This is a genomic window from Micromonospora sp. NPDC004551 (genome assembly GCF_040609975.1).
Lineage (GTDB): Bacteria > Actinomycetota > Actinomycetes > Mycobacteriales > Micromonosporaceae > Micromonospora.
The window spans coordinates 55298-285983 of record NZ_JBEXLM010000003.1; the positions used below are offsets into that span (position 1 = coordinate 55298).

At 73.9% G+C, this 230686-nt stretch carries 210 protein-coding genes, 3 tRNA genes and 2 pseudogenes (2 of these 215 cut by a window edge); 144 read left to right on the forward strand and 71 right to left on the reverse strand.

From position 1 onward, the window contains the following. Nucleotides 1–620, forward strand: partial view of a 2-hydroxyacid dehydrogenase gene (locus ABZW14_RS05675; protein WP_355340353.1) — the 3' portion only. 307 nt of this gene lie to the left of the window's left edge; only the last 620 of its 927 coding nucleotides appear in the window; the start codon falls outside the window, past its left edge; it ends in the stop codon at nt 618–620. A gap of 4 nt (nt 621–624) precedes the next feature. On the opposite strand, the gene ABZW14_RS05680 is transcribed toward ABZW14_RS05675, so the two are convergent. After that, nucleotides 625–1002, reverse strand: coding sequence for a PH domain-containing protein (locus tag ABZW14_RS05680; protein ID WP_355340356.1), 378 nt, complete (start codon nt 1000–1002; stop codon nt 625–627). A 239-nt stretch (nt 1003–1241) separates the two neighbouring features. Between ABZW14_RS05680 and ABZW14_RS05685 the strand changes: the two genes are divergently transcribed. Beyond that, nucleotides 1242–3575: a GGDEF domain-containing phosphodiesterase gene (locus ABZW14_RS05685; protein WP_355340359.1), complete on the forward strand. Its 2334-nt coding sequence runs from the start codon at nt 1242–1244 to the stop codon at nt 3573–3575. A 31-nt stretch (nt 3576–3606) separates the two neighbouring features. Here the strand turns inward: ABZW14_RS05685 and ABZW14_RS05690 are convergent, their stop codons facing one another. Then, on the reverse strand, nt 3607–4626 hold the full coding sequence (locus tag ABZW14_RS05690; RefSeq protein ID WP_355340362.1) for a LacI family DNA-binding transcriptional regulator: 1020 nt from the start codon (nt 4624–4626) through the stop codon (nt 3607–3609). A 355-nt stretch (nt 4627–4981) separates the two neighbouring features. Between ABZW14_RS05690 and ABZW14_RS05695 the strand changes: the two genes are divergently transcribed. From ABZW14_RS05695 to ABZW14_RS05720, 6 genes are all read left to right on the forward strand, one after another. Then, nucleotides 4982–6265, forward strand: coding sequence for an extracellular solute-binding protein (locus ABZW14_RS05695; RefSeq protein WP_355340365.1), 1284 nt, complete (start codon nt 4982–4984; stop codon nt 6263–6265). A gap of 82 nt (nt 6266–6347) precedes the next feature. Next, nucleotides 6348–7352, forward strand: coding sequence for a sugar ABC transporter permease (locus ABZW14_RS05700; protein WP_355340368.1), 1005 nt, complete (start codon nt 6348–6350; stop codon nt 7350–7352). Between the two features lie 55 nt (nt 7353–7407). Beyond that, entirely contained in the window at nt 7408–8292 is an 885-nt protein-coding gene (locus tag ABZW14_RS05705; protein ID WP_355340371.1) for a carbohydrate ABC transporter permease, read from the forward strand. An 8-nt stretch (nt 8293–8300) separates the two neighbouring features. Next, nucleotides 8301–10736 carry a glycoside hydrolase family 2 protein gene (locus ABZW14_RS05710; protein ID WP_355340916.1) on the forward strand — a complete coding sequence of 812 codons (2436 nt, stop codon included), beginning with the start codon at nt 8301–8303 and terminating at the stop codon, nt 10734–10736. Between the two features lie 63 nt (nt 10737–10799). Continuing rightward, a complete protein-coding gene (locus tag ABZW14_RS05715) occupies nt 10800–11138 on the forward strand; it encodes a metalloregulator ArsR/SmtB family transcription factor (protein ID WP_355340374.1) in 339 nt (112 codons plus the stop codon). A gap of 83 nt (nt 11139–11221) precedes the next feature. Continuing rightward, nucleotides 11222–12865 carry a SulP family inorganic anion transporter gene (locus tag ABZW14_RS05720; RefSeq protein WP_355340919.1) on the forward strand — a complete coding sequence of 548 codons (1644 nt, stop codon included), beginning with the start codon at nt 11222–11224 and terminating at the stop codon, nt 12863–12865. Nucleotides 12866–12878: 13 nt separating this feature from the next. On the opposite strand, the gene ilvD is transcribed toward ABZW14_RS05720, so the two are convergent. Then, a complete protein-coding gene (gene ilvD / locus ABZW14_RS05725; protein WP_355340377.1) occupies nt 12879–14726 on the reverse strand; it encodes a dihydroxy-acid dehydratase in 1848 nt (615 codons plus the stop codon). A 111-nt stretch (nt 14727–14837) separates the two neighbouring features. Here ilvD and ABZW14_RS05730 point away from each other — a divergent pair, with 111 nt between their 5' ends. The 5 genes from ABZW14_RS05730 to serA all read left to right on the forward strand — a co-directional run bounded on the left by ABZW14_RS05730 (nt 14838) and on the right by serA (nt 22947). Then, complete coding sequence (locus tag ABZW14_RS05730) at nt 14838–17288, forward strand: bifunctional diguanylate cyclase/phosphodiesterase (RefSeq protein ID WP_355340380.1); 2451 nt, start codon at nt 14838–14840, stop codon at nt 17286–17288. A 181-nt stretch (nt 17289–17469) separates the two neighbouring features. Next, nucleotides 17470–19398, forward strand: coding sequence for an acetolactate synthase large subunit (locus ABZW14_RS05735; RefSeq protein ID WP_355340383.1), 1929 nt, complete (start codon nt 17470–17472; stop codon nt 19396–19398). Next, the gene (ilvN, locus tag ABZW14_RS05740; RefSeq protein WP_046563652.1) at nt 19398–19913 is read left to right on the forward strand and encodes an acetolactate synthase small subunit; all 516 of its coding nucleotides are present in this window, start codon (nt 19398–19400) and stop codon (nt 19911–19913) included. Before ABZW14_RS05735 ends, ilvN begins: the two co-directional genes overlap by 1 nt. A gap of 57 nt (nt 19914–19970) precedes the next feature. After that, nucleotides 19971–20984 (forward strand): ketol-acid reductoisomerase, encoded by a 1014-nt coding sequence (gene ilvC / locus ABZW14_RS05745; protein ID WP_355340386.1) that lies wholly within the window; start codon nt 19971–19973, stop codon nt 20982–20984. Nucleotides 20985–21348: 364 nt separating this feature from the next. After that, a complete protein-coding gene (gene serA, locus ABZW14_RS05750) occupies nt 21349–22947 on the forward strand; it encodes a phosphoglycerate dehydrogenase (RefSeq protein WP_355340389.1) in 1599 nt (532 codons plus the stop codon). Nucleotides 22948–23007: 60 nt separating this feature from the next. On the opposite strand, the gene ABZW14_RS05755 is transcribed toward serA, so the two are convergent. Together ABZW14_RS05755 and ABZW14_RS05760 are read right to left on the reverse strand one after the other, a co-directional pair. After that, the gene (locus ABZW14_RS05755) at nt 23008–23364 is read right to left on the reverse strand and encodes a hypothetical protein (protein WP_355340392.1); all 357 of its coding nucleotides are present in this window, start codon (nt 23362–23364) and stop codon (nt 23008–23010) included. A gap of 334 nt (nt 23365–23698) precedes the next feature. Further along, nucleotides 23699–24571 carry an FAD:protein FMN transferase gene (locus tag ABZW14_RS05760; RefSeq protein ID WP_355340395.1) on the reverse strand — a complete coding sequence of 291 codons (873 nt, stop codon included), beginning with the start codon at nt 24569–24571 and terminating at the stop codon, nt 23699–23701. Nucleotides 24572–24793: 222 nt separating this feature from the next. Here ABZW14_RS05760 and ABZW14_RS05765 point away from each other — a divergent pair, with 222 nt between their 5' ends. Together ABZW14_RS05765 and ABZW14_RS05770 are read left to right on the forward strand one after the other, a co-directional pair. After that, entirely contained in the window at nt 24794–25825 is a 1032-nt protein-coding gene (locus ABZW14_RS05765) for a 3-isopropylmalate dehydrogenase (protein ID WP_355340398.1), read from the forward strand. 207 nt (nt 25826–26032) lie between these two features. Next, the gene (locus ABZW14_RS05770) at nt 26033–27130 is read left to right on the forward strand and encodes a branched-chain amino acid aminotransferase (RefSeq protein WP_355340401.1); all 1098 of its coding nucleotides are present in this window, start codon (nt 26033–26035) and stop codon (nt 27128–27130) included. Nucleotides 27131–27198: 68 nt separating this feature from the next. On the opposite strand, the gene ABZW14_RS05775 is transcribed toward ABZW14_RS05770, so the two are convergent. The 4 genes from ABZW14_RS05775 to ABZW14_RS05790 all read right to left on the reverse strand — a co-directional run bounded on the left by ABZW14_RS05775 (nt 27199) and on the right by ABZW14_RS05790 (nt 29589). Further along, nucleotides 27199–27927: a tyrosine-protein phosphatase gene (locus ABZW14_RS05775; protein WP_355340404.1), complete on the reverse strand. Its 729-nt coding sequence runs from the start codon at nt 27925–27927 to the stop codon at nt 27199–27201. 68 nt (nt 27928–27995) lie between these two features. Further along, the gene (locus ABZW14_RS05780; protein ID WP_355340407.1) at nt 27996–28406 is read right to left on the reverse strand and encodes a PRC-barrel domain-containing protein; all 411 of its coding nucleotides are present in this window, start codon (nt 28404–28406) and stop codon (nt 27996–27998) included. 89 nt (nt 28407–28495) lie between these two features. Beyond that, nucleotides 28496–29026, reverse strand: coding sequence for a carboxymuconolactone decarboxylase family protein (locus tag ABZW14_RS05785; protein WP_355340410.1), 531 nt, complete (start codon nt 29024–29026; stop codon nt 28496–28498). A gap of 2 nt (nt 29027–29028) precedes the next feature. Continuing rightward, on the reverse strand, nt 29029–29589 hold the full coding sequence (locus ABZW14_RS05790; protein WP_151463499.1) for a peroxiredoxin: 561 nt from the start codon (nt 29587–29589) through the stop codon (nt 29029–29031). A 308-nt stretch (nt 29590–29897) separates the two neighbouring features. Here ABZW14_RS05790 and cimA point away from each other — a divergent pair, with 308 nt between their 5' ends. Beyond that, nucleotides 29898–31478: a citramalate synthase gene (gene cimA / locus ABZW14_RS05795; RefSeq protein ID WP_355340413.1), complete on the forward strand. Its 1581-nt coding sequence runs from the start codon at nt 29898–29900 to the stop codon at nt 31476–31478. A gap of 3 nt (nt 31479–31481) precedes the next feature. On the opposite strand, the gene ABZW14_RS05800 is transcribed toward cimA, so the two are convergent. Then, nucleotides 31482–32444, reverse strand: a complete 963-nt coding sequence (locus ABZW14_RS05800; protein ID WP_355340416.1) for an endonuclease/exonuclease/phosphatase family protein — start codon at nt 32442–32444, stop codon at nt 31482–31484. Nucleotides 32445–32744: 300 nt separating this feature from the next. Here ABZW14_RS05800 and ABZW14_RS05805 point away from each other — a divergent pair, with 300 nt between their 5' ends. The 7 genes from ABZW14_RS05805 to arfB all read left to right on the forward strand — a co-directional run bounded on the left by ABZW14_RS05805 (nt 32745) and on the right by arfB (nt 38228). After that, the gene (locus ABZW14_RS05805) at nt 32745–33284 is read left to right on the forward strand and encodes a hypothetical protein (RefSeq protein WP_355340419.1); all 540 of its coding nucleotides are present in this window, start codon (nt 32745–32747) and stop codon (nt 33282–33284) included. A gap of 195 nt (nt 33285–33479) precedes the next feature. Beyond that, nucleotides 33480–34529, forward strand: coding sequence for a MoxR family ATPase (locus ABZW14_RS05810; RefSeq protein WP_355340422.1), 1050 nt, complete (start codon nt 33480–33482; stop codon nt 34527–34529). Continuing rightward, a complete protein-coding gene (locus ABZW14_RS05815) occupies nt 34526–35512 on the forward strand; it encodes a DUF58 domain-containing protein (protein WP_355340425.1) in 987 nt (328 codons plus the stop codon). Before ABZW14_RS05810 ends, ABZW14_RS05815 begins: the two co-directional genes overlap by 4 nt. Continuing rightward, nucleotides 35509–36468 (forward strand): VWA domain-containing protein, encoded by a 960-nt coding sequence (locus ABZW14_RS05820; RefSeq protein ID WP_355340428.1) that lies wholly within the window; start codon nt 35509–35511, stop codon nt 36466–36468. The genes ABZW14_RS05815 and ABZW14_RS05820 overlap by 4 nt, the downstream gene beginning before the upstream one ends. Nucleotides 36469–36511: 43 nt before the next feature. Next, entirely contained in the window at nt 36512–37372 is an 861-nt protein-coding gene (locus tag ABZW14_RS05825; RefSeq protein ID WP_355340431.1) for a trypsin-like peptidase domain-containing protein, read from the forward strand. 112 nt (nt 37373–37484) lie between these two features. Then, nucleotides 37485–37793: a hypothetical protein gene (locus ABZW14_RS05830; RefSeq protein WP_355340434.1), complete on the forward strand. Its 309-nt coding sequence runs from the start codon at nt 37485–37487 to the stop codon at nt 37791–37793. A 9-nt stretch (nt 37794–37802) separates the two neighbouring features. Further along, nucleotides 37803–38228, forward strand: a complete 426-nt coding sequence (gene arfB, locus ABZW14_RS05835; protein ID WP_355340437.1) for an alternative ribosome rescue aminoacyl-tRNA hydrolase ArfB — start codon at nt 37803–37805, stop codon at nt 38226–38228. Nucleotides 38229–38240: 12 nt separating this feature from the next. Here arfB and ABZW14_RS05840 read toward each other — a convergent pair whose 3' ends face one another. Continuing rightward, the gene (locus ABZW14_RS05840) at nt 38241–40670 is read right to left on the reverse strand and encodes a low temperature requirement protein A (protein WP_355340440.1); all 2430 of its coding nucleotides are present in this window, start codon (nt 40668–40670) and stop codon (nt 38241–38243) included. Nucleotides 40671–40789: 119 nt separating this feature from the next. On the opposite strand from ABZW14_RS05840, the gene ABZW14_RS05845 reads away from it, so the two are divergent. Then, a complete protein-coding gene (locus ABZW14_RS05845; RefSeq protein WP_355340443.1) occupies nt 40790–41365 on the forward strand; it encodes a GNAT family protein in 576 nt (191 codons plus the stop codon). A gap of 21 nt (nt 41366–41386) precedes the next feature. Here the strand turns inward: ABZW14_RS05845 and ABZW14_RS05850 are convergent, their stop codons facing one another. Continuing rightward, complete coding sequence (locus tag ABZW14_RS05850; RefSeq protein WP_355340446.1) at nt 41387–41767, reverse strand: hypothetical protein; 381 nt, start codon at nt 41765–41767, stop codon at nt 41387–41389. 108 nt (nt 41768–41875) lie between these two features. On the opposite strand from ABZW14_RS05850, the gene sigJ reads away from it, so the two are divergent. Next, complete coding sequence (gene sigJ, locus ABZW14_RS05855; RefSeq protein WP_355340449.1) at nt 41876–42784, forward strand: RNA polymerase sigma factor SigJ; 909 nt, start codon at nt 41876–41878, stop codon at nt 42782–42784. A gap of 9 nt (nt 42785–42793) precedes the next feature. Here the strand turns inward: sigJ and ABZW14_RS05860 are convergent, their stop codons facing one another. Together ABZW14_RS05860 and ABZW14_RS05865 are read right to left on the reverse strand one after the other, a co-directional pair. Then, nucleotides 42794–43684 carry a 3-methyladenine DNA glycosylase gene (locus ABZW14_RS05860; protein WP_355340452.1) on the reverse strand — a complete coding sequence of 297 codons (891 nt, stop codon included), beginning with the start codon at nt 43682–43684 and terminating at the stop codon, nt 42794–42796. Nucleotides 43685–43718: 34 nt separating this feature from the next. Then, a complete protein-coding gene (locus ABZW14_RS05865) occupies nt 43719–45086 on the reverse strand; it encodes a hypothetical protein (RefSeq protein WP_355340455.1) in 1368 nt (455 codons plus the stop codon). 174 nt (nt 45087–45260) lie between these two features. Here ABZW14_RS05865 and ABZW14_RS05870 point away from each other — a divergent pair, with 174 nt between their 5' ends. From ABZW14_RS05870 to ABZW14_RS05885, 4 genes are all read left to right on the forward strand, one after another. Continuing rightward, nucleotides 45261–46064: a fumarylacetoacetate hydrolase family protein gene (locus tag ABZW14_RS05870; RefSeq protein ID WP_355340458.1), complete on the forward strand. Its 804-nt coding sequence runs from the start codon at nt 45261–45263 to the stop codon at nt 46062–46064. 106 nt (nt 46065–46170) lie between these two features. Then, nucleotides 46171–46242, forward strand: a tRNA-Gln gene (locus ABZW14_RS05875). 140 nt (nt 46243–46382) lie between these two features. After that, a tRNA-Glu gene (locus tag ABZW14_RS05880) sits at nt 46383–46455 on the forward strand. A 153-nt stretch (nt 46456–46608) separates the two neighbouring features. Further along, a tRNA-Glu gene (locus tag ABZW14_RS05885) sits at nt 46609–46684 on the forward strand. A gap of 219 nt (nt 46685–46903) precedes the next feature. Here the strand turns inward: ABZW14_RS05885 and ABZW14_RS05890 are convergent. Further along, the gene (locus ABZW14_RS05890) at nt 46904–47590 is read right to left on the reverse strand and encodes an IclR family transcriptional regulator (protein ID WP_013284529.1); all 687 of its coding nucleotides are present in this window, start codon (nt 47588–47590) and stop codon (nt 46904–46906) included. Between the two features lie 49 nt (nt 47591–47639). Here ABZW14_RS05890 and leuC point away from each other — a divergent pair, with 49 nt between their 5' ends. The 4 genes from leuC to ABZW14_RS05910 all read left to right on the forward strand — a co-directional run bounded on the left by leuC (nt 47640) and on the right by ABZW14_RS05910 (nt 52557). Next, entirely contained in the window at nt 47640–49082 is a 1443-nt protein-coding gene (leuC, locus tag ABZW14_RS05895; protein WP_355340461.1) for a 3-isopropylmalate dehydratase large subunit, read from the forward strand. Nucleotides 49083–49097: 15 nt separating this feature from the next. Then, a complete protein-coding gene (leuD, locus tag ABZW14_RS05900) occupies nt 49098–49685 on the forward strand; it encodes a 3-isopropylmalate dehydratase small subunit (protein WP_355340464.1) in 588 nt (195 codons plus the stop codon). A 160-nt stretch (nt 49686–49845) separates the two neighbouring features. Continuing rightward, nucleotides 49846–50493 carry an HU family DNA-binding protein gene (locus ABZW14_RS05905; RefSeq protein WP_355340467.1) on the forward strand — a complete coding sequence of 216 codons (648 nt, stop codon included), beginning with the start codon at nt 49846–49848 and terminating at the stop codon, nt 50491–50493. A gap of 132 nt (nt 50494–50625) precedes the next feature. Next, the gene (locus tag ABZW14_RS05910; RefSeq protein WP_355340470.1) at nt 50626–52557 is read left to right on the forward strand and encodes an endonuclease/exonuclease/phosphatase family protein; all 1932 of its coding nucleotides are present in this window, start codon (nt 50626–50628) and stop codon (nt 52555–52557) included. 6 nt (nt 52558–52563) lie between these two features. Here the strand turns inward: ABZW14_RS05910 and ABZW14_RS05915 are convergent, their stop codons facing one another. The 4 genes and pseudogenes from ABZW14_RS05915 to cofC form a co-directional block, all read right to left on the reverse strand. Continuing rightward, a complete protein-coding gene (locus ABZW14_RS05915) occupies nt 52564–53445 on the reverse strand; it encodes an NUDIX hydrolase (protein ID WP_355340473.1) in 882 nt (293 codons plus the stop codon). Nucleotides 53446–53485: 40 nt separating this feature from the next. Further along, nucleotides 53486–55774, reverse strand: a complete 2289-nt coding sequence (locus tag ABZW14_RS05920) for an RNA degradosome polyphosphate kinase (protein WP_355340476.1) — start codon at nt 55772–55774, stop codon at nt 53486–53488. A 54-nt stretch (nt 55775–55828) separates the two neighbouring features. After that, on the reverse strand, nt 55829–56026 hold the full coding sequence (locus ABZW14_RS05925) for a hypothetical protein (protein ID WP_212838810.1): 198 nt from the start codon (nt 56024–56026) through the stop codon (nt 55829–55831). 39 nt (nt 56027–56065) lie between these two features. Beyond that, nucleotides 56066–56671: pseudogene (gene cofC / locus ABZW14_RS05930) on the reverse strand (2-phospho-L-lactate guanylyltransferase); the annotation flags it as partial. A gap of 104 nt (nt 56672–56775) precedes the next feature. Between cofC and ABZW14_RS05935 the strand changes: the two are divergent. The 5 genes from ABZW14_RS05935 to ABZW14_RS05955 all read left to right on the forward strand — a co-directional run bounded on the left by ABZW14_RS05935 (nt 56776) and on the right by ABZW14_RS05955 (nt 61790). Continuing rightward, the gene (locus ABZW14_RS05935; RefSeq protein ID WP_355340479.1) at nt 56776–57501 is read left to right on the forward strand and encodes a lysophospholipid acyltransferase family protein; all 726 of its coding nucleotides are present in this window, start codon (nt 56776–56778) and stop codon (nt 57499–57501) included. A 55-nt stretch (nt 57502–57556) separates the two neighbouring features. Then, nucleotides 57557–58564, forward strand: a complete 1008-nt coding sequence (locus tag ABZW14_RS05940; protein ID WP_355340482.1) for an NAD(P)H-dependent glycerol-3-phosphate dehydrogenase — start codon at nt 57557–57559, stop codon at nt 58562–58564. A 7-nt stretch (nt 58565–58571) separates the two neighbouring features. Beyond that, nucleotides 58572–59684, forward strand: a complete 1113-nt coding sequence (locus tag ABZW14_RS05945) for a cystathionine gamma-lyase (RefSeq protein WP_355340485.1) — start codon at nt 58572–58574, stop codon at nt 59682–59684. Between the two features lie 170 nt (nt 59685–59854). Next, complete coding sequence (locus ABZW14_RS05950; protein WP_355340488.1) at nt 59855–60646, forward strand: putative protein N(5)-glutamine methyltransferase; 792 nt, start codon at nt 59855–59857, stop codon at nt 60644–60646. A gap of 91 nt (nt 60647–60737) precedes the next feature. Beyond that, nucleotides 60738–61790 carry an ROK family protein gene (locus tag ABZW14_RS05955; RefSeq protein WP_355340491.1) on the forward strand — a complete coding sequence of 351 codons (1053 nt, stop codon included), beginning with the start codon at nt 60738–60740 and terminating at the stop codon, nt 61788–61790. Nucleotides 61791–61825: 35 nt separating this feature from the next. Here ABZW14_RS05955 and ABZW14_RS05960 read toward each other — a convergent pair whose 3' ends face one another. Then, nucleotides 61826–62026, reverse strand: coding sequence for a DUF397 domain-containing protein (locus ABZW14_RS05960; protein ID WP_355340494.1), 201 nt, complete (start codon nt 62024–62026; stop codon nt 61826–61828). Continuing rightward, a complete protein-coding gene (locus ABZW14_RS05965) occupies nt 62023–62877 on the reverse strand; it encodes a helix-turn-helix transcriptional regulator (protein WP_355340496.1) in 855 nt (284 codons plus the stop codon). The genes ABZW14_RS05960 and ABZW14_RS05965 overlap by 4 nt, the downstream gene beginning before the upstream one ends. A gap of 274 nt (nt 62878–63151) precedes the next feature. Here ABZW14_RS05965 and ABZW14_RS05970 point away from each other — a divergent pair, with 274 nt between their 5' ends. Next, nucleotides 63152–63370, forward strand: a complete 219-nt coding sequence (locus ABZW14_RS05970; RefSeq protein WP_355340499.1) for a hypothetical protein — start codon at nt 63152–63154, stop codon at nt 63368–63370. A gap of 262 nt (nt 63371–63632) precedes the next feature. After that, nucleotides 63633–64727 carry a D-alanine--D-alanine ligase family protein gene (locus ABZW14_RS05975; RefSeq protein WP_355340502.1) on the forward strand — a complete coding sequence of 365 codons (1095 nt, stop codon included), beginning with the start codon at nt 63633–63635 and terminating at the stop codon, nt 64725–64727. Between the two features lie 22 nt (nt 64728–64749). Here the strand turns inward: ABZW14_RS05975 and ABZW14_RS05980 are convergent, their stop codons facing one another. Further along, nucleotides 64750–65364 (reverse strand): DUF3515 family protein, encoded by a 615-nt coding sequence (locus tag ABZW14_RS05980; protein WP_355340505.1) that lies wholly within the window; start codon nt 65362–65364, stop codon nt 64750–64752. Next, the gene (locus tag ABZW14_RS05985) at nt 65365–65598 is read right to left on the reverse strand and encodes an Lrp/AsnC ligand binding domain-containing protein (RefSeq protein WP_018786298.1); all 234 of its coding nucleotides are present in this window, start codon (nt 65596–65598) and stop codon (nt 65365–65367) included. 164 nt (nt 65599–65762) lie between these two features. On the opposite strand from ABZW14_RS05985, the gene ABZW14_RS05990 reads away from it, so the two are divergent. Beyond that, complete coding sequence (locus tag ABZW14_RS05990) at nt 65763–66707, forward strand: thiamine-phosphate kinase (RefSeq protein WP_355340508.1); 945 nt, start codon at nt 65763–65765, stop codon at nt 66705–66707. 64 nt (nt 66708–66771) lie between these two features. After that, nucleotides 66772–67239: a GNAT family N-acetyltransferase gene (locus ABZW14_RS05995; RefSeq protein ID WP_355340511.1), complete on the forward strand. Its 468-nt coding sequence runs from the start codon at nt 66772–66774 to the stop codon at nt 67237–67239. Nucleotides 67240–67248: 9 nt separating this feature from the next. Here ABZW14_RS05995 and ABZW14_RS06000 read toward each other — a convergent pair whose 3' ends face one another. Together ABZW14_RS06000 and rpmB are read right to left on the reverse strand one after the other, a co-directional pair. After that, nucleotides 67249–68505 carry an ATP-grasp domain-containing protein gene (locus ABZW14_RS06000; protein ID WP_355340514.1) on the reverse strand — a complete coding sequence of 419 codons (1257 nt, stop codon included), beginning with the start codon at nt 68503–68505 and terminating at the stop codon, nt 67249–67251. Between the two features lie 186 nt (nt 68506–68691). Next, nucleotides 68692–68883, reverse strand: coding sequence for a 50S ribosomal protein L28 (gene rpmB, locus ABZW14_RS06005; protein WP_073832489.1), 192 nt, complete (start codon nt 68881–68883; stop codon nt 68692–68694). Between the two features lie 235 nt (nt 68884–69118). Between rpmB and ABZW14_RS06010 the strand changes: the two genes are divergently transcribed. From ABZW14_RS06010 to ABZW14_RS06020, 3 genes are read left to right on the forward strand one after another with little or no spacing between them, the layout of a single operon-like run. Continuing rightward, a complete protein-coding gene (locus tag ABZW14_RS06010) occupies nt 69119–70729 on the forward strand; it encodes a DAK2 domain-containing protein (RefSeq protein ID WP_355340517.1) in 1611 nt (536 codons plus the stop codon). Then, the gene (gene recG / locus ABZW14_RS06015) at nt 70726–72927 is read left to right on the forward strand and encodes an ATP-dependent DNA helicase RecG (RefSeq protein WP_355340520.1); all 2202 of its coding nucleotides are present in this window, start codon (nt 70726–70728) and stop codon (nt 72925–72927) included. Before ABZW14_RS06010 ends, recG begins: the two co-directional genes overlap by 4 nt. A gap of 36 nt (nt 72928–72963) precedes the next feature. Further along, the gene (locus ABZW14_RS06020) at nt 72964–73884 is read left to right on the forward strand and encodes a serine hydrolase domain-containing protein (RefSeq protein WP_355340523.1); all 921 of its coding nucleotides are present in this window, start codon (nt 72964–72966) and stop codon (nt 73882–73884) included. 52 nt (nt 73885–73936) lie between these two features. On the opposite strand, the gene ABZW14_RS06025 is transcribed toward ABZW14_RS06020, so the two are convergent. Next, nucleotides 73937–75439 carry an LPXTG cell wall anchor domain-containing protein gene (locus ABZW14_RS06025; RefSeq protein WP_355340529.1) on the reverse strand — a complete coding sequence of 501 codons (1503 nt, stop codon included), beginning with the start codon at nt 75437–75439 and terminating at the stop codon, nt 73937–73939. 283 nt (nt 75440–75722) lie between these two features. Between ABZW14_RS06025 and rsmD the strand changes: the two genes are divergently transcribed. The 10 genes from rsmD to ABZW14_RS06075 all read left to right on the forward strand — a co-directional run bounded on the left by rsmD (nt 75723) and on the right by ABZW14_RS06075 (nt 85251). Continuing rightward, entirely contained in the window at nt 75723–76286 is a 564-nt protein-coding gene (rsmD, locus tag ABZW14_RS06030) for a 16S rRNA (guanine(966)-N(2))-methyltransferase RsmD (RefSeq protein ID WP_355340532.1), read from the forward strand. After that, a complete protein-coding gene (coaD, locus tag ABZW14_RS06035; protein ID WP_355340535.1) occupies nt 76283–76759 on the forward strand; it encodes a pantetheine-phosphate adenylyltransferase in 477 nt (158 codons plus the stop codon). The genes rsmD and coaD overlap by 4 nt, the downstream gene beginning before the upstream one ends. Nucleotides 76760–76980: 221 nt before the next feature. Beyond that, on the forward strand, nt 76981–77478 hold the full coding sequence (locus ABZW14_RS06040) for a hypothetical protein (protein WP_355340538.1): 498 nt from the start codon (nt 76981–76983) through the stop codon (nt 77476–77478). 164 nt (nt 77479–77642) lie between these two features. Then, nucleotides 77643–78206, forward strand: coding sequence for a YceD family protein (locus tag ABZW14_RS06045; protein ID WP_355340541.1), 564 nt, complete (start codon nt 77643–77645; stop codon nt 78204–78206). Nucleotides 78207–78211: 5 nt separating this feature from the next. After that, a complete protein-coding gene (gene rpmF / locus ABZW14_RS06050; protein WP_302767768.1) occupies nt 78212–78385 on the forward strand; it encodes a 50S ribosomal protein L32 in 174 nt (57 codons plus the stop codon). Nucleotides 78386–78516: 131 nt separating this feature from the next. Further along, nucleotides 78517–79476 (forward strand): phosphate acyltransferase PlsX, encoded by a 960-nt coding sequence (locus tag ABZW14_RS06055; RefSeq protein WP_355340922.1) that lies wholly within the window; start codon nt 78517–78519, stop codon nt 79474–79476. After that, nucleotides 79473–80267, forward strand: a complete 795-nt coding sequence (rnc, locus tag ABZW14_RS06060) for a ribonuclease III (RefSeq protein ID WP_355340544.1) — start codon at nt 79473–79475, stop codon at nt 80265–80267. Before ABZW14_RS06055 ends, rnc begins: the two co-directional genes overlap by 4 nt. Continuing rightward, the gene (gene mutM / locus ABZW14_RS06065) at nt 80260–81117 is read left to right on the forward strand and encodes a bifunctional DNA-formamidopyrimidine glycosylase/DNA-(apurinic or apyrimidinic site) lyase (RefSeq protein WP_355340547.1); all 858 of its coding nucleotides are present in this window, start codon (nt 80260–80262) and stop codon (nt 81115–81117) included. The genes rnc and mutM overlap by 8 nt, the downstream gene beginning before the upstream one ends. Before the next feature lie 236 nt (nt 81118–81353). Next, the gene (locus tag ABZW14_RS06070; protein ID WP_355340550.1) at nt 81354–83573 is read left to right on the forward strand and encodes an MMPL family transporter; all 2220 of its coding nucleotides are present in this window, start codon (nt 81354–81356) and stop codon (nt 83571–83573) included. A gap of 172 nt (nt 83574–83745) precedes the next feature. Beyond that, nucleotides 83746–85251 carry an MFS transporter gene (locus ABZW14_RS06075; RefSeq protein WP_355340553.1) on the forward strand — a complete coding sequence of 502 codons (1506 nt, stop codon included), beginning with the start codon at nt 83746–83748 and terminating at the stop codon, nt 85249–85251. A 143-nt stretch (nt 85252–85394) separates the two neighbouring features. Here the strand turns inward: ABZW14_RS06075 and ABZW14_RS06080 are convergent, their stop codons facing one another. Next, the gene (locus tag ABZW14_RS06080) at nt 85395–86288 is read right to left on the reverse strand and encodes an endo alpha-1,4 polygalactosaminidase (protein ID WP_355340556.1); all 894 of its coding nucleotides are present in this window, start codon (nt 86286–86288) and stop codon (nt 85395–85397) included. Between the two features lie 121 nt (nt 86289–86409). After that, nucleotides 86410–87741 carry a CAP domain-containing protein gene (locus tag ABZW14_RS06085; RefSeq protein ID WP_355340559.1) on the reverse strand — a complete coding sequence of 444 codons (1332 nt, stop codon included), beginning with the start codon at nt 87739–87741 and terminating at the stop codon, nt 86410–86412. Nucleotides 87742–88115: 374 nt separating this feature from the next. On the opposite strand from ABZW14_RS06085, the gene ABZW14_RS06090 reads away from it, so the two are divergent. The 3 genes from ABZW14_RS06090 to ABZW14_RS06100 all read left to right on the forward strand — a co-directional run bounded on the left by ABZW14_RS06090 (nt 88116) and on the right by ABZW14_RS06100 (nt 92828). Next, nucleotides 88116–88310: a hypothetical protein gene (locus ABZW14_RS06090; protein WP_007456482.1), complete on the forward strand. Its 195-nt coding sequence runs from the start codon at nt 88116–88118 to the stop codon at nt 88308–88310. A 301-nt stretch (nt 88311–88611) separates the two neighbouring features. Then, nucleotides 88612–92211 (forward strand): chromosome segregation protein SMC, encoded by a 3600-nt coding sequence (smc, locus tag ABZW14_RS06095; protein WP_355340562.1) that lies wholly within the window; start codon nt 88612–88614, stop codon nt 92209–92211. Continuing rightward, nucleotides 92208–92828, forward strand: coding sequence for an HAD-IA family hydrolase (locus tag ABZW14_RS06100; RefSeq protein ID WP_355340565.1), 621 nt, complete (start codon nt 92208–92210; stop codon nt 92826–92828). The genes smc and ABZW14_RS06100 overlap by 4 nt, the downstream gene beginning before the upstream one ends. A 10-nt stretch (nt 92829–92838) precedes the next feature. Here the strand turns inward: ABZW14_RS06100 and ABZW14_RS06105 are convergent, their stop codons facing one another. The 5 genes from ABZW14_RS06105 to ABZW14_RS06125 all read right to left on the reverse strand — a co-directional run bounded on the left by ABZW14_RS06105 (nt 92839) and on the right by ABZW14_RS06125 (nt 97809). Continuing rightward, a complete protein-coding gene (locus ABZW14_RS06105) occupies nt 92839–93369 on the reverse strand; it encodes a DinB family protein (RefSeq protein ID WP_355340568.1) in 531 nt (176 codons plus the stop codon). Nucleotides 93370–93431: 62 nt separating this feature from the next. Continuing rightward, nucleotides 93432–93920, reverse strand: coding sequence for a universal stress protein (locus tag ABZW14_RS06110; RefSeq protein ID WP_355340571.1), 489 nt, complete (start codon nt 93918–93920; stop codon nt 93432–93434). Between the two features lie 4 nt (nt 93921–93924). Continuing rightward, nucleotides 93925–95544, reverse strand: a complete 1620-nt coding sequence (locus ABZW14_RS06115; protein WP_355340574.1) for an MDR family MFS transporter — start codon at nt 95542–95544, stop codon at nt 93925–93927. 113 nt (nt 95545–95657) lie between these two features. Beyond that, nucleotides 95658–96083 (reverse strand): MarR family transcriptional regulator, encoded by a 426-nt coding sequence (locus ABZW14_RS06120; RefSeq protein ID WP_355340577.1) that lies wholly within the window; start codon nt 96081–96083, stop codon nt 95658–95660. Nucleotides 96084–96096: 13 nt separating this feature from the next. Beyond that, the gene (locus ABZW14_RS06125; RefSeq protein ID WP_355340580.1) at nt 96097–97809 is read right to left on the reverse strand and encodes an alkaline phosphatase D family protein; all 1713 of its coding nucleotides are present in this window, start codon (nt 97807–97809) and stop codon (nt 96097–96099) included. Nucleotides 97810–97955: 146 nt separating this feature from the next. Between ABZW14_RS06125 and ftsY the strand changes: the two genes are divergently transcribed. The 11 genes from ftsY (at nt 97956) to ABZW14_RS06180 (ending at nt 110801) form a co-directional block, all read left to right on the forward strand. Then, complete coding sequence (ftsY, locus tag ABZW14_RS06130) at nt 97956–99149, forward strand: signal recognition particle-docking protein FtsY (protein ID WP_355340583.1); 1194 nt, start codon at nt 97956–97958, stop codon at nt 99147–99149. After that, nucleotides 99124–100020, forward strand: coding sequence for an aminoglycoside phosphotransferase family protein (locus tag ABZW14_RS06135; RefSeq protein ID WP_187399608.1), 897 nt, complete (start codon nt 99124–99126; stop codon nt 100018–100020). The genes ftsY and ABZW14_RS06135 overlap by 26 nt, the downstream gene beginning before the upstream one ends. 166 nt (nt 100021–100186) lie before the next feature. Then, nucleotides 100187–101599, forward strand: coding sequence for an ammonium transporter (locus tag ABZW14_RS06140; RefSeq protein WP_355340586.1), 1413 nt, complete (start codon nt 100187–100189; stop codon nt 101597–101599). A gap of 25 nt (nt 101600–101624) precedes the next feature. Continuing rightward, the gene (locus ABZW14_RS06145; protein ID WP_013284578.1) at nt 101625–101963 is read left to right on the forward strand and encodes a P-II family nitrogen regulator; all 339 of its coding nucleotides are present in this window, start codon (nt 101625–101627) and stop codon (nt 101961–101963) included. A gap of 17 nt (nt 101964–101980) precedes the next feature. Continuing rightward, nucleotides 101981–104290, forward strand: coding sequence for a [protein-PII] uridylyltransferase (locus tag ABZW14_RS06150; protein ID WP_355340589.1), 2310 nt, complete (start codon nt 101981–101983; stop codon nt 104288–104290). Nucleotides 104291–104366: 76 nt separating this feature from the next. Further along, entirely contained in the window at nt 104367–105269 is a 903-nt protein-coding gene (locus ABZW14_RS06155; protein ID WP_355340592.1) for an ABC transporter ATP-binding protein, read from the forward strand. Next, nucleotides 105259–106080 carry an ABC transporter permease gene (locus ABZW14_RS06160; protein ID WP_355340595.1) on the forward strand — a complete coding sequence of 274 codons (822 nt, stop codon included), beginning with the start codon at nt 105259–105261 and terminating at the stop codon, nt 106078–106080. The genes ABZW14_RS06155 and ABZW14_RS06160 overlap by 11 nt, the downstream gene beginning before the upstream one ends. Before the next feature lie 20 nt (nt 106081–106100). Then, on the forward strand, nt 106101–107225 hold the full coding sequence (locus ABZW14_RS06165) for a sensor histidine kinase (protein WP_355340598.1): 1125 nt from the start codon (nt 106101–106103) through the stop codon (nt 107223–107225). Then, a complete protein-coding gene (locus ABZW14_RS06170) occupies nt 107222–107878 on the forward strand; it encodes a response regulator transcription factor (protein ID WP_254331773.1) in 657 nt (218 codons plus the stop codon). Before ABZW14_RS06165 ends, ABZW14_RS06170 begins: the two co-directional genes overlap by 4 nt. A gap of 223 nt (nt 107879–108101) precedes the next feature. Further along, nucleotides 108102–109655, forward strand: a complete 1554-nt coding sequence (gene ffh / locus ABZW14_RS06175; protein ID WP_091268720.1) for a signal recognition particle protein — start codon at nt 108102–108104, stop codon at nt 109653–109655. Between the two features lie 57 nt (nt 109656–109712). Further along, nucleotides 109713–110801, forward strand: coding sequence for an amidohydrolase family protein (locus ABZW14_RS06180; RefSeq protein WP_355340602.1), 1089 nt, complete (start codon nt 109713–109715; stop codon nt 110799–110801). Here ABZW14_RS06180 and ABZW14_RS06185 read toward each other — a convergent pair whose 3' ends face one another. After that, nucleotides 110802–111470 carry a TetR family transcriptional regulator gene (locus ABZW14_RS06185; RefSeq protein WP_355340605.1) on the reverse strand — a complete coding sequence of 223 codons (669 nt, stop codon included), beginning with the start codon at nt 111468–111470 and terminating at the stop codon, nt 110802–110804. Nucleotides 111471–111562: 92 nt separating this feature from the next. Here ABZW14_RS06185 and proS point away from each other — a divergent pair, with 92 nt between their 5' ends. The 12 genes from proS to ABZW14_RS06245 all read left to right on the forward strand — a co-directional run bounded on the left by proS (nt 111563) and on the right by ABZW14_RS06245 (nt 119817). Further along, nucleotides 111563–112969: a proline--tRNA ligase gene (gene proS / locus ABZW14_RS06190; protein WP_355340608.1), complete on the forward strand. Its 1407-nt coding sequence runs from the start codon at nt 111563–111565 to the stop codon at nt 112967–112969. A gap of 1 nt (nt 112970) precedes the next feature. Continuing rightward, nucleotides 112971–113639, forward strand: a complete 669-nt coding sequence (locus tag ABZW14_RS06195) for a DUF402 domain-containing protein (protein ID WP_355340611.1) — start codon at nt 112971–112973, stop codon at nt 113637–113639. A gap of 241 nt (nt 113640–113880) precedes the next feature. Continuing rightward, nucleotides 113881–114339, forward strand: a complete 459-nt coding sequence (gene rpsP, locus ABZW14_RS06200) for a 30S ribosomal protein S16 (protein ID WP_091268710.1) — start codon at nt 113881–113883, stop codon at nt 114337–114339. Then, complete coding sequence (locus tag ABZW14_RS06205; protein ID WP_030500803.1) at nt 114314–114574, forward strand: RNA-binding protein; 261 nt, start codon at nt 114314–114316, stop codon at nt 114572–114574. Before rpsP ends, ABZW14_RS06205 begins: the two co-directional genes overlap by 26 nt. After that, nucleotides 114574–115116 (forward strand): ribosome maturation factor RimM, encoded by a 543-nt coding sequence (rimM, locus tag ABZW14_RS06210; protein WP_355340615.1) that lies wholly within the window; start codon nt 114574–114576, stop codon nt 115114–115116. The genes ABZW14_RS06205 and rimM overlap by 1 nt, the downstream gene beginning before the upstream one ends. A 16-nt stretch (nt 115117–115132) precedes the next feature. Continuing rightward, on the forward strand, nt 115133–115921 hold the full coding sequence (trmD, locus tag ABZW14_RS06215; RefSeq protein ID WP_355340619.1) for a tRNA (guanosine(37)-N1)-methyltransferase TrmD: 789 nt from the start codon (nt 115133–115135) through the stop codon (nt 115919–115921). A 143-nt stretch (nt 115922–116064) separates the two neighbouring features. Next, nucleotides 116065–116424 carry a 50S ribosomal protein L19 gene (rplS, locus tag ABZW14_RS06220; protein ID WP_107077631.1) on the forward strand — a complete coding sequence of 120 codons (360 nt, stop codon included), beginning with the start codon at nt 116065–116067 and terminating at the stop codon, nt 116422–116424. Nucleotides 116425–116617: 193 nt separating this feature from the next. Next, nucleotides 116618–117499 (forward strand): signal peptidase I, encoded by an 882-nt coding sequence (gene lepB / locus ABZW14_RS06225; protein WP_355340622.1) that lies wholly within the window; start codon nt 116618–116620, stop codon nt 117497–117499. Continuing rightward, the gene (lepB, locus tag ABZW14_RS06230) at nt 117496–118128 is read left to right on the forward strand and encodes a signal peptidase I (protein WP_355340625.1); all 633 of its coding nucleotides are present in this window, start codon (nt 117496–117498) and stop codon (nt 118126–118128) included. Before lepB (ABZW14_RS06225) ends, lepB (ABZW14_RS06230) begins: the two co-directional genes overlap by 4 nt. 47 nt (nt 118129–118175) lie before the next feature. Then, nucleotides 118176–118643 carry an NUDIX hydrolase gene (locus ABZW14_RS06235; RefSeq protein WP_355340628.1) on the forward strand — a complete coding sequence of 156 codons (468 nt, stop codon included), beginning with the start codon at nt 118176–118178 and terminating at the stop codon, nt 118641–118643. Further along, complete coding sequence (locus ABZW14_RS06240; protein ID WP_355340631.1) at nt 118637–119497, forward strand: ribonuclease HII; 861 nt, start codon at nt 118637–118639, stop codon at nt 119495–119497. The genes ABZW14_RS06235 and ABZW14_RS06240 overlap by 7 nt, the downstream gene beginning before the upstream one ends. Further along, nucleotides 119494–119817 (forward strand): DUF2469 domain-containing protein, encoded by a 324-nt coding sequence (locus ABZW14_RS06245; RefSeq protein ID WP_007075222.1) that lies wholly within the window; start codon nt 119494–119496, stop codon nt 119815–119817. The genes ABZW14_RS06240 and ABZW14_RS06245 overlap by 4 nt, the downstream gene beginning before the upstream one ends. A 51-nt stretch (nt 119818–119868) precedes the next feature. Here the strand turns inward: ABZW14_RS06245 and ABZW14_RS06250 are convergent, their stop codons facing one another. Beyond that, entirely contained in the window at nt 119869–120975 is a 1107-nt protein-coding gene (locus ABZW14_RS06250) for a sulfite oxidase (protein ID WP_355340634.1), read from the reverse strand. Between the two features lie 20 nt (nt 120976–120995). After that, on the reverse strand, nt 120996–121646 hold the full coding sequence (locus ABZW14_RS06255) for a class I SAM-dependent methyltransferase (RefSeq protein ID WP_355340637.1): 651 nt from the start codon (nt 121644–121646) through the stop codon (nt 120996–120998). Nucleotides 121647–121823: 177 nt separating this feature from the next. Between ABZW14_RS06255 and ABZW14_RS06260 the strand changes: the two genes are divergently transcribed. Next, nucleotides 121824–122528 (forward strand): M23 family metallopeptidase, encoded by a 705-nt coding sequence (locus ABZW14_RS06260; protein WP_355340925.1) that lies wholly within the window; start codon nt 121824–121826, stop codon nt 122526–122528. On the opposite strand, the gene ABZW14_RS06265 is transcribed toward ABZW14_RS06260, so the two are convergent. Both ABZW14_RS06265 and ABZW14_RS06270 read right to left on the reverse strand, forming a co-directional pair. Beyond that, nucleotides 122462–123643: an aminotransferase class V-fold PLP-dependent enzyme gene (locus ABZW14_RS06265; protein WP_355340640.1), complete on the reverse strand. Its 1182-nt coding sequence runs from the start codon at nt 123641–123643 to the stop codon at nt 122462–122464. The two genes, ABZW14_RS06260 and ABZW14_RS06265, sit on opposite strands and share 67 nt — an antisense overlap. A gap of 149 nt (nt 123644–123792) precedes the next feature. Continuing rightward, nucleotides 123793–124929: a tyrosine-type recombinase/integrase gene (locus ABZW14_RS06270; RefSeq protein ID WP_355340928.1), complete on the reverse strand. Its 1137-nt coding sequence runs from the start codon at nt 124927–124929 to the stop codon at nt 123793–123795. 508 nt (nt 124930–125437) lie between these two features. Between ABZW14_RS06270 and ABZW14_RS06275 the strand changes: the two genes are divergently transcribed. Beyond that, the gene (locus ABZW14_RS06275) at nt 125438–125779 is read left to right on the forward strand and encodes a hypothetical protein (protein ID WP_355340643.1); all 342 of its coding nucleotides are present in this window, start codon (nt 125438–125440) and stop codon (nt 125777–125779) included. 18 nt (nt 125780–125797) lie between these two features. On the opposite strand, the gene ABZW14_RS06280 is transcribed toward ABZW14_RS06275, so the two are convergent. The 3 genes and pseudogenes from ABZW14_RS06280 to ABZW14_RS06290 form a co-directional block, all read right to left on the reverse strand. Further along, complete coding sequence (locus ABZW14_RS06280) at nt 125798–127027, reverse strand: DNA-processing protein DprA (protein ID WP_355340646.1); 1230 nt, start codon at nt 127025–127027, stop codon at nt 125798–125800. Then, nucleotides 127024–128543 (reverse strand): annotated as a pseudogene (locus ABZW14_RS06285) (YifB family Mg chelatase-like AAA ATPase). Before ABZW14_RS06285 ends, ABZW14_RS06280 begins: the two are co-directional and overlap by 4 nt. A 2-nt stretch (nt 128544–128545) precedes the next feature. After that, the gene (locus tag ABZW14_RS06290; protein ID WP_355340649.1) at nt 128546–128905 is read right to left on the reverse strand and encodes a YraN family protein; all 360 of its coding nucleotides are present in this window, start codon (nt 128903–128905) and stop codon (nt 128546–128548) included. A 197-nt stretch (nt 128906–129102) separates the two neighbouring features. On the opposite strand from ABZW14_RS06290, the gene ABZW14_RS06295 reads away from it, so the two are divergent. The 8 genes from ABZW14_RS06295 (at nt 129103) to ABZW14_RS06330 (ending at nt 138214) form a co-directional block, all read left to right on the forward strand. After that, nucleotides 129103–130245: a hypothetical protein gene (locus ABZW14_RS06295; RefSeq protein ID WP_355340652.1), complete on the forward strand. Its 1143-nt coding sequence runs from the start codon at nt 129103–129105 to the stop codon at nt 130243–130245. Nucleotides 130246–130603: 358 nt separating this feature from the next. Beyond that, nucleotides 130604–131449, forward strand: coding sequence for a 30S ribosomal protein S2 (gene rpsB, locus ABZW14_RS06300; RefSeq protein ID WP_355340655.1), 846 nt, complete (start codon nt 130604–130606; stop codon nt 131447–131449). A gap of 134 nt (nt 131450–131583) precedes the next feature. Continuing rightward, the gene (gene tsf / locus ABZW14_RS06305) at nt 131584–132411 is read left to right on the forward strand and encodes a translation elongation factor Ts (protein ID WP_355340658.1); all 828 of its coding nucleotides are present in this window, start codon (nt 131584–131586) and stop codon (nt 132409–132411) included. 165 nt (nt 132412–132576) lie between these two features. Beyond that, complete coding sequence (pyrH, locus tag ABZW14_RS06310) at nt 132577–133344, forward strand: UMP kinase (protein ID WP_130332947.1); 768 nt, start codon at nt 132577–132579, stop codon at nt 133342–133344. Nucleotides 133345–133430: 86 nt separating this feature from the next. Next, the gene (gene frr / locus ABZW14_RS06315) at nt 133431–133988 is read left to right on the forward strand and encodes a ribosome recycling factor (protein WP_091268662.1); all 558 of its coding nucleotides are present in this window, start codon (nt 133431–133433) and stop codon (nt 133986–133988) included. Between the two features lie 256 nt (nt 133989–134244). Continuing rightward, a complete protein-coding gene (locus ABZW14_RS06320) occupies nt 134245–135813 on the forward strand; it encodes a phosphatidate cytidylyltransferase (RefSeq protein WP_355340661.1) in 1569 nt (522 codons plus the stop codon). 104 nt (nt 135814–135917) lie between these two features. Then, complete coding sequence (gene rlmN, locus ABZW14_RS06325) at nt 135918–137063, forward strand: 23S rRNA (adenine(2503)-C(2))-methyltransferase RlmN (RefSeq protein ID WP_313722551.1); 1146 nt, start codon at nt 135918–135920, stop codon at nt 137061–137063. Between the two features lie 29 nt (nt 137064–137092). Next, on the forward strand, nt 137093–138214 hold the full coding sequence (locus ABZW14_RS06330) for a DivIVA domain-containing protein (RefSeq protein WP_355340665.1): 1122 nt from the start codon (nt 137093–137095) through the stop codon (nt 138212–138214). Between the two features lie 76 nt (nt 138215–138290). Here the strand turns inward: ABZW14_RS06330 and ABZW14_RS06335 are convergent, their stop codons facing one another. Next, nucleotides 138291–138515, reverse strand: coding sequence for a DUF2631 domain-containing protein (locus tag ABZW14_RS06335; protein ID WP_091268655.1), 225 nt, complete (start codon nt 138513–138515; stop codon nt 138291–138293). A 234-nt stretch (nt 138516–138749) separates the two neighbouring features. Between ABZW14_RS06335 and ABZW14_RS06340 the strand changes: the two genes are divergently transcribed. Next, nucleotides 138750–140330: a Rieske 2Fe-2S domain-containing protein gene (locus ABZW14_RS06340; RefSeq protein WP_355340668.1), complete on the forward strand. Its 1581-nt coding sequence runs from the start codon at nt 138750–138752 to the stop codon at nt 140328–140330. A gap of 106 nt (nt 140331–140436) precedes the next feature. Next, nucleotides 140437–141090, forward strand: coding sequence for a TMEM175 family protein (locus ABZW14_RS06345; RefSeq protein WP_355340931.1), 654 nt, complete (start codon nt 140437–140439; stop codon nt 141088–141090). On the opposite strand, the gene ABZW14_RS06350 is transcribed toward ABZW14_RS06345, so the two are convergent. Beyond that, a complete protein-coding gene (locus tag ABZW14_RS06350; protein WP_355340671.1) occupies nt 141071–142672 on the reverse strand; it encodes an NAD(P)/FAD-dependent oxidoreductase in 1602 nt (533 codons plus the stop codon). The two genes, ABZW14_RS06345 and ABZW14_RS06350, sit on opposite strands and share 20 nt — an antisense overlap. A 117-nt stretch (nt 142673–142789) precedes the next feature. On the opposite strand from ABZW14_RS06350, the gene ABZW14_RS06355 reads away from it, so the two are divergent. Further along, nucleotides 142790–144997: an efflux RND transporter permease subunit gene (locus ABZW14_RS06355; protein ID WP_355340674.1), complete on the forward strand. Its 2208-nt coding sequence runs from the start codon at nt 142790–142792 to the stop codon at nt 144995–144997. Here ABZW14_RS06355 and ABZW14_RS06360 read toward each other — a convergent pair. Continuing rightward, on the reverse strand, nt 144937–145779 hold the full coding sequence (locus ABZW14_RS06360) for a YhjD/YihY/BrkB family envelope integrity protein (protein ID WP_355340677.1): 843 nt from the start codon (nt 145777–145779) through the stop codon (nt 144937–144939). The two genes, ABZW14_RS06355 and ABZW14_RS06360, sit on opposite strands and share 61 nt — an antisense overlap. 50 nt (nt 145780–145829) lie before the next feature. On the opposite strand from ABZW14_RS06360, the gene ABZW14_RS06365 reads away from it, so the two are divergent. The 5 genes from ABZW14_RS06365 (at nt 145830) to ispG (ending at nt 150699) form a co-directional block, all read left to right on the forward strand. Then, complete coding sequence (locus tag ABZW14_RS06365) at nt 145830–146372, forward strand: GNAT family N-acetyltransferase (protein WP_355340680.1); 543 nt, start codon at nt 145830–145832, stop codon at nt 146370–146372. A 25-nt stretch (nt 146373–146397) separates the two neighbouring features. Further along, on the forward strand, nt 146398–146910 hold the full coding sequence (locus ABZW14_RS06370; RefSeq protein WP_355340683.1) for a YcxB family protein: 513 nt from the start codon (nt 146398–146400) through the stop codon (nt 146908–146910). Nucleotides 146911–147055: 145 nt separating this feature from the next. Beyond that, on the forward strand, nt 147056–148267 hold the full coding sequence (gene dxr, locus ABZW14_RS06375; RefSeq protein WP_355340686.1) for a 1-deoxy-D-xylulose-5-phosphate reductoisomerase: 1212 nt from the start codon (nt 147056–147058) through the stop codon (nt 148265–148267). Continuing rightward, entirely contained in the window at nt 148267–149514 is a 1248-nt protein-coding gene (locus ABZW14_RS06380; RefSeq protein ID WP_355340689.1) for a site-2 protease family protein, read from the forward strand. The genes dxr and ABZW14_RS06380 overlap by 1 nt, the downstream gene beginning before the upstream one ends. Nucleotides 149515–149523: 9 nt before the next feature. Continuing rightward, the gene (ispG, locus tag ABZW14_RS06385) at nt 149524–150699 is read left to right on the forward strand and encodes a flavodoxin-dependent (E)-4-hydroxy-3-methylbut-2-enyl-diphosphate synthase (protein ID WP_154225192.1); all 1176 of its coding nucleotides are present in this window, start codon (nt 149524–149526) and stop codon (nt 150697–150699) included. A gap of 60 nt (nt 150700–150759) precedes the next feature. Here the strand turns inward: ispG and ABZW14_RS06390 are convergent, their stop codons facing one another. Then, the gene (locus ABZW14_RS06390; RefSeq protein ID WP_355340692.1) at nt 150760–151446 is read right to left on the reverse strand and encodes a helix-turn-helix domain-containing protein; all 687 of its coding nucleotides are present in this window, start codon (nt 151444–151446) and stop codon (nt 150760–150762) included. A gap of 127 nt (nt 151447–151573) precedes the next feature. Between ABZW14_RS06390 and ABZW14_RS06395 the strand changes: the two genes are divergently transcribed. Next, complete coding sequence (locus ABZW14_RS06395; protein WP_355340695.1) at nt 151574–152395, forward strand: class I SAM-dependent methyltransferase; 822 nt, start codon at nt 151574–151576, stop codon at nt 152393–152395. Nucleotides 152396–152483: 88 nt separating this feature from the next. Here the strand turns inward: ABZW14_RS06395 and ABZW14_RS06400 are convergent, their stop codons facing one another. Beyond that, on the reverse strand, nt 152484–153074 hold the full coding sequence (locus tag ABZW14_RS06400) for a PadR family transcriptional regulator (protein ID WP_151464696.1): 591 nt from the start codon (nt 153072–153074) through the stop codon (nt 152484–152486). Between the two features lie 121 nt (nt 153075–153195). Between ABZW14_RS06400 and ABZW14_RS06405 the strand changes: the two genes are divergently transcribed. The 6 genes from ABZW14_RS06405 (at nt 153196) to ABZW14_RS06430 (ending at nt 162521) form a co-directional block, all read left to right on the forward strand. Then, nucleotides 153196–154422: an MFS transporter gene (locus tag ABZW14_RS06405; protein WP_355340698.1), complete on the forward strand. Its 1227-nt coding sequence runs from the start codon at nt 153196–153198 to the stop codon at nt 154420–154422. 78 nt (nt 154423–154500) lie between these two features. Next, complete coding sequence (locus ABZW14_RS06410; RefSeq protein WP_355340701.1) at nt 154501–155340, forward strand: GNAT family N-acetyltransferase; 840 nt, start codon at nt 154501–154503, stop codon at nt 155338–155340. Nucleotides 155341–155490: 150 nt separating this feature from the next. After that, complete coding sequence (locus ABZW14_RS06415; protein WP_355340704.1) at nt 155491–156183, forward strand: ATP-binding cassette domain-containing protein; 693 nt, start codon at nt 155491–155493, stop codon at nt 156181–156183. Next, nucleotides 156180–158330, forward strand: coding sequence for a YhgE/Pip domain-containing protein (locus ABZW14_RS06420; RefSeq protein WP_355340707.1), 2151 nt, complete (start codon nt 156180–156182; stop codon nt 158328–158330). Before ABZW14_RS06415 ends, ABZW14_RS06420 begins: the two co-directional genes overlap by 4 nt. Nucleotides 158331–158340: 10 nt before the next feature. Further along, on the forward strand, nt 158341–158934 hold the full coding sequence (locus ABZW14_RS06425; protein WP_355340709.1) for a TetR/AcrR family transcriptional regulator: 594 nt from the start codon (nt 158341–158343) through the stop codon (nt 158932–158934). 89 nt (nt 158935–159023) lie between these two features. After that, nucleotides 159024–162521, forward strand: coding sequence for an ABC transporter ATP-binding protein (locus ABZW14_RS06430; RefSeq protein ID WP_355340712.1), 3498 nt, complete (start codon nt 159024–159026; stop codon nt 162519–162521). 162 nt (nt 162522–162683) lie between these two features. Here the strand turns inward: ABZW14_RS06430 and ABZW14_RS06435 are convergent, their stop codons facing one another. The 9 genes from ABZW14_RS06435 to ABZW14_RS06475 all read right to left on the reverse strand — a co-directional run bounded on the left by ABZW14_RS06435 (nt 162684) and on the right by ABZW14_RS06475 (nt 173903). Further along, nucleotides 162684–163751 carry an NADH:flavin oxidoreductase/NADH oxidase gene (locus ABZW14_RS06435; protein WP_355340715.1) on the reverse strand — a complete coding sequence of 356 codons (1068 nt, stop codon included), beginning with the start codon at nt 163749–163751 and terminating at the stop codon, nt 162684–162686. Nucleotides 163752–163815: 64 nt separating this feature from the next. After that, nucleotides 163816–165096 (reverse strand): dicarboxylate/amino acid:cation symporter, encoded by a 1281-nt coding sequence (locus ABZW14_RS06440; protein WP_355340934.1) that lies wholly within the window; start codon nt 165094–165096, stop codon nt 163816–163818. Between the two features lie 201 nt (nt 165097–165297). Next, on the reverse strand, nt 165298–166716 hold the full coding sequence (locus ABZW14_RS06445; RefSeq protein ID WP_355340718.1) for an FAD-binding oxidoreductase: 1419 nt from the start codon (nt 166714–166716) through the stop codon (nt 165298–165300). Between the two features lie 149 nt (nt 166717–166865). Beyond that, nucleotides 166866–167792, reverse strand: a complete 927-nt coding sequence (locus ABZW14_RS06450) for an AEC family transporter (protein WP_355340721.1) — start codon at nt 167790–167792, stop codon at nt 166866–166868. 81 nt (nt 167793–167873) lie between these two features. Then, nucleotides 167874–169388: an aldehyde dehydrogenase (NADP(+)) gene (locus tag ABZW14_RS06455; RefSeq protein ID WP_355340724.1), complete on the reverse strand. Its 1515-nt coding sequence runs from the start codon at nt 169386–169388 to the stop codon at nt 167874–167876. Nucleotides 169389–169411: 23 nt separating this feature from the next. Then, entirely contained in the window at nt 169412–170575 is a 1164-nt protein-coding gene (locus tag ABZW14_RS06460) for a mandelate racemase/muconate lactonizing enzyme family protein (protein ID WP_355340727.1), read from the reverse strand. Nucleotides 170576–170607: 32 nt separating this feature from the next. After that, nucleotides 170608–171936 (reverse strand): enolase C-terminal domain-like protein, encoded by a 1329-nt coding sequence (locus ABZW14_RS06465; protein WP_355340730.1) that lies wholly within the window; start codon nt 171934–171936, stop codon nt 170608–170610. Continuing rightward, nucleotides 171933–172949 carry a 5-dehydro-4-deoxyglucarate dehydratase gene (gene kdgD / locus ABZW14_RS06470; RefSeq protein WP_355340733.1) on the reverse strand — a complete coding sequence of 339 codons (1017 nt, stop codon included), beginning with the start codon at nt 172947–172949 and terminating at the stop codon, nt 171933–171935. The genes ABZW14_RS06465 and kdgD overlap by 4 nt, the downstream gene beginning before the upstream one ends. A 63-nt stretch (nt 172950–173012) precedes the next feature. Further along, complete coding sequence (locus ABZW14_RS06475; protein ID WP_355340736.1) at nt 173013–173903, reverse strand: LysR family transcriptional regulator; 891 nt, start codon at nt 173901–173903, stop codon at nt 173013–173015. 138 nt (nt 173904–174041) lie between these two features. Between ABZW14_RS06475 and ABZW14_RS06480 the strand changes: the two genes are divergently transcribed. From ABZW14_RS06480 to ABZW14_RS06495, 4 genes are read left to right on the forward strand one after another with little or no spacing between them, the layout of a single operon-like run. Further along, entirely contained in the window at nt 174042–175049 is a 1008-nt protein-coding gene (locus tag ABZW14_RS06480; protein ID WP_355340739.1) for a tripartite tricarboxylate transporter substrate binding protein, read from the forward strand. Continuing rightward, on the forward strand, nt 175046–175648 hold the full coding sequence (locus tag ABZW14_RS06485; RefSeq protein ID WP_355340742.1) for a tripartite tricarboxylate transporter TctB family protein: 603 nt from the start codon (nt 175046–175048) through the stop codon (nt 175646–175648). Before ABZW14_RS06480 ends, ABZW14_RS06485 begins: the two co-directional genes overlap by 4 nt. A gap of 8 nt (nt 175649–175656) precedes the next feature. Beyond that, nucleotides 175657–177189 (forward strand): tripartite tricarboxylate transporter permease, encoded by a 1533-nt coding sequence (locus tag ABZW14_RS06490; RefSeq protein ID WP_355340747.1) that lies wholly within the window; start codon nt 175657–175659, stop codon nt 177187–177189. Next, a complete protein-coding gene (locus tag ABZW14_RS06495; RefSeq protein WP_355340749.1) occupies nt 177186–177575 on the forward strand; it encodes a universal stress protein in 390 nt (129 codons plus the stop codon). Before ABZW14_RS06490 ends, ABZW14_RS06495 begins: the two co-directional genes overlap by 4 nt. Here ABZW14_RS06495 and ABZW14_RS06500 read toward each other — a convergent pair. Both ABZW14_RS06500 and ABZW14_RS06505 read right to left on the reverse strand, forming a co-directional pair. After that, nucleotides 177565–178215: a DUF998 domain-containing protein gene (locus ABZW14_RS06500; RefSeq protein WP_355340752.1), complete on the reverse strand. Its 651-nt coding sequence runs from the start codon at nt 178213–178215 to the stop codon at nt 177565–177567. The genes ABZW14_RS06495 and ABZW14_RS06500 overlap by 11 nt on opposite strands. Further along, complete coding sequence (locus ABZW14_RS06505; RefSeq protein ID WP_355340755.1) at nt 178208–179173, reverse strand: glutathione S-transferase C-terminal domain-containing protein; 966 nt, start codon at nt 179171–179173, stop codon at nt 178208–178210. Before ABZW14_RS06505 ends, ABZW14_RS06500 begins: the two co-directional genes overlap by 8 nt. 109 nt (nt 179174–179282) lie before the next feature. Here ABZW14_RS06505 and pcaF point away from each other — a divergent pair, with 109 nt between their 5' ends. From pcaF to ABZW14_RS06535, 6 genes are all read left to right on the forward strand, one after another. Beyond that, complete coding sequence (gene pcaF / locus ABZW14_RS06510) at nt 179283–180488, forward strand: 3-oxoadipyl-CoA thiolase (protein ID WP_355340758.1); 1206 nt, start codon at nt 179283–179285, stop codon at nt 180486–180488. A 139-nt stretch (nt 180489–180627) separates the two neighbouring features. Next, entirely contained in the window at nt 180628–181446 is an 819-nt protein-coding gene (locus ABZW14_RS06515) for an SAM-dependent methyltransferase (RefSeq protein ID WP_355340761.1), read from the forward strand. 6 nt (nt 181447–181452) lie between these two features. Continuing rightward, the gene (locus ABZW14_RS06520; RefSeq protein ID WP_355340764.1) at nt 181453–183687 is read left to right on the forward strand and encodes an EAL domain-containing protein; all 2235 of its coding nucleotides are present in this window, start codon (nt 181453–181455) and stop codon (nt 183685–183687) included. Further along, entirely contained in the window at nt 183684–184184 is a 501-nt protein-coding gene (locus ABZW14_RS06525; protein ID WP_355340767.1) for a DUF456 domain-containing protein, read from the forward strand. Before ABZW14_RS06520 ends, ABZW14_RS06525 begins: the two co-directional genes overlap by 4 nt. Nucleotides 184185–184231: 47 nt before the next feature. Then, complete coding sequence (locus ABZW14_RS06530; RefSeq protein WP_355340770.1) at nt 184232–184978, forward strand: MBL fold metallo-hydrolase; 747 nt, start codon at nt 184232–184234, stop codon at nt 184976–184978. Nucleotides 184979–185265: 287 nt separating this feature from the next. Continuing rightward, complete coding sequence (locus ABZW14_RS06535; RefSeq protein WP_355340773.1) at nt 185266–186855, forward strand: amino acid permease; 1590 nt, start codon at nt 185266–185268, stop codon at nt 186853–186855. Between the two features lie 91 nt (nt 186856–186946). On the opposite strand, the gene ABZW14_RS06540 is transcribed toward ABZW14_RS06535, so the two are convergent. Next, nucleotides 186947–187444 (reverse strand): DinB family protein, encoded by a 498-nt coding sequence (locus ABZW14_RS06540; protein ID WP_355340776.1) that lies wholly within the window; start codon nt 187442–187444, stop codon nt 186947–186949. Nucleotides 187445–187594: 150 nt separating this feature from the next. On the opposite strand from ABZW14_RS06540, the gene ABZW14_RS06545 reads away from it, so the two are divergent. Continuing rightward, nucleotides 187595–187969, forward strand: coding sequence for a YciI family protein (locus ABZW14_RS06545; protein WP_355340779.1), 375 nt, complete (start codon nt 187595–187597; stop codon nt 187967–187969). A gap of 33 nt (nt 187970–188002) precedes the next feature. Here the strand turns inward: ABZW14_RS06545 and ABZW14_RS06550 are convergent, their stop codons facing one another. Beyond that, nucleotides 188003–188746, reverse strand: coding sequence for a class I SAM-dependent methyltransferase (locus tag ABZW14_RS06550; RefSeq protein WP_355340782.1), 744 nt, complete (start codon nt 188744–188746; stop codon nt 188003–188005). 73 nt (nt 188747–188819) lie between these two features. Here ABZW14_RS06550 and ABZW14_RS06555 point away from each other — a divergent pair, with 73 nt between their 5' ends. Then, complete coding sequence (locus ABZW14_RS06555) at nt 188820–190295, forward strand: tetratricopeptide repeat protein (RefSeq protein ID WP_355340785.1); 1476 nt, start codon at nt 188820–188822, stop codon at nt 190293–190295. A 40-nt stretch (nt 190296–190335) separates the two neighbouring features. Here ABZW14_RS06555 and ABZW14_RS06560 read toward each other — a convergent pair whose 3' ends face one another. Then, entirely contained in the window at nt 190336–191196 is an 861-nt protein-coding gene (locus tag ABZW14_RS06560) for an SDR family oxidoreductase (protein WP_355340788.1), read from the reverse strand. A gap of 122 nt (nt 191197–191318) precedes the next feature. On the opposite strand from ABZW14_RS06560, the gene ABZW14_RS06565 reads away from it, so the two are divergent. Beyond that, nucleotides 191319–191939: a TetR/AcrR family transcriptional regulator gene (locus ABZW14_RS06565; RefSeq protein WP_355340791.1), complete on the forward strand. Its 621-nt coding sequence runs from the start codon at nt 191319–191321 to the stop codon at nt 191937–191939. Nucleotides 191940–192027: 88 nt separating this feature from the next. On the opposite strand, the gene ABZW14_RS06570 is transcribed toward ABZW14_RS06565, so the two are convergent. Continuing rightward, nucleotides 192028–193218 carry a serine hydrolase domain-containing protein gene (locus ABZW14_RS06570; protein ID WP_355340794.1) on the reverse strand — a complete coding sequence of 397 codons (1191 nt, stop codon included), beginning with the start codon at nt 193216–193218 and terminating at the stop codon, nt 192028–192030. 152 nt (nt 193219–193370) lie between these two features. On the opposite strand from ABZW14_RS06570, the gene ABZW14_RS06575 reads away from it, so the two are divergent. From ABZW14_RS06575 to ABZW14_RS06605, 7 genes are all read left to right on the forward strand, one after another. Continuing rightward, a complete protein-coding gene (locus ABZW14_RS06575; RefSeq protein ID WP_355340797.1) occupies nt 193371–194558 on the forward strand; it encodes a histidine kinase in 1188 nt (395 codons plus the stop codon). Continuing rightward, the gene (locus ABZW14_RS06580) at nt 194546–195205 is read left to right on the forward strand and encodes a response regulator transcription factor (RefSeq protein WP_355340800.1); all 660 of its coding nucleotides are present in this window, start codon (nt 194546–194548) and stop codon (nt 195203–195205) included. The genes ABZW14_RS06575 and ABZW14_RS06580 overlap by 13 nt, the downstream gene beginning before the upstream one ends. Before the next feature lie 146 nt (nt 195206–195351). Continuing rightward, nucleotides 195352–196716, forward strand: coding sequence for a glutamine synthetase family protein (locus tag ABZW14_RS06585; RefSeq protein ID WP_355340803.1), 1365 nt, complete (start codon nt 195352–195354; stop codon nt 196714–196716). A gap of 98 nt (nt 196717–196814) precedes the next feature. Continuing rightward, nucleotides 196815–198170, forward strand: a complete 1356-nt coding sequence (locus ABZW14_RS06590; RefSeq protein WP_355340806.1) for an aldehyde dehydrogenase family protein — start codon at nt 196815–196817, stop codon at nt 198168–198170. A gap of 1 nt (nt 198171) precedes the next feature. Further along, nucleotides 198172–198939, forward strand: a complete 768-nt coding sequence (locus tag ABZW14_RS06595) for a 3-oxoacyl-ACP reductase (RefSeq protein WP_091268577.1) — start codon at nt 198172–198174, stop codon at nt 198937–198939. Continuing rightward, nucleotides 198936–199697: a gamma-glutamyl-gamma-aminobutyrate hydrolase family protein gene (locus ABZW14_RS06600; protein WP_355340810.1), complete on the forward strand. Its 762-nt coding sequence runs from the start codon at nt 198936–198938 to the stop codon at nt 199695–199697. The genes ABZW14_RS06595 and ABZW14_RS06600 overlap by 4 nt, the downstream gene beginning before the upstream one ends. A 125-nt stretch (nt 199698–199822) precedes the next feature. Next, nucleotides 199823–203479: a SpoIIE family protein phosphatase gene (locus ABZW14_RS06605; protein ID WP_355340813.1), complete on the forward strand. Its 3657-nt coding sequence runs from the start codon at nt 199823–199825 to the stop codon at nt 203477–203479. Nucleotides 203480–203498: 19 nt separating this feature from the next. On the opposite strand, the gene ABZW14_RS06610 is transcribed toward ABZW14_RS06605, so the two are convergent. Continuing rightward, nucleotides 203499–203813 carry an STAS domain-containing protein gene (locus ABZW14_RS06610; protein WP_355340816.1) on the reverse strand — a complete coding sequence of 105 codons (315 nt, stop codon included), beginning with the start codon at nt 203811–203813 and terminating at the stop codon, nt 203499–203501. A 95-nt stretch (nt 203814–203908) separates the two neighbouring features. Between ABZW14_RS06610 and map the strand changes: the two genes are divergently transcribed. After that, the gene (map, locus tag ABZW14_RS06615) at nt 203909–204766 is read left to right on the forward strand and encodes a type I methionyl aminopeptidase (RefSeq protein ID WP_355340819.1); all 858 of its coding nucleotides are present in this window, start codon (nt 203909–203911) and stop codon (nt 204764–204766) included. Next, complete coding sequence (locus ABZW14_RS06620) at nt 204763–205479, forward strand: VIT1/CCC1 transporter family protein (RefSeq protein ID WP_355340822.1); 717 nt, start codon at nt 204763–204765, stop codon at nt 205477–205479. The genes map and ABZW14_RS06620 overlap by 4 nt, the downstream gene beginning before the upstream one ends. A gap of 15 nt (nt 205480–205494) precedes the next feature. Here the strand turns inward: ABZW14_RS06620 and ABZW14_RS06625 are convergent, their stop codons facing one another. The 7 genes from ABZW14_RS06625 to ABZW14_RS06655 form a co-directional block, all read right to left on the reverse strand. Beyond that, nucleotides 205495–206232 (reverse strand): nucleotidyltransferase domain-containing protein, encoded by a 738-nt coding sequence (locus ABZW14_RS06625; RefSeq protein WP_355340825.1) that lies wholly within the window; start codon nt 206230–206232, stop codon nt 205495–205497. 109 nt (nt 206233–206341) lie between these two features. Next, on the reverse strand, nt 206342–206821 hold the full coding sequence (locus ABZW14_RS06630; RefSeq protein WP_355340828.1) for a nitroreductase family deazaflavin-dependent oxidoreductase: 480 nt from the start codon (nt 206819–206821) through the stop codon (nt 206342–206344). 68 nt (nt 206822–206889) lie between these two features. Beyond that, nucleotides 206890–209577: an FtsX-like permease family protein gene (locus ABZW14_RS06635; RefSeq protein WP_355340831.1), complete on the reverse strand. Its 2688-nt coding sequence runs from the start codon at nt 209575–209577 to the stop codon at nt 206890–206892. Next, nucleotides 209574–210296 carry an ABC transporter ATP-binding protein gene (locus tag ABZW14_RS06640; protein WP_355340834.1) on the reverse strand — a complete coding sequence of 241 codons (723 nt, stop codon included), beginning with the start codon at nt 210294–210296 and terminating at the stop codon, nt 209574–209576. The genes ABZW14_RS06635 and ABZW14_RS06640 overlap by 4 nt, the downstream gene beginning before the upstream one ends. Before the next feature lie 28 nt (nt 210297–210324). Further along, nucleotides 210325–210906, reverse strand: a complete 582-nt coding sequence (locus ABZW14_RS06645; protein WP_355340837.1) for a PadR family transcriptional regulator — start codon at nt 210904–210906, stop codon at nt 210325–210327. Between the two features lie 70 nt (nt 210907–210976). Then, nucleotides 210977–211417 (reverse strand): ferritin-like domain-containing protein, encoded by a 441-nt coding sequence (locus ABZW14_RS06650; protein ID WP_355340840.1) that lies wholly within the window; start codon nt 211415–211417, stop codon nt 210977–210979. Next, the gene (locus tag ABZW14_RS06655) at nt 211414–211863 is read right to left on the reverse strand and encodes a hypothetical protein (protein ID WP_355340937.1); all 450 of its coding nucleotides are present in this window, start codon (nt 211861–211863) and stop codon (nt 211414–211416) included. The genes ABZW14_RS06650 and ABZW14_RS06655 overlap by 4 nt, the downstream gene beginning before the upstream one ends. A gap of 264 nt (nt 211864–212127) precedes the next feature. Between ABZW14_RS06655 and rimP the strand changes: the two genes are divergently transcribed. The 12 genes from rimP to ABZW14_RS06715 all read left to right on the forward strand — a co-directional run bounded on the left by rimP (nt 212128) and on the right by ABZW14_RS06715 (nt 223620). Then, nucleotides 212128–212787: a ribosome maturation factor RimP gene (gene rimP / locus ABZW14_RS06660; protein WP_355340842.1), complete on the forward strand. Its 660-nt coding sequence runs from the start codon at nt 212128–212130 to the stop codon at nt 212785–212787. Continuing rightward, a complete protein-coding gene (nusA, locus tag ABZW14_RS06665) occupies nt 212784–213827 on the forward strand; it encodes a transcription termination factor NusA (protein ID WP_355340845.1) in 1044 nt (347 codons plus the stop codon). Before rimP ends, nusA begins: the two co-directional genes overlap by 4 nt. A gap of 16 nt (nt 213828–213843) precedes the next feature. Further along, entirely contained in the window at nt 213844–214179 is a 336-nt protein-coding gene (locus ABZW14_RS06670) for a YlxR family protein (RefSeq protein ID WP_355340848.1), read from the forward strand. Between the two features lie 93 nt (nt 214180–214272). Then, nucleotides 214273–217275 (forward strand): translation initiation factor IF-2, encoded by a 3003-nt coding sequence (gene infB / locus ABZW14_RS06675; RefSeq protein WP_355340851.1) that lies wholly within the window; start codon nt 214273–214275, stop codon nt 217273–217275. 78 nt (nt 217276–217353) lie between these two features. Next, a complete protein-coding gene (locus ABZW14_RS06680; RefSeq protein ID WP_355340854.1) occupies nt 217354–218409 on the forward strand; it encodes an SAM-dependent methyltransferase in 1056 nt (351 codons plus the stop codon). A 34-nt stretch (nt 218410–218443) separates the two neighbouring features. Then, nucleotides 218444–218737, forward strand: coding sequence for a DUF503 domain-containing protein (locus tag ABZW14_RS06685; RefSeq protein ID WP_355340857.1), 294 nt, complete (start codon nt 218444–218446; stop codon nt 218735–218737). A gap of 187 nt (nt 218738–218924) precedes the next feature. Next, the gene (gene rbfA, locus ABZW14_RS06690) at nt 218925–219407 is read left to right on the forward strand and encodes a 30S ribosome-binding factor RbfA (RefSeq protein ID WP_355340859.1); all 483 of its coding nucleotides are present in this window, start codon (nt 218925–218927) and stop codon (nt 219405–219407) included. Beyond that, nucleotides 219404–220450, forward strand: a complete 1047-nt coding sequence (locus ABZW14_RS06695) for a bifunctional oligoribonuclease/PAP phosphatase NrnA (protein WP_355340862.1) — start codon at nt 219404–219406, stop codon at nt 220448–220450. Before rbfA ends, ABZW14_RS06695 begins: the two co-directional genes overlap by 4 nt. 79 nt (nt 220451–220529) lie before the next feature. Further along, nucleotides 220530–220940, forward strand: a complete 411-nt coding sequence (locus tag ABZW14_RS06700) for a hypothetical protein (protein WP_355340865.1) — start codon at nt 220530–220532, stop codon at nt 220938–220940. After that, the gene (locus ABZW14_RS06705) at nt 220940–221149 is read left to right on the forward strand and encodes a DUF6186 family protein (RefSeq protein ID WP_355340940.1); all 210 of its coding nucleotides are present in this window, start codon (nt 220940–220942) and stop codon (nt 221147–221149) included. Before ABZW14_RS06700 ends, ABZW14_RS06705 begins: the two co-directional genes overlap by 1 nt. 492 nt (nt 221150–221641) lie before the next feature. Next, a complete protein-coding gene (locus ABZW14_RS06710; RefSeq protein ID WP_355340868.1) occupies nt 221642–222163 on the forward strand; it encodes an adenylate kinase in 522 nt (173 codons plus the stop codon). A gap of 131 nt (nt 222164–222294) precedes the next feature. Beyond that, nucleotides 222295–223620: an MATE family efflux transporter gene (locus ABZW14_RS06715; protein WP_355340871.1), complete on the forward strand. Its 1326-nt coding sequence runs from the start codon at nt 222295–222297 to the stop codon at nt 223618–223620. 8 nt (nt 223621–223628) lie between these two features. Here ABZW14_RS06715 and ABZW14_RS06720 read toward each other — a convergent pair whose 3' ends face one another. Both ABZW14_RS06720 and ABZW14_RS06725 read right to left on the reverse strand, forming a co-directional pair. Next, a complete protein-coding gene (locus tag ABZW14_RS06720; RefSeq protein ID WP_355340874.1) occupies nt 223629–224687 on the reverse strand; it encodes a hypothetical protein in 1059 nt (352 codons plus the stop codon). A gap of 80 nt (nt 224688–224767) precedes the next feature. Then, on the reverse strand, nt 224768–225769 hold the full coding sequence (locus tag ABZW14_RS06725; RefSeq protein WP_355340877.1) for a hypothetical protein: 1002 nt from the start codon (nt 225767–225769) through the stop codon (nt 224768–224770). Nucleotides 225770–226095: 326 nt separating this feature from the next. Here ABZW14_RS06725 and truB point away from each other — a divergent pair, with 326 nt between their 5' ends. From truB to ABZW14_RS06745, 4 genes are all read left to right on the forward strand, one after another. Then, nucleotides 226096–226980 carry a tRNA pseudouridine(55) synthase TruB gene (gene truB / locus ABZW14_RS06730; RefSeq protein WP_355340880.1) on the forward strand — a complete coding sequence of 295 codons (885 nt, stop codon included), beginning with the start codon at nt 226096–226098 and terminating at the stop codon, nt 226978–226980. A gap of 28 nt (nt 226981–227008) precedes the next feature. Continuing rightward, nucleotides 227009–227935, forward strand: coding sequence for a bifunctional riboflavin kinase/FAD synthetase (locus ABZW14_RS06735; protein WP_355340883.1), 927 nt, complete (start codon nt 227009–227011; stop codon nt 227933–227935). Nucleotides 227936–228141: 206 nt separating this feature from the next. Further along, entirely contained in the window at nt 228142–228411 is a 270-nt protein-coding gene (rpsO, locus tag ABZW14_RS06740) for a 30S ribosomal protein S15 (RefSeq protein ID WP_043962418.1), read from the forward strand. Between the two features lie 220 nt (nt 228412–228631). Further along, nucleotides 228632–230686, forward strand: the 5' portion of a protein-coding gene (locus ABZW14_RS06745) for a polyribonucleotide nucleotidyltransferase (RefSeq protein ID WP_355340886.1). It continues 312 nt past the right edge of the window; the window shows 2055 of its 2367 coding nt (coding positions 1–2055); its start codon is at nt 228632–228634; the stop codon falls past the right edge of the window.

Sequence of the window (230686 nt, forward strand, 5' to 3'; positions counted from 1 at the left end):
CGATCCTGTCCGCGCTGCGCGGCTTCGGCCCGCTGGCCCGCGCCCAGGGCCGCCACGAGTGGGCGTTCGACGAGGTGGCCCCGACCGACGAGCTGGCCGGCAAGCGGGTGCTGATCGTCGGCGCCGGCTCGATCGGCGCGGCCGTCCGGGCCCGGCTGGCCCCGTTCGAGGTGACCTTCACACTGGTCGCCCGGACGGCGCGCCCGGCCGAGGAGGTGCACGGGGTGGACGAGCTGCCCGCCCTGCTGCCCGAGGCGGACGTGGTCGTGCTGCTGGTGCCGTTGACCGAGCAGACCCGGGGCCTGGTCGACGAGAAGTTCCTCGCCGCGATGCCGGACGGCGCGCTGCTGGTCAACGCCGCCCGGGGCCCGGTGGCCCGCACCTCGGCGCTGGTCGCCGAGCTGGCGTCGGGGCGGCTGCGGGCCGCGCTGGACGTGACCGACCCGGAGCCGCTGCCCGCCGACCATCCCCTGTGGGAGCTGCCCAACGTGCTGCTCACCCCGCACGTCGCCGGCTCGGTCCGCGGCCTGCTGCCGCGGGCGTACCGGCTGGTGGGGGAGCAGGTGCGCCGGTTCGCCGCCGGGGAGCCGCTGACGAACCGGGTGGTCGACGGCTACTGACGGGTCAGCCGGCGGACTCGGGCAGTTCCTGTCCGGTGGCGGAGATCAGCCGGGGCAGGTCGGCGGCGCGGACCGCGGGAAGCACCAGCGTCTCGCCGTCGTCGAGGCGGGCGACCGCCCGGCCGCGCGGGTCGGCGGTCAGTTCGGCGACCCGTCCCCAGGGCACCCGCCGCTGGCCGAGGAGGGCCCGCAGCCGCAGCTCGCGGGCGTCCGCGTCGGTGCCGGCCCGCCACGCCCAGACGCCGAGCGCGAGCGGGATCAGCAGCACCCAGAGCAGCCACCAGCGGGCGGTGGCCAGCGGGAGGGCGCCGATGAACGCGACGATCGCGGCGACGAGGATCGCCTGGTTGTAGCGGAAACGGACGGTGTCGGCGCGGCTCACCCCCTGATGATCCCACCCCGGACGGGCGGTGGTCCCGGCGGGCGGGGCGGCGCGGGCCTCGAGCTCAGGTGTGACGGGCGTCACGTCGGGTGTCGCGTAACCGCGCGTCTCCGGGATCGTTTATGGGCGTGGCCGCACCGGTCCCCGTCCGGCGGCGGTCGCATCCGCATCCGACCCGTTGACCCCGCACGTCGTACCGCAACCGCACCGCCCCGTGCCCCCTCACGAAGGCGACCGCCGTGCCCGTCACCCACCCCGATGCCGGTCCCCGCCGCCGGCCACCACTGCCCGACCTCGTCGTGTCGATCGCCGGCGCGCTGTTCGTCCTCGCCGGCGCCGCCGGGCTGGTCCCCGGCCCGGCCGCCGTGGCGCTCGCCGTGGCCGGTGGCTCCGCCCTGGCCTGCGTCCGGCTCGCCTGGCTGGCCGGCGTCCCGCCCATGCCGCCCGACCCGCCTGGTGTCACGCCCACCGGGCGGCCCGCTGGCATCCCGCGGGGCCCCGCAACCCCGCCCGAACCGGCCGCCGCCCGGCCGACCGGGCGGCGGGCCCGCCGCGTGGCGCTGTCCCGCCGGGTCGCGGGGATCCTCGACGCCGCCGTGCTGGCCGCCGGCCTCACCGTGGCGGTGCTGCCGCTGAGCGACCCCGCGCACCGGCTGCCGGTCGCGCTGGCCGGCCTGGCGATCACCGGCCCGCTGTACGCCGTCGCCCTGCTCCGGTTGCCCGGCCGCTCCCGCCTCTCCGGCGGGGAGCGGCTGCGCCGTGCCGTGGACGCGGTCGGCCTCGGCGTCAGCCTGGTCTTCGCCGGCTGGGTGCTGCTGCCGGACGGTCCGGTGCCGCCGCCGGCGCGGGCCGCCAGTGTCGGCGGCGCCCTGGCGCTGGCCGTCCTGCTGGTGGCCGCCGTCGCCGAGCGGCGCCGGCGACCGGGCGCCGCGGGCTGCCATGCCGGTGCGGCAGCCACGGTGGGCGGGCTGGCCCTGCTCGTGGTGCTGCTCGCCTGCGCCGCACCGGACCGGGCCCTGCCGGCCGTCGCGCCGCCGCTGCTGGCCGGCGCGCTGCTCACCGCGGCCGGTGCCCGGCGTACCGCGGCCGGGGAGCGGCCCCGCACGGGAGCGGCGCCGGCCGCCTGGCCCGGGCTCACCGCGCCGGCCGGCATCGCGGCGCTGGCCGCCGGTCACCACCTGTGGACGGTGGGCGAGTTCACCGCGCCGGCGATCGCCCTGGGGCTGTCCGTCATCCCGCCCATGGTGGTACGGGAGGTGCTCGCCGCCGCCGACCAGCGGCGCCGGGCCGAGCGGCTGGCCGCCGGCGAGGCGCGGCTGCGGCACCTCGCCGGGGAGGACCCCCCGCCCGCCGACGCTCCGCCGGCCGACCGGGCCGAGCTGGCACGCGTCCTCGCCCGGCGGGCCGGCGGCGCGCTGCTCGTGGTCGACCTGCACGGCGCCGACGAGACCGCGGTGCTGGACGGGCCCGTGCTGGCCGAGGTCGTCCACCGGCTCCGGTCCGGCTCGGGTCCGCACGACCTGGTGGCCCGGCTCACCGACGCCGAGTTCGCCGTGCTCACCGACCTCGGGCCGGTGCCCGCGTACGCACTGGGCATCCGGTTGCTGGCCGCGCTCGCCGAGCCGTGCCCGCGCCCCGGCGGGGCGAGCCGGATCCGGGCCAGCATCGGGCTGGCCGAGACCACGGGCGGCGAGCCGGAGGACGTGCTGCGCCAGGCCGACCTGGCCCGGCGGCGCGCCGTGCAGCTCGGCCGGGACCGCGTCGAGTGGTACGACGCCTACCTGGAGGAACAGCTGGTCCGGCGGCTGGACCTGGAACGGGAGCTGCCGGGGGCGGTCGCCCGGGGTGAGCTGGACCTGGTCTACCAGCCGGTGCTGGCGCTGGCCGACCGGCAGCCGGTGGGCACCGAGGCGCTGCTGCGCTGGCGCAGTCCCGCGCTCGGCACGGTGCTGCCGGAGGAGCTGCTGCCCGTGGCGGCCGACCTCGACCTGCTCGGCGAGGTCGGGCGGTGGGTGCTGGACCGGGCCTGCCGGCAGCTCGCCGACTGGTCGGGGAGCGGCCGGGAGCTGTGGATGGCGGTCAACGTCACGCCCCGGGAGCTGGCCGCGCCCGACTTCGTGGCCCGCACGGCGACCGCCCTGGCCGCGCACGACGTGCCGCCGGAGCGCCTGGTGGTGGAGGTGGCCGAGCCGGCGGTGGCCCCCGAGCTGTCCACCGTGGTGGCCCGGCTCGCCGGGCTCCGCTCGCTCGGTGTCCGCACCGCGCTGGACGACTTCCGCGCCGAGCACGCCTCGCTCGCCCAGCTCCGCCGGCTCCCCATCGACCTGCTGAAGGTGGGCCCGCACCTGGTCGGGCCGGGTGCCGACGGGCAGCGCCCGCTGATCGACGTGGTGGCCAACCTGGGCGACCGGCTCGGGCTGGAGGTGGTGGTCGAGGGGCTGGAGTCCGACGTCCAGGTGGCCGGCGCGCGTCGCGCCGGCTGCCGCTACGGGCAGGGCTTCGCGCTGGCCCGTCCGGCCCCGGCCGAGCGGGTGGAGGCGTGGTTCGAGGAGTTCCCCTCGACGCCCCGCTGACCTGGCCGTACGGCCGGATCGCTGAACCGGTTCACCGGCTACGCGGCGGCGCGGTGCTCCCACGCGGGGTGAGGTGGGCGGTCTCGTCCTGGAGGCCGGTCACCGGCTCGCCCGCGATCACGGCCAGGAGCTGGCGCGCGGCGTGCGCACCGTACGCCGGGATGTCCCGGCCCAGCGCGGTCAGCGGCGGGTGCACGAGCTGGCAGAGCGGGGAGTCGTCCCAGGCCACGATCGACAGGTCGCCGGGCACGGCCAGGCCCATCTCCTGGGCCACGGAGAGCCCGGCGATCGCCATCACGTCGTTGTCGTAGATGACCGCGGTGGGCCGGGCGGCGGAGCTGAGCAGGCGGCGGGTGGCCCGCGCCCCCTCCTCGCCCGTGTAGTCGGACCAGACCGTGGCGGCCTCGTCGAGCCCGAGCCGCCGGCACACCTCGGTGAACGCGTCGGTGCGGATCTCGGTGTGCAGCAGTGCGGGCAGCCCGCCGACCCGGGCGATCCGCCGGTGGCCGAGCGCGACCAGGTACTCCACGGTCTCGACCAGCGCCGCCGCGTCGTCGGACCAGACGCTGGCCAGGCTGCCGGTGTGGCCGGGCCCGCCGATCACCACGGCCGGCAGCTGCAACTCCTCCAGCGCCGGCACCCGCCGGTCGTCGGTGCGCAGGTCGCAGACGAAGACGCCGTCCACCCGGCGTTCGGCCCACCAGCGGCGGTAGACCGCGATCTCGGCCTCCTGGTCCGCCACCACCTGGAGGGTCAGCGCGTAGGAGCGGGCCGACAACTCGGCCTCCACGCCGCTGATCAGCTCCATGAAGAAGGGCTCGATGCCCAGTATCCGGGCGGGCCGGCACAGGGCCAGGCCGACCGCCTTGGCGGTGGCGCCGGAGAGCGCCCGGGCGGCGCTGCTCGGGCTGAACCCGATCTCGGCGGCGATGGCCAGGATCCGCTGGCGGGTCGCCTCGGACACGCCGGGCTGGCCGTTCAGCGCGTACGACACCGCGCCCTTGGAGACCCCGGCCCGCCGGGCGACATCGGCGATCGTCGGCCGCTTCACCGGCGCGCTCCCTCCACTGGTCCGGCCCGTGCCGGGCCCGTCTCCACCGCCGGTGTGACCGGCGGCTGTCACGCTACTGCACCGGGCCGCGGCACCGTCGGCGCGGCGGGGCGCGCCGCCACTTGCGCGGTTAAGCGTAACGGCCCGACCGCCGCCCGCTCCGGCCCGCGGCACCTGTTCGTGGGCGGTAGAGCGCTTCGACACGCAGGAATGACGGCGATGAGGTTACCGGCAGGTCCCGTTCGTAACCGGCCGTTGACAGCCCATAGGGTCCCCCGTACGGTGTGCTCACTTATCCGGTTCAGTCAACGTCTCTCGATCTCGGGAGCGTTCCCATATCGGCGCGGAGGATGACATGAAACGGTCCTGGACGCACTGGGCCCGGGCGGCCGCCGTGGGTGCCGTCAGCCTGGCCATGGTCACGGCCTGCAGCGGCAAGAGCACCACCGGCGGCTCGGACGCCGCCGACGGCCAGGTGACCCTGAAGATCAACTTCTGGGGCGACTTCGGCCTCCAGGACCTCAAGACCCGCTACGAGGCCGAGCACCCGAACATCAAGATCCAGCTGAACTCCGGGGAGTACAACGCGCAGCACGAGGACCTGCAGAAGAAACTCGTCGCCGGCAACGGCGCGCCGGACATCGCGGCGATCGACGAGGGCTTCATGGTCCAGTTCCGCAGCCAGTCCGACAAGTTCGTCAACCTGCTGGACAAGGGCGCGGGCTCGTACGAGAGCAAGTACCTGCCCTGGAAGTGGAAGCAGTCGCTGTCCGCCGACGGCAGGACCCAGATCGGCCTCGGCACCGACGTGGGCGGCCTGGCCATGTGCTACCGCACCGACCTGTTCAAGGCCGCCGGCCTGCCCACCGAGCGGGACCAGGTCTCCGCGCTCTGGCCGGACTGGGACAAGTTCATCGAGGTCGGCCGGCAGTACACCGCGAAGACCAACAAGAAGTTCATCGACGCCGGCACCAACCTGTTCAACCCGATCCTCGGGCAGCAGCCGGTCGGTTTCTACTCCGACCAGGAGCAGCTGCAGATGGACGGCGGCCCGAAGGTCGCCTTCGACTACACCGTCAAGGCCGTCCAGGCCGGGCTCTCCGCCAACCTGGTCAGCTTCCAGGCCGACTGGGACAAGGGCTTCACCAGCGGCGCCTTCGCCGTGCTCGCCTGCCCGGCGTGGATGCTGGGCCACATCAAGGACACCGCCCCCGGCACCCAGGGCAAGTGGGACATCGCCGCGGTGCCCGGTGGCGGCGGCAACTGGGGCGGCTCGTTCCTGACCATCCCCAAGCAGGGCAAGCACGTCGACGAGGCGTACAAGCTGCTGGAGTGGCTGGTCGCGCCCGAGCAGCAGATCGAGATCTTCAAGAAGGTCGGCAACCTGCCGTCGCAGCCGGCACTCTACGCCGACCCGGCCATCGCCGACTTCAAGAACCCGTTCTTCAACAACGCCCCCGTCGGGCAGATCTTCCCCAAGATGGCCCAGGGCCTCACCCCGCAGTACCTGGGCAGGAAGAACGGCCCGACCCGGGTCGCCGTGGAGAACGTCATCCGGCGGGTCGAGAACAAGAGCCTCAAGCCGGACGCCGCCTGGGGCGAGGCGGTCAAGGAGGCCGACAAGGCCGCCAAGTCCTGACCGGACACCGGTGACGGGGCGGGCCGCGGCCCGCCCCGTCACCGCCGCACCGCCCGACCCACCTCGGCCCTGGAGTGATCCGATGTCCACCACCCGTGCCGCGCCATCGAGCCGCCGAGCCGCGCCGGAGCGCGGCCGCCCCGGGGGCGACGACCGGCTGAGCTGGCGCAACCGGCTGTACCGCTTCGACACGCGCTACATGCCGTACCTCATGATCGCGCCGTTCTTCCTGCTCTTCCTCGTGTTCGGGCTGTTCCCGCTGCTGTTCAACGCGGTGGTCGCGCTGCGCAACTACCGGCTCGACGACCCGACGCTGCCCTACTGGGCGGGCGGGGAGAACTTCAGCCGGCTCCTCGGCGACGAGGACTTCTGGAACGCCCTCTTCAACACCTTCGGCATCTTCCTGCTCTCCTCGGTGCCCCAACTGCTGCTCGCGCTCGTGGTCGCCTCGCTGCTCAACCGCAAGCTGCGGGCGCAGACCTGGTGGCGGGTGGGGGTGCTGCTGCCGTACGTGACCCCGATCGTCGCCTCGACCATGGTGTTCAGCGTCTTCTTCTCCCGCGACTTCGGCATGGCCAACTGGGTGCTCGGCCTGTTCGGCCTCGGCGGCCCGGACGACCCGATCGACTGGCGGGCCGACAAGCTGCACTCCTGGATCGCCATCGCCACGATGGTCAACTGGAAGTGGATCGGCTACAACGCGCTGCTCTACCTGGCCGCCATGCAGTCCATCCCGCGCGACGTCTACGAGGCGGCGGCCATCGACGGCGCCGGGCCGTGGAAGCAGCTCTGGCGGATCACGGTGCCGATGATCCAGCCGGTGGTGCTGTTCACGGTCATCCTCTCCACCATCGGCGGCCTCCAGCTCTTCACCGAGCCGATGCTCTTCGACCCGAACGCCCAGGCCGCCACCGGCGGCCCGAACGGCGAGTGGCAGACCATCGCCCAGCTGATCTACAAGGTCGGCTGGAAGGACCTCAACCTCGGCTACGCCGCTGCCATGTCCTGGGCCCTCTTCCTGATCATCCTGATCGTCGCCGGCGTCAACTACGTGGTGACGAACCGGCTGTCCGGAGGGCGGCGGTGAACGCGAGGAACGCAGCGAAGCGGAGTACCGCAGTCGCGAACGAAAGGAGAGCACAGTGACGACCGTCGCCCGGCCCGCGCGCCGGAAGCCGCGGCTGGTGGCCCGCGCCCCGCAGGAGACCCCCGCCGGGCTCTGGACCTACCTGTTCCTCGCGCTGACCATGCTCTTCGCGGCGTTCCCGCTCTACTGGATGTTCGTCATCGCGACCAGCGACGACCAGGCCCTCGCGAAGCTGCCGCCGGCGATCGTCCCCGGCGACCGGTTCCTGACCAACGTCGACGAGGTCTTCTCCCTCCAGGACGTCTACTTCGCCGCCTCGCTGGTCAACAGCGTCATTGTCGCCACCGTGGTGACCGCCTCGGTGCTGTTCTTCTGCTCGCTGGCCGGGTTCGCCTTCGCCAAGCTGCGCTTCAAGGGCAGCAACGCCCTCATGGTCTTCGTGGTGCTCACGCTGACCGTGCCCAACCAGCTCGGCATCGTGGCGCTCTACATCGTGATGGGCAAGCTCGGCTGGAACGGCACCCTCCTCGCGGTCATCGCCCCCGGGCTGGTCACCGCGTTCGGGGTGTTCTACATGCGGCAGTTCATCGTCAACACCGTCCCCGACGAGCTGGTCGAGTCGGCAAGGATGGACGGGGCCACGACCATGCGGGTGTACGCCAGCATCGTGCTGCCGGCGATCCGCCCGGCCCTGGCCGTGCTCGGGCTGCTCACGTTCGTGGCCACCTGGAACGACTTCCAGTGGCCGCTCATCACGCTGAGCGGCACCGACTATCCGACCTCGATGGTCGCGGTCTCGGACCTGGCCAGCGGCAACTACGTGATCTACCGGAGGGTGCTGGCCGGGGCGTTCATCGCCACCGTGCCCCTGCTCGTCATGCTGTTCATCGGTGGACGTCAGATCGTCCGCGGAATCATGGAAGGCGCGGTGAAGTCGTGAGCCGTCAGATGCTGCACGAGGGTTGGGTGCTGCGGGCCGTGCCCGGCCCGCAGGTGCCGCCGGAGCTCGCCGGGCAGGCGGTGCCGGCGACCGTCCCCGGCTGCGTGCACACCGACCTGCTGGCGGCCGGCCTCATCCCCGACCCGTACCTCGACGACAACGAGAACCGCCTGGGCTGGATCGGCCGCACCGACTGGGTCTACGAGACCACCGTCGACCGGCCGTCCGGCGACGACGAGCGCGTCGACCTGGTCTGCGCCGGCCTGGACACGGTGGCCACGATCAGCCTCAACGGCACCGAGGTCGGGCGCACCGAGAACCAGCACCGCGGTCACCGGTTCCCGGTCGGCCCGCTGCTCCGGGCCGGTGCCAACACGCTCACCGTGCGCTTCGCCTCGCCGTACCGCTACGCCGAGGCGCACCGGGACCGGCTCGGCGACCGGCCGAACGCGTACCCGGAGCCGTTCCACTTCATCCGCAAGACCGCCTGCAACTTCGGCTGGGACTGGGGACCGACGCTGGTCACCGCCGGCATCTGGCAGGAGATCGGGCTGCACGCCTGGTCCACCGCCCGGCTGGCCACCGTCCGGCCGCTGGTCACGGTCGAGGGCGACACCGGCCGGGTGGAGCTGCACGTCGAGGTCGAGCGGACGCAGGACGGCCCACTCACCGTGCACGCCACCGTGGCGGGCGCCGCCGCCGAGGTCACCGTCCCGGCGGGCGAGCACCGGGCCGTGGCGACTCTCACCGTCCGCGACCCGGCGCTCTGGTGGCCCGTCGGGTACGGCGACCAGCCCCTGCACGACCTCGACGTGACCCTCCGCGCCGGAGACGGCCGGCCGCTGGACCGCTGGTCCCGCCGGATCGGCTTCCGTTCGGTACGCCTGGACACCGCCCCCGACGCGCACGGCTCCGCGTTCACCCTGCACGTCAACGGGGTGCCGATCTTCGTCAAGGGGGTCAACTGGATCCCCGACGACGCCTTCGCGAACCGGGTCACCCGGACCCGCCTCGCCGAGCGCTTCGCTCAGGCGGCCGGCGCGAACGTCAACCTGCTGCGGGTCTGGGGCGGCGGCCGGTACGAGTCGGAGGACTTCTACGAGCTGGCCGACGAGCTCGGGCTGCTGGTGCAGCAGGACTTCCTGTTCGCCTGCGCCGCCTACCCGGAGGAGGAGCCGTTCCGCTCCGAGGTCGAGGCCGAGGCACGGGAGCAGGTCACCCGGCTCGCGAGCCACCCCTCACTCGTGCTCTGGACCGGCAACAACGAGAACATCTGGGGCTGGCACGACTGGGACTGGCAGGAGCCGCTCGCCGGCCGCAGCTGGGGGCGCGGCTACTACCTGGAACTGCTGCCCGCGGTCGTCGCCGAGCTGGACCCGGCCCGGCCGTACTGGCCGGGCAGCCCCTGGTCGGGCAGCGAGGACGTGCACCCCAACGACCCGGCGCACGGCACCACCCACATCTGGGACGTCTGGAACACCGACGACTACACGAAGTACCGGGAGTACGTGCCCCGCTTCGTCGCCGAGTTCGGCTACCAGGCGCCCCCCGCGTACGCGACACTGCGGCGGGCCCTCTCCGACGAGCCGCTCGCCCACGACTCGCCCGGCATGGCGCACCACCAGAAGGCCGCCGACGGGGACCGGAAACTCCAGCGCGGGCTGGACGCCCACCTGCCGCCGCCCGCCGACTTCGACGACTGGCACTACCTCACCCAGCTCAACCAGGCCCGGGCCATTCAGCTCGGCGTCGAGCACTTCCGCTCGCACCGGCCGGTCTGCATGGGCACGATCGTCTGGCAGCTCAACGACTGCTGGCCGGTCACCTCCTGGTCGGCGGTCGACGGCGACGGCCGGCGCAAACCCCTCTGGTACGCGCTCCGCCGCGCCTACGCCGACCGCCTGCTCACCGTGCAGCCGCGCGACGGCGGGCTGGCGCTGGTGGCGGTGAACGAGACCGGCGAGGCCTGGTACGCGCCGGCCACGGTCACCCGGCTCACCCTCACCGGGGAGCCGAGGGCGAAGACCTCGGTGGACCTCGACGTCCCGGCGTACTCCTCGGTGGTGCTGGCACTGCCCGCGGAGCTGGCGCGGCCGGACGAGGCCCGCCGGGAGCTGCTGGTCGCGGAGGCCGGAGAGACCGCGGAGCGGGCGCTGTGGTTCTTCGCCACCGACCGGGAGGTCGAGTGGCCGGCGGCGGAGTTCTCCGCGACGGTCGAGCCGGTCGACGGTGGTCAGCGGGTCCGCGTGACCGCGCGGACGGTGCTGCGCGACCTGACGCTCTTCCCGGACCGGCTGCACCCGTCGGCGGAGGTCGACCGGGCGCTGCTCACCCTGCTGCCGGGGGAGTCGGCCACCTTCGCCGTGCACTCCGGCGCCGCGCTCGACCCGGCGGCCCTCACCCGCCGTCCGGTGCTGCGCTGCGTCAACGACCTGACCCCGTAGCGACCCTGACTTGAAGACTTTTGCAAGTGCTAAAGTTTTCAGGGTTCTCGGGGAGGAGTCGTCGTGTCGGTGCCGCTGTACCAGGCCAAGGCGGAGCTGTTCCGCACCCTCGGGCACCCGGTCCGGATCCGGGTGCTCGAACTGCTCCAGGACGGGCCGAAGCCGGTCCGCGACCTGCTCACCGCCATCGAGGTCGAGCCGTCCAACCTCTCCCAGCAGCTCGCCGTCCTGCGGCGGGCCGGCATGGTCACCTCGCACCGGGACGGGCCGCTGGTCGTGTACGCGCTCAGCACCCCCGACGTGGCCGACCTGCTCGCCGCCGGCCGGCGGATCCTCGGCGCGGTCCTCACCGACCGGGACGCCCTCCTCGACGAGCTGCGCGCCGGGGAAGGGGAGCGGTGAGCGCGGCGGCTCCCGCCACCTCCGCGATCGACGGCCCGTCCCGTCCCGGCGTCCCCGACGGCGGACCGCGGCGGGCCGGCCGGCTGCTCCGGACCCGGCTGTCCGGGCTGCTGCCGGGCCGGTCCGACTGGGCGGCGGTACGCCGTTCGCCCCGCCGCGACCTGCTCGCCGGGCTCACCGTGGCCGTGGTGGCGCTGCCCCTCGCGCTCGCCTTCGGCGTCACCTCCGGGCTCGGCGCGCAGGCGGGGCTGGTCACCGCCGTCGTCGCGGGGGCCGTCGCCGCGATCTTCGGTGGCTCCAACCTCCAGGTCTCCGGCCCCACCGGCGCGATGACCGTGGTGCTCGTGCCGGTGGTGCAGCGCTTCGGCGCCCGGGGCGTGCTGATGGTCGGCGCGCTGGCCGGCCTGATCCTGCTCGCCCTCGCGCTGGCCCGCCTCGGCCGCTACGTCCGTTACCTGCCGACCCCGGTGATCGAGGGCTTCACCGCCGGTATCGCCGTGGTCATCGCCCTGCAACAGGTCCCGGCGGCGCTCGGCGTCACCGACGCCCACGGCGAGAAGGTCTGGGCTGTGGCCGCCGACGCGGTCGTGCGGTTCGCCGCCCACCCGCACCCGGTGGCCGTCACCGTGGCGCTCGCGGTGGCCGCGCTCTTGCTGCTCGGCGCCCGATGGCGGCCCGGCCTGCCGTTCTCCCTGCTCGGGGTGGCCGCCGCCACGCTGTTGGCCGAACTGGCCCCGGTCGACCTGGTCCGCATCGGCGCCCTGCCGCAGGGACTGCCGGCCCCGTCACTGGACTTCCTCGACCCCGGCGCGCTCGGCGTGCTGCTGCCCAGCGCGCTCGCGGTGGCGGCGCTCGCCGCCCTGGAGAGCCTGCTCTCGGCGACGGTGGCGGACGGGATGACCGTCGGCGAACGGCACGACCCCGACCGGGAACTCTTCGGGCAGGGCCTGGCCAACCTGGCCGCCCCGGTCTTCGGCGGCATCCCGGCCACCGCCGCCATCGCCCGCACCGCCGTCAACGTGCGCGCCGGCGCCTCCTCGAAGCTCGCCGCGCTCACCCACGCCGTCGCCCTCGCCGCCATCGTGCTGGCCGCCGCCCCGCTCGTCGGCCGCATCCCGCTCGCCGCCCTGGCCGGGGTGCTGCTCGCCACCACCGTGCGGATGGTGGAGGCCGGATCGCTACGGGCGCTGTTCCGGGCCACCCGGGCCGACGCCGTGGTGCTGGTGCTCACCTTCGCGGTCACCGTCATCTGGGACCTGGTCGCCGCGGTGGCGGTCGGGCTGGCCGTGGCCGTCGTGCTCGCACTGCGCGCGGTGGCCCGCAGCGCCCGGCTGGAACAGGTGCCCCTCGACCCCGGCGAGCACAGCGCCGAGGAGCACGCGCTGCTGGCCGAGCACATCGTCGCGTACCGGCTGGACGGGCCGCTCTTCTTCGCCGCCGCGCACACCTTCCTGCTGGAGCTGGCCGAGGTGGCCGACGTCCGGGTGGTCATCCTGCGGATGTCCCGGGTGTCCACCGTCGACGCCACCGGCGCGCAGGTGCTCGGCGACGCCGTCGACCGGCTGCGTGGGCGGGGGATCGCCGTGCTGCTCTCCGGCATCACGCCGGGCCACGACCAGGTGCTCAGCACGCTGGGCGTGGCGGAGGAGCTGCGGCGGGAGGGGTTGATCTTCCCCGACACCCCGGCCGCCATCCGCCACGCCCGCACCATCGCCCTGGCGGGCTGAGCACCAGGGCGGGTTACTCCGGGACCCGCCGGTAGGCGCCGTCGCTGGCCGAGGTGGCCATCGAGGCGTACGCGCGCAGCGCCGCGGACACCGGCCGCACCCGGTCGGCCGGGGTATACGGGCGGTCCCGCTTCTCCTCGGCCACCCGCCGTGCCTGGAGCACGTCGTCGGGCACGTTCAGCTCGATCGAGCGGGCCGGGATGTCGATGACGATCTCGTCGCCCTCCCGGACCAGCGCGATCAGCCCGCCCGCGGCCGCCTCCGGGGAGACGTGCCCGATGGACAGGCCGGACGTGCCACCGGAGAACCGGCCGTCGGTGAGCAGCGCGCAGGAGCGGCCCAGCCCGCGGCCCTTGAGGAACGAGGTGGGATAGAGCATCTCCTGCATGCCGGGGCCGCCCTTCGGGCCCTCGTAGCGGATCACCACCACATCCCCGGCGACGACCTCCTTGGCCAGGATCGCCGTGACCGCGTCGTCCTGCGACTCGTAGACCTTGGCCGGCCCGCGGAAGGTCAGGCACTCCTCGGGCACCCCGGCGGTCTTCACCACGCAGCCGTCCGGCGCCAGGTTGCCGTGCAGGATGGCCAGCCCGCCGTCGGCGCTGTACGCGTGCTCCCGGTCCCGGACGCAGCCGCCGGCCGCGTCGGTGTCCAGGGACGACCAGCGGTTGGTGGTGGAGAACGGCTCGGTGGTGCGCACCCCGCCCGGTGCGGCGTGGAACAGCTCGACCGCCTCCGGGGTCGCCGAGCCGCCCCGGACGTCCCAGTCGGCGAGCCACTGCTGGAGCGAGGGGGAGTGCACCGAGTGCACGTCGCGGTGGAGCAGGCCGGCGCGGTCCAGCTCGCCGAGGATGGCCGGGATGCCGCCGGCCCGGTGCACGTCCTCCATGTGGTACTGCGGGGAGTTCGGCGCGACCTTGGCCAGGCAGGGCACCCGCCGGGAGATGTCGTCGATGTCGGCCACGCCGAAGTCCAGCTCCGCCTCGCGGGCGGCGGCGAGCAGGTGCAGCACCGTGTTGGTGGAGCCGCCCATGGCCACGTCGAGCGCGACGGCGTTCTCGAAGGCGGCCCGGTTCGCGATCGACCGGGGCAGCACGGAGGCGTCGTCGGCGTCGTACCAGCGCTTGGCGATCTCCACGGCGGTGCGGCCGGCCTCGACGAACAGCGACCGGCGAGCGGCGTGGGTGGCCAGCGTCGAACCGTTGCCGGGCAGCGCCAGGCCGATGGCCTCGGTGAGGCAGTTCATCGAGTTGGCGGTGAACATGCCGGAGCAGGAGCCGCAGGTCGGGCAGGCGGAGCGCTCGATCTCGCCGAGCTGGTCGTCGGTGACCGCCTCGTTCGAGGAGGCGATCATGGCGTCGATCAGGTCGATCTTGGAGTGGACGACGCCCTCGATCGCCACCGTCTTGCCGGCCTCCATGGGGCCGCCGGAGACGAAGACGGTCGGGATGTTGAGCCGCAGCGCCGCCAGCAGCATCCCCGGGGTGATCTTGTCGCAGTTGGAGATGCAGACCAGGGCGTCCGCGCAGTGCGCGTTGACCATGTATTCGACCGCGTCGGCGATCAGCTCCCGGCTGGGCAGCGAGTAGAGCATGCCGCCGTGGCCCATGGCGATGCCGTCGTCCACCGCGATCGTGTTGAACTCCCGGCCGACCCCGCCGGCCTCGGCCACCGCGTCCGCGACCAGGCCACCGAGGTCCTTGAGGTGTACGTGACCGGGGACGAACTGGGTGAAACTGTTCGCGATGGCGACGATCGGCTTGCCGAAGTCGTCGTCGGTCATCCCGGTGGCCCGCCACAGGGCCCGGGCACCGGCCATCGTCCGACCGTGGGTGGATGTCCTCGACCGCAGCTCAGGCATGCCTACCAGTCTGACACCGCCGCCGCGCCGGCCCCCCGGCACGCGCGCCGTGTCCCAACAGATGCACACCCGGTGCCCCACGGGGGGCGCGGATCCGGCACAGTTGAGGTCGTGCAGTCGTCCCCGGGGATGGTCATCGTCGCCGTGCTGAGCGGGCTCGCCGCGGCCGGCGCCGCCGCCCTGCTCGCCGCCTCGGCGCGCCGCCGGGGCGGCCCGCACCGGCGGGCCCACGTGCTGCTCGCGGCCGCCGCCGGGGTCGCCCTGCTCAGCCTGCTGCTCGGGCTGGCCGGCACGCTGGCCGCCGGCGACCACTGGGCACACCGGCAGGGGCAGCGCACCGGCTGGGCCACCCTCGTCTCGATCGGCACCACGGCCGCCGGGCTCGGTCTCGGCGTCGCCCTGCTCCGGCTGCCCGGCACCGCCGCGGCCCGGGCGGCCACCGCCCGGCTGCTGCTCGACGGCGTGATCATGGCGGGCGCGCTCTGGTTCGTCGGCTGGGCGCTGTTCAGCCCGCCGACCCGGCTGCTCGGCGCGGCGACCCCGGTCGCCTGCGTACCCATCCTGCTGGCCACGGTCAGCGCGGCGCTGACCGCCGGGCTCACCCTGATCATGGTGTTGCGGGCGGCGCCGCCGCGCGGGCGGCTGGTCCTGCTCGGCGCCGGCGCGACCGGGGTGACCTGCGGTGGGCTGGGCCTGGCGGCCGGGCTCTGCCAGACCGGTGCAGGCCTGGCGTACGCCGGCGCCGCGGTGATCGCCGCCGGCCTGCTGGCCACCGCGCTGGCCGCGCACCGGGTCGACCTGCCGCAGGTCGACGTCGACCTGATCCGCCGCGACGGCGAGTACGCCTTCGTGCCGATGTTCGCGATGGCCGCCTCCGCCATGTACCACCTGCTGCAGGGCGGCCGGTTCGACGTGTACGGCATCGCGGCCGGCAGCGTCGAGGGCTTCGCCCTGGTGGCCCGGCAGTACCTCGCCCTCAACGACGTCCGCGGCTACGCCGGCCGGCTCGCCGAGCGGGAGGCGCACTTCCGCGAGCTGGCGCACACCGACCCGCTCACCGGCCTGGCCAACCGGCGCGGCCTGCTGCGGGCGCTGCACCGCTGCGCCGAGGCCGGCGTCCCCTGCGTGCTGCTCGGGCTGGACCTGGACGGCTTCAAGAACGTCAACGACATGCGCGGGCACGACGTGGGCGACGCCGTGCTGGCCGAGGTGGGCCGGCGGCTGCGCGGCAACCTGCGCCCGGGCGACCTGGCCGCCCGGCTCGGCGGCGACGAGTTCGCGGTGCTCATGCACGGCACCACCGAGCCCGGGCCGGTCGCCGAGCGGCTGCTGGGTGTGCTCGGCCGCCCCTACGAGGAGGCGGACGGCCCGATCTTCCTGTCGGTGAGCATCGGCGTGGCCGGCGCCCTCGGGGAGACCGACGTCGAACTGCTGCTGCGCAACGCCGACCTGGCGCTGCGCTACGCCAAGCAGCGCGGCAAGAACCGGATCGAGCGCTACGACGCCACCTACGACCAGCTGCTGCGCCGGCGCACCATGCTGGAGCACGAGCTGCGCGGCGCCATCGAGCGCGACGAGCTGCGGCTGGCCTTCCAGCCGGTGGCCTCGCTGCCCTCGGTCCGCCCGGTCGGCGCCGAGGCGCTGCTCCGCTGGCACCACCCGCAGCTGGGCAACGTCCGGCCCGACGAGTTCATCCCGCTCGCCGAGGAATGCGGGATGATCTCCAAGCTCGGCGCCTGGGTGCTGCACCAGGCGTGCTACCAGCTCTCCCGCTGGCTGGCCGACGGGCACGACGTCTGGGTGTCGGTCAACGTATCGCCCCGGGAGCTGCACGCGCCGGACTACGTGGTCCAGGTCGCCGACGCGCTGCGCGCCCACCACGTGCCGCCGCAGCGGCTGGTGCTGGAGGTCACCGAGCACGCCGTCGCCACCGACCTCGACGAGCTGATCCGTCGGCTCACGGCGCTGCGCCTCACCGGTGTGCGGATCGCGCTGGACGACTTCGGCGCCGGCTACTCCTCGCTGGGGCAGCTGCGCCGGCTCCCCATCGACATCCTGAAGATCGACCACAGCTTGGTGGCCGAGCACGAGCCGGTCCGGCCGGTCGGCCGCGACGGGCCGGCGTTCGCCCCCATGGTCGACATCGTCATGCGCCTCGGGCACCAGCTCGGGCTGGAGGTCATCGCCGAGGGGGTCACCACCCCCACCGAGCTGGCCGCCGTGGTGGCCGCCGGCTGCCGGTTCGGGCAGGGCGCGGCCTTCGGCTGGGGGGTGCCCGCCGAGCACCTGGAGGCGATGCTGGAGGCCGCCACCTCGCCCGGCAACCGCCCCACCTCCGTGCCGCCCGCGGCGCCGGTCCGGCCGGCCCGGACCGGGCCGTCGCCGCTGCTGCCCCGGCTGCGGTCCAACCCGCCCGCCCAGGTGCCCGCGCCGCGTACCTCGAATGAGGGATCTTCGCAGGTCGCACCGGGCGTGGAGGGCGCTCCGGGAGGCGACACGCCCACGTCCGTGAACCAAAATGTGGGATCAGTTGACTCACCGCGTGAGATGCGGCAGGCTTGACCGCATGTCGTCGAACCGGTCGCTGCGAGTACTTACCTGAGCGCACTCTCCCCAACGAGAGTGCGCTGGCCCCGTGCATCTGCACGTGGGCCGTTTTTGTTGCCGTCGGACCATCGCCGGGACGCCCGCGTCCCATCCTGAAGACACGCATCACCCACTCCAGCCGAAGGCCTGAACCGCCATGACGAGACCCACGCCAGAGACCCTCGCCCACTCCGTCCGGCGAGCCCGCCCGGCCACCGAGCCGGCGGGTGACGCCGACCACGCCCCCGCCCCCCGCCCCGGCGCCGCGCCGGCCGCCCCGGCCGTAGCGGGACGCGCGGCGCAGGCCGGCGCGGACGGACGCACCGCGACCGACCGGGAGCCCGCGCAGATCTCCGGCGCCGGCTCGCTGGTGCGGTCGCTCGAGGCGCTCGGCGTCGACGTTGTCTTCGGCATCCCGGGCGGCGCGATCCTGCCGGCGTACGACCCGCTCTACGACTCGACCGTCCGGCACATCCTGGTCCGGCACGAGCAGGGCGCCGGGCACGCGGCCACCGGCTACGCCCAGGCCACCGGCAAGGTCGGCGTCTGCATGGCCACCTCCGGCCCGGGCGCGACCAACCTGGTCACGCCGATCGCCGACGCCTACATGGACTCGGTGCCGATGGTGGCCATCACCGGCCAGGTCGCCCGCCCGTCGATCGGCACGGACGCCTTCCAGGAGGCGGACATCCAGGGCATCACCCTGCCGATCACCAAGCACAACTTCCTGGTGCAGACGGCCGAGGAGATCCCGCAGGTGCTCGCCGAGGCGTTCCACCTGGCCTCGACCGGCCGGCCCGGCCCGGTCCTGGTCGACATCCCGAAGGACGTCCTCCAGGCGCCGACCACCTTCACCTGGCCACCCACCCTGGACCTGCCCGGTTACCGGCCGACCCTGCACCCGCACGGCAAGCAGATCCGTGAGGCGGCCCGGCTGATGACCAGCGCCCGCCGCCCGGTGCTCTACGTCGGCGGCGGCGTGCTCAAGGCCGGCGCCACCGAGGGGCTGCGCCGGCTGGCCGAGCTGACCGGCATCCCGGTGGTCACCACCCTGATGGCGCTCGGCGCGTTCCCCGACTCGCACCGGCAGCACCTGGGCATGCCCGGCATGCACGGCACCGTCGCGGCGGTCTACGGCCTCCAGAAGTCCGACCTCATCGTGGCCCTGGGCGCCCGCTTCGACGACCGGGTCACCGGCAAGCTGGACTCGTTCGCGCCGGACGCCACCGTCGTGCACGCCGACATCGACCCGGCCGAGATCGGCAAGAACCGGCACGCCGACGTCCCGATCGTGGGCGACGCCCGGCACGTCATCGACGAGCTGATCGCGGCGGTCACCGCCGAGCAGGCGGCCCGGCCGGCCGCCGACCTCGCCGACTGGTGGAACCAGCTCGACGACCTGCGCGGGCGCTACCCGCTGGGCTACGAGGAGCCGGCCGACGGCACCCTCTCCCCGCAGTATGTGATCCAGCGGCTGGGCGAGATCGCCGGCCCGGACACCGTCTACGTGGCGGGCGTCGGCCAGCACCAGATGTGGGCCAGCCAGTTCATCTCGTACGAGAAGCCGTACACCTGGCTCAACTCCGGCGGTCTCGGCACCATGGGCTACGCCGTCCCGGCGGCGATGGGCGCCAAGGTCGGCAAGCCGGACACCACGGTCTGGGCGGTCGACGGGGACGGCTGCTTCCAGATGACCAACCAGGAGCTGGCCACCTGCGCCCTGGAGGGCATCCCGATCAAGGTCGCCGTCATCAACAACGGCAACCTGGGCATGGTCCGGCAGTGGCAGACCCTGTTCTACGGGGAGCGCTACTCCAACACCGAGCTGGGCACCCACAAGCACCGCATCCCGGACTTCGTGAAGCTCGCCGAGGCGCTCGGCTGCGTCGGCCTGCGCTGCGAGAACGCCGCCGACGTGGACAAGACCATCGAGGCGGCCATGGCGATCACCGACGCGCCGGTGGTCATCGACTTCGTGGTCGGCAAGGACGCCATGGTGTGGCCGATGGTGGCCGCCGGCACCAGCAACGACGAGATCATGTTCGCCCGGGGCGTCCGCCCCGCCTTCGACGAGGACGAACTCTGATGACGATGCACACGCTGTCCGTGCTGGTGGAGAACAAGCCGGGCGTCCTGGCCCGGGTCTCCGGGCTGTTCTCCCGGCGTGGGTTCAACATCGACAGCCTCGCGGTGGGGGAGACCGAGAACCCCGACGTCTCCCGGATCACCATCGTGGTCAACGCCGAGTCGTCGCCGCTGGAGCAGGTCACCAAGCAGCTCAACAAGCTGGTCAACGTGCTCAAGATCGTCGAGCTGGACCCGCAGGTCTCGGTGGCCCGGGAGCTGCTGCTGGTCAAGGTCCGCGCGGACCGCAACGCCCGCGGCCAGGTGCTGGAGACGGTCGCCCTGTTCCGCGCCCGGGTGGTCGACGTCGCGCCGGACACGCTGACCATCGAGGCCACCGGCACCCCCGACAAGCTCGACGCGCTGCTGCGCGACCTGGAGCCGTTCGGCATCAAGGAGATGGTCCAGTCCGGCACGGTGGCCATCGGGCGCGGCTCCCGCTCGATCACCGCCGGCCCGGCGCTGCGCGCCGCCTGATTCGCACCCACCAGATTTCGACGGGCCGATGGGCACCGCCGTACGAAAGGGAAGTCAATGAGCGTTGAGGTGTTCTACGACGACGACGCCGACCTGGGCCTGATCCAGGGCCGCAAGGTCGCCGTGATCGGCTACGGCAGCCAGGGCCACGCCCACGCGCTGTCGCTGCGCGATTCCGGCGTCGACGTGGTGATCGGCCTGCCCGCCGGCTCGAAGAGCCGGCCGAAGGCCGAGGAGCAGGGCCTGCGTGTGCTCACGCCGGCCGAGGCGGCGGCCGAGGCCGACGTCATCATGATCCTGGCGCCGGACACCGCCCAGCGCGGCCTCTACGCCGAGGCGATCGCCCCGAACCTCGCCGCCGGCAAGGCGCTCTTCTTCGGCCACGGCTTCAACATCCGGTACGGCCTCATCAAGCCCCCGGCCGACGTGGACGTGGCGATGGTCGCCCCGAAGGGCCCCGGCCACCTGGTCCGCCGCCAGTACGTCGACGGCAAGGGCGTGCCCTGCCTCGTCGCCGTCGAGCAGGACGCCAGCGGCAACGCCTTCGGCCTGGCCCTGGCCTACGCCAAGGCGATCGGCGGCACCCGGGCCGGCGCGATCCGCACCACCTTCACCGAGGAGACCGAGACCGACCTCTTCGGCGAGCAGGCGGTGCTCTGCGGTGGCGCGGCGGCGCTGGTGCAGACCGGCTTCGAGGTGCTCACCGAGGCCGGCTATGCCCCCGAGGTGGCCTACTTCGAGTGCCTGCACGAGCTGAAGCTCATCGTCGACCTCATGTACGAGGGCGGCATCGCCCGGATGCGCTACAGCATCTCGGACACGGCCGAGTACGGCGACCTCTCCCGCGGCCCCCGCATCATCGACTCCCGGGTCAAGGAGGAGATGCGCAAGATCCTCGGCGAGATCCAGTCCGGCGAGTTCGCCCGCGAGTGGGTGGCCGAGGACGAGGCCGGCCGGCCGAACTTCGCCAAGTGGCGGGCCGAGGGCGCGGCGCACCCGATCGAGGAGACCGGGCAGAAGCTGCGCGCCATGATGAGCTGGGTCGACCGGCCGATCACCGAGACCGCCTGACCCTGCCTCGGGGCAGCTCCGACGCGGCCCGCGGCCCGACGCTCTCCCCGGCGTCGGGCGGCGGGCCGCCGTCATCTCCACGGTCCCCGGTGCGGTCCGCTCACCTGGTGGGACCGGGTGACCAACGCCTCGGCCGGCCGCACCCGGGCCCGCGCGCCGGGTGAACGCGGGGTGACGGACGCGCGACGAGCCTGTGTGAGGGCGCTCACCCCGCGGTCCGCGACCCGGAGGGCGAACCGACCCCTACCATCCTTGGTGGGTGCTGCTCGCGGCACCCGACGGCCACGGCACGGACCGGCGCAGGGCGCAGAGCGGCGTCCCGACGCCCCAGGCCGACCAAAAATCCGAGCGTCTACGAGGACCGATGAATCCTGTCGTACTGATCGCCGAAGAACTCGCTCCCGCCGCCATCGAGGTGCTCGCGCACGACTTCGACGTGCGTCACGTGGACGGCACCGACCGCCCCGCCCTGCTCTCCGCGCTCTCCGAGGCCGACGCGGTGATCGTACGCAGTGCCACCCAGATCGACGCCGAGGCGGTCGCGGCGGCCCCGCGGCTGAAGGTGGTCGCCCGCGCCGGCGTCGGGCTGGACAACGTCGAGGTCCCGGCCGCGACCGCGCGGGGCGTCATGGTCGTCAACGCGCCCACCTCCAACATCGTGTCCGCCGCCGAGCAGGCGCTGGCCCTGCTGCTCGCCGTGGCCCGCAACACCGCGAGCGCCAGCGCCGCGCTGAAGGCCGGCGAGTGGAAGCGGTCGAAGTACACCGGCGTGGAGATCCAGGGCAAGACCGTCGGCGTGGTCGGCCTCGGCCGCATCGGTGTGCTCTTCGCGCAGCGCATCGCCGCCTTCGGCACCCGGCTGATCGCGTACGACCCGTACATCCAGCCGGCCCGCGCCGCGCAGCTCGGCGTCCGGCTCGTCGGCTTGGAGGAGCTGCTCCGGGAGAGCGACTTCATCTCGATCCACCTGCCGAAGACCCCGGAGACGGTGGGGCTCATCGGCGAGAAGGAACTGGCGGTCGTCAAGCCGGGCGTGCGGATCGTCAACGCCGCCCGCGGTGGCCTGGTCGACGAGCAGGCGCTCGCGAACGCCATCGCCGAGGGGCGGGTCGCCGGCGCCGGCGTCGACGTCTACGCCAAGGAGCCCTGCACCTCCTCGCCGCTGTTCGCCTTCGACAACGTGGTGGCCACCCCGCACCTGGGCGCCTCCACCCACGAGGCGCAGGACAAGGCCGGCCTGGCCGTGGCGAAGAGCGTCAAGCTGGCGCTCCAGGGCGAGTTCGTGCCGGACGCGGTGAACGTGCAGGCCGGCGGCGTCGTCGCCGAGGACGTGCGGCCGCTGCTGCCGCTGGCCGAGAAGCTCGGCCGGGCCTTCACGGCCCTGGCCGGCGGGGTGGCCGCCAGCGTCACCGTCGACGTGCGCGGCGAGGTCGTCGCCAATGACGTGTCGGTGCTCAAGCTCGCCGCCACCAAGGGCCTGTTCAGCTCGGTGGTGGAGGAGCAGGTCACCTACGTCAACGCGCCGCACCTGGCCGCCGAGCGGGGCGTCGAGGTCACCCTCGCCACGCAGGCCGAGACCGTCGACCACCCGAACCTGGTCACCGTCCGCGGCGCGCTGCCGGACGGCCGGACGGTGAGCGTCTCCGGCACGGTCACCCACACCGGCACCCGGGACGTGCTCAAGCTGACCGAGGTGGACGGTTTTGACGTGGAGATCGGCGCGGAGGGCATCCTGGTCTTCCTGCGCTACGTCGACCGGCCCGGCGTGGTCGGCACCGTCGGCACGCTGCTCGGCGAGGCCGGCGTGAACATCGCCGCCATGCAGGTGGCCCGCCGCGAGGCCGGTGGCGAGACGCTCATGACGCTCACCGTCGACCAGGCCCTCGGGGCGGACCTGCTCACCTCGGCGGCCGACTCGATCGGCGCGGTCGCGGCCAGCGCCGCCGACCTGCGCGACGAGTAGTCCGGTCACGACGCATCGGGGGCCCGGCCGCACGGCCGGGCCCCTCGCCGTGTCCCGAGGTCAGGGCTCGACGCGGGCCGGCGGCGGGTAGACCGAGCCGTCCTGCGCGTCGAAGAGCATCAGGTCGTGCTCGCCGGCCAGCCGCTCGATGTCGAGCAGCACCTCGTCCGCGCAGGTGGGGAAGAGGTTCATGACCACGTGGTCGACGGCCGCGTGCAGCGGGGCCACCTCCCAGGGCGTGCCCGGGCCGGCCGGCCGGTCGGGATACCTGGCGGTGATGGCCCGGTAGAAGCCGACCACCCGCGGGTCGGGATATTGCTCGCCGTGCCGCCCCTCGCGGCACCGCTGCACCGCCGCCCGCACCTCGTCGGGCGTGGCCCCGGCCGGCAGGGCCCACACGCTCAGATCGAAACTCACGGCGGACAGCGTGCCATCCCCGGTGTGCGCCGTCACACCTGCCCCGCCACGGGTCGGCTCGCGGATTGCCGACAGGACGCTTGACGGTCCGCTGTGGAGACTCTTGCGTCGAGTTGCGTCGATTCGCTAGCGTACCCGTGCGGTCACTGGCTGAGTCGACACTCCGGCCCGTCTTCGGGTGGCGCGGTCGGCCCACCGGCCCACCGGCCCGCACCCCTCGATTGCGCGAGCCACGCGCACTCGTCGCTGACCGGCCCTCACGGTCGTTGCCGAGACCGTGGGGGCCGATCGCGGACGCGTCCCGGATGCGAAGGCGGGGCGGCGCGCCGCGCGGTCAGCGCCGGTGGGCGAAGAGCGCCCGGTAGTCCGAGCCGTTGCGGAACCAGGCCAGCCCTGCCGGGCCGGCGGCGTACAGGGCGGTGGCGTAGGCGTCGGCCACCGCGAGGTCCGGGCCGACCACCGTGGCAGCGACCAGCTGATCGGCCGGCTCGCCGGTGTGCGGGTCCACCACGTGCCCCCGCCGCCCGGTCACCCCGGAGGTCCCCACCGCGCCGGCGGTCATCTCCAGCACCAGCGGCGCCCGCTGCCCGTCGGTCGGGTGGTGCACGGCGACCCGCCACGGGCCGCCGTGCGCGGCGTGGCCCCGGACGGTGAGGTCGGCCCCGGCGAGCACGGCGTAGTCGTGTACGCCCGCGGCGCGCAGCCGGGCGGCGGCGCGCTCCACCGCCCACCCGCCGAGCAGGCCGCCCGGGTCGAAGCCGCCCGGCACCGCCCAGGCGTCGAACCACCCGTCGGTCGCCGCCCGCATGGCGGCGCAGCGGTCCACCAGGTCGGCCAGCGGCGGGTACGACTCGGGGCTGATCTCGCCCCGGCGCAGCTTCGACACGAGGCTGTCCGGCTGGTTCGGCCCGTAGGTGAGGTCGACGGCGCGCAGTTCGGCGACCGCGTCCCGGAGCGCCTCGCCGACGCCCCGGCGGCCCAGCCACTCGGGCGCGTTGAGCAGCAGCGAGTATTCCGCCGTGGAGGTGCGGACGGTGTGCCGGACGCTGATCCGGTCTCCGGCGGTGCCGCCGGCCCGCTCCACGCGGTGACTGCGGGTACCGAGGCGCAGGTCGGGGCGGCGGTGGCGGAAGGCCGACTGGTCGATCCAGCGCGTGCGGGGCTGCTCGTCCGCCCAGCGGGCCCGCCGCTGCTCCTCGATCGGCATGACACTGCTCCTCGCTGACCACGCCGCAGCGCCGCGGCGAAAGCCGGTCACGGGCCCCCGTCGACCCCGTCGCCACCGACCCTAAGCAGTGGACATGACCGCACCATGAATGCCACCTGGGAGAGTCCTGTGCATCCGGCTTTCCCGAATAGTGGAAGACGCGTACCGGGAGCCGGGACGGCGACGTACGGTTGCGCCAGAGCGACGAGGTGAGGAGCGCAGGTGGCACGCATCGCGGTGGTGGCCGGGGACGGCATCGGACCCGAGGTGGTCGGGCAGGCCCGCAAGGTCATCGACGCGGTGCTCCCCGGGGTCGAGGCCACCGAGTACGACCTCGGCGCCGCACGCTACCACCGCACCGGCGAGGTGCTGCCCGACTCGGTCCTCGACGAGCTGGCCGGGCACGACGCCATCCTGCTCGGCGCGGTCGGCGACCCGACCGTGCCCCCGGGCGTGCTGGAGCGGGGCCTGCTGCTCAAGCTCCGCTTCGCCTTCGACCAGTACGTCAACCTCCGCCCCTCCCGGCTCTGGCCCGGCGTCGCCGGCCCGCTGGCCGCCGTCAAGCCCGGCGAGGTCGACCTCGTGGTGGTCCGCGAGGGCACCGAGGGCCTCTACGCGGGCGCCGGCGGCTCCCTGCACCGGGACACCCCGGCCGAGGTGGCCACCGAGGAGAGCCTGAACACGCGGCACGGCGTCGAGCGGGTGATCCGTGACGCGTTCGCCCGGGCCCGCCGCCGGGAACGGCGCAAGGTCACCCTGGTGCACAAGACCAACGTGCTCACCCACGCCGGCTCGCTGTGGTCGCGCGCCTTCGCGGCCGTCGCCGCCGAGTTCCCCGACGTGACCACGGAGTACCAGCACGTCGACGCCGCCGCGATGTTCCTGGTGACCAACCCGTCGCGCTACGACGTGGTGGTCACCGACAACCTCTTCGGCGACATCCTCACCGACATCGCCGCCGCGGTGACCGGCGGCATCGGGCTGGCGGCCAGCGGCTGCATCAACCCGGAGGGGCGCTACCCCTCGATGTTCGAGCCCGTGCACGGCTCCGCGCCGGACATCGCCGGCCGGGGGACCGCTGACCCGGTGGCCGCCGTGCTCTCCGCCGCGCTCCTGCTCGACCAGCTCGGCCACGCCGACGCCGCCGCGCGGGTCACCGCCGCGGTCGCCACCGAGCTGGCCGGGCGTACGCCGGGTGCGCCGATGCGCACCGAGGAGGTCGGCGACCGCCTCGCCGGCCACGCCGTAGCCTGACCGGGCCGTCACGATCGGCCCGGATCCGGGCCGCCAGACCCGTACCCGGGCCCGCTCCCGTACCGGTCCCGGCCGGGCCGCCCTTCCGGTGCGCCCGATGTGCCGGGGCGGAGCTATCCGCTGAACGACCGTTCGGGGTAAGTTTCTGGCACCAGTGACGTCGGCGTGCGATCCCGCATGCCGTGGACCCGCAGGGAGGTCAGCGCGATGAGCGGTGGTGACAAGCTCGATTTCGAGATCCGTCCGAATCCCGCGCCGGTAACCGCCGCCGACCGGGCCGCCCTGCTGGCGAACCCGGGCTTCGGCCGGGTGTTCACCGACCACATGGTGACGATCCGCTACGCGGAGGGCAAGGGCTGGTACGACGCCCGGCTGGAGGCACGCGCACCGATCCCGATGGACCCCGCCGCCGCGGTCCTGCACTACGCGCAGGAGATCTTCGAGGGGCTGAAGGCGTACCGCACCGGAGACGGGTCGGTGACGATGTTCCGCCCGGAGGCCAACGCGGCCCGCTTCGCCGCCTCGGCGCACCGGCTGGCCATGCCGGAGCTGCCGGCGGAGACGTTCGTCGAGTCGCTGCGCCGGCTGGTCGAGATCGACCAGGCCTGGATCCCGGAGCACGAGGACGCCAGCCTCTACCTGCGCCCGTTCATGTTCGCCAGCGAGGTCTTCCTCGGCGTCCGCCCGGCCAACGAGTACCTCTACTGCGTGATCGCCTCGCCCGCCGGGGCGTACTTCGCCGGTGGGGTCAAGCCGGTCACGGTGTGGGTCTCGCCGGACTACACCCGGGCGGCACCCGGCGGCACCGGCGCGGCCAAGTGCGGCGGCAACTACGCCGCCTCGCTCGCCGCCCAGGCCGAGGCCATCGAGGCCGGCTGCGACCAGGTGGTCTTCCTGGACGCGGTGGAGCGGCGCTTCGTCGACGAGCTGGGCGGCATGAACGTGTTCTTCGTCTACGACGACGACACCCTGGTCACGCCGCCGCTGACCGGCACCATCCTGCCGGGCATCACCCGCGACGCGATCCTCACCCTGGCCGCTGAGTCGGGGCACAAGGTGCAGGAGCGGCCGGTCAGCTTCGCCGACTGGCAGGCCGACGCCGCCAGCGGGCGGCTGCGCGAGGTGTTCGCCTGCGGCACCGCCGCGGTGATCACTCCGATCGGCGGGGTGCGCTTCCCGGACGGGGAGTTCCTGATCGGCGGCGGCGAGCCGGGCCGCTCCACCATGGCGCTGCGCCAGAAGCTGGTGGACATCCAGCGTGGCCGCGCCGAGGACCGGCACGGCTGGGTCACCCGCGTTCTCTGACCGTCCACCCGCACGTCCCGCACGGCCGGCCCGTTCCACGGCGCCGGCCGTGCGCGCGTTCCGCCCCGTCAGTCGAGGAGGTGGGTGCGGAGCGCGGTGAGCTGCTCGTCCGTCACGCCGGCGTGGCGGAGGTAGCCCTCGACCGAGCCGTGGCCCGCGCGCAGCTCGGTGAGGAAGAGCATCATCGCCTCGGCGGGGGAGGCGAGGAACGGCGGTGGGGGCTCCTCGGCGTCCGGAAGGGTGGCCCGGACCCAGGCGCTGAACCGCTCGGATGCGACGGTGCTGAGCGCGTAGTCGGCGGCGATCTCGTCGTCGGGCACGCCGAGCACGGCCAGGGTGAGCCCGCAGACGATGCCGGTGCGGTCCTTGCCGGCGACGCAGTGCACCACGACGGGTGCGTTGGCGCTGTCGGCGATGAGGCCGACCGCCTCGGCCAGCCCGGCGGTGCCGGTGCGGGCCAGGTCGGCGTAGCGGTCGGCGAGGTAGCGCGCCAGGTCGCTGCCCGGTTCGTACATCCGCTCGGCCCAGTCCTGGTGCTCGGGGTGGATGTGCCGGTAGGTCAGCCCGTCGTAGGCCGGGACCCGGCCGTCCCGGGCCACCTCGGTGGGGCGGCGCAGGTCGATGACGGTGCGGATGCCGAGCGCGGTGAACGCGGCCCGGTCGGTCTCGTCGATGCGGTGCAGCGAGTCGGAACGGTAGAGCCGGCGGTGCCGGACGGTGCGCCCGTCCCGGGTGCGGTAGCCGCCGACATCGCGGAAGTTGAACAGCGCGGGAAAGGGGGTCTCCAGGGCGTCCATCCCTGACACGGTAACGGCCGGCGGGGCCACGATGTGCCCCGCCGGCCGCTGGTTACAGGTGTCTCCGATTACCGGGCCGTGCCCGGCGGGATCGACGAGTAGGTGTCGTCGTAGTAACCGCCGAGCTTGTCCCGGTACGCCGGGTCCGTGTCGGTGGTCTCGTCGTACTCGGGCGCGGCCTTGATCTGGTCCTTGCTCCGGTCGACGTAGACCTTCCGCTCGTCGTGGTCGACGTGGTTGACGGTGCCGGCCGGCAGCATGACCTTCTTGCCGAAGATCCACGGCCCGGTGTCGACCACGAGGAAACTGGAGTTCACCTCGTGGCTGGCCCGGTCCACCTTGCCGATTCCGCCGTCACTCGCCTCCACCTTGTAGCCGACCAGGTCGACACCGGTCACCCCGGCGTCGTCCCGGTAGCTCCACGGATCGAAACGCGCATCCGGCGTCCCGTGGGTCGTTCGAGGGTCGAGCCGCTCCATGGCGTCAACACTCCCTATCTCGACTTCTGGGGGATGTGCCTGTCGTATCCCTTGCTACCCGGATGCGAAGATCGATACACCCGGCCGGCTCAGGCCAGTGCGGCCTCCGCGTCCAGGGCCACCGCGGCGGCGTGCACGACGGCCGCGATGCGCAGCCCCTCGTGCACCTGGTCGCGGCTGAACCCGGAGGCGCGCAGCGTCTTCTCGTGCGACTCCAGGCAGACACCGCAGCCGGTGATCGCCGAGACGGCGAGGCTCCAGAGCTCGAAGTCGGCCTTCTCCACCCCGGGCCGGGCGATGATCTGCATCCGCAGCCGGGCCGGCAGCGAGGCGTACTGCTCGTCGCCGATGAGGTGCTTGGCCCGGTAGTAGACGTTGTTCATCGCCATGATGGTGGCGGCGCCCTTGGCCGCCTCGACGGCCTCCGGCGTGAGGTGACCGGCCGCCTCGGCGGCGATCTCCCGCAGCACCACCGGGTTGCGGGCCGCCACCGCGCAGGCCAGGGCGGTGCCCCAGGCCTGCTCGGGCTTCAGCGTCGAGGTGGTGATGGTGGAGCCGAGGTTGAGCCTGATGTCCTTGGCGTACTCCGGCAGGGCCGCCTTGACCGCGTCCAGACCCATGCTCAGGCCCCGGCGCCGGCGAGCAGCGCGTTGGCGTCCAGGGTGGCGCCGCCCTTGTTCCAGTTGCACGGGCAGAGCTCGTCGGTCTGCAGGGCGTCGAGCACCCGCAGCACCTCGGAGACGTTCCGGCCGACCGAGCCGGCGGTCACCATGGCGAACTGGATCTCGTTGTCCGGGTCCACGATGAAGGTGGCCCGCTGGGCCACGCCGTCCTCGCCGAGCACGCCGCAGTCCGCGGTCAGCTCACGCTTGATGTCGCTGAGCATCGGGAAGGGCAGGTCGCGCAGGTCCGGGTGGTCCTTGCGCCAGGCGTAGTGGACGAACTCGTTGTCCACGGAGACACCGAGGACCTGGGCGTCCCGGTCGGCGAACTCGCCGTTGAGACGGCCGAACTCGGCGATCTCCGTCGGGCAGATGAAGGTGAAGTCCTTCGGCCAGAAGAAGACGACGCGCCACTTGCCCTCGTACGTCTTGTGGTTGATCGTCTCGAACGCCTTGTCGGCGTCGAGCGAGACGCAGGCGGTGAGTTCGTACTCGGGGAAGCGGTCACCGACAGTGAGCACGGGTCCTCCTTGACGGCGGCCCGGCGACGACGCCGGGCCGGTAACTGGATCTGTTCCAGATGTTGCCGGAGCCCGGTTCGCGCCCGCCGCCGGGCAGGTGACCTGTTAAGTCGATCACCGGTCCGTCCCGCGATGTGGGTTTCTCCTCCCAAAACCCGGAGCGGGGTGGCAGAGTACGGACCGTGACCAGCTCCGTCCTGATTATTGGCAGCTAGCGCGCCGGCCTTCCCCCTCGCCGAGCGCGCAGACCTCCCGCATCCGCGGGGGGTCTTTTTGTTGCTCCCCGCCCGTCCGAGAAGAGGACTCCCATGACCTTCCAGGTGTACGACACGACGCTGCGCGACGGCGCCCAGCGCGAGGGGCTCACGTACTCGGTGGTCGACAAGCTGGCGGTGGCCCGCCTGCTCGACGACCTCGGGGTCGGCTTCATCGAGGGCGGCTGGCCGGGCGCGGTGCCGAAGGACACCGAGTTCTTCCGACGCGCCCGCACCGAGCTGGAGCTGCGGTACGCGATCCTGGTCGCGTTCGGGGCCACCCGCAAGGCCGGCGTCGCGGTCGAGGACGACCCGCAGGTGAGCGGGCTGCTCGACGCGGGAACCCCGGCCGTGGCGCTGGTCGCCAAGGCGGACCTTCGGCACGTCGAACGGGCGCTGCGCACCACCGCCGACGAGAACCTGGCGATGATCCGCGACACGGTCGCGTACCTGGTGGCGCAGGGGCGGCGGGTCTTCGTCGACGGCGAGCACTTCTACGACGGCTACCGGTACGACCCGGCGTACACGGCGGCGGTGGCGGAGACCGCGCTCGCCGCCGGGGCGGAGCGGTTCGTGCTCTGCGACACCAACGGCGGCATGCTGCCCTCCCAGGTCACCGCCGCCATCACCGACCTGACCGCGCGCACCGGGATCGCCCCGGAGGTGCTCGGCATGCACGCCCAGAACGACACGGCCTGCGCGGTGGCCAACACGATCGCGGCCGTCGAGGCCGGCGTCCGGCACGTCCAGGGCACCGCCAACGGCTACGGCGAGCGCCCCGGCAACGCCGACCTCTTCGCGATCCTGGGCAACCTCCAGCTCAAGCTCGGCATGCCCGTCCTACCGGAGGGCTGCCTGGAACAGATGGTGCGGGTCTCGCACGCCATCGCCGAGATCGCCAACATCGCCCCCGACACCCACCAGGCGTACGTCGGGGCCGCCGCCTTCGCCCACAAGGCGGGGCTGCACGCGAGCGCGATCAAGGTCGACCCGTTGCTCTACAACCACGTGGATCCCTCGGTGGTGGGCAACGGCATGCGGATCCTGGTGACCGAGATGGCCGGCCGGGCCAGCGTCGAGCTCAAGAGCCGTGAGCTGGGCCTGGATCTGGCCGGCCATCCGGACGCCCTGTCCAAGGTCACCAGCCGGGTCAAGGAGCTGGAGGCGGGCGGCTGGTCGTTCGAGGCCGCCGACGCCTCGTTCGAGCTGCTGGTCCGCTCCGAGCTGCCGGATGCCGCGCCGGCCCGGCCGTTCGCGCTGGAGTCCTACCGGGTGCTGGTCGAGCACCGCGAGGACGGCGCGGTGGTCTCCGAGGCCACCGTCAAGATCCGGGTACGCGGCGAGCGCGTCATCGCCACCGCCGAGGGGAACGGTCCGGTCAACGCCCTGGACGAGGCGCTGCGGGTGGCGCTGGCCCGGCACTACCCGGAGCTGCGGGAGTTCGAGCTGGCCGACTACAAGGTGCGCATCCTGGAGGGCAGCCACGGCACCGGCGCGGTGACCCGGGTGCTCGTGGAGACCGCCGGGGCCGGCCGTGACTGGACCACGGTCGGCGTCCACCCGAACGTGGTCGAGGCGAGCTGGCACGCGCTGGTCGACGCCCTCACCTACGGCCTGGACCGGGCCCGCGTCTGAGCCTCACGCGGCCGGCAGCCGCAGCTCGGCCAGCACGGCACGGTGGTCGCTGCCCGGCACGGCGTGCACGCTGACCGCCCGCACCGCGATGCGCCGGTCGGCCAGCACGTGGTCGATGGTGACCGGCGGGATCGGGTCACCGTCGTAGGGACCCCAGGTGCCGGAGAGCCCGGCGCCGGCCGCGTCGGCGGCGTCCACGTAGCCGCTGGCGATCAGGTCGCGCAGCGGGGCGTGGTCGAGGGTGGCGTTGAAGTCGCCGGCCAGCACGCTCAACCCGCCCTCCGGGGTGGCCGGTGGCTGGGCCCGCAGGTCGGTCCACCAGTTCGGCACCCACCCGACCACGGCCGGGGCGGCCGGGTGGACCGACTCGACCCGTAGCGGGGGCGTGCCCGGCACCGCCACCGTCCCGTATGCCTGGCTGAAGAAGGAGCCCTGGTTGCGCCGGAACCCGGTGCCGCTGAGCGGGTGGCGCGCGTACAGGCCGGAACCGGTGGTGCCGACCTCGGGATTCAGCGTCCGGTAGGGCAGCAGGGTGGCCAGCCCGAGCCGGTCCAGCTCGGCGGCGATCTCCGGGGTGAACTCCTGCACGGTGAGCACGTCCACCCGGTGCGTCCGGACCAGGTCGACCAGCCGCGCCGGATCCGCGCCGCCCTTGCGCAGGTTGGCGGTGAGCAGGCGGAGCACCGGCCCGTCCACCGCGGGCCGGTCGTCGTGGACGGCCCGTGGCGCCACCGCGGCGACCAGCGTCAGCGCGGCGAGGACCGCGACCACCGCGGGTGCGCGGCGCCGCAGGGCGAGTGCCACCACCACGGCGGCCGGCGCGGCGGCGGCGACGTACGGCGTGAAGGCGACCATCTGGACCAGTGGCCCCCGTTCCAGCCCGGCGAGCCGGAGCGCCGCCCAGGCGGCGAAGGGCACGGCCGCCAGCCAGCACGCGATCGTGGCGAGCCGCCCCCTCGTGATCATGACCGTCACGCTACACGCCCCGGTTTCACGAATGGTCCGGCACCGAACTCTCACAATTATCGAAAGCATTTTTCAGTAGCGGCAATGCAAATGTGAGCTATTGACCGTCCACATTTTCCGGTGCTAGTTTCCACCTGGTCGAGACGTCGCGACTCTCCGTAGTAATACCAGTTCAAAGGCCAGGTAGCTCGACACTGATGGTGCGCTCAGAACTGCGCCTGGCTCCCGTGCCGCATCCATCCGACCCGTGCCTGCACGCGGGCCGGCCCTATCACCACGGTCACAAAAGGGAGATCTGTCATGGCCACATTCCTCAAGCGCAAGGCGACGGTGGTGGCCCTCGCCGCGCTGTCCCTCACCCTGGCCGGCGGGGGCATCGCGGCCGCCGCCCACCCGGCGGCGAAGGCGCCGGCCGGTGTCGCGCAGCCCGGTGTCCGGCAGCCCGGTCACCAGCCCGCGGTGACCGCCGCCGAGACCCGGGCCGCGAAGGCCGCGCTGCGGGCGACCCTGGCCGCGCCGGCGCCCGGGCTGGTCGCCTGGGCGGTGGTCGGCGCCAACGGGACCCTGCTCCAGCACTCCCCGAACGTCGTGAGCGCCACGAAGTTCTCCCCCTCCACGCCGGGCCAGTTCGCCGGGCAGTACCAGGTGACGCTCGACTACGCGGTCAACCTCAAGGGTCTGCACGCCACGATCGGCACGAACGACGCGGCGAACGTTCCACCGGCGGGTGAGGTGGCGGTGGCGCCCCGCTACCTGATCCCGAACGCGGTCTTCGTCCAGACCCGCAGCTCCAGCGGCGGGTACGCGGACCGGCCGTTCCACCTGCTCATCGCCAACTGATCCCCGCCGGCGGCCGGCCCCCACTCCCGGGTGGGGGCCGGCCGCCGTACCCGCCTGCCCCGGTCTGCCCCGGCCCGCACCCGCTCGCGCCGTTGCGGACCGGCCGGGGGAGTCGTCCCGATCCGGCCCGGGAACGGTCGCCGAGGGGCCGATAATCCGACGTTTGTCTGCACGCCGGCACGGGAAGCAAGCACCGTGACGGACATCTCGGACACCCTGGCCAGCGTGCCCAGCCCGGTCGATGCCGACGCGAGCGGCGTCGAGCTGGAACAGACCCTCTTCGAGGTCAAACGCGTGATCGTCGGGCAGGATCGCCTCGTCGATCGGCTGCTCACCGCACTGATCGCCGACGGCCACTGCCTGCTCGAGGGCGTGCCGGGGGTGGCCAAGACCCTCGCGGCGCAGACCCTCGCCACCGTGGTCGGCGGCACCTTCTCCCGGATCCAGTTCACCCCCGACCTGGTCCCCTCGGACATCGTGGGCACCCGTATCTACCGGGCCTCCACCGAGGCGTTCGATGTGGAGCTGGGCCCGATCATGGCGAACCTGGTGCTCGCCGACGAGATCAACCGGGCCCCGGCCAAGGTGCAGTCGGCGCTGCTCGAGGCGATGGCCGAGCGGCAGGTCTCCATCGGCGGCCGGAGCTGGCCGGTCCCCGACCCGTTCCTGGTGCTGGCCACCCAGAACCCGATCGAGTCGGAGGGCGTCTACCAGCTTCCCGAGGCGCAGCGCGACCGCTTCCTCATGAAGGTTGTCGTCGACTACCCGAGCGACGCCGACGAACTGGCCATCCTCTACCGGATGAGCACCGAGCGGCCGACCCCGCGCCCGGTGCTCGACCCGGCCCGGCTGCGCGAACTCCAGCGGCGCGCCGCCGACGTCTACGTGCACCACGCCCTCGCCGAGTACGTGGTCCGGCTCATCCTCGCCACCCGGGACCCCGGGCGGTTCGGGCTGGCCGAGATCGCGCCGCTGCTCGCGTACGGCGCGAGTCCCCGGGCCACCCTCGGGCTGGTGGCGGCGGCCCGGGCGCAGGCGCTGATCCGCGGCCGGGACTACGTGCTCCCGGAGGACGTCCGGGACCTGGCGGTGGACGTGCTGGCCCACCGGCTGGTGCTCTCCTTCGACGCGGTGGCCGACGGGGTCTCCGCCGAGGCGCTGGTCCGCCGGCTGGTCGAGGCGGTCCCGCCGCCCCGGGTGATCACCGGGCATCCGGAGGCGGCGGCGGACCTGGCGGCGGCATGAGGCGCCGGGACGCACCCACCGCGCCCGACCCCGGGCTGGCCGACCTGGCCCCCGACCAGCGCCTGCGCCGGCTGGAACTGACCGTCACCCGGCGGCTCGACGGGCTGCTGCACGGCCAGTACCGCGGCCTGCTGCCCGGCCCCGGCAGCGAGGCGGCCGGCAGCCGGGAGTACCGGCCCGGCGAGGACGAGGTACGCCGGATGGACTGGGCGGTGACCGCCCGGACCACCGTCCCGCACGTACGCGAGGTCGACGCCGACCGCGAGCTGACCACCTGGCTGCTGGTCGACGCCAGCCCCAGCATGGAGTACGGCACGGCCACACTGGACAAACGGGAGCTGGCGGTGGCCGCCGTGGCGGCGGTCGGCTTCCTCACCGCCGGCGTCGGCAACCGCCTCGGCGGCCAGGTGCTCGCCCCGGACGGGATCCGCCGGTTCCCGGCCCGCGGCGGGCGTACCCACCTGCTCGGGCTGCTCCGCGCCCTGCTGGGCGCGCCGCGCACCGACGGGCACCCGGTGACGCCGGGCCTGCACGACGGGTTGGACGGGCTCCAGCGGATGGCCACCCGGCGCGGGCTCGTGGTGGTCGTCTCCGACTTCCTCGACGGGCTGGCCGACGATCCGGACGCCGCCCCGGCCTGGGAGGCCGTGCTGCGCCGGCTGGCCGTCCGGCACCAGGTGCTGGCGGTCGAGGTGACCGACCCGCGCGAGCTGGAGCTGCCCGACGTCGGGCTGGTCACCCTGGTCGACCCGGAGACCGGCCGCCGGCGCGAGGTGTGGACCGGTGACCCGGGCCTGCGCGAGCGGTACGCCCAGGCCGCCGCCGCCCAGCGCGAGCAGGTGCGCGACGCGCTGCGCCGGTCCGGTGCGACGCACCTGGCGCTGCGTACCGACCGGGACTGGAGCGCCGACATCGTCCGGCACGTGCACGCCCAGCGCCGGCTCGCCGCCGCGCCCGCCGCGGCCCGGGGAGGTGCGGCGTGACCTGGGAGTCGCCCGCCCGCCTCTGGCTCCTGCTCGGCGTCGCCGGGCTGGTCGTCGGCTACCTGGCCATGCAGCGCCGGCAGAGCCGGTACGCGGTGCGTTTCACCAACCTGCGGCTGCTGGACCGGGTCGCCCCGCAGCGGCCGGCCTGGCGCCGGCACGTCCCGGCGGGACTCTTCCTCGCCATGCTGGCGCTGCTGGTGGTCGGCTTCGCCCGGCCCAACGCCGAGGTACGGGTGCCCCGGGAACGGGCCACCGTCATGGTGGCGGTGGACGTGTCGACCTCGATGCTGGCCGGCGACGTCGACCCGGACCGGCTGACCGCCGCCAAGGAGGCCGCCCGCCGGTTCGTCGACGGGCTGCCCGACGAGTTCAACGTGGGGCTCGTCGCGTTCGCCGGCAGCGCGGCCGTGCTGGTGCCGCCGAGCACCGACCGGGAGGCCCTGCACGAAGGGGTCGACCGGCTGGCCGAGGGGATCACCGGGGTCCAGGGCACCGCCATCGGCGAGGCCATCAGCACCTCGCTGGGCGCGGTCAAGAGCCTGGACGCCAAGGCCGCCAAGGACCCGCCGCCGGCGCGGATCATCATCCTGTCCGACGGCGCGAACACGTCCGGCATGGACCCCATGGAGGCGGCCGGCCAGGCGGTGGCGGCCAAGGTGCCGGTGCACACCATCTCGTTCGGCACCGCGTCCGGCTCCGTCGACCGGGGCGGGCGGGCGATCCAGGTGCCGGTCGACGGGCAGACCCTCAAGGCGGTCGCCGAGGAGACCGGGGGCGGCTTCCACGAGGCGTCCACCAGCGCCGAGCTGCGTGCCGTCTACGAGGACATCGGCACCTCGGTGGGCTACCGCAAGGAACGGCAGGACATCTCGGCCCGCTTCATCGGCCTCGGGCTGGTCCTCGCCATGGGGGCCGCCGCCGGATCGCTGCGGTGGTTCTCCCGGCTGCCCTGACCAGCAAGGACCGGACGACGCACGACACGTGAGGAGCCCAGGTATGGCAGTGCAGACCGGACTCGGCGAGCCGCGCGGCCCGTGGTTCGTCTCGCCGGAGCTGGACCCGGACGGGCGCGGGCGCTGGGACGTACCCGGATCGGAGCGGGACGCCGCGCGGCGCGGCTGGCGCCGCCGCATGCTGAGCGCGGCGGCGGTGGTGGCCCTCTCCACGGTCTCGGGTGCGGCGGCCGGCACCTGGGCCGCCGACCGCGACGCACCCGGCCCGGCCGCGGCCTCCGCGGCGCCGGTGCCGGCGGAGCTGGTCACCGCCGCCGAGAGGACCGTTCCCGGGGTGGTCTCGGTGATGGTCGGCGGGTCGTCCGGCACGTCGGCCAGCGGCTCCGGTTTCGCCATCGACAACGAGCAGCACATCGTGACCAACGACCACATCCTGTCCCGGGGCGGCTCCGGACCGGTGACGGTGGAGACCTCCGACGGGCGCCGGTTCACCGCCGAGGTGGTGGGGCGGGAGCCGGGCAGCGACCTGGCGGTGCTGAAGGTGCCGGCGTCGGCCCGGTTGACGGCGCTGCCGCTGGCCAAGGCGAACTCCACCCGGGTGGGTGAGCCGGTGCTCGCGGTCGGCTCCCCGCTCGGCCTGGCCGGCACCGTCACGGCCGGTATCGTCAGCGCGCTCAACCGGCAGGTGCGCATCGGCAACGGACGGCACAGCGCCGTGCAGACCGACGCCTCCATCAACCCGGGCAACTCCGGTGGGCCCCTGGTCAACGCGCGCGGCGAGGTGGTCGGGGTGAACACGGCCATCGCCACCATCGACGGCAACGGCTCGATCGGCATCGGTTTCGCCATCCCGATCGACCAGGTGCAGCAGACCGCCGACACCATCATCGGCCGGGGCGGCTGACCGGGCCGGCGGGCCCTGACCTGCGCCGTCGTGCCGGGCGGGAACTGTCGGATATCCGGCGTGGGGCCATAGGCCCATAGAAATATTACGCTGAGTATGGATACTGGCGTGGGTGGAGCAAGCTGTCATCGCGGCCCTCCTCCTGGTGGGCCTGGTCATCGGCGCCGGTGTCGGCGCGTCGTACGCCCGCGCGCAGCGGGGTTGGAAGGACTACAAGACGATCCGGACCAGCGTGCCGGGCGCCCGGCGTACCGCCTGGATGGCGATCCGGGCGGTGGTCCTCAAGATCGGTGTGATCGCGCTGCTGCTGGTCGGGGCGGCGGCGTACGCGGCGGCCGGGTCGGATCACGAACGCGCGGACCCGGCGCCCACCCCGACCCCGACCGTGACCGCCACCCCGGGGCACCGCGCCGGCCGCTAACCTCGGGGCGTGGACGACGGACTGCGGGTGACCGACCGGCTCGTGGTGCCCGACGCCGAGCTGCGGGAACGCTTCTCCCGGTCGTCCGGCCCGGGTGGCCAGGGAGTCAACACGACCGACTCCCGGGTCGAGCTGAGCTTCGACCTGGCCGGGTCGCCGAGCGTGCCCGAGCCGCTGCGCGCCCGCGCGCTGGACCGGCTCGCCGGGCGGCTGGTCGACGGGGTGCTCACCGTGGCCGCCAGCGAGCACCGGGCGCAACTGGCGAACCGGGAGGCGGCCCGCGAACGGATGGCCGCCCTGCTGCGCGAGGCGGTCGCGCCGCCACCGAAGCCGCGCCGGCCCACCCGCCCGTCCCGCGCGGCCAAGGAGCGCCGGCTGGCCGAGAAGAAGCGGCAGTCCCAGCGCAAGCGCGACCGCCGGGTGGACGGCGACTGACCCGCCCGCGGGTCAGCGCGGCGGCACCGGCCCGGTCGCGGCCCCCTCGTGGTCGTGGAGCACCTCGAACGCGGTGAGGGCCAGGCACACCGCGGCCAGCAGGGCCAGCGCGAGCAACGCCGGCAGCCCGGCCGTCAGGGGCAGCAGCGCCGCCACCCCCAGGGCCTGCACCAGCCGGGCTCGACGCCAGCGCCCGGTCATCCGCAACCGGAACGCCTGGACGCCGAACAGGTAGAGCAGGACCCCGCCGAAGAGCGCGGCGTGCGCCAGCGGATACAGCGGCTCCCCGAGCTCGAAGAAGCCCCGGCTGCCCAGCACCGACATGGTCTTGCGCAGGCCGAGCGAGACCAGCACGATCCCCGCCACCATCGGCAGGTGCAGCCACGTGTACGCGTCGCGGGCCAGCCGGGTGCGGGCGCGCAGGTCGCTGGCCGCCAGCACCCGTTCCCCCTCGGTGCTGTCCCAACCGAAGTAGGCCCACCACAGGGCGGCCAGCAGGGCGGTGCCGAAGAAGACCGCCACCACGATCCGGGCCGAGATCGGCGTGTGGACCACGGCGCTGCCCATCGAGATCACCGCCTCCCCGAGCCCGATGATGATGATCAGACTGTGCCGGTCGGCCCAGTGCTCCGCCGAGCGCACACTGAGGTGGCGCAGGCCCACCCGGGCGTTCCCGGCCAGGTCGACCGCGATGGCGAGCAGCCACAACCCGACCCGCGGCGGGGAGAACTGGCGGACGTCGCCGACCGGCAGCGGCAGCAGCGCGGCGACCAGCATCAGGCCGAGCGAGACCAGGGTCGGCACGGCGGCCCACACCGGCGGCGTCCGCCACCCCGGATCCTGCCAGGCCACCAGCCCGAACGAGGCCAGGTGCAACAGCCGGATGGCCGCATAGCAGGCGACGAAGACCAGCGGCCCGGGCAGGCCGCCGCGCGAGTCGTCGAGCGCCTGCGGGCTGGCCAGCGTGATCAGCGCGGTGAGGGCCACCACCAGCACCATGACCAGGCGGACCACCGGACTCTCCGACCGGACCTCGGCCGCCAGCCAGACGTACGCGCACCAGGCCTGCCAGAGCACGGCGAGCACCAGGAGCCCGCGCGTCAGGCCGGTCCACGTCGGATCGTCGGCCATCAGCGCAGCCACCTGGAGGAACGCGTAGACGAAGACGAGGTCGAAGAAGAGCTCCTTCGGGGTGACCCCGGCGTGCCTCTGTACCGGGCCGATCATCGCGTGCAGCCGGCGGTGCCGGCGCCGGAAGACGGTCACGTCGGCCAGCGCGGTCGCGCCCACCGCCGCGGCCAGCAGGGCCAGCACGGCCAGCGTCGGCAGGTGCGGGGCGAGGGACGCCAGCCCGGCCACCAGCAGGATGCCGAGCACCGGGGACCGGCCCAGGATGCGCAGCGTCCGCACCTCGAACAGCACCAGCCCCAGCAGGTAGAGCACCACCCCGCCGTGGAGCACCACCAGCGTGAGCATCGGGCTCGCCTCGTCGCTGCCCACCTGCAGCTCGCTGAGCACCTTCTTCAGGCCGAGCGCCACCAGGATCAGCCCGGTCATCATCGGCAGGTGCAGGAAGCTGTACGCGTCCCGGCCGAGCAGCGCGCGCCGCGTGCCGACGGCCCGCTCCATCGCCTGCTCGGCCGCGAACCGGGCCACGTCGAAGTACGTCCACCACAGGCCGCCGGCCAGTGCCACCCCGAGCAGTGCCCCGACCAGCACCCCCGGGGTCAGCGGTTGGGTCGCCGCCACCCCCTGACTCAGCCCCACCGAGATGATCGACTCGCCGAACCCGATCAGGATGATCAGAGCGTGTCGCTCCGCCCAGTGCGAGATCGAGCCGATCCGCCACAGGTCCGCGGGGACCAGAGCCGCCCCGCCGTACTCGGCGACGATGGCGCAGCCCACCAGTGCGAAACGGATCCACTCCCCGGTCACGCCGTTCGACACCTGGCCGGGGACCAACGCGGCGGCGAGCAGGAACAGCGCGCCGGCCAACGCCGGAGGCCAGGCTCGCAGCGCCAGCCGCCGGAGTCCCTGCTGCCCGGCCGTGGCCACTGCGGCCAGGGCCAGCGCGGTGCCCCGCACGACCAGGTAGCAGAGGGCGAAGACCACCGGCCCGGACAGCCCGCCGGGCCTGTCGAGGAACGCCTCGCGCACCGTCAGGCCCATCACGAACAGGGTGGCGCTGAGCCCGAACATCACCACCGGCATGACCCCGCGGTCCAGGCGGACGGTGCTGCCCAGCCAGGCGAACGGCACCCAGCACCACCAGAGCAGCACGAGCAGCAGCAGGCCGCGCGGCAGCCCGGCCGGGTTGAGCTGCTCGGCGGTCACCCCGGTGATGTTGAGGAACGCGAAGACGAAGATCAGGTCGACGAAGAGCTCCAGCCGACTGACGCCGCCCGCGTCGCCGGCCAGCTGGATCCGACCGACGCCGCCCACCACCTCACTGTGCCAACCCGGCCGGGCCCGGACCGGAGATCCGTCCCAATCGACGTCGACCGGCCACGAGGCGGAAAACGGTTTGAGGACCCGCCACGCCGTCGCCCAGAATCCGCCGGGTGCCGAGCGATTTCTCCGTCAAGCCCACCCTCACCGGCGAACGTGCCCTGCTGCGCCCGTTCGTCGACGACGACCTCGCGGCCTTCGAGGCGATCCTGGCCGACCCCGAGGTGGCCCGGCTCACCGGCAGCCCGCCCGGAGAGGGGCTCGAACCGGCCCGGCTGCGGGCCTGGTACGGCACCCGTAACAGCCAGCCCGACCGGCTCGACCTGGCCGTGGTGGACCGGGCGACCGGGACCTGCGTGGGCGAGGTCGTCCTCAACGAGTGGGACCGGCACAACCTCAGCTGCAACTTCCGCACGCTGATCGGCCCCGCCGGGCGCGACCGCGGCCTCGGCACCGAGGCTGTCCGGCTCATCGTCGGGTACGGCTTCGAGCAGCTCGGCCTTCACCGGATCGGGCTGGAGGTGTTCGCCTTCAACCCGCGCGCCCGCCGGGTCTACGAGAAGGTCGGGTTCGTGGCCGAGGGCACGCTGCGGCAGGTCCTCCGGGACGGCGACGCCTGGGTGGACGCCACCGTCATGTCGGTCCTGGCCGACGAGTGGGCCGTGCACCGGGGCCACCCGGCCGGGTGACCCCGCGGGGACGGGCGTCCCTCAGCGGCGGGCCAGCGCCAGCACGCTCAGACCGAACATCAGCACACCCAGGGGCAGGTGGACCGACGGCACGTGCGCGATGCCGAGCACGACCTGGACCGAGGCGAGCACGAGGAAGCCCGACGCGTGCCAGATCGGCCGGGCCGAGCCGCCGCCCGGCTTCCAGGCCAGCACCGCCGCGAGCACGTACAGCATCGACGCCCCGTACATCACCCGGGCTCCGACGCTGTGCAGCGTCTCCCCGTAGGACGAGGTCAGCAGCAGCCCGGCGGAGACCGCCTGAAGGAAGATGGTCAGGGTCTGCAGGGTGATCGCGATCTGCAGGAACGAGAAGCCGCGCCGCGCGTTCGCCGTCACCGTCGCCGTCGCCTGGGTGGCCATGTCACAGTCCCCTTTTCCGCCCTCGGGCAGTAGATCGTTAAGGTTTCACCAGCCCGACGACACGGGCCGGCGAAAGGTAAGGCGAGGTCGGCCGGAAGCATGGGAACTGTGAGGAGCCGCACAGACGAGATCGCCGGCGAGCGACGCCAACTGATCAATGTCGCCTACCGGTTGCTCGGTTCGGTCACCGAGGCCGAGGACGCCGTCCAGGACGCCTACGCCCGCTGGTACGGGCTGCCACGAAGCCGGCAGGAGGAGATCCGGTCCCCCGGCGCCTGGCTGACGACGGTGACCAGCCGCATCTGCCTGGACCTGCTCGGCTCGGCACGGGCCCGCCGCGAACGCTATGTCGGCGCGTGGCTGCCCGAGCCGCTGCCCGACCGCACCGAGTGGGACCACGCGGGCGGCGCCGATCCCACCGGCCCGGCGGATCCCGCCGACCAGATCGTGCTGGACGAGTCCGTGGCCATGGCCTTCCTCGTCGTCCTGGAGTCGGCGACGCCCGCCGAGCGGGTGGCCTTCGTCCTGCACGAGGTCTTCCGGTACCCGTTCGCCGAGATCGCCGACGTCCTCGGCCGGACCCCGGCGGCCTGCAAGCAGCTGGCGGCCTCCGCCCGGCGGCGGGTCGGCGCCGCGCGCGCCCCGGTGCCGGCGACCGGCCATGCCGAGGTGGTGCGGCACGTCAAGAGGGCATGGGAGGCCAAGGACATCGCCGCCCTCGTCAGTCTCCTCAACCCGGCCGCCGTGATGACCGCCGACGGCGGCGGCCTGGTCGGCACCGTCCTGCACCCGGTCGAGGGCGGCGTACGCATCGCCCGGTACCTGGTCGCCATCGCCGACCGGGCACCGGGGCTCGAACTCGTGGAGCGGTCGGTCAACGGTGTGCCGGGCCTGGTGGCCCAGCACTCCGGCGTCGTCCTGACGGTGGCGTCGTTCGACGTCTCCGACGGGCGCGTCAGCCGGATCTGGGCGGTCCGCAACCCGGAGAAGCTGCGGCCGTGGACGCGGGAGGTCTAGCCTCCCGAGTCACACCCCGATCCGTGCCTCCGCCGGATCCAGCAGGGTCGCGCAGACCTCGATCAGCCGGGCTCGAAGGCGGCCGGCCCGCTGCGCGAACTCGCGTTGGCGTGCGACGTACTCCGCCTTGCCCTCTGGGGTCTCGATGGCCACCGGCGGTTCGCCGTACGAGGAGAAGTCGTACGGGGACGCCTGCATGTCGAGCAGCCGGATGTCCCTCGCCAGCGCGAAGCAGTCCAGCGCCAGCTCTCCCGGAACCGCGGGGCCCAGCTTGGTGGCCCACTTGTGGCAGTCCATCGAGGCGTGCAGGCAACCCGGCTGGTCGAGCTCCACCTGGCTCTCCCTCGTGGGCCGGAGCCGGTTGAGGCGGACCGCGTCCGGGGTGAAGAACCGGAACGCGTCGAAGTGCGTGCAGCGGATCTGGTGCGACTCGACCACCGCGTCGGTGCCCTCCTGGCCGAGGCGCAGGGGGAGCGGGTGCCGATGCTCCCGCTGGCGGTACACCATCGCCCACTCGTGCAGACCGAAGCAACCGGTGAAGGCCGGACGCGACGCGATCGAGGACAACAGCCGGTGGATGAAGCGCACCGACTCCGCCCGGTCGGCGAGGAACGCCACGGCGTCGAAGCTCACAGCCCCGTCCGCGTCCGCGGCGTACCACCGCCACTTCCCGTGTGGTGCGGGCCCGTCCGGGCCGGGCTCCAGGATGACCCCGACGCCCGGGTGCCACCGCCGCAGCATGGACGGCCTGGTGCCGTAGTAGTCGTAGAGGAAGTCGTCGATCGCGTGACGTTCCCCCGTCGCCTTCCGGGCGCGGTGCCCCGCGGTGAGGGAGTCGGCGCGCTCCTCGTGAGCCCGCAGGCGTGCAAGCCAGGTGGCGGGGGCGAGGGCGGCGGTCACGGACCCAAGGGTACGACCGCCGCCCGCCCCCGGATCACCGCACGTCCACCCGCACCCCGGCCGAGAAGACGCCGCTGCGCAGCTCCAACTGCTTCGGCGGGTCGTCGCCGTGCACGGTGAACACGAGCGGCAGCAGCACCCGGGAGCCCGCGGCGACCGGCTGGGCGAAGACGTCCCGGCCGAGGTTCGCCACCCGGGTGGCGTTCTCGTCGGTGGCCACCCAGTTGCCCCCGGACAGGTACGCCCGCTGCAACTGCCCGTGCCAGGTCTGCTCGCCGCCCGTGAGGTTGCGCACCCCGACCGTGGCCAGGCACTGCTTGCCACCGCCCGGCGCCGCCGGCAGCGTCCCCGCGCCGCAGGTCAGCCGGTAGACGGTGAACTCGAACGCGGTCTCGCGCAGCGGGACGCCGAGCGCGCCCGTGACGCTGTTGCCCACCCAGGCGCCGCTGGTCGGCTGCTTGGTGGTGTCCATGGCGGCGACCCGCTGGGTGGCCGTCCACGCCGCCGCGCCGACCACGCCGGCCAGCACCGCGGCCGCCACCCCGGCCACCAGCCAGACCGGTGGCCGCCGGCGGCGCCCGGCGGGCGTGGGCATCGCCGGACGCGGGTAGACCGTGCCGCGGTCCGCCGGGCCGCCCACGCCACCGGCGACCGGCGGGACGCCGGTGGCCGCCGAAACCGGGCCCGGCCGCGCACGCCGCCGTCGCCACGCCCACCACAGCACACCGCCGGTCACGACCAGGAGCGCGGCCAGCGCGGCCAGCAGCACCGGCGGGCGGCGCCAGGCCGGGGCCGCCGCGCTCACCTGCGCCGCCGGGACCCTCGACCCCGTCCACGTCGCCGTGGCGCAGTCGTACGGTCGCGTGCCGTCGGTGCCGTACGCACAGGTCGGTGCGGTCACCGGCCGGCCCGGAGCGGCCGTGCTGAGCGCGGTGTTCAGCGTGGTGGTGCTCCGCCCCGGCAGCCGCAGCCGCCAGGTCACCGCACCGGCGGTCGCCGATCCGATCGGGCTGTTGGCCCGGCCACCGCCGGTCACCGCGGTCGCCCGGGACCCGGCCGGCAACTCCTGCCGGACCGTCGTCTCCACCGGCGTCGGCCCGGCGTTGCGGACCTGGATCCGGTATCCGGGCGCCGGGGTGCCGGCCGCGGCCACCGCCACGGTGACCGGTGGCGTGCTGAGCTGGATCGGCGCCGCCTTCGTGGTCGGCATCGCCGGTGGCGCCGCCGGCATCCCGGTCGGGATCGGGGTGGCCCGGGCCGCCGCGGGCGGCGGCGCGGCCGGTTGCGCCGGCGCGGCCTCCGCCCTGGGGGCCGCTGCGGGCAGCGCGGAAACGGCCGCGATGATGCCGAGGCAGTTCACGAGCACTGCCAGGGTCCTGTGGTGTCGTCTCGATGCAGGCATACGAACGAACCTCCGGCCCCGAAGCTATGGGCCCGGGCCCGCCGGGCGGGTACGAAATTCGCAATCCCACCCCGGCCGACGCCGCCCGACGTACCCTGGCGCGCCGGACGTCCCCGCGGAGCCGGCGGCCGCGTCGGGCGTGGCCCGGCCCGCCGCCGGGGATAGATTGGCCGGGTGCGTATCGCTCGTTTCGCTCATGCCAAGGGAATGTCGTTCGGGGTCGTCGAGGGCGAGCCGGAGGCCGGGCCGCAGGGTCTGACCATCGCCGAGATCGACGGCCACCCGTTCGGCCAGATCCAGTTCTCCGGCGCCCGCTGGGCGCTCTCCGACGTCCGGCTGCTCTCGCCGATCCTGCCGAGCAAGGTGGTCTGCGTGGGCCGCAACTACGCCGAACACGCCGCCGAGCACGGCAGCGAGGTGCCCAAGGAGCCCCTGCTCTTCCTCAAGCCGTCCACCTCGGTGATCGGCCCCCGCGACGCCATCCGGTTGCCGATCTTCTCCAAGCAGGTCGAGCACGAGGCGGAACTGGCCGTGGTGATCGGCGCGCCGGGCGCCCGCCGGGCCGACCGGGCCGCCGCCGAGCGGGCCATCTTCGGCTACACCTGCGCCAACGACATCACGGCGCGGGACCTCCAGCGCTCTGACGGGCAGTGGACCCGGGCCAAGGGCTTCGACTCGTTCTGCCCGATCGGGCCGTGGATCACCACGGGGCTGGACGTCACCGACCTGGAGGTCCGCTGTGAGGTGGGCCGCAACCCGGAGGAGATGGAGGTACGCCAGCTCGGCCGCACCAAGGACATGGTGTTCGACGTGCCGGCCCTGGTGTCGTACATCTCCCACGTCATGACGTTGCTCCCCGGTGACGTGGTTCTGACCGGCACGCCGGCCGGGGTTAGCCCGCTCACGGACGGGGATACGGTCACCGTGCGGATCGAGGGGATCGGCGAGCTCACCAACCCGGTGGTTCCGGTCGCCTGATGCGTCCGACGCCTCGTTTCCGCAGTTCAGGGGCGGTTCGAGGGGTTGGATTTGGCCTGTCGGCACCGGGAGGGTAAAGTTCATTCCTGGCGCCGCAAGGGGCCAATGGGGTATGGGGTAATTGGCAGCCCGACTGATTCTGGTTCAGTTAGTCTAGGTTCGAGTCCTGGTACCCCAGCGCAGCCGCGGATTCGCGAGAATCCCGGACGCTGGATTCTGGCGGAGTTCCGCTCCGCTCCTCGCGACGAGGAGCGGCAGATGATCTCTGATAGAGTGCAGCTTCCCCGCCCGCGAGGGCGCGCGGAAGCATGAAGTTCTGGCCCCGTCGTCTAGCGGCCCAGGACGCCGCCCTCTCAAGGCGGTAGCGCCGGTTCGAATCCGGTCGGGGCTACAACCGCTGGCAGCCCGTCCCACCTCGTTGGGGCGGGCTGTTGTCATGTGGTGCCGATGGTCCGGCGGCCCGACCCCGGCGTGGGGGCCGGATGCGGTGCCGCTAGACTACTGCCGCACCGCTCGTCAGGGCGGTGAAGCAGGAAAAGTGCCTGGCCCCGTCGTCTAGCGGCCCAGGACGCCGCCCTCTCAAGGCGGTAGCGCCGGTTCGAATCCGGTCGGGGCTACCACACCGAACGGCCCGTCTCGCTCCCGCGAGACGGGCCGTTCGCCGTTCCAGGGACGGCTCGCCCACGCACGCCCGCCGATCCCCCCGCGTTGATCAAGAAGTTTGCGTCGGGATCGGGCCGATGCGTGACGCAAACTTCTTGATCAACACGGCGAGGGGCGGGCAGGCCGAGGGCGGGGGCGGTGCGGGGCGGGGCGGGGCGGGGCGGGGCGGGGCGGGGTTACAGGCCGGAGAGGCGTTGGCCGGCTCGGACCACGGCCATGGCGTGGCGTTCGCCGGGGCGGCGGCCCAGGCGTTCGATCGGGCCGGAGATGCTGATCGCGGCGATGACCCGGCCGGTGCGGTCGCGGATCGGGGCTGAGACGCTCGCCACACCGGCCTCCCGCTCGGCGACGCTCTGCGCCCAGCCACGGCGGCGTACCTCGGCGAGGGTGCGGCCGGTGAACTTCGACCGGGGCAGCAGCGGCATGACCGCCTCGGGCGGCTCCCAGGCGAGCAGGATCTGCGCCGCCGACCCGGCCGTCATGGGCAGCACGGAGCCGACCGGCACGGTGTCCCGCAGGCCACTGGCCCGCTCGGCCGCGGCCACGCAGATCCGCTCGTCGGCGCGGCGCAGGTAGAGCTGGGCGCTTTCGCCCGTGGCGTCCCGCAGCGCGGCGAGCAGCGGCTCGGCCGCGGTCAGCAGCACGTCCGGCGCGGCGTTGGCCAGCTCGCCGAGCCGGGGGCCCGGGCGCCAGCGGCCCTGGGTGTCCCGGACCAGCATCCGGTGGATCTCCAGGGCCTGTGCCAGCCGGTGCGCGGTGGCCCGGGGCAGCTTGGTGCGTTCAACGAGTTCGGCCAGGCTGGCGCCGTCGACGCAGGCGGCCAGGATGACCACCGCCTTGTCGAGAACGCCGACACCGCTCATACTGTGTCCCACAAGCCGAAATTTACCTCCCAGAATTTAGGATGTCCAGATGGTGGGAGTCACTCAACCGAGGACCCTGGCCGAGAAGGTCTGGGACGCGCACGTCGTCCGCTCCGCCGCCGGCGAGCCGGACCTGCTCTTCATCGACCTGCACCTGCTCCACGAGGTCACCAGCCCGCAGGCCTTCGACGGGCTGCGCCTGGCCGGCCGCCGGGTCCGCCGCACGGACCTCACGGTCGCGACCGAGGACCACAACACCCCGACCGGGTACGACGACCCGGCGTTCCGCTCCCGGCGCGGCGACCTGCTCACGATCGCGGACCCCACCTCCCGCACCCAGATCGAGACGCTGCGCCGCAACTGCGCCGAGTTCGGCGTGCGGCTGCACCCGCTGGGCGACGAGAACCAGGGCATCGTGCACGTCATCGGCCCCCAGCTCGGCCTCACCCAGCCCGGCATGACGATCGTCTGCGGCGACTCGCACACCGCCACCCACGGCGCGTTCGGGGCGCTGGCCTTCGGCATCGGCACCAGTGAGGTCGAGCACGTGCTGGCCACCCAGACGCTGCCGCAGGCCCGCCCGAAGACGATGGCCGTGAACGTCACGGGCCGGCTCGCCCCCGGGGTGACCGCCAAGGACCTGGTGCTCGCCCTGATCGCCCAGGTGGGCACGGGCGGCGGCCGCGGCCACATCGTGGAGTACCGCGGCGAGGCGATCCGGGGCCTCTCCATGGAGGGCCGGATGACGATCGCGAACATGTCCATCGAGTGGGGCGCCAAGGCCGGCATGATCGCGCCGGACGAGACCACGTTCGCGTACCTCAAGGGTCGGCCCAACGCGCCACAGGGGGCCGACTGGGACGCGGCCGTGGAGTACTGGCGGACGCTGCCCACCGACGAGGGGGCGACCTTCGACACCGAGGTGACCCTGGACGCCGGCCGGATCACGCCCTTCGTCACCTGGGGCACCAACCCCGGTCAGGGCGTGCCGCTGGGTGCCGTCGTGCCGGACCCGGAGGAGTTCGTCACCGAGCCGGAGCGGGTCGCCGCCCGCCGGGCCCTGGAGTACATGGACCTCTCGCCCGGCACCGCCCTGCGGGACCTGGCCGTGGACGTGGTCTTCGTCGGCTCCTGCACCAACGGCCGGCTGGAGGACCTGCGGGCCGCCGCCGACGTGCTGCGCGGGCACCGGGTCGCCGACGGCGTACGCATGCTGGTGGTCCCCGGCTCGGCCGCGGTCCGCGAGGCGGCCGAGGCGGAGGGGCTGGACAAGGTCTTCACCGACGCCGGCGCCGAGTGGCGCTTCGCGGGCTGCTCCATGTGTCTGGGCATGAACCCGGACACGCTGAAGCCCGGTGAGCGCTCCGCCTCGACCTCCAACCGCAACTTCGAGGGCCGCCAGGGCCGGGGCGGGCGTACGCACCTGGTGTCCCCGCCGGTCGCCGCCGCAACCGCCGTGGTCGGCCGGCTGGCCGCCCCCGCCGACCTGTAGAAGGGCAGCCGAGAGATGGACAAGTTCACCACCCACACCGGCACCGCCGTGCCGCTGCGGCGGTCCAACGTGGACACCGATCAGATCATCCCCGCCGTGTACCTCAAGCGGGTGACCCGCACCGGTTTCGCGGACGGGCTGTTCAACGCGTGGCGGGAGGACCCGTCATTCGTCCTCAACGATCCCTCCTATTCGGGTGCGTCGATTCTGGTCGCCGGCCCGGAGTTCGGCACCGGGTCCTCCCGGGAGCACGCCGTCTGGGCACTGCGGGACTGGGGCTTCCGGGCCGTGATCGCGCCGCGCTTCGGCGACATCTTCCGCGGCAACGCGCTCAAGGAAGGTCTCCTTCCGGTCGAGTTGGAATTGAAAGCCGTGGAAGAACTGTGGGATCTCGTGGAATCCGAGCCGACCACCCCGATCACGGTCGACCTCACCGCCCGCCAGGTCCACGCCGGCGACGCCACCTGGGCGTTCCCGCTGGACGACCACAGCCGTTGGCGGCTGATGGAGGGCTTGGATGACATTGGACTCACGCTCCGGCACGAGGCCGAGATCGGCGCCTACGAGGCCTCCCGGCCGTCGTTCCTGCCCTCGGTCGCCTGACCGCAGATAGCTTTTCGCCCCCACCGGCCCGGCCGGTGGGGGCGAATCCGTTACGACACAAGGGCTTTTTTCCACCGAATGTTTGTGTCCAGGCAGCACAGGGCATACCGTGCGCGCAGAATGGCTCGCGACGAGTCAGTTGCACAATCGGGAGGAAGTCGTGAACAAGGCCGAGCTCATCGAGGCGCTCGCCGTTCGCCTGGGGGACCGGAAGACGGCGACGGCCGCGCTCGAGGCGGTCCTCACTGAGGTTCAGGCGGCGGTCACCAAGGGCGAGAAGGTGGCGATCACCGGTTTCGGAGCGTTCGAAAAGCGCATCCGGGGAGCCCGAACAGCGCGCAACCCGCGGACCGGCGAGGCGGTGAAGGTCAAGAAGACCTCCGTGCCGACCTTCCGGGCGGGCGCGGGCTTCAAGGAGATGGTGGCCAGCGGCAAGGTGCCGAAGGCCACGGTCGCCGCCAAGAAGACCACCACGGCCGCCGCCGCGAAGACCACCGGCGCGAAGGCGACCGGGGCCAAGGCGACCGCCGCGAAGAAGACCACGGCGACCGGCGCCGCCAAGAAGACCACGGCGGCGAAGGCCACCAAGACCACCGCCGCGACCAAGAAGGCTGCGCCCGCCAAGAAGGCCGCGACCAAGACGACCGCGGCGAAGAAGACCACCGCGGCCAAGTCGGCCACGGCCAAGAAGACCACCGCCGCCAAGAAGACCACCGCCGCCAAGAAGACGACGGCCGCCAAGAGCACGGCCGCCAAGAAGGCGCCGGCGAAGAAGGCTCCGGCCAAGAAGGCCGCGAGCCGGCGCTGACCGCACCGCCGAAAGGGCGCTCACCGTGCGCGGTGAGCGCCCTTTTCGTGGGTACGCGTTGACCCGCCGTCGTGCGGGCCCGCAGAATCCTCGTGCCGAAAACCCCCGTCGGTCACGAGAAGAGGGGCGCCCGTGCGCCACCGTCACCTCCGCACCGCCGCGCTCGCCCTGGGCGTCGTCGTCCTGCTCGACGTGCTGCGGGTGTGGCTGCCCTCGATCATCACCATCTTCGGCCGGGCCGCCGAGACGCCCGCCGAACTCCTCGGCGCCTTCGCCCTCGGCTGGTTCGTACTCGCGCTCGCCGCGCCCGTCCTGGTCCGCCGGGTCGGCCCGCGCCCCGTGGGCGTGGTCGCGGCCGGGGTGCTGGCCGCCACCCGGCTCGCCCTGACCGCCGCGCCCGGCGGCCGGATCCAGCTCTGGCTGGCCTGCGCCGGCCTGCTCGCCGGTCTGGTCTGGCTCGCCGCGGCCGCCGCGACGGTCGCCCGTCCGGTGCCCGGACTGGCGTACGGCCTGACCGGGGCCGCCGTCGGGCACGCGCTGCTCGGCACCGAGGACCTCGTCTGGCGGGGCGGCGTGCTCGGCTGGGTCCTGTCCGTGCTGCTGGTCGGCGCCTTCCTCGCCGCCCAGCCGGCCGCGTCGCCGCCGGCCGCCGCGCCGGACGGGGGAGAGGGAGGTGCCGCCTGGCTGCTGGTGGGTCCGGTGCTGCTGCTGGCAGGCCAGTCGGCGCTCGCACCGGCGGTGTGGGACGCGGCCGCCTCGTACCGGCACGGGTCGGCGGATCTGTCCGGCCTGGCGCTGCCCCCGGCCCGCCTCGCGGCCGTGCCCGAGGCGGCGATCGGCCTGTTCCTGGTGGCGGTGCTGCTGCGGCCGCCCCGGCCGGTGGCCCGGGTGCTCTGGCCGGCCGCGCTGGTCGTCGGAGCGGGACTGTTCGCCACCGACCGGGCCGGCTGGCTGGCGGCGGCCGTCCTGCTCACCGCCGCCGGTCTCGGTGGCTGCCTCGCCCTCGTGGACACCGTCGCCGATCGCACGGAATCGTTGACCCCTCGCGGATCGGGCACGGAGCCGGACCCGGGTGGCGGGCACGGCGGCCGGCGGCGCGGGTTCGCCGTCGTCGGCGGCATGCTCGGGTTCGCCGTCGGCGCGGTGGCCTACTACGCCGCCTACGACCTCGGGTACCCGAACGGCTGGGTGCCGGTGCTGGCGGCGCTCGTCGTCGCGGTCGCGGCCGTCCTTGCCCCGCCGTCCGTCGCGGCCCCGCTCCGCCCGCCCGTACCGGTGTGGACGGTTCCCGGGGCGATGCTGCTGACCGCCGTGGGCGGCGGGATCCACCGCCCGGTCCCCGCCCCGGAGCCGCCCGCGACACCACCGGCGGCGGTACGGGTGGTGGCGTACAACATCCGGATGGGGTTCGGGCTGGACGGGCGGCTCGACCTCGACGCGCTGACCCGGGCGGTGAACGGCAGCCGGCCGGACGTGGTGCTGCTCAGCGAGGTGGACCGCGGCTGGCTGCTCAACGGCGGCCACGACACCCTCGCCCTGCTGGCGGGGCGGCTGCGGATGCCGTACGTCTTCGCGCCCGCCGCCGACCCGGTGTGGGGCGACGCGGTGCTCAGCCGCTTCCCGGTGCGGGCCGGCCGGACCCTCCCCCTCGCGGCGCACGGCGCGCCGACCGGGGCGCAGGCGCTCGGCGTCACGCTCGACCTCGGCGGCCGGGAACTCGCCGTGGTCGCCACCCACCTGCAACCCCCGCCCGGTCAAGGCCCGGTGGCCCAGGCCGGCGAGGTGGCCGCCTTCGCCACCCGGTACGCGGCCGGCCGCCCGCTGGTGCTCGGCGGCGACCTGAACACCGAGCCGGGCGATGCGGCGTTCGCCGAGTTCACCCGGGCCGGGCTGGTCGACGCGCTGGCCGCGGCCCGCCCACTCCCGACCAGCCCCGCCGACGACCCACGCACCCAGATCGACCACGTCTTCGTGACACCGGGTGTCACCCCGTCCGGCGCGGCGGCGCCGCGCGGCACCGCCAGCGACCACCTCCCGGTCGCCGTGACGCTCGCCCTGCCCTGAGGCCCGTTACAGCCGGTCGGCGGCGAGCAGACGGTCGGCGGTGAAGGCCAGCAGCCAGCCGCCGCCCTTCGGGGTGGTGAAGTCGTCGTCGCGGCCGGTCAGCCGTTCCAGCGCGCCCGGGATCACCTTGCCCTGGCTGCACACCGCGACCGGCTCCCCGGCGGCGGCCAGCGCGGCCAGCCGGGCGGCGGCGGCCAGGGCGCACTCGTCCGGCTGCTGGCCGGGCCGTGGCTCGTCGAGGTCGCCGGCGACCTCGATGGGCAGGTCCAGCAGGGCGGCCGCCGGGTCGAGGGTCTGCACGCAGCGCCGGGCCGAGGCGGAGAGCAGGCGGGCCGGGCGGACCACGGCGACCAGGGGGGCGAGCGCCTGCGCCTGGGCCCAGCCCTCGGCGTCCAGTTCCCGGCCGTTGTCCGGACCGGTCCAGGTGCCCCGCTTACCGGCGTGCGCGTGCCGGACCAGCAGCACCACGGCGGTGACCGGCGGCAGCGCCGCGAACGCGGCGATCACCTCGGCGTCGTGCGGGTAGCTGACCCGGTGTGCCGCCTCGTCGGCGGGGAACCAGGCCACCTCGTCGACCTCGGTGTCCGGCTGGAAACCGCCCTGGGCGACCGCCCGCATCGACCAGTAGTCGACGGCCTTCGGCCGGCCCTCGCTGCGGTAGCGGGCGGTCGGCAGGCGTACCTGCGGCACGGCCCGGACGTCGGTCTCCTCGGCGACCTCGCGGACGGCGGCCCGCAACGGGTGTTCCCCGGCGTCGAGCTTGCCCTTCGGCAGGGACCAGTCGCCGTACCGGGGGCGGTGCACGAGGCAGACCTCGACGCCGGCTCCGGCCGGGCGCCAGACGACCCCGCCCGCCGCCCGGATCCGCACCGGCTCGTCGTCGGTCATCCGCTCACCGTATGCCCGCCCGGAGCGGGCCGTGGTCCGGTCAGCCCGCCCTCCCGCCGACCCGGTGCAGGAGCAGGTCCTGGAGGTGGGTCAGCGGCGTGTCGTCGGTGCCGGTACGCCGCTGCCAGGTGCCGTCGCCGGCCAGCTCGAAGGCGTCCACCTCGGGGCTGAACGCGGCCGTCAGCACGTGGTCCAGTTCGGCCCGGGCCACCGGGTCGCTCACCTGCACCAGCGCCTCGACCCGGCGGTCCAGGTTGCGGTGCATGAGGTCGGCCGAGCCCATCCAGAACTCCGCGTCGCCGTTGTTGCCGAACCGGAAGATCCGCGAGTGCTCCAGGAACCGGCCGAGGATCGAGCGGACCCGGATGTTCTCCGACAGCCCCGGCACGCCCGGCCGCAGCGTGCACATGCCCCGGATCAGCAGGTCCACATGCACCCCGGCGATGGACGCCCGGTAGAGCGCGTCGGTGATCTCCTCGTCGACGAGCGCGTTCACCTTGAACTGCACGAGCCCCGGCATGCCGAGCCGGACGTGCTCGATCTCCCGCTCGATCCGCTCCACGAGCCCGCTGCGGATGCCCTGCGGGGCCACCAGCAGCCGCCGGTAGGCGGTCTGCCGGCTGTAGCCGGTGAGGACGTTGAACAGGTCGGTGAGGTCGGCGCCGATCTCCGGGTCGGCCGTGAGCATGCCGAAATCCTCGTAGAGCCGGGCGGTCTTCGGGTGGTAGTTGCCCGTGCCGATGTGGCAGTAGCGGCGGATCTGGTTGCCCTCCTGGCGTACGACCAGGGCGGTCTTGCAGTGGGTCTTCAGGCCGACCAGGCCGTAGACCACGTGGCAGCCGGCCCGCTCCAGGGTGCGCGCCCAGCCGATGTTGGCCACCTCGTCGAAGCGCGCCTTCAGCTCGACCAGCACCACCACCTGCTTGCCGGCGGCGGCCGCGTCGACCAGCGCGTCGACGATGGGGGAGTCGCCGCTGGTGCGGTAGAGGGTCTGCTTGATGGCCAGCACGTTCGGGTCGGCGGCGGCCTGCTCGACGAAGCGCTGCACGCTGGTCGCGAACGAGTGGTACGGGTGGTGCACCAGCACGTCCCCGTCGCGCAGGGTGGCGAAGACGCTGCGCGGCACCTCGCCCTCGGCGAGCCGGGGGTGGGTGGCCGGCACGAACGGCGGGTCCTTGAGGTCGGGGCGGTCGGCCTCGCCGTAGACCTGCCAGAGCGCGGAGAGGTCGAGCAGGCCGCGGACCCGGAGCACGTCCTGACCGTCCATGTCCAGCTCACGGACGAGCAGCTCCAGCATGTGGTCGGAGATGGAGGCGGCCACCTCCAGCCGCACGGGCGGGCCGAACCGGCGCCGCGCCAGCTCCCGTTCCAGGGCCTGGAGCAGGTCCTCGTCGCGGTCCTCGTCGACCTCCACCTCGGCGTTGCGGGTCACCCGGAACAGGTGGCACTCGACCACCTGCATGCCGGAGAAGAGCTGCCCGAGGTGCACCGAGATGAGGTCCTCCACCGGCAGGAAGCGCACCCCCGGCTCGTCGCGGGCGACCCGGACGAACCGGGGGACGTTGTTCGGCACCTTGACCCGGGCGAACAGTTCCGAGCCGCCGTCGGGGTCGCGCACCGAGACGGCCAGGTTCAGCGACCGGCCGGAGATGTAGGGGAACGGGTGCGCCGGGTCCACCGCGAGCGGGGTGAGCACCGGGAAGATGTGCTCCCGGAACCAGGTGCGCAGCCGCTCGCGCTCGGCGTCGTCGAGGTCGCTCCAGCGCAGGATCCGGATGTCCTCGGCGGCCAGCTTCGGCAGCACGTCGTCGACGAAGCAGGCGGCGTGGCGGGAGACCAGGTCGGCGGTCTTCTCCGCGATGCGTTCCAGCTGGGTGCGCAGCGGCAGCCGGTCGCCACCGCGCACCGGCAGGCCGGCGGAGAGCCGGCGCTTCAGCCCGGCCACCCGCACCATGTAGAACTCGTCCAGGTTGCTGGCGAAGATGGCCAGGAACTTGGCCCGCTCCAGCAGGGGGGTGCGGGCGTCCTCGGCCAGCGCCAGCACGCGGGCGTTGAAGTCGAGCCAGGAGAGTTCCCGGTTGAAGAACCGGTCCTCCGGCAGCGGCCGGGTCGTCGGCGGCTCGACCTGGGGGCCGGGCCCCTCGACCGGGTCGAGGGACTCCTCCAGCCCGGCGGAGGCCGCCGCGACGGGCTCCGGGCTGACGCTCTCCTCCGGGGGACGGACGCGCCGGAACCGGCCGTCGGCGCCGCGGGTCGACGCGCCGTTGCGGGGCGCGCCGGGGTCGACGAGGTGCCGGGGGGCTTCGGGGTGCTCGCGAGGGGTGCTCACCACCTCATGATTCCCCGAGAACGGTGAACGGAAAATGAACTCGGGGCAGGTTGGTCACGCCATCGTCGGCAACGTCACCCGGACGACCTCGCCGGCGGCGTCCCGCTCGATGCGGACGCGCTGCCCGAGCCGGAGCAGCCGCAGCCCGGAGGCGTCGAACGCGCGGGCCGGGAACGCCAGTTCGGTGCCGTCGTCGAGTAGCAGCACGCCGCTGCGGGTCGACGCGTCGTAGGTGGCCACCGTGCCCTGCATGCCAGCACCGTACCCGACGTCCCGGCCGGCCCGGGCCAGCAGCGCGGCGGTGCGCGGACCGGCGCCCAGCCGGGCGGCGGCGGTCAGATCGGCCGGGGTGTCCACGTCCCGGCGCAGCGTGGGCCAGCCGCCGGGCAGCGGCAGCGCCCCGCTCGCCGCGTGCGCCGCCGCCGAGCCGGGCCCGAAGCGGGGCGCCAGGGGCACCCCGGGCGGCGCGGCGAGCAGCACGGTGCCGCTGCCCGGGGCGTCGGCAACGAATCCGCGTACCCCGTCGGCCGGAACGGCCCGCAGCGCCGCGGCCAGGTCGGCCGGGCGCAGCGCGGGCAGGTCGGCGGTGAGGCCGGCCACGGCGGCGCGCGGGCCGGCCACGGCCGCGCCGTGCCGGAAGGCGGCGTTCAACCCGGCCGCCGGGTCCGGCGCGACCTCCCCGCCGGCCGCCGTCGCCTCCGCCGCCACCCGCGGGTCGTCGGTCACCACGAGCACCCGGGCCACCGCCGGGCAGGCCCGCACCGCGCGGACCGTGTCGGCCGCGAGGGCGAGCGCCAGCTCCTCATGGGGTACGCCGGGCAGCGCGCCGCGCAGGCGGCTCTTCGCCACCCCGAGGCGCTTCACCGGCACCACCACGGTCCAGGTCGGCTCAGGCACGTGACAATCCTGCCAGCCGGGCGGCGGTACCCTCACTGGCCGGACCGGGAGCGAGCAGGCATGATTTCGTCCCGGGGCGTGCGCGCATGGAACGAGGAGGCAGGGTGGCACCGCGGAGGCTGGGATTCTGGCCACGGTTCGCCGTGGTGCTGGTGAAGCCGGTGTTGACCGTCTGGACCCGCCGCACCTGGCGGGGCATGGAGCACCTGCCCCGCTCCGGCGGCATCATCATCGTGCCCAACCACATCTCGCACGCGGACCCGCTGGTGTCCGCGCACTTCATCCACGACGCCGGGCGCTGGCCGCAGTTCCTCGGCAAGGCCAGCGTGTTCCGCGTGCCGGTGATCGGCTGGATCCTGCACCGGTGCCGGCAGATCCCGGTCGAGCGCGGCAGCGTCGAGGCGGCCCGGTCGCTGGACAAGCTGGTGGCCGCGGTGGACGGCGGCGGCGCGGTGGTGATCTACCCGGAGGGGACCACCACCCGCGAGCCGGACCTGTGGCCCATGAAGGGCAAGACCGGCGCGGCCCGGCTGGCGCTGGCCACCGGAGCCCCGGTGATCCCGGTCGCCATGGTCGGTCCGGAGAAGATGTTCGACCCGCGGACCGCCCGCATCGGGCTGCGGCCGCGTACGCCGGTGACGGTGGTCGCCGGGCCGCCGGTCGACCTGAGTCGGTGGGCGGGCGCCACGCCGACCCGGGCGATCCTGGAGGAGATGACCGACACGATCATGCTGCGGATCCGGGATCTGGTCGCCGAGATCCGGGGTGGCACACCACCGCCGCTGTGGGAGCGCCCGGCCCGGACGCGCACGCCCGAGGTGACCGAGTGAGCGCGAGGAGTGAGCCGGTGTTGCGAGCCCCGCAGTCGCGAACGAAGGTGGCGCAGTGAGTGGGCATGTCGCCGTGCTGGGCGCCGGCTCGTGGGGCACCGCGTTCGCCAAGATCCTCGCCGACGCCGGCCGGGACGTGACCATCCTGGCCCGGCGCGCCTCGGTGGCCGAGGCGATCCGGTCCGGGCGCCACAATCCGGACTACCTGCCGGACGTGCGGCTGCCCGACCGGGTCACCGCGACCGGCGACGCCGAGGAGGCCATCGCCGGGGCCGAGGTGGTCGTGCTCTCCGTGCCGTCGCAGACGCTGCGCGGCAACCTCGCCGGGTGGACCCCGTACCTGGACGCCGACGCCACGCTGGTCTCCCTCATGAAGGGGATCGAGCTGGGCACCACGAAGCGGATGAGCCAGGTGATCATGGAGACCGCCGGGGTGCCGGCCGACCGGGTGGTGGTCGTCTCCGGCCCCAACCTGGCCCCGGAGATCGCCGCCGAGCAGCCGGCCGCCACCGTGGTCGCCGGCACCGACAGCCGCCGGACCGCCCTGGTGCAGTCGTCGATCAGGACGCCGTACTTCCGGCCGTACACCAATGACGACGTGATCGGCTGCGAGCTGGGCGGGGCCGTGAAGAACGTGATCGCCCTGTCGTACGGCATCGCCACCGCGATGGGCTTCGGTGACAACACCCGGGCCATGCTGATGACCCGCGGCCTGGCCGAGACCGCCCGGCTGGGCGTGGCGCTCGGCGCCGACCCGATCACCTTCGCCGGGCTGGCCGGCATGGGCGACCTGGTCGCCTCCTGCTCGTCGCCACTGGCCCGCAACCGCACCTTCGGCGAGCATCTGGGCCGGGGGGAGACCCTGGAGCAGGCGCAGGCGGCCACCCGGCAGACCGCCGAGGGTGTGAAGAGCTGCCTGGCCATCCGGGACCTGGCCCGGGCGCACGGCGTGGAGATGCCCATCACCGAGCAGATCGAGCGGATCTGCCACGAGGGGATGGACCCGCGGCTCGCCGTGGACGCCCTCATGAGCCGGACCGCGAAGCCCGAGTCGTACGAGTGAGGTGCCGATGAGCGACGAGTGGGGCGACGGGACGCGCAGCGTGCACGCCGGGCTGCCCGCGCCGGAACCGGGCCAGCCCTTCCTGCCCGGCCCGGTCTTCGCGGCGCCGTACCACCTGGACCCGTGGCGCGGGCCGGAGGCGACCCCCAACGGGTACGGGCGGCCGGACAACCCCACCCGTCGGCTGCTGGAGGCGGCCGTCGGCGAGCTGGAGGGCGGCGACTGCCGGGTCTTCGCCAGCGGCCAGGCGGCCATCACCGGGCTGCTGCTGGCCCTGCTGCGCCCCGGTGACACCGTGCTGCTCCCCGCCGACGGCTACTTCCCGGTGCGCGCCTTCGCCACCGCCACCCTGGAGGGCATCGGCGTACGCGTCGGCTTCGTGCCGACGGGCGGGCCGTACCCCTCGTTCGAGGGCGTCCGGCTGGTGCTGCTGGAGACCCCGGCGAACCCCGGCCTGGACGTGGCCGACGTGCCGGCGCTGGCGGTCGCGGCGCACGGCGCCGGGGCCCTCGTGGCGGTCGACAACACCACCGCCACCCCGCTGGGTCAGCGCCCCCTGGAGCTCGGCGCCGACGTGGTGGTCGCCTCCGGCACCAAGGCCCTCACCGGTCACTCCGACCTGCTGCTCGGCTATGTGGCGACCCGCTCGGCCGAGCTGCTCGACGCGGTGACCGCCTGGCGGACGACGACGGGCGGGGTGCCGGGGCCGTTCGACTGCTGGCTGGCCCACCGCTCGCTGGCGACCGTGGACCTGCGGCTGGGCCGGCAGACCGCCAACGCCGAGGCGCTGGCCCGGCTGCTCGCCGGCCGGAGCGACGTCACCGGCCTGCGCTGGCCGGGGCTGCCGGACGACCCCGCGTACGCGGTGGCGTCGGTCCAGATGCGACGGATCCCCGGAGTGCTCTCCTTCGACCTGGGTGATGCCGACCGCGTGGCCCGGTTCCTCGACGCGTCCCGACTGGTGTCCGCCGCCACCTCGTTCGGCGGGTTGCACACCACCGCCGACCGGCGGGCCCAGTGGGGGGACGACACCGCGCCCGGCTTCGTCCGGCTCTCCTGCGGCATCGAGGACTCCGCCGACCTGGTCGCCGACGTGACCGCCGCGCTGGACGCGGCCTGACACCGGCCGGCCCGCTTCGCTAGGGTGACGGGCAGCACGGCCCGCGCGGGCCCCGACCGGAGGAGGTGAGACCGATCCACCAGCAGAGGACCGGCGCTCCCTCCGAGTCCGCGTCGCCGCAGGGTTAGGCGACGCCGGGAGCGCCGATGAGCGTTCCCGAAAGGTCTGCCATGACATCCACCCTGTTCTCCCCTGACCGTCCCGCCCTCGTCCGGCGGCTGCGTGCCGCCGGCTGCGTCTTCGCCGAGGACGAGGCGGACCTGCTGATCGCCGCCGCCGACTCGGCCGAGTCGCTGACCGACCTGGTCGACCGCCGCGTCGCCGGCCTGCCGCTGGAGCACCTGCTCGGGTGGGCGGAATTCTGCGGCCTGCGGGTCGCCGTCGACCCCGGGGTGTTCGTGCCCCGCGGGCGGACCGCCCTGCTGGTCGCCGCCGCCGCGGCGGTGGCCGGACCGTCGCCCGCCGTGCTCGACCTCTGCTGCGGTTCGGGCGCCGCCGCATTGGTGCTCCACCACCGGCTGGCGCCCCGCTGGCTGGCCGCCGCCGATGTCGACCCGGCCGCGGTGGCCTGCGCCCGGCGCAACCTGGCCCCGCTGGGCGTGCCGGTCTACCAGGGTGACCTGTTCGCGCCGCTCCCGGCACGGTGGCGGGGGCGGCTGGACCTGGTGGTGGCGAACGCCCCGTACGTGCCGAGCGACGCGGTGGCGATGCTGCCGCCGGAGGCGCGGCTGCACGAGGCAACGGTGGCGCTGGACGGCGGGGCGGACGGGCTGGCCGTGCTGCGCCGGGTGGCCGCCGGCGCGGCCGAGTGGCTGGCTCCCGGCGGGCACCTCGCCGTGGAGGTGAGCGCCGGCCAGGCCCCGACGCTCTGCGGGATCCTGGCCGACGCCGGCCTGGACCCGTCCGTGGTGCACGACGACGACCTGGAGGCCACCGCCGTCACCGCCCGCCGTCCCGGGTGAGGCGTACGGCCCCCGGGTCGGGCCGCGCGACCGTGGCGGGACCCCGGGGCGGCAACTAGCCTCAGGTCAGGCTCGGCGGGAGGCGGTGGCGGTGGGCAGCGCGGGTGTGCCGGTGGTGGTGGGGCTGGACAACGGCGGCACGAGCAACAACGCCACCGTGCTGACGGCCGACGGCCGGTTCCTGGTGGACGGGCTCGTGGAGATCCCGAGCGAGGTTCAGGCCGGGCCGGAGGCGGCGATCGAGGCCCTGGCCCGGGCGTTCGACGGCGTGCTGGCGCTGACCGGGGTGCCCCGCGAGCTGGTCCGCGCGGTCGGGCTGGACACGCCCGGCCCGGCCAGCGCCACCGGCGTCATCTCCTCGCGCGGGTCGACCAACTTCTCCCAGCCGGCCTGGCGCGGCTACGACGTGCGCGGCGCGCTGGAGCACCGGCTCGGCCTGCCGGTGGTCTACGCCAACGACGGCAACGCGGCGGCCCTCTACGCCCACCACACGCATTTCGGCGCCGACGCGATGGCCCGCTCCTCGGTCGCCGCGATCGTCGGCACCGGGCTCGGTGGCGGGGTGGTCGAGGGCGGCCGGGTGGTCGGCGGCGCGGCCGGCATGGCCGGCGAGTTCGGGCACGTGCACATCCCGCTCGACGGGCTGCTCGGGCCGGGTCAGGCGGTGCCGGTGTGCGCCTGCGGCTTCGCCGGCGACGTCGAGAGCGTCGCCTCGCTCACCGCCATCGCGCACAACCTGCTGCCGTACTGGCTGGGCCGGTTCCCGGAGCATCCGCTGGCCGCCGAGGAGCCGGGCCGGGCGGCGAAGCTGGTCCGCGGCTACGGCGAGCGGGGCGACCCGCTGGCCCGCGAGGTCTTCACCCAGCAGGCCATGGCGCTGGGCCGGCTGTTCACCATCGCGGCCAACTTCACCGACCCGCACGCCTACTTCGTGGGCGGTGGCGTGGTGGAGGCGGCGCCGGAGTTCCGCGACTGGTTCCTGGCCACCGTGCGGGAGCACACCGTGCTCCGTGCCGAGCAGCGCGCGGTGGCCACGTTCGCGCTGGTGCCCGACCGGGACATGGCCGGGGCGCGCGGGGTGGCCATCGCGGCGCTGGAGGCGGTCCGCGGCGGGGCCGCCGCCGGCCCGCTCGTCGCCGGCTGAGCCGCGGCGCGGCCGGGCCGCCGCCCAGCGACGGGTCAGGGGTGCGGCGGGGCGTCGGTGAAGGCGGTCCAGGCGGCCGGGGGAAAGACCAGCACCGGGCCGGCCGGGTCCTTGGAGTCGCGGACCGCCACCGCGTCGGGCAGCGGCGCCATCTCGACGCACGCGCCCTCGTCGCCGCTGTGGCTGCTCTTGCGCCAGCCGGTCACCGGCCGCTGGGGGCTGTTCGTGCCGTTCATGGGTTCCACCTCTCGTTCACCAGTCGGAGCAGCTCGTCCCGGGTGGCCGCCGGGCTCAGCGCCACGGTCCGCAGGTGCTCCATGATCTTCGTGCAGGTGCGCAGGTCGCCCGGCCGGTCCAGCACCATCTGCCCGGCGACCGTCTCCACGGAGGCGATGATCGGGTCCTCCGGATCGGCGAACTCCAGGATGTGCAGGGACCCGCGGGTGCCCCGGTGGTATCCGGCCGAGAGGGGGATCACCTGCACGGTGATGTTGGGCAGCTCGGCCATTTTCAGCAGGTGCTGCAGCTGACCTCCCATCACCGTCCGGTCGCCGACGGGCCGCAGCAGTGCGCCCTCATCGATGATGGCGTCGAGGATCGGCGGATCGTCACCCGTGAGCCGTTGCTGGCGGTCGAGCCGCAGCTTGACCCGCTGCTCCACCTGCTCGTCGCTGAGGGTGTGCGGGCCGCCGCGCATCACCCCGCGGATGTAGTCGGCGGTCTGGAGCAGGCCCGGCACCACGGACGGCTCGAAGTTGGCGATCCCGGTCGCCTCCGCCTCCAGGGCGATGAAATCGATGGTCCGCCGGTCCAGCAGGTACGAGTAGGAGACCCACCAGCCGGGCTTGCGGGCATCCTTGGCGAGCTGCACGGCCGCGGCGATCTCGTCGGGCCCCACCCCGTAGAGGGTGAGCAGCGCCCGCACGGTGGCCGGGTTGACCAGCGTCTGCGCGTTCTCGTAGCGGGACAGGGTGCTGCGGGTGCTGTTGATCTCGTCGGCCGCGGCCTCCAGGGTGAGGCCGGCGGCCTCCCGGTGGGTCCGCAGGGCGATGCCGAGCCGTCGGGCCCGGGCGGTCTTCGGCGCCATGCATCGATGGTCGCACATCGATGGGAGCGTCGGCATGAGAGAAATCCGATGAGAGTTGCATTCACGCGTGTCCACCTGTCAATCTGTGACGGCGTCCTCACCGCCGGTTGTCGTGGCGACGGTGGTGGTGAGCGACCGGAGGGGATGGGGCGCGCGGCGATCGGGTTTTACTCCCCCACGACCCGATCGCCGCGTGCCCGTACCGGCGCGCCAGACGGGGAGGATTCGCGATGACGGTGACGGCCTGCCGCCCGGCGGAAGAGGGTGGGCGGGGATGACGCGGTTCCTCGTGGTCCTCACCGACGTGCGCCCCCTCGACGGGATCTGGCGCAACGAACGCACCAGCCCCGAGCGGCGCCGACAGGTGGTCGGAGCGAGCAGCCGCGAGGCGGCGGACCGGATCGCCGGCGCCTTCATGGCGCTGGGCATGGTCCGCTCCGGCCGGCAACGGGTCAAGGTCATCGCGGTTGGACGCTGGCCGCGGACCACCTGAACTCCACCGGGCCCGCCCCCGGGTCGCGGTGACGGGGGCGGGGAGCCGGGTGGCCGGTGGCAGGTCCCGCCACCGGCCGCCCGGGCTCACCATCGCCACCCATCCGATTACTCCCCGTATACGGCTCGCTGACCGGTTCCGGCCTGCGGCGTCGTCTCCCCGGGTATCCACCACCGACGCTCGCCACGCACAGTAAGGTCAAGCGGGTGAGCGCCCCCGGCGAGCACGGCCAGCCGCAGTCGCGACCGAAGAGGTGACCGGAGTGACCACCCCAGGCAAGACCCGCGTGGCGATCGTCTTCGGCGGCCGCAGCCCGGAGCACGGCATCTCCTGCGTCAGCGCCGGCAGCGTGCTGGCCGCCCTCGACCCGGACGAGTTCGAGGTCGTGCCGGTCGGCATCACCCGGCAGGGCCAGTGGGTGCTGGCCAGCGGCGACCCCGGCCAGCTCGCCATCACCGACCGCAGGCTCCCCGAGATCACCGCCGGCTCGGGCGCCGAGCTGGTGCTGCGGGCCGACCCGGCCGTGGGCGGCCTCATGGTGCTCGACCCGGCCCAGGGCCCGGTGGCGCTGGCCGACGTCGACGTGGTCTTCCCGGTGCTGCACGGCGCGTACGGCGAGGACGGCACGATCCAGGGAATGCTGGAGATGGCCGACATCCCGTACGTCGGGGCGAACGTGTTCGCCTCGGCCGCGGCCATGGACAAGGAGTTCACCAAGAAGCTGTGCGCCGCCGAGGGCATCCCGGTCGGCCCGTACGTGGTGCTCCGCGCCGGGATGACGCTGACCGAGGAGGACAAGAAGCGCCTCGGGCTGCCGGTCTTCGTGAAGCCGTCCCGCGCCGGTTCCTCGTTCGGCATCACCAAGGTCGACGACTGGGCGCAGCTCGACGCGGCGGTCGCCACCGCCCGGGAGATCGACACGAAGGTGCTCGTCGAGGGCGCGATCGTCGGTCGCGAGATCGAGTGCGGCGTGCTGGAGGGCGAGGCCGGCGGCGCCCCGGAGGCGTCGGTGCTGGCCGAGGTGCGGGTGGTCTCCGGCCACGACTGGTACGACTTCGAGGCCAAGTACATCGACGACGCCTGCGAGTACGACATCCCCGCGAACCTGCCCGATCACGTGACCCGGCAGGTGCGCGAGTACGCGACCCGCGCGTTCACGGCGCTGGACTGCTCCGGCCTGGCCCGGGCCGACTTCTTCGTCACCCCGGAGCTGGACGTCTACCTCAACGAGATCAACACCATGCCGGGCTTCACCCCGACCTCGATGTTCCCCCGCATGTGGGCGGCCAGCGGGCTGGAGTATCCGAAGCTGGTCAACCGGCTCATCCGCACCGCCCTGCGCCGCGCCGGCCGCTGACGTCGCGGCCGGCCGGCGACGGTCAGGCGGAGCAGCCGGACGGGGCGGTCTTCGCGGCGGGCACCGAGGCCACCACCGCGTCGGAGATCGGCGTGACCCACTGGAGCGGCTGCTCGTACTGCTTCGGGACGCGCACCCGCACCGGGGTCTCCCGGTCGACGGTGGTCAGCACGGTGGCGTCCGCCTCCTGCACGGCATGCCAGCAGACCTTGTTCACCGACCACACCTCGTCGGTGGGCTGCACGATCGGCGGCGTGCCACCGCAGGCCACGGTGAGCGCCGGATCGCCGTACGCGGCGTTCTGCTCGGCGCCCGCGGTGACCGACCGCTGCGCCAGGTCTCGCACGGTCGACGGGAGCTGCGACAGCAGGGCACGGCAGACCGTGGCCGGGCGCTCGGCCAGGGCCGGGGCCGGCATGTCGACCGGCGCGGTCGACTGCGGCCGGGCGGCGGTCGCCGACGGGCTCGGCGCGGCGGCCGGCGAGTCCGGGGCGAGCTTGGCGAAGGTGAATCCGGCCACCGCCAGGGTGACCGGCACCGCGACGAGGGTCGCCCAGAGCGCGGCGCTGCGGGTCGACCGGTCGCGTCGCGCCGGGCGGGACTCCTCGGCGGCGGGGGAGGGCGTGATCTCTTCCACTTACAGGCGCACCACCGAACACGTGAGGGTGCGGGTGATGCCGGGCACCATCTGCACCTTGCTGACGATCAGTTTGCCGAGCTCGTCGACGGTGTTCGCCTCGGTGAGCACGACCACGTCGTAGGGCCCGGTGACGGCGTCGACGCGTACCACGCCGGCAAGGTCCGCGATCTGACCGGCCACGTCACGCGCCCGCCCGACCTCCGTCTGGATGAGGATGTACGCCTGTACCACGACTCGACCTCCGTCCGTCGCCGCCTCGGGCGGCCCGAAGGGTGAAACTACCCTACGGAGCGGCCCTGATCGGTATCGGTCGTCGGCTGACGGCGGTGAGTGAGCACACGTCGGGGTACTGGTGGCGGGACTGCGGAGCTTGAAGAGCGCGACGAGGGGACGGCATGACGGTCGCGAATGTCGGTGAGTTCGGGCTGATCGACCGGGTGACCGCCCGGTTGGCCCAGGGGGAGAGCTGCCTGCTCGGCCCCGGTGACGACGCGGCGGTGGTGGCGGCGCCGGACCGGCGGGTGGTCGCCTCCACCGATGTGCTGGTCGAGGGCCGGCACTTCCGCCGGGACTGGTCGGGCGCCCGCGACGTGGGGCACCGGGCGGCGGCCGCCAACCTGGCCGACATCGCCGCCATGGGGGCCACCCCGACGGCACTGCTGGTCGCCCTGTGCATGCCGGCCGACCTCGACCCGGGCTGGGCCGAGGAACTGGCCGACGGGCTGGGCGCCGAGGCGGCCCTGGTGGGCGCGAGCGTGGTCGGCGGGGACATGTCCGCCAGCCCGACGCTGACCGTCGCGGTGACCGCCCTCGGCGACCTGGGCGGCCGGCCGCCGGTGGTCCGCTCCGGTGCCCGCCCCGGCGACGTGGTGGCCCTCGCGGGGCGCACCGGCTGGGCGGCCGCCGGCTACACCGTGCTCTCCCGGGGGTTCCGCACGCCCCGGCTGCTGGTGGAGGCGTTCCGCCGCCCCGAGGTGCCGTACGCGGCCGGTCCGGAGGCCGCCGCGCACGGCGCCACCGCCATGATCGACGTGTCGGACGGCCTGCTGGCCGACCTCGGGCACGTGGCGAAGGCCAGCGGGGTGGCCGTCGACCTCACCCGCGAGGCGTTCGAGGTGCCCCGGCAGATGCGCGACGCGGCGCAGGCGCTCGGCGTCGACCCGTACTCGTGGATCCTGGCCGGGGGCGACGACCACGCCCTGGCCGCGACCTTCCCGGCGGCGGCGCTGCCGGCGGGCTGGCGGCCGGTCGGGCGGGTGACCGAGGGCACCGGGGTGACCGTGGACGGCGCGCCGTACGCGGGCGCCGCCGGCTGGGACCACTTCCGCCGCTCGGAGTGATCTGCGTCCGATCCCGGTGGACGGACCCCGGGCGGGCCGGCGACCGGCCGTACCCTTGCCTGTCGTGAGCGAGATCGAGATCCGGGCGCGGCGCTTCGACGCGCCCGAGTCGCAGGCGTTGATCCGGGCGGCCCTGGCCGACCTCGGCGCGCGGTACGGCGGCAGCGGCGACGACACCCCGGTGGACGCGGCCGAGTTCGAGCCGCCGGCCGGCACCTTCCTGGTCGCCTACCTCGACGGGCAGCCGGTGGGCTGCGGCGGCTGGCGTAGCCACGGCGACGACGGCGGGACGGCCGAGCTGAAGCGGATGTACACGGCGCCGGCCGCCCGGGGCCGGGGTGTGGCCCGCGCGGTGCTCGCCGCGGTGGAGCGGTCCGCCCGCGACCACGGCCGCAAGCGGATCATCCTGGAGTGCGGCGACAAGCAGCCCGAGGCGATCGCCATGTACACCTCGGCCGGCTACGAGCGGATCCCGAACTTCGGCTTCTACCAGGACGCCCCGGGCTGCCTCTCCTACGGCCGCACGCTCTGACCCCGGCCGTCAGCCGACGGTGATCCGGATCTCGCTGGCGGCCTTGCGGGCCGCGCTCTCCGCCTCGGTGGGGGTGGCGCCCCAGGCCAGCAGGTGCCCGCTGCGGTGCGCCGAGGAGAGCAGCTCCGGCACCTGGTCGCCGACCTTCGCCTCGATCTGCACGTCGAGCACCCCCGGCACCCGCAGGGCGCCCCGCCGGCCGTCCACCGCGCCGACCCGCCCGGGCGCGGCGACCAGGAACTCGACGGCCGCCGCACCGGTCGGCCGCGACGGCAGCGTCGGCCGCTCGCCGCGCAGCACCCGCAGGTACGCCTCGATGAAGTCGGCCTCGTAGGCGATCGAGATCAGCGCGGTGATCATGTCGCCGGGCATCCGGGCGGCGCACTCGACCAGCGTCGGCACGCCGTCTACCAGGATCCATTCGCTGTGCAGCATGCCGCTGCGGAAGCCGGCCGCCTCGGCGAGCCGCACGGCGGCGTCCCGCAGCGCGCCCCGCTCCGCCCCCGGCAGCGCGGACGGCACGGTGTGCCCGGTCTCCACCGGGTACCGGCCGCCGGCGATCCGCTTGTCCGTGACGTTCGCGAAGATCGTCTCGCCCTCGGCGACCAGCAGCTCGACGCTGTGCTCCGAGCCGACCAGCAGTTCCTCGACCAGCACCCCGGTGGGCAGGCCGCGCTCGACGGTCTCAGCCGGCTCGGGCGGCGTCGCGCTGGCCGCCCAGCGCCCGGCGATCTCCGCCGGGTCGGTGACCAGCTGCACGCCCAGGCTGCCGGAGCGGCGGGTGGGCTTGAGCACGCACCGGCCGCCGTGGGCCCGGGCGAACTCCTCGGCGCGCGCCGGGTCGTCGACCAGCTCGTACGCCGGGTTGGCCAGGCCGGTCGCGTCGGCGAGCAGCCGCATCCGGTGCTTGTCGGAGAAGACGTCGGCGGCGGCCACTCCGGCGCCGGGCAGGCCGAGCCGGTCGGCCAGCCGGGCGGTGGCGCCCACGGCGTACTCCAGGCCGGGCAGGATCAGCCGGGCGTCGGCGAGACCGGGCTCGCGGGCGAGCAGGGCGTCGGCGTCGAAGCCGGTCTGGTACTCCGCCGGCACCAGCCGGGCGACCATCGACAGCCCGGCGACGAAGCGGTCCAGGCCGCGGCGCCGGATCACATCCGGCTCCTCCACCAGGACCACGCTGCCGGGCGGCAGCTCCTGGTCGAACCAGCGCAGCGAGCCGAACGACCCGCCGATCACCACCAGCTGCTCCCGCCCCAGGTCCAGCTCCACCGGTCGTTCCTCCCCACGCCTCGCACCGGAACGGACGGCCGGCGCAGCAGCACCCTAACCGGGCCGGCGCGTCCGGCCACCGGTCGGTCGGCCACCCGTCAGCGGTGAACGGTGGACACGACGAAAGCCGGCGGACCCGAGGGGTCCGCCGGCATCCGGCGAATCTGTGCAGGCGGTGCTACCGCGTCAGGCGCGGGTGACCTTGCCGGCCTTGATGCACGAGGTGCAGACCTGCATCTTCTTGGTGGTGCCGCCACCGGCCGGGGTACGCACCGACTGGATGTTCGGGTTCCAGCGGCGGTTGGTCCGCCGGTGCGAGTGGGACACGTTGTGGCCGAAGCCCGGCCCCTTGCCACAGACGTCGCACACGCTAGCCACGGGATACTCCTGGGATTGAAACGTTCATGAGGTCGCCGCCAGGCGCTGCCCGGGCAACCTGGCCAGGTTACCCGATGACCGGCCGGTACGCCCAACCGCCCCGGTCCGGGGCCGGCCCAGCGTACCCGCGGGGACGGCCGGCGGGCGGCGGGCCGGTCCCCGGACGGCTCCGGACACGCCGGGCGGAAGCGGCCGGCTCCGGCGGCTGTCGGTGCGCGCCAGTAGGCTTCCCGACGTGCTGGACACCCTCGACGCCGCCGCGGTGCGCCGCTGGTGCGCGAGCGGGCTGGCCGCTCTCCAGCGCCATCAGGGCGAGATCGACGAGCTCAACGTCTACCCGGTCCCCGACGGCGACACCGGGACCAACCTGGTGCTCACCCTCACCTCGGCCCAGCAGGCCCTCGCCATGGACCTGGAGACCCTCCCCGACGACGGGCACACCCCGCACGGGCACGCCCTCCGGCTGATGGCCCGGGGCGCGCTGCTCGGCGCGCGGGGCAACTCCGGGGTGATCCTCTCGCAGATCCTGCGCGGCTTCGCCGACGCGCTCGCCGCCGCTCCGGCGGTCCGCGGCCGCCAGCTCGCCACCGCGCTGGCCGACGCCACGACGGCCGCCTACGCCGCCGTCGCCCACCCGGTCGAGGGCACCCTGCTCAGCGTCGTGGCCGCCGCCGCCCACGCGGCCGAGCGGGCGGACTCCGACGACCTGCGGGCGGTGGCCCGGGCGGCGGCCGGCGAGGCGGCCCGCGCGCTGGCGCGTACCCCCGAGCAGTTGCCCGCGCTCGCCCGGGCCGGCGTGGTCGACGCCGGCGGGCGCGGTCTCTGCCTGCTGCTCGACGCGCTCGTCGAGGTGATCACCGGGGAGAGCCCGCGGCAGCCGGCGCCCGCGCCGCCCGCGGCCCGCGTGCCCGCCACCGCCGTCCGGGAGACCGGCTCCCCGGCATACGCCTACGAGGTGCAGTACCTGCTCGACGCCACCGACGAGGCGGTGACCCGGCTGCGCGGCGAGCTGGACGCCCTCGGCGACTCCCTGGTGATCGTCGGCGACGCCGGCACCTGGAACGTGCACGTGCACGTCAACGACGTGGGGGCGGCCGTCGAGGCCGGCGTGGTGGCCGGCCGGCCGCACCGGATCACGGTGACCCGGTTCGCCGACCAGACGGCCCCGGCGCCGTCGACCCCCGCGGCGCCGGCCGACGGCCGGGCCGCCGTGGTGGTGGCCACCGGCGCCGGCATCGCCGAGCTGTTCGGCGCCGAGGGCGCCACCGTGGTGCCGGCCAACCCGTCCACCGGCGAGCTGCTCGACGCGATCCGGGCCACCCGCGCCGCCCGGGTGGTGGTGCTGCCCAACGACCCCAACACCCAGTCGGTGGCGAGCGCCGCCGCGCGGGAGGCGCACGGCCTGGGGGTGAAGGTGAGCGTCGTGCCCACCCGGTCCCCGGTGCAGGCCCTCGCCGCCCTCGCCGTGCGGGACCCGAAGCGCCGCTTCGAGGATGACGTCATCGCCATGGCCGAGGCCGCCGGCGCCTGCCGCTACGCCGAGGTCTGCCACGCGAGCAAGGAGGCGCTCACCGTGGCCGGTCCGTGCCGGCCGGGCGACGTGCTGGCGCTGGTCGAGGGGGAGGTGCACCTCATCGGCGCCGACCTCCTCGACACCTGCACGGCCGTGGTCGACCGGATGCTCGGTGGCGGCGGCGAGCTGGTCACCCTGCTCTGCGGGGCGGACGCCCCGGCCGGGCTGGCGGACCGGGTGCGCGAGCACGTCGAGCGGTCCTGGCCGTTCGTCGAGGTGCAGGCGTACGAGGGCGGGCAGCCGCACTATCCGCTCCTGGTGGGGGTCGAATGACGAGCGAACCGGCGACGGTGGACACGCCGCTCAAGAAGCTGGTCGGGGAGCGCACGGCCAAGGCCCTGGCGAGCCATCTCGACCTGCACACGGCCGGCGACCTGATCTACCACTTCCCCCGCCGCTACGACGAGCGCGGCGAGCACACCGACATCCGCTCGCTGGACGTGGGGGAGCAGGTCACCGTGCTGGCCCAGGTGCAGCGCACGGCGGTCCGGCCGATGCGGCAGCGCCGGGGCAACCTGCTGGAGGTCACCGTCGGCGACGGCTCCGGCGGGGTGCTGACCCTCACCTTCTTCGGCAACCAGGCGTGGCGGGAGCGGGAGCTGCGCCCGGGCCGCTGGGGGCTGTTCGCCGGCAAGGTCACCGAGTTCCGGGGCAAGCGGCAGCTCAACGGCCCCGAATACGTGCTGCTCGGCGAGGGCGGCGACGGCGAGGCGGCGGCCAACGAGGAGGTCGAGGAGTTCGCCGGGGCCCTGATCCCGGTCTACCCGGCCGCGGCGGCCGTGCCGACCTGGGTGATCGCCCGCTGCGTCCGGGTGGTCCTGGACACCTTCACCCCGCCCGAGGACCCACTGCCGGCCACCGTGCGGGCCGGCCGCAACCTGGTCGGCATCGGCGCCGCGCTGCGGGAGATCCACCGGCCCACCAGCAAGGAGGAGCTGTACAAGGCGCGCCGCCGGCTCAAGTGGGACGAGGCGTTCGCCGTGCAGCTCACCCTCGTGCAGCGCAAGCACCGGGCCGCGGCGTGGCCGGCGAAGGCCCGGCCGGCGAAGCCGGGCGGGCTGCTCGACGCGTTCGACGCCCGGCTGCCCTACGAGCTGACCTCCGGCCAGCAGGCCGTCGGCCGGGAGATCGCCGCCGACCTGGCCACCGCGCACCCGATGCACCGGCTGCTCCAGGGTGAGGTGGGCTCCGGCAAGACCGTGGTGGCGCTGCGGGCCATGCTCCAGGTGGTCGACGCCGGCGGGCAGGCCGCGCTGCTCGCCCCGACCGAGGTGCTCGCGGCCCAGCATTACCGGGGCATGCTCGACCTGCTCGGCCCGCTCGCGCAGGCGGGCGAGCTGGGCGCCGCCGACGACGCCACCCGGGTCGAGCTGGTCACCGGCTCGCTGGGCGCGGCGGCCCGGCGGCGGGCGCTCGCCGAGGTGGCCGAGGGGCGCGCGGGCATCGTGCTCGGCACCCACGCCCTGCTCTACGAGGGGGTCGACTTCGACGACCTGGGCCTCGTGGTGGTCGACGAGCAGCACCGGTTCGGCGTGGAGCAGCGGGACGCGCTGCGGGCCAAGGCCGACCAGCCGCCGCACGTGCTGGTCATGACCGCCACCCCGATCCCGCGCACGGTCGCCATGACCGTCTACGGCGACCTGGAGATCTCCACGCTGTCCCAGCTGCCGCAGGGCCGCTCGCCGATCGCCTCGCACGTGGTGCCGGCCGCCGAGAAGCCGGCCTTCCTCGACCGCGCCTGGCGCCGGCTGCGCGAGGAGGTCGCCAAGGGACACCAGGCGTACGTGGTGTGCCCGCGGATCGGTGAGGGGCCGGCCTCGGACGAGGAGGCGCCCCGCGAGGACGACAACGGCCGCCGGCCCCCGCTCGCGGTGACCGAGGTGGCCCCCCTGCTCGCCGAGGGGCCGCTGCACGGGCTGCGGATCGGGGTGCTGCACGGGCGGCTGCCGGCCGACGAGAAGGACGCCGTGATGCGCTCCTTCGCCGCCGGCGACCTCGACGTGCTGGTGGCCACCACGGTGGTCGAGGTGGGCGTCAACGTGCCCAACGCCACGGTGATGATCGTGCTCGACGCCGACCGGTTCGGCGTCTCCCAGCTGCACCAGCTGCGCGGCCGGGTGGGCCGGGGCTCGGCCGCCGGCCTCTGCCTGCTGGTCACCGAGGCGATGGAGGGTTCCTCCGCCCGGGAGCGGCTCGACGCGGTCGCCTCCACCACCGACGGGTTCAAGCTCGCCGAGCTAGATCTGGAGCAGCGCCGGGAGGGTGACGTGCTGGGCGCCACCCAGTCCGGCCGCCGGTCCCACCTGCGGCTGCTGTCGCTGCTGCGCGACACCGACCTCATCCGGGACGCCCGGGCCGAGGCGATCACCCTGGTCGAGGAGGATCCGGAGCTGGCGCGGCATCCGGCGTTGGCCGCCTCGGTCGCGGCCCTGGTCGATGAGGAGCGCGCCGAATACCTGGAGAAGGGCTGACCCCACCGGGCGGCCGTCCCGGCCTAGGCTCGTCCGATGCCGAAACCCCCTCTTGATCGTGGTGTGCTTCTGCTGGCCGAGGGCGACGACCTCCGGCTGGATCTGGTCACCGGCTCCGCCGACGCCGGATCGCCCTGCACTCGCGCGACCCGGTTCCAGATCGCCTCGATCAGCAAGCAGATGGCCGCCGTCGCGGTGTTGCTCCTCGCCGAGCGGGGCGCGCTGCGCCTGGAGGATCCGGTCGTCCGCTGGCTGCCGGACCCGCCGCCGGCCTGGTCCGGGATCACCCTGCACCACCTGCTCACCCACACCTCCGGCCTGGGCCACTGGGAGGAGTATCCGCTGATCGACCTGGCCGGGCCGGCCGAGCCGGACGAGTTGCTGGCCGTCTTCGCCGGCCTGCCGCCGCTGTTCGCCCCCGGTGCCGGCTGGCACTACAGCAGCCCCGGCTACGTCCTGCTGGCCCGGGCCGTCGAGCGCGCGGCCGACCGGCCGTACGCCGCCTTCCTCGCCGAGGAGGTCTTCGCGCCGCTCGGCATGACGGACAGCTTCGCCGGCGACGCCGCCGGGCGGGACGACGTGGCGACCGGGCACGAGGCCGGCCGGCCGGTGCCGTCCTGGGACCTGGACACGGTGAGCATGGGCGCCGGGGACGTCTGGTGCACCGGTGCGGACCTGCTCACCTGGCTGGACGTGCCCCGCCGAGGCCGCCTGCTGGGGCCTGCCGCGGCGGCCGTGCTGACGACCCCGCACGCGCCGACCGGCCGCCCCGGCGAGGCGTACGGCTACGGCTTCTTCGTCGGCCCGCTGAACGGGGAACGGGCGGTGCACCACTCCGGGGACAACGGTGGCTACAAGGCGTTGGCGGCCTGGTACCCCGACTCCGATCGCCGCCTGGTGGTCCTGACCAACCAGGCCGAGATCGACCCCGGCCTGCTGAAGGGTGCCCTGGAATGAGCCGGGGGCGCGCCGACCGAGGTGGTCGGCGCGCCCCCGGATCGGGCCCAGGTCAGGCGGTGAAGCGGATCCGCCGCCGTCGGGTCACCACGAAGAGCACCGCACCGGCCGCCACCAGGGCGCCGGCCACGGCGGCCATGACCCCGGCCGCCGCGCCGGTCACCGGGAGCGCCGGCTCGCCGCCACCGCTGCCTCCGCAGTTCCCCTCCGGGGCGTAGACCGCCTGCATCTCCAGGTCGAGGTCGGGCAGGGCCACGGTGGCCTGCTCGTCCTTGCCGGCCTGGAAGGTCACCTTCTCCGTCGCGCCCGGCGCGACGGTCCGGGTCTCGGCGCGTTCGCCGTAGGTCAGTTCGGCCTTCACCGGCAGGCCGCCCTTCGGGTTGGTCACCGTGAGCGTGAAGGTGTCGCAGGTCGCCCTGGTGGCGACCGTCGGCAGCGCGCAGTCCTTCGGGCGCTGCCAGGAGTAGGTGCCCTTGTCGACGACCTTCCCGTCGACCAGCACCTCGACGGTGCCGGCGTTCGCGGCCGGGACGACGGTGTCGGTGTTCGCCTTGCCCGGCTCGACGGTCACCTTCTTCGACCAGCCGTTCGCGCCGCGCACCTCGAACTCGACCGGGTAGCGGCTCAGGCTGCCGTCGTTGCTCAGCGCCACGGCGACCGTGCCGTCGCACTTCGAGGTGAAGAGCGTGGCGGGGTTGGCGCAGGTGCGGCTGCCGCCGTTGTACCAGCCCTGCGGGCCGTGCGACCGGTTGCCGGGTGCGCCCGGCGAGCCGAGCTTGAGGTTGCCGTACCGCTTGCCGTCCTCGGTCAGCGGGTCGATGACCTGGCTCGTGTCGCCCCAGATCAGGTCCACCTGGGTGTTGCAGTCGGGCAGGTCGACGGTCAGCTCGATGGAGGTCTTCGTCCCGCCGATCCAGTCGCTGTCCGGGGTGCCGTGGACGTACTGCGGGGTGGCGAACTGCGGGCGCGGAGCGAAGTAGGAGACCAGGGTGAACCACTGCCTCCCGTCGCCGCAGAGCGGCCGGTCGCCGTCGAGCTTGACCGTCGCGATGCCCTTCGGCCCGTCGAAGGTGTGGCTGTAGGTGGCCTTGTCCAGGTCCACGCACTTCGGCGCCGGGGCGCAGGAGCCGTCCCGGGTCAGGTCGACGGTGCCGGTGTCGGTGTGGTCCTGGCCGTTGGCCTTCCACAGCGCGTAGATCGTCAGCGAGGCCGACCGGGTGTCGCCGGGCACCCGCTGGACCGCCTGGACGGAGCCGCCGGCGGGGACGACCGTGCCCTCCAGGGGGACGGGGGTGGCGCCCTCGACGGCGACGGTCACGTCGGTCTTCGGGTTCGGGGTGACCTGCTGGAGCGTGGCCGCCTTGTCCCGCTCGCTGTTCTCCACCGTCCAGGTGAGGACCCGCTCGCCGGTGAGCTGGTCGCAGACGGAGGTGGCCTTGATGGTGGTGTGGTGGGCGCTGGCGGGTGCGGAGACCGCCACAGCCCCGACGAGGCCGAGCAGGGCGGCGCCCAGCACGGCGAGCGGTCGCCGTGGCGACAGCCTGGTACGGATCACGGGTACTCCCGGATTGAGGGGGTTCGGGGTAGTTGCGCGGGGCCGGGGCGCGGGGTTCCTGCGCCGGCGGCGTCCCGATGCCGATGCCGGCGAGGCGAGCCGACAACCGGGCAGACCCTAGCGAAATCGACACGGACGGCGTTACCGCAATCGATGGCTCGTAAAGGGACCGTTATAGATTTGAGATCATTGATGTACGACCCGTGACGGGTCGTCGCGGCGGGTGGTCCGTGCGCCCCAATTCGGGCATCGCGTAGCGTCGGGGCATGCGGACGGAGCGACGGTGACCCGGATCGTGGGCGGGACGCTCGGCGGCCGGCGGATCGCCGCGCCGCCCGGCGCCGGCACCCGGCCGACCTCGGATCGGGTGCGGGAGGCGCTGTTCAGCGCCGTGCAGGCCGAGCTCGATCTCGACGGGGCCCGCGTCGCCGACCTGTACGCCGGCTCCGGCGCGGTCGGGCTGGAGGCGCTGTCCCGGGGCGCCGCGCACGTGCTGCTGGTCGAGTCCGACGCCCGGGCCGCCCGGGTGATCCGCGAGAACGTCGCCGCGCTCCGCGCCGCCCCGGCCGCGCGCCTGGTCACCGGCAAGGTGGCCACCGTGCTCGCCGCCGGTCCGGACGGCGGGCCGTACGACGTGGTGTTCGCCGACCCGCCCTACGCCGTGCCGGACAGCGAGATCACCGCGATGCTGGCCGCGCTGGTCGGCGGTGGCTGGCTGGCCCGGGACGCCCTGGTGGTCGTCGAGCGCTCCAGCCGCACCGGCCCGGTGCGGTGGGTGGAGGGTGTCACTGGCGAGCGCAGCCGCCGTTACGGCGAGACCACGCTTTGGTACGGTCGCCGATCATGAGACGTGCGGTCTGTCCCGGCTCGTTCGATCCGGTCACCAACGGGCACCTCGACATCATCGGCCGGGCGAGCCGGCTCTTCGACGAGGTGATCGTCGGCGTGCTGGTCAACCAGTCGAAGCAGGGGCTGTTCACGGTCGAGGAGCGGATCGACATGCTCCGCGAGGTGACCGGCTCGTACGAGAACGTGCGGGTCGAGTCGTTCCGTGGCCTGCTGGTCGACTTCTGCCGCGCCCAGCACGCGAGCGTGCTGATCAAGGGCCTGCGCGCGGTCAGCGACTTCGACTACGAGCTGCAGATGGCCCAGATGAACATCGGCCTGGCCGGCGTGGAGACGCTCTTCATGCCGACCAACCCGCTCTACTCGTTCCTGTCCTCCAGCCTGGTCAAGGACGTGGCCAAGTGGGGCGGCGACATCTCCGCGCACGTCCCGGACGTGGTCCGCGAGGAACTCGTGGCCCGGCTCCGTCGCTGAACCCCTCGCGATCGTGCACTTACGGCCCCCTGGGACGCCCGGGACGGGGGAAATAGCGGGGCCGAAAGTGCACGATCGGCGCGTCGGGGAGTGGGCGACGCGCCGGGTAGGGTGCAGCGGCACGGGTGGAGGGCGCGTTACATGATGATGTGTGCAGCGCCGAACCGGGCCGCAGGCCGCATCATGAAGGTCGGCCGACCAATGACAGGAGTGAGGTGCCGGTGGACCCGCTCGATCGCATCGACGAACTGATCGCCATGGTGGAGCAGGCCCGCTCCGTGCCGATGTCGCGCAACAACTGCATGGTCGACCGGGGCGAGATGATCGCCGCCCTGGACGAGCTGCGGGTGGAGCTTCCCGCCGACCTGCGCCGGGCCGCCGCGCTGCTGGAGGAGCGGGACAAGATCATGGAGGCCGGCAAGCGCGAGGCCGACCGGATCATCAGCGAGGGTGAGGCGGAACACGCCCGCCTGGTCTCGGTGAACGAGATCACCGTCTCCGCCGAGCACGAGGGCGCCCGGATCGTCGCCGAGGCCCGGGCCGAGGCGCAGCGCCTGCGGGACGAGGTCGACGACTACGTCGACACCGCCCTGGCCAACTTCGAGCAGTTCCTGACCCGGGCGCTCGCCTCGATAGAGCGTGGCCGGGACAAGATGCACGCGCTGCGGGAGATCGGCACCTTCGCCGGCGACGAGGCGGACCGCCCGCTGCCCTTCTGAGCGTCGGTGGCGGTGGCCGGCGGCCGCGCTACCCTTGCCAGCGGCATGCGGGCCGGTGGCCGACAGCCGGCAGCCGACGGGCCGGGGACGACGCCCCGGTTCGACGGTCCGCCGGTCGTCCAGGTAACCTTCTTTGTCGGCCTCTCACCGGCCGGAGTCTAACTATGCCCAAACACACGCCAAGCCAACTCGACCCCAGGTCGCCGCTGGTCCTCGACACGAGGGACCTGCCGCGTCGGCCTGGCGCGTTGCGTACGCATCGGCGGGTCGTGCCGGCACCGGCGGACCTCGGCGTGGAGTTGATCACCGTACCGGAGGGTGCGGACCTCGACCTCGACCTGAGGTTGGAGTCGGTGTCCGAGGGCGTGCTCGTCTCCGGGACCGTCACCGGTCCCGTCAAGGGCGAGTGTGGGCGCTGCCTGCGCGAGATCGACGACTCGGTGGCCGTGACGATCCAGGAGCTGTACGCGTACGAGAACAGCACCACGGACGACACGACCGACGAGGACGAGGTGGGCCGGATGCAGGGCGATCTGATCGACCTGGAACCGGCGCTGCGGGACGCGGTGGTGCTCGCACTGCCGACCAACCCGCTCTGCCGGGAGGACTGCCCAGGCTTGTGCCCCGACTGCGGGGTGCACTGGGACGATCTGCCGGCCGACCACAGTCACCAGCAGGTCGACCCGCGTTGGGCGGGCCTGTCGCAACTGACCCGTACAGAGGAGTAAGAACCGTGGCCGTCCCCAAGCGCAAGATGTCGCGCAGCAACACCCGCGCCCGCCGGGCGAACTGGAAGGCCGCGGCGGTCGCGACCGTGGCCTGCCCGCAGTGCAAGTCGGCCAAGCTGCCGCACGCCGCCTGCTCCGTCTGCGGCACCTACAACGGCCGTCAGGTCCTCGAGGTCTGACCGGACGCCGAGTGACGTCCCCGACCACCGGTCGGGTCGCGCACGCACCACGGCTCTCGCCCGGTGCCCCGGCTCCCTCCGCCGCCGGCCGTTCCCCGGCCGGCGCGCCGACGGAGCCGGGCACCGCGCGGATCGCCGTCGACCTCCTCGGCGGGGACGATGCTCCCGCCGTCGTGGTTGACGGCGCTCTGCGGGCGGTGCGCACCGATCCGGACCTGCACCTGCTGCTCGTCGGCCCGACCGAGGTCGCCGACGGGCTGATCGGTGCGCTCGACCCCGAGCAACGCTCCCGGGTCACCGTCCGCCCGGTGCGGACCGCCGTCGGCATGGCCGACCACCCCACCGCCGCGCGTGGCGAGACCACCGTCCGCGCGGCCGTCCACGCCGTTCGCGACGGGATCGCCGACGCGATCGTCTCCGCCGGCTCGACCGGCGCCACCGTCACCGCCGCCGCGCTCGGCCTCGGCCGCTGGCCCGGCGTACGCCGGCCCGCCCTGGTCGCCACCCTGCCCGCCGTCGAGGGGCCGGTGGTGCTGCTGGACGTCGGCGGCACGCTGGAACCCGGACCCGCCACCCTGGCCCGCCACGCCGTGCTCGGCGCCGCCTACGCGGCCGTGGCGCACACCGTCGCCACGCCCCGGGTCGGGCTGCTCTCCGTCGGCACCGAGGCGGGCAAGGGCGACCGCCTGCGCCGCTCCGCCGACCCCGCCCTCGCCGCCGTGCCGCTGCCCTGCGGCGCCCGCTACATCGGCCTGGTCGAGGGGTACGACGTCGCCGTCGGCGCCCGCGCCGACGTGGTGGTGACCGACGGCTTCACCGGAAACGTGCTGCTCAAGGCCATCGAGGGCGCGTACGCGATGGCCGGCGGCGCCCCGGCGAGCGGCGGCGCGCCGCGGGCGGCGGCCCTGCTCGGCGTGGCCGGCACCGTGGTGGTCTGCCACGGCGCGGCCCGGCCCGACGACGTCGCCTCCGGCATCGCCCTCGCCGCCCACCTGTGGCGCCGGGGCGCCACCGACACCGTCTCGACCATGCTCGACGCCATCCCGCACGATCCCGCACCTGACCGCAACGACACCGAGGTAGCACCATGACCAACGACAAGCGGCGGCGTGCGCCCGTCGGCCACCTGGAGGCGGCCTTCGGGGTGTCGCTCGACCCGGAACTGCTGGAGCGCGCGCTGACCCACCGCTCCTACGCGTACGAGAACGGTGGCCTGCCCACCAACGAGCGACTGGAGTTCCTCGGCGACTCGGTCCTCGGCGTGGTGATCACCACGGCGCTCTTCCACAACCACCCGGACCTGCCCGAGGGGCAGCTCGCCAAGCTGCGGGCCAGCGTCGTCAACATGCGTGCCCTCGCCGACGTCGCGCGCGGCCTCGGCCCGGACGGGCTGGGCGCGTACCTGCTGCTCGGCAAGGGCGAGGAGGCCACCGGCGGGCGGGACAAGGCGAGCATCCTCGCCGACACCCTGGAGGCGCTGCTCGGCGCGATCTACCTCCAGTACGGCCTGGACACCGCGGCCCTCGTGATCCACCGCCTGTTCGACCCGCTGATGGCCGAGTCCGCCGGGCGGGGCGCGGCGCTGGACTGGAAGACCAGCCTCCAGGAGCTGACCGCGGCTCTGGCGCTGGGCGTCCCGGAATACCGGATCGAGGGCACCGGCCCGGACCACCTCAAGACCTTCACGGCCTGGGTGGTGGTGGCCGGCAACCGCTACGGCGGCGCGGAGGGGCGCAGCAAGAAGGAGGCCGAGCAGCGGGCCGCAGAGTCGGCCTGGCGGATGCTGACCGAGCAGGCCGAGGCGGAGGCGGCCGCGAAAGCCGCCGCCGACGGGGCGGAGCCGGCAGGCGACCCCGCCGAGACCGGTGCGGGCCGTGCCTGAGCTGCCCGAGGTCGAGACCGTCCGGCAGGGCCTGGCCCAGTGGGTCATCGGCCGGCGGATCAGCGCCGTCGAGGTGCGCCACCCCCGGGCGGTCCGCCGGCACGAGCCGGGCGGCGACCACTTCGCGGCCGTGCTGACCGGCCGGACGATCACCGACGTGCGGCGCCGGGGCAAGTACCTGTGGCTGCCGCTGGACAGCGGGGACGCCCTCATCGGGCACCTGGGCATGTCCGGCCAGCTGCTGCTCCAGCCGGTCGGTGCGGCCGACGAGCTGCACCTGCGGGTGCGGTTCCGGTTCGCCGACGACGGCCCGGAGCTGCGCTTCGTCGACCAGCGCACGTTCGGCGGGCTGTCGGTCTCCGAGGGTGGGGCCGAGCTGCCGGCCGAGATCGCGCACATCGCCCGGGACCCGATGGATCCGGAGTTCTCCGACGCCGGCTTCGTGGCGGCGCTGCGGAAGCGGCGCACCGAGGTGAAGCGGGCGCTGCTCGACCAGACGCTGATCTCCGGCGTCGGCAACATCTACGCCGACGAGGCGCTCTGGCGGGCCCGGTTGCACGGCGCCCGGCCGACCGACGCGCTGACCGGGCCGGCGGCCCTCCGGCTGCTGGGCCACGTCCGGGACGTGCTCGGCGAGGCGATCAAGCAGGGCGGCACCAGCTTCGACGAGCTGTACGTCAACGTCAACGGCGAGAGCGGCTACTTCGACCGGTCGCTGAACGCGTACGGCCGGGAGGGGGAGCCCTGCCCGCGGTGCGGGACGCCGATCCGGCGGGAGGCGTTCATGAACCGTTCGTCCTACAGTTGCCCGCGCTGCCAGCCGCGCCCCCGGGGCACCCTCCGGGGATGACCCCGAGGCGGCTCGGGGTTGCGCCGGTGTGCCACATCGGACGCTGCCCGGCGGGTCCCCCGGTCGTACCCTGAAAATCCCGTTCTGTCCAGTTGGTGGACCCGGATCCGGCCGCCCGGACGGAGCCGGCCGGATGGGGGACGAGCGGGGGCCGTTCCCCGATGTCCGGGCCCCGCCCGCTCCCTAGCGTCAGCAGACGTCGGCACAGGGCCGACGTCTGGAGGGGGATCCCAGATATGGGCAGGCGACCGGTGACCGTGCGACTGGCACGGTGGAGTGCGGAGCATCCGTGGCGGGCCATCGCGCTCTGGGTGGTGTTCGTGGCGGTGTGCTTCGTCGGTGGCAACGCCGCCGGCCTGAACGAGGCGACCGACGACGACCAGGCGATCGGTGAGTTCGGGCGGGCCCAACTGATCGTCGACAGTGGCGGCTTCCACGAGCCGGCCACGGAGAACGTGCTGATCACCCCGCGCTCGGGGAAGCTCGACCCGACCGCCGCGAAGGCCGCGGCCGACGACGCGGCGGCCCGGCTGCGGCAGGTCGAGGGGGTGACCTCGGTCGGCGCGCCGATGCCGTCCCGGGACGGCAACGCGATGCTGGTGCCGATCACGATGTCGGGCGACCCGGAGACCGCGTCGGACCGGGTGCAGCCGCTGCGCGACACCACCGCGAAGGTCCAGGAGGCGCACCCGGCGCTGCGCGTCGAGCAGGTCGGCGGCCCGTCGATCAGCAAGGCGCTCGACGACACCCTCGGCAAGGACTTCAAGCGGGCCGAGCTGCTGAGCCTGCCGGTCACCCTGGCCATCCTGATCATCGCGTTCGGGGCGCTCATCGCAGCCGGCGTGCCGGTGCTGCTGGCCCTCTCCTCGGTGGCCGCGGCCATGGGGCTCTCCACGCTCGCCTCCCACCTGGTGCCGGCCACCGACACCACGGCCAGCGTGATCCTGCTGATCGGCATGGCGGTCGGCGTGGACTACTCGCTCTTCTACGTCCGGCGCGAACGCGAGGAGCGGGCCAAGGGTCGCTCCGGGCTCGACGCCGTGGAGATCGCGGCGGAGACCTCCGGGCACGCCGTGGTCGTCTCCGGCACCGCCGTGATCATCTCGATGGCCGGGCTGCTGCTCGCCCAGGACGCCATCTTCTCGTCACTCGCCGTCGGCTCGATCCTGGTGGTCGCGGTGGCGGTGATCGGCTCGCTGACCGTGCTGCCGGCGCTCTTGGCCAAGCTGGGCCGCTGGGTCGACCGGCCCCGGGTTCCGCTGCTGTGGCGCCTCACCGCCCCGCGCACCGGGCGGCACGGCCAGATGGCCGGTCCCCGCTTCTGGCCGGCGGTGCTCAAGCCGGCGCTGCGCGCGCCGCTGGCCACCCTGGTGGTCTCGGTCGGCCTGCTGCTCGCCCTGGCCGCCCCGGCGCTGGGCATGAAGCTGAAGTTCCCCGGCATGGAGGACGTGCCCCGCACCACGGCGGCCATGCAGGCGTACGACCGGCTCACCGCGGCCTTCCCGAGCAACGGCACCAGCCACACCGTGGCGGTGCGGGCGCCGGCCGACCAGGCCGACCGGGTGCGGGCCGCGCTCACCGGGCTGGCCGACCGGGCCGCCGCCGACCCGCTCTTCGCGCCGGCCGAGGGGGACGGCCCGAAGATCAAGGTGTCGGCCGACCGGCGGGTGTCGGTGCTGGAGGTGGCCACGCCGTACGCCAGCCGCACCGACGAGGCGTCGCGGTCCCTGCACGAGTTGCGCCAGGACCTCGTCCCGGCCGCGCTGGGCGGCATCCCCGGCGTCGAGTACGCGGTCGGCGGCGGCGTGGCGGCCAGCGAGGACTACGCGGACCACATCTGGGCGAAGCTGCCCCTGGTGGCGGCCTTCGTGCTGGCGCTGACCTTCCTGGTGATGGCCTGGACCTTCCGGTCCGTGGTGGTGGCGCTCACCTCGATCCTGCTGAACCTGCTCTCCGCCGGGGCCGCCTACGGCCTGCTGGTGCTGGTCTTCCAGGGCGACTGGGCGGAGGGGCTGCTCGGCTTCACCTCGATGGACGCGATCGTCACCTGGCTGCCGTTGTTCCTCTTCGTGGTGCTGTTCGGGCTATCCATGGACTACCACGTCTTCGTGGTCAGCCGGATCCGCGAGGGGATCCGCCAGGGCATGTCGAACAAGGACGCGGTGGCCTACGGGATCACGTCCTCGGCGGGGGTGGTGACCAGCGCGGCGATCGTCATGGTCGGGGTGTTCTCGATCTTCGCGACGCTGAGCACCATCGACTTCAAGCAGCTGGGCATCGGGCTGGCCGCGGCGATCCTGCTGGACGCCACGATCATCCGGGCGGTGGTGCTGCCCTCGCTGATGACCCTGCTGGGCGACGCGAACTGGTGGGCGCCGCGGTTCCTGCGCGGCCGGGCGGCGACCCCGCCGGCCGAGCCGCCCGCGCCGGCGCCGGAGCTGGTCGGCGCCCGCTGAGTCGGGGGACGGGGGAGGGCGGGCCGGTCCGGTCCGCCCTTCGTCCTGTGACCGGGCTGTCACGGCAGGATTAACGGCCGCGGCGGCGGGGCATCTGGGCGGCCATGGACGAACAGCTTCCGCCGGCGGCCCGTCGTCGCGCCCCGGCCATCGCAGCCCACCGGAGCGCGTCATGAGCACCGACGTGCGGACCGGCACCGTACGGACCAACGTCCCGGCCCGCCTGGACCGGCTGCCGTGGTCCCGCTGGCACTGGATGATCGTGATCGGCCTCGGCACGGTGTGGATCCTCGACGGCCTCGAGGTGACCATCGTCGGCAACCTGTCCGGCAAGCTCGCCGAAGAGGGCAGCGGCCTGAGCATCACCCAGAGCCAGGTCACCGGCCTGGCCGCCGCGCTCTACGTGGCCGGCGCCTGCACCGGCGCGCTCTTCTTCGGCTGGCTCACCGACCGGTTCGGGCGCAAGAAGCTGTTCCTGCTGACCCTCGGGCTCTACCTGGTCGCCACGGCGCTGACCGCGCTGTCCTTCGACACCTGGTGGTTCTTCCTGTTCCGGTTCCTCACCGGCATGGGCATCGGCGGCGAGTACGCGGCCATCAACTCGGCGATCGACGAACTGATCCCGGCACGGCACCGCGGCCGGATCGACATCATCATCAACGGCACCTTCTGGCTCGGCGCGGCGCTCGGCGCCCTGCTGACCGTGCCGCTGCTCAACGGCCTGCCGACCAACCTGGGCTGGCGGGTGGCGTTCGGCCTGGGCGCGGTGCTCGGCGTGGTGATCCTGCTGGTCCGGCGGCACGTCCCGGAGAGTCCACGGTGGCTGTTCATCCACGGCCGGGCCGATGAGGCGAACCATCTCGTCGACTCGGTCGAGGCGGAGGTGAAGCGGGAGACCGGCAAGGAACTCACCGAGGCCGACAACTGGATCGAGATCAAGCAGCGGAAGAGCACCAACTTCCTGGAGATCGCCAAGACCCTCTTCGCCCGCTACCCGAAGCGCGCCACGCTGGGCTTCGCGCTCTTCATCGGGCAGGCGTTCCTCTACAACGCGATCACCTTCGGCTTCGCCCAGATCCTCCAGACGTTCTTCGACGTGCCGCCGGGCAACAGCGGCTACTACTTCGCCGTGATCGCGGTCGGCAACCTGCTCGGCCCGCTGCTGCTCGGCCGGCTCTTCGACACCGTCGGCCGGGTGCCGATGATCGCCGGCTCGTACATCGGCTCGGGCGTGCTGCTGCTCGGCACCGCCTGGCTGTTCCACTCGGGGGTGCTGAACGCGGTCACCATGACCGCCTGCTGGTGCGTGGTGCTCTTCTTCGCCTCGGCCGGCGCCAGCGCCGCGTACCTGACGGTCAGCGAGATCTTCCCCATGGAGACCCGGGCCATGGCCATCGCGTTCTTCTACGCGATCGGCACCGCCGCCGGCGGCATCACCGGTCCGCTGCTCTTCGCCAAGCTGGTCGGCACCGGCAAGGTCGGCGACACCGTGGTCGCCTTCGTCGTCGGTGCCGCCGTGATGATCATCGGCGGCCTCGTGGAGCTGACCCTAGGCGTCAAGGCCGAGGGGAAGTCCCTGGAGGACCTGGCCACCCCGCTCAGCGCCGAGCACGCCGGCATCCCGTCGCAGCGCGGCGCCGGCACTCCGGCCCCGGTCACCGGCGGCGCCCCCGGCTGACCCTCGCCGCTCCCCCCGGCACCGCCCCCGCCCGTCCAGGCCGGGGGCGGTGCCGCTTTTCCGGGGTACGCGCACCGCTCCGTCCCCCGGCTGCCGCCGGCTCCCGGTGTCCCGTGTTCGGCCCGACCCGGATCGGTTCCTGATCAGGGCAGCGCGCAGGGGTCGCGCCAGGCGTCGAGTTTGCGGTCCTTGAGGATGGAGGCGAAGCCGTAGCCGACCGTGGTGACGCAGAACCTCGCCGGATCGCCGGTGTACTCCACGTGGAAGACCGGCTTGTCCGCGTCGACGAACGGCAGCAGTTTGTCGCACCCGCCGCGCCGGACACACTCCTGGTTGACCGCGAAGTCGAAGTCGGGGGCGAGCGCCGCCACCTGCGGCAGGTCGTCGATCAGCCCGGGGGAGAGGTCCAGCCGCCGGGCCAGCTCGGCCAACCGGCGGTTGAACAGCAACTGGTCGTCGAAGGTGAGCGGGAAGCCGGACCGGTGCAGGTAGCCGTCGGCGTCGTCGAACGCCACCGCCCCGAAGCCCTTGCCCCGGCAGAGCCGGAACCGGTCGGCCAGCACCGGCTCGAGCGAGTCCCACCGGCGGACGTCCAGCCACCGGCTCGCCGGCCGGCCGGGCACCGCCGCCCCGCGTACCGCCGCCGGGAAGCGGCCGGCGTCCGGGTCGCCGGTCGCGTACGTGCCGACCTGGACCTGGCACATCAGGCGGCGGTCGCGGGCGCGCAGCGCGCCGGTCTCGGCGGAGGTGGTGCGCACCGGGTCGAGCAGGAAGACGTCGGCGTCGACGGTGACGTCCACCGGGCCGGTCAGCTGCCACTGCCACTGCCAGTCCCGGGCGTGCGCCGACGGCCAGGGGGTGGGCGCCCCGGGTGGCACGATCGGCTCCTGGCAGGCCGACGCCGGGGCGAGCAGCAGCACCGTCAGCACCACCGCGACACCCCGGCGCGGCCCACGTCGGCGGACGCGGGCCGCCCGGGGCGGCACGGCCCACGCCGGCCGCATCCGCATCGACAGCTCCCGGGTCGCGGGCGGCACCCCGCCCCCTGCCGGTACGTCTCCGGCGGCCCCGGTGCGCCGGCCGCGGGGCCGGCACGGCTCAGGCGTCCCCGGCGTACCTCACCCGGTCAACGAGCGCGGGCCGTTCACGACGCGCCGGTCAGCGCGGGGTGCCGAAGTCCTGCGTCCAGTACGGCCCGTTGCTCCGCGCCACGCCCACGCCGATCTCGGTGAACGAGCAGTTCAGGATGTTCGCCCGGTGCCCCGGGGAGTTCATCCAGGCGTCCATCACCGCGGCCGGGCTCTGCTGGTTCCAGGCGACGTTCTCGCCGTACGACCGCCAGGCGTAGCCGACCCGGTCGAGCCGGTCGCCCACGTCGCTGCCGTCGCTGCCGTCGTGCGACATGGTCTTGTGGTCGGCCTGGTCCTGGCTGTGCCGCTGGGCGGCGAGCATCAGCTTGTCGTCGACGGTCAGCGCCTTGCAGCCGGCCTTGGCACGCTCCTGGTTGACCAGGTCGACGACCTCCCGCAGCTCCGCGGTGAGCCCCTTGGCCGAGGCCGTCGTGGCGCCCGTGCTGCTCGGCGCGGTGCTCCGCGGCAGCTGCCGGGACGGGGCGGTGGTGCGGCTCGGCTTCGGGGTCGGCTTCCTGGTCGGGGTGGGCCGGGCGCTGGTCGGCGCGGCGCTCGGGCTGGTCGACTCGGGCGCGAGGGCGTCGCCCGGGGCCTCCTCGGCGCCGTCGGTCGCCAGTGGGGCGGCGGCCACCGGCCCGTCGGCGGACGTCGGCTCGGTCGGCTGGTCTTTGCCGGGCAGCACCAGGGCGCCGACGGCGAGGCTCACCACGAGGGTCGCCGCGGCGGCCGCGCCGCCGATGAGGAGGGGGCGCGGCAGCCGGCGCTGCTGCCGGTGCCGGCCGGTGTCGTCGTCCCCGGCGCCGGTGCCCGGCTGCCAGGACCCCGCCGGCCGCTCGTCGGCGGCCGGCTGCCAGGCGGCGGTGGGCCGCTCGTCCACGGGCGGCTGCCAGGCGGTGTGCTGTTCCTCGGGGTGCCGGCCGCCCGCCCGCTCGTAGGGGGACATCGGCGCCCGCTCATAGGAGGACGTCGGCGCGCCCGGGTGGGCCGCCGGGCCGTACGCCGGTGGCTCGACGGCCGGGGAGTACCCGGTCCGGTCGGCGTCGGCGTACCGCCCGGCGTCGGCCCACCCGTGCGTCCCGGCACCGGCGGCGGGGAGGTGGCCGGTGCGCTCGGGAGTGGGATCGTCCTGCCACGGCGTGCCCGGGGCGTCGGCCCGCCAGGCGCCGGTGGGCGCCTCGGCCGGCCAGGTGCCTCCGGCCGGCTCGGGCCGGGCCGGGCCGGGCTGCTCCGGCTCGTCCCCGAAGAGGTACGACGACCGCGGCTCGGGCCGGTCCGTGAGCCAGGCCGGTCCTTCGTCGGTCGGCGGCTCGGGGCGTCGGGGAACGCCATCCGGTTCGATCGGGTCGGTCCAGCGATACACGCCTGTCCCCTCCACGGGTCGGTTGCGGGCCGCAGTGACGCTACGGTCGCGCCGCGAGCTGCGGCAACGTGGCTAAGAAAGAGTTAAGGGGAACCAGACAGCAAGGGTGAGGCGTTCACACATTCCCAGGCGTACAGTAAAGGCGTCCGGACAGAGCGTGTCCGCGCCTTGTGGCAGCCCCCCGACAAGTGGACCGGTGGACGTGGAGATGATCTACGGCCTGCGAGAACTTGACGAAGGAGGGGGGTTCGGCTCAATATATAGGTGTCGCCAGTCGCGCCCAGCCATGCCCGGATTTCGCGGGGATGGCAGCCGCGAACATCGATGGGCGCGCGTTGGCCGGCCTTTCCGGCAGCGCATATCAAGGAGTCAGCATGGCGAAGGCCCTCTACGGCCACGTAGGTGCAGCGCCCGACCGGCGTCTGCTCGACGAGGTCACCCGACTGCGTGCCAGGGTTCAGGCACTGGAGTTCGAGATCACGCGTCTGCGCGCCGACAACGATCGGCTTGCGGCGGCTGCGGCGGAGGCTGACGACCTCCTCCGTCTGGCCGAGCCCGCGCTGACCTGATCTCCGGTTGTCGGAAAACTGAATCGCACCACACAGAAACGCGCGCCGACACCCAGTGCCGGCGCGCAGCTTTTTGTTTTCGGACCCGCATTCCGCGATCTTGCGGGCGGTCCCCGGAATTGCGCCCGGCAATTCTGATCTTGCAGTTTTCCGTGGCGTGCGCCACACCGCCGGAAACCGGACACCTCCGGCACCGGGTGGGTCGCGTACCTGGCTCTCCCCGCCCGCGGGTTAGTCTGCGGGTTCGCCAGGTCCCCGCAGCCGGCGACGGTACGGCGGCCACCGGACGAGGATCGAGAAGGTGCATCTCAAGAGCCTGACGGTGAAGGGTTTCAAATCCTTCGCCTCCGCGACGACGCTGAAGCTGGAGCCCGGGATCACCTGCGTGGTCGGCCCGAACGGCTCCGGCAAGTCCAACGTCGTCGACGCCATCGCCTGGGTGCTCGGCGAGCAGGGCGCCAAGGCACTGCGCGGCGGCAAGATGGAGGACGTCATCTTCGCCGGCACGGCCGGCCGGGCACCCCTGGGCCGGGCCGAGGTCACGCTCACCATCGACAACACCGACGGCGCGCTGCCGATCGAGTACACCGAGGTCTCCATCACCCGCCGGATGTTCCGCTCCGGCGAGAGCGAGTACGAGATCAACGGCGACTCCTGCCGGCTGCTGGACATCCAGGAACTGCTCTCGGACTCCGGCATCGGCCGGGAGATGCACATCATCGTCGGGCAGGGCCGGCTCGACGGCATGCTGCACGCCAAGCCGGAGGACCGGCGGGCGTTCATCGAGGAGGCGGCCGGAGTCCTCAAGCACCGCAAGCGCAAGGAGAAGGCGCTGCGGAAGCTCGACGCGATGCAGACCAACCTCAACCGCCTCACCGACCTCACCGCCGAGCTGCGCCGCCAGCTCAAGCCGCTGGGCCGGCAGGCCGAGGTGGCCCGCCGGGCCGCCGCCATCCAGGCCAACCTCCGCGACGCCCGGCTGCGGCTGCTCGCCGACGACCTGCACACCCTGCGTACCACTCTGGACCGGGAGATCGCCGACGAGACCGCGCTGCGCGAGCGGCGCGAGCAGATCGAGGGCGAGCACGGCGAGGTGCAGGCCCGCCTCGGTGAGCTGGAGGCGGCCCTGGCCGAGGACGCCCCGCTGCTCGCCGCGGCCCAGGACACCTGGTACAAGCTCTCCGCGCTTCAGGAGCGGTTCCGCTCCATCGAGCAGCTCGCCCGGGAACGGCTGCGGCACCTCAGCGCCACCGGCGACGACGAGCGCCCGGGCCGCGACCCCGAGCAGCTGGAGGCCGAGTCCCGGCGGGTCCGCGAGCAGGAGGAGGAGCTGCGGGCGGCGCTCACCGAGGACCAGATCCGGCTCGCCGAGGCGGTCGAGCACCGCCAGGAGCTGGAGCGGCAGCTCGCAGCCGCCGAGCGGGAACTGGTCGCCGCGGCCAAGGCCATCGCCGACCGGCGCGAGGGGCTGGCCCGGCTGACCGGGCAGGTCAACTCCGCCCGGGCCCGCACCACCAGTGCCGGCGAGGAGATCGAACGGCTCGCCGCCGCGCACACCGACGCCCTGGCCCGGGCCGAGAAGGCCCAGGCCGACCTCGACGCGGTCGCCGAACAGTCCACCGAGGCCGACCGGGACAACGCCGACCTGGACGCCCGGCACGCCGAGGCGGTCGCCGCGCACGAGCAGGCCCAGGCCGCCGTACGCGGCCTCGCGGACGCCGAGCGCGCCGCCGAGAAGGACGCGGCGACCTGGAAGGCCCGCGAGGAGGCACTGGCCCTCGGCCTGCGCCGCAAGGACGGCGCGGGCGCCCTGCTGGCCCGTGCCGACCAGGTGCCCGGCCTGCTCGGCAGCCTCTCCGGGCTGCTCACCGTCGCCCCGGGCAACGAGGCGGCGCTCGCCGCCGCGCTCGGCGGACTCGCCGACGCGGTCGCGGTCACCGGGGTGGACGAGGCCGTCGAGGCCATGCGCCTACTCAAGATCTCCGACGCCGGCCGCGCCGGCCTGCTGGTCGGCAGCCCCGCCGGCCCCGGCATGGCCGGCTCCGCCGACGCGCTGCGCCCGAAGCTGCCCGACGGCGCCCGGTGGGCCCCGGACCTGGTGGAGTGCTCCGCCGAGATCCGCCCGGCGGTGCACCGGGCGCTGCGCGACGTGGTGCTGGTCGACGACCTCGCCGCCGCGGCCGAGGTGGTCGCCGGCAACCCGGAGCTGCGCGCGGTCACCCCCGACGGTGACGTGGTGGGGGCCTACGCGGCGGCCGGCGGGTCGGCCAAGGCGCCCAGCTACATCGAGGTGCAGGCGGCCGTCGAGGAGGCCCGGACCAACCGGGCCGCCGCCGAGCGGACCAGCGCGGAGCTGCGCGAGCAACTGGTCGAGGCACGCGCCGAGGTGGCCGGCGCCAAGGAGGCCGTGCAGCACGCCGCCGCCGCCAAGCGGGAGGCGGAGAGCCACCGCAACGCCGCCGCGCGCCGCCTCGCCGAGCTGGGCGCGGCCGCCCGGTCGGCGAAGGCCGAGACCGACCGGCTCGGCGAGTCGCGGGCCCGCGCCGAGGCGGCCCGGGAACGCGACCTGACGGCCCTCGCCGAGCTGGAGGAGCGGCTCCGGCTGGCCGAGGCCACCCCGCTCGACGCCGAACCGTCCACCGAGGAACGCGACCAGCTCGCCGCCATGGTGCCGCAGGCCCGGCAGAACGAGATGGAGGTCCGGCTCGCCGTGCGTACCGCCGAGGAGCGGGTCTCCTCGATCGCCGGCCGGGCCGACTCCCTCGCCCGCCAGGCGACCGCCGAACGGGCCGCGCGGGAGCGCGCCGCCGCCCGGCGCGCGGCCCGCACCCGGGGCGCGGAGATCGCCCGGGCCGTGGTCGGCGGCGCCCGGGAGGCGCTCACCCGGCTCACCGTCTCGATCGCCCGGGCCGAGGAGCACCGCGACGAGGTGGCCCGCGAGCGCGCCGCCCGCGAGGCCGAGCTGTCCGAGGTACGCGGCGCGGCCAAGCGGCTCGGCGCCGAGCTGGAGCGGCTGACCAGCCAGGTGCACCGGGACGAGGTGGCCCGCGCCGAGCAGCGGCTGCGCATCGAGCAGCTGGAGGCGAAGGCGGCCGAGGACTTCGGCCTCGACGTGGCCACCCTGATCGCCGAGTACGGCCCCGACCAGCTCGTCCCGCCCACCGACGCGGATCTCGCGGCGGCGGAGAAGGAGGGCACGCCGGTGCCCGACCCGGTCCGCTACGAGCGGCCGGTGCAGGAGAAGCGGGCTGCCAAGGCGGAGCGGGAACTGGCCCTGCTCGGCAAGGTCAACCCGCTGGCGCTGGAGGAGTTCGCCGCGCTGGAGGAGCGCTACAAGTTCCTCTCCGAGCAGCTGGAGGACCTGAAGGCCACCCGCCGGGACCTGCTCACCGTGGTGAAGGACGTCGACGACCGGATCCTGGAGGTCTTCGCCAGCGCGTTCGAGGACACGGCGCGGGAGTTCGAGCAGGTGTTCACCGTGCTCTTCCCCGGCGGCGAGGGGCGGCTGGTGCTCACCGACCCGGAGGACCTGCTCACCACCGGCGTCGAGGTCGAGGCCCGGCCGCCCGGCAAGAAGATCAAGCGGCTGTCGCTGCTCTCCGGCGGCGAGCGGTCGCTGACCGCGGTGGCCATGCTTGTGGCGATCTTCCGCGCGCGGCCCAGCCCGTTCTACATCATGGACGAGGTGGAGGCGGCCCTCGACGACGTCAACCTGGGCCGCCTGATCACGCTGCTGGCCCAGCTCCGGGAGAAGAGCCAGCTCATCGTGATCACGCACCAGAAGCGCACCATGGAGATCGCCGACGCGCTCTACGGCGTGACCATGCGCAGCGGGGTCACCCAGGTGATCAGCCAGCGGCTCAACCGGGCCGACGACGAGGGTCAGGAGAACAGCGAGTGAGTCGGGAACGCGCCACGGCGCTCCTGGTGGACTTCGACGGCGTACTGCGCCACTGGGACCCGGCGGTGGCCGCCCGGGTCGAGCGGGAGTACGGGCTCAGCGAGGGTGTCCTCGGCGAGATCGCCATGTCCTGGGGGCTGCTCCAGCCGGTGCTGACCGGGAAGGTCAGCCACGCCGAGTGGATGACCAGCGTGGCCGACGCGCTCACCCCCTCGGTCGGCGACCCGGCCCGGGCCCGGGCCGCCGTGGAGGCGTGGCAGCGCTACCGGGGCGAGGTCGACCCCGACGTGCTCGCCTTCATCCGGGAGGTCCGCTCGGCGGGCGTGCGGGTCGGGCTGGGCACCAACGCCACCGATGTGCTGGACGCCGACCTGGCCGCGCTGGACCTGACCGACGAGCTGGACGTGGTGGTCAACTCCTCGGTGGTCGGCGTGCACAAGCCGGCGAAGGAATACTTCCAGGCGGCCTGCGAGGCGCTGGAGACGCCGCCGGCCCGGGTGCTGTTCGTCGACGACGAGGACCGCGCGGTGGCGGGCGCCCGGGTGGCCGGGCTCTCCGCGCACCGCTGGAGCGGCCCGGCCGACCTGCGCTACCTGCGGGCCGCGCTGGCGTACTGACCCCGGCGGGTCAGTCGCCGGTGACGCCGTCGATCCGCTCGCGGATCAGGTCGGCGTGGCCGTTGTGCCGGGCGTACTCCTCGATCATGTGCACGTAGACCCAGCGGACGTTCATCTCGTCGGCGCCGCCGTCGCGGCGGGCGCGCAGGAAGGTGTGGTCCAGCGACAGGCCGGCGACGGCCCGGCGGGCCGCCTCGATCTCGGCGCGGAGGGTGGCGAAGGCCTCCGCCGGGTCCGCGTCGGCGATGGCGTTCAGATCCGCGTCCGGGTCCTCGGTGTAGTCGTAGAGGCCGGAGATGTCCTCCCCGGCGGCGCGGACGCGGAACCACCAGCGCTCCACGTCGGCCATGTGGCGGACCAGGCCCAGCAGGGTCAGGGTGGACGGCTCGACACTCGCCGTCCGGAGCTGCTCGGCGGTCAGGCCGGTGCACTTGTGCAGCAGGGTGTCGCGGTGGTAGTCGAGCCAGCCTTCCAGCATGGTGCGCTCGTCACCGACGTAGGGCTCGTGGCTGCGGTCGATCTCGGGTGCTCTCCAGGTCATGCCGGGATGGTAGGAGGGCCCCCGGCGCCACGCGAGGCGTTAACCGGGGACTCTTCCTCAGCTCAGGGCACGACCACGACCGGCCAGCGGCCGGTGCGGACCAGCCGGGTGGCGACCGAGCCGACGAGCTTGTGCCCGGCCTGCTCGGACGACCCGACCACGACCAGGTCGGCGCGGTGCTCGTCGGCCGCCCTGGCCAGCTCGGCGTACGCGTCGCCGCGCCGGCACAGGAAGGTCACCGGCAGGCCCAGCTCCTCCGCGCCGCGCCGGCACTCCTCGCGCAGCTCGGCGGCCAGCTCGTCCTGGGTCTGCTGCACCGCGCCGGCCACCACGCCGGACATGATCGCGGTGTACGGGGACGGCGAGCTGACGAAGACGACCACCAGGCCGGCGCCCTGCCGGCGGGCCAGCCCGGCGGCGTACGAGGCGGCGCGCAGCGAGGTGCGGCTGCCGTCGACGCCGACCAGCACCACCCGGGGCCCGTCCGTGCCGCGTTCGAACGGCAGCGGCCGGGCCTCCGGGCCGTACTTCTCACGCTCGGGGGCGTCCATCGGGTCAGTCCCGCCCGCCCGTGCGTACCACCGGGGCGCCGGCGCCGGCCGCGACGGTCGACTCCCGCTCGACCTCGGCGGAGATCGCGTCGCTGTTGTTGCGGCGCAGCGGCACCTCCTTGATGAACACCACCGCGAGCAGCGCGATCAGCCCGAACGGGGCGGCGGCCAGGAAGATGTCGCCGGCGCCGTGCCCGTACGCGGCCTCGACGACCGCGCGGATCGGTGCGGGCAGGGTGTGCACGTTCGGCAGGCTACCGCCGCTGCCGGAGCTGGAGGCCGGGATGCCGAGACCGGCGAGCCCCTCGGCGAGGTAGTCCTTGACCTTGTGGCCGAGGATGGCGCCGAGCGCGCTCACGCCGATCGCGCCGCCCAGGCTGCGGAAGAACGCCACCACCGAGCTGGCCGCGCCGAGTTCGTGCGGGCCGACGGTGTTCTGCACGGCCAGGACCAGGTTCTGCATGGTCATGCCCAGGCCGAGGCCGATCAGCGCCATGAAGACGGCGAGCCGCCAGTACGGGGTGTCCGCCCGCATGGTGCCCATCAGCGCGAAGCCGGCGGTGAGCAGCACCGAGCCGGTGACCAGGTAGCGCTTCCAGCGGCCGGTGTTGGTGATGATGCGGCCGACCACGGTGGAGGCGATCAGCAGGCCGAGGATCATGGGCAGGGTCATGAGGCCGGACATGGTCGGGCTCTCGCCGCGGCTGATCTGGAAGTACTGGCCGAGGAAGACCGAGGCGCCGAACATGCCCACGCCGACCGCGATGCTGGCGATCACGGCGAGGGTGATGGTGCGGTTGCGGAACAGGCGCGGCGGGATCATCGGCTCGGCGGCCCGGTTCTCGACCCGGAGGGCGAGTGCGCCGAGCAGCACGGCGCCAGCCACCATGACGGCGCTCTGCCAGGACATCCAGTCGTACTTGTCGCCGGCCAGCGTGACCCAGATCAGCAGCAGCGAGACGGCCGCGGTGATCAGCGTGGCACCCCACCAGTCGATCTTCGCCTCGCGCTTGACCACGGGCAGGTGCAGGGTCTTCTGGAGCACGACCAGGGCGAGGATGGCGAACGGCACGCCCACGTAGAAGCACCAGCGCCAGCCGAGCCAGTCGGTGTCGACGATGACGCCGCCGATCAGCGGGCCGCCGATGGTGCCCACGGCCATCACGGCGCCGAGGTAGCCGCTGTACCGGCCGCGCTCGCGCGGGGCGATCATCGTCGCCATGATCACCTGGGCCAGGGCGGTCAGGCCGCCCGCGCCCACGCCCTGCACCACCCGGCAGGCGATGAGCTCGCCGGTGGTGTGCGACTGCCCGGCCAGCACCGAGCCCAGCACGAAGATGCCGAGGGCGAGCTGAACGAGGACCTTCTTGCTGGTGAGGTCGGCGAGTTTGCCCCAGATCGGGGTGGTCGCGGTGGTCGCCAGCAGGGTCGAGGTGACCACCCAGGTGTACGCGGACTGGCCGCCGTGGAGGTCGGTGATGATCCGCGGCAGCGCGTTGGAGACGACCGTGGAGGAGAGGATCGCGACGAACATGCCCAGCAGCAGGCCGGAGAGCGCCTCCAGGATCTGCCGGTGGGACATGTCGACGGCGGTCGCCCGGGTGGGCGCTGTCGCCTGCGTCATCGTGGAATGCCTCCGGAAAAGACGGGGGAACAGTTGCTTCGGGCAACCGTATGGCTTGGTTGCCTCAAGCAACAACCGCACGTGGTGCAGGTCTTATTCCAGGGCGGATCCGGTCAGAAGGTCTCGTTGAACCGGTGCATGAGCCGGGCGAAGTCCTCGACGTCCTGTTTCGGCCAGGATTCAAGCGATCCCCGGATCTGTCCGAGTCGGGCCGCTCGCGCCGCGTCGAACCGGCGGGTGCCCTCCTCGGTCAGGCTGAGCTGGGCCGCCCGCCGGTCGGTCGGGTCCGGGTCGCGGCGGACCAGCCCCAGCGCCTCCAGGCCGCCGATCTGCCGGCTCAGCGTGCCCTTGCCGATGCCCAGCTTGGCGGCCAGGTCGGTGAGCCGGATCGAGCCGGACCGGCGCAACCAGAGCAGCAGCCCGTAGGCGTTCGGCTCCAGGTTGGGATGCACCTCGCGGGCGATCTCCCAGGACAGCGCGCGCCCACGCCGCAGCAGCGCGGTCAGTTCGTGCTCCACGGCGCGCAGGCTCTCGTCCACGCTGAGAGGGTACTCACACCTCGTCGCTGAGCCGCTGGCGCGCCACCGTGCGCAGGTGGCCGTCGCTGGTGGTGCCCTCGATGACCACCTCGGCCGTCCGGCCCTCGTGGGTCAGCGTGGCCACGGCGTTGCCGAAGTATGGTCCGGCCAGCTTCTTCCAGCGCACCGGCGGGCGGCGCACCCCGGCCGAGCGGGCCAGCGCCCGGGCCGCGCCGGCCGGCCCCGGGTTCCAGCCCAGCCGCATGAGCGGGCGCATCCCGGCGGGCACCTGGTTGTGGATCGGCGAGCAGGTGAGCTGGTGCACCGGGGTGCGTACGCTCCGATCGGCGAACCGGGCCCGGGCCACGTACGAGTGGTGCACGTCCCCGGAGAGCACGCTGATCGAGGCCGGCCGCGAGTACGCCGGGCCCGCCCCGACCCGGGCACCCTCGCGCGGCGCCGTGCCGCTGCCCAACCGGACGAACAGCTCGCCGAGCGCCTCGAAGGAGCGCCGGAACGAGGCCCAGTGCTCCAGGTCCCAGGCCCGGCGCATCTGCTCGGCCAGCTTCGCGACCCAGGGCCGGCGGGAGTCGGCGAGCTTCTCGTTCCACGACTCGACGTGGTGGATGCCGGGCGGGAGCAGCCACGGCAGCGAGGCGCCGACCACCAGGTGGTCGTAGACGCCGTGCGCCCGGTCCAGGAACCAGGACCACTCGCCCGGCGGCAGCATCGCCCGGCTGCCGGAGTCGAGCACCCGGCTGGAGCGGTTGTCCAGCATGACCAGGCGGGTCCGCCCCAGGTCCAGCGCGTAGCTCCACTGGTACTGCACGGCCCGCCAGCGCTCGGTGTCGTGCGCCACGTCGGCCTCCTGGTCGACCCGCTCGCCGAACTCGTGCAGCACCCCCGTGGCGTCCTCGGCGGCGCTCACCTTGGCGAAGACCGGGTCGGCGGCGATCTCGTCCGGGGACAGGTTGCCCAGGTGCTGGTAGACCCAGTAGGAGGCCAGGCCGCTGCGGATCCGCTCCGCCCACCAGGGCTGCGTGCGCATGTCCGCCCGCCAGGACGCCGAGGTGTTCCAGTCGTCGATGATCTCGTGGTCGTCGAAGATCATCACGCTCGGCACGGTGGAGAGCAGCCAGCGGATCTCCGGGTCGCGCCAGGACTCCAGGTAGAGCTTGGTGTACTCGTCGAAGCTGACCACCTGGGTGGCCGGGGCGCCCTTCGGCCGGCGCCGCCGCCGCTTGAGCAGCCGGCGCACGGTCGGCGAGGTCTCGTCCGCGTAGACCTGGTCGCCGAGGAGCACCAGCAGGTCGGGCAGCGCGTCCGGGCCGGGGGCGGCGATCAGCCGCCGGGCGTACGCGTCCAGCGCGTCCGGGGGCAGCCGGCGGGCGGTGGCGTGCTGGGTGGTCTCCCGGCAGGAGCCGAAGATCAGGTTCACCGGCTGGTCCCGGTCGTCCGCCGCCCGGGTCCGGATCACGCTGGCCGGGAAGCCGCTGTCCGGCACCGGCCAGGCCACCTCGTCGTCGATGAGCACCTCGTAGGTGGTGCTGCTCGCCGGCGCCAGCCCCGACACGATCACGAGCGCGTAGTGGTGGTCGTACGCCGAGAAGGTGGGGGCGCTGCCGGAGGCGCCGTCGGCCGTGCGGACGGTGACCACCGCGGGGGCGCTGGTCTCCACCCAGACGGTGGCCCGGGTGTCCACGACACGGCGCAGCAGCGGGCCGATGAGCAGACGGGGACCGGTCACGGCGCACCTCCGACGAAGATCATCAGACCCTTCCTACCCGGCCGGCGGTTGCGGCACGCCTTCCAGCCGCGAGCGTACCCGCAGCTCGTTCACGTGCCGAGGCGGTGAGTGGGACGCCGTCGCCGGCATCTGACAGGATTTCGGGCATGAAGGAATACCTCCTCGTCGCACTCGCCCTGCTCGGCGTGCTGATCCTCGGCGGCCTCAGCCTCGTGGTGCCCCGGCTGCGCCGGCGCCCCGAGCCGCCGCTGCCGGAGACGGAGGTCGACACCCGGGCCGAGGAGGACCTGGCCGGGCCGCCGGTCGAAGCGGCGGAGTCGGACCTGCGCACCGGCGTGCTGGTCGAGCCCCCGCCGGTGGTCGAGGCGCCGCCGCTGCCCACCATCGAGGTCCCCGAGCCCACCGCCGGCCGCCTGGTCCGGCTGCGCTCCCGGCTGTCCCGCTCGCAGAACGTCTTCGGCAAGGGCCTGCTCGGTCTGCTCAGCCGGGACCGCCTCGACGAGGACACCTGGGAGGAGATCGAGGACAGCCTGATCACCGCCGACGTCGGCGTCGACTCCACCCGCGAGATCGTCGACCGGCTGCGCGAGCGGACCCGGGTGCTCGGCACCCGGTCGGTCGACGAGCTGCGCACCCTGCTCGCCGCCGAGCTGGTCAACGCGCTCGACCCGACGCTCGACCGGTCGCTGAAGACCGCCCCCAAGGAGGGCGTGCCGGCGGTGCTTCTGGTGGTCGGGGTCAACGGCGCCGGCAAGACCACCACCTGCGGCAAGATCGCCCGGGTGCTCATCGCGGACGGCCGGACCGTGCTGCTCGGCGCTGCCGACACCTTCCGGGCCGCCGCCGCCGACCAGCTGGAGACCTGGGGTGGCCGGGTGGGCGCGGAGACCGTCCGCGGCCCCGAGGCCGCCGACCCGGCCAGCGTCGCCTTCGACGCGGTCAAGCGGGGCATCGACACGAAGGTCGACACGGTGCTGGTGGACACCGCCGGCCGGCTCCAGAACAAGATCGGCCTCATGGACGAGCTGGGCAAGGTCAAGCGGGTCGTGGAGAAGCACGGCCCGATCGACGAGACCCTGCTGATCCTCGACGCCACCACCGGCCAGAACGGCCTGGAGCAGGCCCGGGTCTTCACCGAGGTGGTCAACGTGACCGGCGTGGTGCTGACGAAGCTCGACGGCACCGCCAAGGGGGGCATCGTGATCGCCGTCCAGCGCAAGCTGGGCATCCCGGTCAAGCTGGTCGGCCTCGGCGAGGGCCCGGACGACCTGGCCCCGTTCGACCCGGCACAGTTCGTCGACGCGCTGCTCGGCAATGAGCCGATCGCCCGGGACGCGTAGCCTCGACGTGACGACTGACGATCGCGCCTACGCGGGGTGGCGCGACCCCAGCCACCCGTCGCCACGCCTCGGGAGACCGTACGTGACTTCGCAGGAGATTCCGCTCCACGGCGGGAACGTGAGCACCGTGGTCCGGGTGGGCGACACCGTCCGGCGCAACGCCGGCCCGTGGACCCCCTCGGTCCACGCCCTGCTGCGCCACCTGGAATACGTCGGCTTCACCGGCGCGCCCCGCGCCCTCGGCATGGACGAGCGCAACCGAGAGGTCCTGTCGTACCTGGAGGGGGAGTGCGGGGAGTACCCGCTGGCCCCGCACTGGGTCACCGACGAGGCCCTGGTCACCGTGGCGACCATGCTGCGGATGTTCCACGACGCCCAGTACGGCTTCACCCCGCCGCCGGGCGCCGTCTGGCGCTCGTTCGGCCCGCCCCCGCCGGACACCGAGGTGATCTGCCACCACGACGCCGCCCCGCACAACGTGATCTGGCGGCCGGACGGCACCCTCGGGCTGATCGACTTCGACCTGGCCTCGCCCGGCGCCCGGATCTACGACGTGGCGTACGCGGCCTGGACCTGGGTGCCGATCTTCTCCGACCGGGACTCGATCACCCTCGGCTGGAAACACCCGGACCGGCCGCGCCGGCTGCGCCTCTTCGCCGACGCCTACGGGCTGATCCCCCGCGACCGGCACCGGCTCATCCGCACCATCCGCAAGCGGATCGTCGACCACGTCGAGGGCATCCGGCGGATGGCGGCGGCCGGCGAGCCGGCGTTCGTCCGGATCGTGCACAAGGGCCACCTGCGCCGGCCGATGCGCGACCTGCGGCTGCTCGACTACGAGCGGCACGCCCTGGAGTACGCCCTGCGCTGACGCGCATGATCGTCGTTCTTCACACGCCGGAAACAACCCGTCACGCGTCGGAAATCGAGCGGTGTCGGTGAAGGAAACAGCCGCCGAGCAAGCTTCCGCGCAACCGGCGTACGGGCGACGCTGCCCCGGAAGCCGCGAAGGAGGACTTCACCTTTAGGAGGCCAGCGTGCCTGAAGCACCGACGATCGACGGCGGCAACACCGTTTGGCTGCTGGTGTCGACCGCCCTCGTGCTGCTCATGACCCCGGGCCTGGCGCTGTTCTACGGCGGGCTCAACCGGGCCAAGGGCGTGCTCAACATGATGATGATGAGCTTCTCCGCCATCGGGCTCATCTCCGTGCTGTGGTGGTTCTACGGTTTCAGCGTCGCCTTCGGGGCCGACGTCAACGGTTTCTGGGGCGACCCCGCCGCGTACCTCGGCACCAAGACCTTCCTGGCCGAGACCGACCTCTGGGGCGCCACGGCGGACAACCCCAGCGGCATCGGCATCCCGCTCTACGTGTTCATGGCGTTCCAGATGGTCTTCGCGGTGATCACCGTCGCGCTGATCAGCGGCGCGATCTCCGACCGGGCCAAGTTCGCCGGCTGGCTGCTCTTCGCCTTCGGCTGGGCCACCCTGGTCTACTTCCCGGTCGCCCACTGGGTGTGGGGCGGCGGCATCATCGGCGCCAAGCTCCACGCGCTCGACTTCGCCGGCGGCACCGCCGTGCACATCAACGCCGGCGCCGCGGCGCTCGGCGTGGCCCTGGTGCTCGGCAAGCGGGTCGGCTGGCCCCGCGAGGGCATGAAGCCGCACAACATCCCGCTGGTCGCGCTCGGCGCCGGCCTGCTCTGGTTCGGCTGGTTCGGCTTCAACGCCGGCTCGGAGCTGACCGTCGACTCGGTCGCCGGCCTGGCGTTCCTCAACACCCAGCTCGCCACCGCCGCCGCGGTGCTCGGCTGGCTGGCCGTCGAGTGGATCAAGGACGGGCGGCCGACCATGGTCGGCGCCTCCTCCGGCGCCGTGGCGGGCCTGGTCGCCATCACCCCGGCCTGCGGTTTCATCGCCCCGTGGGCGGCGGTCCTGCTCGGCATCGTCGCCGGTGCGGTCTGCGCCCTGGCCATCAGCCTGAAGTACCGGCTCGGCTACGACGACTCCCTCGACGTGGTGGGCGTGCACTTCGTCGGCGGCTGGATCGGGTCGCTGTGGCTCGGTCTCTTCGCCACCAACTCGGTCAACGGCGCGATCAGCGACGTGGTGGGCGCCTCCGACGGCCTCTTCTACGGCGGCGGCCTGACCCAGCTGGGCCGGCAGGCCCTGGCCGGCCTCATCGTCACCGTCTGGTCGGCCGGCGTCGCCTGGTTGCTCGCCGCCGGCATCGAGAAGACGATCGGCTTCCGGGTGGCGGCCGAGGCCGAGGTCGACGGCATCGACGTCGCCGAGCACGCGGAGAGCGCGTACGACCTGTCGCCCGCCACGGGCGGCAGCGGCGGGGGCGCGTTCGCCATGGCCGGGATCGGCGCCGCGAGGCCGGCCCCGGAGCCCACCGACCCGGCGGAGGAGCCTGCCGAGCCGGTCAGCGAGAAGGTCGCCGGTTAACGTTCCTGGGATGGAGGGGTTGGACATGAAGCTGGTGACCGCGGTCATCAAGCCGTACCAGCTGGACGCGGTGAAGGAGGCCCTGCACGCCCTCGGCGTGGCCGGCCTGACCGTCAGCGAGGTCCAGGGCTACGGCCGGCAGAAGGGGCACACCGAGGTCTACCGGGGTGCCGAGTACACGGTCGAGTTCCTGCCCAAGATCCGGGTCGAGGTGCTCACCGACGAGATGGACGTCGACAAGATCGTCGACGCCATCGTGGGCGCCGCCCGTACCGGCAAGATCGGCGACGGCAAGGTCTGGGTGACCGGCGTCGAGGAGGTCGTCCGGGTGCGCACCGGCGAGCGCGGGCTCGACGCCCTCTGACGCCGGATCCGACCGACGTGACCTCGTTGACCACGACGACCGGCCCCACCGGGGACGGCCCGCTCGCGGTCAACGAGGTCGCCGGCGTACCCGGGGGGATCGGCGCCGAGGCCCGCGCGGCCCGCGCCGACGCCCTGGACGCCTGGCTGCGCGGCATCTTCCCGGCGCGGCAGGGGATCGCGCTGGTCGCGGTCGGCGGGCTGGGCCGGCGGCAGTGTGCGCCCTACGGCGACCTCGACCTGGTGCTGCTGCACGCGGGGGTGCCCGGCATCGACGACCTGGCCGCCTCGCTCTGGTACCCGATCTGGGACGCCGGGCTGCGGCTGGACCACTCGGTACGCACCGTCGCCGAGGCGCTGTCGGTGGCCCAGGACGACGTCAAGGTCGCCCTCGGCCTGCTCGACGCCCGCCACGTGGCCGGTGACCCGGTGCTGGCCGACCAACTCGTCCGCACCGCCGCCGACCACTGGCGGCGCACCGCCGTCCGGCAGCTCCCACGGCTCCGGGAGATCACCACCGCCCGCTGGGAGACCCACGGCGAGCTGGCCTTCCTCCTGGAGGGCGACCTCAAGGAGGCCGCCGGCGGGCTGCGCGACGTCGGCCTCCTCCGGGCCATCGCCACCGCCGGCGTCACCGACGCCCTCCGCCCCGCCGTGCACGCCGCCCACCGGCGGCTGCTGGACACCCGGGACGCCCTGCACCAGCAGGTCGGCCGCCGCGTCGACCGGCTCGTCGCCCAGGAGCGGGACGGCGTCGCCGCCCTGCTCGGGCTGCGCCAGCCCCCGACCGGGGACGCGGACGCCGAGGCGGTGCCGGTCGGTGACGGTGACGCGCTGCTGCGCCGGGTGGCCGGGGACGCGCGGACCGTCAGCCACGCCCTCGACGACGCCTGGCGGGCCGCCGACCGGCTCCGCGCCGGCCGGCACCGGACCGCCGCCGGCCGGCCCCTGCGCCGCCCGGTCGCCCGGGACGTGGTCGAGCAGGACGGCGAGCTGGTGCTCGCCCGCACGGCGATCGGCGCCCGCCCCGACCCGAGCCTGTCGCTGCGGGTGGCCGCCGCCGCGGCGACCACCCGCCTGCCCATCGCCCGGGCCACCTGCGAGTGGCTGGCCGCGTACTGCCCGCCGCTGCCCGCGCCCTGGCCGCCGGCCGCCCGGGCCGCGCTGATCACCCTGCTCGGCGCCGGTGCCGGCCTGGTGCCCGCCTGGGAGACCTGCGACCGGTACGGCCTCATCGACGGCTGGCTGCCCGAGTGGACGCGGCTGCGCAGCCTGCCCCAGCACAACCCGGTGCACCGGTTCACCCTCGACCGGCACCTGGTGCAGGCCGCGTACGAGGCGAGCCGGCACACCCGCGACGTGGACCGCCCCGACCTGCTGCTGCTCGGCGCGTTCCTGCACGACATCGGCAAGGGGCTCCCCGGCGACCACAGCACCGTGGGCGCGCCCCTGGCCGAGGCGGTGGCCACCCGGATCGGGCTGCCCGACGACGAGGCGGCGCTGATCGGCCGGCTGGTCCGGCTGCACCTGCTGCTGCCCGACGTGGCCACCCGGCGCGACCTCTCCGACCCGAAGACCGTCGCCGGCGTCGCCGAGCGGGTCGGCGACACCACCACCCTGGAGCTGCTGCACGGCCTGGTCCGGGCCGACGCCGCAGCCACCGGGCCGGCCGCCTGGTCGGAGTGGAAGGGGCGGCTGGTCGCCGAACTCGTCGCCCGGGTGCGGAGCGCCCTGGACACCGGCGTGGTGCCCGCCCCGCCGGCCCCCGACCCGGCGCTGGTCGCCGGGCCGCTGCCGGTCGTACACCTCGGGGAGGACCGGGTGTCGGTGGCCGCGGCCGACCGGCGGGGGCTGCTCGCCACGGTGGCCGGCTGCCTGGCCCTGCACCGGCTGGAGGTGGTCTCCGCGGACGCCGCCACGGTCGACGGCCGGGCCCTCGTGCAGTGCCGGGTGCAGCCGCGCTACGGCCTGGCCCCGGACCCGATCGCGCTCAGCGCCGACCTTCGGCGCGCGGTCGCCGGCGACGTCTCGGTCACCCAGCGGCTGCGCGGCCGGGCCCTCGCGGCGCGCGGCCAGGGCGCCGCGCCCCGGGTGGTCTGGCACCGCGAGGCGGCCACCGACGCGGTGCTGCTGGAGCTGCGCGCCGCCGACGCGGCCGGGCTGCTCTACCGGGTTACCTGCGCCCTCGACGAGGCCGGCGCCCAGGTGCGGGCCGCCCGGATCTCCACCCTCGGCGGCGACGTGGTGGACGCGTTCTACCTGGTCGGCGGCTGGCCGTCACCCGCCACCCGCGACCGCATCGAGGCCGCCGTCCTCGCCGCCGTCTGACTACGTCCGGGGACGTAGTCAGAAAGCCGCCGCCGGGGCGACGTGCCGGGGCCCGCCCGGCGGGACGCTCGGTGGCATGAACCTGCCAGTGCAGACCGAAGGGCTCACGAAACGGTACGGCGGCCTGACCGCCGTGCAGGACCTCCAGCTCACCGTCCGGGCCGGCGAGGTGTACGGCTTCCTCGGCCCCAACGGCGCCGGCAAGACCACCACCCTGCGCATGCTGCTCGGGCTCGTCCGGCCCACCGCCGGCACGGTCCGGCTGCTCGGCCGGCCGCCCGCCGCCGGCCGGCTCACCGGGGTCGGGGCGCTGATCGAGGGGCCGGCCTTCTACCCGTACCTCTCCGGCCGGGACAACCTGCGGGTGCTGGCCCGCTACGCCGGGGTGGGCGCCGACCGGGTCGCGCTCGTGCTCGACCTGGTCGACCTCACCGACCGGGCCGGCGACCGCTACGCCGGCTACTCGTTGGGCATGAAGCAGCGGCTCGGGGTGGCGGCAGCGCTGCTGAAGGACCCCCGCCTGCTGATCCTGGACGAGCCGACCAACGGCCTCGACCCGGCCGGCATGGCGGACATGCGCACCCTGATCCGCCGGCTCGGCGCGGCCGGCTGCACGGTGCTGGTCTCCAGCCACCTGCTCGGCGAGGTCGAGCAGGTCTGCGACCGGGTCGGGGTGATCGCCCGGGGCCGGCTGGTCGCCGAGGGCAGCGTCGCCGAGCTGCGCGGCGCGGCCGGGCTGCGGCTGCTCGCCGACCCGCTGGACGCCGCGGCCGCCCGGGCGCGGGAACTGGTCGGCGCCGAGCGGGTCCGGGTGGTCGACGGCGGGCTGGAGCTGGCCGTCGAGCCGGACCGGGCCGCCTGGCTCAACACCGAACTGGTCGGGGCCGGGCTCGCCGTGCGCGAGCTGCGTCCCCGGGAACGGGACCTGGAGCAGGTCTTCTTCGACCTCGTGGAGAAGGGAACGGCCGATGTCGCGTAGCTTCCGCGCCGAGACGGTCAAGCTCGTCCGGCGGCCGGCCAGCTGGCTGCTGCTGGCCATCACGCTGGTACTCGCACTGATCTTCACCTACGTCTTCCCGTACGCCGGCATCGCGGGCGGCACCGACGGGCCGAACACCGGCCGGACACTGCCCGCGCTGCTCCCCGACCACCTGGTCGGCAACTCCCTCGGCGGGCTGCCGGTCTTCCTCGGCTCGATCCTGCTGATCCTCGGCGTGCTCACGGTCGGCGGCGAGTACGGCTGGGGCACCTGGAAGACGGTGCTCACCCAGGGCCCGACCCGTCTGGAGGTGTACGCGGGCAAGCTCCTCGCCCTCGCCGCCGCCGCGCTGGCCGTGGTGCTGGCCGTGTTCGCGGTCGGCGCGGTGGCCAGCGTGCTCATCGCGTCCGCCGAGGCGCAGCCGGTGACCTGGCCGTCGGCCGGCGACCTGCTCACCGGGATCGGGGCGGGGTGGCTCATCGCGACGATGTGGGCCATGCTCGGTGCCGTGCTCGCCGTCGCGCTGCGCGCCGTGGCGCTGCCGGTCGGGCTGGGCCTGGTGTGGATGCTCGCGGTGCAGAACCTGCTCGCCGCGATCGCCGCGCCACTGGTCGACTGGGTGGCGAAGGCGCAGGAGGGGCTGCCCGGGCCGAACGCCGGCTCGCTGGCCGCCGCGCTCGGCGCGCCGGGGGACACCCCCGGGGTGGCGACCACCGTGGGCGGCGGGCAGGCGGCCGTCGTGGTGGCCGCGTACCTGGTCGGGTTCGCGGCGGTCGGCGCGGTGCTGCTGCGCCGGCGGGACATCGGCTGAGGCCGGGCGGGGGAGGGGACGTGGACCGCGAGCGCGGCGACCGGGGGCCGTGGCTCCTGGACGGCCTCGTCGCCCTGGTCCTGCTGGTGATCGGGCTGGCCGGCACCGCGCCGGCCGGTCTCAACCAGGGCGTGGAGGCCGGGCCCGCCGCCTATCCGCTGGTCGTGGTGGCCGCGCTCGCGGTGGCCGTCCGGCGGCGCTGGCCGCTGGCCACCTTGGCCGTGGTCACCGGGGCGAGCACCGCGTACCTGGTGCTCGGCTACCCCTACGGCCCGATCCTGCTGTCGTTCTTCGTCGCGGTCTACACGGTGGCCGCCCACCGGCCGGTGCGGCTCGCGGCGGCGGCCAACGGGGCGGCGCTGCTCGTGCTGCTCACGCACGTCTTCGTCGGGGTGCGCCCACCCGGCCTGGTCGGGCTGATGCCGGCCGCCGCCTGGGTGGTGGTGCCCTTCGCCGTGGGGGTCACCGTCCGGCTGGGCCGGGAGAACGCGGCGCGCAGCCGCACCGACGAGGCACGCCGGCTGGCCGACGCCGAGCGGCTGCGGGTGGCGCGGGAGGTGCACGACGTGGTCGGCCACGGGCTCGCCGCGATCCACCTCCAGGCCGAGATCGCCCTGCACCTGCTGGCCCGCAAGCCTGAGCAGGCCGAGGCGGCGCTCACCGCGATCAGCCGGACCAGCAAGGAGGCCCTCGACGAGTTGCGGGTGACGCTGACGGTGGTCCGGCGCGACGAGGCGGTCGACGAGCGCGCGCCGGCGCCCGGGCTGGCGCAGCTCCCGCAGTTGCGCGAGCGGCTGGCCGGCGCCGGGCTGCCGGTCACCGTCGAGGTGGACGGGCCGCCGCGCCCGCTCCCGGTCGCGGTGGACCTGGCCGCCTACCGGGTGGTGCAGGAGGCGCTGACCAACGTGCTGCGGCACGCGGGGCCGGCCACCGCCACCGTCCGCATCCGGTACGCGCCCGCGGAGGTCGCCGTCGAGGTCACCGACACCGGCCGAGGCCCGGGCGCCCCGGCGGACCGGCCCGGCTACGGGCTGGCCGGCATGCGGGAGCGGGTCACCGCGCTGGGCGGCTCGTTCACGGCCGGCCCCGCCTCCGCCGGCGGCTTCCGGGTGTCCGCCACACTGCCCGTGGAGGAGGTCGCATGATCCGGGTGTTGCTCGCCGACGACCAGGACCTGGTCCGGATCGGGCTGCGTGCCCTGGTGGAGAGCGAGGACGACCTCACCGTGGTCGGGGAGGCCGCCGACGGGCTCGCCGCCGTCGAGGCGGCCCGCCGGGAACGTCCCGACGTGGTGCTCATGGACGTCCGCATGCCGGGCGTCGACGGCATCGAGGCGACCCGCCGGATCGTCGCGGACCCCGCGCTGGCCGGCACCCGGGTGGTCGTGCTGACCACCTTCGAGCTGGACGAGTACGTCTTCGACGCCCTCCGGCACGGCGCCAGCGGCTTCCTCACCAAGGACACCCGCCCGGCGGAGCTGCTGCGGGCCATCCGGCTGGTCGCCGAGGGGGAGGCGCTGCTCTCCCCGTCGGTGACCCGGCGGGTGGTCCGGGAGTTCGCCACCCGGCCCGCCCGGGTGCCCCGCCCGCACCCCCGCCTGGGCGCCCTCACCGACCGGGAACGCGAGGTGGTGGGGCTCGTCGGCGAGGGGCTGAGCAACGTCGAGATCGCCGAGCGGCTGGTGGTCAGCCCGGCCACCGCGCGCACCCACGTGAGCCGGGCCATGGTCAAGCTCGGCGCCCGGGACCGGGCCCAGCTGGTGGTCTTCGCGTACCAGTCGGGCCTGGTCGCCTCCTGACCCGTCGCCGCCGAGCGTGGCCGGCAGGAGTCGGTACACCGGAAGATCTTGGTACGAAACGGCCCCCACAGGGGCAGCTTCCGTCCAAGATCTCGAGCGCCGCACCGCCCGGCGGTGGTGGGCGGCCCGGAGCGGGGGTGTCGGCGGCGGGCTACCCTAGCGGTGGGCTGGACACCTGCCCGGCCGCCCTGTGCCCGCCGAAAACGACAAACGGGATGTTCGCGTGTTTGACACCTTGAGTGACCGCCTGTCCGGGATCTTCACCAAGCTCCGCGGCAAGGGTCGGCTCACCGACGCCGACATCGACGCCACCGCGCGCGAGATCCGCATGGCGCTGCTGGAGGCCGACGTCGCCCTGCCGGTGGTCAAGGGCTTCATCGCGAACGTCAAGGAGCGGGCGCGCAGCGCCGAGGTCTCCCAGGCGCTCAACCCGGCCCAGCAGATCGTCAAGATCGTCAACGAGGAGCTGATCGCGGTCCTCGGTGGCGAGGGGCGGCGGCTCCAGTTCGCCAAGCACCCGCCGACCGTGATCATGCTGGCCGGTCTCCAGGGTTCCGGTAAGACCACCCTCGCCGGCAAGCTGGCCCGCTGGCTCAAGGCCCAGGGCCACCAGCCGCTGCTGGTCGCCGCCGACCTCCAGCGCCCCAACGCCGTCGGGCAGCTCCAGGTGCTCGGTGGCCGGGCCGGCGTCGAGGTGTACGCCCCGGAGCCCGGCAACGGCGTCGGCAACCCGGTGCAGGTCGCGCGCGACTCGATCGAGCACGCCAAGCGGGCCGCCCGGGACATCGTCATCGTCGACACCGCCGGCCGGCTCGGCATCGACGCCGAGATGATGCAGCAGGCCGCGGACATCCGCGACGCGGTCCAGCCCGACGAGGTCATCTTCGTCATCGACGCCATGGTCGGTCAGGACGCGGTCCGCACCGCCGAGGCGTTCCGCGACGGCGTCGGCATCACCGGTGTGGTCCTCTCCAAGCTCGACGGTGACGCCCGCGGTGGCGCGGCGCTGTCGGTCCGGGAGGTCACCGGGCAGCCGATCCTGTTCGCCTCCACCGGCGAGAAGCTGGAGGACTTCGACGTCTTCCACCCCGACCGGATGGCCAGCCGGATCCTCGGCATGGGCGACGTCCTCACGCTGATCGAGCAGGCCGAGCAGGCCTTCGACGCCGATCAGAAGGAGAAGATGACCGCCAAGCTGATGGGCGGCGAGCAGTTCACCCTGGAGGACTTCCTCGATCAGCTCATCGCGGTCCGGCGGATGGGTCCGATCGCCAACGTGCTGGCCATGATGCCGGGCATGGGGCAGATGAAGGACCAGCTCGCCGAGCTGGACGACAAGCACTTCGACCGGGTCACCGCGATCATCCGGTCGATGACCCCGGCCGAGCGCACCACCCCGAAGATCATCAACGGCTCCCGCCGGGCCCGCATCGCCAACGGCTCCGGTGTCACCGTCATGGACGTCAACCAGCTGCTCAACCGCTTCGCCGACGCGCAGAAGATGATGAAGCAGATGGGCGGCATGATGGGCCTGCCCGGCGGTGGCCGGCGCAAGGCGACCAAGTCGCCGAAGAACAAGCGCAAGGGCACCAAGGGCGGCGGGCGGCCGCGTACCGGCGCCGGGGTGCCGGGTGGCTTCCCGGGCGGGATGCCGCAGCTGCCGCCGGGCCTCGACCCGGGCGACCTGGCCGGCGGCCAGGGCCTGCCTCCGGGCTTCAAGCTGCCGAAGATCGACTTCAACAAGCTCGGCAAGGGCGGTGACAAGGGCCCGCGCTGAGGGCCCGCCGACGGCCTCGTGACACGCTCGCCGGAGTGATCGGGTAGGACTGTGCACATGGCTCTGCATGTGCGCGGTGTGCTCCTGCCCGACGACGAGGTCCGGGACCTGTGGCTGGTCGGCGACCGGGTCACCTTCGAACCGGTGCCCGGCGCCGAGACGGTCGTCGACGGCGGCTTCGTGCTGCCCGGCCTGACCGACGCCCACTGCCACATCGGCATCGCCCGCGGGGGCGCCCCGATCACCTCCGTCGACCAGGCCCGCGAGCTGGCCCGCACCGACCGGGACGCCGGGGTGCTGGCCATCCGCGACGCCGGTTCCCCGTACCCGTACCCGGAACTCGACGACGAGCCGGACCTGCCGCGACTGGCCCGCGCCGGCCGGCACGTCGCGCCACCGAAGCGCTACCTGCGCGACATCGGGGTGGAGGTCGGCGCGGCCGAGGTGGCCGCGACGGTGGCCGCGCAGGCGGCCGCGGGCAACGGCTGGGTCAAGCTGGTCGGCGACTGGATCGACCGCGGGGTGGGCGACCTGGCGCCGGCCTGGGACGCCGACACGATGACGGCGGCCGTCGCCGCCGCGCACGCCGCCGGGGTACGCGCGGCCGTGCACACCTTCTCCGAGTCGGCCGTGGAGATCATGGTGCGGGCCGGCGTGGACTCGGTGGAGCACGGCACCGGGCTGAGCCTCGACCTGATCGACCTGATGGCCCGCCAGGGCACCGCGCTGGTGCCCACGATGATCAACATCCGGACCTTCGGTCACATCGCCGAGCAGGCCCGCGGGAAGTTCCCGGGGTACGCCGACCACATGCTCGCCCTGCGCGACCGCTTTCCCGAGGTGGTCCGCGCCGCGCACGAGGCGGGGGTGCCCATCTACGTGGGCACCGACGCGGGCGGCGGCATCGACCACGGGCTGGCCGCCGAGGAGATGCTGCTCCTGCACGAGCAGGCCGGCATGTCCGCCGAGGACGTGCTGGCCGCCGCCTCCTGGCGGGCGCGCGAGTGGCTCGGCTTCCCCGGCCTGGTCGAGGGCGGCCTGGCCGACCTGACCGTCTACCCCGAGGATCCCCGCCGCGACCTGCGCGTGGTCCGCACCCCCTCCCGCATCATCCTCCGCGGCCGGGTCCTTCCTCCGCCTCGTTGATCAAGAAGTTCGCGTCGGGGTGGCGGCGTGGAAGAGGTGGAGGGCCAGGTCCGTGAGGGCGGTGGCCGTCTCCTCCACCGGGGAGCGGGGGAGGACGATGTGGCTGACCGCCAGGCGGACGATGGTGTCCGCGGCGAAGGCGCGGGCCCTGCGGTCGCCTGCCGGCAGGGTGCGGTCGGCCCAGTCCAGCAGGACCGCGGACGACTCGGCCAGCACCAGCTCGGACCGGGTGGTCAGGTAGGGCAGCAGCTCGTCGGAGCCGCCCCGGGCGCTGGTCAGGATCGCCTTGACCAGCGGGTTGTCCGCGGCGGCGGCGAGGGTGTGCCGGATGGCCGCGTACGCCGCCGCGCGCACGTCGTCGCCGTGCGCGTCGAGGGCCGCGCGGACCTCGCCGACGAACCGGTCCACCTCGCGCCGGGCGAGCGCCTCGGCCAGGCCGGCCTTGCTGCCGAACTCGTTGTAGACGGTCTGCCGGCTCACCCCGGCGGCCTGCGCCACCCCGCCCATCCGGACGCCGTCCCAGCCAAGGGCGATCGTCTGCGCGCGGGCGGCGTCGACGATCGCGTCCCGCAGCCGTTTCGACAACTCCGGCTCGGCGCGTCTCGTGCGGCGCCGCGACCCGGAGCCGTCGCGCGACGACCCGGAGCCGGCGTCTGGAAGCTCACCCATCGCCGTCGAAGTCTACGGCCGGGCGGCACGACACGGCGTGCGCCGACTCCCGGGCGCAGCGGCGGCTCGCCCGGCGCATAGGATGTGCGGTCATGGCACGCGTGCTCACTCCCCGTGCGGAGGACTTCCCCCGCTGGTACCAGGACCTGATCGCCAAGGCGAAGCTGGCCGACAACGGCCCGGTGCGGGGCACCATGGTCATCCGACCGGCCGGCTACGCCATCTGGGAGCGGATGCAGGCCGAGATGGACGCCCGGATCAAGGCGGCCGGCGCGGAGAACGCGTACTTCCCGCTCTTCATCCCGGAGAGCTACCTCAAGCGCGAGGCCGAGCACGTCGAGGGCTTCTCGCCGGAGCTGGCCGTGGTGACCCACGGTGGTGGCAAGCAGCTCGCCGAGCCGGTGGTGGTCCGCCCCACCAGCGAGACGGTGATCGGCGAGTTCATGGCCAAGTGGATCGACTCCTACCGGGACCTGCCGCTGCTGCTCAACCAGTGGGCGAACGTGGTCCGCTGGGAGCTGCGCCCCCGGATCTTCCTGCGCACCAGCGAGTTCCTCTGGCAGGAGGGGCACACCGCGCACGCCACGCGCGAGGACGCCCGGGCCTACGCCCGCCGGATCCTGCACGAGGCGTACGAGGATCTGATGGTCAACGTGCTCGGCATCCCGGTGGTGGTCGGTCTGAAGACCGCCCGCGAGCGCTTCGCCGGCGCGACCGCCACCTACACCTGCGAAGGCATGATGGGCGACGGCAAGGCGCTCCAGCTGGGCACCAGCCACGAGCTGGGCCAGAACTTCGCCAAGGCGTTCGACATCAGCTACTCCTCCGCCGAGGGCGGCCGGGAGCACGCCTGGACCACGTCCTGGGGCACCTCGACCCGGATGCTCGGCGGCCTGATCATGTGCCACGGCGACGACAACGGCCTGCGGGTGCCGCCGAAGCTGGCGCCGGTCCAGGCGTACGTGATGGTCGTCAAGGACGGCGAGGGCGTCGCCGAGGCGGCGAACAAGCTGTGCGACGCGCTGCGCGACGCCGGGGTCCGGGTCGCGCTGGACGACCGGACCGACACCGCGTTCGGCCGCCGCGCCGTCGACGCCGAGCTGCGCGGCTACCCGGTGCGCGTCGAGGTCGGCCCCCGCGACCTGGCCGCCGGCAACGCGGTCGTGGTCCGGCGTACGGACGGGTCGAAGGCGCCGGTCCCGGTCGCCGACGTGGTGGGCGCGGTGCTCGCCGCGCTGGAGGCGGACCAGCAGGCGCTGCACGACCAGGCGCTGGCGTTCCGGCAGTCCCGCACGGTCGAGGTCGGCACGCTGGCCGAGGCCATCGAGGCGGCCGCCACCGGCTGGGCCAAGGTGCCGTGGTCGGCGGTCGGTGTCGAGGGCGAGGCCGAGGCGAACGGCCAGGGCGTCACCGTCCGGTGCCTGCTGCGGGCCGACGGCTCCGTGCCGGACTCCGAGGACGAGCCCGACCTGGTCGCCGTCCTGGCCCGCGCCTACTGAGGTGCGGCCGGGCGGTCCGGTCGACCGGTTCGCGCCGGGCCGGCTGATCCTGCACCGGAACGTGCGGCACGGCCGGATCGGCTGGGTCCGGGCGGCCCGGGTGGTGTGCGACGACGACCGGGGCCTGCTGCTCTGGGTGGCCCGGAACAGCCCGGTGGCGCACGAGGTGACCGAGGCGGGGCTGGGCATGCGGGCCGTGCCCTTCGCCGAGTGGATCACCTCGTCCTACCGGCTCGACCAGGGGCGCTGGAACGGTCCGCCGGTGCTGAAGTTCCTGCCCACGGGCGCGGCCCACTCGGTCTGGTGGTTCCGCGACGCCCGGGACGACTTCCAGAACTGGTACGTCAACCTGGAGGAGCCCGGCGTCCGCTGGGACGACGGCACGGTGGCCGGGGTCGACATGGTCGACCAGGATCTCGACGTGGTGGTCCACCCGGACCTGAGCTGGGAGTGGAAGGACGAGGACGAGTTCGTCGAGCGCCTCGCCTTCCCCGGGCACTACTGGGTGACCGACGAGAAGGCGGTACGGGCCGAGGGGGAGCGGGTGATCCGCATCGCCGAGGCCGGTGAGTTCCCGTTCGACGGCAGCTGGTGCGACTTCACCCCGCCCGCCGACTGGGACGTACCGGACGAACTGCCACCCGGCTGGGACCGTCCGCCGGTCCGCTGAGCCCGTGTCGTTCGTCACCTCGTGCGCGACCCGGGTGACCTGTCCGGGTCCGGTGTGAGAGATCGGGGCCGGACATGGCAGAATGGTTCGCTGGTATCCGGCGCGCGTCCGGCGCCCTCTAACCCGGGCGCGTCGCCAGTTCACCGAGCAGTCTCCGGCCCAACCCCACTGTGCCGGTCGGCGCTCACCCGCCACACCGCCCGCACCGGGTTGGTGAGATCGCAACAGGAGCGAAACAACTGTGGCCGTAAAGATCCGGCTCCTGCGGATGGGCAAGATCCGCAACCCGCAGTACCGCATCGTCGTCGCCGACTCGCGCACCAAGCGTGACGGTCGCGCGATCGAGTTCGTCGGTGTGTACCAGCCGAAGGAAGACCCTTCGGTGATCGAGGTCAAGTCGGAGCGGGTCCAGTACTGGCTGTCCGTCGGCGCGCAGCCGAGCGAGGCCGTGCAGCGTCTGCTGGAGCTGACCGGTGACTGGCAGAAGTTCAAGGGCCTGCCGGCCCCGCCGCCGCTGAAGGTCGCCGCCGAGCGCGCCGACCGCAAGGCGGCGTACGAGGCCGAGGCGAAGGCCGCCGCCGGCGTTGCCGACACTCCGGCCCCGGCCAAGAAGGCCGCCAAGGCCCAGGCCCCCGCCGCCGAGGCCGAGGCGCCGAAGGCCGAGGAGCAGACCGGTGCCGAGTCCGGCGAGCAGGCCTGACATGGCGCTGCGTCCCGCCCTGGAGCACCTGGTCAAGGGCATCGTCGACCACCCGGACGACGTCCGGGTGCGCATGGTCGACTCCCGTCGGGGCAAGCGGCTCGAGGTCCGCGTGCACCCGGAGGACCTCGGCACGGTGATCGGGCGGTCCGGCCGGACCGCCAAGGCGCTGCGCCAGGTGATCGGCTCCATCGGTGGGCGCGGGGTGCGCGTCGACATCGTCGACTCGTACTGATGCTTCTCATCGTCGGCCGGATCGGTAAGCCGCACGGCATCCGCGGTGAGGTCACCGTGGAGGTGCGGACCGATGAGCCCGAAGCACGTTTCGCCTCCGGCTCGGTGCTGCGCACCGAGCCGGGGGCGGTCGCGCCCCCGGAGCCCGGTGCCTACCGGGTGCCGGACAAGCTGACCGTCGAGGCCACCCGCTGGCACCAGGGACGGCTTCTGGTCACCTTCGAGGGCGTGCTGGACCGCGACGTCGCCGAGGCGCTGCGCGGCACCCTGCTCGGCGTGGACAGCGCCCACGTCGCTCCGCCGGCGGACCCGGAGGAGTTCCTCGACCACCAGCTGGTCGGCCTGGCCGTGGTGACCCGCGACGGCGAGCGGCTGGGCGAGGTGGCCCGCATCGACCACGCCCCCGCCTCCGACCTGCTGGTGCTACGGCGCCCCGACGGGCGGACCGCGCTCATCCCGTTCGTCAAGGCGATCGTGCCCGAGGTCGACGTCGCGGGCGGCCGCGTGGTGGTGGAGCTGCCCGGCGGGCTGCTCGACCTCTGACTGGAGCCACCCCCTCATGCGCGTCGACATCGTGTCGATCTTCCCGGAATACTTCGCCCCGCTGGACCTGTCGCTGATCGGCAAGGCCCGGGCGGGCGGCACGCTGCGGCTGGCCGTACACGATCTGCGGACCTGGACCCACGACGTGCACCGCACCGTCGACGACACCCCCTACGGCGGCGGCCCCGGCATGGTGATGCGGCCCGAGCCGTGGGGTGAGGCCCTCGACGCCCTGGCCCCCGACGAGCTGAGCCCGGACGGGCACACGCTGCCCCGGCTGCTCGTGCCGTCGCCGGCCGGCGTCCCGTTCACCCAGGCCCTGGCCCACGAGCTGGCCGCCGAGTCGCACCTGCTCTTCGCCTGCGGCCGCTACGAGGGCATCGACCAGCGGGTGCTCGACCACGCGGCGACCCGGATGCGGGTGACCGAGGTCTCCCTCGGTGACTACGTGCTCTTCGGTGGCGAGGTGGCCGTGCTGGTCATCCTGGAGGCGGTCACCCGGCTGCTGCCCGGTGTGCTCGGCAATGCCGGCTCGCTCGACGAGGAGTCGCACGCCCACGGGCTGCTGGAAGCCCCCATGTACACGAAGCCGGCGACCTGGCGCGGGCACGAGGTGCCCGAGGTGCTCCGCTCCGGCGACCACGGCAGGATCGCCCGCTGGCGGCGTGACGAGGCGCTGCTGCGGACGGCGGACCGCCGCCCCGACATGATCGCCGCGCTGCCCCCGGAGAGCCTGGACAAGCGGGACCGGGCGGCTCTGGACCGGGGTGGATTTCAGCCGCGGGCGGGGGATGTGGCAAAGTAGAGGGGTTGCCGCATCCGTCCACGCCGTGGGCGGCTGCGAGGACCCTCGACCGGGGTCGGCGTCGCCGGCCACCACCCGGGGGTCAGAATCACCCATCCGCGCACCGACTGACGGTGCGCCGTGAGCCTCACGAGGACACAGCGATGAACATCCTGGACGCCCTTGACGCCCAGTCGAAGCGCGTTGACCTGCCCGACTTCCGCGCCGGTGACACCGTGAAGGTGCACGCGCGAGTTGTCGAGGGCAACCGGTCCCGGGTCCAGATCTTCCAGGGCGTCGTCATCCGCCGCCAGGGTGACGGTCTGCGCGAGACCTTCTCGGTCCGCAAGGTCAGCTTCGGCGTCGGTGTGGAGCGCACCTACCCGCTGAACAGCCCGGCCCTCGACCGGATCGAGGTCGTGACCCGCGGTGACGTGCGGCGCGCCAAGCTCTACTACCTGCGCGAGCTGCGGGGCAAGAAGGCCAAGATCAAGGAGCTGCGCGAGAAGCAGCCGGCGAGCTGAATTTCGCCCGCCACGCCGCCCTGACCTCTGCGGATGTCGTATCGACCGGAGCGCATTACCCTGGTCGTACGGGCGCCGGGGAACGGCGCGCCGCGCCCACTCGACGCGGTGCCACAGCGGTTCACTACCGCCCGTGGGGTCTCCCCTGGAGACTCCCGGGCGGTAGTGTCGTTTCCGCGGACCGGAGAGTGGCATGGTGCAGATGCTTGACGAGGACGGCACCGTCGACCCCTGGCGCCGGCGGGCCCGGCGGGGCCGCCGGCAGATGCCCCTCTGGCAGGAACTGCCCCTCCTCCTCGTCGTGGCCTTCTGCCTCGCGGTCCTGATCCGCACCTTCCTGCTCCAGGCCTTCTTCATCCCGTCCGGGTCGATGGAGAACACCCTGCTCATCGGCGACCGGGTGCTGGTCAACAAGGTCGTCTACGACGTCCGCGACCCGGTCCGCGGCGAGGTGGTCGTGTTCCGGGGCACCGACCGGTGGGTCGCCCAGGAGGCCCCCGCGCCCCCCACGAACCTCGCCGGCAAGGTCGGCCGCACCCTCGGCGACCTGGTCGGCGTCAGCCGCCCCGGCGAGAAGGACTTCATCAAGCGGGTCATCGGGGTGCCCGGCGACCGGGTCTGGTGCTGCGACAAGGGCCGGGTCGTGGTCAACGGCGTGCCGCTGGAGGAACAGGGGTACGTCTCCGAGGACTCCCCGGTCGACCTGCCGCCCAACCCGAAGGAATGCCGCTCCCGGCAGTTCACCGAGATCGTCGTGCCGCCCGGCCAGATCTTCGTGATGGGGGATCACCGGCTGGTCTCCCAGGACGCCCGGTGCCAGGGCCCGGTGCCGATCGACAACGTGGTCGGGCGCGCCTTCATGATCGTCTGGCCGTCCCAGCGGTGGACCACCCTGCCGGTCCCGGAGACCTTCGCCGACCTGCCGCAACCCAACGCCGCGCCAGCCGGTCCGGTCCCGGTGGACCCCGATCCGGTGGGCGGCGTCGTCCTGATCCTCCCGGTCACGGCCGCGCTCTCCGTTCTCGCGCGTTCGGGGCGACTGCGCCAAGGCCGGGGACGTAGGCTCCACCCGTGATTGACGAGCAGACCGAGAAGCCGCGCAGCTCCTTCTGGAAGGAGCTGCCCATCCTCCTGGGCGTGGCGATCCTGGTCGCAGTGCTGGTTCGTGCCTTCGTACTGCAGACCTTCTTCATCCCCTCCCCGTCCATGGAGAACACCCTCAAGATCGACGATCGGGTGCTGGTCAACAAGCTGGTGTACGACTTCCGCTCCCCGCACCGGGGCGAGGTGATCGTCTTCAAGGCGCCCACCGAGTGGAGCGGCAACCCGCAGGGCGAGGACTTCATCAAGCGGGTGATCGGGGTCGGCGGCGACCACGTGGTCTGCTGCGACCGCACCGGCCCGCAGGAGCGGCTGATCATCAACGGCAAGCCGATCGACGAGCCGTTCATCTTCCCCGGCAACAAGCCCGCCGACCAGGACTTCGACATCACCGTGCCGAAGGGCCGGCTCTGGGTGATGGGCGACCACCGGGAGGCCTCCGGGGACTCGCTGGAGCACTGGCAGCAGTCCGGCGAGGACATCACCGAGGCCACCATCCCGGAGGACCAGGTGGTCGGGCGGGCGTTCACGATCTTCTGGCCGGTCGGCCGGGCCACCTGGCTCAGCGTGCCCGAGCAGTTCGACGGCATCCCCAATCCCTGAGCCGGAGGGCGTGGGCGTTCGTCGGAGGCGTCTGGCAGGCTTGTGCGGTGACCGTCTACACCCCTCGTCGTGCGGCCCGGGTGCTGCTCGTCGACGCGTCCGACCGGGTGCTGCTGTTCGAGGGCAGCGATCCGGCCCGGCCGGGCCACCGCTACTGGTTCACCCCCGGGGGCGGCCTCGACCCGGGGGAGGCCCCGGCCGCGGGCGCGGTGCGCGAGCTGGCCGAGGAGACCGGGCTGCGGCTCACCCCGGCCGAGCTGGGCGCCCCCGTGTGGGCCGAGACGGTCGAGTTCCCGTTCGACGGGGTCTGGTACCGGCAGGAGCAGGACTTCTTCCTGGTCCGCGTGCCGGCCTGGGAGGTCGACACCGCCGGCTTCAACGAGATCGAGCAGGCCAGCGTGCACGGCCACCGCTGGTGGTCGCTCGCCGACCTGGCCGGCACGGCCGAGCGCTACTACCCGCCGGACCTGGTGGACCGGCTCACCCGGGCGCTCGCCGGGGGTGGCCCGTGCTGACCCCGCCGCGCACCGTGGTGCGCCGCGACGGTGGCCTCTACGCGCTGGAGCGGGCCCTGCAACGGCGCGGCTTCCGGCACGTGGCCGGCGCCGACGAGGCCGGCCGGGGCGCCTGCGCCGGGCCGCTGGTGGCCGCCGCCGCGGTGCTGCCCGAGGGGCGGCGCGGCGAGATCGACGAGCTGGCCGACTCCAAGCTGCTCACCCCGGCGGCCCGGGAGCGGGTCTACGACGAGGTGGTGGCGCGGGCCCTGGCATACGCGGTGGTGATCATCCCCGCCGAGGAGGTCGACGCGCGCGGGCTGCACGTGTGCAACCTGGCCGCCATGCGCCGGGCGCTCGCCTCGCTCACCACCCGGCCGGAATACGTGCTGACGGACGGCTTCGGCGTGGACGGGCTGGACGTGCCGGGCCTGGCGGTCTGGAAGGGGGACCGGGTGGCCGCCTGCGTGGCGGCGGCGAGCGTGCTCGCCAAGGTCACCCGGGACCGGATCATGGTGGACCTGGACGAGCGGCACCCGGGCTACGGCTTCGCCGAGCACAAGGGCTACATCACCCCGGAGCACAGCGCCGCGCTGCGCGAGTTGGGGCCCTGCCGGGAACACCGCTTCTCGTACGTGAACGTGGCCACCGTCTCCGGACGGGACGGGCGGCCGCCCCGGTCACGCCGGCCGGCTCCCGGCAGCCCTGACGAGGCGCTCTTCGGCGTCCCCGACGGGGCGGACGCCGATGGCCCGGACGAGCCGATGGAGCGCTCCGGCGCGCCAGGGGGTACCGTCGGCGTGGCGTTGGGCGAGCAGCCGCGACCTCCGGCGTCGGTGGGGGAAGATGTGGTCATGGAAGGCGGAGTGCGATGAGCGCGGAAGATCTCGAGAAGTACGAGACCGAGATGGAGCTGCAGCTCTACCGGGAGTACCGCGACATTGTCCGCCAATTCTCCTACGTGGTGGAGACCGAGCGCCGCTTCTACCTGGCGAACCAGGTCGACCTGCACGTCCGTAACTCGGACGGCGAGGTCTACTTCGAGGTCGAGATGCACGACGCCTGGGTGTGGGACATGTACCGGCCCGCCCGATTCGTCAAGAATGTCCGCGTGATGACGTTCAAGGACGTCAATGTGGAAGAGCTCGAAAAGCCCGACATCTCGCTTCCCGCAGATTCCGGATTCGGCGGCTGACGGACCGAGCAGCCGGCGGGCCCACGGGCCCGGCCGACCGCCGGAGGCGGATCACTCCGCCGGCACGACCACCTCGACCCGCTGCACCAGGTTGTTCGCGAACCCGCCCCGGTTCCACGGCTGCTCGACCGGCTGGGTCCGCCCGGAGGCGTCCACCGCCCGGGCGCCCAGCACGTGCCGCCCCGGCGTCGCCCGCCACGACACCTGCCAGCGCCGCCACGCCCACTCGCCCCCGGTGGGCTCGTCCAGGGTCGCCGGCACCCACGTCGTACCGCCGTCGAAGGTCACCTCGACGGCCGTCACCGGCGCGTGCCCCGACCAGGCCCGGCCGTCCACGGTGCACGGCCCCGGCCGCAGCACCCGGGTCCGTGACATGAAGTCCGGGAAGCCCGGCGGGCGGACCAGGGCCCGGGGCTCGATCCGGGTCACCGGCACGCCCGGATCGCCGGCGTCCTGCCGCAGCCGGTACGCCACCGCGTTCTGGTAGCCGTCGAACGGCTCGGTCAGCACCCGGATGTCGCGCAGCCACTTGACGTGCGCCATGCCGTACCAGCCCGGCACGATCAACCGCAGGGGCGCACCGTGCTGCGGCAGCAGGGGAGCGCCGTTCATCTCGTACGCCAGCAGCACCTCCTCGCGCAGCGCGTCCGCCACCGGCAGGGCCCGCTGGTAGTCCTGCTCGACGCCGCGCTCCACCCCGTGGTCCGCACCGGTGAAGACCACGTCCACCGCGTCGGCCGCCAACCCGGCCTCACGGAGCAGCGGGGCAAGCGGCGTGCCCGTCCACTCGGCGTTGCCCACGGCCTCGACCAGCCACGGCTGGCTGACCGGGCGCGGGTGCAGCAGCGCCCGGCCGTTCCCCGCGCACTCCAGGGTCACCCGGTGGGTGACACGGGGCCGCTCGCGCAGCGCCGCCAGGTCGAGGCGGAGCGGGCGCGCGACCGCGCCGCCCACGGTCAGCGCGTGCGCCGCCGGGTCGACATCCGGGATGTCGTAGTGGATGAGCAGGTAGTGCAGCCCCGCCGGGGTGACGTCGTAGCGCAGCGCCTCCAGCGGGATGCCGTGGTTGCGCGCGGCCAACTGGAGTTCCTCGGCGCTGATCGCCTCGTCCGGGTCAGCGATCCGGGACGGCCCGCTGACGTCGTCCACAGTGGTCATCTCGCTGCTCCTCGGCCTGCTCAGAGATGGGTGAGGTGGTTGTCGCCCATGAACTCGAACATCGCCACACCCGGCTTCAGCGGGCGGGTCGGGCCGCCGAAGCGGTGCGCGCCGACCCCGACCCCGTCGGCCGGGCTGCTCACCGCGACCGGTGTGAAGCCCTCCTCGGCGAACCAGTCGCAGATGGCGGGGACCAGGTCCGGGTCGCGGCGGTGCCGGGTCCAGAAGACCGTGCCGCCGGGGGCGCAGAGCGAGGCGCAGTGCCGGACCGTGGCCCGGATGTCGGCGTCGGTGATGTTGCCGAAGATGCCGCAGGCCAGGACGAGGTCCGCCGGCACGAGGTCGGCGTACCGGTCGGTCACGGCCGCGTCCCCGACCACCACCTCCACGGCGGTCAGGCCCGCCTCGGCGGCGGCCCGGCGGGCGACCTCGGCGTTGCGCGGGTCGAGCTCCACCAGGCGGGCCGTCACGTCCCCGCCGCGGGGATGGGTGGCGAGCACCGGGATGAGGTCCCGCCCCTGGCCGGCGCAGAGACTGAGCGCCCGCAGCGGCCCGGGCGGTGCGCCGTCCAGCGCCTCCGCGATGCGGTCCCGCACCTCGGCGAGGCGGCGGGACAGGGAGGAATCGGGCTGGTCGTAGTCCGTGTGCCAGGCGTACCAGTCCTTCGTCACGCGGCCAGCATAGGCGGCGCGCCGGTAGCAGATCCGTCCCGACGGTGGGGGTTGTCCACAGGTGGGTGGTTGTCCACAGTGGCGCCGGTGCCGAGGTCGCGGCCGGTGCTGCCGTACCGGCAGAGTGCGGACGTGTCGTCGAAACCGGCCCGCGTGGCCCTCGTGATCGTGCTGCTCATGGTCCCGGCCCCGCCGGTTACCCGTCCCGTGCCGGCCGGCGCCGGGGTGGCGTCCGAGGCGCCGGCGACCGCGGTGTTGCCGGCCTCCGGTCCGGGGGTGGTGGGCCCGGCGGCCCGGCCGTTCGCGCTGGCGCCGCCTTCCGGTCGGGGAGTGGTGACGCCGGTGGCGCGGCCGGTCGCGGCGCCGGCGTCCGGGGCGTCGGCGGCGCGGTTCCGCTGGCCGCTGCCCGGCACGCCCCGCGTCGTGCGCCGGTTCGATCCGCCGCCGCAGCCCTGGCTGCCCGGGCACCGGGGCGTGGACCTGGCCGCCACCCCGGGCGTCGAGGTGCGGTCGGCGGGCGCGGGGGTGGTCCTCTTCGCCGGCACGGTGGCCGGGCGGCCGGTGGTCACCGTCGGGCACACCGACGGGCTGCGCACCACCTACGAGCCCGTCCGCCCCGGCCCGGCCGCCGGTGCCCGGGTCGCCGCCGGCACGCCGATCGGCCGGCTGCTGGCCGGGCACCCGGGCTGCCTCGCGGCGGCGTGCCTGCACTGGGGGCTGCGCCGGGGCGATGACTACCTGGATCCCCTCGCCCTGCTCGGGCTCGGCCCGATCCGGCTGCTCCCGCTCGAACCGCCGCCCGCCGGACCTGCCGCTCAGCCCTGGGCGAGCAGCGTGGGCAGCCGGACGGCCAGCCGGTCGTACTCGTCCGGAGTGTTGTAGACCTGGCCGCACAGGCGCAGGTAGCCGCGACCCTTCCAGGCGGCCGTCGACACCTCGGCCGAGAGGCGGTCCGCGATCCGGGTTCGCAGGTCCCGCGCCGCGTCCAGGGTCGTGGCGACGCCGGGCGGCAGCGGGATCAGCCGCATGGCGACCGCCGGTCCGCCGGGGTCGGGCAGGTCGGCCGGCGCCACCCCGAGCGCGTCCCCGACCACCCGCTGCCCGTACGCGGCCAGCGCCGCGTTGTGCGCCCGCACCCGCTCCAGGCCGAGGCTGCGCAGGGTGAACAGGCCCACCGGGGCGGCCAGCCAGCCGGTGTAGTCGAGGGTCGCCTGCCACTCCACCCGGGTCGGGAACCCGCTGGCCTGCTCCCACGACACGACCAGCGGCTGGATCCGCTCCCGCCACGGCTCGGCCACCACCAGCGCGGCGGTGCCGCGCGGCGCGTACGCCCACTTGTGCAGGTTGCCGACCCAGAAGTCGGCGCCGACCGAGGCCACCGTCGTCGGCAGCATGCCCGGGGCGTGCGCGGCGTCGACCAGCACGGGCACCCCCTGCTCCCGGGCCACGCCGACGATCGCCGCCGTGGGGAAGAGCCGGGCGGTCGGCGAGGTGATCTGGTCGACGATCAGCAGCCGGGTCCGCCCGGGGCGCAGCCCGGCACGGACGATCTCCACGACCTCCTCGTCGGTGGCGGTCAGCGGCACCGGCAGGACCCGTGACACCGCCCCGGTCCGCGCGCACTCCCGTTCCACCGAGAAGCCCACCGCCCCGTACCCGTGGTCGGTGGTCACCACCTCGTCACCCGGGCCCAGCCCCAGCGACTGGAGCACGATGGCGGCACCGGTGGTGGCGTTGCCGACCAGAGCGGTTCCCTCAGGATCCGCGCCCAGGAAGGTGGCCAGGTGCCGCCGCGTGTGAGCGATCCGGTCCACCAGGCCCTGGGTGAAGAAGCGGAGCGGGTTGGCCTCCATCTCGTCGCGCAGGCGCTGCTGGGCGCGCTGCACGGCGATCGGCACCGCACCGAACGATCCGTGGTTCAGATGACTGACCGACGGGTCGAGGGAGAAGAGCAGGCGAGCCCCGGGGATCGGCTCGGGCGGCTGCGGAACCGTCATCGGGCGATCGTAGCCCGCCGTGGATCATCAACCCGCCGCTTCCGTTCGGTACGGGCGCGCGATCCCGCCCCCTTGGTCAGGCGCCGGGTGAGCCTGTCGTATGCCGCCCGCGCTTCCCGGCGGCACGGGCGCGCAAGCCCGCTCCGTGGTCAGGCGCGCGGGTGCGCCTGCCGGTATGCCGCCCGCAGCCGCTCCACCGAGACGTGGGTGTAGATCTGTGTGCTGGCCAGTGAGGAGTGCCCCAGCAACTCCTGCACGGCACGCAGGTCCGCGCCGCCCTCCAGCAGGTGGGTGGCGGCCGAGTGCCGCAGCCCGTGCGGGGTCACCCGGGGCAGGCCGGCGGCGTCGGCGTACCCGGCGACGATCCGGCGCGCGGTGGTGGGGTTGAGCCGGCCGCCGCGGGCCCCGAGCAGCAGCGCGCGTTCCGAGCGGGGCACCGCCAGGGCCGGCCGGCCCTGGGCGAGCCAGGCGTCCAGGGCCCGTTGCGCAGGCACCCCGTAGGGCACGGCCCGTTCCCGTCCGCCCTTGCCGAGGACGCGTACCACCCGGCGGGCCTGGTCGACGTCGGTGACGTCGAGGCCGCAGGCCTCGCTGATCCGCACGCCGGTGCCGTAGAGCAGTTCGAGCAGCAGCCGGTCCCGCAGCAGCACCGCGTCGGGCTCGCCGGAACCGTCCCCGGCCCGCCCCGCGCTCGCGATCCCGCTGCCGGCCGATGCGGAAGCGGCCGGCGCCTCGTCCTCGTTCCCCGTCGACCCGGCGCCCCCGCCGTTGCCCCGGCTGTCGCCCTGGTGCCGGGCCGGCTCGGCGTGCCCGCCCCCGGTCCGTGCGTCGTGTCCGCCTCCGGGCCGCGCGTCGTGTTCGTGCCGGGTGGATGCGGCATGGTCGGCGCCCGTCGGTGTCCGGGGCCGGCTCAGGTCGGGGGCGTCCATCAGCGCGGCGGCCTGGTCGGCCCGCAGGACGGTGGGCAGTTCGCGGTGCGCCTTCGGGCTGGCCAGCGGCGCGGCCACGTCACCGGCCAGCAGGCCGGCCCGGTGCGCCCAGGCGCTGAAGGTGCGCGCGGCGGCGGCCCGCCGGGCGAGGGACGTCCGGGCCGCGCCCATGGTCCGCTGCTTCGCCAGCCAGCTCCGCAGCACGGTCAGGTCCAGCTCCGACAGGTCGGCGCACCCCATCCGCACCGCGTGGTCGAGCAGCGAGACGAGGTCCGTCACGTACGCCCGTACGGTGTGCGCGGACCTGTTGCGCACCCGGGCCAGGTGGTCGGCGAAGTCGTCCACCGCCTCCCGCATCGCAGCGGGCAGCGCCTCGTGGGCCGCCCGCGTGCCACGCCGCTGGTCAGTCACCGGGGAACTCCGGGTGACTCGTCCGTGCCGACGCTGCCGGCGCGCTCCGGAGTGGGGGCGGGCGGGAACACGCGATCAGCCTACGGGCGCCCGCGGAGGACGGCCGGCCGCCGCTCCGGCCGGAGCCCGCCGGGCCAGGCTGACCGGGCACCGTCCCCGGATCCGGCTGACTGATCGAAAAAACCGGGCCTGATGTGGGCGCGGCACGCCGTTCGGGGTGGCTGACCCGGCCCTGGACAGGGGAAACTGTGGCTACGAAAAGGACAGTGGCGACATTCCCGGGTTCGCCTTCGGGCGAACGGCCGGCGTCGCCAGCGGGTGCCGACACCCCGTCACGGCGGGGCGGCGAGCGCCGGGGCGTACCGGCGTGGTGGCGGCGCGGAAAGGTGACTGGCGAGACGGGTCGGAACGGGCGTCACCGGGGTGGCGACGCCGGCGGGAGGAGGGACCGAGCATGGGGGTGGATGCCGTCCTCTACCGGCAGGTGCGGGCCGGACCCGCCCGCCGCCGACCGTCGTACGTCTCGACGGACGTCGTCGCGGACCCGAACGATGTCCTGCTGGATCTGCTCAAGCGGGTGCGGGGCGGAGGTCGTACGCCGCTGCTGGACCGGGTCGACCCGCTCGGTGAACTGGTGGTGGACGCCGAGGGGGTGCCGCAACTGCTGGACGAGCTGCGTTGCCTGGCCGAGGTGGCCCGGGCACCGGCCGAGGTCGACCAGGTCCGCCGGCTGGTTCTGCTCGCCCGGCGCTGCCTGAACAGGCGCGACGCCGAGATCCGGTTCGAGGGCGACTGAGCGCACGGACCGGGCAGCTCAGCACGGCGGGTTCACCAACGGACTCGGGCTGACGCCGCTCGGCGGCCGGTCGCTCCCGGCCGGCGGCGGTGCGAGGGCGTAGCCGTCGTCGCGGCGCACCACCATGGCCAGCTCCTCCAACATGGAGAGCTTGCGCATCGCGGTGCGCAGGTCCACCCCGGCGCGGGCCGCGACGCGCTCCACGCCGATCGCCTTCCGGCGGGGCAGCGCCTCCAGCACCTGGGCCGCCTCGTCGTCGAGCTGGTCGCGCGGGCGTTCCGGGGCGCGGGCGGGTGGCGCCAGGTCGTACCCGATCCGTCCCACCTCCTCCAGCACGTGGGCGGTGCCGGTCACCAGCCGCGCTTTGTGGTGCTCGCGCAGCACCTCGTGCGCGCCGACCGACATGGCCGAGGTGACCGGCCCCGGCACCACCATCGCGGGGCGGCCCACGCCGATCGCCCGGTTGAGGGTCTGCGTCGCGCCGCTGCGGGCCGCCGCCTCCACCAGCACCGTGCCCGTGGTCGCCGCCGCGATCACCCGGTTGCGGATGAGGAACCGGGGCCGCAGCGGCTCCGCGCCGGGCATCCACTCGCTCATCAGCAGGCCCGTCTCGGCGATCCGGTCGAACAGCGCGGCGTTGCCCATCGGGTACGGGCGGTCCAGTCCGCATGCCAGCACGGCGACCGTCAGCCCGCCGGCGGTCAGGGCGCCCCGGTGCGCGGCGGAGTCGATGCCGAACGCCCCGCCCGAGACCACCGTCCAGTCCCGGTCGGCCAGCCCGTACCCCAGCTCGGTGGCGACATGGGTGCCGTACGGGGTGGCCGCCCGGGCACCGACCACGGCGACCGACCGCGCCAGCGCCTCGCCCAGCGGCCACGCCCCGCGTGCCCAGAAGCAGAGCGGCGGGGCCGTTTCCAGGTCGACCCGCCGGCGTGCCCCCGACAGCAGCAGCCCGCGCAGGTCGGCCACCTGGGCCGGCCACTCCTCGTCCTCGGGGGTGACCACCCGTGCGCCGAGCCGCTCGGTGCGGTGGAGAGCTTGCTCAGCGACCTCTCGCGCCGCACCGGCGGCGGACCGCGCCGCCACGGCCGACCGGAGCGTCGTGTCCGGTGCCCCGCCGTCCAGGAGCAGGTCGAGTGCGGCCACCGGGCCGAGTTGGTCCACCAGCCGGTGCACCGACCAGGTGCCGGGCTCGGCGAGCCAGGTCAACGCCACCCGCGCCAGCAGGCGTTCCTCCGTGCCGGTCATGCGCCCTCTCCCGTCCTCAGCTGGATGGCCTCCGCGATGTCCCCGCCGTCGGGGCGGTCGCGCCCGTCCAGGTCGGCGATGGTCCAGGCGAGCCGGACGACCCGGTCGAAGCCGCGCGCCGACAGCGAACCGGTGTCGAGGCGCTTGCGGAGCTCCCGGGTGTCCGGCCCCGGCAGGCGCCACGGTGGCCGGCGCAGGTACGGGCCGGGGATCTCGGCGTTGGTCGCCGACCGGTCGAGGCCCACCGGTCGGCGGCGGCCCGGCGCGCCGCCGCTACCCGGGCCGCGACTGTCGCAGACGACTCGTTGGGCGTGCCGGTCTGCAGCAGCTCCGCCGCGCGGACCGGGGGCAGGCGCACCTGCACGTCGACCCGGTCGAGCAGCGGGCCGGAGAGCCGGCCCAGGTAGCGCCGCCGGGCCAGCGGGGTGCACTCGCAGTCGACGTCGCCCGACGGCTTGGCGCAGGGACACGGGTTGGCGGCGAGCACCAGTTGCGTCCGCGCCGGGTACTCGGTGGACCCCTGCGTGCGGGCGACCCGGACCCGGCCGTTCTCCAGCGGCTGGCGCAGCGCCTCCAGCGCCCCCTTGCTGAACTCGGCGGCCTCGTCGAGGAAGAGCACGCCCCGGTGGGCCAGCGACACCGCCCCGGGCCGGGCCAGTCCCGACCCGCCGCCGACCAGCGCGGGCACCGTGGCGGTGTGGTGCGGCGCCTGGAACGGAGGCCGGCGGAGCAGCCGGCCACCGGGCGGCAGCAGGCCGGCGATCGAGTGCAGGGCGGTGACCTCCAGAGCGGCGTCGTCGTCGAGTTCCGGCAGGACCGAGGGGAGTCGCTCGGCGAGCATGGTCTTGCCGGCGCCCGGCGGGCCGAGCAGCGCCAGGTGGTGCCCGCCGGCCGCAGCCACCTCCAACGCCCGCCGGCCGAGCCGCTGCCCGGCCACATCGGCGAGATCCGGCCCGCCGGCCACCGGCGCGGGCGGGTCGGCCGGCGGAGCGAGCAGCGGCGTGCCGTCGCGGACGAAGGCGACCAGCCGATGCAGGGTGTCCACGGCGCGTACCCGCACGCCCGGGATCACCGCCGCCTCGGCGGCGTTACCGGCCGGCACCACGACGTGGACGAACCCGGCCCGGGCCGCGGCGGCCACCATCGGCAGCACGCCGCGCACCGGGCGGACCGTGCCGTCGAGGCCCAGCTCGCCGAGGACCACCGTGGCGTCCAGCGGCACGAGCGGCAGTTCGCCCGAGCCGCCGAGCACCGCCACGGCGATGGCCAGGTCGAAGGCCGAGCCGTATTTCGGCAGGGTGGCCGGCAGCAGGTTGAGGGTGATCCGGCGGTTCGGCCACTTCTGGCCGGAGTTGACGATGGCCGCGCGGACCCGGTCCCGGGCCTCGTGCAGCGCGGTGTCGGGCAGGCCGGAGATCACCACGCCGGGCAAGCCCGGGGCCAGATCGGCCTCCACCTCCACCACGTGCCCGGCCATCCCGACCAGGCCCACGCAGAGCACCTTGGCGTAGCTCATGGTCAGAACGCGCCTCTCAGGTGCTCGACCCGGGCCGGCCCGGCGACCGGGAGCCGGACCGCCAGGACGTCGAAGCGGACCTCCTCGGCGGTCGTGCCCGTCGCGGCGAGCCAGCGGGCGGCCAGCCCGCGCAGCCGGCGAGCCTTGGCGCGCACCACCGCCTCGGCCGGGCTGCCGAATTCCTCCGTGCGCCGGGTCTTCACCTCGCAGAAGGCGAGCACCGGCCCGTCCCAGGCGATGATGTCGATCTCCCCCTCGGGGCAGCGCCAGTTCCGGGCGACCGGGCGCAGCCCCGCCTCGATCAGGTGCCGGACCGCGCACCGCTCGCCGTACGCCCCGACCGCCTGGTTCCGCTTCGTCATGCCGGTCAGAGTGGGGCGTTCGTGCCGGCGGCGGGGCGCCCTGTGGACGACGGGAGGCCCTGTGGACGGGCGCACGATCATGCGCCCGTTGTGCTAGGCCGGACGGGCCGACGCGGACGGCGACTCGGCGACTCGGCATTGACCTGCGGCCATGCCCCGAGTGGCCCGGATGGCGCGCGTGGTGCCCGTCGCATACCGTGCCGGTCGTGGACGGACGACGGAGCTTTCCCGACGATCAGCAGGGGCCGCACTGGGGCGACCGCGGCTACGAGCAGGACTGGCGCGCCGCAGGCGAACCGCGCTACCGCGACGACTTCCCCGCCCCGGAGCAGCGCACCGGCGAGAACCGGTACGGCGACCCGGCCCGGTTCGGGAACGACGACCCGCTGGGCGACGACACGGGCAGCTGGCGACCGCACCGGCTGGACGATCCGGTGGAGACCTCCGGCGAGCTGCCGGGGGAGCGCGGCGCCCGGCGGGCGGCCCGCGAGTCCGCCGATCCGCTGGGGCCGGACCGCACCGCCGACCCGCTCGGCGGCGACCGCACCGCCGACCCGTTCGGCGGCGACCGCACCGCCGACCCGTTCGGCGGCGACCGCACCGCCGACCCGCTGCGTCCCGGCCCGCTGGGCGGCTACCCGGTCGTCGAGACGAACCGTCCCGCCGAGCCGGCCCATGCCGGTCCGACGCCGACCCACGTCGCCGGTCCGATGCCGGCCCACGCCGGGCTGACGCCGACTCACGCCGGTCCGATGCCGGCCCACGCCGGGCTGACGCCGACTCACGCCGGTCCGATGCCGGCCCACGCCGGTCCGATGCCGACCCACGCCGCTCCGGCGCCGGCCCATTCCGGTCCGACGCCGATCACCGTGGGGGACCGGCCCCACCCCGGCGCGGCGACCCCGCTCGTCGTCGGGGAACGCCCGGGCGGCCCCGCGCCGGAGGTGGCGGCCGGACCGGTCCCGCACCCGCTGGAGATGCCCACCGGCCCCATGCCGTCGGTCGCGCCCCGGCCGGACGGCCCGCCGCCCGGCGACGGGGTCTACCGGACCCGCCGTCCGGCTCTCGCCGTGCTGCTCGCGGTCATGGTGCTGGTCCTGGAGGTTCCCGCGCTGCGGGTGCTGCTGCGGGGCCTGGTGGGCGACCCGGTCTCCACCTCGCACGTCGTGGTGGGCACGTTCCTGGTGGTCGGCCTGCCGATCTTCGGCACCGGCCTGTACGGGCTGCGCACCGGAGGGCTGGCACTCGCCGACGGCAGCCGCGGCTGGCTCCGCCCGCCGACCGCCTACCTGACCGTCGGCCTGGTGCTCTTCCTCGCCGCCGCCCTGGCCGCCGGCTGACCTGACCCGCAGCCCTGGTCGGCGGCCGACCCGCAGACTGACCCGCTGTGCGGGCAGCCTGCCCCGGCAGCCCGACGGATCTCCGGGCCCGGATGAGGCACTGCGGAGCGGGCGTCCCGAAAGGGGCCGGATGGGCGTTCCCGCACCCCGGGACCGGGGGGCGGAGAAGGGGCGTACACTGGTCGACTGGCGACCGCCATGCGCGGTCGACCTCGCGCGCCCTCTCCACGGACCTCTCGTGGGGCGGCGGCCTCCCTGGTCCCGATCTTGATCGGGCCCACCATGGCCGGCGACCGGGCGCCAGGCGTCCGGCCGCCGGCCGGACGGGACAACCAGGGATGAACAGGGAGTACCCACCATGGCCGTCGTGACCATGCGTCAGCTGCTGGAGAGCGGTGTCCACTTCGGGCACCAGACCCGGCGCTGGAACCCGAAGATGAAGCGCTTCATCTTCACCGAGCGCAACGGTATCTACATCATCGACCTGCGCCAGACCCTCGACTACATCGAGAAGGCGTACGACTTCGTGCGCACCACCGTCGCCGGTGGCGGCAGCATCCTCTTCGTCGGCACCAAGAAGCAGGCCCAGGAGGCCATCGCCGAGCAGGCGACCCGGGTCGGCCAGCCGTACGTGAACCACCGCTGGCTCGGCGGCATGCTGACCAACTTCCAGACGGTGTACAAGCGGCTCCAGCGGATGAAGGAGCTCGAGGCCCTGGGTGACCTGAGCGGCACCGCCGCCGGTTACACCAAGAAGGAGACCCTCCAGCTCTCCCGCGAGAAGGACAAGCTGTCCAAGACCCTCGGTGGTCTGCGTGACATGCAGAAGCTCCCGGCCGCGGTCTGGATCGTCGACACCAAGAAGGAGCACATCGCCGTCGACGAGGCCCGCAAGCTGGGCATCCCGGTGATCGCCGTGCTCGACACCAACTGCGACCCGGACGAGGTCGACTTCCCGATCCCGGGCAACGACGACGCGATCCGCTCGGCCGAGCTGCTGACCAAGGTCGTCGCCGCCGCCGTCGCCGACGGTCTGATCGCCCGCTCCGGCCGCGGCCGTGGCGCCGACGAGAAGCCCGAGCCGGGCCAGGTCGGCGCCGACGAGCCGCTGGCCGAGTGGGAGCGCGAGCTGCTCGAGGAGCCGAAGAAGGCCGACGAGCAGCCCGCGGCCGCCGAGCAGCCGGCGACCGCCGCCGCGGAGTGATCGCGCCGTCGCGTCCCCACCGTCCGATTTCCCGGCCGGTGGGGCGCGACGGGTACGCCGGGCAGAACCTGCCCGGTTCCGGGTAACCGGCAGCCAGACCATCCGACGCAGTCTCAGACACCGAAGAGAGAGTCATGTCCAACTTCACCGCCGCGGACGTCAAGAAGCTCCGGGACCTCACCGGCGCCGGCATGATGGACTCCAAGAAGGCCCTGACCGAGGCCGAGGGCGACTTCGACAAGGCCATCGAGATCCTGCGCGTCAAGGGCGCCAAGGACGTCGGCAAGCGGGCCGGTCGCACGGCCGCCAACGGCCTCATCGCCCACGCCGGCCAGGCGCTGCTCGAGCTCAACTGCGAGACCGACTTCGTGGCCAAGAACGACGCCTTCATCGCGCTGGCCCAGCAGCTGGTCGAGCACGGTGTGGCCAGCGGCGCGAACAACGCCGAGGAGCTGCTCGCCAGCACCATCGACGGCAAGACCGTGGCTGACCTGATCCAGGAGCAGTCCGCCAAGATCGGCGAGAAGCTGGTGCTCAACCGCTTCGCCAAGCTCGACGGCACCACCGCGGTCTACCTGCACCGCAAGAGCCAGGACCTGCCCCCGGCGGTCGGCGTGCTGGTGCAGTACTCGGGCAAGGCGGACGAGGCCGGCGACGCGGATGCCCGCGGCGTGGCCATGCAGATCGCCGCCATGCGCCCGAAGTACCTGACCCGCGACGAGGTTCCGGCCGAGACCGTCGAGTCGGAGCGGCGCATCGCCGAGCAGACCGCCCGCGAGGAGAACAAGCCCGAGGCGGCGCTGCCGAAGATCGTCGAGGGCCGGGTCAACGCCTTCTTCAAGGACTTCGTCCTGCTGGAGCAGGCGTCGGTCGCCGACAACAAGAAGACGGTGAAGCAGCTGCTGGCCGACGCCGGCATCGAGGTGACCCGCTTCGTGCGGTTCGAGGTCGGCCAGGCCTGAGCCGCCGTACCGGGCGCATGACGCGCCCGGGCGCAGGGAAATCTTCGACGAGGAGGCCGCCGGTGTACGTGACAGGCACCGCGGCCTCCTCGTCACATAGGGTCGGCAGCGGCAGGTACGCGTTACGCGGCGCCCACGAGGTGCGCGACGGAAGGGGCGGGGCGGATGACGCAGGTTGTGAGTGACCGGAGCCTGGCGGCGGATGACCCGACCGCCCCGCCGCCCGGTCGGGCCCGCCGGGTGGTGCTGAAGCTCTCCGGTGAGGTCTTCGGTGGCGGCGCCATCGGTGTCGACCCCGACGTCGTGCAGGCCATCGCCCGGCAGATCGCCACCGTGGTGCGCCGCGGCGTGCAGGTCTCCGTGGTGGTCGGCGGCGGCAACTTCTTCCGCGGCGCCGAACTGCAGAAGCGCGGCATGGACCGGGCGCGCGCCGACTACATGGGCATGCTGGGCACGGTGATGAACTGCCTGGCCCTCCAGGACTTCCTGGAGAAGGAGGGCATCGAGACCCGGGTGCAGAGCGCCATCACCATGGCCCAGGTCGCCGAGCCGTACATCCCGCTGCGGGCGATCCGGCACCTGGAGAAGGGCCGCGTGGTCATCTTCGGCGCGGGCGCCGGGATGCCGTACTTCTCTACCGACACGGTGGCCGCCCAGCGGGCGCTGGAGATCCGCGCCGACGTGGTTCTGATGAGCAAGAACGGCGTGGACGCGGTCTACACCGCCGACCCCCGGGTCGACCCGACGGCGAGCAAGCTCGACTCGATCACCTTCTCCGAGGTGCTGCGCCGCAACCTGCGGGTGGCCGACGCCGCGGCGTTCAGCCTCTGCATGGAGAACGGCCTCCCGATGCTGGTCTTCGGCGCCCAGGGCGACGACACCATCGTCCGTGCCGTCGGCGGTGAGAAGATCGGCACCCTGATCACCGCCTGACCGGTTCCGCCGAGCCGGCAGCGGTCCTCCGACACAGCAGCACCAGCACAGCCCACGACGAGCGACAGAAGGAGGCGAGGAGACCGGTGATCGACGACACCCTCCTCGAGGCAGAGGAGAAGATGGAGCGTGCCATCGAGCACGCCAAAGAGGAGTTCGGCGGGATCCGCACCGGTCGCGCCAACGCCGCGATGTTCTCCCGGATCGTCATCGACTACTACGGCAGCCCGACCCCGCTGCCGCAGATGGCGTCCATCGCCGTGCCCGAGCCGCGCATGGTGATCATCAAGCCGTACGACAACTCGCAGATCAACGCCATGGAGAAGGCGATCCGCGACTCGGACCTCGGGGTCAACCCGAACAACGAGGGCAACCAGCTGCGCATCGTGCTCCCGCAGATGACCGAGGAGCGGCGCCGCGAGATGATCAAGGTCGCCCGGCACAAGGGCGAGGAGGCCAAGGTGGCCGTCCGCAACATCCGCCGCAAGGGCAAGGAAGAGCTGGACCGCCTGGTCAAGGACGGCGAGGTCGGCGAGGACGAGGGCCGGCGCGCGGAGAAGGAGCTGGACGACCTGACCCAGCGCTTCGTCGCCACCGTGGACGAGCTGGTCAAGCACAAGGAGAACGAGCTGCTCGAGGTCTGAGCGCCCGCGCACCTGCCACGGCACCGGTGTGTCGCCACCCGCCACGGGTGGCGGCCCGGTGCCGTCGTCGTGCCGGACGGCGTCCGCCGTGCGAGCGTCCCGGGTGCAGTAGGCTCGGCACGATTCCCGCCCACCACGGGGTGAACAGCGGGGGTCGGCCGGCCGTCGGGCCGGTCAACCGGAACTGCTCGCGGCTGTAGGGGATGGTCTTGGTCTTGCGTCATGTGGTGGCTCCCGTACCGCCTGCCGGTGCGTGATGTCCCACCCCGACCCCTACGGCAACGCCGAGCCGCGCGGCTGGGACCGCCCGGCGTCGCTGCCCTGGCCGGAGACCGACCTGGAGCCCGGCCCCTGGCGCCCGGGCGCCGGTCCCGAGGCGTACGCCCGCCCCGCTGCCGACCCGTACGCCCGACCCGCTGAGCGTCACGACGGGCCGCGCGGTCGCCGGGCGTACGACGGGCCGCCGGCCGAGCGGGGCCGGCGCGAGGAGCCGGCGCCCCGCGGCCCGGGCCACCTGGACGCCGGGCGGGGCCACCGGGACGCGGGCCCCGACGCCTTCCGGCCCGCGGACCGGGACCCGTGGGACCGCGACCCGAGCGACCGGGGCCGGACCGTCGACCCACGGGACCGCGACCCGCGCGACCGGGGCCGGACCGCCGACCCGTGGGAGCACGACCCGCGTGACCGGGGCCGGACCGCCGACCTGCGGGACCGCGACCCGCGCGACCCGGGCCGGACCGTCGACCCGCGGGAGCACGACCCACGGGACCGGGGCCAGACGGCCGACCCACGGGAGCGGTACCACGCCAGCCCGCGGGACCGGGGCCACGACCGGCCCGACGACGAGTACCCGACCGCCCAGATCGCTCCGGTGCGGGACGAACCGACCACCCAGCTCCCGGCGGTGCGCGACGAGCCCGGCCCGGACCCGGAGGCGCCGACGCCCCGCCGGTCGAAGGGCCGGCGGCGGGCCAGCGCGGACCGTCCGCCGACCACCCAGCCGAAGAGTTCCCGGGCCGGCCGCAACCTGCCGGCCGCGATCGGTGTCGGGCTGGCCCTCGGCGCGGCCATCGTGCTGCCGCTCTTCTTCTACCTGCCGGCGTTCCTCGCCGTGATCGCCGCCGCCGTGGCGATCGGCTGCTGGGAGATGGCCCGCGCGGTGCGCCGCAGCGGCGCCCACCCGCCGCTGGTGCCGCTGATGGCCGGTGGCGTGATCACCGTCGGGCTGGCCTGGTTCGCCGGCCCGGACGCGCTCTGCCTCGGCCTGCTGGTCACCGTGCTCGGCACGATGATCTGGCGGTTGGGCGACGGCCCCGGCAACTACCAGCGCGACCTCACCGCGGCCACCCTGATCGCGGTCTACGTGCCATTCCTCGGCGGGTTCGCGGCCATGCTGGCGGCCGCTCCCGACGACGGTCACCTGCGGGTGCTGGTCACCCTGGTCGCCGTGGTGCTCTCCGACACCGGCGGCTACGCGGCGGGCGTGGCCTTCGGCAAGCACCCGATGGCCCCGACGATCAGCCCGAAGAAGTCCTGGGAGGGCTTCGGGGGTTCGGTGACCGCGGCCGCCGCGGGCAGCGCCCTGCTGCTCTGGCTGCTGCTCGACGTGGCCCCCTGGTGGGGCGCGCTGTTCGGGGTGGCGATCTCCGGCGCGGCGGTCCTCGGCGACCTCGCCGAGTCGATGATCAAGCGGGATCTCGGAGTCAAGGACATGAGCAACCTGCTTCCCGGGCACGGCGGCCTCATGGACCGCCTCGACTCGATCCTCTTCGCGGTGCCGACGGCGTACCTGCTGCTGGCGGTCTTCGTGCCGATGGCGGGCTGAGGCGTGAATCACGTGGGTGTCGCCGCCCCGGCCGGCCGGTCGGGACCGATTCGGCACCCACGGACAGGTGCGTCCACCGTTCGGCGTGTCAGACTGGACGCGCCATGACGAGCCTCCCGCTGATCTCCGTAGACCCCGACGCCCGCGGCCGCCGGCCCGCGATGCCACCCCGTCACCTCGCCGACCTGGACCTGCCGGGCCGGCAGGCGCTCGTCACCGAGCTGGGGGAACCGGCCTTCCGCGCCAAGCAGGTCTCGAACCACTACTTCGGCCGTCTGGTCCGCGACCCGGCGCGGATGACCGACCTGCCGGCGGCGACCCGCGAGCGGCTGGCGGGCACGCTGCTGCCCACCCTGCTCACCCCCGTGCGCGAGATGGCCTGCGACGACGGCGCCACCCGCAAGGCGCTCTGGCGGCTGCACGACGGCTCGCTGGTGGAGAGCGTGCTGATGGGCTACCCGGACCGGGTCACCGTCTGCATCTCCAGCCAGGCGGGCTGCGGCATGGCCTGCCCGTTCTGCGCGACCGGCCAGGCCGGGCTCACCCGCAACCTCTCCACCGCCGAGATCGTCGACCAGGCCGTCTATCTGGCCGGGGTGGCCGCATCGGGGGCGGTGGCCGGCTCGCCGCCGCGCCTGTCGCACGTGGTGTTCATGGGCATGGGCGAGCCGCTGGCGAACTACGCGCGGGTGGTGGCGGCGATCCGACGCCTGGTCGCCCCGGCCCCGGAGGGGCTCGGCCTGTCCCAGCGGCACATCACCGTTTCCACGGTCGGCCTCGTTCCTGCCATCCGCCGACTGGCCAGCGAAGACCTCTCAGTGACCCTTGCGTTGTCGCTGCACGCCCCCGATGATGAGCTGCGCGACGAACTCGTGCCGGTCAACCAGCGCTGGAAGGTGTCCGAGGTGCTGGACGCGGCGTGGGACTACGCGGACACGACGGGGCGTCGCGTGTCCATCGAATACGCGATGATCAAGGACGTGAACGACCAGCCGTGGAGAGCCGATCTGCTCGGGCGGCTGCTGGCCGGCAAGCTGGCCCACGTGAACCTGATCCCGCTCAACCCGACTCCGGGCAGCCGCTGGGACGCCAGCCCGAAGCCGGTCGAGCGGGAGTTCGTCCGGCGGTTGCGCGACGCCGGGGTGTCCACGACGGTGCGGGACACCCGGGGTCGCGAGATCGACGGGGCGTGTGGGCAGCTCGCCGCCGCCGAGGACAGGGACAGCGACCCACGCGCCGCAACGGCGTGACGGCGTAGCGGTAGAGACCAGGAGACATAGTGGCGAGTCAGGGTCAGCGTTTCCGGCGTAAGGCGCTCCGCCGGGGATACAAGGTCGACGAGGTCGACGCCTTCCTGGACCGGGTCGAGGCGACACTCTCCGGTCAGCCGGTCGGCGCGCCCGTGGCCTCCCAGGAGGTCCACGACGTCGTCTTCCGGGTCCGCTTCAACGGCTACGACGAGTGGCAGGTCGACCTGCACCTCGACCGGGTCGAGCGGCAGCTCGCCGAGCTGGAGGAGCGCGGAGGCGCCCCCGGCGGGCGCGGTGGCGACCCCCGGATGGCTGACCGGCTCGGCCCGCCGATGCGTGACGACCGTGGCCTCTCGCCCGTGCCGCAGCCCCCGATGCCGCCCCGGCCGATGCCCGCGCAGGCCGGCCCGCCCGCCGACCGCTACGGCAACCGCTACGACGAGCCGACCGGCGCCTTCGCCGGTGGCTACGACGGACCGCGCGGCGGCTACGACGCGCCGCGGGGCCCGGGTGGCCCCGGCCCGATGGGTCCGGGCGCCCCGATGGGTCACGGTGGCCCGCCCGCCCGCGGCCTGCCTCCCGGCCCGGGTGGCTACGGCCAGGACGGAGGCTTTGACGGCTTCGAGGCCGGCCGGCACGGCCGCGCCGACATGACCGCCGAGATCCGGATGCCCGAGCGGGACCTGCGTGACCTGCGCGGTCGCGGCCCGGCCGGCCCGCCGCCGGTGCCGCAGCAGGGCTACGGCCCGGACCAGGGCTACGGTGGCCCCGACCAGGGCTACGGTGGCCCGGACCAGGGCTACGGTGGCCCGGACCAGGGCTACGGCGGCGGCCCGGGGATGTCCGGCCCGCCGATGGCCGGTCCGCCCATGGTGGGTCCGCCCATGGCCGGCCCGCCCGGCAGCGACCTCTACCGGGTCGACCAGATCCGCCGCAGCTTCCAGGTGCGCCGGTTCGGCAGCGGGTACGACCCGGACCAGGTCGACCGGTTCTTCGAGACCCTGCTCGGCGGCATGCAGGGCCGCAACCCGATGCCGGTGAACCCGAAGGACCTGGACACCCTGCGCTTCGGGCTGGTGCCCGGCGGCTACTTCGAGGCCGAGGTCGACGCCGCGCTCAAGGACGTGCAGGACATCCTGCTCGGCCGCTGAGCCTCCGCACGACGAGCAAAGGGCCCGCCCCGATCGGGGGGCGGGCCCTTCTTCGTGCCGGTCGAGCGCGTGCCGGTCAGGACCGCAGGCCGTTGCGGCGCAGCACCGCGTCGCCGATGACGATGGCCAGCAGCAGCGCCGCGAGCCCGAACAGCCAGATGTTCTCCACGTTGCCCTCGTGGTTGCCGCAGAGCGCCATGACCACCAACACCACCGCCGAGAGCACCGCGCCGATCCGCCCCGACTTGCGGTGCCCCGGCCGGTGCTGGTCGGGCGCGGTTACCGGCTCACTTCCTGCCACTGTCGGTCCTTCCCTCGCGATCGGATCTCCGGTTAGTCTGGCACGCCCCGTGGCGGCCCCGGTGCGGGGTCCGACCTGATCGGGCCGCCCGGATCTCCGGACCTGCCCGGCGGCCCGGGCCGTTGGACCCGCCCGAGCGGGGCGGAAGGTCACTACCGGCGTCGCGGAACGCCGACCACACTGCCTCCGGTAGCGTCTTGACGTACGCCTGATGCCTTTTTGAGGGGGACTACGGTGCGAGTGACCGGTACGGGCCATGCCAGCATGCGGATCGACACGGCCGCGGGCAGCATCCTGTGCGACCCGTGGGTCAACCCCGCCTACTTCGCCTCCTGGTTCCCCTTCCCGGACAACTCCCAGCTCGACTGGGCGGCCCTCGGCCAGTGCGACTACCTCTACGTGTCGCACCTGCACCGGGACCACTTCGACGCCAAGCACCTGCGCGACCACATCTCCAAGGACGCCACGGTCCTGCTGCCCGAGTTCCCCACCTCGGAGATGGAGGACGAGCTGCGGGAGCTGGGCTTCACCAAGTTCCTCAAGGCCCCGAACGAGCAGGTCGTGGAGCTGCCCGGCGGCCTGAAGATCATGATCCAGGCGCTGACCAGCCCGACCGACGGCCCGATCGGCGACTCGTCGCTCTGGGTCGAGTACGACGGGGTCCGGCTGCTCAATCAGAACGACGCCCGCCCGGCCGACCTGACCGTCTTCGCCGAGCTGGGCCACGTGCACGCCCACCTGCTCCAGTTCTCCGGCGCGATCTGGTACCCGATGGTCTACGAGCTGCCGCAGGCGGCGAAGACCGCGTTCGGCAAGCAGAAGCGGGAGCGGCAGTTCGACCGCACCTGGCGCTACATCGACGACCTGAAGGCCGACCACGTCTTCCCGATCGCCGGCCCGCCGTGCTTCCTCGACGACGAGCTGTTCCAGTTCAACGACGTCTTCGGCGACGAGGGCAACATCTTCCCCGACCAGTCGGTGTTCCTGTCCGAGTACGCGAAGGTCGGCGGCAGCAACGGCATCGTCCTGCTGCCGGGCAGCGTCGCCGAGGTGACCACCGAGGGCGCGACCACCACCCACCCGGTGCCGGTCGAGGAGTTCTTCGCGAACAAGCGGGCCCACCTGGACGAGATGCGGGAGCGCAAGCGCCCGATCATCGAGGCGGAGAAGGCGTCCTGGCGGCACCCCGAGGTGGACGTGCTGGGCGAGATGAAGCGCCGGATCGAGCCGCTGCTGGACGAGTCGATCTACCTGGCCAAGGGCGTGGGCGGCCCGGTCCGCTTCGACCTGGTCGGCTACGACGGTGAGAGCGTCGAGTCGATCGTGGTGGACTTCCCGGGCAAGGAGGTCCGGCCGTACGCGGACGAGAAGGTCCGCTACCGGTTCCGCACCGAGCGGGCGCTGATCGAGCACCTGCTGCACATCGGCGAGGTCGACTGGGTCAACTCGCTCTTCCTCTCCTGCCGGTTCTCGGCGGCCCGGATCGGCCAGTACAACGAGTTCGTCTACGCGTTCTTCAAGTGCCTCTCCGAGGAGCGCCTCCAGTACGCCGAGGGCTGGTACGACGAGCACGAGCGGGCCGTCGACGCCGAGGACATCACCCTCGACGGCTGGGTGGTGCAGCGCCGCTGCCCGCACCTCAAGGCGGACCTGAGCCGCTTCGGCATCGTCGACGGCGACCAGCTCACCTGCCAGCTCCACGGGTGGCGGTTCGACCTGTCCAGCGGCCGCTGCCTGACCAGCGTCGGCCACAAGATCCGCGCCCACCGTGCCGACGCGGAGACCCCCGCCCCCGCGGGCGAGGCGATCAGCTGAGTTTCCCCCCGCCCGCCGCCCCCGCCGGGTGACCATCAGTCGGGAAGGGGGCGGCGTGGCGGACAGCGCGGGCAGGAGCGGTTACCGGTTCGTGCGCGACCGGGAGATGAGCCGGGACGCCTCCCGGGTGGAGACGTTCAGCGACGGCGTCTTCGCCGTCGCGCTGACGGTGATGGCCGTCGAACTGCTGCAGAACGGTCCGGCCCGGGATCCCGGGCGAGAGCTTCCCGACGCCCTCCTCCACGCCTGGCCGACCTACCTGGCCTACGTGATCACCTTCGGGATCACCGGCCAGATCTGGCTCGGCCACCACAACATGTGGCGGTACGTGGTCCGGGTCGACCAGGTGCTGCTCATGTTCAACCTGCTCGTGCTGCTCTTCGTGGCGGCGATCCCGTTCACCGCCGACCTGCTGTCGGACAACCTGCGCCGCGGCGAGACCGAGCAGCAACTGACCGCCGCCCTCTACCTCGGCACGGTGCTGGGCGAGTCGCTCTTCTTCAACCTGAGCTGGTGGTGGGCACGCCGGCACCGGCTGCTCCACCCCGACCTGGACCCGCAACTGGCCCGGGCGGTCTCGCGGCGGCTGGTGGTGCGCCCGCTGCTCTACACCCTCGCCTTCGCCTTCGTCTTCGTCGACCCGATCCTCAGCCTGCTCCTCTACCTGCTGCTGCTCGTCGGCCTGTCCCTCGTCCGCCGCCCCGGCGACCTGCCCCGCTCCGCCGAGGCCGGCGGTGCGGTCAGCGACCGAGGTCACTGAGGATGCGCTGGGCGGCGTTGTGCCCGGCCGCGCCGATCACGCTGCCGGCCGGGTGGCAGCCGGCGCTGCCCGCGTAGACACCCTCGATCCCGGTGGCGTAGGGCATCCGGTCGGTGAACGAGACGGTGTTGTCGACGTGGTGGATGTGGCCGCCGGTGATGCCGAAGTGCGCCTCGATGCCCGGCGGGGGCAGCGGCACCGCGTCGGCGATCAGGTCGCGGGTGCCCGGGGCGTACCGCTCGCAGATGTCGATGAGCCGGTCGACGTAGCCGGGCAGCGCGGCGTCCCAGGTGGTGCCGGCCAGCTCGTAGGGGACCGACTGGACGAAGAGCGCCGACGAGTGGTGCCCGGCGCCGTCGGAGAGCGACGGGTCGACCGTGGTGTGCAGGTACCACTCGATGGTCGGCTCCTCGGGCAGCCGCCCGGCCTGGACGTCCGCCCACATGGCGCGCAGCGCGGCCATCGGCGGCTCGCCGCCGGCGCCGACCAGCGAGGCCGAGCCGGGGAGCAGGTGGATGGTGGAGCCGAACGGGCTCGGCGCGTCCGCAGGCAGGCAGGAGAAGCGGGGCAGGCCGGTCAGTGCCAGGTTGAGCTTGAGTGTGGTGCCGGGCCGGCGGACCGCCGCCATCCGCGCGCCCAGCTCCGCCGGGAGCGCGCCGTCGGGCAGCAGGTCCATCAGCCGGTACGGGTCGCAGGCCCCGAGCACCACGGAGGCGGCCACCTCCCGCCCGTCGGCCAGCACCACCCCGGCCGCCGCGCCGCCGTCCAGCGTGACGGCGGTGACCGGCGCGCCGGTCACGATGCGGGCGCCGGCCGCGCGGGCGGCGTCGGCGAAGGTCCGGGACACCGTGCCCATGCCGCCCTCGGCGATCATCCAGGTGCCGCCCGAGCCGGGCAGCCGGCACATGTTGTGCACCAGGAAGTTGTGGCCGGTGCCCGGGTCGTCCGGGCCGGCGTTCAGGCCGGAGAGGCCGTCGGTGACCGCGTACATGCTGACCAGCAGTTCGGAGCGGAAGTCGAAGCGGGCCAGGTAGTCGGCGACCGAGCCGCGGACCAGGTCGACGAAGACCTGCCGGAGGGCGGGCCGGACGAGGCGCTCGGCGGTCTCCTCCACCGGCAGCGGCTCGGCCAGCCAGGCGGGCGCCAGGTCCTCGCGGAGCTGGGCCAGTTCGGCCTGGAGGGCGTCGTCGGCGGCCGCGTCCTCGGGGGAGAACATCTCCGCGACCTGCCGCCGGGAGGATGCGGCGTCGCTGCCGAACAGCAGGTACGGGCTGCCGAGCCCGCCCGGGGTGGGCAGGAAGTAGTGCGGGTCGCGGCGCAGCACCGGGATCGTCACGTCGAGGGTGGCGAGCAGTTCCGGCGGCATCAGCCCGAGCAGGTACGACCCGGTGGAGTGCCGCAGCCCGGGCACCTTGGGGAACGGGTTCTCGGTGCGGGTCGCGCCGCCGATCACCTCGGCCGCCTCCAGCACCAGCACGTCGAGGCCGGCGCGGGCCAGCAGGATCGCCGAGACCAGACCGTTGTGCCCGGAGCCGACCACGACGACGTCGGCGCGGGACGGCAGCTCACTCGCATCGCTCATGCCCGGGCAGCCTAGTGGCGGGAGGCCCGGTCGGGGGAGGGGTCGGCGAGAGCGGAGCCGCGAGAACCCGGGTCACCTTTCTGCGCGATGATTACCCGCGTCGGCCGGTGAGGGGGCATGGCGATGTTCTCCTGGTGGGGGCGCGTGGTCGTACGGGCGCGCTGGGCGGTGCTGGCCGCCGCCGCGGCACTCGTGGTGCTCGGCGCGACCTGGGGCGCCGGCGTCTTCGGCGAGCTGACCGGCGGCGGCTTCGACGACCCGGCCAGCGAGTCCAGCCGGACCGCCCAACGGATCACCGCCGAGCTGGGCCGGCAGGGCGCCGACGTGATCGTGCTCTGGTCCAGCGACACCCTGACCGTCGACCAGCCCGCCTTCCGCGACCCGGTCACCCGCACGGTCGCGGGGCTGCGCGGGCGCTCCGCCGTGACCGGCGTGACCACCTGGTACGACAGCCCCGCCCCGGCCCTGGTCGCCACCGACCGCCGGGCCACGTACGCGCTGATCCGGCTGGCCGGCGCCGACGACGACGCGCGGGCGGCGCAGTTCGAGGCGCTGCGGCCCGCGCTGGACGCGCCCGGCCTGCGCACCGAGGTCGGCGGCACGGTCCCCTTCCAGCAGTTCGCCACCACCCAGACCACCGAGGACATCACCCGCGCCGAGACGCTCTCCATGCCGGTGCTGCTGGTGCTCCTCGTGCTGATCTTCGGCGGGCTGGTCGCCGCCACCACCCCGCTGCTGATCGGCGGCCTGGCCATCCTCGGCGCCTTCGTCGCGGTCCGCCTGGTCAACCTGGTCACCGACGTGTCGATCTTCGCGATCAACATCATCACGCTGATCGGCCTCGGCATGGCCGTCGACTACGCCCTCTTCGTGGTCAGCCGCTTCCGTGAGGAACTGGGCGCCGGGCACGACACCGGCACGGCGATCCGCCGCACCATGGCCACCGCCGGCCGCACCGTGCTGGTCTCCGGCCTCACCGTGGCGCTCGCCCTGGCCAGCCTGCTGATCTTCCCGCAGGCGTTCCTGCGCTCGATGGGACTCGGCGGGGTGGCCGCCGTGCTGGTCGCCATGCTGGCCGCGCTCACCGTCCTGCCGGCCCTGCTCGCGGTGCTCGGCCACCGGATCGACGCGGTGCGCGTACCCCTGCCATGGCGGCGTCGGGCCGCGGGCGCGGGGCCGGCGGCGGCCGGGGCGGGCGGCGCCTGGGCCCGGATCGCGCGCAGCGTGATGCGTCGCCCGGTGCGCTACCTGGTCGGGGTCGCGGTGCTGCTCGCCGTGCTGGCCACCCCGTTCCTGCGGATCACCTTCGGCGGCTTCGACGAGCGGGTGCTGCCGGCCGGCGCCGCGCCCCGGGTGGTCGCCGAGCGGATCGCCGGCGAGTTTCCCGGCGGCCAGGTCGCCCCGATCGACGTGCTGGTCTCCGGCGCCCCGGCGGACGCGGCGCGCGGGCTCGCCGACCGGATCACCGCGCTCCCCGGCGTGACCGGCGTGCAGGTGGCCGCCCAGCGCGGGGAGAGCACGCTGCTGTCGGTGAGCTACCCGGGGGAGCCGACCGGCGACGCCGCCCAGCGGGTGGTCCGCGACGTGCGCGGGCTGCCCGCTCCGGCCGGCGCCGAGGTGCTGGTCGGTGGCCGGCCCGGCGCCGACCGGGACCTGCTGGACAGCCTCGGCGAGCGGCTGCCCTGGATGGCCCTGCTGATGGCCGGCGCCACCCTGCTCCTGCTCTTCCTCGCGTTCGGTTCGGTGGTGCTGCCGGTCAAGGCGGTGCTCATGAACCTGGTCTCGATCGGCGCCTCGTTCGGCGTCATGGTGTGGATCTTCCAGGACGGCCACCTCGCCGGCCCGCTCGGCTTCACCCCGACCGGGTTCATCGAGCCGAGCAATCCCATCCTGATGCTCGCGGTGCTGTTCGGGCTGGCCACCGACTACGAGGTGTTCCTGCTCAGCCGGGTCCGCGAGGAGTGGGACCGGACCGGGGACAACACCGGCGCGGTGGCGGCCGGCCTCCAGCACACGGGCCGGATCATCACGGCCGCGGCGCTGCTGCTGATCATCGTGGTGGCCGGCTTCACCACCGGCGGCATGTCCTACATCAAGCTCATCGGCGTCGGCATGATCGTGGGCATCGTCGTCGACGCCACGCTGGTCCGCGCCCTGCTCGTGCCGGCCACCATGCGCCTGCTCGGACGCTGGAACTGGTGGGCGCCCGGCCCCCTGGCCCGCGTCCACCGCCGCTACGGCATCCGGGAGACCGACGCCGGCGATCAGGCGCGGGCCGCCGCCCGGGTGGCCCGCCAGCGGGACAGCGCCAGGGTGGCCGAGTAGCCGGCCAGCACGATCACGTGGAACAGGTAGAGCCACAGCAGCACCGCGACTCCGCCGCCGATCTCGTCGAACCCGCCGAACGGCGCCCCCAGGTCCAGCGGCAGCGAGCAGAACAGCACGAAGCCGTGCAGGAAGCCGGACAGGTTGGCCGCCGTGAACGAGCCCAGGGCCACCGTGGCGAGCCAGTCCGGCGCGGCCGGCCCGACCACCCGGAACACCCAGATTAGCACCGGGGTGAGCACCAGCCAGGTGGCCAGGAACGAGAGCACCACACCGAGCGCGCCGAGCCAGCCGCCCTGCTTCACCAGGTGCGTGGTGAGCGGCAGCGCCATGAGCACGGCCAGCAGCAGCGCCGGGGCCGGCGCGAGCAGTGGGAGCAGCAGCAGGCGCCCCCGCCAGCCGACCAGGGTCCCGGCCCGGCCGGGCGGGGTGGCGACCGAGACGAACGCCCGGCGCAGCCCCTCGCCGTAGAGCGAGGCCGGCAGCAGCGAGGCCAGCGCCAGCAGCGGGGTCAACCCCAACCCTGCCTCCACCAGCGCGGCCACCGCCCGGTCGGCGCCGATGTCGGTGGGCAGGGTGTCGATGGCGTACGCGGTGAGCCGGCGCACCCGGCCGTCCCCGGCCACCAGCCCGGCGAGCCAGATCGCCAGCAGCGCCACCGGCACCACGGCGATCGCGCCGTAGAACGTGATCGCGGCGGCGTGCAGCGAGAGGTCCCGCCCGCGTACCGGCCGGAACGCCGTGCCGGTGATCCGTTTCGTCGCCTGCCACCGCTCACCCATCGCCATCCCGTTCCCCGTGGGGCGGGCGGGCACGCATTACGATCCGGCGTGTGATCACCTCGACCGAGCGGCTGGTGGTCCGGGACTGGACGGAGTCGCCGGACGACCTGGACCGGATCTACGACATCTACTCCCGCGACGAGGTGATGCGCTGGCTGGGCGGCGGCGCGGGGCGGATGACCGACCCGGCCGAGGCGCGCGAGCGGGTGCACGCCTGGCGCGAGCGCTACGCCCCGTACGCCGGCCGCTGGGGGCTCTGGGCCATCGAACCGCGCGGGGCCGGCCGGGCGGTCGGCAGCGTCCTGCTCAAGCCGCTGCCCGGGCGGGACGGGGTCACGCCCACCGACGACATCGAGGTCGGCTGGCACCTGCACCCCGACGCCCAGGGGCACGGCTACGCCACCGAGGCGGCCCGGGCCGTGCTGGACCGCGAGTTCGCCACCGGCACCCCGCAGGTCTACGCGGTGGTGATGGCCGGCAACGAGCCGTCGATGGCGGTGGCCCGCCGGCTCGGCATGACCCACCTCGGCACCCGCACCGACTGGTACGGCGGCGCGGAACTGGAAACCTTCGCCCTGAGCCGCCCGGCGTAGCCGTCCGGCCGTATCGTCTCCGCTCGTGTTGATCACCTTCACGGCGCAGCCGAACCGGAAGCTGTTCGGCGTCGCGCTGCGCCGGGCCTTCCGCCGGACCCTCCTCGTCTACTGGCTCGGCGCCCTCGTGATGGCGCTGCTGGCCCTCCTGGCCTGGTCCGGGGGTGACACCGCCGGCGTGGTGGTCGCGAGTGCCGCCGCCGTCGCGCTCGCGCTGGTCGCCTGGTGGGCCGGCCGCCGGACGGTCAGCATCAACTGGAAGCTCTACGGCCGCCCCATCGTCTGGTCCGTCGGCGACGAGGGGGTGCGCTACGACGGCGAGCTGATGGACTGCCTGGTCCGCTGGCCCGCCGTGGAACGGGTCGAGCCCGTCCCGTACCACCTGATCTTCCGGATCGGCCGGCACCAGGTGCTCCCCGCCCGGGTCGACGGGCTGGGGGCGGAGCAACGCGACGAACTGCTCGCCTTCCTGCACGCCCGGGGCCTGCTCGGCCAGCCGGCGCAGGAGGCCGCCGGTCGCCTCGCCCCCGGCCGGTAGGGCGTGCCGGATCTTGGCGACCTACCGTCAACAGCGAACGGCAAGTCGTCAAGATCTCCCGCTGCCCCCACCGCCGAGGAGGCGCCGGGCGCGGGGGAGTGAGGCTCCCAGCGGGCCTTCAGGAGGGCTGGGGAAGAATGGGCGCGTGACGTCTCCCCGCGCCCTCGTCCTGCTCGGCTCGACCGGATCGATCGGCACTCAGGCCATCGACATCGTCCGGCGCAACCCGGACCGGTTCCGGGTGGTGGCCCTCGGCGCCGGCGGCGGCAACGTGGAACTGCTCGCGGCGCAGGCGCTGGAGCTGGGCGTGGAGGCGGTCGGGGTGGCCCGGGCGTCGGCCGCCCAGGATCTCCAGCTCGCGTTCTACGCCGAGGCGAGCCGGCGCGGCTGGGCCACCGGCGACTTCCGGCTGCCCAAGATCGTGGCCGGGCCGGACGCGATGACCGAGCTGGCCGGGTGGCCCTGCGACGTGGTGCTCAACGGGGTGGTCGGGTCGCTGGGGCTCGCGCCGACGCTGGCGGCGCTGCGCGCCGGGCGTACCCTCGCGCTCGCCAACAAGGAGTCGCTGGTGGCCGGCGGGCCGCTGGTCAAGGCTGCGGTGACGCGGCCGGGGCAGATCGTTCCCGTCGACAGCGAGCACTCGGCGCTGGCGCAGTGCCTGCGCGGCGGCACCCGCGGTGAGGTACGCCGGCTCGTGGTGACCGCCAGCGGCGGACCGTTCCGGGGCCGGCGGCGCGACGAGTTGACCGAGGTCACGCCGGAGCAGGCGCTGGCGCACCCGACCTGGACCATGGGGCCGGTCGTGACGATCAACTCCGCCACCATGGTCAACAAGGCCCTGGAAGTGATCGAGGCGCACGAGCTGTTCGACGTGCCCTACGCCGACATCGAGGTCATGGTCCACCCGCAGTCGGTGATCCACTCGATGGTCGAGTTCACCGACGGCTCCACGCTCGCCCAGGCCAGCCCGCCGGACATGCGGCTGCCCATCGCACTCGGCCTCGGCTGGCCGGACCGGGTGCCCGGCGCCGCCGCCGCGGTCGACTGGACGAAGGCCCACAGCTGGGAGTTCTTCCCCCTCGACGATGCCGCCTTCCCGGCGGTCGCCCTGGCCAAGGCGGCCGGCGCGGCCGGGCGCTGCCGGCCGGCGATCTACAACGCGGCGAACGAGGAGTGCGTGGCGGCGTTCGTGGCCGGCCGGCTGCCCTTCCTCGGCGTCGTCGACACCCTGGAACGGGTGTTGGAGGACGCTCCGGACTTCGACGAACCAGGTACCGTCGAGGACGTGCTCGCCGCCGAGTCGTGGGCACGGGGGCACGCCCAGGCGATCATCGCCGGGTCGCTGGAAGGAGCCTGATGGTTTACCTGCTCGGGGTGGTGCTCTTCGCCCTGGCGATCCTCATCTCGGTGAGCCTTCACGAGGCGGGGCACATGCTCACCGCCAAGGCGTTCGGGATGAAGGTCACCCGCTACTTCGTCGGCTTCGGCCCGACGCTCTGGTCGTTCAAGCGGGGCGAGACCGAGTACGGCGTCAAGGGCATCCCGCTCGGCGGCTTCTGCAAGATCGTCGGGATGACCCCGCAGGACGACGACGTCGAACCGGGGGACGAGAAGCGCGCCATGTGGCGCTACCCGGTGTGGAAGCGGACGATCGTGATGTCCGCCGGCTCCATCACCCATTTCGCCCTGGCCCTGGTGACCCTCTGGATCATCGCGGTCTCCGCCGGCCTGCCCAACCCGGACTTCCCGAACACCGAGGACGGCTTCAAGGCCGAGCCGGCCGTGATCGCCCTGGCCCCGTGCGTGGTGGTCGAGAACGCCGCTCGGGGCTGCCAGGCCGACGATCCGGCCAGCCCCGCCGCGAAGGCCCAGCTCCAGGACGGCGACCGGATCACCGCGGTCAACGGCAAGCCGGTCTCCACCTGGGGCGACATGCTGGACGTGGTCCGCGCGACCCCGCCCGGCGCGGCCACCGTCGACTACCTCCGGGACGGCAAGCCGGCGACCGCCACCGTCGACCTGGCCGCCGTGCAGCGCCCGCCGCTGGGCGACCCCAAGGGCGCCACCTCGGCGGTCTCCGCCCTCGGCGTCGCGCTGCAGCCGAGCACCCCCACCCGGGTCCAGTACGGTCCGGCCGCCGCGTTCGGCGCGACCGCCGACTTCACCGGCAACATGGCGGTGCAGACCCTGCACGCCATGCAGCGGATCCCGCAGAAGGTCCCCGCCCTGTGGACCGCGGTCACCGGCGGCGAGCGGGACGTGGACACCCCGATCAGCGTGGTCGGCGCCAGCCGGCTCGGCGGCGAGGCCGTGGAGAACAACGCCTGGCTGGTGTTCTTCATGCTCTTCGTCTCGCTGAACTTCTTCATCGGCGTGTTCAACCTGCTGCCGCTGCTGCCGCTGGACGGCGGCCACATCGCCATCGCCTGGTTCGAGCGGGCCCGCTCCTGGCTCTACGCCCGGATCGGCCGGGCCGACCCCGGCCGCGTGGACTACCTCAAGCTCATGCCCATCACGTACGCGGTGATCCTCATCGGTGGCGCCTTCACGCTGCTGACCGTCACCGCGGACGTCGTCAACCCGATCACGCTCTTCTCAAGGTGAGTGCCTGAAGTGACCGCTGTCAGTCTCGGTATGCCCCCCGTACCGCCGCCGCCGCTCGCCCCGCGCCGGGCCAGCCGCCAGATCATGGTCGGCTCGGTGCCGGTCGGTGGGGGCGCGCCGGTCTCGGTGCAGTCCATGACCACCACCCTGACCGCCGACGTGAACGCCACGCTCCAGCAGATCGCCGAGCTGACCGCGTCCGGGTGCCAGATCGTCCGGGTGGCCGTGCCCTCCCAGGACGACGTCGAGGCGCTGCCCGCGATCGCGAAGAAGTCGCAGATCCCGGTGATCGCCGACATCCACTTCCAGCCCAAGTACGTCTTCGCGGCGATCGACGCGGGCTGCGCCGCGGTGCGCGTGAACCCGGGCAACATCCGCCAGTTCGACGACAAGGTCAAGGAGATCGCGAAGGCGGCCGGTGACGCGGGCGTGCCGATCCGGATCGGCGTGAACGCCGGCTCGCTGGACAAGCGCCTCCTCGCGAAGTACGGCAAGGCCACCGCCGAGGCGCTGGTCGAGTCGGCGCTCTGGGAGTGCTCGCTGTTCGAGGAGCACGGCTTCCGCGACATCAAGATCTCGGTCAAGCACAACGACCCGGTGGTGATGATCCGGGCCTACCGGCAGCTCGCCGAGAAGTGCGACTACCCGCTGCACCTGGGCGTGACCGAGGCCGGCCCGGCGTTCCAGGGCACCATCAAGTCCGCGGTGGCGTTCGGCGCGCTGCTGGCCGAGGGGATCGGCGACACCATCCGGGTCTCGCTGTCCGCCCCGCCGGTCGAGGAGATCAAGGTCGGCACCGCGATCCTGGAGTCGCTGGGCCTGCGCGAGCGGGGCCTGGAGATCGTCTCCTGCCCGTCCTGCGGCCGGGCCCAGGTCGACGTCTACAAGCTGGCCGAGGAGGTCACGGCCGGCCTGGAGGGGCTGCCGGTGCCGCTGCGCGTGGCCGTCATGGGCTGCGTGGTGAACGGCCCGGGCGAGGCCCGCGAGGCCGACCTCGGTGTCGCCTCCGGCAACGGCAAGGGCCAGATCTTCGTCAAGGGCCAGGTCGTCAAGACCGTGCCCGAGAGCCAGATCGTGGAGACGCTGATCGAGGAGGCGTTGCGCATCGCCGACGAGATGGGCGCCGAGATCCCCGAGGAGCTGCGCGGCCTGGTGCCGGGCGGCGCCACGGTCACCGTGCACTGACGCACCGATCCACCGACGACGTGCGGCCGTCCCCACCGAGGGGCGGCCGCACGCGCCGTTTCAGGCCCGCGCCGCCCGCCGGGGCACGGCGGCGAACTCGGAGAGGGTGAACCAGCGGGGGAGGGCCCGGCGCAGCGCCTCCGGGCCCGTCACGGTGACCGTCCCACCGCGCAGCGCCGCCGGCCAGTCCAGGTCGCCCAGCCAGACCTGCACCAGGGCGCGCAGGCTGGCGTCGACCGTCAGGGCCACCTCGTGGCCGGGGTCCACGTCGCAGACGTCGGTCTCCCCGGTCCGGATGACGAGCCACCAGTCCCGCAGGTCGGCCGGGACGTCGCGGAAGCGGAACCGGACGACGGTGCGCCCGGCCGGGACCACGCTGTGGTCGACGTGCCGGTGCATGTCCCAGAGCAGCAGCTTCGGGTCCAGGTCGGCGTCGCCCAGCTCACCGATCCAGCGGACCCCCCACGCGCCCAGCGCCTCGAGCACCGGCCGCAGCTCCCGCCCGGCCTGGGTCGGCACGTAGCGCACGTCGGTGCCGTCCACGTGCCGCTCGACGACGCCGGCCCGGACGAGCTGGTGCAGCCGGCGGGACAGCAGGGTGGGCGACATCCGCGGCAGGCCGCGACGCAGCTCGTTGAAGCGCTCGGAGCCGCTCACCAGCTCCCGTACGACGAGCAGCGTCCACCGCTCGTCGAGCAGCTCCATGGCCTTCGCGACGGGGCAGAACTGGTGGTAGGAGGCCCCCATGCGCGGCACGCTACGCCGCCGGGGCGGGGCGGGCCAGGAACCTGTCGGGACCGGTACACATCTCGTACTAGGGCGTCGACCGCCCGCTGCCTAGCGTCCGGACCAGGAACGACGCAGAGGAGCAGTCATGATCGAACAGGTGGACGCGGACCGTGCCGTGAAGGCCGGGCACCGGCGGATGTGGGCGCTCGGCAGCTACGCCGCGGTCGCCGCGGAGGTCATCCCCGAGCTGGGCACGACACTGGTCCGGGCCGCGGGGGTCGGGCCCGGCGACCGGGTGCTGGACGTCGCCGCCGGGACGGGGAACGCGGCCATCCCGGCGGCGCTGGCCGGTGCCCGCGTGGTGGCCAGCGACCTGACCCCGGAGCTGCTGGAGATCGGGCGGGCGCTCGCCGCGGAGCGCGGCGCGGATCTGGAGTGGCAGGAGGCCGACGCCGAGGCGCTCCCGTACGCCGACGGGGAGTTCGACCGGGTGCTGTCCTGTGTGGGGGTGATGTTCGCGCCCCGGCACCGGGCCGCCGCCGGCGAACTGGTGCGGGTGTGCCGGCCGGGCGGCACGATCGCCCTGGCCAGCTGGACGCCGGAGGGGTTCATCGGGCAGATGTTCGCCGTGATGAAGCCGTACGCGCCGCCACCGCCGCCCGGCGCGCAGCCGCCCCCGCTCTGGGGCGACGAGGAGCACGTCCGTGTCCTGCTCGGTGACGGGGTCACCGACCTCGCGCCGCGCCGTGAGGTGATCACTGTGGACCGGTTCGCCTCCCCGGAGGAGTTCCGCGACTACTTCAAGGCCCACTACGGGCCGACGATCGCGGCCTACCGGGCCAACGCCGCGGACCCCGAGCGGGTCGCCGCGCTCGACGGCGACCTCGCGGACCTGGCCCGGCGGCACCTCGACGCCGGGGTGATGCGCTGGGAGTACCTGCTGGTCACCACCCGCCGGCGCGGCTGACGGGCGGCGCCGGCCGGGGTGGCGGTCCCGTGCCCACCCCGGCCGGCGTGCGGCGGTCCCGTGCCCACCCCGGCCGGCGTGCGGCGGCTCACTCGGATTCGGCGAGGATCGCGTACAGCTTGCGCCGGGTCTCGTCGAGCACCTGGGCGGCACGGGCCCGCTGGTCGTCGGTGCCGGTCATCATGACCTGCCGCAGCGCGTTCATGGCCTGCGCGCCGGCGTCGCGGATGTCGTGCCAGCTGTTCACGGTCTGCTCGGCGAACTCGCCCCACGGCGGGGTCTGGGCCGCCTCGGCGGCCTCGGCCTGCCCCTGCTCGGTGAGCGCGAACCGCTTGCGGCCGCCGTCGGAGTCGGCGGCGGCCGCGATGACCCCCTCGTCCTCCAGCAGTTGCAGGGTCGGGTAGATCGAGCCGGGGCTGGGCCGCCAGGCCCCGCCGGTCCGGGAGTCGATCTCCTGGATCATCTCGTAGCCGTGCATGGGCCGCTCGGTGAGCAGGGCCAGCACGGCTCCGCGCACGTTGGGCCGGCGGCCGCGCCCTCGGCCCCGCCCGCCCCGGCCGTGGCCGTGACCGTGAGGTCCGGGCGGGAACGGCGGCGGTCCCGGGGGTACGGGCGGGAAGCCGAAGCCCCGCATCCGCATCTCGTCGTGCACGGCGTGCATCCGTCGGTGGAAACCCATCGGGCTCTCCTTCTGTCGGTCTATCACTGATGCATCAACGATATATCGGCAATGCATCGCCGACAAGTCAATATGTGGGATGGATCCACAAACCGTACGTACGTCTTGCTAGGGTGTCGGTGTGCGCCTGCTTCCCGAACCGGGCCCGTCCCGGACCCTCGCCCTGTCCACGCTCATCAACACCGTGGGCCGGGGCACCTGGCTCGCCGCCAGCGCGCTCTTCCTCACCCGCTCGGTCGGCCTCTCGGTGGCGCAGGTCGGCCTCGGCCTCACCATCACCGCGCTCGTGAGCCTGGTGACCAGCGCACCCATGGGCTACCTGGCGGACCGGCTCGGCCCGCGGGGGCTCCAGATCGCCGCGCTGCTCGCCTCGGCCGGCTTCACCGCCGCCCTGGTGGCCGTGCGCTCCTTCGCCGGGTTCCTGGTGGTCGGGGTGCTCATGGCGGTCGCCGACTCGGCGACCCGGGGCGCCCGGGGCGCGCTGATCGCCGGTGCGGTGCCGCCGGACCAGCGGGTGCGCACCCGCGCCTACCTGCGCGCGGTCACCAACGTCGGCATCTCGGTGGGCACCGTGCTGGCCGGCTTCGGCCTGGCGGCCGACACCCGGACCGCGTACGTGTCGCTGATCCTGCTCGACTGCGCCACCTACCTGGTGGCCGCGGCGGTGCTGCTCAAGCTGCCGCCCGTGCCGCCGGTGCCCGCGCCCACCCACGGGCCGCGCCTGATCGCCCTGCGGGACCGGCCGTTCCTCGCCTTCACGGTGCTCGACGGGCTGATGTCGATGCACTTCAGCCTCATCAACATCGCCCTGCCGCTGTGGATCGCCGGGCACACCACCGCACCACGCTGGCTCATCTCCGCCTGCCTGCTGGTCAACACCGTGGTGGTGGTGCTCTTCCAGGTCCGCGCCTCGCGGGGCACCGAGGACCTCACCGGGGCCGGTCGGGCGGCGCGCCGGGCCGGGGCGGTGATCGCGGTCGCGTGCGCGCTCTTCGCGGCCGGCGGGGGCGTTCCGGTCGCGGTGGCGGTGCCGCTGCTGCTCGGCGGCGCGCTGGTGCACGTGGTGGGGGAGTTGTGGCACGCGGCGGCCGGTTGGGGCATCTCGTTCGGGCTCGCCCCGGCCCACGCGCAGGGCCAGTACCAGGGCGCGTACGGGATGGGCATGCAGCTCGGCTCGATGATCGCCCCGGTGGTGGTGACCACCCTGGCGATCGGCTGGGGCGTGCCGGGCTGGCTGCTGCTCGGCGGGCTGTTCCTGGTGCTCGGGTTGCTGGTGCCGCCGGTGGTGCGCTGGGCCGCCCGGACCCGGCCCGCCGTGCCGGAGCCGGAGCCCGTTCCGGTCGGCTGAGTCACCACTCACCACCGATCGTCCGGCGTCTCCAGGTCGGCCCGCGCGGGCCGGGGTGCATCTGGCAGGCTGGTATCCGTGCTCACGGTGCCGGTACGCCAACTCGGGGAGTCGGAGCGCCGTGCCGTCGAACGGCTGCTCGACCTCGACCCCTACGCCGGCGCGCAGGTCGCCGAGCGGGTGGCGGCGCGTGGGCTGGCCTGGTGGCGGGCCGAGGGGCGCATCCTGGGCTACGGCTCCCGCCGCAACCTCGAGTCGATCTGCTGGCTCGGCGGCAACCTGACCCCGGTGCTCGCCTCGGAGTCGGCGGTGGCCGCCTTCGCCGAGCAGTTGAGCGCCGAGGAGCGGCTCTGCTCCTCGATCGTGGGCCGCGCCGACGCGGTGCTCGGGTTGTGGGACCGCCTCTCCGCGCACTGGGGGCCCGCCCGGGACGTACGCCCCAATCAGCCCCTCCTGGCGACGGACGCCCTGCCCACCGTGGCGCCCGACCCCGAGGTGCGCCGGGTGCGCGGCGGTGAGGTCGACCGGCTCTTCCCGGCGGCGGTGGCGATGTACACCGAGGAGGTCGGGGTGTCGCCGCTGGCCGAGGACGGCGGGCGCGGCTACCGGCGAAGGGTGGGCGACCTGGTGCGCGCGGGCCGCGCCTACGCCCGGTTCGTGGACGGCAAGGTGGTCTTCAAGGCCGAGTTGGCCGTGGTGACCCGGCGCACCGCGCAGGTGCAGGGGGTCTGGGTCGCGCCCGAGTGGCGGGGCCGGGGCATCGCGACCGCGGCGATGGCGGCCGTGGTGCGGGACACGCTGGAGCGCGTCGCACCGACGGTGAGCCTCTACGTCAACGACTTCAACCTGCCCGCCCGCCGGGTCTACGAACGCTGCGGCTTCCGCCCGGTCGGCACGCTCGCCACCGTGCTGTTCTAGGGTCGCCGTTCCCGCGGCAGAGCCGGTCTGATCTCGCCGGCCGCATGGCCGGGATCACGCCACCTCGACTTGCCTCGAACCGGACAGTCGACGCTATGCTGGGCATGTTTTTGTACTGACCGGTCAGTCTAGGAAGTCGGGAACCGAGGGATGAAGATCGTCGAAGCCAGCGGGCTGGGGCTGCGTACCCGCCGCGGCTGGGTCTACCGCGACGTCGACCTCACCGCCGAGGCCGGCGAGCTGCACGCCGTCACCGGCCCGCCGGGCAGCGGGCGTACCTCGCTGCTGCTCGCCCTGGCCGGGCGCTTCCCGCACACACACGGCGAGCTGCGCCGCCGGGGCCCGGCCGCGCTCGGGCAGGTGGCCGGGGTGCACGAGCCCGACCCCACCCTGACCGTGGCCGAGCACATCCAGGAACGGCTGCTGCTGCTCGGTCCGGTGCCGCGCCGACGCCGGCAGCTCGTCCCGGTCGCCGCCGTGCGGGCCCGCCGGGCCTACCGCCGCGACGCCTTCGCCGCCGCGATCGCCGGCGCCGGCTTCACCGACACACCGCTCGACCCCGACCGGTACGGCCGCGACCTCGCCCCCGTCGAGCGGCAGGTGCTCGGGCTCGTGCTGGCCGGACTGAGCGGCCCGAGCCTGATCGTCGCGGACGACGTGGACGCCGGCGCCGACGCCCCCGAGCGGGCGTGGATCTGGGACGCCCTGACCCGCCTCGCCGACCAGGGGTACGCCGTGGTCGCCAGCGCCCGCGCCGTCGAGCCGGGCGTGACCGCCATCGCCCACCGGATCGGCGACCCGGCCCTGCCCAGCCCGGCCCTGACCTCCGAGGTGACCGCATGAGCGTCGTACGACTCGCACTGTTCGAGCTGCGCCGGATGACCCGGGGGCGGCTGCCGCGCGCCGCGCTCGCCGTCCTCACCGTCATCCCGCTGCTCTACGGCGCCCTCTACCTCTACGCCTTCTGGGACCCGTACGGGAACCTCGACCGGATCCCGGTCGCCCTGGTCAACGCCGACCGGCCCGCGAAGGCCGGCGACGGCAGCGAGGTGCACGCCGGCCGGGACCTCACCGACGAACTGCTCGACCGGAAGGTCTTCGGCTGGACGGTGACCGACCCGGACGACGCCACCGACGGTCTCCGCGACGGCCGCTACCACCTGGTCTTCTCGATCCCGGCGGACTTCTCCGCCACCCTGGCCGCCAGCCCGGAGCCGGACCGGCCCGCCCGCCGGGGCGAGCTGAAGGTGGTCAACGACGACGCCACCAACTACCTCTCCGGCCTGCTCGCCCGGTCGGCCTTCAGCGAGATCCGGGCCGCCGCCGCCGAGAGCACCGCCGCGTCGTACTTCGACAAGATGCTGATCGGCTTCACCGACGCCAAGGCCGAGACGGGCCGGGCCGCCGACGGTGCCGGGAAGATCCACGACGGGCTCGACACCTCGCAGCAGGGCGCCGGACAGCTCGCCGACGGGCTGGGCACCGCCGAGGACGGCGCCGGGCAGCTCGCCGGCGGGCTGAACACCTCCGTGCAGGGCGCGACCAAGCTGGCCACCGGCCTGGACCAGCTCTACACCGGGGCGGCGCAGATCGCCGACGGCGCCGACCGGGCGGCCACCGAGACCCGCGCCGCCGCCAAGCAGGTCGACGCCGCGGCGGACAGATACGAGCCGCTGCTGCGCAAGAACGCCGCCGACATCCAGCGGGCCGCCACCCTGGTCGCCGACGGCGCGCAGGCGCTCGCCGACGGCCTCGACGCGCTGCCGGAGAAGGCCGACGAGGTGGTCGGACAGGCGGAGAAGGTGCGCGACCGGCTCGACGCGCTGGTCGAGAAGCACCCCGAACTGGCCGACGACCCGAATCTGGCCGCCGCCCGCAAGGCCGCCGATCAGACGGTCACCGCGGCCCGGGCCATGGTCGCCGCCCTCGACAAGACCGACCTCGCCGCGCTGAAGAAGCAGATGACCGAGGTCGCGCGGACCGCCCGCGAGGTGGCCGCCGCCGCGCCGCACCTGGCCGACGACGTCGCCGCCGCCCGGGCCAAGGTCGACCAGCTGGCCGGCGGGCTCACCACCCTCGCTCAGGGCAGCGCGAAGCTCCGCGACGGGCTCGGCGACGCCGCGGACGGCGCCGACCAGCTCCGCGGCGGCCTCTACCGGCTCGCCACCGGTGCCCGGCAGCTCGACGGCGGCCTCGCCCAGCTCAGCACCGGCAGCAACCGGCTCGCCGACGGGCTGACCAAGCTGGAGGGCGGCGCCGGCGACCTCGCCGACGGGCTCGCCGCCGGCGAGAAGAAGCTGCCCGGGTACGACGACGCGGCCAGCCGCGCCGACATCCTCGGCGACCCGGTCGGGCTGATCCGCCACTCCGACCACCCGGCCGGCTCGTACGGCGTGGGCTTCGCCCCGTACTTCCTGGCCCTGGCGCTCTGGGTCGGCGCGATGATCACGTACATGCTGCTGCGGCCGGTGAACCGGCGGCACGTGATGTCCGGCGCGCCCGGCTGGCGGGTCGTGCTGGCCGGCTGGCTGCCTGCCGCGGCCATCGGGCTGGCCCAGGTCGCGGTGCTCTACACCGTGGTCACCCTGGCGCTCGGCCTCGACCCGCGGCACGGGCCCGCGACCTTCGGGCTGCTCGCGCTCACCTCGCTGGCGTTCACCGCGATCATGCAGCTGCTCGGCGTGGCGCTCGGCCCGGCCGGCCGGCTCGCCGCGCTGGCCCTGCTCATGCTCCAGCTCACCTCCTCCGGCGGCACCTACCCCGTGCAGACCTCGCCCGGCTTCTTCCAGGCCATCCACCCCTGGCTGCCCATGACGTACGTGGTCGGCGGTCTGCGGCACACCGTCAACGGCGGGCCGGCCGGGCCGGTGGTCACCGGGGCGCTGGTGCTGCTCGCCTTCGGACTGGGCGCTCTGGCGCTCACCGTCGGCGCGGCGCGCCGCTCCCGCCGGCTCACCCCGGCCAAACTGCACCCCGAGCTGACCATGTGAGGATGGGCGGGTGACGGACGGACGGACCCGCCGGCGGGAGGACACGCGGCAGCGCCTCTTCGTGGCGGCGGTGGAACTCATCGCCGAGCAGGGCTTCTCGGCCACCACCGTGGACGACATCGCGGCCCGGGCCGGGGTGGCCAAGGGGACTGTCTACTACAACTTCGAGTCCAAGACGGTCCTCTTCGAGGAGCTGCTGCGGCACGGCATCGGCCTGCTCACCGCCGAATTCCGGGCCGCCGTCACCGGGCTGCCGCCGCGCGAGGCGCTCGCCGCGCTGGTCCGTGCCGAGCTGGACTACATCCGCCGCTACCGGGCCTTCGCCCAGCTCCTGCTCTCGGAGATGTGGCGCACCAACCGGGAGTGGCAGCAGACCCTGCGGCTGCTGCGCGGCGAGGCCATCGAGGTGATCGCGGAGACCGTACGGGCCGGGGTGGCCAGCGGCGACCTCCCCGCCGACCTGGACGTGCGCACGGCCAGCTCGGCGCTGTTCGGCGTCGGGCTGGTGGTGGCCGTGGACTGGCTGGTCTTCCAGCCGGACCGGCCCATCGAGGACGTGCAGGAGGCGCTGCTCGGCATCGTCCGCCGGGTCGCCCAGACGTGACGCCGCGGCGGTAAATCGTTTGAGCGGCCGGGCCGGCCGGGTGAGGCTGGGGGTACCGCCCCCACCGACCCGAGTCCGGAGGACTGTCCATGCGCCTGCTCCGCGACCTCTGGGCCACCGCACCGCGCCGGATGGCGGTCGTCCTGCTGCTGATCGTGCTCGGCGCCGGCGGTCAGGCCGCCGCCTCGGCGCTGGCCGGGCCGGTGCTGGTGCACCGCTCGTTCGGCTGGTTCACCGCGCTGGCCGTCGCGCTGGTCGCCGCCGTGGTCACCGACCTGCTCATCGGCCTGCTGATGGCCGGCCTCACCGCCGACTGGTCCGCCGACGTCCGCCGCCGGCTCTGCCGGGTCGCGCTCGGGCAAGACCTGCCCACCCTGGAGACCACCCCGGTCGGCGAGCTGCTCGACCGGATCGACAACGACGTCTACCAGGTCGCCGCCGAGATGCGTAACACCGGCGTACGGCTCGTCCAGGGCGTCGCCGTCTGCCTGCTCGCCACGGCCAGCGCCCTGGTCGTCTGGTGGCCGGCCGGCGTCGGCATGATCCTGCTGACCGCCCTGCTCGGCGTGGCGCTGCGCCGCCCCACCGCCCGGATCGCCCCGGCCCGGATGGTCGAGGAGGAGGCCTGGTCCGACCTGGCCGCCGTCATGGAGGAGGCGGTGCACGGCCAGGACGACGTGCGCACCAGCCTGGCCCGGCCGTACGTGCTGCGCCTCTACGCCCGGCGGGCCGCCGAGGTGATCTCCCGGGGCGGTCGCGTCTTCCGGCTGTCCGCCCGGGTCACCGCGATGGCCGCCGGCGGCGTCCGGGTCGGCATCGCCGCCGTGGTCCTGGCGGGGGCGTGGGCGCTGGCCACCGGCCGGGTCGACGCCGCCCGGCTCACCGCGATCTGGCTGCTCGCCCTCGCCTTCGGCGCGACCGTCGAGCACATCGCCCGCTGGGTGCCGCACCTGCAACAGGCGCTCGGTGCCTGGGCCCGGGTCCAGCTGCTCGCCGACTCCCGGCAGGAGCCGAGCGGCGGCGCCACGCCGGCCGAGGGGGACCTGACCGTCCGGGGACTCACCTTCCGCTACCCCGCCACCGGCGAGGACCGCGGCCCGGCGCTGCGCGACGTCACGCTCAGCTTCGCCCGCGGCCGCTCGTACGCCCTGGTCGGCCGCACCGGATCCGGCAAGTCGACCCTGGCCAAGGTGCTCACCCGGGCCGTGGACGTGCCGTCCCGCACCGTCTTCCTGGGCGACACCGACCTGGTCGACCTGGACGTCGAGGCGCTGCGCCGCTGGATCGCCGTGGTGCCGCAGCGCACCGAGATCCTGGCCGGCACCCTCGCCGAGAACGTGGCCCTCTTCGACCCGGACCTGCTCGACGACGCCACCCGGGCGCTGGGCGAGCTCGGGCTGGCCGGCTGGATCGCCGAACTGCCCGACGGGGTGCACACCCGGCTCGGCGAGGGCGGGCACGTGCTCTCCGCCGGGCAGGAGCAGCTCGTCGCGTTCGCCCGGATCCTGGTCCGCGACCCGCACGTGGTGATCCTCGACGAGGCCACCGCGCGGCTCGACCCGGTCACCGAGAACCGGGTACGCCAGGCCACCGAGCGTTTGCTCACCGACCGGATCGGCATCGTCATCGCGCACCGGCTCTCCTCGGTGCGCCGCTGCGACGAGGTCGTGGTGATGGCCGACGGCGCCGTGCTGGAGGCCGGCCCGCTGCGCGAGTCGGCCCGCTTCGCCGAGCTGCTCGCCACCAGCCACGCCACCGCCTACGCGGGCGCCGGCGCCCGCGTAGGCGGTGGGGTCGAGCTGCTCGACGGCCCCGACGGCTGGCCCGACGAGCCGGTCGATGCGGCCGTGCCGGCCAGCGTGCCGCGCCCGGTCGCGGTGCCGCGCACCGACCCGCCGCCGCTGCCCGCCGCACCGCCCGCGCGGACCCTGCGGGAGATCCTGCGGCTCGGCACCAACGACCCGCGGTACGGGCTGGTCTCCGTGTGCCTGTTCGTCGTGATGACCCTGCTGGGGCTGGACGGCTCGGTGCTGCCCTGGCTCTGGGCCGAGGTGGTCGGCGGGGGAGACCCGTGGCTGCCGGCGCTGGGCATCGCGGCCGCGCTGCTCGTGGTGCTGCCGCTGCCGTACCTCACCAACCTCTGGTTCCCGCAGTGGTGGATCCGGCAGATGCTGCGGATCAGCGCGCGGCTGGTGCACGGACAGACCGGGGCGCGCCGGGTCAGCGGGCACACCCCGGCCGAGGTGGTGGCCCAGGGCGGCGACACCGACCGGGTCGTGCAGCTCGCCGACAACCTGATGGACCAGTTCATCTCGCTGGCCATCGTGATCACCATGACCCTGGTGACCGGCAGCGTCGTACCGGCCCTGTTCTTCGTCGGGACCATGGTGGTCTCCGGGCTGGCGGCGACCCTGTTCGGGCCCCGGCTGGAACGCACGGCCGCCGGCACCGTGAAGGCCCGCGCCGCCTTCGCCACCGCCCTGGTCTCCTCGCTCTCCGCGGCCCGTACGGTGAAGCTCGCCGGCGCCACCCGCCCGGTGCTGCACCACCTCGCGAAGCTGGACACCGTACGCAGCGACCGGCAGCGCCGGGAGATCGCCATGCAGGTGTGGGCCCGGTCGACCCCGTCGATCGCCAGCGGCCTGCTGCCGATCGGGGCCTGGGCGCTCTACCTGGCCGGCGGGCTCTCCGCCGGCGCCACCCTGGTCGCGGTCTCCACGCTCGGCGCGGCCCGCTGGTTCGCGTGGACCACCGCGTCGCTGGTCTCGCACTACCCGTCGGCCCGCGTGTGGACCCGGCGGACCGTGGCGATGAGCGGCGTGGCCACGTACTCGGCGACGGTGCCCGGGCTGGACCTGGCTGCCGGCACCGCCCCGGCCCCGGAACCGCCGCCCCGGCACCCGCTGCGCCGGCTGGAGCTGACCGGCTTCGGCGCGCTGCACTCCGACGGCACCCTCGCCGTCCGCGACGTCGACCTGACCGTCGACCGCGGGCAGCTGGTGCTGGTGGTCGGGCCGGTCGGCGCGGGGAAGTCGTCGCTGCTGCGGGCCCTCGCCGGGATCGTGCACCACACCGGCACGCTGAGCTGGAACGGCGAGCCGGTCACCGAGCCGGAGCTGTTCCTGCGCCCCAACCAGGTCGGCTACGTGGGGCAGCTGCCCCGGGTGCTCTCCGGCACGGTGGCCGACAACATCGCGCTCGGGCACCAGGTGGACGCGGCCGGCGCGGTGTCGACCGCCCAGCTGGACCACGACCTGGCGGCCGCCGGGGGCGGGCTCGGGCTGCTCATCGGCCACAAGGGGACCCGCCTCTCCGGCGGGCAGCTCCAGCGGCTGGCGCTGGCCCGGGCGCTTGCTCCGCGCACCGAGCTGCTGGTCGCCGACGACGTCTCGTCCGCCCTGGACGTGACGACGGAGCTGGCGCTCTGGGCGGCGCTGCGCGAGCACGGGGTGACCGTCGTCGGCTCGACCGCGAAGCGCGCGGCGCTGGTGCGCGCGGACCACGTGGTGGTGCTGCTCGACGGCACGGTGGCCGCCCAGGGTCCGTGGCACGACCTGGAACCTCGCTGGGGCCACCTGGCCGGCTGACTCCCGGGCGTCCCCCGCCTGGCCGGGCGTGAAGCCGGGCGCCCGTCCGGCGGGGGCGCTCGGCGGCGCGGCCGTCGCCGGGAGGGCCGGCACCACCTCACACCCGCTGACAACTTGATGTCGTCAACGAGTCAACGCGGAGGGGCGCGGGGCGGGCGAGGGTTAGAAGGCGCGGGTGTACTGGTGCGGCCAGGTGGGGGTGGGGGTCAGCTTGGCGGCGGCGCGGCGGGGCCAGTACGGGTCGCGGAGGAGTTCGCGGCCGAGGAGGACCACGTCCGCCTCGCCGGTGGCGACGATCTGCTCGGCCTGCTCGGGCTCGACGATCAGGCCGACGGCGCCGGTCAGCACGCCCGCGTCGCGGCGGATCCGGGCGGCGAGCGGCACCTGGTAGCCGGGGCCGATCGGGACGCTGGCGGCGGGGGCGGCGCCACCGGAGGAGGTGTCCACGAGGTCCACGCCCGCGGCGGCCAGCTCCCCGGCGAGCACCACGCTGTCCTCGATGGTCCATCCGCCGTCCACCCAGTCGGTGGCGGAGATCCGGGTCAGCACCGGCACGGCCTCGCCGACCGCGGCGCGGACCGCCCGGACCACCTCCAGCGGCAGGCGCATCCGGCCGGCGCGGTCGCCGCCGTAGCCGTCGGTGCGGTGGTTGGTGAGCGGGGAGAGGAACTCGTGCAGCAGGTAGCCGTGCGCGGCGTGGATCTCCACGGCGGCGAAGCCGGCGTCGAGGGCCCGGCGGGCGGCGGTGGCGAACGCCTCGACCACGCGGGCGATGCCGGCCTCGTCGAGTGCGGTGGGCGTGCGGTAGTCCGGTAGGAACGGCTCGGCGCCCGGGCTGACCGGGGTCCAGCCACCCTCGGCGTCCGGCACGCCGCCCTTGTGCTCGGCCCACGGCCGGTACGTCGACGCCTTGAACCCGGCGTGCGCGAGCTGCACGGCGGGCACCGAGCCCTGGGCGGTGATGAACGCGGTGATCGGCCGCCACGCGTCGACGTGCGCCTCGGACCAGAGCCCGGTGTCCTGCGGGCTGATCCGCCCCTCGGGCACCACGGCGGTCGCCTCGGTGAGGACGAGTCCGGCGCCGCCGACCGCGCGGGAGCCGAGGTGGACGCGGTGCCAGTCGGTGGGCAGGCCGTCCGGCCCGGCGCTGTACTGGCACATGGGGGCGAGCGCCACCCGGTTGGGCAGGGTGACGCCGCGCAGGGTGAGCGGGGTGAACAGAGCACTCATACGGTCATCCTTCAACAGGCGTCGGGGGGAGGGCCGATGCCCTCCCCCCGACGGAAACGAATGCTCAGGCGGCCACGGGAGTGAGCTGCTCATTCTCCGGGGCGTCGACCAGGTCGCGCTTGCCGGCCGCGTCGTACGCGGTCCGGTCGAGGGTGCCCTCCCGGGCGGCCACGACGGTCGGCACGAGGGCCTGGCCGGCCACGTTGGTGGCGGTGCGCATCATGTCGAGGATCGGGTCGATGGCCAGCAGCAGGCCGGCGCCGGCCAGCGGCAGGCCCAGCGTGCTGAGGGTCAGCGTGAGCATGACGATCGCGCCGGTCAGGCCGGCCGTGGCGGCCGAGCCGACCACCGAGACGAAGGCGATCAGCAGGTAGTCGGTGACGCCCAGGTGCACCCCGAAGACCTGCGCCACGAAGATCGCGGCGAGGGCCGGGTAGATGGCGGCGCAGCCGTCCATCTTGGTGGTGGCACCGAACGGCACGGCGAAGGAGGCGTACTCGCGGGGGACGCCGAGGCGCTCGACCGAGCGCTGGGTCACCGGCATGGTGCCCACCGAGGAGCGGGACACGAAGGCCAGCTCGATGGCGGGCCAGGCGCCGGCGAAGAAGCGCACCGGGTTGAGCCGGCCGGCGAGAACCAGCACCAGCGGGTAGACCACGAACAGCACGATGGCGCAGCCGACGTAGACGGCGGTGGTGAACTTCGCGAGCGGGGCCAGCAGGTCCCAGCCGTACGAGGCGACGGCGTTACCGATCAGCCCGAGGGTGCCGATCGGGGCGAGCCGGATGACCCACCAGAGCGCCTTCTGCACGATGGCCAGCACCGAGCGGTTGAGGATCACGAACGGCTCGGCGGCCTCGCCGATGAGCAGCGCGGCGGCGCCGATCACCAGGGCCAGGAAGACGATCTGGAGGACGTTGCCCTCGACGAACGCGCCGACCGGGTTGGTGGGCACGATGCCGGTGAGGAAGTCGGTCCAGGAGCCGGTCTTCTTCGGCGCGGCGGCGCCGGCCAGGTCGAGGGTGACGCCCTTGCCCGGGTTGGTGAGCAGGCCCAGGCCGATGCCGATGGCCACCGAGATCAGGGCGGTGATGCCGAACCAGAGCAGCGTCTTGAGCGCCAGCCGGGCGGCGTTGGCCACGCCGCGCAGGCTGACCACGCTGACCACGATGGCGGTGAAGACCAGGGGCGGCACGGCCAGCTTGAGCAGCTGGACGAAGAGGCCGCCGACGGTGTCGAGGGTGCTGGTCAGCCAGGCGAGGTCGTTGGCGCGGGCGAGGAACCCGAGCGCTACGCCGAGGACGAGGCCGAGCAGGATCTGCACGGAAAAGGGGATCTTGCGCAGGGCGGAAGCCATGGGGATGTGTCCAAGGTCTGGTGGGTGAACGGGGCAGCGTCAGGAGAGCGGCTGCGCCGGACAGATGCCGCTGGCCTGCAGTCGGAGGTCGACATACAGGCGCACGGTGAGGTGCCAGACGTTGGTCATCGCCTGCCGAAGTTACTCCCGGCCTGCCGGAGGCGGAAGGATCGATCGGGGTGACGCTCCTTACATGTCCGGCAGTACCTTGCCGGGATTCATCAGCCCTCGCGGATCGAACAGCTGCTTGAGCTGCCGCATCAGGTCCAGCCCGTGGCTGTCCGCGTAGTCGGCGATGATCTCCCGCTTCGACTGCCCGAGTCCGTGCTCGGCGCTGATGCTGCCGTGGAACGCGTGGGTCGAGTCGTGGACGAGGCGGGCGAGGGCGTCGGCGCGGGCCAGGAACTCCTCGTCATCGCTGCCCACCGGCTTGCTGAGGTTGTAGTGGAGGTTGCCGTCGCCGACATGTCCGTAGGTCACGATCCGGATGCCCGGGACGGCCTCCCGCAGGGCCCGGTCGGTGCGATCCACGAACGCCGGGATGCGGCTCACCGGCACGGTGACGTCGTGCTTGAGGCTCGGGCCCTCGCGGTTCTGGGCCTCGGAGATCCCTTCGCGCAGCGCCCACAGCGCGATGGCCTGCGCCGAGCCGGCGGCGACCACGCCGTCCCGCACCGCACCCCGGTCGAACGCCTCACCCAGCGCCGACTCGAGCACCCCGTCTAGGCCGGCACGGGGAAGCGTGTCGCTCAGCTCCACGAGCGCGTACCAGGGGTGGTGGTCACCGAACGGGTCCCGCGCGCCCGGCGAGTGGCGCAGCACGAACTCCACGCTCTGCCGGGACATGATCTCGAAGCCGGTCAGCCGGTCGCCCGCTGTGTCCCGGAGGATCCCGATCAGGTCCACCGCGGCCCGCGGACCCGGCAGGGCCACCCAGGCCGTCGCACGGCTGCGGACGGCGGGAAAGAGCTTCAGCACGGCGGCGGTGATCACGCCGAGCGTGCCCTCCGCGCCGATGAACAGCTGCTTGAGGTCATAGCCGGTGTTGTCCTTCCGCAGCCCGCGGAGCCCGTTCCAGATCCGCCCGTCGGGCAGCACGACCTCCAGGCCGAGGGTCAGGTCGCGCATCGTCCCGTAGCGGAGCACCGCCGTGCCGCCGGCGTTGGTCGCGAGGTTGCCGCCGATCGTGCAGCTGCCCTCCGCGCCGAGGGAGAGCGGAAAGCGGCAACCGGCGGCCGCCGCGGCCTCCCGCACCGACTGAAGGACCGCGCCGGCCTCCACGGTGATGGTCTGGTTGGCGACGTCGAGGTCCCGGACGCGCCGCATGCGGGTGAGGGAGAGCACCACCTGACGGCCGGAGGAGTCCGGGACGGCGCCGCCGCAGAGCCCCGTGTTGCCGCCCTGCGGGACCACCGCGACGCCCGCGTCGCGGCACAGGGCCACGACCGCGGCAACCGCCCCGGTGTCGCCCGGCCGCACAACGGCCGCGGCGGTTCCCGAGTACGCGTTGCGCCAGTCGGTGAGGTAGCCGGCCATCACGCCCGCGTCGGTGATGAGACCGGCGGGCCCGACGACCTGCCCCAGCCGGCCGACGAGATCCGCGGTCACCGGGCCGTCACCGCCGTCGCGCGTCCCGGCGCCGTCTCCCGACCCCCGCACGGGCCGCCTCCCGACCTGATCACGGTGCCACGCTAGGAGCCACGGCGATGCCTGTCCAAGACCCTCCGGGCATGGGTGGATACCCCTGCGGCATCGCGTCAGCCCAGCAGCACGGCGATGCCGACGAGCACGGGAGCGGACAGGACGGTGGTGAGCAGAATGACGTCCCGCGCCAGCAGGGTGCTCCGGTCGTAGGACGCGGCGTAGACGAACACGTTCTGCGCGGTCGGCAGGGCCGACGTGACGGTGACCGCGAGAAGCGCCACCCCCGACAGGCCGGCGACCCAGCGACCGAGTGCGTAGGCCAGTGCCGGCTGGGCGAGGGTCTTGAGGGCCACGGCCAGCCAGACCCGGGGGGCGGCGTCGCCCGACGCCGGGCGTGGCGCGCCGTGCAGGCTCATGCCGTACGCCAGCAACGCCGCGGGTACCGCGAGCGCGGCGGTGAGCTCGACCGGCTGCCGTACCAGCGGCGGCAGGTCCACACCGGTGGCCGCGACGAGCACGCCCAGGCCGCAGCCCACCACGACCGGTGTGCGGAGCGGCTGGGTGAGCAGCCGCCAGCGGGGCGGGGCGTCGCCCGCGGTGCGCGAGCCGGCCAGCACGGCCAGCCCGACCGGTGCCATGACCAGCACCTGGAACAGCAGCACCGGGGCCACGAAGGACGCGTCGCCGAGGGCGTACACCGAGATGGGGACGCCCAGGTTGCCCGCGTTGACGTACGACGAGGTGAGGCCGCCGACCGCCAGCTCGGCCGGCGACAGACGCCAGCGCCACCGGGCCACCGCCACGTACAGCAGCGCGCTGAGCACCGCGCTCCCGGCAGTCGCCACGAGGGCCGCCGACAGAAGCGCCGCCGGGTCCGCCCTCGCGAGCGTGAGCAGCAGCAGGGCCGGCGTCGCCACGAAGTACGACAGTCGCGACAGCACGCCACCGGCGTCGGCGCCCAGCGCGCCCGTCCGGCCGACGATCCAGCCGACGGCGATCACCGCGACCAGGGCGGCGAAGCCGCCGATGACACCGTTCACCAGGCCGTGCCCGCCACCGCGCGGTTCACGCCACGGCGGCGGGCGTGGTGTCCACCGGCCGCCGTGGCGCGCACCGCATGGTCATCGCGGCAGCTCCAGCACGCCGTCGACGCGCCGCGGGATGGCGCGGTGGTCGTCGGTCAGCTCGGGCGGGAGCAGGTCGGCGGGCGCTCCCTGCCAGGTGACCGGACGCAGGAAGCGCCGGATCGCGGTGGTGCCGACGGACGTGTGCTGCGAGTTGGTCGACGGCCACGGCCCACCGTGGTGCTGGGCCCAGGAGACGGCCACGCCCGTGGGGTAGGCGTCGTAGATCATCCGGCCGGCCCGTGGACGCAGCTCCGCGGAGACCGCCAGCGGCAGCTCCGTCTCGCCCTGCCCGCGCAGCACGGTAGCGGTCAGCGACGAGGGCAGCTCCGCCAGCGCCCCGAACAGGTCCGCCGTGCCCTCGTAGCGGGCCACGACCGACACCGGCCCGAAGCACTCCTCGGTGACCTGGTGGGGCAGGTCGGCGGCCACCGTGGTGAGGAGCAGCGGCGCGGCCTGGAAGCCGGCTCCCGCCGGCTGCGCGCCGCGGGCCAGCACCTCGACGCCCTCGGCGTCGGCGAGCCCGCCGGCGATGTGCCCGTACGCGGTGGCGATGCCCTCGTTGAGCAGCACCGGCGCTCCGGCCTCCCGGACCGCCGTGGCCATCGCCTCGACCAGCCCGTCGCCGTCGGCGCCGGCCGGCACGAACACCAGTCCTGGCTTGGTGCAGAACTGGCCGCCGCCGAGGGTGAAGGAGCCGACGAGTTCGGTCCCGATCGTCGCGCCGCGCTCGGCTGCGGCCTGCGGCGTCACGACCACCGGATTGAGGCTGCTGAGCTCACCGAAGAACGGCACGGGGTCCGGGCGCTGCTCGATGATCTGCAGCAGCGCCCGCCCGCCGGTGACCGAGCCGGTGAAACCGACGGCGCGGATCGCCGGGTGGGCGACGAGGTCGGCGCCGGCCTGGACGCCGTGGACGACGCCCAGCGTGCCGGCCGGGGCGCCGGCCTTCTCCGCCGCCGTCGCCAGGATGTCGAACACGAGCTGTGACGTCGCGGGATGGGACCCGTGCGCCTTGACGACGACCGGGCAGCCGGCCGCGAGCGCCGAGGCGGTGTCGCCGCCCGGCACGGAGAAGGCCAGCGGGAAGTTGCTGGCGCCGAAGACCGCGACCGGGCCGATCGGGACGAGCATCCGGCGCAGGTCAGGGCGAGGACCCATCGGCGTGTCCCCGGCGTGGTCGATCGCCGCCTCGACGTAGCTGCCCTCGTCCAGGACCTCGGCGAACAGGCGCAGCTGGTAGCAGGTGCGGGTCAGCTCACCGTGCAGCCTCACCGGTCCGAGCGCCGTCTCCCGGTCGGCGACGGTGACGACCTCCTCCCGCCGGCTCTCCAGCGCGTCGGCCAGGGCACGCAGCAGCGCCGCCCGCCCGTCGCGGCCCAGCGCCTCCAGTCCGGCGGCGGCGGCCTGCGCCGCCGAGCAGAGCCGGTCCACCTCCTCGGTGGTCGTCTCCCGGGCGACGACCTCGACCGCCTGGCCGGTCCGGGGGTCGATGCTCACGACGTCGGACATGCGGGGTACCTCCATGTTGTGGTTCAGCGGGACGCGTCGACGTGGACGCGGTCGACGGTCCAGGCGCGGGCCTGATCGCTCAGGGTGATGCCGAGACCAGGGCGGTCCGAGATGTACATGCGCCCGCCGCGGGTCTCCAGGCGCTCGTTGAACAGCGGGTACAGCCAGTCGAAGTGCTCCACCCACGGCTCGTGCGGGTAGGCGGCCGCCAGGTGCACGTGGATCTCCATCGCGAAGTGCGGCGCCAGTTGCAGGTTGCTGTGGTCGGCCAGGGTCGCGAGCTTGAGGAACTGGGTGATGCCGCCGATGCGGGGGGCGTCCGGCTGGAGGATGTCCACCGCGCCGGCCCGGATCAGCTCGTAGTGCTCCGCGACGCTGGTCAGCATCTCTCCCGTCGCGACCGCGGTGTCCAGGGACCGGGCGAGCTGGGCGTGCCCCTCCGCGTCGTACGCGTCGAGCGGCTCCTCGACCCAGACCAGGCCGAACTCCTCCAGCGCCCGGCCCACCCGCATGGCGGTCGGCCGGTCCCACTGCTGGTTGGCGTCCACCATGAACGGGACGCCGTCACCGAGGTGCTCCCGCACCTTGCGCACTCGGCGCAGGTCCTCCGCCGAGTCCGGCTGACCGACCTTGATCTTGATGCCGCCGACGCCCGATTCGAGGGTGCGGGTGGCGTTCTCCAGCACCTGCCCGATCGACTCGTGCAGGAAGCCGCCCGAGGTGTTGTAGCAGCGGACCGAGTCGCGGTACGCACCCAGCAGCTTGGCCAGCGGCAGCCCGGCGCGCTTGGCCTTGAGGTCCCAGAGCGCGACGTCGATCGCGGCGAGCGCCTGGGTGGACGCGCCGCTGCGCCCCACCGACGCCCCGGACCAGACGAGCTTCGTCCAGAGCCGGCCGATGTCGCTCGGGTCCTCGCCGATCAGGTCCGGGGCGACCTCCCGGGCGTGCGCGAACTGCGCCGGCCCGCCGGCGCGCTTGGAGTAGCTGAAGCCGAGGCCCTCGTGCCCGGCCTCGGTGCGGATCTCGGCGAAGAGGAACGCGACCTCCGTCATCGGTCGCTGCCGGCCGGTGAGCACCTTCGCGTCGCTGATCCCGGTGGGCAGCGGAAGGGTGACCGACGAGAGCGTCACCGACTCGATCCGGTCGAGGACTGCGGGGGCGGCGTCGGAAGCGCTGGCGGTGGTCATGTGTCTCCTTCGTCGGGCGCCACGGGTGGCGGTCAGCGGACCAGGCAGGGGCGCTTGGGGTCGAACGCCCAGTCGGGCACGAGGTACCGCATCGCCACGGCGTCGTCCCGGGCGCCGAGGCCGTGCTCCAGGTACCGCTCGTGCGCCGCGGCCAGGGCGTCGCGGTCCAGTTCGACGCCCAGTCCGGGCGCGGTGGGGACGGCGATCCGCCCGTCCCGGATCGACAGCGGCGCCCGCGTGAGCGCCTGCCCGTCCTGCCAGATCCAGTGCGTGTCGAGGGCGGTGATCTCGCCGGGCGCGGCGGCGCCCACGTGGGTGAACATCGCCAGCGAGATGTCGAAGTGGTTGTTGGAGTGCGAACCCCAGGTCAGGCCGAAGTCGTGGCACAGCTGGGCGACCCGGACCGAGCCGCGCATAGTCCAGAAGTGCGGATCGGCGAGGGGGATGTCGACCGCGTTCGACCGGACCGCGTGGGCCATCTGCCGCCAGTCCGTCGCGATCATGTTGGTGGCCGTCGGCAGCCCCGTGGCCCGCCGGAACTCCGCCATGACCTCGCGCCCGGAGAAACCGCCCTCGGCGCCGACCGGGTCCTCGGCGTACGCGAGCACCCCGGCCAGGTCCCGGCAGAGTTCGACGGCCTCGGCCAGCAGCCAGCCGCCGTTCGGGTCGAGCGTGATGCGTGCGTCCGGGAACCGCTCGGCCAGGGCGCGGACCGCGGCGATCTCCTGCTCGCCGGCCAGCACGCCGCCCTTGAGCTTGAAGTCGGTGAACCCGTAGCGCGCCTGTGCCGCCTCGGCGAGCGCCACGATCGCGTCGGGGGTCAGGGCCGGCTCGCGGCGCAGCCGTTCCCAGTCGTCGGCCGGTGCGGCCTCGGCCAGGTAGGGCAGGTCGGTGCGGCGGCGGTCGCCGATGTAGAAGAGGTAGCCCAGCATCGGCACGGTGTCGCGCTGCTGCCCGTCGCCGAGGAGCTCCGCCACCGGCACGCCCAGGTGTTGACCCAGCAGGTCGAGCAGCGCCGACTCCAGCGCGGTCACCGCGTGGACCGTCGTACGCAGGTCGAAGGTCTGGAGCCCGCGCCCGGCGGCGTCGCGGTCGGCGAACCGGTCGGCCACCGCACGCAGCAGCCGGCCGAACCGGGCGACCGGCTGCCCGACGAGCAGCTCGCCGGCCTCGGAGATGGTCCGGCGGATCGCCTCGCCACCCGGCACCTCGCCGACGCCGACCCGCCCCTCGCTGTCGGTGACGACGGCGATGTTGCGGGTGAAGAAGGGTCCGTGCGCGCCGCTGAGGTTGAGCAGCATGCTGTCGTACCCGGCGACGGGCACCGCCTCGACGCGGGCCACGGTCGGGGTGCGGGTCATCGCCGTCCTCTCGGAGTCGGGAGCTGGGTGAGGGAGACCTTCTCGACCAGGGTGGTCAGCTCGGCGAGCTCGGTCTCCGTCAGGTCCGACAGCGGAGGCCGGACCGGGCCGCCGCCGCGGCCGACGGCGGTCAGGCCGGCCTTGACGATGGAGACGGCGTACCCCCGGGCCCGGTCCCGGATGTCCAGGTACGGGATCACGAAGTCGGTGAGCATCTGGTAGACCGCCGGCCGGTCCTGAGCCCGTACGGCGGCGTAGAACCGGAGCGCGAACTCGGGCAGGAAGTTGTACAGCGCGGAGGAGTAGGTGTTCACCCCGAGCTGGAGCAGCGGCAGCGCGAACGTCTCGGCGGTCGGCAGCCCGCCCACGTAGATGAGCCGGTCGCCGACCCGGGCGTAGGTCCGGGTCATCTGCTCGATGTCGCCGATCCCGTCCTTGAGCCCGATGAGGTTGGGGTTGCGGTCGGCGATCCGGGCCACGGTGGCGTCGGTGAGGACGGCGTTCGCGCGGCTGTAGACGATGACGCCGAGGTCGGTCGCGCGGCACACGGCGCTGACGTGCTCGACGAGGCCCTGCTGGCTGGCCTCGGTGAGGTACGGCGGGAACAGCAGGAGACCGTCGGCGCCGGCGGCCTGGGCGGCCCGGGCCTGGGCGACGGCGAGGGCGGTGCCGCCGGTGGCCGGCGCGATGACGGGAACCTTCCCGGCCACCTCGTCCACGGCGGCCCGGACGACGCGGTCCATCTCGGCCGAGGTCAGCGAGAACCCCTCGCCGGTGCCGCCCGCGGCGAACAGGCCGGCCACGTCGAAGCTCGCCTGCCACGCGAGGTGCTCCCGGTACCGGGTCTCGTCGAACTGCAGGTCGGCGTCGAAGTGGGTGACCGGGAAGGAGAGCAGGCCCGACTTCAGCCGGTCAGCGAGAACGTCCGGGGGCAGCAGCGTCACGGTGATCGTGTCCTTGGGTCCGGGTCCGCGCCGGAGTCGGCCGGCGGTGCGGACGGTGGTCTCGATCACCGTAGGAACCGGCCATGATGCATGTCCAAGAGCAGTTCCGCATCGAACGATGCCTGCCAGGTATCAAAAGGCGGCCGGCCGGTCCAGCGCGGCCAGCGCCCGCCAGAGGGCCGGGTTCTTCGAACTCCTGGTCCACAGCAGGTGAAGCTCGACCGGCTCGGGGGTGGGGGTCTCCAGCCGTATGAACCCCACCCCCTCGATGGGCAGGCGTGCGGCGGACGCGGGGACGAACGCGACACCACGACCTGCCGCCACGAGCCAGAGCATGGTGAGCACCTGGCTCACGGTGTGCACGGTGTTCTCGGCGGCGATCGGTACGACGCCCGCGACCAGGTCGTAGAAGTACTTGGCCTTGGTCGGCGAGTGCATGACGACGGGCTCGCCCGCCAGGTCCGCAGCCACCGCCGGCCGGCCCAGATCGAGAAGCCGGTGACCTGCGGGGGCGGCGACGAGCAGCGCCTCCCGGTGCAGCAGCCGCGAGCCGAAGGCCTCCTCGTCGAAGGGTGGTCGGGCCAGCCCGAGATCGACCTCCTCCTTGAGCAGCCCGGCCACCTGCTCGCGGGTCACCATCTCGGTCAGGTCGACGGCGACGTCGGGCAGCTCCCGGCTCAGGTCGTTCAGCAGCTCTCCGAGGACCCCGTACGCGGACGCGGCCGTGAACCCGATGCGGACCACACCGCTGGCTCCGGACGACACCCGCCGGGCCAGCTCCGGTGCCGAGTCGGCGAGAATCAGCAGGCGACGGGCCTCGACCAGGAACGCCGCGCCCGCTGCCGTGAGGGTGACCCGGCGGTTGTCCCGTTCCAGCAGCTGGGCACCCACCACCCGTTCCAGCTTCTGGATCTGACGACTCAGGGGAGGCTGCGTCATCTGCAGCCGGGCGGCCGCGCGGCCGAAGTGCAGCTCGTCGGCGACGGCGACGAAACCGCGAAGTTGCTCCAGCGTGAACGCCATGTCAAGAAGGTATCAATTGATGCTCCATTGGATTTGGACAGGCATGAGCCGAGGTTCTTACGCTGCCGTCATTCAGGCGTCCGTGACCCCACTCACAGCGCCCACGGCTGAAACATGGCTCTGCTAGAGGAGAACGACATGAGCATCAACCGCGTGCGCCAGTGGGCGACGGCGGGTGCCGGGATGGCCCTGGCCCTCTCGCTCGCCGCCTGCGGCGGCAACGTCGGCGGCGGATCCAGCGACGAGGCGAAGTTCCCGGGGGACGCCCCGATCACGATTCTTGTCGGGCAGGACCCGGGCGGCAGCACCGACCTCATCGCCCGGGCACTGGCCGACCAGGTCAAGAGCGACCTCGGCGTGCCCGTCACGGTGGAGAACAAGCCCGGCGCGAACGGCGCCCTCGCCGCGAAGGAACTGGCCGGCAAGAAGGCCGACGGGCACACCCTGATGGTCTACAACGGCAGCCTGGCGTACATCACGCCGCTGGCCGTCGCCAAGGGTCAGGCGCCGGACATCGCGGACTACGAGATCGTCACCGGCGTCAGCCAGGACGACTACGTGCTCGTGGCGGCGCCGAAGTCCGGCTTCAAGACCGTCGACGACCTGGCCAAGGCCGGGCGGCAGATCACCTTCGGCACCACGGGCGTCGGCACGGGCAGCCAGCTCTCCCAGGAGCTGCTGTTCCGGCAGGCCGGCATCAACGCCAAGGCCGTTCCGTTCGACGGCGGGTCGCCCACGCTGACCGCGGTCCTCGGTGGCCAGGTGGACGTCGGCTCGATCCAGCTGGGCGAAGCCATCGAGCAGATCCAGGCCGGCAAGCTGACCCCGATCGTCACCTTCGCCGAGAAGCGGCCGTCGTACCTGCCCGACACCCCGACCGCTGTGGAGGCGGGCCACGACGTGCCGGTGCAGCAGTCGCGGGCGATCTTCGCGCCGAAGGGCACGCCGAAGGAGGTCGTCGACCGGCTCCGTCAGGCCTTCCAGAAGGCGTTCCAGGCCGACGCGTACAAGAAGTTCAACGAGGACAACCAGCTCACCCCCAACGAGGCCGACGGCGAGGAGCTGCGCAAGCAGTGGACCGGGAACCTGGACAAGTACCGCGGCGTGGTCGAGAAGTACTCCATCGACCTCGGCGGAGCGAAGTGACCGCTGCCCACGGCGGCGTGCCCACCCAGGGGAGCCCCGGTGGCCGGCCGGCCACCGGGGCCACCCGGGCGGAGACGGACGAGGACAGCCTCCTCGAAGAGCTCAGCCTCGACGAGGCGATCCACCGGGTCGAGGAGGCCGAGCACGAGGGCCGGCCGCCCGCGGCGGGGCCGCTGAGCAACGTCGCCGTCGCCGTCGCCGTCATCGCGCTCGGTGTCGCCGCGTTGGCCGGCTCCGGCCGCCTCGGACTCGGGACGGTCCGCAGCCCCGACTCCGGCACCTGGCCGCTGCTGGTGAGCGCCGCGCTCGTCGTGCTCGGCCTCGGGCTCCTCGCCGCCGCCCGGCGGACGACGGACGCGGAACGCTTCTCCGGGGCGAGCTGGCTGGTCCTCGGCGGCCTGGCCACCATGGTCGTGTTCGTGGCGGTCATCGGGGCCATCGGTTTCGAGATCCCCGCCGCCCTGCTCGCCTTCGTCTGGCTGCGGTTCCTCGGCCGAGAGGGCTGGCGGACGTCCGTCCTGACGAGCCTCGGCGTGGTGGTCGGGTTCTACCTCGTCTTCGTCGCGGCCCTCTCCGTTCCCATCCCGCACCTCTTCTAGGAGGGCCCGTGGACTTCGCGCCCGTGCTCGACGGCTTCGGCGTCGTACTCGAACCGGCGAACCTGCTGTACTGCCTGATCGGCGTCGTCATCGGCATGCTGGTCGGCGTCCTGCCCGGCCTCGGTCCCGCGGCCACGATCGCGATCCTGCTGCCGGTCACCTTCGGCATCGAGCCGGTGACCGCGATCATCATGCTCGCGGGCATCTTCTACGGCGCCCAGTACGGCGGCACCATCACCTCCGTCCTCCTCCGGCTGCCCGGCGAGGCGTCCTCGGTGGTGACCGTCTTCGACGGCCACGCGCTGGCCCGGCAGGGCCGGGCCGGCACCGCCCTCGGCGTCGCCGCCGTCGGCTCCTTCATCGGCGGCACCGTCTCGATCATCGCCCTGACGCTGGTCGCGCCCGTGGTGGCCGGCTTCGCGCTGGACTTCGGTCCACCCGAGTACACGGCCCTGGCCCTGCTCGGCATCCTGCTGGTGGCCACCGTGAGCAGCGGCGGACGGCTCAAGGCCGTGATCGCCGCGTGCGTCGGCCTGCTGCTGGCCACGGTCGGCCGGGACAGCTTCACCGGCGCCGAGCGGTTCACCTTCGAGAACCTGTCACTGGCCGACGGCCTGGACTTCGTGCCGATCGCGATGGGCCTGTTCGGCCTCGGCGAGATCCTCTACAACCTGGAGGAGCGCCACCGGGCGGTGCACGCACCGACGAAGGTCGCCAACGTGTGGCCGTCGCGCGCGGACCTCCGCGAGTCGTCGGGGGCCATCGGACGCGGTTCCGTCCTCGGCTTCGTCCTGGGCATCCTGCCCGGCGGCGGTGCGACCCTGGCCTCGTTGGCCGCGTACGCGATCGAGAAGCGCCGGTCCCGGAACCCGGAGCGGTTCGGCAGGGGCGCCGTCGAGGGGGTCGCCGCCCCGGAGACCGCGAACAACGCGGCCGCGACGTCCTCCTTCATCCCGCTGCTCACCCTCGGCATCCCCGCCAACGCCACCATGGCGGTCATCTTCGGTGCGCTGCTCATCCAGGGGGTCAGCCCCGGCCCCCAGCTGGTCAGCCAGGAGCCCGAGCTGTTCTGGGGCGTGGTCAACTCGATGTACATCGGCAACATCCTGTTGCTGATCATGAGCATCCCGCTGGTCGGCCTGTTCGTGAAGATCCTGCGGGTGCGGGCCACCATCCTCGCGCCCATCACCGTCCTGATCACGCTGGTCGGCGTCTACACGGTCAACAACGACGTCTTCGACATCGGGCTGGTGATCGTCTTCGGCGCCCTCGGGTACCTGATGAAGAAGCTCGGCTTCGACCCGGGCCCGCTGGTGCTGGCGTTCGTGCTGGGTTCGCTGCTGGAGGACTCGCTGCGCCGCTCACTGCTGATCTTCGACGGGGACGCGACCGGCTTCCTCACCCGGCCGATCTCGGGCACCCTGCTCGCCCTGTTCCTGCTCGTGGCCCTGCTCCCGCCGGTCCGGGCCGCCCTCGCCCGCCGACGGTCCACGGCCCGCCCCGACTCCGCACCCCACGACACCACCAAGGAGCTCGTGTGACCGTTCTCGTCGCGTACGTCCCCACGCCCGAAGGGGACGCCGCCTTCACCGCGGGCCTCGCGGAGGCCGCACGGCGCCGGGAGCGGCTGGTGGTGCTCAACACGCCGCGGGAGGGCGCGCCGGTCAGCGCGGAGATGGCCGCCCCGGAGGCGGTCCGCGCCATGGGCGAGCGGGGCGCGGCGGCCGGCGTCGCCGTCGAGGTCCGCCAGGACGCGCACGCCGGGGACCTCGCCGACGAGGTCGTGCGCGTCGCCGAGGCGGTCGACGCCTCGGTGATCGTGATCGGCCTGCGCCGCCGCTCGCCGGTCGGCAAGCTGATCATGGGCAGTGCCGCGCAGCGCATCCTGCTCGACGCCGACCGGCCCGTGCTCGCCGTCAAGCCATGAGCGTCGGGGCCGGCCCGGCTGCGGACGGCGGCCGCACCCCGAGCACGACGGCGGTGGCCAGCCCCCAGCCGGCGGCCACCGCCAGCAGCAGCCGTTCCAGCACCCCGACCAGGCCGCCCCGGCCGGCCAGCAGCATGGCCAGCCCGACGGCCCCGGACAGCGGCAGCGCCAGGGCCGCGCCCACCGCGGCCACCCGGCGCAGCGCCCGCCCCGCGGCCGGGGCGAGGACCAGCGCCAGCATGGCGAAGACCACCGTGGCCGTGGCCGCGATGCTCGCGCCGCCGTGCACCAGGTCGGCCACCGTGGCGGCCTCGAACGGCGGCAGCGGGCAGCCGGCGGAGCAGGTCACCGCCCCGGAGAGCCCCGTGCCGGCGGCGCCGGCCACGAGCAGCCCGGCCGCCGTCCGCAGCGCCGTGGGCAGCGCCGCGGCGAGCAGCAGCAGCGCCGCCGCCAGGGCGAAGACCCCGATCCGGTACGCCCCGGCGTAGCCGCTGTCGGTGACGCCGGCCTCGCTGACGTACCCGGTCAGGCCCGGACCGGGACCGGCGATCACGGCGACCGTCACGGCGACCGCCCCGGCCACGGTGCACCCGGCGGCGGCGGACGCGGCGGCGGCCCGGAGGACGCCGGGGTCAGCCACGCCCGTGCGGCGTGGTCCAGCCGGACAGGTCCGGACCGAGCGGCACGATCCGGGTCGGGTTGATCATCTCGTGGGTGGCGTAGTAGTGCCGCTTGATGTGGTCGAAGTCCACCGTCTCGCCGAAGCCGGGCGTCTGGAACAGGTCCCGGGCGTACGCCCAGAGCACCGGCATCTCGGTGAGCTTCTGCCGGTTGCACTTGAAGTGCCCGTGGTACGCCACGTCGAAGCGGACCAGCGTGGTGAACAGCCGCACGTCGGCCTCGGTGATCTGGTCGCCCATGAGGTAGCGCCGCCCGGACAGCCGCTCCGACAGCACGTCCAGCCGGGTGAACAGCGCGGCGTACGCCTCGTCGTAGGCCTCCTGCGAGGTGGCGAAGCCGCACCGGTAGACGCCGTTGTTGACGTCCCGGTGGATCTCCGCCATCAGCGCGTCCATCTCGGGGCGCAGCCCGACCGGGTAGAGATCCGGCGCGCCCGGCTTGTGGAACCGCCGCCACTCGGTGGAGAAGTCGAGGGTGAGCTGCGGGTAGTCGTTGGTGACCACCCGGCCGGTGACCGTGTCGACCAGCGCCGGCACGGTGACCCGGCCGGTGTAGTCCGGGTCGGTCGACAGGTAGGCGTCGCTGAGGTACCCGATGCCGAGCACCGGGTCGAAGCCGTCCTGGTCGAGGCTGAACCGCCAGCCCCGCTCGTCCCGGATCGGGTCGACCGTGCCCAGCGAGATCACCTCATCCAGCCCGAGCAGGCCGCGCACGATCCGGGCCCGGTGCGCCCACGGACAGGCCCGGCACCAGATCAGCCGGTAGCGGCCCGCCTCCAGCGGCCAGCGGCCCTGGTCGTCGGGGCCGCCGCCCTCCGGGGAGGTGGAGTGCGGGGTGACCCGACCGGTGAACCGGTTGGGCTGGCGGACGAACGCCCCGCCACCGGCGGTCTCTGCGCTGAACTGGGCCCGGGCCATGCGGCCAACCTATCCGTTCCGGGCGCGGATATCCTGGCGCCGGGCGTCCCCGTGACCCGGCGGGCGACCCGCCGCCACCCCTCGCCCACCCCCGAAGGACTGAGCGCCGATGACCGTCGCATACCTCGTGGCCGGTGTCCGCACCCCGATCGGCCGGTACGCCGGCGCCCTCGCCGGAGTGCGCCCCGACGACCTGGCCGCGCACGTGATCCGCGAACTGGTCGCGCGCCACCCCTCGGTGGACTGGGCCCGCACCGACGACGTCATCCTGGGCTGCGCCAACCAGGCCGGTGAGGACAACCGCAACGTGGCCCGGATGGCCGCGCTGCTCGGTGGGCTGCCCGAGGAGGTGCCGGGCAGCACGGTCAACCGGCTCTGCGGCTCCGGTCTCGACGCGCTCGCCACCGCGGCCCGCGCCGTCGTGGCGGGGGAGGCCGACCTGCTGGTCGCCGGCGGGGTGGAGAGCATGAGCCGGGCACCCTTCGTGATGCCGAAGGCCACCACCCCGTACGCCCGCACCGCCGAGGTCTACGACACCACCATCGGCTGGCGGCTGGTGAACCCGCTGATGAAGAAGGGGTGGGGCATCGACTCGATGCCGGAGACGGCCGAGAACGTGGCCGCCGACTTCGGGGTCGACCGGGCCGCGCAGGACGAGTTCGCGTACCGGTCCCAGCAGCGCGCCGCCAAGGCGCAGGCCGACGGGCGGCTGGCCGAGGAGATCGTGCCGGTGACCGTGCCGGCCGGCAGGCGCGAGACGAAGCTGGTCGAGGTCGACGAGCACCCCCGGGAGACCTCACTGGAGAAGCTCGCCGCACTGCCCACCCCGTTCCGCGAGGGCGGCACGGTGACCGCCGGCAACTCCTCCGGCGTCAACGACGGCGCGGTGGCCCTGCTGGTCGCCTCCGCGGCGGCCGTCGAGCGCTACGGCCTCACCCCGCTGGCCCGGGTGAGCGGGGCGGCGGCGGCCGGCGTGCCGCCGCGGATCATGGGCATCGGGCCGGTCCCGGCCACCCGCAAGCTCCTCGACCGGCAGGGCCTGGGCCTGGCCGACGTCGACGTGATCGAGCTGAACGAGGCGTTCGCCGCCCAGTCGGTGGCGGTGCTGCGCGAGCTGGGGCTGCCCGAGGACGCCGAGCACGTCAACCCGAACGGCGGGGCCATCGCGCTGGGCCACCCGCTCGGCGCCAGCGGCGCCCGGCTGGCCCTCACCGCCGCGCTGGAGCTGCGCCGCCGGGGCGGGCGACGGGCCCTCGCCACCATGTGCATCGGCGTCGGGCAGGGCATCTCGCTGCTGCTGGAGTCGGCGGCCTGACGGCGGGCGGGCGTACCGTCGAGAGTGGATCTCCCCTTCGTGGGTGCGCCCGCATAGAGTGGTGTGGACCACACGACTCATGCGGGCCGCTCGCGTCCGGGCGCCCGCTCACCGCGGCGACGACCTGGGGGACCGAGCGATGCAGACGCCGGACGGACTTCCCGCCGAGATCGACCTGAGCCGGCCGAGCGCGGCCCGGGTCTACGACTACTTCCTCGGCGGCGCGCACAACTTCGAGATCGACCGGCAGCTCGCCGAGCAGATCGCCGCCATGACGCCGAACCTGGCCGCCACCATGCGCTCGGGGCGGGAGTTCCTGCGCCGGGCCGTCCGGGTGCTGCTCGACGCCGGCATCGACCAGTTCCTCGACATCGGCTCGGGCATTCCCACGGTCGGCAACGTGCACGAGGTGGCCCAGGCGGCCAACCCCGAGGCCCGCATCGTCTACGTCGACATCGACCCGGTCGCCGTGGCGCACAGCCGGGAACTGCTCGCCGGCAACGACCGGGCCACCGCCATCCTGGCCGACCTGCGGGAGCCGAAGCTGATCCTGGACCAGGCGCGGGCCAGTGGGCTGATCGACTTCGACCGTCCGGTCGGCATCCTGCTCGCCGGCGTGGTCCACTTCATCCCCGACGCGGACCGGCCGGGCGACATCCTGGCCACCCTGCGGGCCGCCGCTGCGCCCGGCAGTTTCCTGGTCATCTCGCATTCGACCTTCGAGGACCAGCCGCAGGAGATGCTCGACGCGCAGCGCCTGTCGGCCCGCACCGCCACCGAGATCACGCTGCGCTCGCGGGCCGAGATCACCGGCTACTTCGGCGACTGGACCGTGCTCGAACCGGGTGTCGTGCACATGCCGCTCTGGCGGCCCGACTCGCCGTCCGACGTGGACGAGCACCCCGAGCGGTTCGGGGCGTTCGGCGGCGTCGCCCGGCACGACCGGACAGCCGGCTGAGCCGACATGCGCCCCCCGGACCCCGACGGGGACGACTTCAGCCGGCCGGGCGCCGCGGCGTACGCCGCCGAGTGGGCCCGGGCGGTGCGGCGCATCGGTTTCGTGCCGTTGAGCGCGGCCGAGACCGAGCGGCTGCTGCTCGGGCACACCGTCCGGCTCGGCCGGGCGCTGCTCGCCCCGTCGTTCTCCGCCCAGCCGGCCGAGGACGTCGGGCGGGCCCTGGTCGAGGCGCACCTCACCGAGCCCGGGGTGCTCGACTGGTCGGTGCGGGCACTCGGGGACCGCTTCCTGTCCTGGGTGCTGCCCGCCCGGGCGGAGCCGCCCGAGGTGCGGGAGCGGATCGCCGCCATGCAGGGAGCGTTCGCCGCCGGCTTCGGCCGGGCGCTGCGCGACCGGGTGTTCAGCCAGCAGGAGCGGATCGCCCGCTCGGCCTGGCAGGCCCGGGACGAGGTCGAGCAGGCGCTGCGCGACAGCGAGGCGCGGTTCCGGGCGGTCTTCACCGGGGCCGCCATCGGCATCGGTATCGCCGGGGTGGACGGGCGGATCATCGAGGTCAACCAGTCCTTCGCGGACATGCTCGGCTACACCGTCGCCGAGCTGCGGGAGCTGACCGTGGACGGGCTGTTCCACGCCGATGACGCCGCCGGGATGTGGGAGCTCTACCAGGAGCTGATCGAGGGCAAGCGCGACAGCGCCCGGGTGGAGAAGCGCTACTACCGCAAGGACGGCAGCGTCGTCTGGACCGACCTGGCCGTCACCCTGATCCGCCACGACGACGGCCGCCCCCGGTTCACCGTGGCGATGATCGAGGACATCACCGAGCGCTACCAGCTCCAGCAGCGGCTGCGCTTCCAGGCGCTGCACGATCCGCTCACCGGCCTGCCGAACCGTACGCTCTTCTTCGAGACGCTCGGCCAGGTCTTCGACACCGCCGCGGCGGAGCAGCGGGTCGGGCTCTGCTTCATCGACCTCGACGGCTTCAAGGCGATCAACGACAGCCTCGGCCACGACCTGGGCGACCGCCTGCTCAAGGTGATCGCCCGGCGGCTCGCCGACTGCGTGTCCGGCCGCGGCCACCTGGTGGCCCGGATGGGCGGCGACGAGTTCGTGATCCTGGTCGACTCCGACGGTGGTCTCGACGACGCCGTGGAGGTGGCCGAGCTGGCCCTGGCCGCCGTCTCCGCCCCGGTGCACGTCGGCGACCAGCAGCTTGCCGTCTCGGCGAGCATCGGCATCGTGGAGTGCCCGGCCGCCGAGACCAACGTCTCCGACCTCATGAAGGCCGCCGACACCACGCTCTACTGGGCCAAGGCCGAGGGGCGGGGCCGCTGGGCGGTCTACGACCCGGAGCGCAGCGCCGCCGACATCGCCCGCTCGGCGCTGGCCGCCAACCTGCCCGCCGCGCTGGACCGGGGCGAGTTCGTGCTGCACTACCAGCCGATCGTCTCGCTGCTCGACGGATCGATGGTGGCCGTGGAGGCGCTGGTCCGCTGGCAGCACCCGGAGCTGGGGCTGATCGGGCCCGACCGGTTCATCGGGCTGGCCGAGGAGACCGGCCTGATCGTCCGGCTCGGCGCCTGGGTGCTCCGGCAGGCGTGCCGCGACGCCGAGAGCTGGCGGCGGGCGTACCCGGAGGCGCGGCTCATGGTCAACGTCAACCTGGCCGCCCGCCAGGCCGACGACCCGGCCATCGTGGAGACCGTCGCCGAGGCGTTGCAGCGCACCGGGCTCCCCGCCGAGCTGCTGCAACTGGAGCTGACCGAGAGCGCCGTGATGGGCACGGCGGGGGAGTCGCTGCGTGCCCTGCACCAGCTCGCCGACCTCGGGATCCGGCTCGCCATCGACGACTTCGGCACGGGCTACTCGAACCTGGCGTACCTGCGGCGGCTGCCGATCCACTGCCTGAAGCTGGCCGGCCCGTTCGTCGAGGGGATCCGGGGCGACGGCGCGGACGTGGTCGCCGACCACCGCGACGAGCGGATCGTGGACGCCCTGGTCCGGCTGGCCCACGCGCTGGAGCTGTGGGTGACCGCCGAGGCGGTGGAGACCGAGGAGCAGGCCGAGCGGCTGCGGTCGCTGCGCTGCGACACCGGGCAGGGCCGCTGGTTCGGCCCGCCGATGCCCGCGGCCGACATCCGCGCGCGGCTCGAGGGTAAGGAAGGGGTGCAGCGGCCGTCGCGCCTGCCGGAGCAGCGCGCGGGCCGGGCGGGGGCCCGTGCGGCCGGGGAGGAGACGCGGTGAGCCTGGGCGATTCGCAGGCGGTGGTGTCGGTGGTGGCCGCGCTGGCCATCGTGGCCGGGCTGGCCGGGGTGGTGGTGCCCGGGCTGCCGGCGCTGCCGCTGTGCTGGGGCGGCGTGCTGGTGTGGGCGCTGTTCGCCGACGCCGGGCCGGGCCGCTGGGCCGTGCTGGCCGCCGCCACCGTGGTCGCCGTCGGCGGCGGCGTGGTCAAGTACCTCTGGCCCGGGCGGAACCTGAAACGGACCGGCGTGCCGACGTCGTCGCTGCTCGCTGGGGGACTGCTCGGCCTGGTCGGATTCTTCGTCATACCGGTGGTCGGGCTGCCGATCGGCTTCGTCGGCGGGATCTGGGGCGCCGAGCGGCTGCGGCTGGGCAGCAACCAGCTCGCCTGGCCGGCCACCGTGCAGGCGCTCAAGGCGGCCGGGCTGTCCATGCTGGTCGAGTTCCTGGCCGGGCTGGTCATCGCCGTGCTCTGGGTGGCCGGGCTGCTGTTCGCCTGACCGGATCGAGGCGGCGTTCACCGCTGCCACCGGTTAGGGTCGCACCCGTGCGGATCACCGTCCTCGGTGGGCTCGGCGCCTGGCCCACCGCCGAGCAGTCGTGCTCCGGCTTCCTGGTCGAACACGCGGGCTTCCGGCTGCTGATCGACCCCGGGTACGCGACGCTGCAACCGCTGCTGGCGCGCGTCCCGGCGGCGCAGGTGGACGCTGTTTACGTCAGCCACGGCCACCCGGACCACTGCGCGGACCTCCAACCGCTGCTGCGGGCCCGGGTGCTCGCCGACCGGGACGGCCCGCCGCTGCCCGTGTACGCGCCCGCCGGAGCTCTGGACCGCCTGCTCGCCATCGACGAGGCGGGTCTGGTCGACGGGGCGTACCGGCTGTCCGCCCTCGCGCCGGGAGAAGCATTCGACCTCGGGCCGTTCCGGGTGGACACGTGGTCGCTGCCGCACTGGGTGCCCAACATCGGCGCCCGATTCGCCGCCGCGGACGCCATACTGGCCTACACCGGGGACACCGGACCCAGCCCGGACCTCGTCGAGCTGGCCCGCGACGCCGACCTGCTGATCGCCGAGGCGACGTATCCGGTGGAGATCCCCGACCGGCACGTCGGCAACCTGTCCAGCGCCGCTGAGGTGGGCCGGTACGCCGAGGCCGCCGGGACGCGGCGGCTGCTGCTCACCCACCTGTGGCCCGGGACCGACCCGGCGGAGGCGGTCGCGGCGGCGGGACACGGGTACGCCGGGCCGGTCGACGTCGCCGCGCCGGGCCTGGTGCGCACGATCGGGAGGTAGGGAGCGGCGGCGCGGGCGTCCGGGGGGTACGGCGAACCGCCGTACTTCAGTGAGAGAGAGGTGGACGCCGCGCACCGCCGCGGGCCGGGCGTTGCCGAGCGCCCGGTGGTGGCCCGTCGCGATCGGGCCTGGTCACGGGCTCAAGGATGCCCCGGTACGCCCTCGCGCGGCAACGCAATTAGCCGTGCCGGCCGTGAGATTCCCACGGCTGCCGTATTGACCGCCTTGATCGGCGGGATCACACTTTGCCCACTCGCACCGGGGAAGTCACCTCGAGGAGGTGTGCAGTGGCCACGACGCCCGCGCCGACCGCCGAGCAACCGATGGACGACGACGCCCGACGGCTCGCCGAACTCGGCTACAAACAGGAGCTGCACCGCAAGTGGAGCGGCTTCTCCAACTTCGCCATCTCGTTCTCGATCATCTCGATCCTGGCCGGCTGTTTCACCACCTTCGGCCAGGCGTGGAACAACGGCGGGCCGGTCGCCATCTCCTGGGGCTGGCCGCTGATCTCGCTGTTCATCCTGATCATCGGCTTCTGCATGGCCGAGCTGGTCTCGGCCTACCCGACCGCCGGCGGCATCTACTGGTGGGCCGCCACCATGGGGCGGCCGGTGCACGGCTGGTTCACCGGCTGGCTCAACCTGATCGGCCTCGTGGCGGTGACCGCCTCGGTCGATTACGGCTGCGCCACCTTCCTCAACCTCACCCTGTCCGCGCTCTTCGACGGGTGGGCCGGCACCGCGCACCAGACCTTCGGGCTGTTCGTGGTGATCCTCGCCCTGCACGGGCTCATCAACATCTACGGGCACCACGTCATCGACGTACTCCAGAACGTCTCGGTCTGGTGGCACGTGGCCGGCGCGGCCGCCGTGGTGCTGATCCTGCTCCTGGTCCCCGACGACCACCAGAGCTTCAAGTTCGTCTTCACCGAGCGGTTCAACAACTCCGGCTTCGGCGACGGCGACACCGGTGGGCTCACCTTCTGGTTCTACGTGCTGCCGCTGGGCTTCCTGCTCACCCAGTACACGATCACCGGCTTCGACGCCTGCGCGCACGTCTCCGAGGAGACCCGGGGCGCCTCGAAGGCCGCCGCCCAGGGCCTCTGGCGGTCGATCTTCTACTCCGCGGTCGGCGGCTGGATCCTGCTGCTCGCCTTCCTCTTCGCGGCCACCGATGTGGACGCCATCAACTCGGCGGGCGGCTTCTCCGGGGCCATCTTCGAGTCCGCGCTGACCCCGTTCTTCTTCAAAGCCGTCATCATCATCTCCACCATCGGCCAGTTCTTCTGCGGGATGAGCTGCGTGACCTCGATGTCCCGGATGGCGTACGCGTTCAGCCGGGACCGCGCGGTGCCGGGCTGGCGGCTCTGGTCCCGGGTGAACCGCAACGGCACCCCGGTCAACGCGATCATCGCGGCCACCCTGGCCGGGCTCGTGCTCACCCTTCCCGCGCTCTACCAGAAGGCCGGCGTGCCGGTCGCCTTCTACGCGGTGGTCTCGGTCGCGGTGATCGGCCTGTACCTGTCCTTCCTCATCCCGATCTTCCTGCGGCTGCGGATGGGGGACCGGTTCGTGCCGGGGCCGTGGACGCTGGGCCGGAGGTACCGGCTGCTCGGCTGGATCGCGGTGATCGAGATCGCGATCATCAGCGTCTACTTCGTGCTGCCGATCGTGCCGGCCGGCGTGCCCGGCAACACGGACTTCACCTGGACGGCCGTCAACTACGCCCCGCTCGCCGTCGGCGGGGTGCTGCTCGGCGTTGCCGTCTGGTGGTACGCCTCCGCCCGGAAGTGGTTCACCGGTCCCCGCCGTACCGTCGACGTGCCGGTGCAGCGCCCCGCCGCGGACGCCGCACCGGCCGACGAACCGGCCTGAACCAGTCCCCTCGTCGGCGCCGGGCCACCCGGCGCCGACGACGGGTGGCCGGGATCGCGGCCGGGGGCAGCCCCCTGGAGCCGCCCGCGCACTACCCGTTGATGAGCTGCTCGCGGAGAATGTCCGCGTGCCCGCAGTGCTGAGCCAGCTCGCGCAGCATGTGGAGATACACCCACCGCAGCGGAACCGGGCCACGCCGGTGCCCGCGAAGGATGTCGTCCAGACCCAGGGAAGCCGTCGCACGGCGTGATGCTTCGCAGGCCTCGCGGTGTGCGTGCCGGACGCCGGCGATCGTGTCGCCGTCATCGAGGAGGAACGACTCGTCGGACACCTCGGGGATGCCGATCTCCGCGCGCGTCCGGCACGTGACGGCCTCGTCGAACCAGACCTTCTCGACGAAGGTCGCGTGCTTGACGAGACCCAGCAGCGTGGTCCCGGAGGCCACCAACGATCGGCGCGCCTGTTCCTCGGTCAGCCCGTCCAGGCAGCCGTTGAGCGCGTCGCGGTGCTCGTCGAGGAACGCCTCGAACTGGGCCTGGAGCGGCTGTGCGACGACCCGGTCGGCGAAGGTGGGCGGGAAGGAAGGCATGGGCGAAGCATTCCAGACCGTCGCCCGGGAGCAACCGGCGGAGATCGGGTGGAGAATTCTTCCGGCACGGCGTCGGATCCGGGGCGGGTCGTTCGTAGAACAGGGCGGAGAGGCGGCCGGAGAAGGCCGCCGGGACAAGGGAGTCACGGGATGACGCGGTACCTGATCTCGTTCAACGACGGCGCGATGGACCACATCCCCGCCGAGGAGGTGCCCGACGTGGGCAAGGCCGCGCACGCGGTGATCCAGGAGGCCGTGAACGCCGGCGTGTTCGTGTTCGGCACCGGACTCGAACGCCAGCAGGCGAGCGTCGTGGCCACGGACGGGATGGTCACCGATGGCCCCTACCCGGAGACCAAGGAGGTCATCGGCGGGTTCGTGGTCGTCGACGTGGCGTCACGCGACGAGGCGCTGGCCTGGGCTGCCAAGATCGCCGACGCCTGCCGCTGCGCCCAGGAGGTCCGGGAGCTCCTGCCCGATCCCGAGATGGACGCGATGCTCCGCCAGGCCGGCCGGCGATGGTGACGCGCTGAACCGGAGCCGCGGGGCGCACCCTGATCAGGTGCGGCGCAGCACCAACGTCGCGAAGCCCAGGACGTTGCGGTACCCGCGCAACCACCGGTCGCGGTGCTCCCCGGCGACGGCCAGCGCCTCGGCGGCATCCGGATGGCCGGGATTGTCCAACGCCCACTCGGTGAGCGAGCCGATCCACGACCACTCGTAGTCGTCCCACTCGGCGGCGTCGCTGACGTGGGCGTACACCGGCGTCCAGCCGGCCTGCTCGGCGGCGTCGGCCAGCCCGGCGAGGTCGGTGAACTCCTCCGGCTTCGCGTCGAGGGCCGCGAGTGCCTCCGGGGTCGGCGGGACCTGCCAGAACCCCTCGCCGACCAGGAGGATCCCGTCGGCGTTCACATGCCGGCCGGCCAGCTCCAGCGTCTCGCGGAATCCGCCGAACGCGTGTGTCGACCCGACGCACAGCACCAGGTCGTAGTCGCCGTCCGGCACGTACGTCCGGGCGTCGCGCTCGTGCAGCGTGAGCCGCTCGGCGAGGCCGCGCGCCTCGGCGGCGCCGGCGGCGCGTTCGAGGGCGTACGGGCTGACGTCGACGCCGTCCGCGTGCCCGTCGGGGTAGTGGGCGAGGGCCTGCAGCGCCCAGGCTCCCTCTCCACAGCCGAGGTCGAGGATGCGAGCCGTCGGTTGGCGGCCCGCCCGGCGCAGGAGCCGGTTGACGTTGACACCGAAGATCGGGGCCGCGATCGGGTGGTGCGAGTGCGCGATGCTGCTGAGCCGTTGACGATCCACCCGCAGAGTCAACACCAGTCCGCCCCGCCGCGGGGTACGCGAGCGTCGGTGGGCGGACCCTAGACTGCCGATCGTGACGACACCCCTCACTCCGGTCGAGGTGGCCTTCGCGCTGTTGCAGGAGGGCCGCATGGGCGACGCCGAGAACCTCATGACGCGCGAGGTGCAGGCCGCCGCGGACAGGCACGGTCACGGCAGCCCGGAGTGGGCCTCCGCCCAGTGCGACCTCGGCAACGTGCTGCTCAACGCCGATCAACTCGACCGCGCGGTCGAGTGCTACCGCCGAGCCGTGTCCGTGCCGCCACGCGATCACGAGTCCCGTAAGGACCAGTTGACCTACCGGCTCAACCTGGGCTCGGCGCTGCGCCTGGCCGGGCGGCTCGACGAGGCCGAGACGGAGCTGCGCCAGGGCGTTCGGGAACGGCTCGCCTTCTACGGTCGCGAGCACGCCGGCTACGCGTTCGGCCTCGAACCACTGGCGGACCTGCTGCGGCAGCGTGGCGACCTGGCCGGCGCCCGGCAGGTCGTCGAGGAGGCGGTGGCCAACCTGTGGCGCAACGGGCACGAGCGGGTGGCCTCCGCGTTGGCGCTGCGCGCGGCGATCGTGCACGCCGGTGGCACCCGCGAACCGCTCTTCGTGGGCCTGCACCAACTGCCCGACGAGGTGGTCGAGCAGGTCGGGCGGGTCGTCACCCAACTGCTGGACCACGGCGACCCGGCGTCCAAGCCGCTGCTCATCGCCCTGGTCGCGGCACTGGAGGAGCGGCTCGGCGTCGACCACCAGGCGACGCTCAACGCCCTGTCCGTGCTGGCGAACCTCGGTCGTGATCTCGGTGACCAGGCGGGGCGGATCGAGGCGATCGAGCGGGTGCTCTCGTCGTACGACCGCCAGGGCCGGCAGGAGGAGGCCCTCATGGCGGCGCTCGGCCTGGCGATGGCTCAGGACGAGGCCGGCGATGCCGGGGCGGCGCTGCGCACGTACGCCACGGCGGACGCGAGGGCCGAGCGCATCGGTCGTCCGGAGCTGCGCAGTCAGGTGCTGCGCAACTGGGGCCTTGCGCTGAAGGAGGCCGGCCAGGTGGGCCCGGCGGAGCAGCGGCTGACCGAGGCGGTGCACCAGGCGCGCCGCGGCGCCGACCACGACATGGTCGGGCGCGCCTGCATCGCCCTCGGCCTGTTCCTCCAGCACGAGGAGCGGCTGCCGGAGGCCCGCGCCGTGCTGGAGGACGGCCTGAGCGTCATGGACCCCGTGCACCCGGACGCGATCATCGGCCGCAGCCACCTCGGTGCGGTCCTGGAGGGCCGCACCTGCGGCTGCGGCGACATGGCGGGCACGATCGGCGAGGCGTTCCGCGAGTTCGTCATCACCCGGCTTCCCGCGGACCTGCTCGACCGCCTCGACGTGGCGATCGTGGACGGTGACTTCAAGATCGACGTTGGGCTGCGGCGAGAACCGACCGAGGCCGAACTGGAGCGCCTCAACGAGGTCTTCCAGACCGCTCACGCCGAGTTCCGCCGCCGGCTCAGCGAGCCCCACTACGCCGGCTGAGTGCCCCTCGGCGACTCGGCCGGCGTCGTGGGCCGCCGGTTCAGTGCGTGTCGCCGGGGGCGGGGACGGGATGCTCGGCGGCACGGCTGACCTGTTCCCAGCCCGCCCAGGTGTCCATCCGCCGGCGTGAGATGTCGAACGCCAGGTCGTAGACCATGCTGCCGAGCAGGAGCCGCAGCGGCGGGTCGTCGCTGTCGACCAGTTTCAGGAGTGCCGCGGCGGCGAGCCGAGGGTCACTGTCGATCGATCCTTCCGCCCACTGCCGCTCCAGTTCCGCGCGTAGCGGTCCATAGGCGTCCATCGGCGTCGTGGCGGCCATGCTGCTGTAGAGGTCGGTCCAGTAGCCCCCGGGCTGGACGATGCTGACCTTGACGCCGAAGGCCGCCGCCTCCATCGCCAGAGCCTCGCTCATGCCTTCCAGCGCGAACTTGCTGGCGCTGTACGCGCCGGTACCGGGGAAGCCGCCGAGCGCGGCGATGCTCGAGATCTGCACGATGTGACCGGAGCCCCGGGAGCGCAGGTGCGGCAGTACGGCCTGGCTGACCCAGAGCGCGCCGAAGAGGTTGACCTCGAACTGGGCCCGCACCTCGGCTTCCGTGAACTCCTCGATCATGCCCATGGACATGGTGCCGGCGTTGTTGACGACGATGTCGAGCTGTCCGAAGTGCTCGACTGCGGTGGCCACGGCGGCGAAGACCGCCGTCCGGTCGGTCACGTCGAGCGGCAGGGCGAACAGCCGGTCACCGTGACGCTGGTCGAAATCGTCCCGGGCGATGGTCCGGGCGGCGGCGACCACCCGGTCACCGTGTTCGAGCGCGGCGTTGGTGAACGCACGGCCCAGCCCGCGGCTGGCGCCGGTGATGAACCAGGTACGCGACGGGGTGCCGGATGAGGTGCGCACAGCGAATCTCCACTCTCTTACCGAGACGAGACGGTCCGTCTCGTTGCTGAACGACCGTACGCCATGCCGGTCCGGAACTCAAGACGAGACGGTCCGTCTCACTCCCTTGGTATGGTGAGCGGGTGACGACACCGCAGAAGGCCGCGCCCAACGCGGCCCGCCGGAAGGAAGCCTCGCGGCGGGCCATCCTCGCCGCCGCCTTCGAGCTGCTCCAGGACGTCGGATACGCCAGACTCAGCATCGAGGGCATCGCCGCGCGGGCCGGTGTCGGCAAACAGACCATCTACCGCTGGTGGCCGTCCAAGGGGGCGGTCATCTTCGACGCCTTCCTCATGCTCAGTGAGGGCGGCGGGGGTGAGCCTGTGGTGCTGCCCGACACCGGTGACCTGGCAGCCGACCTGACCGCGGTGCTGCACGCCACCGTCGCGGAGCTGAACGATCCCCGGTACGACCAGCCCATGCGCGCGCTGGCCACCGAGATCGCGCACGACCCCGAACTGGCCGACGCCTACCGCGAGCGGCTGGACGGACCGATGAAGGAGGCCAAGCGACAACGCCTCCGCAGCGCCCAGCGGGCCGGGCAACTCGCCGACGACCTCGACCTCGACGTGGCCGTGGAGATGATCTGGGGGCCCGTGCTCAACCGTTGGCTGCACCGCAGCGGGCCCCTCACCGCCGAGTACGCAGATCGCGTCATCGCCACCGCCCTCAACGGCTTACGCCCACGCCCGTCCGGCCGCTGAGCCGGCACGCGGCCTGCTCTGGAACGGCCCTGACCGGCGGGGTCACCGCCGGTCAGGGCTCACGTTCACGACATGCTGTGCGATCCGGTCACGCCCGGCCGCACAGCGCGTTCTGGATCAGCGTGTCGGCGCCGCGTTGCTGCCGGAGAAGGCTGTCCAGCGAGTCGCCGAGCGAGGCGGACATGGACACCACGGCGCTGCGCCGGCCGTCGCCGGTGACGCCGGTGACCGTGATGTAGCCGCCGTCGCCGCCGTCGTGGCCCCAGTAGACGCCGCCGCAGGGCAGCGGGCGGCTGACCAGGCCGAGCCCGTAGAGGCCGCCCGGCCAGATCGCGTCGATCTCGTCGCTGATCTTGACCGTGCGCTGCATCTCGGCCAGCTGTGCGGGGCGCAGCAGCCGGCCGCCCAGCAGTGCCCGGAAGAACCGTTCGAGGTCCGCGGTGCTGGAGACGATGGAGTCCGGGTCCACCAGAACCTGCTCGGTGACGTCCACCAGCTCACCGGTCTCGAACAGTTGATATGCCTGAGCGTGCGGCTGGGGCAGGGACGGCGAGTTCCCGGGCCAGGTGGTGTGGCGCAGCCCGAGCGGACCGACGATCCGGTCGGTGACCTCCTGCTGCAGGGACCGGCCGGTGACCCGCTCGATGATCATGCCGACCAGGATGAAGCCGGTGTTGGAGTAGGCCCACCCCGTCCCGGGCTCGAAGTCCGGCCGGTGGCTCATCGCCCGCGCCACGAGTTGCTCGCGGGTGTACACGTCGTACCGCTGCTGGAGGTATTCCTCGGGCGTCGTGTAGCCGGGCAGGTCGTCGTGGATGCCGCTGGTGTTCTGCAGGAGGTGGCGCACGGTGATCCGGCGGCCGTCGTTGCCGGTGCCGCGGACCACGCCGGGTAGCCACCGCTCGACGGTGTCGTCGAGGGAGAGCCGGTGTTCCTCGACCAGTTGCAGGACGACGGTGGCCTCGAACGCCTTGCGGGTACTCGCGATCCGGAACCGTCCCGTCGGCGGTACCGGGCGCCGGGTGGCACGGTCGGCGACGCCGCTGGTGGCGACGAGGTGCCGGCCGTCGGAGGTGGTCACCCGGGCTTGAACGCCGGTCACCCCGAGGGCGTGGATCGCGTCGGTGTCCCGCTGCAACCGGTCGCCGGCGTGGCCGGAACCGGTCACCGATCCTTCGGCCGTGCCGAGTGCGGTGACCGTGAACGCGAGGGCGACGAGCCCGGCCGCCGCACCCAGCGCGACCCGTCGTCCCGAAAGGTTTCTGCTGATCGATCTCATGCCACCGACGGTAGGAGCGGCGTTGACGAGGACCGATACCTCGTACCACCGGATATCAGGTACAGCTGCCTGTAGTGCCCCGGGCGGCGGCCGCCGGGCAGACTTGGCGGCGGGTCGGGCGCACTGCCCGCCCGTACGCAGAAGGGCACGCGGTGACGTCAGGCCGACGGTGGGTGCAGGTGTGGCGTGCCGCCGCCTTCCTGCTGGCAGCACTGGCCACCGGGATCGCGACACTGCTCGCGCTTCCGCTGCTGTGCCATCCGAGGCTCGCCCGGAGCTGGGCGAACTGGCACCGTGCCCGCGCCGGCAGGCTGCTCGGGGCGCCGTTGGCGCCGCGTCCTGCCCTGCGTACGACGGGACGCCGCGCATGGGCCGATCCGGCCACGCCCCGCGACTTGCTCTGGCTGCCGGTGAACGTCCTCACCGGAACGGTGTTCGGCCTGTTCACGCTGCTGTGCGTGGGCAATCTCGTGCCCGCCGCGGTCGCCACACCACTGTGGTGGGCGTTCGCACCGGAGGATCGGCCCCGCCTGTTCATCGACGTGCCGGTGACCGGCTGGACGACGGCCCTCGCTCTCGGTCCACTGCAGATCCTCGTGCTCGCCGCGCTGGCGTACCTGGCCCTCCCGCCGATCGCTCGCGCGCACGCCCGGATCTGCCTGGTGGTGCTGTCGCACTCGACGGCCGAACAGCTCGCCGATCGGGTCGCCGTGTTGACCCGTACCCGTGCGGACGTGCTCGACGCACACGGCGCGGAGCTGCGCCGGATCGAGCGCGACCTGCACGACGGCACCCAGGCCCGGCTGGTGGCCATCGCGATGCGGCTCGCCGTGGCCCGGCGGGCGTTGTCCGACCATCCTCGGAACGAGCAGTTCCTGGAGGACCTCCTTCGGGACGCGCACGAAGGAACCGAGGAGGCGATGAGCGAACTCCGCGAGGTGATCCGGACCGTCTACCCGCCGATCCTCGCCGACCGCGGCCTCACCGGCGCGCTGACCGCGGTGACGGCTCGCTGTGGCGTGCCGACCCGGCTGGACATCGGCAACGTCGACAAGGTGCCGGCGGCCGTGGAGGCCGTCGTCTACTTCGCCGTCGCCGAGGCGCTCACCAACGTCGCCAAGCACAGCCGAGCGACCACGGCCGGGGTCACGGTGAGCCGCACGGCCGACCGGTTGTCGGTGGCGATCACCGACAACGGCACCGGCGGCGCCGACGATCGGCGAGGCACCGGCCTGGCCGGAATCCGTCGCCGGGTGCTCGCGCTCGACGGCACCGTAGACGTCGACAGCCCGGTCGGCGGACCGACGACGATCACCATGGAGCTGCCGTGCGGGTCGTGATCGCCGAAGACAACGTGCTGCTGGCGACGGGGCTGGAGCTGCTGCTCAACAGCGTCGGGTTCGACACCGCCGCCATCGCGGGCGACGCGGCGGGCTTCCTCACCGCCGTGCGGGACCATCGGCCCGACGTCGCCATCGTCGACGTCCGGCTGCCGCCGTCATTCCGCGACGAGGGCATCCGAGCCGCCCTGCAGGCCCGCCGTGAGCACCCTGGCCTGCCGGTCCTGGTGCTGTCGCAGTACGTCGAGCAGCAGTACGCCGCCGAACTGCTCGCCACCACCGGGGGCGGCGTCGGCTACCTCCTCAAGGATCGCGTCAGCCGGGTGGATGAGTTCGTCGACGCGCTGCGCCGGGTGGCCGCCGGTGGCACCGCCATGGACACCGAGGTCATCGCCCAACTCCTCGCCCGCCGCCGGGACCCGATCGCCGTCCTCACCCCCCGCGAACGCGAGGTGCTCGCGCTGATGGCCCAGGGACACGACAACGCGACCATCGCCGACCGACTGGTCATCACCGACAACGGCGTGCACAAGCACATCGGCAACATCTTCACCAAGCTGGGCCTCGCCGTGACCGACAGCGGCCACCGCCGCGTCCTCGCCGTTCTCACCTACCTCAACGGCGCGGGCCAGCTCGGCGGCGACTGAGTACCGGTGCTCCGGTCGACCCCGGCGACCGGCGCCGCGCGGGACCCGGCTCCCGCCGTCGGCCGATCGCGTTTGCGACGGTGTCCGCAGGGGGCATTGACGGTGATCCGGTTCTGCCAGTAGACCTTGGTGATGGAGGCGCGCCGATGAGGAAAGCTCCGCTCACGCTGGAACAACTGCGCGTCGCGGTCGCCGAGGGCCAGATCGACACGGTGGTGCTCGCGCTGACCGACATGCAGGGCCGCCTCCAGGGCAAGCGGTTCCACGCGCCCTACTTCCTCGACCAGGTGGTCGCGCACGGCAGCGAGGGCTGCAACTACCTGCTCGCCGTGGACGTCGACATGAACACCGTCGACGGCTACGCCATGTCGAGCTGGGAACGCGGCTACGGCGACTTCGCCATGCGCCCCGACCTGCACACCCTGCGCAAGGTGCCCTGGCAGCCCGGCACCGCCATGCTCCTGGCCGACCTGGAGTGGCTGGACGGCTCCGGGCCCGTGCTCGCCTCGCCCCGGCAGATCCTGCGCCGCCAGCTCGACCGGCTGGCCGCCCACGGGCTGACCGCCTACGCGGGCACGGAGTTGGAGTTCGTGCTGTTCCGCGACTCCTACGAGCAGGCGTGGCAGCGCGGCTACCGGGAGCTGACCCCGGCCAACCAGTACAACGTGGACTACTCGCTGCTCGGCACCGCCCGGGTGGAGCCGCTGCTGCGCCGGATCCGGACCGAGATGGCCGGCGCCGGGCTGACCCCGGAGAGCGCCAAGGGCGAGTGCAACCTCGGCCAGCACGAGATCGCCTTCCGCTACGACGAGGCGGTGGCCTGCGCCGACCACCACGTCATCTACAAGAACGGGGCGAAGGAGATCGCCGCCCAGGAGGGCATGTCGATCACCTTCATGGCCAAGCCGAACGCGCGGGAGGGCAACTCCTGCCACATCCACTTCTCGCTGCGCGGGGCCGACGGCCGCTCGGCGATGCTCGGCGACGGGCCGGCGCACCTGTCGGCCACCGGGCAGCGGGTGCTGGCGGGCCTGCTCGCCACCATGCGCGAGTTCAGCCTCCTCTTCGCCCCCAACATCAACTCCTACAAGCGCTACCAGCCCGGCTCGTTCGCCCCGACCGCGCTGCGCTGGGGCACCGACAACCGCACCTGCGCGCTGCGGCTGGTCGGGCACGGCCAGGGGATGCGGGTGGAGAACCGGGTGCCGGGCGCCGACGTCAACCCGTACCTGGCGATCGCCGCGCTGGTGGCCGGTGCGGTGCACGGCATCGAGCGGGAGCTGGAGCTGGGCGAGGAGTGCTCCGGCAACGCGTACGACGACGGGGACGCCGAGCGGGTGCCCGGAACGCTCCGGGACGCCCTGGCCCTCTGGGAGTCCTCGGAGACGGCGCGGGACGCCTTCGGCGACGAGGTGGTCGGGCACTACGCCAACAACGCGAAGGTGGAGCTGGCCGCCTTCGACGCCGCCGTGACGGACTGGGAGCTGGTGCGTGGCTTCGAACGCCTCTGACCTCCCCGCGATCTTGCACTCCGGCCCGTGGTCCGTGGCGACGAGCGGTTCTTGTCCGGGCGGCAACTGCAAGATCGGCGGGGCGAGGGGGTACGGGAGTGAGTGAGGTGCGGAACCCGGCGACGGGGGAGGTGCTGCGGGAGGTGCCCGCCACCTCGCTCGTCGAGACGGATGCGGCCATCGCGCGGGCGGCGGCGGCCTTCGAGACGTGGCGCGCGGTGGCGCCGGGCGACCGGGCGCGGCTGCTGCGGCGGTTCGCCGCCGTGGTCGACGCGCACCGGGAGGAGCTGGCGCTGCTGGAGGTGCGCAACGCCGGGCACACGATCGGCAACGCGCGCTGGGAGGCCGGCAACGTCCGGGACGTGCTCGACTACTACGCGGGCGCGCCGGAGCGGCTGACCGGGCACCAGATCCCGGTGCCCGGCGGGCTCGACGTCACCTTCCACGAACCGCTCGGCGTGGTCGGGGTGATCGTGCCGTGGAACTTCCCGATGCCGATCGCCGGCTGGGGCTTCGCACCGGCGCTGGCCGCCGGCAACACCGTGGTGCTCAAGCCGGCCGAGCTGACCCCGCTGACCGCGATGCGCCTGGCCGAGCTGGCCCTCGACGCCGGCCTGCCGGAGGGCGTGTTCACGGTGCTGCCCGGCCAGGGCGGCGTGGTGGGCGAGCGGTTCGTCACCCATCCGGCGGTCCGCAAGGTCTGCTTCACCGGCTCCACCGAGGTCGGCACCCGGATCATGGCGGGCTGCGCCGCCCAGGTGAAGCGGGTGACGCTGGAGCTGGGCGGGAAGTCCGCCAACCTGGTCTTCGCCGACGCCGACCTGGCGAAGGCGGCGGCCGCCGCGCCGGCCGCGGTCTTCGACAACGCGGGCCAGGACTGCTGCGCCCGCTCCCGGATCCTGGTCCAGCGATCGGTGTACGACCGCTTCCTCGAACTGCTCGAACCGGCCGTGCGCGCGTTCCGGGTCGAGGACCCGGCCGCCGACAGCGCCGAGATGGGTCCGCTGATCTCCGCCGGCCACCGGGACCGGGTCGCCGGGTACGTCGACGGGGCGAAGGTGGCCTTCACCGGCACCCGGCCCGACGGCGCCGGCTTCTGGTACGCCCCGACCGTGCTGCTCGCCGACTCCCCGGCCGACCGGCACTGGCGGGAGGAGATCTTCGGCCCGGTGGTCTCGGTGCTCCCGTTCGACGACGAGGCCGACGCGATCCGCCTGGCCAACGACACGGAGTACGGCCTCTCCGGCTCGATCTGGACCCGGGACGTGGGCCGCGCGGTGCGGGTGGCCCGGGCGGTCGACTCGGGCAACCTCAGCGTCAACTCGCACTCCTCGGTGCGCTACTGGACCCCGTTCGGCGGGATGAAGCGCTCCGGCCTGGGCCGGGAGCTGGGTCCGGACGCGCTGCACGCCTTCACCGACGTCAAGAACGTCTTCATCAGCACGGAGGAGTGAGATGCAGGGACGGCTTCAGGACCGGGTCGCCGTGGTGACCGGGGCGGGCAGCGGCATCGGCCTGGCCACGGTGCGGCGGTTCGCCGCCGAGGGGGCCCGGGTGGTCTGCGTGGACATCGACGCCGAGGCGGGCAAGCGGGCCGCCGACGAGGTGGCCGGCGAGTTCGTGGCCGCCGACGTGGCCGACGAGGCGGCCGTCCGGGACCTGTTCGACGGGGTGGCCGAGCGGCACGGCCGGGTGGACGTGGCGTTCAACAACGCCGGCATCTCGCCGCCCGACGACGACTCGATCCTGGAGACCGGGCTGGACGCCTGGGAGCGGGTGCTGCGGGTCAACACCACCAGCGTCTACCTCTGCTGCAAGTACGCCATCCCGCACATGCGGCGGCAGGGCAAGGGCTCGATCATCAACACCGCCTCGTTCGTGGCGCTGATGGGCGCGGCGACGTCGCAGATCGCGTACACGGCGAGCAAGGGCGGGGTGCTGGCGATGACCCGGGAGCTGGGCGTGCAGTTCGCCCGGGAGGGCATCCGGGTCAACGCGCTCTGCCCCGGCCCGGTCGCCACCCCGCTGTTGCTGGAGCTGTTCGCCAAGGACCCGGAGCGGGCCGCCCGCCGCCTCGTCCACGTGCCGATGGGCCGGTTCGGCAACCCGGAGGAGATCGCCGCCGCGGTGGCGTTCCTGGCCAGCGACGACGCCTCGTTCATGACCGCCGCGCAGTTCGTGGTCGACGGCGGGATCACCGGCGCCTACGTGACCCCCCTATGAGTCGCCGGCCGGTGATCGGCATCACGTCGTACGTCGAGCCGGCCGGCTGGGCGGTGTGGCGGGACGTGCCGGCGGCGCTGGTGCCGCACGCGTACGTCCGGGCGGTGACCGCGGCGGGCGGCCGGGCCGTGGTGCTGCCCCCCGACGACGCCGACGCCGACGTGCTGCGGGTGCTGGACGGGCTGCTGCTGGCCGGCGGCGCCGACGTGGGCCCGGAGCGGTACGGCGAGCCGGCCGACCCCCGCACCGAGAGCCGGCCGGACCGGGACGCCGGCGAGCTGGCGCTGCTGACCGCCGCGCTCGCCGCCGACCTGCCGGTGCTCGGGGTGTGCCGGGGCATGCAGCTGCTCGCGGTCGCCCACGGCGGCGCGCTGCACCAGCACCTGCCGGACGTGGTGGGGCACGAGGGCCACCGCCCCGCGCCGGGGGTGTACGGGTCGCACCCGGTCCGGTTCGCCGCCGGCAGCCTGGCCGGGGCGGTGATGGCCGGGGTGGAGCGGGTCAACTCGTACCACCATCAGGGAGTGGCCGACCCGGGCGGCCTGGCCGTGACCGGCTGGGCCGACGACGGAGTGGTGGAGGCCGTGGAGGATCCGGCACGGCGCTTCCTGCTCGGCGTGCAGTGGCATCCGGAGAACGAGGCCGATCCGCGGCCGGTCGCCGCGCTGGTCCGCGCGGCCGCGAGACCCGGCGACACCGTCCGCGCCGACCCGCGGGAGCGCCCGGCTCGCCCCCGGCCGTCGGTTGCGTCAGGATGAGGCCCAGGTAACCAGCGTCCAGCGGTGGACATGCGTTACGTTGCTCCTCCGTCGGGGTAGTAGGCGGGGACGACCGGCGTGATCGCGCCGGTCGTCGTGGACATTCGGCCGGAGCGGGAGGCTGCATGGGCTCGGCCCAGGGGGGCGGGGATGCTCGTGGTTCGTCCTCGGGGACCGGGGAGTCGGAACTCTCGCCGCTACTGACTGCGGCGTTCGCCGCCGGTGGCGAGATGGGCGAGCGGCTCCGTGGCTTCGACTGGTCCGCCACCCCGCTCGGCGCTCCGCACGGCTGGCCCCTCGCGCTGTCCCACGCGATCAGCACCATGCTCTCGTCGCAGGCCCAGATCGTGCTGTTCTGGGGCCCGGACCACCTGGCCTTCTACAACGACGCCTACCGGCCCACCATCGGCGACAAGCATCCGGCGGTCCTCGGCCAGTCCGCGCGGCGGTACTGGGCGGAGACCTGGGACGTGCTCGGGCCGTTGCTCGACGGGGTGCACCGCACCGGCGTGCCCTACCGCAGCGAGAACCACCCTTTCGTGCTCGACCGGCACGGCTTCCTGGAGGACGTCTACTTCGACATCTCGTACGACCCGATCCGGGACGCGGACGGCAGCGTCAGCGGGGTGTTCTGCTTCGTCAACGAGACCACCGGGCGGGTGGTCGGCGAGCGCCGACTGCGGGCCCTGGCCGAACTGGGCACCGAGCTGGCCGATGTGCGCAGCACCATGGAGCTAGGCCGCACGGTCGCCCGGGTGCTCGACGGGCACCGGGCCGACCTGCCGTTCAGCGCCGTCTGGCTGCACGACGACGACGGTGTCCCGGCGCTGGCCGGCTGTGCCGGGGTCAGCCCCGCCACGCTCGCTGGCGGGCCACCCCGCCCCGGCGGCTCCCCGGAGGAGCCCCGCTGGGTCGCCACCGCGGACCTGCTGGGCGCGGTGCCGCCCGACGCCGCCGACCGGGCGCTGCTGCTGCCGCTCACCGCCGTCAACGAGCCGGCCGGCGTGCTGCTGCTCGGGGTGGCCCGCCGGCTGCCCTTCACCGACGACTACCGCCACTTCGCCGATCTGGTCGCCGCCCAGGTCTCCCGGGCGGTCGACAAGCAGCGGGCGTACGAGCAGGAGCGGGCCCGCGCCGCCGCACTCGCCGCGCTGGACCGCGCCAAGACCAACTTCTTCGCCAACGTGAGCCACGAGTTCCGCACCCCGCTCACGCTGGTGCTCGGGCCGCTGGAGGACCTGCTCGCCGACGGCGGCGTGCCCGACGCGTACCTCGACCGGCTGACCGTGATGCACCGCAACGCGCTGCGGCTGCTCAAGCTGGTCAACACCGTGCTGGACTTCTCCCGGCTGGAGTCCGGCCGGCTGGCCGCCCGCTACCAGCCCACCGACCTGGCCGACTACACCTCCCGGCTGGCCAGCACCTTCCGCTCGGCCACCGAGCGGGCAGGGCTGCGCCTGGTCGTGGACTGCCCGCCGCTGCCCTCGCCGGTCTACGTCGACCGGGACATGTGGGAGAAGATCGTCCTCAACCTGGTGTCGAACGCCGTCAAGTTCACCTTCGACGGCGAGATCCGGGTGCGCGTCCGCGCCGGCGCCGGCGCCGCCGTGCTGGAGGTAGCCGACACCGGCGTCGGCATCGCGCCGGAGGAGCTGCCCCAGGTGTTCGAGCGGTTCCACCGGGTGGCCGGCGCCCGCGCCCGCACCCACGAGGGCACCGGCATCGGCCTCGCCCTGGTCCGCGAACTGGTCGAGATGCACGGCGGCACGGTCGAGGCGCACAGCGTCGTCGACCGCGGCGCCACCTTCCGGGTCACCGTGCCGTTCGGCTACGCCCACCTGCCCGCCGACCAGGTCTCGGCCCTCGCCCCGGTGCCGCCGGCCGAGCCGGAGCAGGCCCGGCTCTACGTCGCCGAGACGGCGCTCTGGACCGCCGAGGTGTCCCGGCCCGGAGGGCTGCCGGAGACGGCCGGCGTGCCCGGGGGCGCGGGTCGCGTCCTGGTCGCCGACGACAACGCCGACCTGCGGGAGCACGTCAGCCGGCTGCTCTCCCCGGCGTACGAGGTGGTCACCGCGCCGGACGGCGTGGAGGCGCTGCGCCTCGCGGTCGACGCCCCGTTCGACCTGGTGCTGACCGACGTCATGATGCCCCGGCTCGACGGGTTCGGGCTGGTCACCGCGCTGCGGGCCAACCCGGTCACCCGGCACGTGCCGATCGTGCTGCTCTCGGCGCGGGCCGGCGCGGCGGAGGAGGTCGCCGGCCTGTCGGTGGGCGCGGACGACTATCTCACCAAGCCCTTCTCCAGCCAGGAGCTGGTCGCCCGGGTCCGGGCCAACGTCGAGCTGGGCCAGCTCCGCGGCCAGATCATCCGCCGGCTGCGGGCGCTCGCCGACGCCGCCGTCGCGATCAACACGGCCCGGTCCACCGCCGACGTGGTGCGGGTCGCCGCGCGGCACGCGCTCAGCCTGGCCGAAGCCGCCCGCGTGGTGGTCACCGCCACCGGCGCGCGCTACGAGGCGGACGACGGCGGGGACGTGCCCGCCGAGCCCTCGGTCGTGCTCCCGCTGGCCGGCACCACCGACGAGCAGCTCGGCGAACTGCGCGTCTGGTGGCGGGAGGGCGGCGGCGCCGAGCAGGCCGCGCTCACCGAGCTGGTCCGGCTGGTCGGCGTGCGGCTCGAGAACGCCCGGCTCTACGAGGCCGAGCACCGCATCGCCACCACCCTCCAGCACAGCCTGCTGCCGCGTACGCTGCCGCAGCTCCCGGGCGCCGTGGTGGCGAGCCGCTACCTGCCGGGCAGCGCCGACGTCGAGGTCGGCGGCGACTGGTACGACGTGATCGGCACGTCCGACGACGAACTGGTCCTGGTCATCGGCGACGTGGTCGGCAAGGGGGTGCGGGCCGCCGCCGCGATGGGCCAGCTCCGCAACGCGCTGCGGGCGTACGTGCTGGAGGGTTACGACCCGGGCGAGGCGCTGACCCGGCTCAACCGGCTGGTCGGCTCCACCGAGGGCGGCTCGTTCGCCACCGTGGTCTGCCTCCGCTTCGCCCCGCGCACCGGCCGGCTCCGCTACGCCAGCGCGGGCCACCCCTCGCCCCTGCTGATCCGGGGCGGCGACGCGGTGTTTCTGCACGATCGGGCGCTCGGGCCGCCGGTCGGGGCGATCCCCGGCACGGTGTACGGCACCGTCGACGGCGAGCTGGCACCCGGCAGCCGGCTGCTGCTCTACACCGACGGGCTGATCGAGGACCGGCAGGCCGGCATCGACGCCGGGCTCGGCCAGCTCCGGGCGGACGCGACCACCCCGGGCGAGCACGTGGCCGACCTGGTCGACGCGGTGGTCGAGCGGGTCGCCGAGCGGACCCGGCACGACGACGTGGCGGTGCTCGCGCTGGAGGCGACCGAGCTGAACCGCTTCGCGCTGCGGCTGCCGGCCGACCCGACCCGCCTCAGCGTGCTGCGCAAGCGGCTGGAGGACTTCCTGGTCGCCCACCACGTCGGCGAGACCGACCTGTTCGACCTCACGGTGGCCATCTCCGAGGCGGCCGCCAACGCCATCGAGCACCCGGTCGCCCCGGCCGAGCCGATGATCGGTGTCGAGGTGACCATCGAGGACCGGACGGTGACCGCCACGGTCCGGGACAGCGGCCGGTGGCGGGAGTCCACCGGGTCGAGTTTCCGGGGCCGGGGGCTGGCGCTCATCGAGGCGCTCGGTGAGATGACCGTGACCCGCACGGACGACGGCACCGAGCTGGTGCTGCGCCGCCGGCTGGCGGACTGAGGTCGCGACGGGCGCCGGCTCAGGCCGGCGCCAGCCAGTCCTGCTCGCCCAGGCCGGAGATCTCCAGCACCCGCAGCACCTGCCGGGACGGCAGCACGGTGAACGCACCGGGGAACTGCTGGGCCAGCCGGACCACGGCGTGGATCGCGGCCGAGTCGAAGAAGGTCACCGCCCGCAGGTCGAGCGTGACGTGGCGGGCCGACTCCCGCAGGACCGTCTGGTACATGGTGTCGGCGGTCGCCATGTCGACCTCGCCGGCGACCTGGACGCGCAGACGATCACCGTCGATCTCCGCCGTCGCGGAGAAGACGGGCGGCGTGCCCCCTTGATCCACGGAGCAACAATGGCACAGCGCTTGCTGGGCGGCAACAACCCGGGTGAACGGGCCGTGGCGAGGGTCACCGGGGGTGCGGCGATAGGCTTGCCACCATGACCGTCCGTGCGCCGCTGACCCCAGGCACGCTCTCCCCGTGGCGAGCGGTTCCCGCTCACATCCCGCGTCCCGAGTACGTGGGCAAGAAGCGTCCGCAGGAGTGGCGCGGCTCGCACGTGCAGACGCCGGAGACGATCGAGAAGATGCGGGTCGCCTCCCGGCTCGCCGCCCAGGCCACCCAGCTCGCCGGGGAGCACTGCAAGCCGGGCGTGACCACCGACGAGATCGACAAGGTGGTGCACGAGTTCCTCTGCGACCACGGCGCCTACCCGTCGACGCTGGGCTACAAGGGCTTCCCGAAGTCCTGCTGCACCAGCCTCAACGAGGTCATCTGCCACGGCATCCCGGACTCGACGGTCCTGGCGGACGGCGACATCATCAACGTCGACGTGACCGCGTACATCGGCGGGGTGCACGGCGACACCGACGCCACCTTCTGCGTGGGCGAGGTGAGCGAGGAGGCCCGCCTGCTCGTCGAGCGGACCCACGAGGCGATGATGCGCGGCATCAAGGCGGTCGCCCCGGGCCGGCAGATCAACGTGATCGGCCGGGTCATCGAGTCGTACGCCAAGCGGTTCGGCTACGGCGTGGTGCGTGACTTCACCGGCCACGGCATCGGCGAGTCCTTCCACAGCGGCCTCTACGTGCCGCACTACGACAGCCCGCGGCCCACCGACGTGATGGAGCCCGGGATGACCTTCACCATCGAGCCGATGATCACCCTTGGCACCCACCAGTACGACATGTGGGACGACGGCTGGACGGTGGTCACCAAGGACCGGCGGTGGACGGCGCAGTTCGAGCACACCATCGTCGTCACTGACGACGGCCACGAGATCCTCACCCTGCCGTGACCGACACACCGGCGGCGCTGCGCGAGGCGCACCACGCGGACGTGTCCGGCGGCTGGCTGCGGCCGGCCGTGTTCGGGGCGATGGACGGGCTGGTCACGAACATCGCGCTGATCGCGGGTGTGGGCGGCGGCGGGGTCTCCCCGCGCAGCGTCGTGCTCACCGGCGCGGCCGGGCTGGTGGCCGGCGCCATCTCGATGGGCCTCGGCGAGTACACGAGCGTCCGCTCGGCCAACGAGCAGGTGGCCGCCGAGGTGGCCAAGGAGCGCCGCGAGCTGGAGCGCCACCCCGAGGCGGAGGCCCGCGAGCTGGCCGACGCGTGGGTGGCCCGGGGGCTGCCCCGGGACCTGGCCACCCAGGTCGCCGAGGCGGTCCGGCGGAATCCGGAGGAGGCGCTGCGGGTGCACGTCCGGGAGGAGCTGGGCGTCGACCCCGACGAGCAGCCCAGCCCGTGGGCGGCGGCGATCTCCTCGTTCCTCTGCTTCTCGGTCGGCGCCCTGGTGCCGCTGGTCACCTACCTGCTCGGCTTCACCAGCCTCGCGCTGGCGCTCGCCGTCGGCGGGGTGGGGCTCTTCGTGGCCGGTGCGGTCGTCGCGCGGTTCACCAACCGCACCTGGTGGTCCAGCGGCCTGCGTCAGCTGCTGCTCGGCGCCCTGGCCGCCGGCGCCACCTACCTGGTCGGCACCCTGATCGGCATCCAGGGCGGGATCGGCTGACCGGCCTCGCGGGGTTCAACCGGTGAGCAGGTCGTCCACGGTGCCGTCGACCGGGCGGCCCCGGGCGGCCAGCTCCTCGGCCTGGCGGGCCAGGACCGTGCCCACCTCGGTCATGTCCGCCCCGGCCAGGCCGGTGCGCCGCACCGCGTCGCCCGGGTCCCGGAAGTAGGTGCGGCTCAGCAACCCGTGCACGGTCGCCGCGGCGAGCCGGGCCTCGCCGAGCATGAGCAGCGCCTGGTCCGTCTCGTACCACTCGGCCAGCCGCAGCGCGCGGGCGTGCGCCGCGCTGCCCCGGTACCAGGCCTGGCGGGCCGCGCCGCTGAACTCGGCCGGCCGGGCCCTCGCCAGCCGGGCCAGGTGCTCGTCCCGCAGCGTCCGCAGCCAGCCGGTCGGATCGTGCAGGGCGCGGGTGGTGACGTAGCGGTCGGCGGTGAGCGGCCAGAGCGCGGTGATCGCTGTGGCCTGCCGCAGGTAGTCGTCGGCGCCGGCCACCGTGAGGTCGACCAGCACCCCGTCGACCCGGCGGGTGGCCGGCGACGGCCCGCCGCCCGGCCGGTAGGTGACCACCAGCAGGCCCACCTCGCCGGTGCCGCCGCCGTCGTCGTCGCCGTGCGCCAGCGGACCGTGCACCGCGACGGCGAGCACGTCCGCCGGGAACCGGTGCAGCGCCGCGTCGCTCACCCGCTCGGCGACCCGCCATCGCGGATCGTCCAGGTAGCGGTCGGTGTCCAGCTCGGCGCCGCCGGCTTCCACGGTCCACCTCCGTTCCGCGCAGGGCCCGCCCGGCGGTGGCCCGGTGCGCGACGACCGACCACCACCCTAGCCAGCCGGACCCGCCCGGCCGGCTCGCCGCGCCCGAGGCTCAGGCGGCCGCCTCGCCCGCCGGGACCAGCCGGAACACCCGGATCTCCCGGCCGCCGGCCCGCTCCACATAGGTGCGGTAGGCCGGCCACTCGTCGACCAGCCGGGCGAACAGCCGCTCCCGCTCGGCGCCGCTGATGGGCTCGGCGCGCACCGGGACTCGGCGGCCCCTGACGTCGACCTCGGCGGCCGGCTGGGCGAGCAGGTTCAGCGACCAGGCGGGCTGGTGCTGCTGCCCCCAGTTCGAGCCGATCACCACGTAGGCGTCGCCGTCCGGCACGTAGAGCAGGGGGTTGCTGCGCGGCTTGCCGGAGCGGCGGCCGGTGGTGGTGAGGACCAGTGAGGGCACCAGCCCGAAGGCGACCACCCGCCCCTTCGTCAGCCGGCCGACCAGCCGGTCGGCGGGGACGAGCAGGCGCATGGTGGCGGCGAACCACTTCTGGTGACCGAGACGACGGGTGAGGGATCCCAGGGCGGACACGCGCCCAGTCTGCCGCGCCGCACCTCGCCCCCGACACCCTCCGACCGGTCCGACCGGTCCGGGCGCCGTCAGTCCAGCCGGCGCTCGACGGGTAGCCGGGACCGGGTGAGCAGGGCCGCCCCGAGCATGGCCACCAGCGGCACCACCACCAGCACGGTCAGGGTCGACCCGGGCACCACGAGCGGGTACGGCGGCTCCACCGGCCAGGACTGCGCGTACCGGCGGTTCAGTGACATCAGGATGATCGCGGCCGAGCCGAGGCCGGCGAGGATGCCGAGCACCGACCCGAGCACCGCGATCACCCCGGCCTGCCAGAGCGACAGCACCCGGCGTACCCGGGGATCGGCGCCGACCGCGGCGAGGGTGGACAGGTCCCGGCGGCCCTCGGCGGCGGCGAGGCCGGTGGCCACCGCGGCCGCGCCCAGGGTGATCACCCCGGAGGCGGCGGCCAGCAGGAGCAGCAGTGGGCGCTGGTCGGACGGCGGCCCGGCCGCCGCCACCTGGATCGCCAGCGGGGCGATCCCGGACAGTTCGGCGGCCAGCCGGTCCCGCTGGCGGTCGGTGGGCGGATCGGCGGTGTCGAGCAGGTAGCCCAGCGGCACGGCCACCAGGCCGAGCGTGGTGGCCGCCCCCGGGGAGAGCACCAGCCGCTCCACCGGGAGGCCGCCCCGCAGCACGTACGCGGGCAGGGTCTCCGCGGTCGTCGAGCCGCCGGAGCCGTGGCTGACCTCCACCCGCACCCGGCCGTCCACCACCTGCCGGGGGTCGCTGATCACCACCCCGCCCGCCCGCAGCGTCCGACGGGCCGCGGCCACCTCCTCGGCCGGTGCGCCGGTGAGTGCGGGCAACGCCGTCCCGTCGTCCACGAGGGCCGGCAGGTAGAGGTCGCTCGGCTCCCGGAACGGCCGGCCGCAGCGCGGGTCGGACCGCGCCGAGGGCGGCACCGGGTCGATCGGGTCGTACGGGCAGCGCTGCTCGGGCGGGCGGACCGCGGTGGCGACGCAGTAGTCCTCGGGCGCTTCCTGCCGGGCGCACTCCGGAGTGGCGAGCGGGACCACCGTGGCTCCCGGCAGCACCGCCCCGACCCGCTCGGCCACCTGGGCGGCCGGTGGCAGTGCGCCGTCGGCCGGCCCGTCCGTGCGCTGGAGCAGGACGTGACCCGGGGGCAGGCCGGGTTGCCAGGCGGCCCGCTGCCGGGCGTCGTCGCCGGCCACGTAGACGCCCAGGGCCACGCTGCCGGCCACCGCGGCCATCACGGCGGAGATGGCGGGCGCGGCCGACGAGCGGTTGCGGCTCGCGTCGCGCAGCGCCAGCCGGGGCGTCAGCGGCAGCAGCGAGCCGGCCCGGGCCAGCAGCCCGATCAGTGACGGCGTGCAGAAGACCAGCCCCAGCTCGCCGAGGACGACCCCGGCCAGCACGCCGGTCGTGGCGGTCCGGGTGGCGCCGTACGCGGCCAGGGCGGTTCCGGCCACCGTGAGCAGCGCCCCGAGCACCAGCCAGCGGTGCCGTGGCCGGGGCGGCTCGCGGCGGCCGGCCAGGCCGGCCATCACGTCCTGCCGGGCCGCCGCCCAGGCCGGCGCGAGCGCGGCCAGCACGCCCGCCAGCACGGCCACCGCCACGATCGCCACGAGCGCCGTCGGGAAGACCCGGTACGCGCCGGACCGTTGGTACGTCAGGTAGTGCTCGACCAGCGGCCGGCCGGCGAACGCGGCGGCGACGCCGAGCAGCAGCCCGACGGCCGCCCCGCCCGCGCCGAGCACCACCCCGTCGGCGAGCACGATCCGGCGCAGGTGCGTGGCGTCCCCGCCGGCCACCGCGACCAGGGCGAGGTCCCGGCGCCGGCGGCGGACACCGACCGCGAAGGCGGGGCCGACCAGCAACACCACCTCCAGCAGGGCGAGCCCGCCGATCAGCACCGTGTTGCCGGCCTCCTCGGCGTCGGGCAGGTCCGGGCCGGTGCCGATCTCCTCCCGGCCGGGCAGCGGGGTCCGGGCGGCCACCACGACGCCGCGGGCGTTGAGCCGGTCGACCAGCGCCGCGTCGGCGGGGCCGGGCAGGTCCACGAGCCAGCTCTCGTCGCCCGGGCCGAGCGGGCCGGGCGGGATCTCCGGCCGGAGCGCGACGACCTCCCGCAGGTTGTCCGGGAACTCCACCACCCCGACGATCCGGTAGGTGCTGCCGTCGACGGTCCGCACCGGCTCACCGAGCCGGGCGTCCAGCCGGCGCAGTGCCGCCGGACTGACCGCGATCTCGTCCGGGCGGGTGGGCCGCCGGCCCTCGCGCAGGGTGGCCAGCGGCCGGGCGAGCGGGTCGGTCAGGTCGACCGCGCGGGCGTCGAACGACTCGGACTTCCCGTCGATCCGTACCTCGAAGGGCACCCATCGGTGCAGCCGGGTGAGCCGGCTGCCGGCGGGCAGCAGCGCCCGGACCTCGTCGGTGGTCACGGGGCGGGTCCGGGGCACCGGATCGCCCTCGACCGGCCAGGAGCCCTCACCCCAGGCGTCCTGGGCCACCCGGTTCAGGTCGGCCCAGCGCAGCTCCGCGTCGGCGCCGCCGAGCCGCCGGTCCAGCTGCTCGGCCCGGCTCAGCTCGGCCATGTCGTAGCTCACCGCGGCGAAGCTCAGACCGAACACCGGCAGCGCGATCATCGCGAGCACCAGCGCGGTACGCCGGCGCGCCCGGCGGGCCTCCCGCCGGGCGATCCGCAGCGCGGCCCGCCACGACCCGAGCGTGGCCGCGAGCCGGCCCCGGCTCACCGACCGCTGCCGCTGAGCAGGTGCTCGACGCCGACCAGGGGAGCCGTCGAGTCGACCAGCACCCCGTCGCGGAGGAACACCACCCGGTCCGCCCAGCCGGCGTGCCGCGCCTCGTGGGTGACCAGCACCCCGGCCGCGCCCGCGTCCACCCGGCGGCGCAGCAGGTGCAGCACCGCCTCGCCGGCCTGCGAGTCGAGCGCGCCGGTGGGCTCGTCGGCGAGGACCAGGCGGCGCTCGCCGACCAGGGCGCGGGCGATCGCCACGCGCTGCTGCTGGCCGCCGGACATCTGGTCGGGGAACCGGTCCGCCAGCCCGGCCACGTCCACCTCCGCGAGCGCGGCCAGGGCCAGCCGGCGGGCCGCCCGGACACCGGCGCCGTCCAGTTCGAGGGGGAGCGCCACGTTCTCCACGGCGGTGAGGCTGCCGAGCAGGTTCAGGTCCTGGAAGACGTAGCCGATCCGGCGGCGGCGCAGCCGGGCCAGGTCGCGGGCCGGCAGGGCGCCGAGGGGCTCGCCCTCGACCACCACCTCGCCGCCGGTCGGCCGGTCCAGCCCGCCGGCCAGCGCGAGCAGGGTGGACTTCCCGGAGCCGGACGGGCCCATCACCGCGACCAACTCGCCGGCCGCGACCGAGAGGCTCACCCCGCGCAGCGCGTGCACGGCCGCCTCCCCGGCGCCGTGGGTCCGGTGCACGCCCCGCAGCTCCAGGACGCCGCTCATCGGCTCACCTCCCGCCGTGCCCCCGCCGTCACCGGCGGGCCTCCTCGCCGGACCGGTCCACCGCCTCGGGGTGGGTGGCCGGCCGGCTCGGCGCCGGGCGGTGGCGGACCAAACTGGTCTCGCAGTGGTCGAGCCAGCGGACCTCGGCCTCGGCCTGGAAGATCATCGCGTCCAGCACCAGGCGCCAGGGCAGATCCTCCGGCTTGTCACTGGCGTACTTCAACCGGGTGAACTCCTGGAGGGCCCGCATGGTGGCGCTGCGCTGGGTCTGCACCACCGCGCGGACGTCCACGCCGGGGGTGGTGAGGGCCAGGGCCAACTTGATCGACAGCTCGTCGCGGGGCCGGTCGGCCCGGCTGATCGGGGTGGCGAACCAGAGCGCCAGATCCGCCCGCCCGGCGTCGGTGATCTCGTACGGCCGCTGCCCGGCCTCGCTCTCCGGCAGTGAGCGGACCAGGCCGTCGCGCTCCAGCCGGGACAGGGTGGTGTACACCTGCCCGATGTTCAGCGGCCAGGTCGACCCGGTCGACTCCTCGAACGCGGAGCGGAGCTGGTAGCCGTACATCTGGCCGCGCTCCAGCAGGGCGAGCAGGCCGTGGCGGATGGACATGGCCAGGAGTATGCATACCTGGTATGCGGTCCGCAACCGCAGGGTTCCGCCGGGTGACGGGCGCCTCCGCTCAGGCCTGCCTGCCGGGGAACGGGACCGTGATCGGGGTCACCCCGGCGGTGCGCCGCCAGCGGGTGGCGCGCAGCGCGCAGTCGGTGAGTGCCGCGAGGGCCTTGTTGCGGTCCGCGCCGGTGGTGTGCGGCAGCGCCGCCCGCCAGTGGCCGGCGGTCCGCTCCTCGATCTCCACGGCCAGCTTCAGGGCGCTCGCCCGGTCGGTCACCGGGTAGGGCAGCGCGTAGCCGGCCCGGTCGGCGGGGACCTGACCGCCGCCCGTGCTGAGCTGGAGGACGAGGGTGTCCCGGCGGGACCGGTGGGCCGCCTCGGCGGCGCGGGCGGCCGAGCGGGCCGCCTCGGTCAGGTGCACGCCGATCACCCCGTACGCCCAGATCGCCGCGTACTCGGCGGCGAGCGCGTCGCCGAGGGCCTGGGCCGGGCCGCTGGTCGGGCTCACTTCAACGCCTCCACGTGGGTCGACCGGGCCGCCGCGATCGATCCGAGCAGCGCGGCCCGCTCGGCGGGCGCGGCCGCGCACGCCTTCGCGGCGTTGTCCCGCCCCTCCTGCTCGGCCTGCCGCAGTTCGGTCCGGACGGTGTCCGGGTCGGCGGCCGCCGCCGGCGGGCTCGCGGCCGGGCTGCCGGACGGCGCCGGCCGTCCGATGACCTTGCGCAACTCCTCGGCGTGCGCCCGGTGCGCGTCGGCGATCGGGGTGAGCCGCCCGGCCAGCGCCGGGACGGCGGTGGCGGCGGCCCGGTAGCGGGCCTCCAGGGCGGTGGCCTCGGCCGCCAGCGGCTCCAGCGGATCGGGGGGCCGGGACTCGTCGTCACGGTCGAAAAGATCACAACCGGTCAGCGGCAGGGCCGCGCCGCCGAGCGCCACCAGCGCCCCGGCGCGCAGCAGCGTCCGCCGGGAATGCCCCGGTACGCCCTGGTCCGTTGTCGTTCTGCGTGTCGCCACCGGACAAGTCAACACCATCTCCGGCGCGCTGTGGGCCGGTGGCGTCGGTGCGCCGCCCGGGCCGCCGCCCTGCCCGCGCGTTACGCTCTGCGCAGCCACCGGGCGCGGACGCCCCGGTGGCGTGCCGGCATGGCGGGCCGACCGGCCCGCCCGAGCAGTGACACGACGGGGCCCCGCGCCCGTGGCAACAGCAGAGAGGTGCGCCGAATGACGCAGCGTGGCCGTGCCACCCGGCCGACGGGGCCCTCGGGGCGCCCCCGCCGGTCCGACGGCCCCCGTGGCGGAGACCGGGGCGGCGCACCCCGCGGCGACCTGAACGCCCGCCGGGCCCGGCTGCGCGAGGTGATCGAGCCGGTGGTCACCGCCGCCGGCTACGACCTGGAGGACCTTTCCGTGTCCCGCGCCGGCCGCCGGCACGTGGTCCGGGTGATCGTGGACGCCGACGGCGGGATCAACCTGGACGCGGTCGCGGACGTCTCCCGGGCGGTCTCGGCGGCGCTGGACGCCGCCGAGGAGACCGGCGGCGACATCGTGGCCGGCGAGTACCAGCTGGAGGTCAGCTCGCCCGGCGTGGACCGCCCGCTCACCCTGCCCCGGCACTGGCGGCGCAACGCCGGCCGGCTGGTCAAGGTGACCGTTCACGGCCCGGAGGGGGACCGGCAGGTCACCGGCCGCATCGCCGCCGCCGACGACGAGCGCGTGGCGCTGGAGACCGACGCCGGCCGTGCGGAGCACCCGTACGCCGCGCTCGGGCCCGGCCGGGTCCAGGTGGAGTTCACCCGCCTGGACGAGGTGGCCGACGAGGACTTCGGTGACGACACCGACATCGACGACGACGACGAAGATCTGGAGGACGAGGAGAGGTGAACATCGACCTCGCGGCGCTGCGCGCACTGGAGCGCGAGCGGGAGATCCCGTTCGACACGATCCTCGCGGCGATCGAGACCGCGCTGCTGACCGCCTACCGGCACACCGACGGCGCCGAGCCGCACGCCCGGGTGGAGATCGACCGCAAGACCGGGGCCGCCTCGGTGTACGCCCAGGAGGTGGACGCCGACGGCGCCGTGGTCCGGGAGTGGGACGACACCCCGCACGACTTCGGCCGGATCGCGGCCATGACCGCAAAGCAGGTGATCCTCCAGCGGCTGCGGGAGGCCACCGACGAGGTGCACTTCGGCGAGTACGTCGGCCGCGACGGCGACCTGGTCACCGGCGTGGTGCAGGCGCACGAGGCGCGGGCCGAGAAGGGCATCGTCAGCGTCGACCTGGGCAAGCTGGAGGGCGTCCTGCCCCAGTCCGAGCAGGTCCCCGGCGAGCGGTACGCCCACGGCGAGCGGATCCGCTGCGTCGTGGTGCACGTGGCCAAGGGAATGCGCGGCCCGCAGATCACGTTGTCCCGGTCGCACCCGGCCCTGGTGAAGAAGCTCTTCGCCCTGGAGGTCCCGGAGATCGCCGACGGCACCGTGGAGATCGGCGCCATCGCACGTGAGGCAGGTCACCGCACGAAGATCGCGGTGCGTTCGACCGCCCCGGGCGTCAACGCCAAGGGCGCCTGCATCGGCCCCATGGGCCAGCGGGTCCGCGCGGTGATGAGCGAGCTGCACGGCGAGAAGATCGACATCATCGACTGGTCGGACGACCCCGCCACCTTCGTCGGCAACGCGCTCTCGCCGGCCAAGGCGCTGCGGGTGGAGGTGGTCGACCTGGCCAGCCGGACCGCCCGGGTCACCGTGCCGGACTTCCAGCTCTCGCTGGCGATCGGGCGGGAGGGGCAGAATGCCCGCCTCGCGGCCCGGTTGACCGGTTGGCGGATCGACATCCGGTCCGACGCGGAGCAGGCCGGCGCGTCCGGCCGGGGCGGAGCTGATCACGTTCCCGAGGCGGGCGGCGCGATCTCGAGCAGCTAGGGGTAGACTTCCTCCAGTGGCACGACGCGCGCTGCCGGAGCGCACCTGTGTGGGCTGCCGGAAGCGAGCGCCGGCCAGCGAGTTGCTGCGGATAGTCGCGGTCGGTGACGAGGCTGGTCATTACAGCCTCCGGGCCGATCCGGCTCGCAGACTGCCGGGTCGGGGAGCGAACATGCACCCGGATCCGGCCTGCTTCGCGCAGGCGGTGCGGCGCCGCGCCTTCGGGCGGGCACTGCGCATCACCGGGGTCCCCGACCACGGTCCGCTCGCGGAGCACGTTGACGCGCAAACCCCGACGACCGGTCAACCCGACCGGTCGAGGGTCGCTAGCAAGGTAGGACGACCGACATGAGCACACGATGAAGTCCCTGAAATGACCAGGCTTCAAGTGCACGAGTGAGGTCGCTGCGGGTGCTGCCCGCACGACCTCGGAGTGAGGAGTGCAGTGGCAGGAAAGGCCCGCGTACACGAGCTCGCCAAGGAGCTCGGGGTCGAGAGTAAGACCGTTCTCGCCAAGCTCAAGGAGATGGGCGAGTTCGTGAAGTCCGCGTCCAGCACCGTCGAGGCGCCCGTCGCCCGACGGCTGCGTGGCGCATTCGTCGCGTCCGCCGGTGGTACCTCGGCGCCGGCCGCCCCGCCGGCGGCCGCCCCGAGCCCGGCACCGACCCCGACGCCGTCCCCGACCCCGGGCGCCCCCCGGGTCTCGGCCAAGCCGATGCCGCCCCGGCGGCCGGCCGCGCCGACCCCTGGACCGAAGCCCAAGGGCCCGGTCCCCGGCCCGCCGCAGCCGGCGACCCCGGTCGCCAAGCCGGCGAGCGCGCACGACATCGAGGTGGCGGCCGCCGAGGCGCGCGCCGCTGCCCTCAAGGCTGAGCAGGAGGCCGCGGTCAAGGCCGCGCAGGCCGCCCGCCAGCAGCAGCGGGAGAACGTCCGCCGCGAGCCCCCGACCGAGGGTGGTCCCCGTCCGGGTCCGCGTCCGGGCCCGAACGCGGTGCCGCCGCGCCCGGGCACCCCGGCCGCCGGTCGTCCCGGTGGCCCGACCCCGGGCCCGGGTGCCCGTCCGGGCGGTCGTCCGCCGGCGCGCGGCGCCGGTAACAACCCGTTCGGTATCCAGGGTGGCCAGCAGCAGCGGCCCCCGGCCGCCGGTGCCGGCGGTCCCCGGCCGAGCCCGGCGGGCATGCCGCCGCGGCCCAGCCCGGCGTCCATGCCGCCCCGGCCCAGCCCGGCCTCCATGCCGAGCCAGCGGCCGACCACGGGTCGCCCCGGCGGTCCCGGCGGCGGTCGTGGCGGTCCCGGTGGCGGCGCCGGTCGTCCCGGTGGCGGCGGCGGCTTCCGCGGCGGTCCCGGTGGCGGTGGCGGCGGCGGTGGTTACCGCGGCGGTCCCGGTGGCGGTGGCGGCGGCGGTGGCTACCGCGGCGGTCCCGGTGGCGGCGGTGGCGCTCCCGGCGGCGGTTTCCGCCCGGGTGCCCCGGCCGGCGGCGGTGGCCGTCCGGGTGGTGGCGGTCGTGGCCGTGGCGGTGGCGCCGCGGGTGCCTTCGGGCGTCCGGGTGGCCGGCCGACCCGCGGTCGCAAGTCGAAGAAGCAGCGCAGACAGGAGTTCGACAACCTGTCGGCCCCGACCATGTCCTCGGGTGCCCCCCGGGGTCAGGGTCAGGTCGTCCGGTTGTCCCGTGGCGCCTCGCTGTCGGACTTCGCCGACAAGATCAACGCCAACCCGGGTTCGCTGGTCCAGGAGATGTTCAACCTGGGCGAGATGGTGACCGCGACCCAGTCCTGCTCCGACGACACCCTGCTGCTGCTGGGTGAGCACCTCGGCTTCGACGTGCAGATCGTCAGCCCGGAGGACGAGGACCGCGAGCTGCTCGCGCAGTTCAACATCGACCTCGACGCCGAGGTCGCGGCGGACCGCCTGGTCAGCCGTGCGCCGGTCGTGACCGTCATGGGTCACGTCGACCACGGTAAGACCAAGCTGCTCGACGCGATCCGCAAGGCGAACGTCGTGGCCGGCGAGGCGGGTGGCATCACCCAGCACATCGGCGCCTACCAGGTCCACGTCCCGCACGAGGGCGAGGATCGCGCGGTGACCTTCATCGACACCCCGGGTCACGAGGCGTTCACCGCCATGCGTGCCCGTGGTGCCCAGGTGACGGACATCGTGATCCTGGTGGTGGCGGCCGACGACGGCGTCATGCCGCAGACCATCGAGGCGCTCAACCACGCCAAGGCGGCGGACGTGCCGATCGTGGTCGCGGTCAACAAGGTCGACAAGCCCGAGGCGAACCCGGACAAGGTCCGCCAGCAGCTGACCGAGTACGGCCTGGTCGCCGAGGAGTACGGCGGCGACACCATGTTCGTCAACGTGGCGGCCAAGCCCGGCATCGGCATCGAGGAGCTTCTCGAGGCCGTGCTGCTGACCGCCGACGCGTCGCTGGAGCTGACCGCTCCGATCGACGGGCCGGCGCAGGGTGTCGCCATCGAGGCGCACCTGGACAAGGGCCGTGGTGCGGTCGCGACCGTGCTGGTGCAGAAGGGCACCCTCCGCGCCGGCGACTCGATCGTCGCCGGTGGGGCGCACGGCCGGGTCCGGGCCATGCTGGACGAGAACGGCAAGCCGGTCGACGAGGCCGGGCCGGCGCGTCCGGTCATGGTGCTGGGTCTGACCACGGTGCCGGGTGCGGGTGACACCTTCCTGGCCGCCGAGGACGACCGGACCGTGCGGCAGATCGCCGAGCAGCGGCAGGCGCGGCGGCGGGCGGCGGCATTCGCCAACTCCCGTGGCCGGGCGACCCTCGAGACGCTCATGGAGCAGCTCAAGGAGGGCGAGAAGACCTCGCTCAACCTGGTGCTCAAGGGCGACGTCTCCGGTTCCGTGGAGGCCCTCGAGGACGCGCTGTTCAACCTCGACATCCCGGAGGAGGTCCAGCTTCGGATCATCCACCGGGGCGTGGGCGCGATCACCGAGAGCGACGTCATGCTCGCGAGCGCCTCGTCCGAGGCGGTCACGATCATCGGCTTCAACGTGCGGGCCGCGAACAAGGTCCGCGAGATCGCCGACCGCGAGGGCGTGGAGATCCGGTACTACACGGTCATCTACCAGGCCATCGAGGAGATCGACGCCGCGCTCAAGGGTCTGCTCAAGCCGGAGTACGAGGAGGTCGAGCTGGGCACCGCGGAGATCCGCGACGTCTTCCGCTCGTCCAAGATCGGCAACATCTCCGGCTGTATCGTCCGGTCCGGCCTCATCCGCCGCAACGCCAAGGCGCGGCTGCTGCGGGACGGGGCGGTCGTGGCGGACAACCTCACGATCAGCTCCCTCAAGCGGTTCAAGGACGACGCGACCGAGGTCCGCGAAGGCTTCGAGTGTGGTCTGACGCTGGGCGGTTTCAACAACGTCCAGGTCGGCGACATCATCGAGACCTGGGAGATGCGGGAGAAGCCGCGCGCCTGAGCGGTGTGAACGACGGCGACGGCCGGGGCCTTCGGGCCCCGGCCGTCGCCGTTTCCGCAGGCTGCGACAATCTCCGGCGTGCCCAGGTACGCGCTGCTCCTCGCCCCCTCCGCCAACCGCGTCTACGCCGACGCCGCCGCCCGGCTGGCCCGCGCCGAGCTGGCCGTGTTCGCCGGCTCCGGGGTGCTCGACGCGGCGCCGGCCGACGCCGCGGTCGAGCGGATCGGCGGGGTGGAGTACCTGACGTTCTCGGCCCCGGAGCCCGGCCTCGGCGTCCGGGACCTGGCCCACCTGGCGAACCTGTCGGCGGCGTACGCGCTCTTCGAGCGGGTGGGCGACGACCTGCTCCGGCCGGTGCCGCTGCACCCCCTGGCCCGGTACGACTCCGACCTCGTCACCATCCCCAAGTACGCCGGCAAGACCAACGAGCAGTTCACCCGCCTGCTGCTCAACGTCACCCTGCTGGCGTCGGCCTCGGCGCCCCGGATGCTGGACGGGCCGGTCGTGGTGCTCGACCCGCTCTGCGGCCGGGGCACCACCCTCAACCAGGCGCTCATGTACGGCTACGACGGCATCGGCGTGGAACACGACGGCAAGGACGTGGACGCGTACGCGGCGTTCCTGCGTACCTGGCTGCGCCGCAAGCGGCTCAAGCACACCGCCGAGATGGCGCCGGTGCGGCGGGACCGCCGGCTCGTGGCGCGGCGCTTCGAGGTGGTCCTCGCGCCGTCCCGGGACGCCCACCGGTCCGGGGCCACCCAGCGGGTCACCGTGCTGCACACCGACACCACCCGGGCCCGCGAGTCGCTCCGCCCGAACTGCGCCGACGTGATCGTCACGGACGCCCCGTACGGGGTGGCGCACGGCAGCCGCACCGACGCGGGCCTGTCCCGCAGCCCGCTGGACCTGCTCACCGCCGCCGTGCCGGTCTGGCGCGAGCTGCTGCGCCCGGGTGGGGCGCTGGGGCTGTCCTGGAACACCCACGTGGCCCCGCGCGCCACGGCCGAGGCGGTGCTGGCCGACGCGGGCCTGCGGGTGGTCGACGGGCCGGGCTGGCGGGATTTCGCGCACCGGGTCGACCAGGCGATCGAGCGGGACGTGCTGGTGGCGGTGGCGCCGACGGAAAACGGGTGACCGGGGCGCGGCCCCTGCCGTACCGTTGCTCGCCGTGTACACCGGAACCGCGCAGTTCGACCTGTTGCTCCCGGGGGATTCCCGGTCCCTGAAGGCCAAGCGGTCGTACGTCCGGCCGATCGTCGCGGCGCTCCGCCGGTTCGAGGTGTCCGCCGCCGAGGTGGGGGCGCTCGACCTGCACGGACGTACGCAGATCGGGGTGGCCGTGGTGGCCGCCGAGCCGGCGCACGTCAGCGAGGTGCTCGACACCTGCGAGCGGCTGGTGGCCGCCCGCCCGGAGGTCGAGCTGCTGTCCGTCCGCCGCCGCCTGCACGGCGAGGAGGACTGACCGCCGGCACCCGGCGGCCCCGCGCGAGGGCGGCGATCGCGCAGGTAGTGTTCGAGATGTTGAGGGGTCGGACCCGGCGGCGCCCGCGCCGTCCGTTGCCGGCCGACGGCTTCAGGTGGTGGCGTGGCGTCAGGCGCGCCGGGGCTGGAGTCGTCGTAGGAAGCAGGACGCCCTGGAGGTGGGGGACATGACGGATCCGGCCAAGGTTCGCCGGCACGCGGAGCGCATCCGTGAACTGGTCGCGTCGGTGGTGCGGAGCCAGATCAAGGACCCCCGGCTCGGGATGATCACCATCACCGACGCCCGGATCACGGCCGACCTCCGCGACGCCACCGTCTTCTACACGGTGCTCGGTGACGCGGCGGCGCAGGCCAGCACCGCCGCCGCGCTGGAGAGCGCCAAGGGCATGCTGCGCAGCACCGTGGGCAAGGCGCTCGGGCTGCGCCACTCGCCGACCCTGACCTTCGTCCTGGACGACGTGCAGGATCAGGTCAAGCACATCGACGACCTGCTCGCGGCGGCCCGCAACGCCGACGCCGAGGTCCAGCGCCTGGCCGCCCACGCCGAGTACGCGGGCGAGGCCCAGCCGTACCGGGTCGAGGCGGATGCCGACGCGGAGGTCGACGAGACCGAGGACGAGGAGCCGCGCGGCGGCAGCGACCGCCGGTGACCGGTTCCGCCGCGGGCGGCCCGCCGGCCGGTGCCGGCCCGACCGACACCGACTGGGCGGCCGCCGTCGCGGCGGTACGCGGGCTCCCCGCCACCGCGCGGGTGCTGCTCATCTGCCACGTCAACCCGGACGGCGACGCGCTGGGCAGCATGCTCGGCTTCGGGCTGGGCCTGCGCCGGCTCGGCGTACGGCAGCTCCAGGCGACCTTCCCCGGGCCGCCGGAGGTGCCCGAGCCGTTCCGCTGGCTGCCCGGGTCCGACCTGCTGGTGGCGCAGGACGACGCGTACCCGGATCCGGACCTGGTGATCTGCTTCGACGCGGCCAGCGAGTCGCGCCTCGGCGATCTGGTCGACCGCCTGGACAAGGCGGGCACGGCGCTGGTGCTCGACCATCACGCCTCGAACACCGGGTTCGGCGCCATCCACCTGGTGGACCCGCACGCCGCGGCCACCTCGGTGGTCGCGCTGGGGCTGCTGGACCGGCTCGGGGTGACGCTGGACGCGGAGATCGCGGCCTGCCTCTACGTGGCGCTGAGCACCGACACCGGCTCGTTCCGCTTCGAGGCCACCACGCCGGCCGTGCACGAGCTGGCCGCCCGGCTGCTGGCCACCGGGATCCGGCCGGGGGACATCTCGCGGCGGATCTTCGACACCCGGCCGTTCGGCGCGGTCCGCCTCTTCGGCGAGGTGGTGGGCCGGGCCCGGCTGGAACCGGCGGCCGCCGCCGGGCACGGGCTGGTCTGGACCTACGCCACCCGCGAGGACCTGGCCCGGCACGACCAGCCGGCGTACGTGCTGGAGGCACTCATCGACTCGGTGCGCTGCACCGCCGAGGCGGACGTGAGCTGCGTGGTGAAGCAGTCCGGCGACGCCGAGTGGGCGGTCTCGCTGCGCAGCAAGGGCGCGGTGGACGTGAGCCGGGTGGCCACGGCGCTCGGTGGCGGTGGGCACCGCTTCGCCGCCGGGTTCACCGGGCGGGGCACCGTCGACGAGGTGGTCGAGCACATCCGCGCCGAACTGCCGGGCGCCCTGCTCCCCGCCTGACCCCCTGGGTGGGAACCCGGGGGCGACTCCGGGGCGTGCCGGTCTTCCCGCGTTCCGTGACGCTGGGGAGAATCGGGTGATGGATCACCCCCGTGAGCTCACCGTCGAGGCGCCCCGGGCCTGGGATCGTCCGGTCGTCTCCGTGCCGGTGTTCATCTGCCTCTCCCTGGTCGGCGGGCAGCTGCCGTCCTTCTCCACCGCGGCCAACCTCTACACCCTGGGCACCGGCGGGGCGTTGATCTGGGTCGGGCTGAGCAACCGGGTGCCGCCCCGGCGGCCCGCGCCGCGGCGGCTGCCGCCCGGCGCGCTCTGGTGGCTGCTGCCGGTCACCGTCTTCGGGGTCCTGGAGGGCACCACCTTCGTGCTGGCGGTGGGGGACGACTTCCCCACCTTCTCCCGACTGGCCGATCCCATGCTGGAGGATCACCTGGTCCGCTCGGCGGCCTGGTTCGCCTGGCTGACCGCGTTCTGGGGCCTGGTCCGCCGATGATGCGCGTCGTGGCGATCGGCGGCTTCCTGGCCGCGCTGCTGCTCTTCGCGGCCGTCGAGTGGGCCGCGCGGCGGGAGGGCTCGCGCATCCCGTCGCTGGCCGACGTCTGCGCCTTCGTGATGCGCTACGAGGTCGGCCCGGTGCCGGTCGGGCGGATCGGCCTGTTCGGCTTCTGGTGGTGGCTGGGCTGGCACTTCCTGGCGCGCTGAGGCAGCCGCATTCTCTGCTGTCCGCATCGCGGGAACAGTGGGCAGCATGTGGAAAGTGAACGTTAATTTGGGTGAGGGCCGGTGCTTCGGCGCTGGTCACGGGCGGTGGTGCCACACCCGGTGCCGCCTCCCTCCAGGGTCAGACCGACCCGGGCTCACGCTGCCAGCGAGCCGCTCCGGTGATCCCGGACCACGCTGCCGGCGCTCAGCAGGCCGACGGCTCCATGCCGCGGCGCGGCAGTCGCGCCGCTCGGAGCCTCGGCGCCCAGCAGGGCCGTCGTGCTCCGGTGGTCCGCACCCTGGAAGGGAACTCCCATGGCGACCAAGCGCAAGCCGCAGACCGAGAACACCACCGACGAGGCGCGCGAGCAGATGCGCCGCGCGCTGCAGACCTCGATGGACACCCGTCAGTGACGGTGGCCGCCCGGCGGTGACGCCGTAGCGACGACGTCACCGCCGCTCCGGTCGCTCCACCGGCGCTACCGTCTCCCGGTGCGCCGCATCCTGATCGTCGGCAGCGCGGGCGCCGGCAAGAGCACGCTGGCCCGCGAGGTCGCCCGCCGGCTCGACCTGCCGCTGATCCACCTCGACCGGCACTACTGGCGACCGGGCTGGGTCCCCGCCGGGGACGCCGACTTCCGAGCGGAGGTCGCCGCACTCGCCGCCGGCCCGGCCTGGGTGATGGACGGCAACTACGGCGGTACCCTCGACCTCCGCCTGCCCCGCGCCGACCTCCTGGTGCTCTGCGATCCGCCCCGGCTGCGCTGCCTCGCCCGGGTGCTGCGCCGCCGGCGGGCACACCGGGCCACGTCCCGCCCGGACCTTCCCGAGGGCTGCCCCGAGCAGATCGACCTGGAGTTCCTCCGGTACATCTGGAACTACCGACGCCGCTCTCGCCCACGAATCTTCGCGGCGCTCCGGGCCACCGCCCCCACCCTCCCGGTGGTCCACCTCCGCACCCGCCGCCAGGCCGACGCCTGGCTGGCCACCCTCTCCGCCCCACCGGTGTGTTGATCATGAGGTTGGCGGCGCTCTGGATTCCCACAACTGCCGCCAACTTCATGATCAACCGAGGCGTGCGCTCAACGAGGTAAGTAGTGGGCGGGGTTGCGTGCCTTACGTGGCGCGTGCCAGGATCGGCGGCGATGAGTCAGACAGTCGCGCCCGCCGCCCAGTCCGCCACAGCCCGGCGGATCGCCGCGCTCGCCCTGCCCGCCCTCGTGGTCCTCGCCGCCGAGCCGCTCTACGTGCTGGTCGACACCGCCGTCGTCGGGCACCTCGGCCGGGTCCCGCTCGCCGCGCTCGCCGTCGGCGGCACCGTGCTCACGCTGACCGCCTGGCTCGGCACCGTCGTGGCGTACGGGACCACCGGGCGCGCGGCCCGCCGGTTCGGCTCGGGGGACCGGGCCGCCGCGGTGACCGAGGGCGTCCAGGCGTCCTGGCTCGCCCTCGGCGCCGGAGTGCTGGTGGCGGTCGCCATCGGCATCGGCGGCGGGGCGCTGGCGCGCACCCTCGCGGGCGGCCCCGGCGAGGTGGCCGACGCCGCCGCGACCTGGCTGCGGATCGCGGCCCTCGGCGCGCCCGGCCTGCTGCTGGCGGCGGCCGGCAACGGCTGGCTGCGCGGCATCCAGGACACCCGCCGGCCGCTGCTCTTCGTGCTCGGCCCCAACCTGCTCTCCGCGCTGCTCTGCCCCCTGCTGGTCTACCCGGCCGGGCTGGGCCTGGCCGGCTCGGCCGTGGCGAACGCCGTGGCGCAGACCATCTCCGGTGGCCTCTTCGCGGCGGCCCTGGTCCGCGAGCGGGTCCCGCTGCGCCCCCGGCCCCGGTCGATCGGCCAGCAGTTGGCGCTCAGCCGCGACCTGCTCATCCGGGGTGTCGCCTTCCAGGCCAGCTTCCTGTCCGCGACCGCCGTGGCCGCCCGCTTCGGCGCCGCTGCGGTCGGCGCGCACCAGATCGCCGTACAACTCTGGTTCTTCACCGCCCTGGTGCTGGACGCCCTGGCGATCGCCGCGCAGTCGCTGGTCGGCGCGGCGCTCGGCGCCGGCGACGCCGCCGGGGCGCGCGCCCTCGCCCGGCGGATCGCCCTGCTCGGCGGCCTCTGCGGCGTGGCGTTCGCGGTGCTCATCGCCGCCGGCGCCGGCCTCGTGCCGTCGTTGTTCAGCTCCGATCCGCAGGTACGCGAGCAGGCCATGGTCGCCTGGCCCTGGTTCGTGGCGCTCCAGCCCATCGGCGGGGTGGTGTTCGCCCTGGACGGCGTGCTGATCGGCGCGGGTGATGTCCGCTACCTGCGCAACCTGACGATCGTGGCGGCGCTGGGCGGGTTCCTGCCGGCCATCTGGCTGGCCTACGGGCTCGACCTCGGGCTGGGCGGGATCTGGGCCGGGCTGACCCTGTTCGTGGTGCTCCGGCTGGTCGCCCTGCTGCTGCGGCTGCGCTCCGGCGGCTGGGCGGTGGTCGGCGCCGTTCGCTGACCCTCGGCTCAGCAGGCGCCCGGAAGGTCCAGCGTCGTGGCGGGGTCGAAGACCGCCTTCGGGTCCGGGCCGTCCGGGCCGCCGAAGCCGCTGGTGCCCGGGCCGAGCAGGCCCCGGTCGAAGGCCGCGCAGTCGACGTTGGCGGCGTACGAGTTCGCGTCCTCGATCCACAGCCCGTTCGAGCCGCGCTCGACGTCGTCGGGATGCGGCATGCTCCAGACCACCGTGTCGTGCACGACGACCAGCCCGTCGCCCGGCGCCGTGCCGCTGGTCCGGAAGGCGTACGACCAGACGAAGTTGGTGGTCACCGCCAGGATCCGGATGCCGTCGGCGTCCTTCGTGGCCCGGTAGCTGATCCGGCCCTTCACTCTGGGCTGGTCGGCGGTGAGCCGGGCGCCGGGCGCCAGCCGGGTGGCGTACGCGGCGAAGGTGTCGGACGCGAAGCTCTTGCGCATGCCGGCGCGGGCGTCCCGGGCGAACTGCCGGATCAGCGGCTCCGGGTCGTCCGTGGTCATGAACCGGCGGTCCAGCCGCGCGGTCACCAGGACCGCCCGGACCTTCGCCAGCGCGGCCGCCACCTGCTTCTCGGTGAACGGGCCGGTCCGCTTCGCGGCGGGCAGGGCGATGCCGGCCGGCCCCTGCGCGAACCCGGCGGCCGGGGTGCCGTCGAAGGGGCCGGACGCGCGAGGCGGCGCGGCGGACGAGGCGGCCGGTGCGCCGGACGGGGCCGTCGGCGCGGCGGACGTGGCGGCCGGCGGGCCGAACGTCGGGTAGACCACCGGCCGCCCGCCAGCGGACGGCATCGACACCAGGACGGCCCCGCCGACCACCCCGATGAAGGCGAGCAGCAGCAGCGCCGTCGCGCCGGTCAGCAGTGACCCGGAGTGCCCCTTCAGCCAGCCCCGCAGACCGTCGGCGGCGGGCTGCGGCTGGCGCGGCCACTCCGGTGCGGCCGGCGGTCCGGGCGGCTGGCGCGGCCACTGCGGCGAAGCCGGCGGCCCGGGCCGGTGGCCGGGCGTGGCGGCGGGGTGGCGCGGTGGTGGGGATTCCGGCCGATCGTCGGTCATCGCGGCCTCCGGTCAGGAGTGGGCGAGATGTCAGTGAGTGTCCCACCTTGTCGGTCGCCGCGGTAGTCCCCGGCCGGGGCTCAGCAGGTGTCCGGGACGTCGAGGGTGCGATCGGGGTCGAAGACGGCGTCCGGATCCGGATCCGCCGGGCCGCCGAAGCTGGGGGTGCCCACGTCGAGCAGTCCCTTGTCGTACGCCGCGCAGTCGATGTTGGAGCCGTAGGAGTCGGCCTTCTCGATCCAGAGCCCGTTGGAGACGCTTCGCACGTCGCCGGGGTGCGGCACGCTCCAGACCACCGTGTCGTGCACCACGACGACCCCGTCGCCGGGCAGCCCGCCACTGGTGTGGAAGGCGTAGGCCCAGACGAAGTTGCTGGTGACCTCCAGGATGCGGATGCCCTGGGCGTCCTTGGCGGCCCGGTAGCTGATCCGGCCCTTCACCCGCGGCTCGTCGGCGGTGATCCGCGCGCCGGGCGCCAGCCGGGTGGCGTAGGTGGCGAAGGCGTCGGAGCCGAAGTCCTCGCGCAGGTCGGCCCGTGCGTCCGGCGCGAACTGCCGCAGCAGCCGGTCCGGGTCCTTCGAGGTGATGAACGACCGGTCCAGCCGGCTGGTCACGAGCGCCTTGCGGACCTTGGTCAGCGCGGCGGCCACCTGCTTCTCCGAGAACGGCCCGGTCCGCTTCGCGGCGGGCAGGGTGATCCCCGCCGCCCCCTCCGGGAAGTCGGCGGCCGGCGTGCCGTCGAACGCTCCGGCCGCCGGGGGCGGCGACGCCGACGAGACGGCCTGCTCGCCGACCGGCTGGCTGATCGTCGGGTACGCCGCCGGCGGGTCCGTCCACCGCTGGAAGGCCCGGTAGCCGCCCGTGGCGACCAGCCCGAAGAAGGCGACCACCAGCAGGGTCGCGACGCCGCCGAGCAGCTTGCCCGAGTGGGCGCCCAGCCAGATGCGCAGCCGATCGGAGCGGTCCGGCTCGGGCGCCGCGGCCGGCTGGCGCAGCCAGTCGGGGACCGTCCCCAGCCCGTCGGCGGGCGGGTACGGCTGGTCGGGACGGTGGGGTTCGGGGGGCGGTCGATGATCGGTCATCTCAGTTTCCGGGTGTCGACGGGGCGGGGGTGGCGAGCGGCGTGCCCACGCGCAGCCGGCGGGCGTGCCGGCCGAACCAGATGCGCAGCCGGGCGGCCGGGCCCGACGCGGATCTCCCGCTCCAGCTGGCGTACCCAGTCGGGGATCTCCTCCAGGCCGCTCCGCGCGGGACGGTCGAGCCGCGAGGGCTCCCGGGCGGGGTCGTCGCTGCTCATCGTGATTCCCGGGCAGGAGTGGGGCGATCGGCGCATGATCTTGGCACCCCGGTCGATCAGGGCGGTATCCCCCGCAGGGCCGATCACCGCCGTCTGGCAGGCTTGGCGGTCGTGAGCACAGACGGTCTGATCGTGGTCGACAAGCCCGGCGGCATGACGTCGCACGACGTGGTGGCCCGCATCCGGCGGCTGGCCCGGACCCGGCGGGTGGGGCACGGTGGCACGCTGGACCCGATGGCCACCGGCGTGCTGGTGATCGGCGTGGGCCGGGCCACCCGGCTGCTCACCTACGTCATCGGCGCCGGCAAGAGCTACACCGCGACGATCCGGCTGGGCCAGGCGACGGTCACCGACGACGCGGAAGGCGACGTGATCGCCAGCACCCCGGCCGGGTCGGTCACCGACGAGGCGGTCCGCGCCGCGCTCGCCGCGCTCACCGGCGAGGTCGACCAGGTGCCCAGCGCGGTCAGCGCCATCAAGATCGACGGGCAGCGGGCGTACAAGCGGGTGCGCGAGGGGGAGATCGTCGAGCTGCCGGCCCGGCGGGTGACCATCTCCCGGCTCGACGTGCTGGCGATCCGCCGCGACACCCCGGACGTGGTGGACGTGGACGTGGACGTCACCTGCTCGTCCGGGACGTACATCCGGGCCATCGCCCGGGACGCGGGCCTGGCGCTCGGGGTCGGCGGCCACCTCACCGCGCTGCGCCGCACCGCGGTCGGCGGGTTCACCCTGGCCGAGGCGGCCACCCTCGACGCGCTGGAGCAGCGCGCGCCCGACGTGGTGAACCTGCCGCTGGACGCGGCCGCCGGCCGGTTCTTCCCGCGCCGGGACGCCACGCCCGAGGAGGCGAAGGTGCTCTCCCACGGCGGGCCGCTGGACCCGGCCGGCATCGCCGGGCCGTACGCCGTCTTCGGCCCGGACGGCGGGCTGATCGCTATCGTCAGCGAGCGGGACGGGCGGGCCCGCGCGGAGATCGTGCTGGCCCCCGCCTGACGGCGCGGGCGGACAGGGGAGGAGCGGCATGCAGCGGTGGCGGGGGTACGAGGCGGCGCCCGGCGGCTGGGGACGGTCGGTGGTCACCATCGGCGTCTTCGACGGCGTGCACAAGGGCCACCAGGCCACCATCGGCCACGCCGTGGCGCGTGCCCGCGAGCTGGGCGTCAAGTCGGTGGTGGTGACCTTCGACCCGCACCCGGCCGAGGTGGTGCGCCCCGGCTCGCACCCGGCCGTGCTCACCGAGCCGGCCCGCAAGGCGGAGCTGATCGAGGCGCTCGGCGCGGACGTGCTCTGCGTCGTGCCGTTCACCCCGGAGTTCTCCCGGCTGCCGGCCGAGGCGTTCGTGCACGACATCCTCGTCGAGCACCTGCACGCCGCGCTCGTGGTGGTCGGCGACAACTTCCGGTTCGGGCACCGGGCGGCCGGCGACGTGGCGTTGCTGGAGCGGCTGGGTCGCACCTTCGGCTTCGGGGTGGAGGGCGCCCCGCTGGTCGCCGAGGCCGGCACGGTCTTCTCCTCCACGTACATCCGCTCCTGCGTCGACGCGGGCGACGTGGCCGCGGCGGCCGCCGCGCTCGGCCGGCCGCACCGGGTCGAGGGCGTGGTGGTCCGCGGCGACCAGCGCGGGCGGGAGCTGGGCTTCCCGACCGCCAACCTGCTGACCCACCGCTACGCGGCGGTCCCCGCCGACGGGGTGTACGCGGCCCGCCTGGTGCGCCGGGGCGGGGAACCCCTCGCGGCGGCGGTCTCCATCGGCACCAACCCGACCTTCTCCGGCCGGGAGCGCCGGGTGGAGGCGTACGCGCTGGACTTCACCGGCGACCTGTACGGCGAGCGGCTGGCCCTGGACTTCGTGGCGCACCTGCGGGAACAACGGACGTACGACGCGATCGAGCCGTTGGTGGCACAGATCGCCGAGGACGTGGAGCGGACCCGCCGGGCGGTCGGCTGACCGTGCCGGAGCGGGCCGGCGGGCCGCGTCGCGGCCCTTCACCGGGCGGTTCCCCACCGGGCTGGTAGTCTGGCAGGGACGTCGGCTGACCGACGTGGGGCCTCGCGTGCCTGCACGACGCCGCGGGTGCGAGGAACCGGTCCGTTTCCCGGTCACTTCGACCGATCCGACGGACCTCATCGAACGTTCCACGAAACAGGGAGAACATGGCGCTCGACCAGGAAGCCAAGGCCAAGATCCGTGCGGAGTACGCGACCGCCGAGGGCGACACCGGTTCGCCTGAGGTGCAGGTCGCGGTCCTCACCAAGCGGATCGCCGAGCTCACCGAGCACCTGAAGGTGCACAAGCACGACCACCACAGCCGCCGTGGGCTGCTGCTGCTGGTCGGCCGTCGCCGTCGGCTGCTCAACTACGTCCAGAAGAAGGACATCAACCGCTACCGGTCGCTCATCGAGCGGCTCGGCCTGCGCCGATGACGTGACGGGGGAGTGGCCGTTGGGCCGCTCCCCCGTTCCGGTACCACCAGAAGAACCCGGCCGCGCGACAACCCGAGAGGGAGCCGGTCAGCACCGGTCTCCGGTAGTGGCCCCCGGAATCCCGGCACCATGCCGGCCACCCGGGCGCTTCGATCGAAGACCGGCCGCCTGAGCAGTTCCCCGTGTCGTCGGCCGACGACGCGAAGGAGCACCACAGCACATGACCGAGACCAACCTCGGCACCGAATCCCGCACCGCGGTGATCGACAACGGGTCCTTCGGCACCCGCGAGATCACCTTCTCCACCGGCCGGCTGGCCCGTCAGGCCGCCGGCTCCGTCATCGCCCAGCTCGGCGAGACGGTCGTCCTCTCCGCCACGACCGCCGGCAAGCAGCCCCGGGAGCAGTTCGACTTCTTCCCGCTGACCGTCGACGTCGAGGAGCGGATGTACGCCGCGGGCCGCATCCCCGGCTCGTTCTTCCGCCGCGAGGGCCGGCCCAGCGAGGACGCCATCCTCACCTGCCGGCTGATCGACCGGCCGCTGCGCCCGTCGTTCGTCAAGGGCCTGCGCAACGAGGTCCAGGTCGTCGAGACCGTGCTGGCGCTCGATCCGCAGCACCCGTACGACGTGGTGGCCATCAACGCCGCCTCGATGTCGACCAAGCTCTCCGGCCTGCCGTTCTCCGGCCCGATCGGCGCGACCCGGGTGGCGCACGTCGACGGCCAGTGGGTCGCGTTCCCGACCCTGGAGGAGCTGGCCCGGGCCACCTTCGACATGGTCGTGGCCGGCCGGGCGCTGGCCGACGGTGACGTCGCGATCATGATGGTCGAGGCCGAGGCGACGCCGAACGCCGTGGCCCTGATCTCGGACGGTGCCACCGCCCCGACCGAGGAGATCGTGGCCAGCGGCCTGGAGGCCGCCAAGCCGGCGATCCGCGAGCTGTGCCGCGCGCAGAGCGAGCTGGCCGAGGTGGCCGCCAAGCCGGTCGCCGAGTTCCCGGTCTTCCTGGACTACCAGGACGACGCCTACGAGGCGGTGGCCGACGTGGCCCGCGCCGAGGTCGCCGAGGCCCTCAAGATCGCCGGCAAGGCCGACCGCGAGGAGGCCCTGGACCGGATCAAGGCCAAGGTCGCCGAGGAGCTCGGCGGTCGCTTCGAGGGCCGCGAGAAGGAGCTCTCCGCCGCCTTCCGGTCGCTGACCAAGTCCGAGGTGCGCAACCGGGTGCTGCGCGAGCAGGTCCGCATCGACGGCCGCGGCCCGCGCGACATCCGCCCGCTGACCGCCGAGGTCGGCGTGCTGCCGCGGGTGCACGGCTCGGCGCTGTTCGAGCGGGGCGAGACCCAGATCCTGGGCGTCACCACGCTGAACATGCTGCGCATGGAGCAGATGGTGGACACGCTGTCCCCCGAGAACCGCAAGCGCTACATGCACAACTACAACTTCCCGCCGTACTCGACCGGTGAGACCGGCCGGGTCGGCTCGCCGAAGCGGCGCGAGATCGGCCACGGTGCTCTCGCCGAGCGGGCGCTGATCCCCGTGCTGCCGTCGCGCGAGGAGTTCCCGTACGCCATCCGGCAGGTCTCCGAGGCGCTCGGCTCCAACGGCTCCACCTCGATGGGCTCGGTCTGCGCCTCGACGCTGGGCCTGCTCTCGGCCGGTGTGCCGCTGAAGGCGCCGGTCGCCGGCATCGCCATGGGCCTCATCTCCGACGAGGTCGACGGCAAGACCCAGTACGTGACGCTGACCGACATCCTCGGCGCCGAGGACGCGTTCGGTGACATGGACTTCAAGGTCGCCGGCACCCGGGAGTTCGTCACCGCGCTGCAGCTCGACACCAAGCTCGACGGCATCCCGTCGGACGTGCTGGCGGCCGCGCTGCAGCAGGCGAACGAGGCCCGGCAGACCATCCTCGACGTGATGCAGCGGGCCATCGAGGCCCCGGCCGAGATGTCGGACTACGCCCCGCGGGTCACCACCGTGAAGATCCCGGTCGACAAGATCGGCATGGTGATCGGCCCGAAGGGCCAGACCATCAACGCCATCCAGGACGAGACCGGCGCCGAGATCTCCATCGAGGACGACGGCACCATCTACGTCGGCGCGACCAACGGCCCGTCGGCCCAGGCCGCGGTCGAGCGGATCAACGCGATCGCCAACCCGACGCTGCCGAAGGTCGGCGACCGGTTCCTCGGCACCGTGGTGAAGACCGCCGCGTTCGGCGCCTTCATCTCGCTGCTCCCGGGCCGCGACGGCCTGCTGCACATCTCCAAGGTG

Bases quoted from the DNA above. Each gene is read 5' to 3' on its own strand.
- rplS (WP_107077631.1), top strand. From the start codon at position 116,065: ATGAACATCCTGGACGCCCTTGACGCCCAGTCGAAGCGCGTTGACCTG.
- ABZW14_RS06355 (WP_355340674.1), top strand. From the start codon at position 142,790: ATGGCGATGTTCTCCTGGTGGGGGCGCGTGGTCGTACGGGCGCGCTGG.
- ABZW14_RS05965 (WP_355340496.1), bottom strand. From the start codon at position 62,877: ATGGCGCCGAAGACCGCCCGGGCCCGACGGCTCGGCATCGCCCTGCGG.
- ABZW14_RS06070 (WP_355340550.1), top strand. From the start codon at position 81,354: ATGGGCAGGCGACCGGTGACCGTGCGACTGGCACGGTGGAGTGCGGAG.
- ABZW14_RS05695 (WP_355340365.1), top strand. From the start codon at position 4,982: ATGAAACGGTCCTGGACGCACTGGGCCCGGGCGGCCGCCGTGGGTGCC.
- ABZW14_RS06515 (WP_355340761.1), top strand. From the start codon at position 180,628: ATGCAGACGCCGGACGGACTTCCCGCCGAGATCGACCTGAGCCGGCCG.
- ABZW14_RS05945 (WP_355340485.1), top strand. From the start codon at position 58,572: ATGAGCGACGAGTGGGGCGACGGGACGCGCAGCGTGCACGCCGGGCTG.
- ABZW14_RS06290 (WP_355340649.1), bottom strand. From the start codon at position 128,905: ATGACGAAGCGGAACCAGGCGGTCGGGGCGTACGGCGAGCGGTGCGCG.
- map (WP_355340819.1), top strand. From the start codon at position 203,909: ATGACCGTCCGTGCGCCGCTGACCCCAGGCACGCTCTCCCCGTGGCGA.
- ilvN (WP_046563652.1), top strand. From the start codon at position 19,398: ATGACGATGCACACGCTGTCCGTGCTGGTGGAGAACAAGCCGGGCGTC.
- ABZW14_RS06705 (WP_355340940.1), top strand. From the start codon at position 220,940: ATGCGCGTCGTGGCGATCGGCGGCTTCCTGGCCGCGCTGCTGCTCTTC.
- ABZW14_RS06180 (WP_355340602.1), top strand. From the start codon at position 109,713: ATGGCTCTGCATGTGCGCGGTGTGCTCCTGCCCGACGACGAGGTCCGG.
- ABZW14_RS06280 (WP_355340646.1), bottom strand. From the start codon at position 127,027: ATGACCGGCACGGAGGAACGCCTGCTGGCGCGGGTGGCGTTGACCTGG.
- ABZW14_RS06455 (WP_355340724.1), bottom strand. From the start codon at position 169,388: ATGTCCGACGTCGTGAGCATCGACCCCCGGACCGGCCAGGCGGTCGAG.
- ABZW14_RS06145 (WP_013284578.1), top strand. From the start codon at position 101,625: ATGAAGCTGGTGACCGCGGTCATCAAGCCGTACCAGCTGGACGCGGTG.
- ABZW14_RS06020 (WP_355340523.1), top strand. From the start codon at position 72,964: ATGCCGAAACCCCCTCTTGATCGTGGTGTGCTTCTGCTGGCCGAGGGC.
- ABZW14_RS05925 (WP_212838810.1), bottom strand. From the start codon at position 56,026: ATGCAGGGCACGGTGGCCACCTACGACGCGTCGACCCGCAGCGGCGTG.
- ftsY (WP_355340583.1), top strand. From the start codon at position 97,956: ATGAAGGAATACCTCCTCGTCGCACTCGCCCTGCTCGGCGTGCTGATC.
- ABZW14_RS05785 (WP_355340410.1), bottom strand. From the start codon at position 29,026: ATGGGTCTGGACGCGGTCAAGGCGGCCCTGCCGGAGTACGCCAAGGAC.
- ABZW14_RS06105 (WP_355340568.1), bottom strand. From the start codon at position 93,369: ATGACCTGGAGAGCACCCGAGATCGACCGCAGCCACGAGCCCTACGTC.
- ABZW14_RS06115 (WP_355340574.1), bottom strand. From the start codon at position 95,544: ATGACGCAGGCGACAGCGCCCACCCGGGCGACCGCCGTCGACATGTCC.
- tsf (WP_355340658.1), top strand. From the start codon at position 131,584: ATGTCCAACTTCACCGCCGCGGACGTCAAGAAGCTCCGGGACCTCACC.
- ABZW14_RS06420 (WP_355340707.1), top strand. From the start codon at position 156,180: ATGAGCGTCGTACGACTCGCACTGTTCGAGCTGCGCCGGATGACCCGG.
- ABZW14_RS06170 (WP_254331773.1), top strand. From the start codon at position 107,222: ATGATCCGGGTGTTGCTCGCCGACGACCAGGACCTGGTCCGGATCGGG.
- ABZW14_RS06700 (WP_355340865.1), top strand. From the start codon at position 220,530: ATGGATCACCCCCGTGAGCTCACCGTCGAGGCGCCCCGGGCCTGGGAT.
- ABZW14_RS06520 (WP_355340764.1), top strand. From the start codon at position 181,453: ATGCGCCCCCCGGACCCCGACGGGGACGACTTCAGCCGGCCGGGCGCC.
- lepB (WP_355340622.1), top strand. From the start codon at position 116,618: ATGGTGCAGATGCTTGACGAGGACGGCACCGTCGACCCCTGGCGCCGG.
- serA (WP_355340389.1), top strand. From the start codon at position 21,349: ATGAATCCTGTCGTACTGATCGCCGAAGAACTCGCTCCCGCCGCCATC.
- ilvD (WP_355340377.1), bottom strand. From the start codon at position 14,726: ATGCCTGAGCTGCGGTCGAGGACATCCACCCACGGTCGGACGATGGCC.
- ABZW14_RS06270 (WP_355340928.1), bottom strand. From the start codon at position 124,929: ATGCGGGAGGCGGTGGACGACTTCGCCGACCACCTGGCCCGGGTGCGC.
- leuD (WP_355340464.1), top strand. From the start codon at position 49,098: ATGGACAAGTTCACCACCCACACCGGCACCGCCGTGCCGCTGCGGCGG.
- ABZW14_RS06460 (WP_355340727.1), bottom strand. From the start codon at position 170,575: ATGACCACCGCCAGCGCTTCCGACGCCGCCCCCGCAGTCCTCGACCGG.
- rbfA (WP_355340859.1), top strand. From the start codon at position 218,925: ATGACGGATCCGGCCAAGGTTCGCCGGCACGCGGAGCGCATCCGTGAA.
- recG (WP_355340520.1), top strand. From the start codon at position 70,726: ATGACGAGCGAACCGGCGACGGTGGACACGCCGCTCAAGAAGCTGGTC.
- ABZW14_RS06640 (WP_355340834.1), bottom strand. From the start codon at position 210,296: ATGAGCGGCGTCCTGGAGCTGCGGGGCGTGCACCGGACCCACGGCGCC.
- pcaF (WP_355340758.1), top strand. From the start codon at position 179,283: ATGACCGTCGCATACCTCGTGGCCGGTGTCCGCACCCCGATCGGCCGG.
- ABZW14_RS06135 (WP_187399608.1), top strand. From the start codon at position 99,124: ATGAGCCGATCGCCCGGGACGCGTAGCCTCGACGTGACGACTGACGAT.
- ABZW14_RS06110 (WP_355340571.1), bottom strand. From the start codon at position 93,920: ATGGACGCCCCCGAGCGTGAGAAGTACGGCCCGGAGGCCCGGCCGCTG.
- ABZW14_RS06155 (WP_355340592.1), top strand. From the start codon at position 104,367: ATGAACCTGCCAGTGCAGACCGAAGGGCTCACGAAACGGTACGGCGGC.
- ABZW14_RS05770 (WP_355340401.1), top strand. From the start codon at position 26,033: ATGAGCGGTGGTGACAAGCTCGATTTCGAGATCCGTCCGAATCCCGCG.
- ABZW14_RS06735 (WP_355340883.1), top strand. From the start codon at position 227,009: ATGCAGCGGTGGCGGGGGTACGAGGCGGCGCCCGGCGGCTGGGGACGG.
- ABZW14_RS06645 (WP_355340837.1), bottom strand. From the start codon at position 210,906: ATGTCCATCCGCCACGGCCTGCTCGCCCTGCTGGAGCGCGGCCAGATG.
- ABZW14_RS05700 (WP_355340368.1), top strand. From the start codon at position 6,348: ATGTCCACCACCCGTGCCGCGCCATCGAGCCGCCGAGCCGCGCCGGAG.
- ABZW14_RS05825 (WP_355340431.1), top strand. From the start codon at position 36,512: ATGGCAGTGCAGACCGGACTCGGCGAGCCGCGCGGCCCGTGGTTCGTC.
- trmD (WP_355340619.1), top strand. From the start codon at position 115,133: ATGCGCGTCGACATCGTGTCGATCTTCCCGGAATACTTCGCCCCGCTG.
- ABZW14_RS06480 (WP_355340739.1), top strand. From the start codon at position 174,042: ATGAGCATCAACCGCGTGCGCCAGTGGGCGACGGCGGGTGCCGGGATG.
- ABZW14_RS05990 (WP_355340508.1), top strand. From the start codon at position 65,763: ATGACGGTCGCGAATGTCGGTGAGTTCGGGCTGATCGACCGGGTGACC.
- ABZW14_RS06185 (WP_355340605.1), bottom strand. From the start codon at position 111,470: ATGGGTGAGCTTCCAGACGCCGGCTCCGGGTCGTCGCGCGACGGCTCC.
- ABZW14_RS06395 (WP_355340695.1), top strand. From the start codon at position 151,574: ATGATCGAACAGGTGGACGCGGACCGTGCCGTGAAGGCCGGGCACCGG.
- ABZW14_RS05800 (WP_355340416.1), bottom strand. From the start codon at position 32,444: ATGATCACGAGGGGGCGGCTCGCCACGATCGCGTGCTGGCTGGCGGCC.
- rimM (WP_355340615.1), top strand. From the start codon at position 114,574: ATGCTTCTCATCGTCGGCCGGATCGGTAAGCCGCACGGCATCCGCGGT.
- ABZW14_RS06400 (WP_151464696.1), bottom strand. From the start codon at position 153,074: ATGGGTTTCCACCGACGGATGCACGCCGTGCACGACGAGATGCGGATG.
- ilvC (WP_355340386.1), top strand. From the start codon at position 19,971: ATGAGCGTTGAGGTGTTCTACGACGACGACGCCGACCTGGGCCTGATC.
- ABZW14_RS06715 (WP_355340871.1), top strand. From the start codon at position 222,295: ATGAGTCAGACAGTCGCGCCCGCCGCCCAGTCCGCCACAGCCCGGCGG.
- ABZW14_RS06725 (WP_355340877.1), bottom strand. From the start codon at position 225,769: ATGACCGATCATCGACCGCCCCCCGAACCCCACCGTCCCGACCAGCCG.
- ABZW14_RS05970 (WP_355340499.1), top strand. From the start codon at position 63,152: ATGACGCGGTTCCTCGTGGTCCTCACCGACGTGCGCCCCCTCGACGGG.
- rpsB (WP_355340655.1), top strand. From the start codon at position 130,604: ATGGCCGTCGTGACCATGCGTCAGCTGCTGGAGAGCGGTGTCCACTTC.
- pyrH (WP_130332947.1), top strand. From the start codon at position 132,577: ATGACGCAGGTTGTGAGTGACCGGAGCCTGGCGGCGGATGACCCGACC.
- ABZW14_RS06350 (WP_355340671.1), bottom strand. From the start codon at position 142,672: ATGAGCGATGCGAGTGAGCTGCCGTCCCGCGCCGACGTCGTCGTGGTC.
- ABZW14_RS05850 (WP_355340446.1), bottom strand. From the start codon at position 41,767: ATGGCCACCCAGGCGACGGCGACGGTGACGGCGAACGCGCGGCGCGGC.
- ABZW14_RS06260 (WP_355340925.1), top strand. From the start codon at position 121,824: ATGGTCCCGGCCCCGCCGGTTACCCGTCCCGTGCCGGCCGGCGCCGGG.
- ABZW14_RS06360 (WP_355340677.1), bottom strand. From the start codon at position 145,779: ATGGGTGAGCGGTGGCAGGCGACGAAACGGATCACCGGCACGGCGTTC.
- ABZW14_RS06720 (WP_355340874.1), bottom strand. From the start codon at position 224,687: ATGACCGACGATCGGCCGGAATCCCCACCACCGCGCCACCCCGCCGCC.
- ABZW14_RS06390 (WP_355340692.1), bottom strand. From the start codon at position 151,446: ATGGGGGCCTCCTACCACCAGTTCTGCCCCGTCGCGAAGGCCATGGAG.
- ABZW14_RS05805 (WP_355340419.1), top strand. From the start codon at position 32,745: ATGGCCACATTCCTCAAGCGCAAGGCGACGGTGGTGGCCCTCGCCGCG.
- ABZW14_RS06275 (WP_355340643.1), top strand. From the start codon at position 125,438: ATGGGGGTGGATGCCGTCCTCTACCGGCAGGTGCGGGCCGGACCCGCC.
- ABZW14_RS06605 (WP_355340813.1), top strand. From the start codon at position 199,823: ATGGGCTCGGCCCAGGGGGGCGGGGATGCTCGTGGTTCGTCCTCGGGG.
- ABZW14_RS06320 (WP_355340661.1), top strand. From the start codon at position 134,245: ATGTCCCACCCCGACCCCTACGGCAACGCCGAGCCGCGCGGCTGGGAC.
- ABZW14_RS05815 (WP_355340425.1), top strand. From the start codon at position 34,526: ATGAGGCGCCGGGACGCACCCACCGCGCCCGACCCCGGGCTGGCCGAC.
- ABZW14_RS06595 (WP_091268577.1), top strand. From the start codon at position 198,172: ATGCAGGGACGGCTTCAGGACCGGGTCGCCGTGGTGACCGGGGCGGGC.
- proS (WP_355340608.1), top strand. From the start codon at position 111,563: ATGGCACGCGTGCTCACTCCCCGTGCGGAGGACTTCCCCCGCTGGTAC.
- ABZW14_RS05915 (WP_355340473.1), bottom strand. From the start codon at position 53,445: ATGACCGACGACGAGCCGGTGCGGATCCGGGCGGCGGGCGGGGTCGTC.
- rimP (WP_355340842.1), top strand. From the start codon at position 212,128: ATGACGCAGCGTGGCCGTGCCACCCGGCCGACGGGGCCCTCGGGGCGC.
- ABZW14_RS06475 (WP_355340736.1), bottom strand. From the start codon at position 173,903: ATGGCGTTCACGCTGGAGCAACTTCGCGGTTTCGTCGCCGTCGCCGAC.
- ABZW14_RS06600 (WP_355340810.1), top strand. From the start codon at position 198,936: ATGAGTCGCCGGCCGGTGATCGGCATCACGTCGTACGTCGAGCCGGCC.
- rpsO (WP_043962418.1), top strand. From the start codon at position 228,142: ATGGCGCTCGACCAGGAAGCCAAGGCCAAGATCCGTGCGGAGTACGCG.
- ABZW14_RS06430 (WP_355340712.1), top strand. From the start codon at position 159,024: ATGCGCCTGCTCCGCGACCTCTGGGCCACCGCACCGCGCCGGATGGCG.
- ABZW14_RS06265 (WP_355340640.1), bottom strand. From the start codon at position 123,643: ATGACGGTTCCGCAGCCGCCCGAGCCGATCCCCGGGGCTCGCCTGCTC.
- ABZW14_RS06160 (WP_355340595.1), top strand. From the start codon at position 105,259: ATGTCGCGTAGCTTCCGCGCCGAGACGGTCAAGCTCGTCCGGCGGCCG.
- ABZW14_RS06415 (WP_355340704.1), top strand. From the start codon at position 155,491: ATGAAGATCGTCGAAGCCAGCGGGCTGGGGCTGCGTACCCGCCGCGGC.
- ABZW14_RS05775 (WP_355340404.1), bottom strand. From the start codon at position 27,927: ATGGACGCCCTGGAGACCCCCTTTCCCGCGCTGTTCAACTTCCGCGAT.
- ABZW14_RS06545 (WP_355340779.1), top strand. From the start codon at position 187,595: ATGACGCGGTACCTGATCTCGTTCAACGACGGCGCGATGGACCACATC.
- ABZW14_RS05960 (WP_355340494.1), bottom strand. From the start codon at position 62,026: ATGAACGGCACGAACAGCCCCCAGCGGCCGGTGACCGGCTGGCGCAAG.
- leuC (WP_355340461.1), top strand. From the start codon at position 47,640: ATGGTGGGAGTCACTCAACCGAGGACCCTGGCCGAGAAGGTCTGGGAC.
- ABZW14_RS05950 (WP_355340488.1), top strand. From the start codon at position 59,855: ATGACATCCACCCTGTTCTCCCCTGACCGTCCCGCCCTCGTCCGGCGG.
- ABZW14_RS06540 (WP_355340776.1), bottom strand. From the start codon at position 187,444: ATGCCTTCCTTCCCGCCCACCTTCGCCGACCGGGTCGTCGCACAGCCG.
- cimA (WP_355340413.1), top strand. From the start codon at position 29,898: ATGACCTTCCAGGTGTACGACACGACGCTGCGCGACGGCGCCCAGCGC.
- ABZW14_RS06585 (WP_355340803.1), top strand. From the start codon at position 195,352: ATGAGGAAAGCTCCGCTCACGCTGGAACAACTGCGCGTCGCGGTCGCC.
- ABZW14_RS06090 (WP_007456482.1), top strand. From the start codon at position 88,116: ATGGCGAAGGCCCTCTACGGCCACGTAGGTGCAGCGCCCGACCGGCGT.
- ABZW14_RS06505 (WP_355340755.1), bottom strand. From the start codon at position 179,173: ATGGCCCGGGCCCAGTTCAGCGCAGAGACCGCCGGTGGCGGGGCGTTC.
- ABZW14_RS06075 (WP_355340553.1), top strand. From the start codon at position 83,746: ATGAGCACCGACGTGCGGACCGGCACCGTACGGACCAACGTCCCGGCC.
- ABZW14_RS05890 (WP_013284529.1), bottom strand. From the start codon at position 47,590: ATGAGCGGTGTCGGCGTTCTCGACAAGGCGGTGGTCATCCTGGCCGCC.
- rnc (WP_355340544.1), top strand. From the start codon at position 79,473: ATGACCAACGACAAGCGGCGGCGTGCGCCCGTCGGCCACCTGGAGGCG.
- ABZW14_RS06250 (WP_355340634.1), bottom strand. From the start codon at position 120,975: ATGACCACTGTGGACGACGTCAGCGGGCCGTCCCGGATCGCTGACCCG.
- ABZW14_RS05735 (WP_355340383.1), top strand. From the start codon at position 17,470: ATGACGAGACCCACGCCAGAGACCCTCGCCCACTCCGTCCGGCGAGCC.
- ABZW14_RS06380 (WP_355340689.1), top strand. From the start codon at position 148,267: ATGGTTTACCTGCTCGGGGTGGTGCTCTTCGCCCTGGCGATCCTCATC.
- ABZW14_RS05865 (WP_355340455.1), bottom strand. From the start codon at position 45,086: ATGCCTGCATCGAGACGACACCACAGGACCCTGGCAGTGCTCGTGAAC.
- ABZW14_RS06435 (WP_355340715.1), bottom strand. From the start codon at position 163,751: ATGAGTGCTCTGTTCACCCCGCTCACCCTGCGCGGCGTCACCCTGCCC.
- ABZW14_RS05760 (WP_355340395.1), bottom strand. From the start codon at position 24,571: ATGCCGATCGAGGAGCAGCGGCGGGCCCGCTGGGCGGACGAGCAGCCC.
- coaD (WP_355340535.1), top strand. From the start codon at position 76,283: ATGAGACGTGCGGTCTGTCCCGGCTCGTTCGATCCGGTCACCAACGGG.
- ABZW14_RS06345 (WP_355340931.1), top strand. From the start codon at position 140,437: ATGAGCCGGGACGCCTCCCGGGTGGAGACGTTCAGCGACGGCGTCTTC.
- ABZW14_RS05710 (WP_355340916.1), top strand. From the start codon at position 8,301: ATGCTGCACGAGGGTTGGGTGCTGCGGGCCGTGCCCGGCCCGCAGGTG.
- ABZW14_RS06570 (WP_355340794.1), bottom strand. From the start codon at position 193,218: ATGAGATCGATCAGCAGAAACCTTTCGGGACGACGGGTCGCGCTGGGT.
- ABZW14_RS06045 (WP_355340541.1), top strand. From the start codon at position 77,643: ATGCCCAAACACACGCCAAGCCAACTCGACCCCAGGTCGCCGCTGGTC.
- rlmN (WP_313722551.1), top strand. From the start codon at position 135,918: ATGACGAGCCTCCCGCTGATCTCCGTAGACCCCGACGCCCGCGGCCGC.
- ABZW14_RS05780 (WP_355340407.1), bottom strand. From the start codon at position 28,406: ATGGAGCGGCTCGACCCTCGAACGACCCACGGGACGCCGGATGCGCGT.
- ABZW14_RS06245 (WP_007075222.1), top strand. From the start codon at position 119,494: ATGAGCGCGGAAGATCTCGAGAAGTACGAGACCGAGATGGAGCTGCAG.
- ABZW14_RS06465 (WP_355340730.1), bottom strand. From the start codon at position 171,936: ATGACCCGCACCCCGACCGTGGCCCGCGTCGAGGCGGTGCCCGTCGCC.